Below are 220,344 nucleotides of genomic sequence, written 5' to 3' on the forward strand. Positions count from 1 at the left end.
AACATATTCAAAATTTGTTATTAAATTAAAAGGAGACGGAAAAAGCTATCAGTTTAGAGTAAAAGATAAATCTTCTAATCGCCATTCTTATATTTTTAAATTTAATACCACTACAGATTGGCAAACTGTAGAAATACCATTCTCTAAAATGTATGCCTCTTTTAGAGGTTACGAGTTAGACATACCTAATTATGATGGTAAAACAATGAGTGAAGTTGCTATTCTCATTGGTAATAAAAAAGAGGAAAGTTTTAAACTTTTAATCGATTCTATAACGTTAGAATAATATTCGGTATTTTTAAGTTCTAAATAATAGCAACTTAATGAAATACTTTAAACTTGTTCTTTCCTTTATCTTAACCATTGGTATATTCTTTGTTTTAAACACTAAACTAGGTGCCATTCCTCCCGTTGGTAAATTCTTAAATCCATACAGTGGTGTTTGGCAGAATGAAACCGACGAATCTATTTCTGGCGACGTTTTAATTCCTGGACTAAAGGATAAAGTAACAGTACATTATGACGCGCAATTAATACCACACGTATTCGCACAAAACGATAGTGATCTTTACAAAGCACAAGGCTATTTAACAGCGAAACATCGCTTATGGCAATTAGAATTTCAGACACATGCCGCTTCAGGAAGATTATCTGAACTTATCGGTGAAGGAGCCTTAGATTACGACAGAACCGAACGTCGTCGTGGTATGGGATATGGTGCAGACCAAGCCATGGCTTACATGAAAAAAAACGATACAGAAACCTTAGGACTGATACAAGATTATGCAGATGGTGTTAACGCCTACATCGATCAACTGAACGAAGAAGACTATCCTGTTGAGTATAAATTATTAGACTACCAACCCGAAGTGTGGACACCAAAAAAAACAGCATTACTCTTAATGTATATGACTAAAATGCTCGCTGGTGGTGATGAGGATTTAGAAAACACAAATGCACTAAGACTCTTCGGAAAAGATAATTTTGAGTTATTATTTCCTGAATTTTTCGATATTACAGATCCTGTAATTTCTAAAGACACAGACTGGAGTTTTATAGATGTACCACAAACGCCATTGCCAGCGAGCATGGCTGTACTCGATACGATTAGAGAAACCATTAGTCAACCTAATCCTGATAATGGGAGTAATAATTGGGCGATTTCTGCCTCAAAATCTGCAACAGGCAACCCAATACTTGCTAACGATCCGCATTTAGGACTCAATCTGCCTGCCATTTGGTTTGTAATGCAATTAAGCACACCAGACCATAATGCATTTGGAGCTACCATACCTGGTGCGCTAAGTGTTATATCTGGTTTTAACCAACACATTGCTTGGGGAGAAACTAATGCCACTAGAGATGTTATAGATTGGTACAAAGTAGAGTTTAATAAAGAGCGTACCAAATACAAATATGATGGCGCTTGGAAAGATGTCACTATTAGAGTTGAAGATATTAAAATTAAGGGCAAAGAAAGCTACAAAGACACAGTGCTTTATACACATCATGGACCTGTGGTATATGATAAGAATTTTAAATCTGATTCTGAATTAACAGGCTATGCTATGAAATGGATTGGACATGAAGGCGGCAACAACCAAAAGACTTTTATGGAATTGAATAAAAGCAAAAATTATAACGATTACACAGAAGCTTTACAATACTGGAATGCACCAGCGCAAAATATTGTATTTGCGTCTACTGAAGGCGATATTGCTTTATGGATTCAAGGAAAATTCCCTAATAAATGGGAAGGTCAAGGAAAATTTTTAATGGATGGTAGTAATCCAGAAAATGACTGGCAAAGTTATATTCCGCAAGCCTTTAATGCCCATTCTAAAAATCCGGAACGTGGTTTTGTAAGTTCTGCTAACCAACATCCTGTTGATGAAAGTTATCCGTATTATGTATATAATGATGGTTACGAAACGTATCGTAATCGGGTTATTAACGACTTCTTTAATTCTAGAGACAAGGTAAGTGTGCAAGATTTTAAAGACTTACATAATAACAACTATAATCTTAAAGCTTCTGAACTAGTCCCTTATATGCTACAACATATGGATGCAACTAAACTCACTGAAGAAGAACAAGCAATTTATAAAGAAATAAAAGACTGGAAATTTAATAACGATATTAATGAGGTTGGACCAAGTATTTGGCGCCAATGGTATGGTAAACTCTATAATATGGTTTGGGATGAGTTTGATGTTGAGGATACCGCACTAGATGCACCTTACACCTACCAAACCATACACCTACTTAAGAATAACGGAGATCATAAGTTTATGGATATTTTAGAAACACCAGAAACAGAAACGGCAAAAGATCTATTTTTATTAGCCTTTAAAAAGGCCGCAACACGCTTACTAGAAATTAAGAAAGAACAAGGCGATTATACTTGGGTTAAATACAAAAGTACCTATGCTGGTCATTTATTGCGTGCATTGCCAGCGTTTTCACGTTTTAATATCCCAATTGGTGGTGACCGAAATATTGTAAACGCAACCTCAGAAAATCACGGCCCTTCTTGGAGAATGATTGTAGAAATGACGTCACCACCTACTGCTATTGGTATTTATCCTGGTGGACAATCTGGAAATCCTGGTAGCAAGTACTACGACAACTTTATAGACGATTGGGCTGCAGGTAAGTACCACAATCTTAACTTCTTACAAAACAGTAATGCTACGGACGCTATTATTGGCACACAAACACTAACACCATCTACTAATGACTAAAAACAGCATCAACTTTATAGCCACAATAGTACTATCCCTGATCCTATCGTTATTTTTGCCTTGGTGGTCTGTAATGACAGCAGCTCTAGCAACCGCTCTTTTTATACCACTAAAAAAGGCAGCAGTATTTTTTATTCCATTTTTAGCGGTATTATTGTTTTGGGCCGCATATAGTTTTATATTAAGCAGTGGTAACGACTATACCTTGGCAAAACGTATTTCTGTTTTATTATCCTTAGGAGGAAATCCTTATATATTAATACTAATTACAGGTGTTGTTGGTGGCTTGGCTGCTGGTATTGCAGCTGTATTTGGCAAGCAGTTAACTTTGGTTTTGAGTAAGGATTGATTAAAGCTAAAATTCAACAAAAAGTGTTGATATCCCGTAAAATTAGAGAGGATATCGATTACTTTTGTTATGATATAATCAGTTGTACGTAATGCTGGAAAACCATATGACGAAAGAATTATCCGAATTAGAATTTAAGCACACTTTTGGAGAGAGTATGATTGATATAACCGAAAGTATTGAAAATCCAATTGATATTTGGCCATATGTTGCGGAATTAAATGAACTGAATCTAATTGACGGAATAGTATTGGAAAAGCAGTTAGTGGAATCGGTTTATCGGAACAATTTAAAAACCTTTGACCACGTTCTCTTGCCAACTGAATTGGAAAATGTTTTTCTGACAATAATTGTGAATTTGAAAAATAGAACGGTCGAAGGACATTATAAACTGAACCTTAATACGGAATATGGAATTGAATAAAAGCACGCACGTACAACAACGTGTATAATTAATTGCTTTGGTCGTTGCCTACTTGGAAAATTCCTTCGGAATTTTCTCGCGTTCGTTTTTGTTTACTAAATTAGTGCTAGCCAACGAAACTAACCATACACGAACACGTTGTCAGAAACCGCTAACCAATGATAAAATTCTTTAGAAAAATTAGACAGAACTTACTTTCTCAGGGAAAAACTGGAAAGTATTTTAAGTATGCTCTTGGAGAAATTATACTAGTTGTTATTGGAATTTTAATAGCTCTTCAAATAAATACTATATCTCAAAATCATTCAAATAAAAATAAACTTAATAAGTATTTAACATTACTATTAGAAGACCTAGATAATGATAAAGCAAGATTCATTTTTTGCAAAAATGCTGATTCTCTAAGAGCTGAACATCTAAACCAATATATATTTTCTGGAAAGACAATATTGAGCAATCAAACTTTTAAATCAGCATTTTGGACTCACACTTCGGTCATACATAATTCAACCTATAATTCGATAAAATCCAATAATATTTTAGAATTGATTAAGGACATAAAAGTTCAAAAAGCTATATCTGAATATTACAGTGCTGCTGATAAAGTTCAAAGATTTGAATACTCATACATAAATAACCAAGTGGGAAGTTTTACTGATGAGGTACTTAAAAGGAAACATCTAACTCAGTTTTATCACCAAATGAAACCTTATAACGAAAATATTACTTTGAGTGAAGAAGAGGATTTAATCCTTTATGGGTATTTTATTAATCTTAGAGATAATGCACTTGAAGAGTATAAAAGCTACAATAAATTATTAAAAGAAATTGAAATACTTTCAGATTTATTAAAAGCTGAAATAAAATAACATTGTACAGCACTGTGTATAATTCATTGCTTGGTTCACTGCCTACTTACGAACATTCCTGCGGAATATTTTATATGTGATTTATTTACTAAATTACGTGCTTGATCACGCAATTACCCAAACACAAACACGTTAGCCTTCATTATGAACAACTAATAACCAATATAAATTCTGATTCTTATTTATGTATTTAGAGTTATATTTAAATTCAAAAAAAAATAATGAAATATTACATCTACTTATTTGTATTTATCGGATCAATTTTAATGGTAAATCAGCATGCAATTGCACAAACAACTGTTCCTCAAACAGAGCAATTTCAAAATCGAATAGTGGATTCAATATTTTCTAAAACTTTAAATGAAAGCCGTGACTTTTGGGTAAGATTACCAGATAATTTTCAGCCAGATAATGATAAAAAATATGCCGTGATTTATCTAATTGATGGATTTTCATTAGAAAGTACTTTAGAAGCTGTTTATGGTAATTATTGGGGGCATTACTTGCCACATATGATACTTGTTGGGATATCTAATCGCAACAACCGAATAAGAGATTTAACTACTTCGCAGATAAAAATGAGACGCGGTAGTGCAATGAACGATGAAACTGGAGGTGCAGAAACCTTTACCAAATTTATGGAGGAAGAACTGATCCCATATATTGATAGTAAGTATCCAACCATTAACTATCGTACATTAATTGGACATTCTTATGCCGGATTGTTTACTATAAATATATTGGTTAATCATAAACATCTCTTTCAAAACTATATAGCCATAGATCCAAGTTTGGATTGGGATGACCAAAAATTATTGAAGGAGGCAAAACAAAAACTGAATACGGAAAGTTATGAAGGCAAGTCCCTCTTTGTGTCTTTAGCTGCTGAGCAGCTGCATATGTGGAATGAAGAAATAAACATGGAGAATATTATGGATGACTCTTCAGAATTTACTTTGTTTGCGCGTTCAATCATTGAGTTTTCAAATTATACTAAATCTCAAAAACAGAATGGATTAAATTTTTTATGGAAAGTTTATAATGAAGATTTACATGGTACAGTTCCCTTACCATCAATAAGAGATGGGCTGATTTTTCTTTTTGAATGGTATCAATTTAAATCACCTCAAAAATATAATAATCCAGAAACCCCTATAGAAGAATTGGTTTCGCTATTGAAGGTGCAGGAACAAATCTATACCGAACATTTTGGTGTTCCTACTGCACCAATGATAGACGAAATGTTAAATGGCTATGGCTACATGAATATGCAAATGGGACAACCTAAAAAGGCCTTCATGTTTTTTGAAATGAATATTAAGTATAATCCAACAAGTGCAAATGCTTATGATTCGATGGCTGAGTATTATGAATCTCAAAACGATAAAGAGAATGCCTTAAAATACTTAAACAAGGCCTATGAATTAAGTGGTGACGATTACTATAAAGAAAAAATTGAAGCTCTAAATAAAAAATAACGAAAGGCTAACAACGGGTATAGTTAATTGCTAGGTCACTGGCGACTTACAAAAATTCCACTGGAATTTCCTATCTGTGATTTCTTTGCTAACTTAGTTGCTTAACCACGCAACTAACAATTGAAAAACACGTTAAAAAACAAAATAATTATGACAAAAAAAATCTTGCTTCTAATTTTAGGAATAACTCTTGTTTATTCATGCAAAAAAAGTGAAACATCAAATCTATCTACTGTCTACTACAATGGAGATATTATTACAATGTCTGGTGATTCACCGAATTATGTTGAAGCCATTGTTGAAAAAGATGGAAAAATCATTTTTACTGGTTCTAGCAAGGAAGCAATGACAATTGCTGGAAAAGGTCACACTATGATTAATTTGGAAGAAAAAACACTTGTTCCAGGATTAATTGATGGTCATGCCCATTTTGCCAATTTTGGTGCGCAAGCTATTGGTGCGCAATTACTAGCTTCACCAGACGCCAATGTTGATGACATGAAAACTTTAATTTCAGTTCTAAAAGAATGGAATACACCTGAAAATAGAGAATTGACAGGCTGGATTTTTGGTACTGGGTTTGATGATTCCATCTTGAAGGAAAAAAGATTTCCAACTAAACACGACTTGGATGAAGTAAGTATAGAATTTCCAATTATGATAACACATATTTCAGGTCACTTTGCCGTAGTGAACTCAAAAGGATTAGAGAAATTGGGGATTGATGAAAACAGTAAAAATCCCGAAGGTGGCATCATAAGACGTGAAAACAACTCTACAGAACCCAATGGGGTTTTAGAAGAACTAGCTGCAATTCCTTATATGTTGCAAGCTATTGCACCCAAATCTGAGGAAGCCGTAATGAGATTTTTCGAAGCCGGACAAGAAATGGCTTTGTCCTATGGATACACAACTGCTCAGGAAGGGAGAGCAATGCAAAATCATGAAATGCTAGTTGCAATGGCCGAAAAGGATAAATACAAAATTGATGTAGTAAGCTATATCGACTACGCATTTGTAGATAAATACATGGATAGTAAATGGAATAGCAAAGATTATACTAATAGATATAGGATTGGTGGAATGAAAGTAACCTTAGATGGCTCACCACAGGGTAGAACTGCATGGAGAACTGAACCTTATCTTATTCCACCAGAAGGAATGCCGCACGATTATAGTGGTTATCCGGCAATTCCAAATGATAGTGTACTTACTTCTATATTTGAAAAAGGCTTCAAGAATAATTGGCAAATTTTATCGCATACTAATGGAGATGCTGCAATTGACCAGTTTATTAGAACCATGAAACCGCTGCAAGAAAAATATGGTAAAGAAAATAGAAGAGATGTCATAATCCACGGGCAATATATTCGAGAAGATCAACTAGACGAAGCTAAAGAAATGAAAATGATTGCTTCATTATTTCCATTGCACACTTTTTATTGGGGAGATTGGCATACGCAATTAATAGGTGATTCTTTAGTGCAAGATATAAGTCCGGTAAAGACAGCATTAAACAAAGGTATAGACATAACTATCCATACAGATGCACCAGTTGCATTACCCAATTTAATGCGCGTTTTGTGGACTGCTGTAGAGCGAACTTCGCGTTCAGAGAAAATCATTGGTCCTGATGAGAGGTTAACGCCATATGAGGCCTTACAAGCCATAACAATATGGTCGGCTTACCAACATTTCGAGGAAGACAGAAAAGGAAGTCTTGAAAAAGGAAAACTCGCTGATTTTGTGATTTTAGATAAAAATCCATTAAAAATAAATCCTGAAAACATTAAAGACATACAAGTTTTAAAAACAATTAAAGAAGGGGAAATTGTGTACGAGAAATAACTATTTCTAACAATGTGTATAATTCATTGCTAGCACTTGCCTGCTTACAAAAATCTTATCCGATTTTCTATTAGATTTCTATTTGGTAATTTAGTTGCTCAAACACGTAATAAAATTATACACAAGACCTTTGGCAATAAGTGAAAGAGACTTAAAGATTACTCTTCAGTCAAATAAAAGTTTGAAAATCACATGAACGTAGTTTCAATAAATATTTATAAAAAAGTTTATGATTTAGCAATTGAAGAAGGTTTATCCTCAAATTTATTGTCTCACCATAAAGAGATCTTAGACGAGTATAAATCTAATTATTTTGTACCCTTTAATCTTCTATTGGATGTTTACGAATTAGGTAATAAATATTTAGAATCAGGTTTTGAAATCAGGGTAGGAAAAAATATGTTGCCTGAAGATTATGGAACATTGGGTTTATCTTGGAAAACATCATTAAAAGCTAGAGATGTATTTGAACGTACTATTAGGTTTAATATTTTAATTACTGATGTTTCTGGATTTCAAGTAGAGAATAAAGAAGATTTGACTATTGTAAGTATAAATAGACCTACTATAAGATTGGGACATGTTTTATCTAACGTAGCCACTTTAACGGTTTGCGTAAAAATGATACGTGAAATCACACAAAAAGAAATTAATCCTACAAAAGTAACTTTTGTTCATAATGAATCTGAATACAACTCAAATTATTCTAAATTTTTTAATTGTGAAGTAAACTTTTCAGATAAAACAAATTCTATACATTTCTTAAATAAAGATTTAGATATTCCTACAGCTAAAGCTGATAAAAGTATTAGTGCGTTTTTATTAGAGAGGTTAGAAGAAGAAAAAAAAGGAATTGAAAAACAAGCGAATCATTTAGTATCTGATATTTCTTTACTTATTAAAGATGCTCTTTCTAGTGGTATACCAAGTATTCAAAGTATTAGCCAATTATTAGCTATGAGTAATAGAACTTTAACCAGACGTTTATCTAAATCTGGAATTACTTTTAGAGATATTATAAAAACTACTCAATTAAAATTAGCTAAAAAATTGTTATTAGACCCAACAAAAAGTATAGGCGAAATTGCCTTCTTAACAGGTTTTTCCGAGCAAAGTGCATTCAATCGTGCTTTTAAGAAATGGACTAACCAAACACCTTCCGAATTTAGAAAATCTATCTAAAATTAGCCTTTTGGCGTAAAATGTCAAAACGTTGTCTTTAAGTGTCAAAAATTCCTTTTGAACACTTTGCACTTTTGTATCATCAAATTAATAAATAACATAATGATGATAAAACAACCACATTCACTATTTCAAAGAATATTTAAGCATCCTATTTCAACCATTCTAACAGGCACATTAACAGTAATACTAGCAACATTATTAGTTAAAGAGTTTATTAGCAAACCTATCTTATCTTCACTTTTTTCAGATGAACCTTTAATTAAGTCGATAACAGCTAGTATTGGTGCCAGTGTCATGTTTTTGGCATACTATCTTCATTTAAAATATTTAGAGAAAAAATCGTTTTCAGAATTTTCATTTAAATATATCCACAAAGAACTTCCCACTGGCTTAATGATTGGGTTTGGCGCTATGAGTTTAGTGGTATTTATATTATACCTTTTAGGGTATTACAATTTTGTTGACATTAAAAGTTTATATGAATTCTTACCTACAGTAGCATTTATATTTGGTGCGGCAGTGTTAGAAGAAATAATTTTTAGAGGCCTTATTTTCAGAAAATTAGAGCAATGGAAAGGTCCGATTACAGCTTTAATGGTATCCTCTCTGATATTTCAAATACCGCATTTCATGAATCTTCATTCAGGAATTTCACCTGCAATTTTAGGCGTGTTATTTGGAGTGGTGACAGGATTAATGTATGCCTATACTCGCAGGCTCTGGCTTCCGATAGGATTTCATTTCGCATGGAACTTGGTACAACCTATATTTATAACAACCTTATCAGGAGGAAAATTCATTTCACTTTTCGAAGCTCAATTAGAGGGTCCAGAACTAATAATTGGCAGTGAGTTTGGACTCGAGGTTTCTATATTTTCTTTTGCTTTCCTTTTTATAATTGGGGGCTACTATTATTCTAAGTTAAGAAATAGGAGTTATTTTAAAATCAATTAAATGAATACATATAACGGTTTATAAAAAACGTTCTAAAAAACAAATACTGACCTTCAGCCGTATTTCAGGACCAGACATATAAAGAATTGGCGTAAAATGTTAAAAGGTTGTCTTTAAGTGTCAAAAATCTCATTTGAACACCTCGCATCTTTGTATCATCAAATTAATAACACGACATTATGATGGTAACATTAGCAAAATTGGTAATAGGAATTATTACAGTACTTTCAGTTAATTCAACAAATGGCTATAAGCCAATTCAAGAGTCAAACAAATTAACAGCATTATATACATCTATCGATACAGTAAAAGATACTAAAGCTACAGCATTTCAAATTTTAGAGAACAAATGCAACGTTTGTCACCAAAAAAGAGACAAAAGACGTGTATTCACATTAGAAAATATGAATACATGGGCTAATGATATTAACAAACAAGTCTTTATAAAAAAACGAATGCCTAAAGGCAAAAAAATAAAGCTCACTTCTAAAGAATATCAAGATTTATTAACCTGGATATCATCCACTCAAAACAATCAAAATGGAAATAAAATTTAAATTAATCGTAATGATGCTTGGCATCTTATTTACAGGACTTACAGCTGGACTATGCTTTACTTGGTCTAATGCTGTAACACCAGGAATTGGACGACTTGATAACCTAAGCTTCTTAAAAGCTTTTCAAGCCATGAATAGAGCAATCATTAATGGCAAATTTATGATTGTATTTTTTGGACCGGTTCTACTACTCTTTCTTAATACTTATTTATTTAAGGGAAACAATACTAGCTTTTGGCTATTTCTGATTGCAGCAATACTGTTTTTTATAGGAATAGGCTTGGTAACCATTTTCGGCAATGTGCCTTTAAACGAAGTATTAGACAAATCGAATCTGGAAGCACTCTCTAAAATAGAATTGCAAGAGCTTCGGGACAGATTTGAGAAACCATGGAACCTCTTGCATACTATAAGAACACTCTCATCATTTAGTGCTTTTATGCTCTTAATTATAGGAATGCTCTATTCAAAATAAGACAAATCATCAATCAAAAAACGAACAAAAAATCATGAAACAAATAAGAGCAATCGGTATTGGAATTATTATCTGGATTATTGGAGTAAGTATGTACACAGTTTCCTTCTATATTCTAATTTTAAAAGACCCAGAACTTCAGGCTAATATTTTCTTGTCTTTAGGAATACTACCAGCCGTGTGGTTAGGAACAAAACTTTACTACAGAAAAAAAAGTACAACAAAAGGATATTGGTTAGGGTTGACTTTCTTTTTAGTCGCTGCAGTTCTGGATGCACTAATAACAGTGCCCTTTTTAATGGCACCATATGGAGGAACACATTATAGCTTCTTTACTACTGCTGGCTTTTGGCTCATTGGGATAGAGTTTATAGCAATGAGTACCATTTATTGGTATGTAAAAATTTGTAGTAAAAAAGTGAACTATTTATAAAAGTAAAATCAAAAAGTTTCAAAATAATCATTAACAATTTAAAAACGAATAGAAATGAAAACAGAAAACATTTTAGTTATCGGAGGAACTGGAAAAACAGGTCGCCGAGTTGCAAACAATTTAACACAATTAGGTCACAACGTAAGAGTTGTTGGTCGAAAAACAAATCCAGCATTTGATTGGGAAAACACAGATAGCTTTGACGCAGCTTTAAAAGATATGGATAGAGCATACATTGTTTATTATCCGGATTTAGCAGTACCTGGCTCAAGAGATGCTATTAGTGCACTAACTGAAAAAGCTTTAGAGGCTGGTTTAGAAAAAGTAGTATTACTTTCTGGTAAAGGCGAGACAGAAGCGGAAGCTTGCGAGGAAATCGTAGCAAACTCAGGATTAAATTACACTTTAGTTAGAGCATCATGGTTTAATCAAAACTTTAGTGAAGGTGCCTTTTTAGAATTTGTACTCAATGGTATTGTTGCACTACCGATGCCAAAGGCTGAAATTCCATTTGTCGATGTCAATGATATAGCAGATGTTGTTTCTAAAGTTATTTTAGATGATTCTTATAATGGACAAACAATAACTGTAACAGGACCTCAAAAAAGAACCTTTAAGCAAGTCGTCGAAATTATGGCAGAAGCTATTGACAGACATATTCAATTTGTGCCAATTTCTATAGACGAATTCAAAGAAGGTATGAAACAAGCAGGCCTACCAGATTCTTATGTATGGCTGTTCGGTTATTTATTCCAAGAAGTATTAGGAAACCCGGATAATCAAGAAGTCTCTGATGATGTAGCAAAAGTCTTGGGTAGACCAGCCATAGATTTTGAGACGTTTGTTAAGCAAACTGCTGCCACTGGTATATGGAATCAAAGTGTCACCGAAACGATTTAAAATAAATAAGAAAAACATTCATACAACAGGATCTTTATTTCAATCAATTATGGGTCCTGTTGATAATAACAAAAAACAATACTTATGAACACAATAAAAACAATGAATTTAGAACCCAAGACAATTGAAAATGCAGACGCAATTTCAAGTCAAATTTTACAAACAACACAAAAGAAATTAGGATTGATTCCCAATATGTATTTAGGGATGGCAAACAATACTGCTTTACTTGACGGTTATGTGTCGGCATATAATTCTTTCAGAGCTAATTCTGGTTTTAGCCCACAAGAACAAGAAGTGATATTTCTTTCCATAGCATTCGAAAATGGATGTGAATACTGTATGGCTGCCCATAGTTTTGTAGGTGATAATATGACTAAAGTTCCTGTTGAAGTGACTAACGCTATAAGGGATAATGTAGAAATACCTCATGAAAAGTTTAAAGCTCTCAGCCTATTTTCCAGAGCTGTAACCTTAAAAAGAGGTTTGCCATCTCAAACAGATATTAATGACTTTATAAAAGCAGGATATAACGAAAACCATATTCTAGGTGTAATCGCTGGAGTTGGTATTAAAACAATGAGCAATTATTTTAATCACATTTTTAATACGCCTGTTGACGATGCTTTTAAAAGTAGAGTTTGGAAAAAACACTAACAAAATCTAGAAACTTTTAAAGATGAAAAAAATTATAACCTCAGTATTTGCAATCTTATTGTTTGCAACTACAAACTCACAAAACATTTCAGGTAATTGGACAGGGAAAGTGCAAATTAGCGCTGAAAAAACCTTAGAATTTAACTTTCACATTACAAAGGATAGTGATAATTATATAACAATTATTGATATCCCTACAAACAGAGTAACTGGCTTAAAGCCAAAGGCTACAACTTTTGAGAATAATACGCTTTTAGTGGATGGGACTAACTTAGGTATCAAGTATGAAGGCATTTTTGATGCAGGTACTCAAAAAATCAAAGGCAATTTTTCAGAAAGTGGAAATACAATTCCATTGATTTTAGAGAAATCAAAAAATAAGTCTAAAGCAATTGCTGGAAGACCTCAAGAGCCAACAAAACCATATCCTTATCATGAGGAAGAAGTTCATTTTACAAACAATACGGCTGATGTAACATTAGCAGGAACATTTACAAGTCCAAAAACGAATAAAAAACACCCTGTAGTTATATTAATTACTGGTAGCGGGCCACAAGACAGAGACCAAACTTTTGTAGGACATAAAACTTTTTTAGTCTTAGCTGATTACTTAACCAAACGAGGAATCGCCGTATTAAGATATGATGATAGAGGCACCAGTGAATCAACTGGAACCTTTAGCACAGCGACTACAGAAGATTTTGCAAATGATGTTGTTGCTGCAATTAATTATTTAAAAACACGTAATGATATTGACACTAAGAATATTGGACTAATTGGTCATAGTGAAGGCGGTATTATAGCACCCTTGGCAGCTAATAAAACAAAAGATGATATTGCTTTTATTATATCATTGGCAGGAACAGGAATCATAGGAAGTGATTTAGTGTATAATCAAGTAATCAGCATGAGGGCATTTCCTGTCCCCGACGAAGAAGCCTTTAATAGCACAATGAGAAAGGCAATTGATATTGCAAGTTCTTCTAAAAAATTGCTTGAAGTTCAGTCAGAGTTAAAGCAACTCTACACAAATGAAGTTGCACCAATTTTAAAACCTATGTTAGGTTCAGACGAGAAGACAGAACAAGTTCTAAATAGCTTAGTGTCAGCAAGAACAACACCTTGGATGAGATATTTTTATAATTACAATCCAGCAGATGAATATGCTAAAATTACAATACCTGTATTATCATTAAATGGAACAAAAGACAAACAAGTACCAGCAAAAATCCATCAAGAAGGCATTAGAAAAGCACTAGAAAAGGCGAACAATAAAAACTTTAAAATAATTGAACTAGAAGGACTAAATCATCTTTTTCAAGAAGCAGAAACTGGCGAAATGGATGAATACAGTGCAATTGACCAAACGTTTTCACCACAAGCACTTGAGATTATTTTAAATTGGATTTTGGTTCAGGTCGAATAATTTATTTCTAGAACCAACAAATTTCCCTGATTTAAATTAAATAATCATTTCAAATTAAATTAATAAAAACATAAATTATGAAAAACAAAAATATAACCATAGGTGTCCTTTTTGGTGCAGGAATTGGACTTTGCATTGGAATCTTGACAAATAATATTGCAATTGGTATGTCTTTAGGAGCTGGCGCTGGTTTAGTAATTGGAGCTGCTCTTGGAAATGGAGTAAAAAAAAATAAAAAATAGTAAACCATATCCAATTTACATATCGAATTAAAAAAATAAATTATGATTAGATTTTTAACGACCATTCTCTGTCTGATGATTATTTCAAACGCTTGTTCTCAATCTATAGACATAGCGAATTGGACAGAAGACATCGACTTTTATAAAACCAATCTTGAAAAAAAACATATTGATTTGTACAACACTATCAGTAAGGTCGAATTTGAACAAGAATTGCAAAAGTTGAAATCTAACTTGAATAAAAAAACTGATACAGATGTAATCATTGACCTAATGCGATTAACTCGAAAAATTGGAGATGGACACACAGCATTTTCAACAAGAGGTCTCGAAACACACTTATTCCCAATTGAGATATATAAAGTAAACGGACAGTGGAGAGTTATTAAAACAACTGAGAAGCATAACGATATCTTAGGTAAAGAATTGATAGCAATTGACGGAAAACCAATGGAACAAGTCGAAGATGAAGTTAGTAAGATAGCACAATATGTTGAAAATGAACAATCCAAGATTATTAGAGTAGCTCAATATTCAATGATATCAGAATTACTTTATGGCTTACATTTAACTCAAAAAGAATTTGACGCAATTTTTACATTTCTAGATGAAAACGAAAGGAAAACAGAAGTAACCTTAAAATCTATAAACAGTAAAGACTATTATGAAAATGTTGAATTTAAAAGTCTTGAAACTGTAATTCCTGAAATAGAAAAACCAATCGACCTAAAACACGACTATCTTTGGTTTAGCCCTATAAAAACTACTCAAGCGATTTATATAAAATTCGAAAGTTATCCTTCTTTTGAAGAAATGGAGACGTTTGGAGCATCAGTTTTAAACCATATCAATAACAATAACATCAAACAAATTGTCATTGATTTAAGAAATAATGGTGGTGGAGATTTTTTTGTAGGAACATTTTTAGCCTATTATCTAAACTTAGCAGATAATATTGATTGGAAGTCTGGAGTTTATGTTTTAACGGATAAAGTAACTTTTTCAGCGGCTACTAGTAATGCTTCGCAATTTAGGCAAATCCTAAATGCAAAAATTGTAGGAGAACCAACAGGCTCGAATCCGTCAGGATATCAAGATATGGGACAATTTACACTTCCAAATTCAGGAATGACAGTTACATATTCAAAACGTCTTTTCAGATTTCAAGATAAGGTAACACAAGGGGTACAACCTGATGTATTAATTGAATATGATTGGCAAAGTTATTCTAAAGGAATAGATAATATGATGGAATGGATTATTAACGATATAAAGGAAAAATAGTAGTACCTAACTCGCTGTATGAGTAATAGTTTTTTAATTTACACAACTAAGATATAAACATAAAACAAAGGTCAGTGCTAAACTAAAAGTTAGTGAGTAGAAATCCGCTACTTTTTGTATACATACGCGTAGGCTATAAATAAGAAAGAGCTAACCAAGTATTAAACCTTTTCACATTATTTAAGTCTAAATAGAAAAACTTTAATATGCTATTTAGATGTATTAGGCTTACGATGGTTTTAGCACTATTTTTTCATGCAACTTTTTCTGTAGCACAAGTAACGACCCAATGGGGACCAGATGGATATGTGAAAATTGAAGAAGGCTCTGGAGGATTCATTGCAGACTTAGACTCCGGAGATCGATTTGCACGCGACCATGACCAAGTAGGTGATATTAATGGAGATGGAGTAATTGACCTCATAATTGGTGCTCGTTCTGATGATGATGGTGCAATAGATGCAGGTGCAGCTTATATCGTATTTATGAATAGTGATGGAACAGTACAATCTAATCAAAAAATTTCTATGCTAGAAGGTGGATTTAACGAGACTTTACTCTCCAATAATTTTTTTGGTTATGGTGTTGCTGGCATTGGGGATTACGATAATGACGGGATTCCAGATGTAGCAGTTTCTGCGCCAGCCTCAAGTAATAGAGCATTATATATTATTCATTTAAATAGCAACGGAACGGTAAAAAGCTTTGTTAAAAATTCAAATATTATTGCCCAAGGACTTACAGCAGTTGGCGATTTAAATAATGATGGAAGAATTGATTTGGTGGCTTGTGATCCTGGTTCCGATATAGGAGGCAATAATATCGGTGCTATTAGCATACTTTTCTTAAATAGTAATTCGCAAGTCATTCCAGCACAAACAGTATTAATAAACCCTAGTAGTGGTGGTTTTGGTTCAGGATTAGTAGCTGGTGATCAATTTGGCGGCCGAGAAGTCGCCATGCTGGGAGATATAGATGGTGATGGAACAAAAGAAATGGCAGTTGGCGCCTTTATGTCTGATGGCGGAAAAGGAGCAATTTGGATACTTTCCCTAGATAATTCAACTTATAATGTAGTTTCTAAATTGAAAATCACAGAAGGTCTTAATGGTTTTAATGATAATTTAGATACAGATTTAAACCCTAACGGTACTTTTGGTGGGCAATTTGGTCATGCCATGTGCGCTGCAGGCGATCTTAACGGAGATGGTATAATAGATTTAATAACAGGTGCAAATCAACAAGGTTTAGGTGATGCCTATATCCTTTATCTTAATAGTGATAAAACTGTAAAAACTTACACCAAAATAGATGAAACAGAAGGCGGCTTTAATCTTGTTTTTGATGAAGGTTCTGAAGAACGTTTTTCTAGATCAATATCTTTTGTTGGTGATTTAAGAGGAGATGGCTCGATTGCTATAAATTTTGGTGGTGGTGTTGGTCTTGGCGGAACTGGTTCCCTTTATTTATTATTCCTGAAACCTTGTGAGTTTAATCAACAATCTGGTCTAAACTTTTGGAATGGTGGAACTACACTTTTTTCAAATTGGAATCATATGACTCAAACAGTTTCGGGTCCGTTAACCTTCGAGCAATGCACATTTAAAGCATTTGAAACAGACGCGCCATATATAACATATAAGGAAAGTGATGGTCGATGTATTTGTAAATTTGAAGATGCTACATTATCTAATAGTACTGAAGGAAGTTCAGCATTTATTAATTCTTGCTACAGTGGAGCTCTTCTTTCAACAGATTTATTTGATTTTAACAATCAAACAGTTATTTATCCTAATCCTACTAGCTCCGAACTTATAATAAAGACCTACTATTCGTCGTTTTCAAAGCGAGATAAACTACAGCTTTTTTCGATAATTGGCGAACAAATATACTCTTCAAGTATTAATTCTCAGCAAACTAAGGTTGACTTATCTAAATTTCAAAAAGGCATTTATATTCTAACGACAAGTATAGGTGGAATAGAGAAAACATTTAAAATCCTTAAAGAATAAGAATAAGGTTAAACAACAAGATGTATAATTAATTGTAAGATGGTTTAAAGAGTATCAAGGCAATTCTCTCAAATTTCCTTTACGCAGTTCATTTTTGCTATCTTAGTGCATAACGCAACGGAATAATAAACAAACACGTTGTGCAACATCTTTAAAAAAATCTTAATTAAATGTTTAACCCATTGATACGAATAATCTTAGTCTGTATAAGTCTTATTGCTACTTTTTTCTATTTTATGAAGGAGGAGTATTTAAATATGTCAATGATGTTAGTTGCAGCCGTGCTATTTATTTATGGGCATTATAGATATGGGACTGTTTATATCGCTTTACAAGAATTAAATAAAGGAAATTATGAAAAAGCAGAAAAATTAATTTCTAAAATTAAAAATTCAGATACACTAAACAAAAGGCAAAAAAGCTATTATCATTTTATACGAGGCGCAATTACATCTAATAATAAAGATTGGGAGAAAAGCTATTCTCAGTGGAGTAAAGCATTAGAGATTGGATTAAGAACAGAAAACGATACGTCGATAGCATTACTAAATTTAGCTCATATAGAACTTGAACGAAAGAATTTTAAAGAAGCAAATGAGCTTATTAAAAAGATTAGAGAGCTTAATCTAAAACCTTTAATAGAATCTGAAGTTGATAGAATTCAGAATGAAATAAACGTTGCGCAACAACACGCATAATTTATTGCTTTATGGTGTTCATTGAATATCTAGGAAATTCTCTCAAATTTCATTTACACAGTCCATTTTTGCTATCTTAGTAGTTAATGTAACGAAATCATACACAAGACCGTTAATCGTAAGTAGAACAAAACTCAAAAAATTTAGATAGAATATTATGAAATTGAAAAGTTACATCATTATACTAATTCTATTGGTTAACTGCTTTTATACATTTTCTCAGAACGCAATTCCTACAATAGATAAAATTGTATTTAATAACGGAACCATTAAAGAGGGTACATTAAAACTTAATAATTCTCAAGGAATAGAATTTAATGGTAAAGTAAAATTATGTAATGGAAAAAAGAATAAAGATTGTGTTTCTTATCAAATTTCTGATATTGACAATATAACGCAAGCACCTCCTCAATTAATTGTTACTCAACTTAAAGAGATTAAGGCATCTAAACAATACCAAAATATTCTTGAAAAAAGTGATAATCCGGATGAATATAAAATAGAAACATATATCAGGCACTTTAAAGTCATATATAATACTAACGAAGAACAAGGCAGATTAGCAAAATTAAATTACTCAGGAAAAAATGTTGATTTCTATTATTATGCTAAACCTGGAAAAAATGGTGGAAAAACATATATAACCAAACCAAACTCTAATTCTATACTATTTAGCTATAATAGTACTTCATCTTCTGATAAGTTTAGTCTAAAACAACTCTCAGAATATTTTAAAGATTGCGAAAGTTTTACAAAAAAAAGCACTGAAAAAAATGCTCATAAAAAATATAAACTAAAATTTTTCTATCAGCTTTCAGATAAATGCCCGATTTAGCACTAAATTAGAATTAACAATGACCAAAACTGTATATAATTATTTACCAAATGCTATTTAAAGGCCATCGAGGTATATTTTTTAAGACAATCATTATGAAAAAGATAATTATAATAATATTAGCCGCAGGACTTTTATCGTCGTGCAGCAATGACGATAGTGGTATAGAACTAAATGAACAAAACTTTTTAATTTTTGGACATTTCTATGGAGAATGTGGAGGTGAAGGTTGTATTGAGACATTTAAATTAACTAACGAAAAATTATTTGAAGACACTATAGACGACTATCTAGGGCAAAATTTAGAATTTGTAGAACTAAATACTGAGACGTTTAATCTAGTTAGAGATTTAGAAGATTTCTTTCCAAACCAACTTCTTAGCGTTACTGAAAGTAGTATTGGATGTCCAGATTGTGTAGATGCAGGAGGAATTTTTATTCAATATTCAGAGAATGGAAATATAAAAAGCTGGAGAATTGATCAAATAAAAAATAACGTCCCAAACTATTTACACGATTTCATAGATAAAGTGAACGAAAAAATCGCAATAATAAATGAATAAACTACTTACGGCGACAGCTGTAATAAATCGTTTGGGTATGGCGATGCAAAAGGAAATTATACATAAACACATTAACTAGAAGAAACGAAAACTAACCTTTGATGAAATATCTTTTTTTAATCCTAATTTTAACTTTAATATTAAGCTGCGGCAACGAAAGACCTCAACCAAATTTTTACAAAAATCTTTTTACAGGAGAAATACTAAATAAAACAGAATTCGAAAAATATCAAGCATCTTTCACATTAGACTACATAGACTCAGTTGCAAAACCAAAAATAGTTTGGAAATTTTATAAACTAGATAAATCTTCAGATTCTATAATTCAGAATTTTAAATATGATATGAGGCTAGAAGACAAATATATTGTTAGAGCTGAAGATTATAAAAAAATTGGAATGAAAATTCTGAAACAAAATTTCAAGTCAATTAATGGAAAAGAAGTAATTATTGGAGGTAAACAAAATAAACCAACTTTTATAAATCTATGGTTTATTCAATGTCCTGGCTGTATTGCAGAAATGCCAGCGCTTAATAGACTAAAAGAAAAATATGCTGATAAAGTAAATTTTGTGTCTTTAACTTATGAAAAAAAAGAGGATGTTCAGAAATTCTTAAAAAAACGCAGATTTGAGTTTACTCATATTACAAATGTTGAAACTTTTATAAAGGAAATTGCTTCATACCCATATCCTGAAAATATTTTTATTGATAAGAATGGCAAAATTACAAATATAGAAGGACCACTTCCAAGTCATTTAGATGTGGACGTAGATGTAGCAATTGAATATTATGAAAGATTAATTAATAAATTACTCTAACAATATTTTACAGCAACTATTAAAAATAGTAAAAACACTTACGATAGTTATAAATTATAATTAAACCACCTACACAAGCCTTTAAAAAAACACCCACACTTTCGTATGGGTGTTTAACTAACAAAAAAACTCAAAAAATATCATAAGTATGTAATTATGATACCGATTAACTGTAATCAGCAGCTAATCTTCTTTGCCAGCAATCAATCAACTTAACACCGTTTGCTTCCCCACAAACCGTGTGTTGATATGTTTTAAAACCTGTAGCTTACTGTTCCTTTTATAAAAAATGGTACTCCTGGTGTAAAATGTATTTCTTCTACTGATTGTGCTTCGTTTTGTAAGCGCGATTCTGTCGCAAACTGTGTTTCGTTCCAATCCACATCAAACAGATTTTCTACGCTTAGACCTAATGTTAAATCATTCAGTTGGTAATTGATATTAAAATCGGTGACAAAATACCCTTCAGCTACAATGCTATTATCTTCATTTGCCGCTCTATCATCTAAATATCTAAATTGTAATCCGCCAGAAAATCCGTTATAATTGATAACAGATAAACCACCTGTTAAAGTAAAGTCTGGTGCTAAAGGAATAAAGTTCTGTCCTTCGGTATCATCTATACTTCTCGCATTAGTTAACGTCGCGTCTGTATCTAAAAATAACCAGTCATTTATTTGATAACGTAAGCCCAAATCTAATCCGTAACGTCTTGTTTTTCCACTAGGCTCTACAATACCAGCATCACCAACATATACAAACTCTTGTTCTAAAAACAAATACCATAAGGCCGAATTAACCACTAATTTTGGAAACGGCTTCCATACCGAACCTAAATCTGCTCCGTAACTACGTGGTAATATATCTTTACCGTCATTAGCAACCACTACTCTAGCATCGTTAGAATGAAAACCTAAACCAGATTTTAAAAACAGTTGTAAATTATCTTCAGCGTTGTAAAAGAAATTTAATTTAGGACTTAAAATTGTTTTCGTTTCAGATTGAGTTTCAAATGTCGTTTGCAAGGCGTCGTTGTATAAATATTTGAAATAATCTATACGTAAGGCTGGTGCTATTTTTAGTTTCCCAAATTCAAATTCAGCATTAACATAAGCATCAATATTCGTTTGGTCTATATCTCCTAACTGAACGGTTTCTAAAGTCGTTCTTCTATTTAAAGTTCGTGATAATTCTACATCGTCCACAATATCATGTCTTACACCCAAACCAGTTGTTAAAGTTAACTCGGTATCACCCAAATAGGTATTATAAGTAATTGCTGTGTTTGCACCAAAAATGTTTCGGTCTTCTTTCTGCTTTATTTGATCACCATTAATAGGATCTTCTAAAAAGAAAGTGAAATTAGAATATAGTTCAAATGCATAATGAGAGTAAAAAGCATTGGCACTAAACTTAGTATTATCATTAATATACTTGTCGAATGTAACATTGAAATTTGTCCGCTCTGTAGTGCCACCTTCGGTATCATCAATAGCACCAAAACGTGTAATGTTTCCGTTATCGACTTCGCGCTGTGGCACTTGTCCAGAGGCATCCCAACGGCTTGTAAAATGTGAAGCTGTTAAGGTTAACCTATCATTCTCTGGAGTAAACATTACATATTTACCAAACAGATTTAAACGATTAAAATTTTGTGGTGACTCAAACGGTCCGTCAGTGGCTATATATTCCATAGCAACATAAGCATTCTGCTTTTTTGTGTTTTCTAAAAGATTAAATAAACCAACAGTTCTAAGGGTATTAAACTGACCTACAGAAAACGAAATACTGCTTTCTTTTAAATAATCTTTAGTTTTAAAATTTACATAACCCGCTGTGTTAAAATCTCCTTCTGCAGCATAATAACCTCCTTTACCAAAATCTATTTTATTTATGGTTTCTGGTATTACAAAGTGCAAATCACTATAACCTTGGCCATGTGCGTGAGACACCATATTTACTGGCATACCATCCACAGATAAAGCAATATCGGTACCATGATCTATATCAAATCCACGAAGAAATATTTGTTCTGCTTTACCTCCACCTGCATGCTGTCCTATAAAAAGGCCAGGTACTTTACGAAGGACTTCTTGAGAAGAATTTACGGGAGTTACCTTTAAATCTAATCTCGAAATTGTCCTCGCTGTGTTTAGTTCTTCTTCTATCACTAATTCATCTAATTGAAATGCTTTTTCTTGAAGCATAATTTTTAAATAAGCGTCAGAATCTAATACTAAAGTTTTAGCTTTATAGCCTAATAAACCAACTCTTAAAGAATCTCCTTTTTTAGTATTTAGTATTATAAAAACGCCTGTTTCTGAGGTATGCGCATGAGTTTCTGTTGTTAAATTATATACGTATGCACCTTCTAAGGGCTGAACACCTTTATTTGTAACTAAACCCTTTAGATTTTGAGCTTGACTAAGTATAGATAAACAACCAAAAAGTAGCAGTACTAAAATGTGTTTGCTCATTATTACAGTTGTTTAATTTTTATTTCCATCATAGGACCTAACTCATAAAGACTCGCAATTAATTCGTCTTTTAAAGGTTGTACTTTTTCTATTTTACCGACAGCTTTATATATTTCTGCTATATGATATAAGACCTCTGGCTCTGAGGTTTTACCGTCTACATATGCTTCAATAATTGTATTTGCTTTATCTATGTCACCTAATTTAAAGTAACTCCAAGCTAGTAAGTCGTATGACTGTGGTGTTGGTCTGTTTTCTACTTCGCGATTCGCAATTTCTAAGGCTAATTCTGGTGAAGAGAAATCTTCAGTATATAGCATAACATTATACTTATTGTACATGTCTCCATAAAGTGTGTTTTTTACAGCTTCTTTATAGCGCGCTAAAGATGCTGATTTTAAGAAATTATCGTTTTTATATTCTGCTATTTCTGCTTTTAGTAAGTCATAATCTGGTGCACTATAATAGGTAGATACGTTGTCTAAAATAGCAAGTGCTTCTTCAGGATTATTTTCGTGAGAATATAAAATCCATGCAATACCTTTCTTTGCATACGCGTCATTTGGATCTATTTCTAACGCTTTTAAGAAATGGTTATACGATTTTTCAATATCACCAGCATGACCATAAAAATCAGCCAGATTAGTGTACGACCATTTTTTAATTCCTTTAAGGTTAGAAGATTCTGCAACAACAGTAGCCTTCTCCATATTTTCTATGGCACCTTCTAAATTCCCCTTATGGTCTTCCCACTTTGCAAGTCGGATAAGATAATCGAAATCTGATGTGTTTTTTATTTGGTTTAAATACGCCTCAGCATAGATATAATTGCCTAGTTCTAAGTGTACATCAAAAAGCATTTTTTTAGTTCCGTTTAACTTTTCGCCATTGGTTTCTGCTTCTTCTAACAATACTAATGCTTCTTTAAAGCGGTGTTGAGAAATATAATTTACAGCTAAGCTTTTTAGAAATGAAGGGAATTTTCTACCAGTGATTTTTATTGCTTCAATTAAATCCTTTTCGGCTTTAATTAAATAGGTAATATCTCCTGTAGTATTAAATAATTGTGAATATGAACCTGCACGCTGTGCTAAGTGTGTAAACTGATTGGGAGTTGCTTCTATTTTCCTAGTTAATAACTGAACGCTAGAATTTAAGTCTGTGTCATTTATAACGGTATTTAAATAGGCTGTATAATCTTTATGATTAGTTACTTTTTTAGAATTACAACTAAAAATTAGCACTAAAATAATAAGGGGAAATAGTTTCTTACGTATCATGATTTTTGAGTTTTTTAAGTGTGTTAGGAAAATAATTCTGAAGCAAAACCAGAGGCTTTACCTCAGAATTTAAAAGTTTTATAAATGACTTACCAAGGTGTGGCTAGGTAAGGAAATGATGTTAAAAATGCTTTATCATTCGCGTCTACATTATCATTAGATAATCCGGGAAATTCAGGATTTGTAAGTCCAGCTTCACCACCAAATATTAAGATTAATTCTACAGTAATTACATCATCTGCTAACGCTCTCCCTGTTAATACGTTTGTGCCGTCAAAAAATGTAGTCGTACCATCTAAAGAAACGTTTAAAACGTCTGTTGCCAATAAACCTGTGAACTGTGCAGATGTTAAACCTAAGGCATTAGCATCTGTTGGATCATTATAAGCAGGACTTAAACCTTCTAAATTTGTTTGAAACATAGATTGAAAAGACGCATTCTGCGCTGAAGGTATTGTAGTGTTAAATGCATCCTTCATGCCACTAGATACGAAAACAGTATTTACTGCTGGTCTACCCATTTGGTCTTGTTGTGTATAGGTGCCTGTAAAATCTGGACCCATCATTTGATCACCTCCGTTATCGTCGTCATCGCTACAATTAAAAGCTGTTACAGACACTAATATTGCGATTGCAAAAAGTTTTATATTATTAAATTTCATGTGTTCTATTTTTTTAAGTTTAAGATTATTGTTTTCTCTTAGATTCTACCCAAGTATTAATTGTACCCGATCCGCCAATCATTGACTTTGGCACCTCAACTACTAAGGACATAACATTACTGCCAGCAAAAGTATCTGTGCCTGGATTCGCAAATTCAGTTTCAACACCACCGATTATAGCTCCGTAGCGATTAAAGTCCATAAAGAAAGGATCATCTCTAGGGCCTGCAAATGCCATAATACCTCCAGAAGTTTCCACAATAGCATTTTGACCGTAAGGAGTAATATCTACAACAACTTGATTAGCTGCGTTAGAAGCAATTGAACTGTTTAGTCCTGTTTGGCTTGGTGCAACTGGTCCGAAAACATACATTTTACCATCTCTTGCGACAGCTTGTATAACTAGGTCTTCTACATTATCACCTGTAGTATCAATATTAAATTCTATTAATACATTTTCATCAAATGCTGCATTCTGTGTTGCACTACCTGAGCCTAACAACCCTTGTACATTAGCTACAAATGCAATATTTGATGTGTTTTCACCTTGAAAGGCGTAAAAATCTGTGATATCACTTGTACCACCAGCAACCGCAGGAGCATCAATGTGATCTGCTGCAATAGCAACAAAAGTTGCAATACCTAATATTGCCGTTGCGATTAAAAATTTTGTTTTTTTCATAATTTTTGAGATTTGTTAATTTGTTTGTTCTCTGTTCTACCTACGAGAAAATGATAATGTCGGTTTTGTTAAACTTCTGTTAATGAAAAAAACTAGCTTTATAATAGATTAAAATTTACCTTTACCATATAATTAAAATTGCTATGAATCCATCAGCTACAGGCTGGATAAAAAAACTTCTTAATCAAGTTTCTGAAACTTTATATTCAGAGATGGAGATTACTGAGTTTTATAATCAATTAAAACAAACAGGATTTATCTATGGCAGCAATATTAAAGTGGCACTCGATATTGTAAAAACTGTTGATTTTACTGAAGAAGAACGCTGTAAAATCAATTTACTACTTACGTATTATTTTATATATAAAAAATCTGGATCACAAGAAAACGTTATAGATAATCTCATAAGATATTACAAGGCAATAAGTCATCAAAAGCGGTCCTTTTTTGAAGAATTATTTGGTGATAAATCATCGGATAGTTTGTTAGAAAAAATGATTCATAAACGCATCAATATAGACGACAATATTATCTCAAAGAGTTTTAATTATTTTTTAATTAATGCACTTTTATTTGTCGATGTTTTAGGATACCAACGTTTCTTAGAGGATGAAACAGCAATAAAAACTTATGTTAGTAAATTAGAATCTGCATTAGAAACTATCGTATTTTCTGTTATAGACGCAAAAGCAGAAAAGACTGAGTACGATAGAAATCTTATTAAATTATTTGAAAGTTCTATACGCAACAAAATTTCAGAATTACCAAATTATGAAGATGCCGTTACCGCTATCAATTCTAAATTAGAAAAATTATATGTTATAGATTTAGTCTGTATGGCATCTTGGACAGACATGGTTATAGATGAAGAAGAACGTGCTTTTTTAAATCGACTAAAAACTGATCTATCACTTTGTGATGCTGATATTACAAAATCTGTAGATGACATTAATATTTTCTATGAAGCCCATAAAGAAGATGTTGCTTTTTTAAGTTCTAAAAATTTAGCACAAAGTTTTTATGATAATAGTAGCAAAATCGTATCTAAATTAATTAAGCGAAATAGCAAGCGTCTTATTAAAGAACTCGGAGAAAGTAAAGATGTAATGTGGCTCTTAGCACAATCTACTCAACGAAATCTTACAGATGAAGAACAAAAGAAAATCCAAACACAACTTTTAGATATATTTAAATCAATACCAAGTTTAGCAATCTTTATGTTACCAGGAGGCATGCTGTTGTTACCCTTATTTGTAAAGTTTATACCTAAGTTATTACCATCTGCATTCGACGAAAACAGAATAGAGGAAGACAATTAAGTTGTAACATTTTTATTAAAATGACTACCAATATTTAATTGAATTCTATTACATATGATAACCAACTATTATACCCTTTTAAAGATTGAGCAAACTGCCGATCTTAATACGATTAAACAAGCCTTTAGAAGAGAAATAGCAATATATCATCCTGATACTAATAGTTCACCTGATGCTAAAGCCATATTTGATACACTCGTAGAGGCTTTTGAAGTTCTTTCTAAGACTGAGAAAAGAAATACTTATGATGAACTTTTAAAACTAGAAACCACAAATAAGCCAGTTCTTATTGAACAAAAAGAACAATTTAAAGAATGGACTGAGGAAGCGAAAATAAAATCTAAAACATATAGAACGTCTAGCTTATCAGAACTCTTACTTTTAGACATTTTTGCCGAAGCAGGTATACAAGGATTGTTCTTAGGTACGGAATCTTTAATTGATAACGCAGAACCATTGATTGAGAATATCACCGATATTTTTGGTGATGTTATTGGTGGAATATTTGATGGCTTTTAATTACTCTAGCCAATTCTTAAAATCTTTTACTCGCTCTCTAGCAACAATAATTTGCTGTTCTTTATAATGATTTAGTTTTATTTCTAATCTAGAATTGGTGTAACTCACAATATCCCTTATAGCTTTAATATTTATGTAAAACTTTCTACTTACTCTAAAAAATACATGCGGTTCTAATTCATCTTCGAGCTGATCTAAAGTTTGGTCAAGCAAATAATTGCGACCTTCATTAGTAAACACATAAGTCCCTTTATTTTCGCTATAGATACATTCTATATCTTCAATATTAATAAGCTTTAAATGCTGCCCAACTTTTACAGAAAAACGCTTTTTATAATCGCGTTCAATAGGATTTACTAGTAGTTTCTTAATATCGTTAAAATCTAAAGTAACAGACTGTTTCTGTGGAGTTCTATCTCTAAATTTATCTACAGCTATTTTTAAGTCGTCTTCATCTATTGGTTTTAATAAATAGTCTATACTATTAAGTTTAAAAGCTTGTAATGCGTACTCATCATAAGCTGTAGTAAAAATTACTGCAGAATTAATATCAATAGCCTCAAAAATTTCGAAAGAAAGTCCATCACTCAACTGAATATCTAAAAATATTAAATCTGGGTGTGTATTGGTTTTAAACCAATCTATCGACTCATCAACAGAATGCAACATGGTTTGTGCTTCAACATCTAAAGATTTTAACATACGTTGTAAACGTCTTGCAGATGGTTTCTCGTCTTCTATAATTATTACATTCATTGTATAAACTTAAGTATTCTAATTAATAAATCTACTCCCAAGTTGTTGTCTCAACCTCGTTCTCTTTTTCTAAAAATTCTTCTATTTTTCGGTCTTCCCAACGCTTCTTAAAAATTTGGCGTCCCTTAAAAACAATAAGCCCGTGTAAAGCAATAAAAACTGTCCATACCAATAAAACACTAAGATTTAAAGCTATAATATTATTTTTATATGGTCCTTCTACGATATAAAAGTTATAAAGTAATAAGGCAACAACTATAATATATAATACAAGGTGAAAATAGAAAATTTGAATTTGCCGAACCCTACGCCTTGCTTTTATAAGCAATTTTTGGTCATCTAAAGTCTTCTTCATAGGTTTAAGTTTACTCCCAATTTTTGCGCTCTTTATCCATATACTCTTCTATTTTGCGTTTCTCCCAATTAGAACCGAAAAAGAAATCTGGGCCAAAGGCACCTATAAAATGAAATGCCAAACCAATTCCCCAAAAGAAAGCTGTTGCATACGGTCCAAACCCGGAGAATCCTTGATTAGAATTCATTCCTATAAGAATAATTAAAAAAATGTTTACTACAAGATAAACCGCTAAATGCCAATAAAAACCTATAATAGTATCTACTTTCTTTTTAGCTCTTAAATAGGCTTCTTCTTTTCTAAAATCGGAGACTGAATCTCCTTCGTTATAAGGTTCTATACTATATTTTTCCATACTACTAATCTCTATTATTTTTTGATAATTCTTTTTTCATAAGCGCTTCTATTTTTCGCTCTTCCCAATTTCTTCCTATTGTAACTGATAGAAAATGAATAAATAAAACCACTCCCCAAACGGTCCACGAGCTTAAAACATTTATACTCAATAACTCATTTGTAAATGCTTCCCAACTGTCTAAATTGTCCGAAACTTTAAAACCTGTAATAACTAAATTTACGATTATGAATACTACCAAATGGTTATAAAATTTCTTTATTTTTTCTACTCTATCCTTAGCCTTAATATAATTTAAATCTGATCTTTCTACTTTCATAATACTATTTTTTAATTCCATTGGTTTTTTTGATCCTCTTTCTGCATGTATTCTTCTATTTTTCGTTTTTCCCAATTACCACCTAAAGGGCCATTATCTACATAAACTCTGTAAGCTTGAAAAACTAAACTTAGTCCCCATCCAAATATTGGGAACCAAAACCATTCTATGGTATGTCGCGAAAATTTATACCAAATAAATATTAAAAAAGGGATTACAAAACAGTAAGAAATAAGACTGTAATAAAACGCCTTTAATTCTTCTACGCGTTCGCGCGCTCTAACGTAATCATCGTTAATACTGGCTTCTGATTTTTGTGATATTCTCATGATTGATACTTGTTTTGTGAGCATCGGAATTGCTACAGCAAAATCCTTTTCTCGTTGATTGATGTGTACTTTTCTGTTTGATAGCAATTGATAACGTTGCTTTATATTCTCTAAACCTACTCCACTACTCTTTTTTACAATTTGTTTTGGCTGCAGATTATTCATTACTACAAGGTGATCGCCATCTTCGTAAATTTTAATATGCAGTGGTTTGCTAGAGGTAACCATATTATGTTTTACCGCATTTTCTAAAAGTAACTGTAAAGACAATGGCACTACTTTACTTTCAGGATTTGAAGCCTTATCTGGAATTTCAAAAATGATACTATCTTCAAATCGCATTTTTAATAAAGACATATAAGTCCTTGCAAAATTTAATTCCTCATCTACAGTTACTAATTCTTTACTCTTTTGTTCTAACACATAACGATATACTTTAGAAAGCGAGGTGGTAAATTTTTGGGCATTCTTTGGGTTTTCTTCTATTAAGCTTGTTAATACATTTAAGCTATTAAACAAAAAATGTGGGTCTAACTGATTTTTTAAAGCATCAAACTTTGCGCTTGCTGTACCAGCAATAACTTTCTGCTCTGTGATTTTGTTTTTCTGATAACGACTATAAAAATATGCTACATAAAAGACAGAAAGAATAGTAAGTGTAATCCATAGACCAAAGGAATACCCTCTCCAACTTTCTTGACTAATAAAATTATCGAAAGATGCCCCATAAATGATTACACTTATAAATACTCTTAAAATAAATATGGCTATAATAGTGATTACGGTAGCTCCTAAAATTCCGTAAGAAATTCGTTTTGCTATTTCATAATTTTTAAATTGTAGCTTTTTAATATATTCAAAAAAGAGCGTATTAACGTAGCTTAAAACAAAGGTGTAGAGTTGTGTAAATCCAAAATCAATTAAAAAGCTATTTGTGCTCTCGTACTGAAAATTATCACCAGATGCAAGCTCTGCTAGTACATAAATAATACTACCAATTGCAAAGGTTACGATAATACTTTTAACTGATTTTATCATAATATTTTATTTATTGTTTACAAGATTCTGCAACTTGTTGAGCGCGTTCCTTTCCCCAACTTGGATGCATGTTACTCTCTGCCTTAAAGGTATCAAAAAGTTCTATTGATGCCACAATTTCTTTACAGTAAGGAGCCGTATCTTTTCCAAAATACTTAGCACTGTTCATACTCCAATCTGCCTTACAAAATACTGCTCTGGGATTTAAAGGATCTAACTCTAAGGCCTTAGTATATAATTCATCTACTTTACCAGAATATTTCATGCCATACGTCATACCATCAGAGGCAATCCAGTTGGTGTATATTTGGGCTTGCATTACTAAAAGCTCCGTATTATCCTCACTTAATAACATGGCAGCATTTAGGTGATCTTGTGCCTTATCTAATTGTGCTTTTAGTAAACTTTTATCTGTGGTACTCCAGCTTTTAAGGCTATTGATTTGAGCAATATAATAATGAGGCAACCACTCTTTAGATTCTACTTTAGATATACGTTCAAACATATTCTCGGCCTCGTCTGTTTTATTAGATTGCCAAAGCTCAAAAGCCTTTCCCATTCCTTTTTCAAAATTAGTTTGTGCCTTTGTAATTCCTGAAATTACCAAAAAAGCAATAAGTATTAAATGTTTCATTTTATAAATTTTTTTAAAGTGTTATAGTTACTGTTTTATCAGATTTTAATTCAAATTTAGCATCCTCCCATTTTGGTCGTCCCATAAATCCGGTTGCTCCGTTAGAACACCCATAATCTTCTTTAGGAATGCCTAAAAAGTTGCTATCTAACTTTCCGTTGTTGTTTTCATCATGAAAAATAGAAACGGCATAAACACCAGGTGGTAAATTATTAAAAGTAAATTCGCACGTATTATCAGTTATAGCACCTTTAGTTGATTTAAATGATTTAGACAAAAAATCTTGTTTAGCATCGTACAAGGCTATAAGTACCTTCCCTTCATTACTTTTTACTTCTTCAATATTTACTTTTATTGAGTAGTTGTTTTGCTCTTTAGCAGAAACAATGAAGGAATTTATTATTAGCAGAACCGCTATTTTAACTAGTGTGCTCATATTACTGTGATTTATTTTACACAAATATCTAGGAGATAACTAGATTTTTAAAACTAGAGTTACCGAACTGTAAATTTTTACTGATGAATTGTAATTTTATAAAAGTTCTGCTTAAAAACAGTAACTTAGTTGGGTATTTATATACTTATAGTGCATAATCACAAACTAAAAAATCAACCAAAATGAATTCACTGTTTAGTAAAACTATTAAAACCAATAAAAATAAGGTTAACCATGTTCTAGTCTTGGCCATTATCCTTTTGTCGGCATTAGGTTATTCACAAACTGACAAGCGCCTAAAAGGTATAGAGAAGGAATTTAACTCTGTGTTAGAAAGTACTAAAGCCGCAGGTTTTGCAGTCGCTATTGTAGAAGATAATAAAATCGTATATGCTAAAGGTTTTGGTTATGCAGATTATGAAAATAAAGTACCAGTCAATGCTAATACGTTATTCGCTATTGGATCTTCAACAAAAGCCTTTACATCGGCTTTGTTAGGACTGCATCGTGAAGATGAAAAACTTTCTTTTAACGATAGCCCAAGAAAACATATTGCTAATTTAGAATTCTTTAATGATGAGATGAATAATAATATCATAATTAAAGATTTAATGCGACATAGTACAGGATTGCCAAGACATGATGGTGCTTGGTATTTTTTTCCAAGTCATAGTAAAGACAGTCTTGTTGCACGTATAAAAAACCACGAACCCTTTACAGGAGTGCGCCAGCAATGGTATTATAATAATTTTGGATTTTTATTACAAGGTGTAATTACCGAAAAAATTACTGGTAAAACTTGGGAAGAAAATATTGAAGACGAGTTCTTTAAACCTCTAAGTATGGATCGTTCTAAAACTACAATAGAGGGTATGAAATCTAGCACTAATGCATCGTTTGGTTATGAATTAGATGCAGATAGAAATATTAAAAAAATGGACTACTACGACATAGCTGGTATGTCACCAGCCGGAAGCATTAATAGTAGTGTAAATGATATGAGTAAATGGTTAATGACCTGGATAAACGATGGAAAATATAAAGAAGAACAAATTATACCAGAAGACTATATAAAAGAAGCCATGAGCTCTCAAATGGTTGTAGCAGCGGGTTTTCCTAGTGAAGAATTACCCGAAGCTCAATTTGCAAATTACGGATATGGTTGGTTTTTACATTCTTACAAAGGGCATTATATGGTAGAACATGGTGGCAATATCGATGGATTTTCTGCAAGTGTAGCTTTATATCCTTCAGACAATTTGGGTATTGTTGTATTAGCCAATCAAAATGGTTCTGCGGTACCAAGGCTTATAAGAAATATTGCTGCAGACTATATGCTAAAAGTTACAAAAACAGAATGGGCAAAAAAGCATAAGGAAGATGTAGAAGAGGCTATAGAAATGCAGGAGAAGGCTAAGGAAGATACTGAAGTTTCAAATGTTAAAAACACCAAACCATCGCACGCGCTAATAGAATACACAGGTTTTTACGAAAACGAAGGTTATGGTAAGTTTGAAATAACGCTAGAAAATGACTCTTTAATTACAAACTTAAATAAAGATAGGATTTATCTTAATCACTTCCACTATGATACTTTTGAGCTTATAGACTACAACGATGGCAAAGTGGACTCAACAGAGATTGGCCAATCATTAAAAGTGTCTTTTACTACCAATGAAGCCGGAGATATAGACTATTTAAAAACATCCATAGAACCAACAACAGACCCAATACAATTTAAGCGCACGCCCAACACCATAGACGTGGATGCAGAAACCTTAGAAAAATATGTTGGTCTATATGATTTAGTAGGTACGGAAGTAAAAACATATATTAAAGATGAAAATGTACTTTATGTGTTTTTACCAGGACAGCCCGAGTATGAACTTATACCAACAGCAGAGCATAAATTTAACCTAAAAGTAGCTGATGGTTATAAGGTTGAATTTAAGGAAGAAGATGGCAAAATAGTAGAATTAAAGTTTGTACAACCAAATGGTATTTTTACAGCAAAGCGAAAAGAATAAAAAAACTATAAAGTGTTGATATCCCGAAAAACGGAGAGGATATCAATTACTTTTGTTATGATATAACCAGTTGTAACCAATTTATGAAACCGAATGCGAAAGAAGAAAAATCTGATTATTATTATAATTCTATTAATCGGAATTTTAAGTTTCTATGGTTTTAAAAACTACGCTGAAAAAGTAAAAGACAAACATTGTCTTGCGACTCAAATTTCATCCAGACTATTTGACTTTAATACGTTTGAATTAAAAGTTGACTCAACTCTGAATTTATCTGATTTTAAAGTTGTGAACCAAAATAGCGGAAAGACAATCTTTGCGGACGGAAAAAGCCGAAAAGGAATTAGAAACGAATATGGTCATTGCATTTTTGAATTGTTTTGGAAAGGAAAACAGGTTTATGAATTTGGACACTTCAAAATGAATAATTGGAATACGAATAAATACGAATTAAATATTAGAATGGAAAATAACGAACTCAAACCGAGTTTGGAAATTTATGGACCTGACAGTAGAAAAGCGGATTTATATTTTAGAAAAATAACGGAATAAAAAACTGGTTACAACAACGTGTATAATTAATTGCTTTGGCAAGTGCCTATTTGGAAAATTCCTTCGGAATTTTATCGCGTTCGTTTTTGTTTACTAAATTAGTTGCTGAAACACGCAACTAACCATACACAAACACGTTGGCAGTAATTAAAACTATTATTATGAAAAAAATCTATTTTTTAATTTTCTTTTTAATTCTTATTAGCAATTGCTTTGCTCAAAAAGAAAACACAATACAAGCAGAAATTAATGCTATTGAAAATGGATTGATAAAAAATATTCAAATAAAAGGAGATGCAATCAAGACATTCAATATCCAAGAAAGGATGGATTTTTATAAAGTTCCAGGAGTTAGTATAGCCGTAGTTGAAAACGGGAAGATTAAATGGGCAAAAGGATACGGGTTTGCGAATAGTAAAACTGGAACAAAAGTAGATGAAAATACACTTTTTCAGGCTGGGTCAATAAGTAAACCTATAGCTGCTTTATCTGCTTTAAAATTATTTGAGAATGACAGTCTAGAATTAAATAAAGATGTGAATTATTATTTGAAAAATTGGCAGATTCCAGAAAATAAGTTTACTAAAATTGAAAAAGTAACAATTGAAAAACTATTAACACATACTGGAGGAATGACAGTTCATGGTTTTCCGGGTTATCAGCAAACTGATGAATTTCCAGAAATTATTGATGTTTTAAATGGGAATGGAAATACACCCGAAATAGTTGTCGATACTATACCTGGGAGCATATGGAGATATTCTGGTGGTGGCTATACAGTAATGGAAAAAGTAGTTGAAGATGTTAGCGGATTGGCCCTTGAAGAGTATATATCTAAAAACATTTTACTACCTATCGGAATGAAAAATAGTACATATCAACAACCTATATTAAAAGAGTGGCAAAATAATATTAGCGCCGCATATGATGGAAATGGTAATCTAATTGAAGGTTTATGGAATAATTATCCTGAACAAGCTGCAGCTGGACTATGGACAACAGCTTCAGATTTAGCATTGTATTGTATAGAAATACAAGATATTGTACAAGGTAAAAAAGATGGTGTCTTATCAAAGAATACTATTGATAAAATGCTTACTAAGCACAAAAATAATTGGGGACTTGGGCCTTCGTTAAATGGAGAGGACGATACTTTAATTTTTGGGCATGGCGGAAAAAATGCAGGCTTTACAAATGACATGAAAGCTTTTGTTAATAAGGGCAATGCTATAATAGTTATGACCAATGCTGATAATGGAGGTAAATTAATAGCTGAAATAAAAAATGCAGTATCTAATTATTATAAGTGGTCAATAAGTCAACCCAATATTATTGAAGTAATTGATTTACCAAATACAGAATTACAGGAATTTAAAGGAAAATATGAACTCAAAGAACAAGGTATCGTACTGGAAGTTCAATTGGAAGAAAATATTCTTTTATTAAGAAATACACCAGTTGGTAATTTACGCCTATTGGCAATGACCAAAACTAAGTTTATCGATGTAGAAAGTGGTACCATTATAGAATTCCTAGTTGATAAAAAGGTTAAAGGTTTTATAGCAAATAATACGTTCAAATTTGTAAAACTAAAATAATAACTACTTAAAACAATGACTGTAAGTAGTTGCTTGTCCTCGCCTACTTTGGAAATTCCTCAGGCATTTCCAACTTGGTGTATACTTGCAAAGTTGAGTACTAACCGAAGCTACTACTCATAGCCGAGACCGTTGTACCGCATTAAAACCAAACAATATGAAAAAATTATTTTTAGCTTTTTTAGTAATGCTAATGATCTCTCAATCTTACGGCCAAAAACCGAGAGCAAGAGATTTGGGAATACCCTTTGTTGGTATAACTGGAGAATTTAATGCAATTACTGATGTTAAAGGAGTGGAAGTTGGTTATAGTACTATAATTTCTGGAAAAGGTAAGAATATTATTGGCAAAGGACCTGTAAGAACAGGGGTTACTGCAATATTTCCGAGAGGAAAGGCCAAAAAATTTAGTCCAGTTTACGCGAATTGGTACAGTCTAAATGGTAATGGGGAAATGACCGGTACAACTTGGGTTACCGAATCAGGATTTTTAGAAACACCAATTATGATAACCAATACCAATAGTGTTGGAGTCGTTAGAGACGCAGTATTAAAGTGGTATGTGGATACGGATTGGTATAATGGAGAAGATTGGTGGTATACCTATCCTGTAGTAGCGGAAACATATGATGGCTTTCTTAATGATATTTACGGATTTCACGTAGAAGAAAAACATGTTTTAGAGGCTATAGAAAATTCTTCGAGTGGAAAAATAGATGAAGGAAATGTTGGAGGGGGAACTGGAATGATGTGTTTAGGTTATAAAGGAGGAACAGGAACGTCATCGAGAATTTTTAAAATTAAGGATTCAACCTATACTGTTGGAGCAATCGTACAGTCCAATTTCGGAGCAAAGAGAAATTTATCAATAGCAGGAGTTCCAGTTGGAGTAGAATTAAAAGACACTTTAAACTACGAATTTAATGGGCCACCAAAATCTAGGAGACAAGAAGGAGATGGCTCAATTATAGTAGTTATAGCAACTGATGTTCCTCTTTTACCACACCAGTTAAAAAGAATCGCTCAAAGAATTCCTTTAGGCGTTGGTATTGTAGGTGGACGAGGAAGCAATGGTTCTGGAGATATTTTTTTAGCCTTCTCAACTGCAAATGAAAGCGCTTTTAATCGGGATGAAACAACCATTGTACAATCCATGTCAAATGACCAACTATTGCCTGTTTTTGAAGCAACAGTGCAGACTGTCGAGGAAGCAATTATTAACGCAATGGTAGCCGCTAAAACTATGGAAGGTATTAATGGAAATAAGGCTTATGCTATACCTCATGATTTACTTATTGAAACACTCAAAAAATATAATCGAATCAAAAAATAATGTGGTATAACAATTTTTATAATTAATTACTAGTTATAACCTACTTATAAAAGTCCTCGCAGACTTTCTATCTGTAATTTGTTTCCTAAATTAGTAACTTAACCACGCCGCTATTATTATACCAACAGCAAAAGGCACTAATCTTTATTTAATTTTAAATAAATAAAACAATATAAATTCTATCTTAATCTTAGAAATAAAAAAAGGCCATCGTAATAGATGGCCTTTTATATAGTATAACTTGTGAGATTAAAATTGCTCTCTGCCTGCAAAGTGAAAAGCACCTTCTATAGCTGCATTGTCATCACTATCACTGCCGTGTACTGCGTTTTCGCTAATAGAATCTGCAAACATTTTACGAATTGTACCTTCTGCCGCATCAGCAGGATTTGTAGCACCAATTAATGTTCTAAAATCTTCAACTGCATTATCTTTCTCTAAGATTGCCGCTACGATAGGTCCACGTGTCATATACTCTACTAATTCCCCATAAAATGGACGCTCACTATGTATTGCATAAAACGCTTTAGCATCTTGAGTTGTCATATGAGTTAACTTCATTGCTACGATTCTAAATCCTGAAGCTGTAATTTTTTCTAATATTGAGCCAATGTGTCCTTTTTCAACAGCATCTGGCTTTAACATTGTAAATGTTCTGTTAGTTGCCATGTATTTTTTTTTAATGAGGTGCAAAAGTAATCTATTTCTTTAATTTATCAAGCGTTTTTTATCATTCGTGTATTCGCTATGCTACTCTAAATAGATCAGAATAGATTCTTGTATGTAGAAGAATAATAAAGGTTCTTAATTTCATACTAAAAGCCTGTTTCAAAATTCTTAAAAATTGTATCTTCGTCGACTATGATTAAAGCACAGATTTCTGAGATAAAAACACTTCTAGGTTCTACAAAGAACATCGTTATTGTACCTCATAAAAATCCTGATGGAGATGCTATGGGCTCAACATTAGGTTTATACCATTATTTAAAATTGCAACAACACAATGCTACTGTTATTGCACCAAATGATTATCCCGATTTTTTGCAGTGGTTACCTGGAAATGAAACAGTAATGATCTATGAAAATGATAAGGACTATAGCCAAACCTTAATCGACAAAGCTGACCTCATTTTTACTTTAGATTTTAATGCCTTTCACCGCACAGGCGATATGGCAAATAGCTTGGAAGAATCTGATGCCACTAAAATTATGATAGATCATCATCAACAACCAGATGACTATGCAAAATATACCTACTCAGATGTTGAGATGTCATCGACTTGTGAAATGGTCTACAACTTCATAGAAATGCTAAGTGATAGCGATAAAATTGATGCACGTATTGCAACATGTTTATACACTGGTATAATGACAGACACAGGTTCTTTTAGATATAGATCAACCACAAGCAGAACTCATAAAGTGATTGGTAATTTAATAGATAAAGGAGCTGACAATACCCAAATACATAACAATGTATTAGACACCAATAGTTATAGTCGTTTTCAGTTATTAGGTAGAGCATTACAAAACTTAAAAGTGATTCCAGAATTGAGGACAGCCTATATTACATTATCCCAAGAGGAATTGGATAAATACCAATTTAAAAAAGGAGATACCGAAGGTTTTGTTAATTATGGCTTATCATTAAAAGGAATTATTTTTGCTGTTATTTTTATTGAAAACAGACAAGACAATCTTATAAAGATATCATTTAGAAGTAAAGGCAACTTTTCTGTGAATCAGTTTTCTCGTTCGCATTTTAATGGCGGTGGACACGACAATGCTGCTGGTGGAAGGAGTGAAAGCACTCTAGAATCTACAGTTGATAAATTTATTAGTATATTACCACAATATAAGAACGAATTGTCCCAAACATGAAATCGAATATCCACATAAACAGTAAGAAAATCAGAAATTTAGTGCGTACAAACCTATATTATGTAGTTATAGCATTACTAGGTTTTTCGAGTTGTAAATCTCCAGAAGCTAGAATGCCAGAAACTGTGCAATCTGGATCGTTTTTAAAAGAATCTGCAGAAAGGAATAGAAAACTGAATGAGACTGAGCGTGAACTTATTCAAAAGATAATCGATAACAATTCAGATAAAAACTACATAGCCTCAGAGAGTGGCTTTTGGTATTTCTATAATGATAAAATAGAAAACGACACAATACAACCTGCTTTCGGAGATCTTGTTGATTTTAGTTACAACGTTTCTGATATCAACGGTGAAGAAATTTATGCCAACACATCTAGAACCTATATTATAGATAAACAAGAATTATTTACTGGTCTTAGAGAAGGTTTAAAATTAATGAAACCAGAAGAGCGTATTACATTCATCTTTCCATCGCAAAAAGCATTTGGCTACTATGGTGACGATAATAAAATAGGAACAAATGTTCCTTTAATTTGTGAAGTAACATTAAATACAATAACCCAAGAAAATGATTAAAAAAGCACTTACAGCATTAGTTGTATTACTCGTATTGGTAAATATTTCTTGCCAAGAACGTTATCCTGATTTAGAAGATGGTATTTATGCAGAATTTGTAACCAATAAAGGTACAATGATCGCAAAATTATATTACAAACAAGCTCCTGTAACAGTAGCTAATTTTGTTGCCTTAGCGGAAGGTGAGCACCCTATGGTTAGCGAAGAATATAAAGGAAAACGCTTTTATGATAGTCTTACGTTTCATAGAGTTGTAAATGATTTTATGATTCAAGGTGGTGATCCAACAGCAACAGGATCTGGAAATCCTGGATATAGATTCCCAGATGAATTTATTCCAGAATTAATACACGATAAGCCTGGAGTGTTATCTATGGCTAATGGTGGGCCAGATACTAATGGAAGCCAGTTTTTTATAATGGAAGCACCTTGGCCAAGTTTAAACAATAGACATGCTGTTTTTGGGCAAATTGTTGAAGGTATGGATGTTCATGATTCTATCTCTAACGTAAAAGTTATAAATCCGCAAGTACGTAATCATAAGCCAATTGAAGACGTTGTAATTACCAAACTCAATATCATAAGAAAAGGATCAGCAGCAAAAGCATTTAAAGCTCCTAAAGTATTTGAAGAAGAAATGCCAAAAATAAAGGAAAGACAGGCACAGCAAAAAGCTGAAGCAAAAAAGAAAGCTGTAGAGTTAGCAGAATTAGCCAAAGCAGACTTCTTAAAGAAAAACGAAGAACTAGATGGTAGACGAATAGAATCTCCTACAGGCATGGTTATGATATTTACAAAAGACGCAGATGGCGTTAAACCAACACCTGCGCAACGTGTAAATATTGATTGTGCTGGTTATTTTGAAAATGGTGAGTTATTCTGGACAACATGGAAAGAAGTAGCAGAAAAAAATGGTAAATATGAAGAGCAACAAGACCAAGCAGGTTACTATGCGCCATTTACAATGCCATATAATCAAACAGCGACTTTAGTACCAGGTTTTAGAGAAGCGATGTTAAACATGAAAGTTGGAGATGTTGCCAGAGTATTTATACCATCTTACTTAGGTTATGGTGAATCTGGCAGAAAACCAGTTATACCACCAAATACTAACCTAGTATTTGAAGTACAATTAACAAGTATTGCAGAATAATTGAATTTATAAATATAAAAAAGCAGCTCAATGAGCTGCTTTTTTTATGACTACTTATATTAATTCTAAGCGGTCACTCTAAATTAATTACAAAGTAATAATTCTTATGCTTTAGGAATATGCTTTAATATTTCTAAAACAAACTTCCAATATTTTTGAGCGGAAGATATCTGTGCACGCTCATCTGGCGAATGTGCCCCTTTAATATTAGGTCCAAAACTAATCATATCCATATCTGGATAATTTTTACCTAAAATTCCACATTCTAATCCTGCATGGCATGCTGCTACATGAGGCTTTTCGCCATCGTTCAACCGTTCGTAAATTGGTACCATAACTTTAAGAATATCTGAATCCATATTTGGTGCCCAACCAGGATAATCGCCAGAAAATTCAACTTCACAACCTGTTAATTCAAAAGTAGCTCTTAGCGTATTTGCTAAATCTAACTTAGAACTTTCAACGGAACTACGAGTTAAACAGCCTATTTTAATATGTCCATCTTTAACAATAACTCTTGCTATATTATTAGAGGTTTCTACCAAATCTTTAATATCCGCACTCATACGATAAACACCGTTACAAGCTGCATATAAAGCTCTTGTAAAGCCCTCTTGCACACCTAAATCCATAATTTTATCTGGCATTTCAGTCCTAGAAATCTCTATTCCAAGATCTGGCTCCATTGTTTTAAATTCTTTCTTTATAACATCAACTAGTTGATTGATTTCAGATTCAAAAGTAGATTCGTTTACACTATCAATAGCAACGATAGCATTACTTTCTCTTGGTATTGCATTACGTAAACTACCACCATCTATTTCAGAAATACGTAATCCATAATTTTCAAAACCATCAAATAATAGACGGTTCATAATCTTGTTGGCATTACCCAAACCTTCATGAATTTGCATACCAGAATGACCACCCTGTAAACCTTTTACCGTAATCTTATAGCCTATCTTAAATTCTGGTGTTTCTTCTTCTTTATAAGTTCTTGTAGCTGTAACATCTACTCCACCTGCACAACCTACTCCAATCTCATCATCTTCTTCTGTATCTAAATTTAAAAGTATTTCTCCTTTTAAAATACCTCCTTTTAAACCCATTGCACCTGTCATACCAGTTTCTTCATCTATAGTAAACAAAGCCTCTAATGCAGGATGCTCTATCGTTTCACTTTCTAAAACTGCCATTATAGTTGCAACTCCTAAACCATTGTCAGCACCTAATGTTGTTCCTTTTGCTTTCACCCAGTCATCAACTACATGCATTTCAATACCTTGAGTGTCAAAATCGAAAACTGTATCGTTGTTTTTTTGATGTACCATATCTAAATGCGATTGCATAACAATAGGTTTTCTATCTTCCATGCCTTTTGCAGCAGGCTTTCTTATAATGACATTACCAACTTCATCCTCAAAAGTCTCTAAACCTAAGTTTGCACCGAAGTCTTTCATAAATCTAATGATACGCTCTTCTTTCTTTGAAGGACGTGGAACCGCGTTTAAATCTGCAAATTTATTCCAAAGTGCATTTGGCTCTAAAGCTCTAATTTCAGTACTCATATTTATTATAATTTATGCATACAAAGGTAACCAAACTAAAACTATTTTCTATTTTTGAAATATGCGATTGAACAAAAAACTTGGCCTTGTCATTTTTCTCATAATTCAGATTTTATTTATTTCTATTTTGAAACATTATCCTGAATTTGTAGAGCACTATTACAGCAACGGTTTGTACGTTTATATTTCTAAATTGATGCGTTATGTATTTGGGTGGCTTCCTCTTTCTGTTGGTGATATTTTATACACTTTAGCGATTATTTATCTCATAAGATGGTTAATACTAAATCGCAAGCGTATTATAAAAGATACTATTAATTGGCTATTAGATGTTGGTGCAACGCTCTCTATAGCCTATTTCGCTTTTCATATGCTTTGGGCCTATAATTACTATAGAGAACCCTTATATAAATCTTTAAATATTGAAGCTGAATATACAACCGAGCGATTAGTAGCTTTTACAGAACGCCTAATCAGTAAATCAAATACAATTCATTCAGAACTAACACCTGTTGATTCATTAAAAATTGATTTGCCCTATTCGCAATCTGAAGTTTTTGATATGGTAAGTAACGGTTATGATGTTCTTGAAAAAACATATCCACATCTTAAGTACCAGCCAGAAAGTATAAAAACGTCTTTATTTAGTACACCTCTAACTTATATGGGCTTTTTAGGTTATCTAAATCCGTTTACAAATGAAGCACAGGTTAATAACCTAATTCCAATATATAAATTCCCTACAACAGCCTGCCATGAAGCCGCTCATCAGTTAGGTTATGCTGCAGAAAACGAAGCTAATTTTATTGGTAGCTTAGCTGCAATACATAATAAGGATAAATACTTTAAATATTCTGGGTACACGTTTGCACTGCGTTATTGTCTTAATGAGATTTATAAACGAGATTCAGAATTATATTACGATATACTGTCAACAATTAATAAAGGAATTATAAAAAACTATCAAGAAGTTCAAGAGTTTTCATTAGCCTATAAAAATCCTTTAGAACCTATTTTTGAAAAGACATTTGATAGCTTTCTTAAAGCTAATAATCAATCAGCCGGAATGAAAAGTTACAGCTATATCGTTGCCCTTCTTGTTAACTACTATGACGACAGGATATTGTAAACGTTAAAATCGATAAATTAAATCTACGTTTTAGGTTTAATCATTATATTTAGAATTCAATTTAACTAACCAATTTTATGATTAAAGTTCATTTACGACTGCTCATCTTTATGTGCAGTTTTTCGTTATTTGCTCAAGATTATTTTCCAAGTAATACTGGTGTAATTGCAAATAATTCTAATTACACGGCATTTAAAAATGCAACGATCCATGTATCTCCTACCGAAGTTTTAAACAATGCAACCCTTCTAATAAAAGAAGGTAAAGTTGTTAGTGTAGGAGCATCTGTAAGCATTCCTAAGAATACGACCATTGTAGATCTTTCGGGAAAAACAATTTATCCATCATTCATTGACATGTATACAACATTTGGTGTAAAAAAGCCAAAACGTGGTGGTAATGGCCCAAGATATGGTGCTGGTAGAAGTGGGTTTTACTGGAATGACCATATTATGCCAGAACAAGACGTTATGGCAAGTTTTAAATACGATTCTAAATCTGCTTCCGAAATGCACAAACTTGGTTTTGGTGTGGTAAACACGCATATGCCAGACGGCATTGTACGCGGAACTGGAGCATTAATTGCCCTTAACAATGACGCAGATAATGCATTGCGCGTAGTTGATGGAGAAACAACACAACATCTATCATTTAGCAAAAGTGTTACTTCAAACCAATCCTATCCTTCTTCTATTATGGGAAGTATGGCGCTATTAAGACAAATGTACAATGATGCAAAATGGTATGCTGGCGGAAATATTGACACAAAAGATTTAGCCTTAGAAGCTTTAAACGGCAATAAAAATTTACCACAAATTTTTGAAGCGGGCAGTCGTGCAAACTTAATGCGCGCTGACAAAGTTGGTGATGCCTTTAACATTCAATACTTAATAGTTGGAGGTGGTGATGAATATGAACGTCTAAACGAGGTAAAATCTACAAATGCTACATTAATATTACCTTTAGACTTTCAATTAGCCTATGATGTAGACAATGCACTTTTAGCATCTACCTTGTCATTGAGCGATATGCGTTCTTGGAATCAAGAACCACACAATCCAAGATTACTGGCTGAAAACGGTGTAAAATTCGCATTAACAACGCACGGTTTAAAATCGAAGAAGTCTTTTACTTCTAATTTAATGAAAGCCATCGAAAGTGGACTTTCCAAGCAAAAGGCTTTAGAAGCTTTAACAACAATACCTGCAGGATTACTCGGTAAATCTGATGTCTTAGGAACACTTAAGTCTGGAAGCTACGCTAATTTCTTAATTACTTCTGGAGATATTTTTGAAAAGAAAACCAAGCTTTACGAAAATTGGGTTCAAGGCACACCGCATGTTATTGCCAATATGAACGTAAAAGATATTGATGGTGATTATAACTTTAAACTAACAGGTAACGATTATAGGCTCTCTATAAAAGGTAGTGAGAGTAAACCTAGTGCTTCATTAGAAAGTGCAGGCAATAAGCTAGGCACAAAAATGAGTTATGCTGATGATTGGGTTAATCTTACTTTTAAAACTGCAGATAGTACTAAAAAAGAATTCATAAGAGTTATGGCAAATTCTGCTAGTGGTAATAGTCTTAATGGAAAAGCAATATTACCAAATGGCAGCGAGTTGTCATTTTATGCTAGTAAAGCTAAAGAAAAAGAAAAGATGAAAGATGAGAAAAAAGAGGATAAGAAAGCTTCTGAATCGCCTTTTATGAGTCCTGTTACCTTTCCAAATTTAGCTTATGGATTTACAGAAAAACCAAAATCAGAGACACTATTATTTAAAAATGCTACAGTTTGGACGAATGAAAAAGATGGAGTTTTAAATAATACTGACGTTCTAATTAAAGATGGTAAGATTTCTAAAATAGGAAAAGATATATCTGATAGAAACGCTAAGGTTATTGATGCAACAGGAAAGCACATAACAGCTGGTATTATAGATGAACACTCACATATTGCAGCAGCTTCAATAAATGAAGGTGGTCAAAACTCTTCTGCTGAAGTTACTATAGAAGATGTAATTGATGATGAGGATGTGGATATTTACAGAAATCTTGCTGGTGGTGTTACATCGATTCAAATATTACATGGTTCTGCTAATCCTATTGGTGGTCGTTCTGCGATTATAAAACTTAAATGGGGAGAATCTGCTGAAAATTTAGTGTATGATAATTCACCAAAGTTTATAAAATTTGCTTTAGGTGAGAATGTAAAACAATCACGTTCTAATAGAAATGAGCGTTTTCCGCAATCTCGTATGGGAGTGGAGCAAGTATTCATGGATTATTTTAGCAGAGCAAAAGCTTATAATGACGCTAAGAAAAGTGGGAAACCCTATCGTAAAGATGCTGAAATGGAAGTTCTAGCTGAAATTTTGAATAAAGAACGTTTTATTTCTTGTCACTCTTACGTGCAAAGCGAAATAAACATGCTTATGAAAGTTGCTGATAAATTCGACTTTAATATTAATACGTTTACTCATATTCTAGAAGGTTATAAAGTTGCTGACAAAATGAAAGCACATGGAGTTGGTGGATCGACCTTCAGTGATTGGTGGGCTTATAAGTATGAAGTTAATGATGCTATTCCTTTTAATGCGGCAATTATGCATAATGCAGGAGTTGTTGTTGCCATAAACAGTGATGATGCTGAAATGTCTAGACGTTTAAATCAAGAAGCTGCTAAATCTGTTAAGTATGGTGGTGTTAGTGAAGAAGATGCTTTAAAGTTTGTGACTTTAAATCCGGCTAAACTATTACACGTTGATGAGCGCGTAGGAAGTCTTAAAGTTGGTAAAGATGCTGATGTTGTTTTATGGACAGAGCATCCTTTATCTATTTATGCAAAAGCAGAAAAAACAATTATAGAAGGTGTTACTTATTTTGATTTAGCTCGCGATAAACAGATGCGTGCAGCTATTAAGAAAGAAAAAAGTGAATTAACCAATCTTATGCTTCAAGATAAAAACAAGGGTTTAAAAACGCAACCCGTAAAGAAAAAAGAAAAAGTATTGTTGCATTGCGACTCTATGGATAACGAACATTCAACACACACCCATTAATACGAATTAGACATGAAAAAATTAAAACAAATACCTATTGTACTATTGCTGTTGTGTGTTACTCTGGGTTATGCACAACAAACTCCGGCTCCGAAGCAATCTAAAGATTTTGCTATTGTTGGAGCTACAGCTCATATTGGAAATGGAACTGTTATTGAAAATAGTATCATAGTAGTTAGCAATGGAAAAATTACTGCTATTGGACCAGAATCTTCTACTGCAATGACTAACCAAGCCTTAGATATCATCGATGCTAAAGGTCAGCACGTCTATCCAGGTTTCATTGTTGGTAACGGAACACTTGGATTAGTAGAAGTTGATGCGGTTAAAGCATCCAATGACCTTTCTGAAATGGGTACTTACAACCCTCATATTAGAAGTATCATCGCCTATAATGCAGAATCTAAAATTATAGAATCAATGCGCCCTAATGGTGTTTTACTCGGACAAGTAGTGCCAAGAGGCGGACGTATTACAGGAACTTCTTCCGTAGTGCAGTACGACGCTTGGAACTGGGAAGATGCCGCCATTAAAATGGATAATGGTATACATATTAACTGGCCAAGTAGCTTTAGCAGAGGACGTTGGTGGTTAGGTGAAGATCCTGGATTAAAACCAAATAAAAATTACGCGAAGCAAGTTAAAGAATTAGCGGATTATTTTAACGAAGCAAAAAGCTATGACAACGGCACTAAAACAGAGCGTCATTTACCTTTTGAAGGTTTGGCTGGAGTATTTAATGGTTCTAAACATGTTTATATTAATGTGGATGATGAAAAAGGAATCACTGATGCCGTAAACTTTGCAAAATCTCAAAGTATTACAAAGATTACTATTGTTGGTGGCTATCAAGCTGCTAATGTTGCTAATTTTTTAAAACAAAATGATGTGTCTGTATTTTTACAACGCGTACATACCAGACCAGAACTAGAAGACGATGATTATGACTACAGCTATAAGCAAGCAAAAGCACTTGTAGACGCTGGTGTTTTAGTCGCATTAGAACCTAGCGGACAAATGGAACGCATGAATTCGCGTAATCTTCCATTCTATGCTGGTACAACAGTGGCTCACGGCCTAACAAAAGCACAAGCTTTACAGTTAATCACGCAAAATGCTGCTAAAATTTTAGGAATAGATGACATGTATGGCACATTAGAATCTGGTAAAAGTGCAACACTGTTTATTAGTGAAGGTGATGCATTAGATATGAGAACTAATATTATATCAAAAGCATTTATTGATGGTAGAGATTTAAGTTTAGAAACACATCAAACTAAACTTTGGAAACGCTATTCCAACAAATATAGTCAACAGGATTAAGCTAAAAAAGCGAGCCGTTTGGCTCGCTTTTTTTTATAAAGTACATTAAAATACTTAATCTATCACTTTAGCACCTTCTGGTATAGTAAACATAGAATTATCTGGTGCTTCGTCTGAAACAATAACATCACTGAACATTACTGTGTTTCTTAACGCAGTTGGTGTTTTATCCTTGTACTCGTGCCAGCTGATACTATTTGGCAATACGAGTCCATTAATAGTTTGCCAATCGTTATAACGGATAAACTTAAAATTCTTACTCTTTCCATCCTTTCCAAAAGTTACTGTATAACCTAACCATTGCATTTGACCGGTTTCAGCATCATAATACACAATGTATTGATCGTCTGGAGATGCTCCTACTCCAGCCTCATAAGAAATTAAAATCCCTGGATAAGTTTTACCTTCAAACTCTAAAGACTCTGCTTCTTCGTAAATAATACCGTCATCACCAACTATAAATGGCATGGCATAGAAATACATCATTAACCCTCTATAAAAGCCAGCTCTACTGCCATCATTTTTATTCTCACCTTTATCTTTAATCCAAATGGATTCACCGTCATAACCTTGCATATGCGTTGGCATATCTATTAGCTCTGCTCTAGTTTTTAAATTCACAGTGGTGACTTCTTTGCCATTTGGCTTTTTCATAGTAAAAGCTAAGGTTTGCATTTTATTCCAGTTATCTATACCTCCGTGTGCGTCGAATATTTTAGTAATTGACTCTGGATAAATACTGGTAGTAATATCGTCTATAGACACATCTTCTATAACTGTAGACTCTAATTTAGATTCGTTTTTACATGCTGTAATTAGTAGCGCTAAAAGAAGTACAAATGATAATTTTTTCATGACATGGTTTTTAGTTAATTCGTTTGACGTAATTAAATAAAACTAATTACAAAAAAAGCCCCAGAAATTATCTGAAGCTTTTATAAGAAAATATAGTTCGTTTAATCTATAATTAATTTTTCTATTATAGTATTTGAAGCATCACTAAGTTTTACAAAATATAATCCAGTACTTAACTCAGATACATCTAATACCGTAGATGTTGTTTTAATAGGCTTTGTTACTCCTATTTGTTTCCCTTGAATATCATAGATTATTAAGTTTAAATCTTCGGTTAAACTATTATTTAATATAATAGTAACATTATCTTTTGCTGGATTTGGATACATATTAAATTTTATGTTATCAAAAGAACCAACAGAAAGCGTTTGTACAAAAGTCGTTGTAAATGTATTTGTTATAATTGGTGCATTAAAATCGAAATAAATTGAAGCCGTATTTGGTATCACATCACCTAAACTATAACCAAACTTTGGTTTTATCTTGAAATGCACAAAACCATTGCTTCCTTCTGCATCATCTTGCTCTGCTGGTAAATTAATATTGTTAAAAGTCCATTCGAGACTATTAACCGTTCTCATAACTACATAATCGTGTGAAGAACGCAACATCTGAAAAGTAGTTTCATCTAATTGATTGTCTAACATATCTTCTATTCTAACATTAATGGCTTCAGCCGTTCCTACATTTTGGAATCTTATGGTATAATATAGGTATTCATCTGTCGTAATAAAATCATCATAAACTATTTCTGGTCCATGTGCCTCCATTTTATCATTAGGATCAAAAGCTCCAATCACTTCTTCTGTAATAGAAGCAATATTATTATCTATAACAATATCATTTTCAGCGGTTGCATATGTCGCAATATTTGTAACCAATTCACCGAGGCCAACGGTAGATGGTGTCAATAACGAAATAGAAATAATTATACTTCCGCCAGGCTCTAAATCAAAGAATTCAGTTGTAAAACCACTCGCATTAATTGCAATTGTATAATTTGTACCAGAACTAATAGCATTAATAATTAAATCATCGTCTAACTCGTAGTTAACTGTGCCAGTCACTGTAGTTAGGCCAAAGTTTTCTATTATTAAATAATTGAGATGATCAAACCCTGGTCTAGGAGCTTGCTGATTAACAAGCGATAATCCTATATCCTCGCATGTTCCTTGGTTAACAATAGGAAACTCTACCTCAACATTTTCACCGAACAGAGCATTAACATTCTCGAAGCTTACAAGAGAAACATCAAAACAATCCTCGTAATCTTCATAGAAATAATAATTAATATCGTAAGTATTTAATTCATCATCGCTGGCAATAGTAAAATTACCGGTGGAAGAGTGAATTGTATTAATGACACCGTCATTATTTTTTTCATAGGTAAAAAATCCATTCGTAAAATAGTTTTCACCAGGATCTAATGTCATACTATCATTATCGTCAAAGTAAGCAGAGACATTAATAATTCCTATTGAAGCACAATCTAAAAATGAAACTGTAATATCATCTTGTGCTAAAACATCACAATTTTCATTATACGCTATTAATGTATACACACCTGATTCTGTAACATTCACCACACCTTCATCTTCGCCAGAATTAAACAATATGCCATTAAAATACCACTCGTATGAATCTGCAAAAGCAGATTCCCCATTTAAGGCAACAACATCCTGGACAGCTTCACAAATATTTAAATCAGGTCCTAAATCTACCTCTAGTTGGGCTGTTAAACTACCAGAACCTTCTTCATTTAAGTTTGTTTGCTCAATAGAAATTGTTCCTGGGTTGCCACTAAAATTGGTTACTAACAACAAATAAACCTCACCATATTGCGCATCTTCAATAGTCAAGTTCTCAACAAATGCAGAAGAATAACTACAATCCATAATATTACCAAAAGGATAAAAATTTGGATTTGTTGTATTATTTGGGCATGTCGGACAATCTTCAATTAATATATCAACACATGCATCATCTACAGAATCAAATGGTCCCCACAACACAAAATCTACATCTAATCCATTAGCGTTAGCATCTGTTTGTACGATTTCAATTTCAATTCTTCCAGTACTGCCTATTTCAATAGTATTCCATGTAGGGTTTGGCGTTGTAGCTAAACACGCAATATTCCCAGATCCTGGAATCCCAATTGTATTAGCTGTTGTGAATGCACCATTTAGTGAACAAAACGGGACTGCATTATTACAAATTACATTAGACGGAGCATCTCTTAAACATAAATCAAAATTCGAAGTTTCTGCAATGCTACCACTAGAGTAAATCCTTATGTAGTATGTTGAGCCTATAGTTAATTGAGACGCCGTTGAAGAGATTGAATCCGAACAATATAGTTCTATTAAACTATCGCAAGTACCGGCATAAACATTATGGTCTAGATTAAAAGTACCTCCTGTAACATTCTGAATACTGATGATTTGACTTTCTGAAGTTGCAGTAAATTGAAACCATACATCATCATTTGTATCGCCTGAGCAAAAATCATTTGGTATACCAGAATCCGTTGCTCCTAAAATAGTACCAGATCCAAAAAAGTTACAAAACTCATCCACTGTAGAACTTAATAAAGTTGCATTACAAGGTTCGTCATTAATTGGTGCACAAGCATCTATCTGCATCGAGGAACTTTGAATTGTACAATTATTATCTTGTTCATTAGCTACAGAAACTAAAACACTTTCACCAAATGGAAATGGGCCAATTTGATATATGCCCAATGTCGTAGATTGAAGTGTACTTGCATCAAAATCATTTGAGATTTCTAAAGAGGTAGCATCACCTAAACTGGTAATATTTACATCTATATAAAATTGGTTGTTATCACAATCTTCTATTGCTATAAAGCTTGCATCAGGTGATACGCAATTAAGATCCATAACATTAACGGTAAAATCTAAGGTTACTCCCCAATTTCCACTATAACAAGGATTTGGTGTAGCTTGCCCCGCATCTGCTGTACCAATACGCATTCTATGATTACCTAGGGAAGCATCAAATGGTAATAAAAAAGAGGCCTCTAAAATGTCTGGATTTTGATTCCCAGACTCACCTTGAAAGACCAACTCGGATTCATCAAAAACTAAATTATCGTTAAGATCAATCCATATATTAGTGTCATATGTAAAACCAGTAGCAAAAGTTATGGCTACTGTAGATTGAACATCTCTAAACAAAGACGTCGTTACAGCGGTATGATCCTCATAAGTAACATCACCAAAACTTTCAAAAGACAAATTCCCTATAGTAACATTAGAAACACCTTCACCATCATTACTTGTTGGTATAGATTCGCAATAAGAATTAAAGTAAGTAAACGGTCCAACCCAATCGCTCAAATCATCAACAGCACAATTAGACCTAATATAAAAATCATAACCTACATTTTGTAATAGACCAGCAATCGTATATGGGTTTGAAGCAATATTCTCTATTAATATGCCAGTTCCTAAATTAAAACCTTCAATTCCCCATTCAATATTCCAAGTTGTAGCAATGCCATTTTCATTCCAACTAATTTCTACTGCTTCATCTGATGTCGAATCAAAATTTACATTTGTTGGTTCGAAACAAGTAGGCCCTTCTCTTAAACAAATATCTGCTGAGCCTTCCTGTGTATCTCTCCAAACTACGGCATAATATGTTTCACCTGGTGTAAGGCCTGAATATAATTCTGAACTATCACCTGCATCAAATAAATTATTTAAACATTCACCAATTGTATTTCCGCCACACGCATCTAAAACCTCTAAACCAACATTATCCGCTTCACCACCAAAACTAAACTGAACCGAACCTGATGCAGGACTGGTAAAGCTTAACCAATATCCAAAATTTCCAAATCCATCACAACTCGGATTTTGATCATTAGCATCTATATCTTCACCGACAGAAAAATCGAAGGTATTTGGTATATTAGGATCACAGTTAGACACAACGTCAATAGACAAAGCATCATTACAAAATCCGCCAGCAAAAAATGACTTAGTTAAATTGGTCTCGATAGGTTCGGTAATGTCAGACTCCGTCGCATAGGTTTTTGACGAACTCCAAAATAATAAACTTAAAATTAAAGCGAATACAAAGGTTGATTGTTGACGCATAGTTTTGATTGATTGTAGTTTAGTTAAATGTAAGAAATTTAACTAAAATCCATGTTACTATCAGATTAAGCGAGTGATTTTACGGCTAAAAGTTTAATTTTTATTTTAAAGCGATTATAATACCTCTTAAAAGAGTAATTTTGATCATGTTATAAATCAGCTTTTAGTCTATGAGGCAATATATTTCGAGTCCACAAAATGCATTAATTAAACAGCTTTTTCAACTAAAAGAAAAATCTCGCGAGCGTAAAAAAACAAATCAATTTTTAATTGAAGGTAAACGCGAATTGTCGCTTGCAATAAAAGGCGGTTATAAGATTAAAACTTTACTGTTTTTTGCAGATTTATTTTCACAAAGTGAAGCTGAAGCCATTTCTAAATATGGAATTGATAGTATTGAAATATCTAAAGAAGTGTTTCAAAAATTAGCACATAGAGACTCAACGGAAGGTATTATTGCAGTTGTACATTCAAAAAATCATAATCTTGAAAGTTTAAAACTTAAAACCAAAAACCCGCTAATTCTTGTCGCAGAAGCTCCCGAAAAACCAGGAAATATTGGCGCATTGTTACGCACAGCAGATGCCGCAAATGTAGATGCTGTGATTATAGCTAATCCCAAGTCTGACTTATACAATCCCAATACTATTCGCTCTAGTGTGGGCTGTGTTTTCACTACTCAGATTGCTATTGCGAGTACAGATAATGCAATAGCCTTTTTACAAAAATATAGTTTCAATATTTTTTCCGCCATCTTACAAGAATCAGAGCCCTATCAAAACCAAGATTATACCTTACCAACTGCTATCGTAGTTGGCACAGAAGCAACAGGTTTAACAGAAGCATGGCGGAAAAATGCTACACAAAATATAAATATACCAATGCAAGGAGTTATTGACTCAATGAATGTATCTGTTGCCGCAGGAATCCTTATTTTTGAAGCCAAACGACAACGCGATTTTAAATAATGACAGCAAACATTCTCTTTTATATTATTATCGGAATAATTATTATCAACTTTATAAAAGATAAAATTCTAAATAGCATAAATGCAAAACACTTTAATGATGCAATTCCTGAAGAATTAAATGATGTATACGACAATGCTGAATACAAGAAGTCTCAAGATTATAAAGCCACTAATTATAAGTTTGGTATTTGGTCTTCTCTTTTTTCATTAGTATTGACCTTAGCCTTTCTTTTCTTTGATGGTTTTGAATATGTAGATAAAATAGCAAGAAGCTATTCAGATCAACCCATTGTTATAGCCTTGATATTTTTCGGAATTATTATGATTGCTAGTGATATCATTACAACACCTTTTGCCTACTATAAAACGTTTGTTATAGAAGAACAATTCGGGTTCAATAAAAGCACCATAAAACTATTTCTATTAGATAAAATAAAAGGATTACTAATGATGGCTATTATTGGTGGAGGTATAATTTCTCTTATCGTTTGGTTTTATCAATTAACAGGAAATCAGTTTTGGCTTTATGCATGGGGAATTGTAACTGTATTCACCGTGTTTATGAATATGTTTTATTCTAAACTCATTGTACCTTTATTTAATAAACAAACACCATTAGAAGACGGAGAACTAAGAAATAAAATCTCTGATTACGCAAATTCTGTTGGTTTTAGTTTAAACAAAATTTTTATCATTGATGGCTCTAAACGAAGCACCAAAGCAAATGCGTATTTCTCTGGCTTTGGAAGCGAAAAACGCGTTACGCTCTATGATACTTTAGTTAATGATTTAGACGATGACGAAATAGTTGCTGTTTTAGCACACGAGGTTGGTCATTACAAAAGAAAACACATTATTTTTAATTTGGTAACCTCTATTCTGTTGACTGGATTAACACTTTATATGCTTTCAATTTTTATTTCTAACCCCTTATTATCTAATGCAATTGGAGTTGAAATACCTAGTTTTCATGTTGGGCTTATTGCCTTTGGACTGCTCTACTCTCCTATTTCAGAAATTACAGGATTAGTAATGAATTACATCTCTAGAGTTTTTGAATACCAAGCTGATGATTATGCCAAAAACACCTGTAAAGCTGAACCATTAATTACATCTTTAAAAAAATTATCTAAAAATAGTTTAAGTAATTTAACACCTCATAAAGCTTATGTATTTATGCATTATTCGCATCCTACGCTTTTAGAACGTGTTAAAAACTTAAAGAAGTAACACTTGACTTTCCGAAAATTTTCAACGAACTTCGTTAGCGTTTGATATAATGCATTAAAACGGCGTCATATCATTAAGTTGTGATGCATTCAATCATATTAGAATATTAACTAAACCAACATGCAGGAAAAGACAAACTACCAACAATTTGAAAATCTAAATGAAGAACAATTACCCGTTGCCAAACACAAATTACACGATTGGACTCATTTTGCGGGTCTCTACGCCGCCGAACATGTTGCGGCTACAGAGTTCATAATTGGGGCCACCTTTGTAGCCCTTGGTGCCAAGACGATGGATATTATCCTCGGTCTTCTGATTGGTAATATTCTCGCGGTACTGAGCTGGAGGTTCATTACTTCCCCGATTGCTGTTGACACCCGTCTGAGTCTCTATACTTATTTGAATAAGATCGCTGGTGACTCAATGACCAAGCTGTATAATTGGGCTAATGTCATTATCTTTTCTGTAATTTCGGCCGCCATGATTACTGTTTCTTCGACGGCGGTGCGTTTTGCTTTTGATATTCCTGCACAACTCAATTGGTATCCGACCAATGCCTGGTTTATATTGATTGTTTTGGCGGTAGGCATTGTTGTGGTTTCTATAGCGATTTATGGTTTCAATGCAGTTTCTGAATTTTCAGGTATTTGCGCTCCTTGGCTCTTTGTGATGTTTACGAGTGGTGCTATGGTGTTACTCCCGGCCTTGTCTTTGGATGTATTAGATAAAACGTTACCATCTGGATGGGCCGATTTTATGACGCTCGGTGATCAGAGTATCTGGACAGGTATCAACAGTGATGGTGGCCCAGGAATAGGATTAGTCGAAGTCATTGGCTTTGGTTGGGCTGCCAATACCATTACCCATTTCGGATTGATTGATATGGCCCTCCTTCGTTTTGCAAAAAAGAAAAACTATGGATATGCAACCAGTACAGGTATGATGTTCGGTCACTATGTGGCCTGGATAGCTGCTGGAATAATGGGTGCCGGAGCAGCTGTCATATTAGGGAAATCCATTGTTGAACTCGATCCAGGTGATGTGGCTTATTATGCTCTAGGTTGGTCAGGTTTTGTAATTGTTATTGTTGCTGGTTGGACGACAGCGATTACGAACTTGTACAGAGCAGGTTTGGCAGCACAAGCTATTTTTTTCAACCATTCTCGCAAAAAAACGACTATTGTGGTTGGTGTGGTCACCGTTGTAATCGCCTGTTTCCCCTTTGTATTTTCACAAATACTACCGCTTCTCACCTATGCAGGTTTGCTGGTAGTTCCTGTGGGGGCGATTGTGTTTGCTGAACATCAGATATTCCCTAGAATTGGCTATACCCGCTACTGGTCTTCGTATCGCAAGCTAACCTTTAGTATGCCTGCTGTTGCTTCTTGGGGCTTGGGCTTGGTCTTTGGTTTCGGCTTGAATGCATTGGATGTGATCTCCTTTTATTATTTATTCATCCCGACATGGTTTTTCACTATAGCAGTGTATACGTTTCTTGCGTATCGCAATGGGGCGAAGCAAGAATATCATGAAGAAGTTGAGGAAGAAAAAGTTCGAAATGAAACAATTGAACGCTTTCAAGAACAGCAAGCAAAGGAGGGAGTTGTTATTTCCAAGGATGTTTCTGCGTTCTCTAAGGGCATAAAATTCATCGCAATTTCGGCTTTGGTGGCCACTTTGATTTTGGCTTGTAACGTCATGTTCGGAAGTACTACGGAAGCCAGTTATATCTCAAACCGGGAACTCTTTTACACCTACGCGTTTATCTGTACCATCATTTATTTCGTACTAGCATATTGGGCGTTGAAACGTGGAAAATCAAAAACGGTAACGCAGTAATGAAAACACCGATACAGCTTCAACAACAAAATTTAGCAGAATTAGGAAGCCGTATACCCGTGCCGATATATAATCGCATGGACAATAAAATTGGAATTGTTCATGTCGGTGTTGGCGGATTCCACCGTGCACATCAAGCATATTATTTACATCAACTGCGGCAGTTAGGGGAAGCCTCAAACTGGGGAATCTGTGGAATCGGTTTACGCGAAGCAGACACCAAATTAAGCGACATTTTAAAAAAGCAAGACCATCTTTACACGCTTATGATTAAGCATCCTGATGGTAATATCGAAACAGAAGTCATTGGTTCGATAGTTGACTTTGAAATGGGAACCACCAACCCAGAAAAAGTCATAGCCCGCATTGCAAATGCTGACACGAAAATAGTTTCACTGACTATAACGGAGGGAGGATATAATTTCAACCCAACCACGGGAAAATTCAATTTTGACAACCCTGACATACAACATGAACTGCGTCATCCTCAAGACCCAAAAACCATATACGGTTTTTTAACTGAGGCTCTAAAAACTCGTCGCGACTCAGGGCTACCTGCTTTTACGGTGATGTCCTGCGACAACATCGAACACAACGGAGACATGGCACGTAAAATGCTCCTCACCTTTGCCGAAGCACAAAACCCAGACTTGGCAAAATGGATAGCGCAAGAAGTCTGCTTTCCCAATAGCATGGTTGACCGTATAACCCCAGTAACGGCGAAAACAGATATTGAAATACTGGCACAAAACTATGGAGTTGCCGATGCTTGGCCAGTGACCTGTGAACCTTTTATACAATGGGTAGTAGAAGATAAATTCTCCAACGGACGACCTGCCTTTGAAAAAGTAGGCGTGCAATTTGTGCCTGATGTAGGGCCGTATGAGAAAATGAAACTACGACTACTAAATGCAGGGCATTCAGTTTTGGGAATTTTGGGAGCAATACACGGACACCTAACTATCAATGCTTGTGTTGAAGATGAAGTCTTTGCAAACTATTTACGTGCGTTCTTAGACGAAGAAGCCACACCTGTTTTAGGAGACATTGAAGGCATTAATTTGAAGAACTACAAAAACAGCCTCTTAGAACGTTTTGCGAACCCCAATATCAAAGACAGCGTTGGCCGTATTTGCTCAGAAAGCTCAGCCAAACTACCTAAATTTTTAATCCCAACCATACATGAAAATTTAGCAATAGGAAGAAGTATCAAATTCGCCACCTTAGTCTTAGCAGCTTGGTGCTACTACAGTGATAAAGAAACAGATCAGAACGGACAAGCTCTAAAAATTATAGACGCAATGCACGACGAATTACACCATACGGCCTCGGAAACAAAAAATAACCCTTTAGCTTTTATTAAACATGAAAGCCTTTTTGGTAATCTTGCAAAAAGCAACAATTTTATCAGAATTTACACTTCCATGCTAGAGGAATTATATAAAAATAATAAGATAGATAAAATGATGCAAGACATGATTTAGAGAAGTAAGTCAGATTTCTATTAAAAGATTAATCAATGGTAAAAACGCATCACAACAACGTTTATAGTTAATTGCTGAAAGTGGGTAATGAGTGTCTCGGAAATCCTAGCGGATTTCCTTACTCTTGCCCTTTTTTGTTATCTTAATCGCTAAAGCAACTAACCATACACAAATACGTTAACGAAACTTTCCAAAAATTTAGGTCAAAAAAACCATTGCCCATTAAAAACCATTTCACTATTTTAGTTCTATGACTGCAGAAGCCATAGAAAAAGAAAATAAAGCCATTGCACAAGCTTACAAAGAGTTACTCAAAGTAAGTTATCAGACTTTAACAGCAGACGATAAGAAATTGATTCGTCAAGCCTTTGAGGTTGCGGTTGATGCGCATAAAGAACAACGGCGTAAGTCTGGCGAGGCCTATATTTTTCATCCTATTGCAGTGGCTAAAATTGTAGCTCAAGAAATTGGTTTAGATGCCACTTCTATTGCAGCAGCTTTGCTTCATGATGTTGTTGAAGACAATCCAGATTATACCATCGCAGACATGGAGCGCCTTTTTGGAGAAACCGTTGCTAAAATAGTTGATGGTCTTACAAAAATATCTTCCTTAAAAAAGGATATGGATGTTTCGCTTCAGGCAGAGAACTTCCGAAAAATGTTACTGACACTCAATGAAGATGTGCGCGTTATCATTATAAAAATTGCTGACCGTTTGCACAATATGCAAACAATGGATGCGATGCGACCAGATAAGCAAGTTAAAATAGCTTCAGAAACCTTATATATCTATGCTCCTTTAGCACACAGAATTGGACTTTATAATATTAAAACAGAGCTAGAAGATTTAGGCCTTAAGTACACCGAACCTGAGGTATACAATGACCTTTTAGGAAAAATGCAAGAGAGTAAGGAAGAGCAAGATGCTTATATCAAAGCCTTTTCTGGAGTCATCGAGAATTCACTAAATAAAGAAAAACTGAATTACGAGATTAAAGGTCGTCCGAAATCTATTTTTAGTATTCGTCGTAAAATCGTAAAACAAGGAGTCTCCTTTGATGAAGTCTATGATAAATTTGCGGTACGTATTATTTATAAATCTGACCTTGCAAATGAAAAGTTTTTGGCTTGGAAAATTTACTCTATTGTAACCGATCACTTTACGCCAAATCCAACCCGCTTACGAGATTGGATTTCTTCACCCAAAGGCACTGGTTATGAAGCCCTTCATATCACTGTAGTTGGCCCAAAAAGTCGTTTTGTCGAAGTACAGATTAGAAGTGAGCGCATGAATGAGATTGCTGAAAAAGGCTACGCAGCGCACTACAAATACAAAAATAATGATGACAAAGACGACAATTTAGATCTTTGGATTAATAGATTACAAGAAGCTTTGGAGAATAATGAAGCTGATGCTGTAGATTTTGTAGAGCAATTTAAACTCAACCTCTACTCTAAAGAAATCTTTGTGTTTTCGCCAAAGGGAGATTTAAAGTCGTTACCAAAAGGTGCGACTCCACTAGATTTTGCTTTTAGTATACATACCGAAGTTGGTATGAAAACTCGTGGAGCAAAAGTGAATGGTAAGTTGGTACCATTAAGTAATGAACTGCAAAGCGGAGATCGTGTAGAAATTTTGACCTCAGAAAATGCTAAACCCAACGCAAACTGGTTAGATTATGCAACTACGGCAAGAGCACGTAGTAAAATAAAATCTGCCTTAAATGCGGATACAAAAGAAATAGCTGAAGAAGGAAAAGAGATTTTAAGACGTAAGCTTAAGCAACTAAAGATTAGTTTAAATGAAAAATCAGTTAATGAATTGGTTAGTTATTTTAAATTAAACACATCATTAGATCTATTTTATCGTGTTGGCATAGGTACTATTGACAATACCAAACTAAAAGCATTTGCTGCATCGCGAAGTAACATGTTTGTAAGTTATTTTAAAAACAAAATCTACAAGCCATCTGTACCAAAAGATATAAATAAAGACGAAATTACGTCTAGCTATGATATGCTTGTTTTTGGTAAAGAAGAAGAACGATTAGATTATTCTCTTGCTAATTGCTGTAATCCAATTCCTGGTGACAAAGTTTTTGGTTTCGTTACAATAAATGATGGTATAAAAATTCATAAAAAAAATTGCCCAAATGCAGTGAGCTTACAATCAAATTATGCATACAGAATAATGCAAGCAAAATGGATAGATTCTTCGCAACGCACTTATACGTCTCAGATAAAACTATCTGGTATTGATAATCTTGGTTTAGTTAATGATATAACCAAACTTATATCTGAGAATTTACACGTAAATATGAAAAGCATTAGTTTTTCTAGTGATGATGGTGTATTCAGCGGCAATATTACCGTTGAAGTAAAAAACCAAACGATGCTAAAAAAGCTAATTGACAAGCTTAAAAAAATTAACGGAATCGATAAAGTTACTCGAGTATAATTACCAGATAAAACATTAAAAAAGTTATTAAGAGGTTGTTCATTTCTTTTGCTCTTAATCCCATTTTTTATAATTCATATCCTATTAAATTTACTTAAATTTACCCCTTAATTATGAGTACAACAACAGAAGAAAGTAATCAGGATATTGTAAAGCGTGTTTTTACACAATTCCTTGAAGATAAAGGTCACAGAAAAACACCTGAGCGCTACGCTATACTTCAAGAAATCTATGATAGTGAAGAACATTTTGATATTGAGTCTTTATATATTAAAATGAAAAATAAAAACTATCGTGTAAGTAGAGCAACACTTTATAATACTATTGAATTATTGTTAGATTGTGCTTTAGTGCGTAAGCATCAATTTGGACAAAATCAGGCTCATTACGAAAAATCTTATTTTGACAAGCAGCACGATCATGTTATTCTTACAGATACAGGAGAAGTAATAGAATTTTGTGATCCACGCATTCAATCCATAAAAAAAACCATCGAAGAGGTTTTTGATATTCAGATAACTAATCATTCACTATATTTTTACGGTAATCGTAAAAAAGAAGACTAATTAATTTTTTACAATGGCAGTAGATTTACTACTTGGATTACAATGGGGCGACGAAGGCAAAGGAAAAATTGTTGATGTATTCACCTCTAAATACGATATTATTGCGCGGTTTCAAGGTGGACCAAATGCAGGACATACTTTAGTCTTTAATGGCAGAAAACATGTTTTACATACTATTCCTTCTGGTATATTTCATGACGATACGATTAATTTAGTTGGCAACGGTGTTGTGATAGACCCTGTAATTTTCAAAAAAGAATTAGACAAGCTAGATGAGCAAAATGTTGATTATAAAAAATCACTTTGTATCTCAAGAAAAGCACATATCATATTACCTACGCATCGTTTATTAGATGCGGCAAGTGAAGCTTCTAAAGGAAAAGCAAAAATAGGCTCAACTCTTAAAGGTATTGGTCCAACATATATGGACAAGACTGGCAGAAATGGAATACGAGTTGGTGATATTGAATTAGCAGACTGGAAAGATAAATATAGAGCTTTGGCAGATAAGCATGAAGCTATGATTGATTTCTATAATGTAGATATTCAATATGATTTAAAAGATTTAGAAAAAGATTTCTTCAATGCAATCGAGACGTTAAAAAGCCTAAAGTTTATAGATTCAGAAGAATTTATTCATCAAGCACAAACGTCTGGTAAATCTATTCTCGCTGAAGGTGCTCAAGGCTCATTATTAGATATTGACTTTGGAACTTATCCGTTCGTAACATCCTCTAATACAACTGCTGCTGGCGCTTGTACAGGACTAGGTGTTGCACCTAATCAAATAGGTGATGTATTTGGTATTTTTAAAGCATATACAACACGAGTTGGTTCTGGACCTTTCCCAACAGAATTATTTGATGAAGACGGAGAAACTATGGGTCGTGTTGGTCACGAATTTGGTGCAACAACTGGCAGGCCAAGACGTTGTGGCTGGCTAGATTTAGTAGCTTTACGCTATGCTTGCCAAGTTAATGGTGTTACGCAACTAATTATGATGAAAGGAGACGTACTTTCAGGTTTTAAAACGCTTAAAATATGTACTGCCTATAAATACAAAGGTGAAGAGATACAACATTTACCATATAATATTGAGGCAGAAAATGTAACTCCTATTTATAAAGAAATAGAAGGTTGGTCAGAAGATTTAACAGGTATGACGGAAGCGTCTCAATTACCTAAAGCTTTTAATGGTTATGTTGAATTCTTAGAAAAAGAGTTGAATATTCCTATTACAATTGCATCTGTTGGCCCTGATCGTAAGCAAACTATTATTCGCAAAACGCTTTAAAAAGAAGCTTTTTTGCACTGTTAAAAAAACTGTTAATCCATACTAAAGCTAATCTATAAGTGTTACTTTGTAAAAAACATATGGTTTTGAATAGTTTTAAGAATATCTTTTTTGTCCTTATCTTATGTCTTACCTTATCTGGTTTTTCGCAAGAAAAACAGAGAATACGTATTGAGTATGCTGGCATCGCTTCATCTAATCCTAACATTAATGAAGGTGCATTTGTGTTTCTAAGAGACGAGACGCAACAAATTCATTTTATTCATGAAGGAGTTAACATGTGGTGTGATAAGGCCATTTATTACGAGGATCAGGATTTCATTGAAGCCTTTAGTAACGTTGTAATGAAGCAAGGCGACTCTATTAATATGGTTGCTAAATATGTAGAATATAGTGGTAAAACACAATTAGCATTTGCTCAAGGTGATGTTATTTTAACAGAGCCACAATCTACTTTAACAACCAATAAACTCTATTTTGATAGGACTAGACAACTCGCCTATTATAATACAAAAGGTAAAGTAGTTAGAGATTCTTCTGGAACTATTACTAGCCAAGTTGGCAGGTATTACATGAATGCTAAGAAATATCAATTTACTAAAGATGTAGTTTTAGTAAACCCAGATTACACACTAAAAACGGAACGCCTCGATTTCTTTCCAGACAATGGACACGCATATTTATTTGGTCCATCCACTATAGATGGCGAAGATAGTACAGTGTATTGCGAACGCGGTTTTTATGACACCAACGCAAATACAGGTTATTTTCAGCGTAATGCTAAAATTAATTATGACGACAGAATCGTAGAGGGCGACAGTCTTTATTTTGATCGTGATAGAAGTTTTGCTTCTGCCACCAACAATATAAAAGTTACAGACACTATTAACAACAGCGTTGTTAGAGGACATTACGCCGAAGTTTGGAAAGACAAAGATTCATTATTTATAACCAAACGTGCTTTGGCCATAACAGTACAAGAGAAAGACTCTGTTTACTTACATGCAGACACCTTAATGGTTACAGGTAAAGAAGATAATCGTATAACAAGAGCTTATTATAAAGCAAGATTATATAAGAGCGATTTAGCTGGTAAAGCAGATTCAATTCATGTAGACCATAAAACCGGATTAACTAAAATGATTAATTTAAGTCGCTTTAGTTCAGATGATATTTTTGCAACTACAAGGAAACCTGTACTTTGGAATTTAGATAATCAAATCACTGGTGACACGATACATCTATTATCTAATGTAGAAACTGAAAAATTAGATTCTCTAAAAGTTTTTAATAATGCCTTCTTAGTCAGTAAGGATACAATTAGTGAAGATGCATTTAATCAAATTAAAGGACAACGCCTCATTGGTCTTTTTAGAGATAACGAACTCTACAATGTTGATATTATTAAGAATGCAGAAACGATTCGCTTTATGCGAAATGAAGAAAATGAACTAATTGGAATTCAAAAATCTAAATCTGGAAGTTTAAATATTCAAATTATTGACCAAGCCATCGAAGAAGTTCGATTTATAAATCAAATAGATGGGAACATATATCCTGAAGATGAGTTTCCTAAGAGTGGTAAACGATTAAGAGGGTTTGATTGGAGAGGAGAAGAACGTCTAACTTCTATTAATGATTTATTTAAGGATGAAGCACCAATAGTTTTACCAATAATTAAAGGACTTCACGATTACATACCACCCGAAGAATTTGTTGACGACAGTGTTACAAAGCGAATTGAAGAAGCTGGTAAAACAACACCTAACAAACCTAATAAAGCAGCAAGAAATCTTCCGAAGAAAACTACGACTGTAATCCCGGTAGTGCCTGAAATGAAACCGGTAAAAAGTACAAAAGAAAAAAAAGCTAAAGAAGGTCAATAAATTGGAGCAAGACTTTTTTAAATATCAAGCTCAGACAACACCACATCCATTGGCAATGGAAGTAAGTCATGCAAAAGGCTCTTATATTTTTAATAAAAACGGTAAATCTTATCTCGATTTTGTAGCTGGAGTTTCAGCCTGCAGTTTAGGACACTCTAACCCTAAGGTTATTAATGCTGTTAAGGTCCAATTAGATAAATATTTGCATGTTATGGTCTATGGAGAATACATCCAAGAACCAGCTTTAGAGTTATCTAAATTGTTAGCAGCCCATTTACCAAAACCCTTAGAGACTACATATTTAGTAAATTCTGGAACCGAAGCAATTGAAGGTAGCATTAAACTAGCACGTCGTTATACTGGGAGAAGTGAAATTATAGCAGCCAAAAATGCATATCATGGAAATACCATGGGTTCTTTAAGCTTAATGGACTATGAAGAGCGTAAACAACCTTTTTTACCATTAATACCAGATATAAAACATATTGAATTTAACTGCGAATGGTGCTTACATCAAATTACAAAAAATACAGCAGGTGTGATTTTAGAAACTATTCAAGGTGGAGCTGGTTTTATAGAGCCAATTAATGATTATCTAGCCAAAGTACAAAAACGCTGTAATGATGTTGGTGCACTTTTTATTTTAGATGAAATTCAACCAGGAATAGGTAGAACTGGTAAACTATTTGGTTTTCAGAATTATAACTGTAAACCAGATGTAGTTGTTACTGGTAAAGGATTAGGTGGTGGCTTACCAATTGGAGCCTTCACTGCTTCTAAAAAAATGATGGATACTTTAAAGGATAACCCAAAATTAGGACACATTACAACCTTTGGAGGTAATCCTGTTATTGCAGCGGCCGCATTAGCCACATTGAGTGAGGTTTTAGAATCCAATTTAATGCGTGATGCATTAGAAAAAGAAGATCTTATTCGTAAACATCTTCGGCACCCTCTAATTAAAGAAATAAGAGGCAAAGGCCTAATGCTAGCCATTATAATGGAAAGTTCAGATATTGCAAACACATTAATTTTAAGTGCACAAGATCGAGGGTTAATTCTATTTTGGCTACTTTTTGAACCTCGAGCAGTAAGAATCACTCCCCCTTTAACTATTTCTAAGCAAGAAATTATTACAGGCTGTAATTTAATAACTTCTATTTTAGATTCAATATAACTTTACTCAGACTTATTTAACCTATTGATTTTCAATTAATAAAAGATTTTATTTTAAGTTTCATTTCAATGTTAATTAATTTGTTAAAAACAATAATCTATAAATCTTAGATGTATAAATGATAAGAGTAACTTCGAGTAGTGAATATTTAAACTGCTTATGAATTATAGTCAAGACGACGAAAAATTTCCGCTTACTCGATTTGAATCTATGCTTAAAACAAATGATATTTTGTTTTTTGATTCTAGTGAATTCGAAAATATTATTCACCATTACTTAGAAAATGGTAAAATAGCTTTATCTAAAAGGGCCATTAAGTTAGGATTAGAACAACACCCTTCTTCAATAAATTTAAGATTATTTCAAGTTGAAATTTTAGTGATTGAAAATAAATTTTCTGAAGCTGATGATGTATTAGATATGCTTCATGATTTAGAACCAAATAACGAAGAAATATTCATTCAAAAAGCAAATGTTCTTTCTAAACAAGATAAACACGAAGAAGCAATAAACACCTTACTAATTGCCATTGATATTTCTAGTACACCAAATGAAGATGCAGATCTATACGCTTTAGTTGGTATGGAATATCTTTTTTTAGATCAATTTGAAAATGCTATTATCTATTTCAAAAAATGTTTAGACTCTGACATCTCTGATTATTCTGCACTGCACAACATAGTTTATTGTTATGATTTTTTAAATAAAAATGAAGAAGCCATAACTTACCTTAATAACTTCCTAGATAGAAACCCTTATTGTGAGGTAGCATGGCACCAATTAGGACGTCAATACTTTACAATTAAAGATTATTCTAAAGCTAATGCTGCTTTTGATTTCGCAATAATCTCTGACGACACGTTTGTCAGTGCTTATATTGAAAAAGGGAAGATTTTAGAAAAATTAAAGCAGTACGACGAAGCCATTGAGAATTATAAAATAACTTTAGCCTTAGATGAACCTACTTCTTTTGCTTTATTACGTATTGGTTATTGTTATGATAAATTAGAACAAGATGATCTTGCAATACAATTCTTTAAAAAGACTATTGATGAGGATGCGCTATTAGATAAGGGTTGGATAGCCATTACAAAGTTCTACATGAAACGTTTAAACTATCAAAAAGCGCTTCATTACATTAATAAGGCTGTAAATATTGACGGCGAAAATGTTTTATACTGGAAACTTTTTGCAACTATTAATAAGCGATTAAATTTTCTTGAAGAAGCAGAAATTGGCTATAAACGTACATTAGATTTAGGGAATTATGAATTAGAGACTTGGCTCGATAGAGGAGATATTCTAACTGCTTTAGGTGAATATGAAGCTGCTATTTACAACTTAATTCAAGCTACTGAATTCTATCCGGAAAATGCCGAGATTGAATATCGTCTAGGAGGTTTATATTTTACAACGCTTAAGTCAGAAGAAGGCCGTTTTCATCTAAAAAATGCTGTAAGACTTAATAAAGATTATAGTTTTATAATTTCCGAATTATTTCCAAGCCTTAACGATAGACCGATGATTAGAGCTATTATTTCAGATTCTAAAAACACCTCAAATTAATAAAAAATCATACCTTAGCATTACCATAATATAAAGAAATGCAAAGACGTTTAATAGACTATTTATTAATAACATTTAAAGGCATTGCGATGGGTGCAGCAGATGTTGTACCTGGTGTTTCTGGAGGAACTATTGCTTTTATTTCTGGCATATACGAAGAGCTTCTTGAAAGCATTGATAAAGTTGGACTAGATGTTTTTAAAGTATGGAAAAAAGAGGGTTTTAAAACTGCTTGGAATTCTATAAACGGAAACTTCCTTCTGGCATTATTTTCTGGTATTGCTATTAGTATCCTCTCTCTGGCAAAAATTATAAAATGGTTATTACATAATGAACCTGTACTATTATGGTCCTTCTTTTTTGGTTTGGTACTTGCAAGTATTCTTTATATAGCAAAGCAAATTAAAGGTTGGTCTATAAAAGTTATTATTGCGGTTATAGTCACATCTGTATTATCGTATTTTATAACATTAGCAGAACCTTTTGCTTCACCAGATAGCTCTATTTATTTATTATTTTGCGGATTTATAGCAATTATAGCAATGATACTTCCTGGTGTCTCTGGCGCCTTCATTTTATTAATTTTAGGTGCATACCAAACAGCTATTGACACTATTAATAATCTTATTGAAGGATTATCAACAGGGAATATGGAACTTTTTAAAGATGCATTATTTAAATTTGCTCTTTTAGCGTTAGGAGCCATTGTTGGACTCAAAGTCTTTTCTAAAGCACTCAATTGGATGTTTAAGCATCAAAAGAACTTAACTCTAGCCATTTTAACTGGTTTTATGATTGGCTCTCTAAACAAGATTTGGCCTTGGAAAGAAGTTTTAAAAACCCGTGTCAACTCAGAAGGAGTAGAGGTTACACTTTTAGACAAAAGTATTCTACCAACATCCTACGATGGAGATAACCAAATTGTAATGGCGTTAGTTTTCATTGTTATTGGGTTCGCAGCTATTCTCATTTTAGAAAGTTTAGGGAGACAAAAAAATAAGGCCTAATGCCTGGCTCTAGAACTTTAAAAGACAACATATTTCTCGTCATTAAAGGTTTGGCTATGGGCGCAGCTAATAAAGTACCTGGCGTATCTGGTGGTGTGGTAGCGTTTGTTGCTGGGTTTTATGAAGAATTTATTTATTCTCTTCAACGTGTTAACAAAAAGGCCTTTAAACTCCTATTCAATGGTCGTATAAAAAGTTTTTATAATTACATTAACGGTCACTTTTTAAGCTTACTTTTCTTAGGAATGATTATTAGTTACTTCAGTGTTTCTAAGGTTTTAGATTATTTAATAGTACATTATCAATTGTATGTATGGAGTTTGTTTTTTGGAATGATTCTAGGTTCCATATATTATATTAGTAAAGATTTTGGTGAATGGAAAAGAAAAACAATTTTCGCTCTCTTTTTAGGTGCTGCTGCTGGTCTTAGTATTAGTTTTTTAGATCCTGCTACTGAAAATGATAACCTAATCTTTGTTTTTTTCTGTGGTATAATTAGTGTCTCTGGAATGACTCTTCCTGGGTTTTCTGGATCTTTTATTCTTATTCTACTAGGCAATTATGTATTGCTTTTAGTAGATTCTGTGAATGCCTTATATGATACAATTTTTGATATCTTTAGTGGTGATTTTGAATTTATAAAAAATGAAGCACGTGTAAGAATGCTTAAAGTTTTAGGCATATTTACTTTGGGCTCTGTAACTGGTTTAGTAACCTTTTCTCACATATTAAGCTATATTTTAAAACAATATAAGAGTGTAACACTTGCAACTATAATGGGATTTATTATTGGCTCATTAGGTGTGGTATGGCCTTGGAAAGAAACGATTTACAAAGTTAATTCTGAAGGTGCACTAATTTTAGACTCTACAGGAAAACACATCATTGAAAATTACCAACGGTATTTGCCCGAATTCAATACGCAAACTTACATTGCAATTTCATATATTAGCTTAGGCATCCTTATAGTATTAGGATTAGAATGGTATGGACAACAAACAAGAAAAGTCAAAATTTAAATTCGGTTTAGTAGGTAAAGATATATCCTATTCATTTTCTAGAGATTATTTTGCTAAAAAATTTGAGCGAAAAGGCTTATTACATTCCTATGTTAACTTTGACTTAAAGCGTATTGGAAAATTAGACGATATTATTCTTAATACAAATAATCTAAAAGGTTTAAATGTTACAATTCCATATAAAGAAGAGGTCATTCCTATGCTAGATGATTTAAATAAGCGTGCTCGTAAAATCGGAGCGGTTAACACCATCAGAATCACTCGTTATAAAAAACTCATAGGATATAATACCGATTATTATGGTTTTAAAAACTCATTAAAACCACATTTAAAAAAGCATCATAAACACGCTTTAATTCTTGGTACTGGTGGCGCATCAAAGGCTATTGCATATGCGCTTAAAAAGCTAAAAATTCAATATGATTATGTCTCGCGTTCTCCGAAAGAAGGAGTGAAATTTTTATATTCAGATTTAACTGATGACATAATATCCACATATAATATTATTATTAATTGTACACCGATAGGTACTTTTCCTAACGTAAATTTTTGCCCAGATATACCGTATGAAGGTATTACAGACAAGCACATATTATACGATCTAATTTACAATCCTGAACAAACTAAATTTCTCAGTTGTGGAGACATGAAAGGCGCTACAACTATTAATGGTTTAGAAATGTTAAAACTACAAGCCGAAAAATCTTGGGAAATTTGGAATAAGTCTTAATACTGAGCTAAGCTTCTATTTCCTTTTTATTTCACGGAGTTGTTACTATCTTTAACGTCCTTATAAAAACAACGACATATGTCTGAGAACGATAACCTGCTAAATGCAGATGGAAAAAACGAAGTAGAATCACAAGAGTCTACTCCTACACAAAAAACAAACCCAGAGGCTGGAACTACTAGTAATAACATAGCTGCAGTTAACCCAGAAAAAGAAGAATTAACAGAAGAATCTTCTGAGACTCCTATTGAGCATGTTGACGAAATTGAAGCCTCAAACGCAGAGGATGCTGAAGATGAATCTAATGTCGAACGGCATGATGTGGAAGAAAAGGACTACCACTCCATGTCAATGCAAGAATTGTCAACTGAATTAAATAGGCTTTTAAAGCACCACAAAGTGCAGACAATTTCTAAACAAGTTAATGAAATTAAATCAGAATTTAATGGCAAATACAGTCAGTTACTCGAGGAGAAAAAGGAAGAATTTATAAATGACGGCGGTAACGAGATTGACTTTTATTATACCAACGATACTAAGAAATTATTTAATCAACTTTATAAAGACTATAAACAATCTATAAGTTCTTATTACAAGGAACGTGAGCAAAATTTAAAGCAAAACCTTGAAAATAGATTATCAATAATAGAGGACATCAAAGGCTTACTTTCTGTAGAAGAAAATATGGGTACTACCTATAAAACCTTTAAAGAACTTCAAGAAAAATGGCGTAATGCCGGACCAATTCCTAGAGATAAATACAATAACGCTTGGAACACCTATCACCATCACGTTGAACGTTTCTATGATTTCTTACATCTTAATAATGATTTAAGAGACATGGACTTTAAGCATAACTATGAGCAAAAAATTAAGATTATAGAACGTGCTGAAGAACTTGTTACTGATAACAATACAAATCGCACTTTTCGAGAATTACAAGTACTCCATAAACTTTGGAAAGAAGAACTAGGGCCTGTAGCTAAAGTACATAGAGACGAAATATGGGAACGCTTTAGTAATGCAACAAAAGCAATTCATGATAAACGACAAGCCTATTATGCCGATTTAGATAAAGCCCACCAAAAGAATCTAGAAAGAAAGGAAGAACTTATATCTCAGATACAAGCGATAGCTGATGACGAGACCAATGCTCATGGTGCGTGGCAAAACAAGATTAAGGAAGTTGAAACTTTGCGAGATGCATTCTTCAAAGCAGGGAAAGTGCCTCTAAAGGTAAATGAAGCCACTTGGGCAAAATTTAAAGATGCGGTTAGAAAATTCAATCGTGGAAAAAATAAATTCTATAAAGAATTAAAGAAAGACCAATACACCAACTTACAAAAGAAGAAAGAGCTTATTAAAATTGCTGAAGAACATAAAGAGAGTGATGATTTTGTCAATGTAACTCCTTTGATGAAGAAAATTCAAAACGACTGGAAGAAAATAGGGCACGTACCTAGACGTGATAGCGATAAAATATGGAAACAATTTAAGGGAGCCTGTAATCACTTCTTTGATAGAATGAATGCTGAGCGTAAAGCAAAGGATCAACATTTATATGATGCCTTCGATAAAAAAACCAAACTATTAGACGCCTTAAAAGAATTAAAATTGTCAGATGATCCTAAAACGGATATAAAAACCTTACAGGCTAAAATCTCTGAATGGAAAACAGTTGGTTATGTACCTCAAAATAAAAGATATATTGATGGTAAATTCTATAAAGCCATTGATGATGCTTTCGATAAGCTTAAGATGGATAAGTCTAAGTTAGAAATGATAAAGTTTGAAAGTAAATTAGAGAATCTTGCTGATTCTGATGATACTAGGCTACTAGATAATGAACAAAACTTTATTAGAAAACGTATTGGAGAGGTACAATCTGAAATTACACAGTTAGAAAACAACTTGCAGTTTTTCTCTAATGTAGATTCTGATAATCCATTGGTAAAAGATGTGCATAAAAATATAGACAATCACAAAAAAGATTTAGATACTTGGAAAGCTAAGTTGATTAAGATTCGTGGAATGTATAGTTAGTTATAAATCAAAACCCATCAGTTACCAACTGATGGGTTTTGCCCTAACTAAACTAAATTAACCTTAATTACAACCGCTTAAATAATAATTAAGATCTCCTACTAAGATTATAAAAACGTTTTTTGTTTCTATACCTTAATTACGCAGAGAAATTACTTTTAGATGTTTTTACTTTTGTTTTTTTGATAATTTTAACGTTAGATATCGTAGAAGTTAATTGCAATAAATAGCATCACATTTATTGAATTACCACTATTTATGAATATTAGAAGGTTATAAAGACTTTGCTTCTTCCCAGAATATATCCATTTCAGATAGTGTCATATCTTTAAGAGACTTATTTAAATCTTTAGCTTTACTTTCTAGGTATTGAAAACGTTTGATGAATTTTTTATTGGTTCGTTCTAAAGCGTTTTCCGGGTCAACTTTTAAGAACCGAGCATAATTAATCATAGAAAATAAAACATCGCCAAATTCATTTTCAATGCCATTAGCATCCCCTTTTAGAATTTCTACTTTGAGTTCTGCAAGCTCCTCCTCTACTTTTTCAAAAACTTGTTCTGGTTTTTCCCAATCAAAGCCAACACCTGCAACTTTATCTTGTATACGATTTGCTTTGACCATAGCTGGTAAACTTTTTGGAACACCCTCTAAAACACTTGCTTTACCTTCTTTTAGTTTAAGTTGCTCCCAATTACGTTTTACATCTTCTTCATTTGCTACAATAACATCTCCATATATATGTGGATGTCGGTCTACCAACTTATCACAAATACTATGACATACATCTGCAATATCAAAATCACTTGTTTCACTTCCTATTTTAGAATAAAAAACGATATGTAGCAATACATCTCCGAGTTCCTTTTTTACTTCTTCTAAGTCGTTATCTAAAATAGCATCTCCTAGCTCGTAAACTTCTTCAATAGTTAAGTGACGAAGAGACTCCATTGTTTGCTTCTTATCCCACGGACATTGCTCTCGCAACTCATCCATAATATTGAGCAAACGTTCAAAGGCTTTAAGCTGATTAGTTTTATCAGACATTTCTATTCTTCTTCGTCAGAAGTATCAGTAGAATCTTCTTCTGTTTCTAAGGTACCTAATAAATCGTTTTTCTGCAGTAAATTATACCACTGAACTACTTTCTTAATATCTGACGGATATACGCGATCTTCATCATAATCTGGTAAGACTTCAAAGAAGAATTCTTCTAACGTATCTTTTCCATCTTTATGACTGATAGCAGTTTGTTTTCCATTTTCTTTTTCTTTAACTTTTTTAAGCACATCTCTTAATGGTACTTCTTCTGTTAAAGTATAGATGGCAATTTCGCTTAAAATACTTATGTTACTGTGCGCACCGACTGTAAGTCTCTTTTTATCTACTAAAGATTCTACCACAGCACCTGTTCTTGTCTGTGTTACAATTTGAAATAATCCTGGTTTACCAGAAATGGATAAAATTTTATCTAAACTCATATATAATGTATTAACGCTTTCTGCTCATTGCAGGAAAACGCATTCTATAATCTATTTTAATTTTTCCTTTCGAAATATTTGTCAACTTTCCCTTAATTAGACGTTTTTTAAAAGACGATAACTTATCTGTAAATAGAACTCCCTCGATATGATCGTATTCGTGCTGAATAACTCTAGCAATTAAACCATCATACTCTTCAACATGTGTTTCAAAATTTTCATCTTGATATTGAATTTTTATTCTAGGTTTTCTAAATACATCTTCTCTCACATCAGGAATACTTAAACACCCTTCATTAAAAGCCCACTCATCTCCTTCTTCCTCTAAAATTTGTGGATTTATAAAGGTCTTTTTAAAATTCTTCATTTGTTCTCTATCTTTTTCAGACAAATCTTCATCATCGGCAAATGGTTCCGTATCAACCAAAAATATTCTAATAGGTAAACCAATTTGTGGCGCTGCTAGACCAACACCATATGCTCCATACATGGTTTCATACATGTTCTCTAAGAGTTCTTTTAACTTCGGATAATCCTTATCAATCTCTTTCGCTTCTTTCTTTAAAACAGGATCGCCATAAGCTACAATTGGTAATATCATATTCTAATTATTTTTTCGGGTGCAAAAATACAATTCTTATTTAAGAATTAGAAGCCATATAACTTTGTAGTATTAACGTAGCACTTATTTCATCAATCAACGCTTTATTTTGACGCTGCTTTTTCTTTAGCCCACTATCTATCATAGTTTGAAAAGCCATTTTTGACGTAAAACGTTCATCTACCCGCTTTATTGGAATATTAGGTATCGACTTTGTCAATTGCATCAAAAACTTCTGAATATAAACCTCACTTTCTGAAGCCGTGTTATCCATTTGCTTTGGTTCTCCTACAACAAATTTTTCAACATTTTCGTTAGAAACATATTTTTTTAAGAATGAAATTAGATCTTTAGTATTAACAGTAGTCAATCCTGAGGCAATAATTTGCATTTCGTCAGTTACAGCTAATCCTGTCCGTTTTGTACCATAGTCTATCGCTAAGATTCTTCCCATTGATCGTAAAGATAATATAATAAAAAACGCTTCTTAGCAAGAAGAAGCGTTTTTCAATAATTAGCTATCAATTAAGTCTTGATTTTATTACCCTCTATAAACAAATCAATGTGTTAATCAATTATAAGACACTAAAGTTTTAACTAAGTCACATTTGTTTTAATAATTAAAAAAAGAAAACCCCTCAAACTTAAGGGGAGAGGGGTTTTCGAAATTAGCTATCAATTAAATTCTTAGATATTTATAGAAATAAATAATCCTCGCACTTAACTGATAATAAGACACTACATTTTTTATGAGGTCACAATTATTTTAAAATACTTTCTGAAGCCTTATTATCGACTTATCTTTGGTTAAAATTTTAAGAGATGAAACAACTACAATCCGTAATAGAAAATGCATGGGAAGACCGTTCCCTTTTAACTAACCAAGTAACTATAGATGCTATAAGAAGCGTAATAAACCTAATTGATGAAGGCACTCTTAGAGTCGCTGAACCTGTAAAAGATGGCTGGCAAGTGAATGAATGGGTTAAAAAAGCTGTTGTTCTTTATTTTCCAATTCAGAAAATGGAGTCATTTGAAGTTGGTGTTTTTGAGTACCATGATAAAATACCACTAAAACGTGGTTATGCTGATAAAGGCATAAGAGTGGTTCCTCACGCTGTGGCAAGACATGGAGCATATATCTCTAAAGGTGTTATTATGATGCCAAGTTATGTTAATATAGGAGCCTATGTAGCCGAAGGTACTATGGTAGATACTTGGGCAACTGTTGGTAGTTGTGCTCAGATTGGTAAAAATGTACATTTATCGGGCGGAGTTGGTATAGGTGGTGTATTAGAACCTTTGCAAGCAGCACCGGTTATTATAGAGGATGGTGCTTTTATTGGCAGCCGCTGTATTGTAGTTGAAGGAGTCCGTGTAGAAAAAGAAGCGGTTTTAGGTGCGAATGTTGTATTAACTATGAGTACCAAAATTATTGATGTAACTGGTGACGAACCGGTTGAGATGAAAGGAAGAGTACCTGCACGTTCTGTTGTTATACCAGGAAGTTATACTAAAAACTTTAAGGCGGGAGAATTCCAAGTTCCTTGTGCATTAATTATTGGAAAACGTAAAGAAAGTACCGATAAGAAAACATCTTTAAACGATGCATTACGTGAGTATGGTGTCGCCGTGTAAATGAAAATCTTAATCATACAACAGAAAATGATAGGTGATGTTTTGGCTACAAGCATTTTGTTTGAGGCCATAAAGCAAAAATATCCTAGTGCTAAATTACACTATGTAATAAATTCGCACACCTATCCTGTTGTTAAAGAAAACCCTTTTATAGATACGTTCCATTTTTTTACTCCAAAGCACGAAAAGAGTAAGCTCAAATTATTGAAATTTGCTAATCAATTACGAAAAGAAAATTTTGATGTGCTTATTGATGTCTACTCTAAGATTTCGAGTCAGATTATTTCTATGCGCTCTAAGGCGGATATTAAAATCTCTATAGATAAAGGTCACAACCATTTTATTTTTAATAATCGAGTTAAATACAAATCAACTGCACAAACTAATGCAGGTTTGGCAATAGAAAACAGGCTACAATTATTAAAACCTTTAAATATTGAGGTTTCTAAAATTGTAAGACCAAAAATTTATATCACAGATGCTGAAAAGGTGAATGCCAAACTGTTTTTAGAATCTAATTCGATTGATCTTAATAAGCCACTTTACATGTTAGGAGTTTTAGGAAGCGGAAGTAACAAAACGTATCCTCTAGAGCTTATGGCCAAAGTAATTGATAATATTGCTGACACTAAACCAAATAGTCAAATAATATTTAATTATATACCTAAACAAGAAGATGATGCAAGAGCCTTATTAAAATTATGCTCGGTAAAAACTCAAGAACATATCTATTTTAATGTCTTTGGTGAAAATCTTAGAGATTTCTTGGCAATGACAACACATTGTGATGCCTTAATTGGTAACGAAGGAGGGGCAATTAATATGGCCAAAGCCTTAATGATTCCTACATTTACTATTTTTTCACCTTGGATTAAAAAAGAAGCATGGAACATGTTTGATGAAGGCAACAAGCATGTTTCTATTCATTTAAAGGACTACCAGAGTCAGCATTACGCAAAAACCACACATCCAAAAGAGCTAAAAACGAAAGCTTTCGAACTATATAAAAAATTTAGTCCTTCATTTTTTGAACAAGAATTAAAAGATTTTTTAAAACGTTTAAGTTAATTTTTTTCTATTCCGAAAGTCGTCCAATTTTTATTCTCGTTTTTTGTTGTGGCTCTAATCGCTAGATTTTTATCGATGGACTCTTTTGTTTTATAGCCCCTTGGATGATCTAAATGCAGGCAAACAGCACTGTATCTTATCTGCTTAGACTTTAATCCAAAATTAAATAAACGCTCTCCCAGTTCGCGATCTTGACCTCCATATTGCATACGTTCGTCAAATCCATTTACGGCAACAATATCTTTTTTCCATCCTGATGAGTTGTGACCATTCCAACTTGCATTTGTTGGAGTTACAGTATTTAAGAACTGTCTAGAAAACCCTTTCGCAGTTAGTTTATTATTTTTAAATGAAGACTTTAAACCATGAGACTTTAACCACTTTACATTAAAGCATCGTTGCGATAAGATATCATCCTTTGTTATAAGTTTAGAAATAGTCATAGGTAGCATAAAATAACCACCAGAAAGAAAATAACCTTCTTCTCGCTCCTTAATGTGCACCTCAACATAGTCCGCTCGTGCCATACAATCTCCATCGCTCATGAGAATATAGTCTGAACTACAAGCTAATATAGCTTTATTTAAAATCTGTGATTTCTGAAACCCATTGTCTTTATGCCAAACGTGCACGATAGAGTAACTTACTTCAGATTTCATTTTTTCAATAAGATCAAGAGTTGGTTGTTTTGAGCCATCATCTGCAATAATCATTTCAAAATTCTTATAATTCTGTGCCTCATAACTCCACATGACTTTTTCTAACCAGTCTTCAGAATTATATGTACTAATAATGATCGAAATTTCGGGTTTCTGCATATACCTATTTCTTTATACCAAAGGCTGTCCATTTAGACTTGTTCTGCCTTGTCTTTTGCCTTATTTCTTTATTTAAAAGTGTAGCTTCTATATTTTTATAAGGCCTATTATGATACAAATGTAAACAAATCGCACTATATCTAATTTGTAAAAATTTAATGCCATTATTCATCATTCTTTCACCTACTTCCCTGTCTTCACCTCCATAATGCATGCGTTCGTCAAATCCATTTACTGCTATTATATCGGCCCTATAACAAGATACATTCATACCGTCGAAAGTAGCTTTTGTTGGTGTTATTGTATTTAAAAAATTAGCTGTAAATTTCGATTTTGTCAATTTATTTAATTTAAAACTCCTTGGTTGGCCATTTACTATTAACCAATCCTTTTTAAAACATTTTTGGGCAATAATAAGTTCTCTCGTAATTTCTTTAGAAATGTTTTCTGTAAGCTTAAAATAACCACCAGATAGTGCGCTCTTTTTTCGTTTTAAAAGACTGTGTTGTGCAACAAAATCCTTACGAGGAATACAATCGCCATCAGTAAAAATAAGATACTGCGCATTTGAAGCTTCAATGGCTTTATTCAAAATTTTTGTTTTCTGAAAACCATTATCTACTTGCCAAACATGAACAATTTTTATATTCGTTCGTAATTTAAAATTATCAATAACATCTTTAGTTCTCTCGTCAGATCCATCATCGGCTATGATTATCTCAAAGTCTTTAGTGCTTTGAATATTATAACCATCTAAAACTAACTCTAACCATTGTGGCTGATTATAAGTACTAATTATAACAGAGTTATTTGGATGTGATATCATATTAACAAAAGTACTATTTTTACAGCAGTGAAATTGCAACTATGCCAAAACTATCTGGAGTTATTATTACTTTTAATGAAGAACGAAATATTGAAAAATGTTTACAATCTTTAGCAGGCGTTGTTGACGAAATTGTAGTTGTAGATTCTTTTTCTACTGATAAAACCAAAGCCATATGCGAACAATACAATGTAAAATTTGTTGAGCAAAAATTCTTAGGCTATATAGAACAGAAAAATTTTGCTCTAGGAGAAGCTACATATAACCATGTGGTTTCATTAGATGGTGATGAAGCCTTATCTAAGAAACTTCAAGCATCGATTAAGTTGTTAAAAACAACTTGGACACTCGATGGCTATTATGCCAATCGATATAATAATTTCTGTGGTCAATGGATAAAGCATTCCGATTGGTACCCGAATAAAAAATTGCGAGTTTTTGATAAAAGAAAAGCTCAGTGGCAAGGCATTAATCCGCATGATAACGTACAACTCCATGATACCGCTTCTGAAGCCGGTCATTTAAAAGGTGATATTTTGCATTGGACTTACCAGAGCTATAAAGAAATGGATGAAAAAACAGATTACTTCTCTACAATTGCGGCCAAAGCTTATTTAGACAAAGGCAAAACCGCACCTATTTGGAAATTAATTTGGAACCCATCTTGGGCATTCTTCAAAGCTTACTTTCTAAGATTAGGATTCTTAGATGGGCTAAATGGCTATAGAATTTGTTATCAAACCGGAAAAATTACGTATCTCAAGTATTATAAGTTAAGAGAACTTTATAAAGCTCTTAGAGCTTCTTAACCTTTACGCCAAAATTTTAGTTTTTTCTTTAATCGTCTGCGCCTTTGATAATTATATTGAAAATTCTCAGTGTACTCCCACATTAGGTTATAGACTTCTTCATAAGGTTTATTTATACATTTTGAGTACTCATCACTCATAACCTCCACCATTTGCTTGTGGGTTGTTAAGCGCGCAAAATTTTTAATTCTAGCCTCAAAATCCATCGGACCAAATTGCATTCTATTTAAATCAACCAAATAAAATTTATAGGTAGAACCCACTTTTTTAATTAAAGTATTACCTGGCGAATGATCTAAAAAATTCACACCATTTTCGTGCAATAAAAATGTGAATTTTGTGAATGCTCTTAGTATTTGTTCGTGATTAGGATAATCAAAGTTCGTGGTCAATTCTCTATATGTTAAATCACAATCTTGTTGCTTACTTACGTAATAACTATTTTTGAAGAGTAATACAGACGTAAATTCAAAATAGGCAATAGGAGTTGGTGTACCAATACCAAAATTAATTAATTCATTAGCATATTCATACGAGCGTTGTGCTTTACTTTTTCTAAAAAATTTATACGTTATTTGATTAATTATATTGGGAATCTTAAATGACTTTATGTTTAAGGTTTCATCGTTTAAGCTAAATAACTTTAATGAATTTCTATCTTGATTTCCAAAAGGTACTCCGGAGTTATCAAAATTACTAATCATAGCGCCAATCAACTTTTCGGAGTTAATAAAATCGCTATGTATGTGTTTTTTTTCTATCATTTAAATTAACTTATGGCAGCAGCATCCTTAACTTTAAAATTGTTTGAATTAGCGTTTAAGATAATCCATTCCTAAAAAATTAGTCTCCCCAACATGTTTTAGATTAAAAATAGCACCAGAGCATATTGTATGAGCTTCGTCAAAGTAAATAGAACTATCCATATTTAAAACCTCTATTGGAAGTAACTTTGGTATTATTTTTATGTCTTCATCCTTAAAAACAGATTTGTAATCGATTTCTTCTCTTGGGTGCAATTTTAGATAGATTTCCATTCCTTTAGATTTAGCGTTATCAATAAAGCCTTTATAAATAGCAATCATTTCTTCTGGTGTTACTTTAAAACCAGATTTAATTAGAGGTTGTGTTAGTATAATTACTTTTCTCTTTTTTGAATAAACCTCTAGATCTCCCAATTTAAATGCATTTATAATTTCTTTTTTTTCCGTTTCGTTAATAGTATCTAATAAATAACCTAAATCTAGTTTAGAGGCCTTAGCCCTTAACGTAGCATCTATCATCTTTTCTGGGTTTTGCACTAATATTTCCTCTACTTGTTTATCGTAACCCATAAGTTGCGGAAAGCCTAATAACTGGCGTTTAAAACGTCTTATCCTTCTTGCTTTTTTAGTATATGTTCCGATTCCTTCCTCTATCATTCGAAACTTATTCTTGGGATATTTAATTAAAAAGTAAGCTTTAGACATTATAATGTGAAATAAGTTAATTTCAGCATCAGAAATAAAACTGTGGTATTTCCCTAAATTAGGATTGAACTCCTCAAATAATTTTACTAGAGTCGATGACCTTCTAAAAATACTATCAAACTTAGTTCCCTCTTTTTTTAATGCTATAACAGCTGAGGCACCTTTAACACTTATGACATCTTCAAAAGTTTTGAGTTGTTTTAATGGGTCTACATATACATCTATACCTTCAGTACCTTCTCCATTAATTATCAACAACGTTTTTTTTCCGCTTTTATAATTTTCATAAGACAGAAGAATGCTAACATATATATGATAAACTGAATCTATAACATAAACTTGATGCATCTCACTGTTTTTAACAAAAATAGTATTCTTAATTTAGAATAAATATAGGCTACAGAAATAGTTTTAGGAATTTTAATAGATAGGTTGCTTATCGTATCTTTGCATCTCAAAAAAATGATTGTTCTTTAATGAAATAATCACAGAAAAAGGTGTCGATATATAACATGAATCATAAGATTGCCATAAAAGGAAAAATTTTTCAAATTATCTCAGAATCTGCAAAAGAACTGAACATTAACGCATTCGTTATTGGTGGTTTTGTTAGAGACTATTTCCTAGATCGTGGTAACGCAAAAGATATAGATATAGTAGCAATAGGAAGTGGTATAGAATTGGCTCAGCAAGTTTCTAAGAACTTACCAAATAACCCTAAAGTACAAGTCTTTAAAACTTATGGTACAGCAATGTTACGCTATAACGATATTGAAATTGAATTCGTTGGTGCACGTAAAGAGAGTTACACAAAAGATAGCAGAAACCCAGTTGTAGAAAGTGGGACTTTACAAGATGACCAAAATAGACGAGACTTTACCATTAATGCTCTGGCTTTAAGTTTAAACCATAATAACTTTGGCGAATTATTAGACCCTTTTAATGGTATTACCGATTTAGATAAAGGAATTATACGGACACCGCAAAACCCAGATATAACCTATAGCGATGACCCTTTGCGTATGATGAGAGCTATTCGATTTGCATCGCAATTAAATTTTGAAATTGAAGACAAATCCTTAGAAGCCATCTCAGCTAATAAAGAGCGTATAGAAATTATAAGCAAAGAGCGTATCGTTGTAGAACTCAACAAAATTCTTGGAAGTAAAAAACCTTCTATTGGATTTCTCCATTTAGAAAAAACCGGTTTATTAAGTTATTTTTTACCTGAACTCACCGATTTAAAAGGTATTGATGAGATTGAAGGTCAAAGGCATAAAGATAATTTCTATCACACTCTAGAAGTTGTAGATAATATAGCTAAAACAACCAATAATCTTTGGTTACGTTGGGCAGCTTTATTGCATGATATTGGCAAAGCACCGACTAAAAAGTTTCATAAAAAAATAGGTTGGACATTTCATGCGCACGAATTTGTAGGTTCTAAAATGGTATACAAACTATTTAAACGGTTAAAAATGCCACTTAATGACAAAATGAAATTTGTACAGAAAATGGTGTTTATGAGTTCTAGACCTATCGTTTTAGCAACAGATGTTACGGATGCTGCAGTAAGACGTTTAGTCTTTGATGCAGGTGATTATGTAGATGATTTAATGACACTTTGCGAAGCCGATATAACAACAAAGAATCCTAAAAAATTTATAAAATATCATAATAATTTTAAACTTGTAAGGGATAAAATTGTTGAAGTTGAAGAAAGAGATCGCGTAAGAGATTTTCAACCTCCAGTATCTGGAGAAGAAATTATGAAAACGTTTAACCTTAAACCTTCAAAGGAAATAGGCATTATTAAAGAAGCCATAAAAGAAGCAATTCTCGAAGGTGATATTGCCAATGAGCATGAGGCTGCCTTTCAATTAATGCTTAAAAAAGGTAAGGCTTTAGGATTGACAGTAGAATTATGATAAAAATCATTAGAACAGATGCTCACCATAAGGATTTTAAAGCATTAGTAAAGCAACTTGATGCTTATCTGAAAGTAACTGATGGAGATGAACACGATTTTTATAATCAATTTAATGCAATTGAAAATCTAAACCATGTGATTATTGCAAAACATAATAATGAAGTTGTTGGATGTGGAGCATTTAAAAATTTCGATGATACTAAAGTAGAAGTTAAGAGAATGTTTACCGTGGCTAAAGCACGTAAAAAAGGGGTTGCTTCAAAAATTTTAAAAGGTTTAGAAGATTGGGCCAAAGAATTGGGTTATGCGTTTACGCTATTAGAAACTGGAATTCGCCAAACCGAAGCCGTTGAGTTTTATAAAAAAAACGCTTATCAGCTAACTTCTAACTACGGCCAATACATCGGAATAGAAAACAGTCTTTGTTTTAAAAAGAAATTAAACAAGCAATGAAGAGGACTTATAGAAAAACTGTAAAAATAGCCTTAGTTTTAGTTTACCTAGTAATTATAGCTGGCGCAGTGGTAAGGATGACTGGTTCGGGAATGGGATGTCCAGATTGGCCAAAGTGCTTTGGCTATTATATACCACCAACAGAATTAGCTGAGCTACAATTTAAACCAAATCATAATTACAAAAAAGGTATTGTAATTATAGTAGATGAAGAATTACAAGTTTCGCAATCACAATTTACTTCGGGAGCATCATTAGACCTAAATAACTGGGAACCATATACGGCGCACGATTATGCAACATTTAATCCGTTGCACACATGGGTAGAATATATCAATAGATTATTGGGTGCACTTTCGGGTATTCCTATTCTAATATTTACTATTCTGTCTATATGGTTATGGAAAGACAGAAAACGCTTCTTATTGCTTTCATTATTTACAGTAATAGGCATGGCTTTTCAGGCATGGCTTGGAAAAACTGTTGTAGATTCAAATTTGGCACCTTACAAAATTACTATTCATATGGTTATGGCGTTAGTGATTGTTGCCGTATTATTATATCTCATCTATCTGGCAAAAACACATTTTAAAAAACAAACTTTCGATAAGTTGTTTAGAAATGTTTTAATTGTGGCAACCTTATTAACTTTAATACAAATTGTTTTAGGCACTCAAGTACGGCAGTTTATAGACGAGCAAGTAAAATCAATTGGTTATGTAAAATCCCTTTGGATGGAAAATCCTCAACTAGATTTTTATATTCATCGTAGCTTATCCATAGCTGTTCTGTTTATAAATCTTTGGCTTTTTCAGAGAAACAAAAAACTCAATCTAGGTTACAATAAGTTTAAACTCGTATTAATTTGCATAGGCCTAGAAATTCTAACAGGGATAATAATGTACTATTTTGATTTTCCATTTACATCTCAACCATTACATCTAGTTATAGCGACAATTTTAATTGGTATACAGTTCTATATCATCTTAGAAAGTAGTCGCAGAGGTGCTATAAAATTAGGTACTGATTAAACTTAAATTGTATCTTTGCAATAGATTAATAATTAACAATGATATATAGATTTAGAGTCATACTAGATAACACTACAGAAGATGATGTTTTTCGTGATTTAGAGATTCGCGAAAGTGATACCATGGAAGACTTACATAACATTATAACGCAATCTTTTGGGTTTGATGGTATGGAAATGGCATCATTTTATATTAGTGACGAACAATGGAATCAAGGCGAAGAAATTGCTATGATGGATATGAGCGAAGCTGGTGCCGAAGTAAAAATGATGAGCACAACCATTATTAGCGATGTAGTGCATGAAGCTGCAACAAGATTAATCTACTTGTACGATTTTATGAATATGTGGACATTTTATGTTGAGCTTGGCGAAATAATTGAAGAAGCTCAAGGTACAGATTATCCAAATTTAATGTATGTTCATGGTCAAATCCCTGATGAAGCGCCAGAAAAAACTTTTGAAGCTGAAGAAAATGATGATGACAATGAATTTGAGGAATTTGAAGATGGATTAGATCTTGATGATTATAGCGATTTAGACTTTGATGAAAATTGGAATTAATTAATTTTCATTAAATAGCTGTTCAATAACCTTTTCTTTATCATCCTTTAGCTTGCCATTAGTTCCGTATTTTAAATTGAAATTTTTACCAAGCCCGAATTCTAGTGGCTTGTAAGAGGATAATGTATTATTGAAAGCAACAGACCTACTTCTATTTTGAATTAACATTTTTAAATTGAAAACGATTTTTTCGACTTTTAAGTTAGAAACCTGTATTGCTTTAACAGTTTTACGATCATCAATTAAAGCTTTAGAAGTATGAATGTCATTTGTTAAGTCACTATCGCTTAAATTAAAGTCTCCAGAATCTTGAGCAAAAGTTAAGTTTGCAGAAAACAAAACTATAATTGCAATAAAAATTACGCTTTTCATACTAATGATTTCTTTAAATTTACAATAAAAATAATTAAAGACTAAAATCTTTATGTAACAAAAATAGAAGAGGCTCGTCTTATCTACATAACCAACATATACTAAACTTGTTTTAGTATCTTGTAAACCAATCAATCTTTAAAACCAATCATATTTTGGAGCCAATCCTTACAATCAATAATCTTACAAAGAAATTCGGCTATCTTACGGCTGTTAAAGACCTAAGCTTTACTATTAACAAAGGCAATGTATACGGTATACTCGGACCTAACGGTAGTGGTAAATCTACAACATTAGGTATTGTCCTAAATGTTGTTAATAAAACTCATGGAGATTTCCATTGGTTCGATGGTAATACAACAACACACGATGCCTTGAAGCAAGTTGGAGCTATTATAGAGCGTCCTAACTTTTATCCTTATATGACGGCAGAAGAGAACTTAAAATTAGTCTGCAGAATTAAAGGTGTTAGCCATGCTAAAATAGAAGAAAAGCTAGAAGTTGTTGGATTATTAGATCGAAAAAATCATAAATTTAAAACGTATTCTTTAGGTATGAAGCAACGTTTAGCTATCGCTTCTGCCCTACTCAATGATCCTGAAATTTTAATATTAGATGAGCCAACTAATGGGCTAGACCCTCAAGGAATTCATCAGATCCGAAAAATTATTAAAGAGATTGCTTCTAATGGCACAACAATACTGCTAGCATCGCATCTTTTAGATGAGGTTGAAAAAGTATGCTCGCATGTTGTAGTTTTACGTAAAGGTGAAAAATTATATGCAGGTCGTGTTGATGAAATGATTAATAGCCATGGATTTTTTGAATTAAAAGCTGAAAAACACCAAGACCTCTTAAATCTTTTAAAACAGCATCCTAATTTTGAAAAAGTGACCGTAGAAGATGATCTAATAACTGCCTTCTTAAACGAACCTATGTCTGCACCAGATTTTAATAAATTAATGTTCGATAAAGGTATCTTATTATCTCACCTAGTGAAGCGTAAAGAAAGTTTAGAAGAACAATTCTTACAATTAACCGACAACCAAGAAATCAATTAAAAAACAGCTTAATTCTTGCAAAGAATTAAACACAACCAATCGCTATATGTTACGTCTCGTAAAATTAGAATTACAAAAACTTTGGCTCAATAAAACAAGTCGAATCCTAATATTTATTTCATTTATACTGCCATTCACAGTACTTGTGCTTTCCTCTATAAAAATTAACTTCTTTGGATTTTTTACACTAGAGTTAGGCGAATTAGGTATTTTCAACTTCCCAATAATTTGGCACATTACAACATTCTTTGCCTCCTACTTTAAATTTTTCTTTGCTATTGTTGTTGTGAGTATGATAGGTAATGAATATAGCAATAAAACGCTAAAACAAAATCTTATAGATGGGTTAAGTAAAAAAGAATTCATTCTATCAAAATTTTATACTATTGTCTTCTTTTCGCTCTGTGCTACTGCCCTAATTGGTATTGCATCATTCTTAATTGGCCTATATTATTCTAGTTACACAGAAGCTTCAATTATATTTAGAGAAGTTGAATTTCTACTCGCCTATTTTGTAAAATTAGTTGGGTTCTTTAGTTTGTGTCTGTTTTTTGGAATGCTCTTAAAACGCTCGGCTTTTGCCCTTGCATTCCTAGTTGTACTATATATACTAGAGTGGATCATTTTTTGGGGAGCATACGAAGCCTTTGGCAATGCCGATAGTGCATTTAAGGTAAAAAATATGTTGCCGTTAGAATCCATGTATAAGCTTATAGATCAACCGATTCAGCGTATAGTAATGACTAAATTCCCTGAAAAGACAGATATAGCATACGACTATGGAGTACACTGGTACGAGATTGCCGTAGTTTTGGGTTGGTCTGCCCTTTTTATCTTTTTATCTTATCGATTATTAAAAAAGAGAGATTTATAATATCTTTGATAGCAATTGCTATTATACTTTTCAACATATACTAGGAGAATAACCTTTCTCGTTGTTATACTATTGAAAATAGTGTGTTTTTGCACTCTAAAGATATTATGAAAAAGATAAGTTTTATATTTCTCTTATTTGTTTTTTGCTCCCCAATTTTTGGGCAAAACGAAGCCTCATATTGGTATTTTGGGCAAAATGCAGGTTTACGCTTTAATGCTCAAACTGGTACAATAGATGCGGTAACTAATGGACAATTAAGTACTTTAGAAGGTTGTACCTCTATTGCAGATGAGAATGGTGATTTACTTTTTTATTCTGATGGCAGCACCGTTTGGAATAGAAATCACCTAATAATGCTTAATGGCACAGGTCTTAAAGGAGATGATTCTAGCACATCCTCAGGCGTTATAGTTCCTAAACCACAAGACCCAGACTTTTATTACATATTTACAGTAGACGAACCACATCATTTAAATACATCAGCATTTCCTGGAGAAACTGCAAACGATGGTGTTAATGATGGTCTTATGTACTCTAGAATAAATATTCTCGATGACGGTGGATTAGGAGCTGTTGATGCTACAGAAAAGAACGTACCTTTAATTACATACGATACAGCAAACCCTTTAGCTTCAGAATTGAAATGTTCGGAAAAAATAACAGCTGTTAAAGCTGATGATTGTTTTTCGTTTTGGGTAATCACGCACTTTGGTGATACATTTTATGCTTTTAAAATTGACGAAAATGGTGTAGATGCTAATCCCGTAACTTCCGTAGTAGGTCCAAATATTCCTTTAGAGGGCTATCGACGAAACGCTTTAGGCTATCTTAAAGCTTCACCAGATGGAACTAAATTAATATCAGCAAATTTTGGCGAATCTACTGTGCCTGGAGGTGATGCTGGAGGTGGAATTTATTTGTTTGACTTTGATAATGACACAGGTATTGTTTCTAATAGTTTAGAGCTTTATAGTCCTCAAAATAATAACAGTCCTTACGGTGTTGAGTTTTCTGCAGAAAATAAAAAAGTATATGCAACATTAGGATTTGGTGCTGGTGGCGGTGGACAAAGCCAAATTATCCAATGGAATCTAGAAGCAGCAGACATACCTAATTCTTCACAAGTTTTACATACTTCAAACTCTTTGAGTGCAGGTGCTCTTCAACTGGGAATTGATAAGCGAATTTATAGAGCACAGGTAGATTTTGGTAATTTTAATAACAGCGGCAGGTACTTGGGAGTTATAAATGATCCCGAAGCCGATGGAGTGGCAGCAAACTATGACGAACAAGGAATCTTACTAGATGTTAATGGTGGTTTTCAAAACTTAAGTCGTATTGGGTTACCGCCTTTTATTCAATCGTTATTTAATTCTCAAACAGATATAATAAGGAATGGTATCAGTACCACAGAACTGAAACTTTGTACTGGTGATAGTTATACATTACAGGCAGAAGATATTGTTGGAGCAGATTATGTCTGGACCTTTGATGGTAACCCTCTAGCTGAAACAACAGCACAACTTCTTATAGATAGTCCTGGTTTTTATGAAGTATTTGTGGAGCCTAATAACGGAGACTGCCCAATTGAAGGCACTGCTTTTGTTGGAGTTTTTGAAATTCCTATTGCTAATCCATTAACAGACGTTACAGTTTGTGATAATACAGGTAATGATGGTTTTTTTGAATTTGATTTCACAAATAAAAATGGTGAAGCTTTATTAGCACAAGACCCTTTTCTTAATAATGTACGTTATTTTGAAACGCTCGATAATGCCAATAATTTAGAAAACGAAATCATATTTCCATATACCAATATTAGCAATCCACAAACGGTTTTTGTTCGTGTAGATAATATCGATAATACCAACTGTTTTGATATTAACACATTTGAACTTGAAGTTTTTAACACACCTCAAATTGTGTTGTTAGATAATATAGAATTCTGTGATAATGAAGGTGACGTTACTGATGGGTTTGCAACAATAGAATTAGGCGATTTAATACCAATTATTAATGGTACGCAGATTGAAACTGAAATTACCTTTCATGCCACACAAGACGATGCTGATGATGGTACCTCAGCCCTACCTTTATCTTATACCAATACGATAGCTTTTAACGAAACTATTTTTGTTCGTATAGAAAACACAACCAATACTACGTGCTATAATATTGGTAGTTTTGAGTTGACTATAAATCCCATACCTGAAGCTAATGACATTACGATTGTACAATGTGATGAAGACGGCATACCAGAAGGCTTTACTGTTTTTAATATTACTGCTTTTGCAGAAGAAATTATTGGAAATACAACAGATAGTGAAGTAAGGTTTTATCTATCTCAAACTGACGCAGAAAATCAACAAAATGCAATAAATTCAGATGCGTTTGAGAATTTCTTTAATCCTCAAATAATATATGCGAGAGTTACCAATATAAATTCTAATTGTATAAACTTCAGTCAAATATCTTTAGAAGTTAGCACATCAGCGGCTAATGATGCTAGTATTTCCCTTTGCGATGATGATGGTATTGAAGATGGTTTTACAACCTTTAATCTTATGGATACTAACAATATTGTGCTCGCTGGTGCACCTGCAGGCTTAACCTTGCAGTATTACGAAACCTATAACGACGCACTTATTGAAAGTAATCCGCTTGGAAATACATTTACAAACACCATACCTTATAGTCAAACCATTTATGGGCGTGTAGAAAATGCAAACGCATGCTATGGTATCAGCGAAATAGAACTCAACGTTCTCGAACTACCCAATATAGAAAGGGCTTCTGAAACTATCTACTGCCTTAACGCTACACCTGAAACTATTGTATTAAATTCTGGTATTATCAATGATATTCCTAATAACTACAGTTTCGACTGGTCTACTGGCGAAGATACTGCAACAATAGAGGTAGATGCTCCAGGAACCTATACCGTAAGAGTTACAAATTTTAATGGCTGTTTTAAGGATAGAACTATAAGTGTTTTGCCTTCTAATATTGCAACTATAACTGGCATAGATATTATTGATGCTTCAGAAAATAATTCTATTTCTGTAATAGTAAGTGGTGAAGGTAGTTATGAATATGCATTAGATGACATTAATGGTCCATATCAAGAAAGCAATGTTTTTATAAATGTAGAACCCGGAATGTATACAGTTTATGTACGTGACAAAAATAATTGTGGAACTATTGAAGAACTTGTCTCGGTAATTGGATTCCCCAAATTTTTCACACCTAATAACGATGACACTAATGATTTCTGGCAAGTATTTGGCGTCAATAATCAGTTTCAAGCAAATTCTTTAATTCTTATTTTCGATCGGCAAGGAAAACTTTTAAAGGAACTCGATCCTCTTAGTCGAGGTTGGGATGGTACTTACAATGGTGCAAAAATGCCATCGACAGATTATTGGTTTAAGGTAAATCTGCAAGATGGAAGAACATTTACAAGTCACTTTAGCTTAAAACGATGAATCAGAAATTAAAACATATATATAAATTTGTATTAGCGACTTTGTCTATTTTATGCGCCTCAGCAACAAGTTTTGCCCAAGAACCTAATGATTGCCAAAATGCAGTCACTGTTTGCGGAAACTCACAATTTAGTTTGGATGTTAGCGGTATTGGCACACAAGAATTGTCTGGTCTAAACGACTGTCAAAGTCAAGAAAATAACAGCATTTGGTTAGAAGTTAATATAGCAACCGATGGCACCTTAGCATTTACTTTAACGCCAGGAAGTACAGATATAAATGAAGATTACGACTTTTTTATTTTTGGTCCTAATGTAACATGCGGTAATATTGGACAAGCAATTCGTTGCTCTACAACAAATCCTGCAGCTGCTATGCAGGGTAATAACTTAACAGGTCTTAACGCCACTTCTACCGAGGTTAATGAAGGTCCAGGACAAAATGGTGATAGTTTTGTAAGTGCAATTGATGCACTCGCTGGTGAAAGCTACTTTATTGTTATAGATAGGCCTATTGGTAATAGCCCTTTTTCTTTAGAATGGACTGGCACAGCAACTTTTCCAGATAATCCATCTAATCCTTTGTTAGCAAATTCTAGTGTTACACAACTCCCAAATTTTGAAGTTTGTGATGGACTACTGCCTTTAGATGACTTTATTACAGATATAGATCTAACGACCTTAACACAAGATATTATTAATGGTGAAGGTGATGTTGTAGTATCATACCACGAATCTGAAAGTGATGCCAATATAAATACTAATCCATTAGGAGAAAATTTTAATACCACAGGAAACAATCAAACAGTTTTTATTAGAATTGAAAATACAACATCTGGCTGTTTTATTATAAACAGCTTTAATATAGTTGTTACAGCATTATCTAATTTTAATAACCCAACGCTTTTTGAGATTTGTGACGATGATACCGATGGTGATGATCAAAACGGTTTTACTACTTTTAATTTTGATGAAAAAACTATAGAAATCACAAATGGTATTGCTGGTGCTAATTATAGTATTAGCTATTACCTAAATCAAGCAGATGCCGAAACAGGTACCAACCCTCTACCAACTGATTATACCAATACTGTTGCAACACCAACGGAAATTTTTACCCGTATAGAAGATTTAGATTCTGGTTGTGTTGCTTTTAGATCTTTTGATATCGTTGTTGCTGCTAAACCAATAGCCAATGATGTATCTCTTGTGCAATGCGACGAAGATGGTATACCAGAAGGATTTACAATATTTAATATCACTGAGGCTTTCGATGCGATTACTGGCGGTAATGTAAATACGTCAATCACTTATTATTTAGCACAGATAGATGCTGAGAATGAACAAAATGAAATCGATCCAAATGCGTTTGAGAATTTCTTTAATCCTCAAATTATATATACAAGAGTAACTAATACGAGTACAGGTTGTATAAATTTTAGTGAAATTTCTTTAGAAGTAAGTACAACGGCCTCTAATGATGCCAGTATTTTACTTTGTGACGATGATGGCACAGAAGATGGCTTTACCACGTTTAACCTTAATGATACAAATAATATTGTCTTAGCTGGCGCACCTGCAGGATTGACACTTCAGTATTATGAAACTTATAATGACGCGCTTATTGAAAATAACCCACTTGGCAATACGTTTACAAACACAATAGCTTATAACCAAACTATTTACGGTCGTGTAGAAAATGCCAACGCGTGTTATGGGATTAGTGAAATAACACTTACTGTTTTTGAATTACCAAATATTGAAACAACTTTTGAAACTGTTTATTGTCTTAATGATCCTTCTAGCACAATTATTTTGGATGCAGGTATTATTAATGATACACCTAGTAATTTTTCGTTTTTATGGTCTACTGGAGAAGACACAGCTACAATTGAGATAAACACTCCTGGCACGTATACTGTTAGAGTTAGTAATACTGATGGTTGTTTTAAAGATAGAACAATTAATGTTTTACCTTCTAATATTGCGACGGTTACCAATATAGAAATTGTTGATGCTTCAGAAAATAATTCTATTACTGTGGTAGTAGATGGTGAAGGAGATTATGAGTATTCTTTAGATAATATCAATGGCCCTTACCAAGACAGTAATACCTTTTCTAATGTAGAACCTGGCCTTTATACAGTTTATGTGCGCGATAAAAATGACTGTGGTATCATTGATGCATTAGTTTCTGTTATTGGTTTCCCAAAGTTCTTCACACCAAATGATGATGATGCTAATGATTTTTGGCAAGTTTCTGGTATAAGTGACCAATTTCAAGGAAATTCTTTAGTTCTTATTTTCGACCGTCAGGGGAAACTATTGAAAGAACTAGATCCTTTGAGTCGCGGTTGGGATGGAACTTATAACGGAGCAAAAATGCCTACAAGCGACTATTGGTTTAAAGTAAATCTTGAGGATGGAAGAACTTTTACAAGTCATTTTACTCTGAAACGGTAAAATTAAAAACCGTAATTTAGTTTTACTAAATCACCGCTTTGAAACGTATATATTTCATAATTTACTTTCTTTTGTTTGGTGCAACAATACCTCTTTGTGCTCAAGACGTCTCTTTGTTTCAACAATATAACGGTCGATATGACTACATAGCTATTGGCAATACCTTAAATATTGAGGAAAACGGCCCACTTTCTACATGTAGTATATTAACAAGTTCCTCTGCAAATTTAAACCTGAATACAAATCAAAATGTAATTGCAGCCTATTTATATTGGGCAGGTTCTGGGGATGGAGATTTTGATATTGCTTTAAATAATATTCCCATTACTGCGGAACGTACTTTTAATGATGCATTAGATAGTACACGGACTTTCTTTGCTGCTTTTGCTGATATAACAGATATTATAGCCTCTCAAGGTAGCGGACTATATACCATTTCTAATTTTGATTTAACGGATGTTATACAACCATTTTGTGCGTCGGGAACAAATTTTGGTGGTTGGGCAATCACCGTAATTTATCAAGACGACAATTTACCTCTAAACCAACTTAATGTATATGACGGGCTGCAGAGTGTTCCAGATTTTTTAAATATCACATTAGACAATCTAAACGTTTTAGACAATGAAGATGCTAAAATAGGGTTTATAGCATGGGAAGGAGATCGGTCCTTGGCTGTAACTGAGCAACTCACTATTAATGGAAATATAATAAGTAATCCTCCATTAAATCCTGCCAACAATGCATTTAATGGTACCAATTCTTTTACTGGTGCAACGGACCTGTACAATATGGATATTGATGTCTATAATATTCAAAACAACATTAATATTGGTGATACATCAGCCACAATTGAACTTACATCTGGTCAAGATTTTGTAATGATAAACAATATTATTACTGTACTTAATAGCCAATTACCTGATGCAACCATTATCGTGGATAGTTATGAAGTAAATTGTGGTGATAATAGTATTACGTTTTTTTACACTATAAATAATTTTAATAGCACAGCTCCTATACCTGCGAATACTCCTATAGCTTTTTATTTAGATGGAGTTTTAATAGGCCAAAGCCAAACTCTAAGTGAAATTGCTATAGGAGAAAGTGAAAGCAATTCGGTTATTGTATTTGTTCCAGACGACTCTAACTCAAACTTAATTATAACAGCGCAGGTAGATGATAATGGTTCTATGATGGGTATAATAACAGAAACAAATGAGGGTAATAATAACACGCAAGTAGATGTTGAATTATTAGTTATTCCAGACATAAGAATTTTACCGAATCTCTTAAATTGTAACGAAGGTTTTGAAATAGCTACTTATAATTTATTTGATGCTTTAGAAAGTTTGAATTTTGATGAGAGTGCGATTTCTTTCTATAAAACAATAGAAGATTTAGAATTAGAAACCAACTCTATTTTAATACCTTCTAATTATAATAACTCATCTAACCCAGAAACTATTTATGTACGCTTAGAAAGTAATCCTTGCTATGAAATATTTCAGTTTCAACTGAATATAGAAAATTGTCCACCTTATATACCTCAGGGTTTCTCTCCTAATAGCGACACCTACAATGACTGGTTTAACATTCAAGGACTTTATGATATATTTACGGACCATACGCTTACTATTTATAACCGTTATGGTGATGTTATTTTTGAAGGAAATAATAATAAACCTTGGACTGGAGAGATTAATAGAGGTATAAATAATCGAGGCGAAATAGTTCCTGTTGGCACCTATTATTATATTTTAAATTTAAATGATCCTAACTATCGACAAATGGTAGGTTGGGTGTACGTAAATTACTAAAAATGTTAAATTTTTAGTTCGTTCATCTTATTCTTTTGTAACTCTAAAGTACATCCATTAATTTTAAAGTAAACTGTGTTTACTTAAGTGCCCTCTAAAACACTTTTCATTTTCCCTCTTAAATCAACATTAATATAACTCATCTGTATATCAGAGCATTACATCATATTACGATATTGAGTTTCAGGTTAAGCAACATTTTTTTATAAAAGATGTAATGTTTCGAAATTTCAATTTGGGAGAAAGGCCTCATTAAGAGGCCTTTTTATGTAATATATGTAGTATTATTCTATGTAAACGTTAACATTTAATGCTCTTTGTCGTATTTTTTTGCATTTAATCTTTAATCGGTGTATTTTGGACATGCTAAATTGCACAACCAAAATTTAGTCCCCAAATCTAATATTAACTGTGCATTTTAAACTTAACCTCAATTTATGGATTGTACTAAACGTTCCCTCCTTCTAATGTTATGCTTCATTTCGAGTATTTCATTTGCACAACAGATCACTGTAAACAACTCAGTATCGGCTCAAGATTTAATAGAAAATACCTTAATTCAGGGATGTGTAGATGTATCGGATATAAATTCCCCATCTAATGGAAACATAGTTGGTTTAGGAAGCTTCGGATACTTTGAGCGTGGAACCTCTGGTTTTCCTTTTGAAAACGGTATTGTTTTAACGACAGGTGACGCTAATTCTGCTGGGAATGGAGAAAATACAGAAGTCTTAAATGATGGTAACGGAAGTTGGCTTACTGATTCAGATTTAGAGTCGGCTCTCGGTATTACAGGCACTCTAAATGCAACATCTATTGAGTTTAACTTCATCTCTATATCAAACCAAATACAATTTAATTACATATTAGCATCAGAAGAATATTTTGGTAATTTTCCTTGTCAATATTCAGACGGTTTTGCTTTTCTCATCCGAGAAGCAAACAGCGGAAACCCTTATACAAATATTGCTTTAGTTCCTGGCACCTCAACACCTGTAAATACAAACACGGTTCATGATGAAATTGTAGGGTTTTGTGACGCATCTAATGGTCAATATTTTGAAGGTTATAATTTAGGTGACACCAACTACAACGGAAGAACCTCAGTATTATCTGCAACTGCTGCTATTCAGCCTAACGTACAATATCAAATAAAACTAGTTATTGCTGACCAAACTGATGAAAACTATGATTCTGCCGTATTCATTGAGGGAAGTAGTTTCAATGCAACAGTAGATTTAGGTGAAGACTTTTCTACGTGCGCTAGTAATGTTTTATTAGATGGTGATATAGAAAATCCGCTAGCAACGTATTCTTGGTACTTAGATAATACCTTAGTACCTGCTGAGACTCAACCAACATTTGATGCTGTAGTATCAGGAAATTATAGAGTTGAAATAGAAATTCCACTCTCTGGGAGTTCTTGTATTATAGAAGATTCTATTAATATTCAATTAAGCTCTACACAATCTTCAGATCCAATTTCAGATTATCAAATATGTGACGATTCAAGTAATGATGGTATCGAAACTTTCGATTTATCTACAAAAACTAGTGAAGTTCTGGCTTCTGTTCCTACTTCAACCTATGATATCTCTTACCATTTCTCTAATTCTGATGCGCAAACAGGTCTAAATCCTATTTTAGCACCTATTCAAAATACATCGAATCCTCAAGTTGTCCATGTAAGAATTGAGGATACAAACAATGGATGCTTAGCATTTTCCACGATAAATTTAGTAGTAAATGCATTACCATCAATAGTAGAGCCCATTCCATTAGAGGTCTGTGATGACCAAACTGCAGATGGTTTTACAACTATCGATTTAACAATTAAAGATGACGAAATTACAAATGGACAAGCCAATTTAGTAGTTACCTATCATAGTACTTCATTAGAAGCAGAATCTGGTACTAATGCTTTGCCTATGCCTTACGTCAATACAAGTACTAATGAAGTCGTATTTGTTCGTGTAGAAAACTCACAAACAGGCTGTATAAGCACTACAACTTTAGATATAACAGTATTAGATAATCCCATTATAAATACAGATCCACATTATTTAGATGCTTGTGATACAGATCATAATGGGTTTGCTGATTTTGATTTAACAACAATAATCCCTGATGTATTAGAAGGACTTACCAATGTTACAGTAACATTCCACGAAACTAATGATGATGCACTTAATGGTACAAATGCTATTGCAGATGAAACTAACTATGCTAATATTGTAAGCAATGTGCAAGTTGTATATATCCGTGTAGAAAATAATACAACAGGCTGTCCTTCAATTACACCAATAGAACTGCATACAAATTTATTACTTACCGCTACAAATATTACAGATATTACCCTTTGTGATGTTGATAATGATGGATCTGAGGAATTTATTTTTGCTGGTATAGCTATGGGAATTATAAATAATATTCCGGATGTATCCGTAGAATTCTATGAATCTGAAACTGATAGGGACAACCAAATAAATGCCATAAATCAATCTATTCCGTTTTTTCCTTCGAGTAACCCACAAACCATTTATATAGGTTTATCTAGTCCAACTTGTATGGAGGCTTCTAGTATTGAAATAATGATAGTTCCAATACAAGAATTTCAAGATATAACGAGTCAGACAGTTTGTGATGAAAATCAAGATGGTATTACAACCACAGATTTATCTCAGTTTGATATATTAGTAACTCAAGGACAATCTGGTTTTGGCGTGAGCTATTTCCTTTCTGAAAGTGATGCTAGAAACAATACCAACGTATTGTCTAATTTTTACACTAACATGACGAACCCCTTTACGGTATTTCCACGAATACAGTCAAATACTACAGGATGTGCCGATGTAAATTCTTTTGAGATTACAGTACTAGATGCACCTACAACCTCTACTCCATCAGATATTCTAATATGCGATGATGACCAAGATGGGTTCTCTACAATTAACCTTTTAGATGTAATCTCGGAAGTAGTTAGTAGCATTAATGAAAGGCAAATAACTTTTCATAATAGCCAAACAGATGCTAATAATGGCTCTAATACCATTACGAATCCAAACACTTATAATGCACAAACTGAGTCTGTTTATATTCGTGTAGAAAATACCACTACAGGTTGTATTTCTACCGAAACACTTGGTATAATTGTCAATACCCTTCCTAATTTTATCGCCATAAGTAATTATACAATTTGTGAAGATAGCAGTGATGGCTTTGGAGATTTTATTTTTAATACTAAAGATGCAGAAATATTAAATGGACAACCAGGAAAACAGGTCCTTTACTATTTAAATCAAAGTGACGCAGACAGTCGTATTAACGCTATAGATAAAGATTCTAACTATCAGAATACAAGCAATCCGCAGTCCATTTTTGTAAGAGTAGAAAACTTAAGTGATCAAAACTGTTATGGTACGTCTAGTTTTACTGTAGAAGTGGGTGCAAATCCAATTTTTAACGACCCATCAGATTGGTTTGTTTGCGATGATATTTCTAATGACGGTTTCGAAACATTTGACTTATCAACAAAAATTACTGAAGTATCTCAAGCCATTGCAGGTAATTTAACCGTTACTTTTTACACCTCACAGTTTAATGCTGAAAATAGCATAGATGCTTTACCTCTAGATTATACAAACACTGTAAATCCTCAAACTATCTTTGTTCAAATAGATAATGGTACTATCTGTAATTCTATAAGCTCTTTTGAATTAAATGTTATACAAGTACCGCAGGTTAACGAATCTTCAACACTAACCATATGCGATACAGATTCGGATGGTTTTACACAATTTGATCTAACTACATCTGAGTTTGATATTTTAGATGTAAGACAAGATGATATTGAAATCTCGTATTTCGAAAGCGTAGCAGATGCAGAAGCACATATAAACATAATTCCTAATCCAGAAGCTTATACAAATATAAGTAACCCTCAAACTGTATTTATAAAAATTACTAATACCATATCTAATTGTTATGCGCTGGTACCTATTGATTTGGTTGTAAACACACCTCCAGCTATTAATGATTTTCAAACCTTTGATATCTGTGCAAATGCCACGAATAGTTTTGATTTACTTGAAATAAATGGGGCTTTGACGGACGAAAGTAATAATGTGTTATTCACCTATTTCTCTAGTGAAACAGACGCAATAGCAAATACAAATCCTTTAAATACAAATTACAATTACGTCACAAATAACGATACACTTTTTGTTAGAGTTGAGTTAAGTACAACCCAATGCTATCTCGTATATGAGTTTATCCTTAATGTTAATCCTTTACCAATAGCAAATCAACCTAATGATTTAGAAGCCTGTGATGATAATTTTGATGGTATTTTAGAATTCGATTTATCGGAACAAAACAGCACAATCTTAAGTGGTCAAAACGCTTCAGATTATACAATAACGTATCACAATTCAGAATTGGAAGCGAATGATAACAGCTCTCCTATATCCAATAATTATACAGCGTTTGATGGCGAAATAGTATTTGTTCGTATTGAAAATAATACTACGGGTTGCTATAATACAACTCAATTTTCCACCTTGGTGCATCCATTACCAATTATAGATATTGAAGACCAAGTAATATGCTTAGATAACTTACCATTGGTTGTTTCTGCAAATACAAATATAGCAACAGACCAATATCTATGGTCTACTGGAGAAACAACTCCAGAAATTGAAATAATGGATATTGGCACCTATTGGGTAACTGTAACCACACAGTTTGGTTGTGAAAACACACGTGCGTTTGGAGTCTCGATTTCAGAAGCTGCCACTATAGAAGCTACAGAAATTATTGACTTTTCTGATCCTAATAATATTACCATTACCATTAGTGGTATTGGTAACTACTTATATCAATTAGATGATGGAGAACCACAAGAATCTAACCTTTTTGAAAATGTAGCTATGGGTTACCATACTATTACAATCATTGATTTAAATGGTTGCTCAGAAGTAACACGTGAGGTCCTAGTGATTGATATACCTAAACATATGTCACCAAATAACGATGGTCATTTTGATACTTGGCATATTGTAGGTGTAGAAACTTTACCAGGCACCATAATCCATGTTTTTGATCGTTACGGTAAACTCTTAACACAATTAAGACATGATACTCCGGGTTGGGATGGTACATTTAATGGACTAAAAATGCCAGCGAGTGACTATTGGTTTGTAGCCGAGGTAAGAAGAGGGACACAATCTTTTGAAGTAAAAGGCCATTTTTCGATTCGGAGATAATTTTTAATTAATCATTTCTTTAACATCTTCTTTAAATTTTAGCATTCAATTGATGCCTATATTTGCACTCCCTAAAATTAGAGATGAATAAAGGTATTATTTTAGTATTCTTTCTATGTTCACTATTAACATATAGTCAAAACATTACGGTAGATAGTCAAACTTTTACACCACAACAACTCATTGAAGATGTCTTAATTGATAGTGATTGTATTACTAATGTTAATGTAACCAACGTTGTCGGAGGTGATTTTGGAGGAACTGACCAAAGTTATGGATTTTTTGATGCAACAGGTACAACGTTTCCTTTTCAAAGCGGCATTGTAATGAGTACTGGAAGACTCGTTAATGTACCAGGGCCAAATAATAACCTCAGTGATGACGATGCGCCTAATTGGCTTGGAGACAGTGATTTAGAACTTGCATTAAATGAAACAGGAACTTTTAATGCCACAATTTTAGAATTCGATTTTACCTCTGTAGCTACGCAAGTGAGTTTTAGATATTTGTTTGCCTCAGAAGAATATCAAGAAAATAATCCTAACAGTTGCAATTTTTCTGACTTATTCGGCTTTCTAATACGTCCTACAGCAGGGCAAAATCAGTATGAAAATATTGCTCTAGTGCCAGACACAAACATTCCTGTAAAAGCTACGACAGTAACACCAGGCGTTCCTGGAAGTTGTCCTCCAGAAAATGAAACTTATTTTGGTACTTATAACGGAACCATTTCGCCCATTAATTTTAATGGACAAACGGCCGTTTTAAACGCTACTGCTAATATTATTCCTAATGTCAGTTATCACGTTAAGTTAGTAATCGCTGATGAGCAGAATTTTAGATTTGACAGCGCAGTTTTTTTAGAAGCAGGTAGCTTTCAGCTCTCTACAGATTTAGGTCCAAACCGTTTAATTGCAACTGGTAATTCACTTTGCGAAGGAGAAACCTTAGAGCTTAATGCCAACCAAGCCGGATCTCCATCTTTTGATTGGTTTAGAGATGGCGTTTTAGTACAATCTACACCAAGTGGTTGTATTAATTGTGGTATTTATGAGGTGACAGAACCAGGAACTTATACGGTAGAAGTGGGTCTTAATAACACCTGTATTTCTTTTGGAGACGTCGTCATTGAATATGCTCCTGTTCCAATAGTTCAAAATTCCGTTTTAATTGAATGTGATCTTAATCAAGATGGATTAACCACCTACAATCTTTTTGATGCTACAGAAGATTTAATTAATAATGATACTACAATCGTTATTACAGACTTTTTCTTAACTGAAGCAGACGCGTTAAATAATACAAATCCTATTGCAGCAGCAACGAGTTTCGAAAATTCTTTTCCGAATCAAATCGTTTATGCAAGAATTATAAATCCTGCAAATTGCGTCGCTATTGCGCAATTAGAATTACAAACATCTAATAACAGTATAACAATTCCGGATTTAGAAGCCTGCGATGGAGCCGTTATTGATGGCTTTGCAAATTTTACTTTAAGTGATATTGAGGCTTCCATCATTAATCAAATTCCGACAGGTGCAAACGTTAGTTATTATGAAATTGAAGCAGATGCTTTAAGCGGAACTAATCAACTTCCAAATGCATATACCAACACGAGTATCGATGTACAAACCCTATTTGTAAAAGTTGAAAATAACAATCAGTGCTTTAGTTTAGCTAGTGTAAATTTGACTGTACTCTTTACTCCGATTTTAGAACCAGACGCATCAATATTCTATTGTCTAAATGCCTTCCCTGAAACCATTACAATTTTTGGTGGTGTACTTAATGATTTACCTAATAACTATTTCTACGAGTGGTCTTTTAATGGGTTATTAACCAATGTCACAACCTCTTTCTATGATGCCAATGAGACTGGAACTTACACAGTTGTAGTTACAGATCCAAATGGGTGTTCTGCCAATAGAACAATCATACTAAACCCATCAGAAATTGCCACAATAGACAGTATAGACGTTGATGGCGTTTCACCTCATAACTCTGTTACTGTAAATGTTTCAGGAAATGGGTTTTACGATTATGCGATAGACGATATTAATGGATTCTATCAAGAGAGTAATGTATTCTTAAATGTTACTGAAGGCTATCATACAATATACGTGAGAGACAGAAATGGCTGTGGTACTATTGAAGAAGAAATTTCTGTTATCGGTTTTCCAAATTTCTTTACACCAAACGGTGACGATGTTAATGACTTTTGGCAAGTACTAGGGTTTGATACGCAGTTTGACACCCTAGAATATATTAGGATTTTTGATCGGTTTGGTAAATTAATTACTGTTTTAAACTCGCAACAAAGAAGTTGGGATGGACGCTTAAATAGTAAAGTCTTACCTAGCAGTGATTATTGGTACATCGCAAAGTTTATAGACGGTAGATCTTATACTGGTCATTTTGCTTTGAAGCGGTAACATATTAATTTTTCTATATATTTTCTCAATGTTACGTTTGTAACAGCTAATGTTACAATAGTTATAACTATAAGTCATTCATTTTCATATTATTGTCTATATTTAAAACCAATTACGTTTTATGAAATATTTTAGTCTCATAGTTTTATTAATAGTAACGTTAACAATAACAAGTCAAAATAAAAAACAAGATTCTATACAATTCATAAATGTTATTTCTAAAGCTGATAAAGAAACTGATAGTATTTTACAGCTCAAGGGATATGAAAAAGCATTATCATTTTCTAAAGAAACAAACTTTAATTATGGTATCTACAAATCATATCTTAAAACGGCACGTTGGAAAAAATCTAAATTTAATTCTGATTCTGCGATATTAGAATACAAAAAAGCCTTCAAAATTCTACCAGAAAATTATTCCTACAGTTATCATATAATTCAACTAATTGGTGATGAATTTTCAAAAAAATCACTCTACGACTCGGCAATATATTATCATAATAAATCAATAAAAATTGCAAAGAAATATTCAAAGAATCATAAAATAGTTTCAGCATATATTTCTATTGGAAATATATGGAATCAGACATATGATTACGATAAAGCATTTAAATTTTACTCTAGAGCGGATTCCATTTGCGAAAATGATTCTAAATTAAGAGTTTCTAAAATAAGAGCCACCATTAACAACTATTTAGGATTTAGCGTTAGAAAAAGTAATGGCTATAAGGACGCTATTAGATATTATATTAAAGCGAAGGAGATCAATAAAAAACTCGGTAACGAAAATGGAGTACAAGAAGCGAACATTGCCATCGCACAAGCATATACATCCTTTAAAGATTATAATAAAGCTTTAAAACTACTTAACGAATCTATTGCATACCATAAAGTACATATGGCTAATGAAAATTCTTATTCTTATGCAATTATTGTAAGAGGATACCTTTTTCTTCAAATGGAAAAATATAAAGCTGCTGAAAAAGATTACCTTCTTTACTATGACTTAGCTGTACAAAATAAAAATGACTTCTATGAGCGTTCTGGACTAGGCTATTTAGGGTACTTTTATGAAACTAGCAATCAATTACTAAAAGCAGAAAAGTATTATAAACTAGCTATTGAAAAAAATAAACTAGTTAATGATAATGGCCGTATTTTGCAAAATACTGACGGATTAATAACAGTTTATAAAAAGAATAAAAATTATAAGAGACTTGCAACATACTATGATTTAAAGATAGAATTACAAAAGAAAATCGATCAACAAAAAATAGCCCAAGAGACGCGTGATTTGGAAGCTAAATACCAAAATGATAAAAAAGAACAAGAAATTGCTTTATTAGAGTCTGAAAATAAATTTATAAATCAAAAACAAAAAAGTCAACGTAATATATTTATTGGGGGAATAACTATTACTTCACTTGCTGGATTATTTTTATTTGTTTTGTTTAGAAACCGTAAAAAAACAAATAACAAACTAAAAGAATTAGATGCTATTAAATCTAACTTCTTCGCTAACATTTCACATGAGTTTCGTACACCTTTAACACTAATTGCAAATCCGATTGAAACTACTTTAAACGACGATACCATTTCCGAAGTAAAACGAGAACAATTTATAACAGCCAAAAGAAACTCAGACCGTTTATTAGCTTTAGTAAATCAAATTTTGGATTTATCAAAAATTGATGCTAACCAACTAAAATTACATATTCAGAATGCGAATATAATAACACTTGTAGCAGCATTAACTGAATCTTTTAATCATGCAGCTAAACAAAAACAAATTAAGTATAAATTACATATAAATCCACACACCGAAAACGTCTGTTTTGATAGAGATGCTCTTGAAAAAATCATTGTAAACCTCATCTCTAATGCTATAAAATATACACCAGAAAATGGATCTGTACATTGTGATGCTTTTATTAAAAACAACAAGCTTCATTTTATAGTTAAAAACTCAGGTATAGTTTTAACAGCAGACGAAATAAAACATATTTTTCAGCGCTTTTACCAAACAAAAGATCAAAACCAAGGCACAGGTATCGGCTTAGCATTAGTTAAAGAATTAGTTGATTTACACAAAGGAACCATTGACGTAGACAGCACACCAAACCAATGGACTACCTTCAGAGTGGTAATACCTGTAGATAAACAAAGTTTTAAAAATGAAACATTTATAGCAAAAACAGAAGACTTAAAAGTAAACACGCAAGCTCTAATAGAACAAAAACAAGCAGTTATAACTGAAGAAGAATTTACAGATACTGACGAACCCATTTTATTATTGGTTGAAGATAATGAGGATGTGAGGCTCTTATTAAAGCAAACTTTTGAAAACAACTATAATATTATAACAGCTCCAAACGGAGAAAAAGGGATAGAACTGGCATTAGAGCATATTCCAGATCTTATTATTTCTGATATAATGATGCCTGTAAAAGATGGCATAGCGCTTACAGAACAATTGAAAACCGATGAGCGTACCAGTCATATTCCTATAATTTTATTGACAGCTAAAGCAGGAGATGAAAATAAATTAACTGGCTTGGAAGTTGGTGCTGATGACTACATCACCAAACCGTTTAATTCTAAATTAATTATTACCAAAGCAGAAAAACTTATAGAAAACAGACGTTTACTTCAACAACGTTATAGCCAAGAATTGGTATTACTTCCTAAAGATATATCTATTACAAATTTAGATGAACAATTTTTAGATAAAGTACAAACTACATTAGATAAAAATCTCATCGAACCTTCATTTAACGTCACAGAATTCTCAGAAGCTGTTGGCATGAGTCGTATGCAACTGCATAGAAAATTAAAAGCATTAACGGGTCTTACAGCCTCAGAATTTATTCGTTCTCAACGTCTAATGCTCGCAGCGCAATTCTTAAAAACTTCAGATATTAATATCTCACAAGTTGGGTATTCTGTAGGTTTTAATGACCACTCCTATTTTACCAAATGCTTTAAAGAATTTTACAAGTGTACACCAACTGAGTATGCAAAACGTAAATAAAAATCCCTTAAAAAGCTCTCAAGAACCCTATTAACACTAGCATGTTACAAAAGTTACAGCTCTTGTTACATGTCTCACAGTCTTCTTATTGCCTTCCACATAGCTTTGTAGTGTATGAAAAAAAAACGTACAACCTACAAAAGCGAGATTGATCAATTTCCATCAAAAACGATTTACATAAATGTTAATCATCTCACTTCTGGTAAATATGTTTTAAATATTACTCACAAAAATAAAGTGATAAAAAAAACCACTTTTAAAAAATAAAATTATGAAATCAACGCTCACATTAATTATTGCCTTATTAATTGTAGTATCAACTTTTGCCCAACAAGGTATTAATTACAAAGCTTTAATTAAAGATGATTTGGGAAATGTAGTAGCTAATGTAACAAATATAGATGTACAGTTTACAATTTATGAAGGCGTAGCATTAACAAATCCTGTATACCTAGAAACACACACTAACGTATCAACTGATGCTAACGGTATTGTTGTTTTAAATATAGGAAGTGGAACAACAACAGACCTATTTACAGACATTGTTTGGGGAAATGACGAGCATTGGCTTAATGTTCAAGTTGATATTGGTGCTGGACTTATGAATGTAAGCACTACACAATTTATGGCTGTGCCTTATGCCTTACATGCATTAAGTTCTAGTGATAATTCTTGGGTTAAAAACGGTGATAATATTTACAATTCTAATTTAGAAAATATTGGAATCAACATATCTAATCCAAAAACTAAATTTCATATGTCACCAGAAGCTTTTCTCATTGGAAATGACACCATAGGGTCTGGAGATAAACTTATGTGGTTACCAAAGCTCCATGCCTTTCGAGTGGGAACTCTTAGTGATATTGGTACTGATGGTCTTCCTAATCCATACTGGAATAATGAAACTTACTATGATTATTTTCATGAGGAAGAAATGAATTATATAGGTGAATATTCCTTTGCATCTGGACGAAACACCAGAGCACAAGGTTTTGGAGCAACGGCAATGGGAAGAGATACAGAGGCAACTAACAGTTATGCTATGGCAACTGGATATTTTACAAATGCTGATGGACAATTTTCAACAGCTATGGGTTTTAATACTGATGCTACTGGAAGAGCAACTACAGCTTTAGGTTATAGTACGGATGCAAATGCTGCTTATTCAACAGCTATTGGTCGTTTAAATATTGGTGGAGGAAGTGTTGATGAATGGATAGAATCTGATTCGCTTTTTGAAATTGGTAATGGTAGTAGCGATTCAAATAGAAACAATGCTTTAACCGTACTAAAAAATGGTAAAACAGGAATTGGTATAGCGACACCTTCAAGTGTACTTGAAATAGCCCATAAAAATGGTTCACCAGAAGCAGAATCATTAAGTGTTTTAAATACAGATACTAACAATTCTTGGCAATTTCATACAACCAATTACCTGAATCTATATAGAAATGGAGTTTTTAAAGGATCCTGGAATGCAACAAGTGGTGCATATGTACAAGCATCAGATAGGCGTGTAAAAAAAGATATCATTCCTTTAAATAATGGTACACTTAATAAAGTAATGCAACTTAACCCTGTAAGCTATCTTATGAAAGACCAAACCGACTCTAAACGAAATCTTGGTTTAATCTCGCAAGAAGTACAAGCACTATTTCCGAGCATTACACATTATGTAAAAGAGTCAGATTTGTTAGCATTGTCTTATACAGAACTCATTCCTATACTTATAAAAGCACTGCAAGAGCAACAAGTTATTATTGATACCCAAAACACAAAAAACACAGACCAAGATAAATCTATTGAAGCCTTATTAGCACGATTAGATCGCTTAGAATCAAAGTCTAGCAATTAAAAATAAATACAATGAAAAATATAGTCACATTAATCATTATCCTTTCTATATCGATATCTAGCTTTGCTCAAACAGGTATTAACTACAAAGCTGTAATTAAAGACGATCTAGGAAACGTCGTTGCTAATCAAAATATAGACATAAGATTTACTATAGAGTTTAATGATATTGAATTCGGAATCATAACAGGTTATAGAGAAATACAAAATACTACTACAGATGCTAACGGCATTATAGTTTTAAATATTGGTGAAGGCACATTATTATTTGGTTCATTTCCTGAAAATAGTTGGTACGATGAATCCTATCTAATAACTGAAATAGACATCGAAACAGATGGTACATTTATAACCTTACCAACTACCATTATTAATGATGTACCCATGGCCAAACAAGCAAGGTTTGCAGATACAGCAAGCCAGGCTTCATTTGCATCAACAGCAAATTTTGCAAATACCGCTGCTATAGCTAACAATGTTAGTGGTTTAGAGCAAATTACTGAAGGTGGTAATACAGGATGGCGATTAGTAGGCACAGATCCAAATAATTTTGGACCTATAGGTTCAGCTGCTATTGATTTAAGCTATTCTCCTAGTTTGTCAGAAACAAGAGGTGCCACTGGTGAAAATTCTATTGCTTTAGGAATAGGCACACATGCTTCAGATTTAGCTTCTATGGCAATGGGATACAACACAACTGCCTCAGAATCAGTTTCCACAGCAATGGGATTTGCTACAACTGCTTCAGGCGCACTTTCCACAGCAATGGGAGATAATACAACAGCTTCTGGAGCAGTTTCCACTGCCATAGGATCTCAGACAACTGCTTCAGGAGTTGGCTCCACTGCCATGGGATTTCAGACAAAAGCAGAATCCTACAGATCAACCGCAATTGGTAGATTTAATATAGGAGGTGCTACAACTAATGGTGATACTAATTGGTTTAGTGCGGACCCTCTTTTTGAAGTTGGCAATGGTGATCACCTTAATAGTAGAAACAACGCATTAACCATCTACAAAAATGGTAACGCAGAATTTGATGGAGAAATTCAACACACAAGTACTGGCAATGCTAATATGATACCTCTTGCCTACGGCACTGTAGATTCTAATGGAGACATTGAAACTGGTACTGGAAATTTTACAGCTTTTTTAAGTGGTAATGTATTTATTATAGATGTAAATGGCACAGAAGCTTTAAGTTATGGTAATACGGTGTGTTTAATTACGCCAATTTCTACAGCAGCCAGAACAGCGAGCACAATTATTACAGATGGTAATGGAGATGGCGATGCTGATCTTAATGTACGCATATTTAATGCTAGTGGTACGCAAGTGTTAACCACGTTTCAATTTGTTATTTATAAATTATAATACTAACCAATCATGAAAAATATAATAACCTTAATTATTGCTTTATTAATTTCTACAGCAAGCTTAGCACAAATAGGTTTTAATTACAAGGCTCTAATTAAGGACGCTAACGGTAATATCATTAACAATCAAGATATACATATAAGGTTTACACTTTTTACATTAGGTGAGTTTGGACCAGATGTTACTTATCAAGAAAGACACAATGTTACATTAGATAATAATGGTATAGCAATCGCAACTATTGGAGAAGGTGATGACATTTTATCTGGAGAATTTCCTACAGATTATTGGGAAGAAAGTGATTTCCTCGCTACAGAAATAGATATAGAGCAAGATGGTACTTTCGTTCTAATTGGACCTACATATTTTAAAAAAGTACCAATGGCAATGACAGCAGATTTTGCTCATATAGCACATAGAGCTCAATATGCAGAAAACGTTACTGGATTAAGGAAACTTAATACAGGTTGGAGACTAGTAGATTTTAATCCAGATAATTATGGAGCTATAGGAAACTATGCTATGGATTTAAGTTTATCAGATCTCGAATCTACAATATTTGGTGCAACTGGTGAGTATTCTGTTGCACTTGGTCTTAGAAATGAAGCTTCAGGTGGCTCTTCAACAGCAATGGGTTTTCGTACGGAGTCTTCTGGTTATATTTCAACCTCGTTAGGTGAAAGAACTACTGCGTCAGGAAACATTTCTACGGCAATAGGGAGCAATACAAATGCAAATTCTTATGCATCTTTTGCCATTGGCAGGCATAACATGGGAGGTTTTACCAATACACCAAATCCAGTTGATGGTGATATAGTTTGGTTACCTGAAGACCCTCTTTTTGAAGTTGGTAACGGTAATAGCAATACCAGTAGAAACAACGCATTAACTATATATAAAAACGGTAACGCAAAATTTGATGCAGAAATTCAGCATACTACAACAGGTGATGCCAATTTAATCCCAATCGCTTATGGCACTGTAGAATCTGACGGAAATGTACGAAGTGGTACTGGTAATTTCACAGCTAGCCTAAGTGCTGGCGTTCTTAGCATAAGTGTTAATGGAGAAAACTTGACTGTCGATAATTCATCTTGCCTAATTACAACTTACTCTACAGCTTTTAGAACCTCATCTCTTATAATGAGTGGTGGAGATATTGATGTTAGAATATTTGATAGTTCAGGAAATATAAACCCAACAACATTTCAATTTACAATTTATAAACTTTAATAAAATCATGAAAAAACTAATAACGCTTGCAGTTATACTAATATTAGTAGCCTGCAAATCGGAAACAAACAAAGATGAGACTATTCAACAAACAGCAGAGAAAACAACACAGGTAGAAGCTTCAAAAAAAGCCACAGAACAATCTACCAATAAAGACACCTACCTCTGTAAAATAAATGGTAAAAATTGGGCTTATACCAGAGCCTCTGGTATTATAAGTCGTCATAAAAAAACAAATAAACGCGAAGCTATTTTCACCTTTACCAAGCAAATAGGCAAAGCCAAAGAAACGGTTCAGCTCTTTTATGATGGTGACACTAATCAATTAGAGCAAGTGAATATTCATTTAAAGGTGCCAAAAACCGATGGTAAAAAAATGACAGCGATGTACATATACCATCCTAATACAGGCAAATTTCATCCAGATGCTAAAATTTCGGGTACTATAGATTTATCTAATCCTAGTAATGCCTCTGGTAATGCCGAAGTTTCAGATTTAGACGTTCGTTTTGACAAAGCACAAGTTAAAAACGATGCAGATACTCGCATAACTGTAGAAGATTTAAATTTTAGTGGCATTGGCTACTCAGAAGCTGGTAAACTCTTTGGTTCTAAAGGGACTAGTAGCACTAATTAAAACACTAAAATCTAAAATATATAAACCATAAAAATTACAACCAATATGAAAAATTCAATCTTATCATTATTAATGTTAATAGCTGTTATCACTTTTAGTTGTGATACAGATATACCAGAAACCGATACAACACCTCCAGAGTTTAGTTTAAGAATTTGGAGCGCCAGATTCGACCGCACATTTACACAAGATGATGATCTAGAGAATATGACACTTAGATTAAAGTATGACGCGGGTTACCGATTTTCCTTTGTAGGAACAGATTTAGATGGTCTTAGATATGCAAGATGGCGCGTACCATATAGCGACGTTATATCCTTTGATACAGAAATACCTAGTCCATGGAGCATTACAAATATTCCTACTTTATACAGAAATATAGAATGGATTGGAGACCGAAATAATCCGCTTAATGGTGCTGTACTGACAGGGAAATTTAGAGCAATAGGTGATAATAGAACAGATGATTTTAGAATTCGTGTATCAGATTTTGGAGGAGATTCAGCTAATTACAATAACACTTCAATGAATTTAGAAATAGCAATAGGAAATTGGGAAGCAGAAGTTATTGAGTAAAGCAGAAATAAAATAACACATCAAACATAGTTTAGTGAACTAATATTAAACAATTTGAACAGCTTGTTACATATATTATATCATTTGTTACATAAGTAAAACTCTTATAAACGCTTAAAAACAACCTTTGTAAACAACACTAAAGACGCCATTATGAAAATGATTAAATTAAGTATAATGCTCAGCCTCATCATACCCTTTGGTTATGGGCAATCTATAGAAAAATTCAGTATCGATTCTGGTGGAGCATCTGCTTCTGCCGGAGGTATCCAAATTCTATATACCATAGGTGAGGTCGCTGTGCAAGAAGTCAGTACTTCAACACTTTCGGTTTCCGAAGGTTTTATCAACTCTAGTTTTAAAGTTAAAATAGATCCTATAGTCTATCTACAAGGGCCTATTCTCAATGCAGATACTGGTGGACTTATGAATGATGATCTTCGTGTTGCTGGTCTTATACCAACTTCAAGTCCCTACGTAGATAATGCCACTTGTAATGCTTCTGTATTCTCAGTAACCGGAACTGACGCTATCGTTGATTGGGTTTGGATAGAAGTACGCGCAAGTAACGATAATACAAAACTGCTTAACGGTAAGTCTGCTTTATTGCAGCGTGATGGAGATATCGTTGATGTAGATGGTATATCTACTTTAACAATGAATGCTCCACCAAAAGACCACTACGTTGTTGTAAAACACCGCAATCATCTCGGTGTAATGAGCGAAAATCCAATTGCACTAGCAGAAGATATTACAACAATTGTAGATTTTACGGATAGTGGCTTTGATACTTTTGGAACTAATGCACAATCTATTTTAGATTCTGGAGATACAGCGCTTTGGGCAGGTGATGTAAATAATAATGGCCAAGTGCGCTATTTAGGTCCAAATAATGATACCAATAGTATTAAAGATGCAGTTCTATTTGATTCTGGAAACACCTCAAGTAGTAATTTCTATCCTTATACAGCTTATGACAATGCAGATATTAATATGAATGGACAAGTAAGATATCTAGGTCCAGGAAATGACACTAATATTTTAAAGGACATCATTCTCCTGCACCCAAATAACGGAACGCTTTCTAACTTTTTTCCATTTTTCACAACAGTACCTAATCTTTTATAAAACAAAAAATCATGAAAAAACTTTACACATCAATTGTATTAGCCATTTTCGCTATTACTTTACAAGCACAAACTTTTGATTTCAGCCTTTCTTTTATTGGTGTAAATCCATCAACAAACAATTACCAAATGGCACTTATGGCTACACCAAATGCGTCTGTTACCGATGGTAATACAGCAGATATGGGAGCTGGCTTTTACATACCAACAGGCTTAACCATAGGTAATTTTGAAACAGGAAATTCTAATTTACCAGCATCAGAATGGACATCACAATCCTTAGGTGCTACTAACGCAAATGGTGACCCCTATTTTGTGTCTAGAATAGAAGCCGGATCTACAAGTGTACTCTTAAACGGAGCTGGCCCTTTTGAGTTAGTTATATTCGATATAATTGCTGATCCTAACCCAACATCTGGTGACATTACCTTTGTTGAAAATGGCGATCCTGTTTTTAACGAAATTTTATTTATAGAAAATTATATGAATATTAATTTAGGCTCAGGTACAACCAATGCTTATGCTCAAAATGATCCGAGCGCTAATTCAATTCAATTTTCAACACTAAGTATTGATGATAGTTTTGCTTTTGACAATAGTATTTCCATTTATCCAAATCCTTCAAAAAATATAGTAACCATAAATACAAAATTAGATATAAATGCTGTTGAACTTTATGATATTACAGGAAAACTAATTGGTAAACATCAAAACAATACTCTAGATATTAGTCATCTAGATTCTGGTATTTATTTAATAAAAATTAATGTGGACAATACGACCATCACAAAAAGACTAATTAAGGAATAGCCCTCTAACATTTTACGCTTAATACTTATTAAACTTAACGCCATATTTTTATATGGCGTTAAGTAATTTTGGCATAGTCAATTAGAATCTTTATAGTGTTCGGTTTGGGCATAACAAAATCGTAACTTTGTATTATGATATTTAAAATTGAATCAGAGTTTAAAAACTACTTGAGACCATGCACTAATAAGAAATGAAGAAATTAAAGACTATTTCAAAACTTTTACTTTTAACCACAACACTACTAGTTATTGCATTATTTATTTATGGAACAATAAACCAACACCAATACAATCGTAAAGTAGAGCAAAGTGATAAATCTAATAAACTCTTCTCACAATTAGATAACCACAAAATTCATTATAACTTAATCGGTAATGGTAAATACACATTTATATTACAATCTGGTTTAGGAACAGACATAAAAACTTGGGATAAAATCAAAGATTCATTAGCTAAAATAGGCCGTGTATTTACATATGAAAGGTCTGGTCTTGGTTTTAGTGAGGAGACGAAACAGTTAAAAACAACTGAGCAAATAACGGCTGAACTGCACAAGGTTATAGAAAATGAAAATATTAAAGGTCCTTATATTTTAATTGGTCATTCCTTTGGCGGTGTGTTCACTAGATATTATGCACATCGCTACCCAGAAGAAATTGCAGGTATATTTTTAATTGATCCTAGTCACGAAAAAATGACTTATTATTTCGAATCATATTCAATGTATTTTAAATTGAATGGCTTTATTAAATCTAACCTTGCATGGAGTGGACTTCCCCAATTTATTTTACCTAATAGGTCTAACTCAAATTACAAAACATCTAAAAACATAAGAAATGATGCCAGGGAGAAATTAGCAATCCAAGCTTCTATGCAGCAAATGAAAGACGCAAATATTCTCTTAACAACACTACCGATGCACATTATTTCTACATCTACAAAAGGTACGATAAATGATAAAAAAGATTCAGCAATTATGGAAGCTATTATTGGGCGCTCTAAACGTACAATTTCTAAACATGTTTCTTATAATAAGCCTCATAACATACATATTACAAACCCAGAAATTGTACTAAAAGAGTTTTATGATTTTTTCGGTAAAATTAATTCAGAACCATCGTCTCATACAATCAACTAATAATTAATTTATTACAGAAACAACCTCTCGAAAATTATATAATTTGTCCTATTTGTTAAGTTGACGTGTGTGTTTATTTCAATATTGATTTCACTAAATCTTTATCGTAACTTTGCATTATGCGATTTAAAATTGAATCAGAATTTAAGCCTACCGGAGACCAACCACAAGCTATAAAACAATTGTCTGCTGGCATTGAAGGCAAAGAGAAATATCAAACCTTATTAGGTGTTACAGGTTCTGGTAAGACCTTTACAGTAGCCAACGTCATTGAAGAAGTACAACGCCCTACTTTAGTTTTAGCCCACAACAAAACATTGGCTGCGCAGCTATACTCTGAATTCAAACAATTTTTCCCCGAAAATGCTGTAGAGTATTTTGTATCGTACTACGATTATTACCAACCCGAAGCTTATATACCTGTTTCTGGTGTTTATATAGAAAAAGATTTATCTATAAATGAAGAAATTGAGAAGATGCGTTTGAGTACAACTTCTTCCCTACTCTCTGGACGTCGGGATGTAATTGTAATTGCTTCAGTTTCTTGTTTGTATGGTATTGGAAACCCGATAGAATTTCAAAAAAATGTTATTTCTATTGAACGCGAACAAGTTATATCACGGACCGCATTATTACACAAGTTGGTACAAAGTTTATACTCGCGTACAGAAGCAGAATTTAAAAACGGAAACTTTAGGATAAAAGGAGATACGGTAGATGTATTTCCTGGGTATTCTGACAATGCGTTCAGAATTCACTTTTTCGGAGATGAGATTGAAGAAATTGAAGCGTTTGATGCAAGAACAAATGAAATTATAGAACGTTATGACCGCTTAAATATTTATCCTGCAAATATGTTTGTTACCTCACCAGATGTATTGAATGGTGCTATAAAAGATATTCAAGATGATTTAGTCTTACAGCACGATTATTTTAAAGATATTGGCAAACATCTTGAAGCAAAACGTCTTAAAGAACGCACGGAATTTGATCTAGAAATGATAAGAGAACTCGGTTACTGTTCTGGTATTGAAAACTATTCTAGATATCTAGATGGTAGAGCGCCAGGAACTCGACCATTTTGTTTACTCGATTATTTCCCCGATGATTATTTAATGGTTGTTGACGAAAGTCATGTTACTATTTCACAAGTTCATGCCATGTATGGTGGTGATAGAAGTCGTAAAGTAAATCTAGTAGACTATGGTTTCCGTTTGCCAGCTGCTATGGACAACAGACCTTTAAAATTTGAAGAATTTGAAGCCCTGCAAAATCAAGTGATATATGTATCTGCGACTCCAGCAGATTACGAAATGCAAAAAACAGATGGTGTTTATTTAGAACAGGTTATTAGGCCTACAGGATTACTAGATCCTATTATTGAAGTAAGACCAAGTCTTAATCAGATTGATGATTTAATTGAGGAAATACAAGATCGTGTAGAAAAAGATGAGCGTACGTTAGTGACAACCTTAACAAAACGAATGGCTGAAGAATTGGTGAAATATTTATCTAGAATTTCTATACGATGCCGTTACATACATAGTGATGTTGATACACTAGAGCGCGTTGAGATTATGCAAGATTTACGAAAAGGTATTTTCGATGTTTTAGTTGGTGTAAATCTACTTCGTGAAGGTTTAGATTTACCTGAAGTATCATTAGTTGCCATTTTAGATGCTGATAAAGAAGGTTTTTTACGTTCTAATCGCTCTTTAACACAAACGGTTGGTAGAGCGGCTAGAAATCTTAATGGTAAAGCCATTATGTATGCAGATAAGATTACGAAAAGCATGCAAAAAACTATTGATGAAACTGAGTATCGTCGCGAAAAACAAATTGCTTATAATACAAAACACAAGCTAGTACCTAAAGCTCTAAATAAAAGTTTAGATAGTGTTTTAGCCAAAAACTCAGTAAGTACGTATAGAACAGAATTGGATGCGAAAATAGCAGCAGAACCAGAAAGTGAATATCTAACAAAAGGTGAGTTAGAAAAGAAAATACGTGAAAAACGAAAACAAATGGAACAGGCAGCTAAAGCTTTAGATTTTATGGAAGCAGCACGTTTTAGAGATGAGATTACATCCTATCAGGGTAAGTTAGAAAAGTTGAAGGCTAAATAACAATTTATTATATGATTGCCACGTTCTGCGTCCTCGCAATAACATTCTTCTTTCTTACTAAAAACTATTACTGATAATGAATACTAGTTGTATTGCACCTTAAAAATATCAATTAAAAAGTCTGGTGGAACTATCTTATTCGGAAAACTGTCCATTAGATCTAATACTCTATTGATAGACTCGTGACTTAAGCCCATTCTTAAACCGAAGTTATGAATTTTAACTAGTTGTTTCGGTGCTACTTTATCATCTAAATTCATTAAAAGTACAAGCCTATGAAACTGAACGATACGTTCACTATGTGTTTTTAAATGCACATAGGTTACCGGATGTTTAAATAAGTATTCAAAATCTTCTTTTGATATCTCTAATTGTCTAGCGATACTAAATAAGAAGTTATACTCTATAGATTTTATATTTTCATCTGTTTGAGCGAAAGCAATCATCTCAGATAATAAGCTCAATTTTTCAGCACGATTAATCATAGTCTTAGGGATTTTACTCTGATGTAAAGTTAATGAGTAAGATAATTTTATTGTCGTTGATATAATGTATCTTGTCGAAAAATTAAGTGTACTTTGTCGGAAATATTTAGCTTTTATCAACTCAATTTTGTTGCTAGATTACTAAGCGAAAATTAGTTTTATTACGTTCATCTATTTTATTTAACAATGAACCTAAAAGTTTTACATTTAATCTGATTTTTTATTTTTCCATGCTTTTTAAATTGAATTAAATTAGGTTAATTTGGGAATCGTCGGAAAATGATATTCTTAATTTATTATGTTACAAATACAATTCATATGACAAACAATGATATTTTCAAAAAACTAAGAGTTGCTCATAAACTAAGGGATGACGATATGGTTAAAATCTTAGCTTTAGTAGACTTTAGAATTTCTAAAAGCGAACTCAATGCCATGTTTAGAAATGAAGATCATCCTAAATATATGCCTTGCGGAGATCAGGTACTTAGAAATTTTTTAAATGGGTTAATTATTCATTTGCGAGGGCCAATGCCTAAAAAAGCTGAGAAAAAAATCCCTAATAAATCTTCACAAAAAAAAGAGTAATACGCAGTATTACTCTTTTTATTTTTTATTTAAAAAACTTAAGATGCAAGTTTTCTCAATTCTTACTTTTTAAAGACTTTATATATTGAGCTAATACTATGATATCTTTCTCATTCTTAGAACTCAAATCATTAGATTTAATATAATTAATAATAGATTTCGCTTGGGTTGGAAAAGTGTTCTTAATCGTTTTTCTATTCGTTGTTAATTGCAGTAACTTATTGTCTTTATCTAACATGTAATACACGAAACTTTTATCAAAATAAATGGTACCATTTGCTTTTCTTTTATACTTCTTAAGCTCATTTTTTTTAAATCTCTCTCGCTTAAAGACACCAAGCTCCTTAGAAAAATTGCTAGTAATAAAATAACTCTTATGTATTTTATCATCATTCCCATAATAAGACTTTACTTGATAGACTTTACCGCTCTCAGTAAATGTTACTCTTAAATTATTGCGTTTTGCAATTTCATAGATTTTATCGGCATCTTTTACTTCAATAGTATCCTGCATAGGATTATAACGCCCGAATACATTTTCTAATTCTCCTTCTATAATTACACTAATATTCTGCCACTTAAATTCATCTGATTTTTCAATAGAATAAGTTAAATCGTTATAATTAGTATTTTGCTTATCACGTTCAGCATTCATATGTCCAAAAAGATAAATGTTCTCGTTAGAAATTTGAGCATTGCTAAAGTTTAAGAAAGTGAAAGCTAAAAATGTATAAATGAGGTTTTTCGTGAATAGAGAGTATACTTTTTTCATAAAATTCAAGTTTAACGGTTAGACTTATAGGTAACAAAAATTACACCAAAATAAAAAAAGCATCTATAATTAGATGCTTTTTATTTATAATGATTTGATTATTAACCTAATACCTCCTGAACTTTATCTGCAGCTTCTTGGAATTCTGTTGCACTCATTACATCCAAACCAGAATTATCTATTAATTCTTTAGCAATATCTGCATTGGTACCTTGTAACCTTACAATAATAGGTACAGAAATATTACCCATATTTTTATAAGCATCTATTACACCTTGTGCTACACGATCACAACGAACAATACCACCAAATATGTTAATTAAAATAGCTTTAACTGCAGGATCTTTTAGTATGATTTTAAAGGCAGCCTCAACTCTTGCAGCATCAGCAGTACCTCCAACATCTAAAAAGTTAGCTGGCTCACCACCTGCTTGCTTAATTAAATCCATTGTGGCCATAGCTAAACCAGCTCCGTTAACCATACAACCTACGTTTCCATCTAAATCTACATAATTTAAGCCTAAAGCACCAGCCTCAACTTCTATTGGATTTTCTTCGCGTAAATCTCGTAATTCTTTTAAATCTTTATGTCTATATAAGGCATTATCATCTAAGGTTACCTTAGCATCTACTGCCATAATTTTATCATCACTAGTCTTTAATACCGGATTAATTTCAAATAAAGAAGCATCTGACTTAACATAAGCAGTATATAAAGCAGAAACAAATTTTGTCATTTCTTTGAAAGCACCACCCGATAAACCTAGGTTAAAGGCAACGCGACGTGCTTGAAAACCAAGTAATCCAAGTGCAGGATCTATTTCTTCTGTAAAAATTAAATGTGGTGTTTCTTCAGCTACGGTTTCGATATCCATACCTCCTTCTGTAGAATACATAATCATATTTTTACCCGTTCCTCTATTTAGTAGAACTGACATATAATACTCTTCTGGTTCATTGTCCCCTGGATAATAAACATCTTCAGCTATTAAAACTTGATGCACTCTTTTACCTTCTGCAGAAGTCTGTGGAGTTACTAAATCCATACCAATTATGTTCCCTGCAATTTCTTCAACTTCTTGAAGATTTTTAGCAAGTTTTACTCCACCGCCTTTTCCGCGTCCACCTGCATGAACCTGAGCTTTTATAACATGCCAACCTGTGCCAGTTTCTGCTGTCATTTGCTTTGCTGCATCAACAGCATCTTTAGCACTTTGGGCTACAATACCGCGTTGAATACGCACTCCAAAACTACTTAATAATTCTTTTCCTTGATATTCGTGTAAATTCATAATAAATATTCAATTTATAGATTCCCAATCATAGGTAATCTCTCAAGTTGATTTCAGCACAAAAATAAGCATAGTAAAACGTTTCTCAAATAAAAATTGTAATGATTAAAATGTAAAAAGAAATAGTATTGTTAAATAATTAACAATATGTTTAAAATATGAAATTTATAATATGTTTTATTTTATAAAAGGAGAGATAAAATATCTTTGGATAAAAATAAGTAAGAATGCATAATCAACTTTTAGAAATAGCAAAAGAATACGGAAGCCCTTTATATGTATATGACTCGGAGACTATTATAGGTCAACACCAAAGATTGACAAAGGCTTTTAGTAAAGTTAAAAACTTAAGATTAAATTATGCGGTTAAAGCGCTTTCTAACATTTCCATTTTAAAACTATTTAATTCTTTGGGTTCTGGTATTGATACAGTTTCCATACAAGAAGTGCAATTAGGATTAAAAGCCGGTTTTAAACCAGAAAATATAATCTACACACCAAATGGGGTTTCTCTTGAAGAAATTGAAAAAGTCTCTAAATTAGGTGTACAAATAAATATAGATAATCTTTCAATTCTAGAACAATTTGGAACTAAACATCCAAACATCCCTGTTTGTATACGCATTAATCCGCATGTTATGGCAGGTGGTAACACTAATATTTCTGTTGGACATATTGATAGTAAATTTGGAATTTCTATACATCAAATTCCATTAATACTGCGTACTGTAGAAAACACCAAAATGACAATTAACGGTATTCATATGCATACTGGTAGTGATATTTTAGATATTGATGTGTTTTTATATGCTAGTGAAATACTATTTGAAACTGCAAAGAATTTTGACAACCTAGATTTTATTGACTTTGGTTCTGGCTTCAAAGTACCTTATAAAGAGGGTGATATTGAAACTAACATTGAAGAGTTAGGTAAAAAATTATCCAAGCGTTTTAATGAATTTTGTAAAGATTATGGTAAAGATTTAACCTTAGCTTTTGAACCAGGAAAGTTTTTAGTTAGCGAAGCAGGTGTATTTTTAGCAAAAGTAAATGTGGTAAAGCAAACTACTTCTACCGTTTTTGCTCAAATTGATTCTGGATTTAATCATCTTATAAGACCAATGCTCTATGGATCACAACACGAAATTATAAATATTTCTAACCCTAAAGGGCGTGAGCGTTTCTATTCGGTAGTTGGTTACATTTGCGAAACTGATACATTTGCTAATAATAGACGAATTTCTGAAATAAATGAAGGAGATGTTTTGTGTTTTAAAAATGCTGGCGCTTATTGTTATTCTATGGCTAGCAACTACAACTCAAGGTATAGACCTGCAGAGGTGTTAGTCCATAAAGGAAAAGCACAACTCATAAGAAAACGAGAAACATTTGATGATATACTGCATAATCAAGTAGAGATTACTTTCTAAATTAAAAAAAGCACTATAATTAGTGCTTTTTTTATATCTTTCTGAACCCTAAGTCTTTATTTACCAATCAATAAGGACAGACTGTGAATAAAAATTACCAATTCCTCATAACCGATATGTTTTTTTTAATATATCCGTACTACCTCCTAATACATAGCGCCTTTACTTATTTCAGTTATTTATTCGACCAAAATAAACACACCAATCCATATGAAATTAAAGCTATCACTAATTTTGGCCCTGGTAATTACATTAGTTGCCACCGTTTTTTGGGAAATTTACTGGAGAAATCAAGGGCGAATACCTAATATCGATGACAATAAAAATCTTTGGGCTAATCAAAGAGATAAACTTGATAAGCCTAATGAAAATGATGTGACCTTTATTGGCTCATCTCGAATATTGTATGCGATACAATTGGATATTTGGGAAGAAGAAACGCAGACAAAACCTATAATGCTAGCAGCCCAAGGTGGGTCTCCAATACCTGTTTTCAGAGATATTGTTGACAACACGGAATTTAACGGTACCTTAATTGTTGGTATTACACCTGCACTTTTTTTTTCAACTTTACACCCTCAAGTAGATTTTATAAAACGCCCTCAGTTTTTAGTTGATTATCATAAAAAAAGAACGTATGCTCAGCGCATAAATCATGCATTGGCAGTACCACTTCAAAAAAACTTTACCTTTATTAGAGACGGCGATGAAGCTTGGGATTCTGACGTAGACTTAAAAACTCTAATTAGTCATATTTATCAAGATGAGAGAGGCGGACCAATTTTTCCACCATTCAATAACTTTGAAGATATAAGTTTAGATAGGCATATGAAAATGCCCAAACTTGTAGAAACTGATACAGCTTATGCTAATTCAATAAAAAAAGTTTGGACAGCGATATTATCAGGTGATTATCCACCGCCAGATGTTGATGGTACAATTTCTGCATTTGTAGAATTATCAAAAACATTTAGAGAACGTGGTGGCAATTTAATACTGGTTAGATGTCCTTCTGATGGCTTATTTAGAGAAAGAGAGACTCAAGATTTTCCGAGAAAAACATTTTGGGATAGGCTATTAATAGAATCTAATTCAAAAGGGTATCATTATTTAGATTATCAACAATTTCATAATCTATTCTTACCCGAATGGTCTCATTTAGCAACAAGTGACGCTCAGTTTTTCACTAGAGAACTTATAAAACTAATGAAAGCAGATAATGTAATTTCTAATTCTAAATCTAACTAGTCATGCTTTTTAATTCACTAAGTTTTGTTCTATTTCTTACTATTGTTTTAGCTTTATATTATTCCAAAATATTTAGTTGGAAAGGTAAAAAACGTATGCTTCTACTCTCTAGCTATGTTTTTTATGGTTTATGGAACCCACCTCTTATTTTATTGCTTTGGATATCTACAATTATTGATTGGACTGCCAGCAAAAGAATAGCAATTGAAGACAATCAAAAGAAAAGAAAACTGTGGTTGCTATTAAGTATGTTTGTAAATCTTGGTTTTCTGGCTTTCTTTAAATATGGGGATTTTTTACTTGAAAACTTTGTCTTAATTCTGAATTCTATAGGTATTGAATTTAATACTTTACCAATGGATATTATACTCCCAATGGGTATTTCCTTTTACACATTTCAAACTATGTCCTATACAATAGATGTATATAACAACAAGATAGAACCAGCGAAAACCTTTTTAGATTTTGCACTTTATGTGACCTTTTTTCCTCAACTTGTTGCAGGGCCAATTGTGCGGGCGAAAGACTTAATTACTCAATTTTATGAAGAAAAGAAAGCTACAACAAATCAATTTATATGGGGCTTTTTTCTACTTACAATTGGTTTATTTCAAAAAGTCGTTTTGGCTGACACGTTACTATCAGAAGCATCAGATACTGTATTTGGTTCGGATGGGTTATTAAATGGTATAGATGCATGGACAGGAACACTCGCCTTTTCTGGTCAAATATTCTTCGATTTTGCAGGGTATTCAACTTGTGCAATAGGTATTGCTCTAATGTTAGGTATTATTTTACCAGACAACTTTAAATATCCTTATGCATCATTAGGATTTTCTGATTTATGGAAACGTTGGCATATTTCTTTATCTAGTTGGTTAAAAGACTATCTGTATATTCCTTTAGGTGGTAATAGAAATGGATTAATAAGAATGTATATTGCTTTAATGCTTACAATGTTACTTGGCGGATTATGGCATGGCGCGGCATGGACCTTCATGGTTTGGGGAGGCCTACATGGCTTCTATTTAATTATTGAAAGACTTCAAAAACAATATTTACCATTTAAAATAACGAAATGGAATGGTATATTTTTAGCTTTTCTTACTTTCACATGTGTTAATCTAACTTGGGTGTTTTTTAGGGCTAGAGAGTTTGAGACCGCCTGGAATATGATTAAATCTATGTTCTACTTGCAGTCGGATGGAGCCAAAATTCTTGATACTTTTTCTATAATAAAAGTATCTACAGTTGTTTTTATTATGTTTCTATGTCATTGGTTTATGAGAAATACCTCCTTAAAGCAAGTCTCTGAAAAGATTTCTCCCTACACTCTTGGGTTAATATGGGCAATTATGTTGTTTTTAATAATAATAGCCCAAGGAAGTGGTGAACAATTTATATATTTTCAATTTTAAATTTACGCAGTATTATGACATCCGCCAAATCAAAAAGAATAGAATCTATAGACATTTTAAGAGGTCTAGTTATGGTAATTATGGCCTTAGACCATGTACGCGACTATACAAACACAGGTTATATGTTTGCGGATCCGACAAATCTTGAAACTACGACACCAATGTTATTTTTTACAAGGTGGATTACGCATTTTTGTGCGCCAATATTCGTATTCTTAGCAGGCACATCAGCTTTTTTATATGGTAGTAAGAAAGCCTCTAAACATAAACTTGCTAAATTTTTGTTTACAAGAGGACTTTGGCTGGTATTTATAGAATTGACGGTAGTTAATTTTTCTTGGACCTTTGATATTTCTTTAAGTGTACACATATTTCAGGTTATATGGGCAATCGGAATATGCATGATGATTTTAGCTGCATTAATTTACTTACCAAAAAAGCTTTTATTTGCAATTGGTATTATCATAGTCTTTGGACACAACCTACTAGACGGAGTAACACAACAAGGCGCTGAACCATTGTCATTATTATGGTATTATGTACACCAATTTAACTTTCAGGTTATAAATGATGGCAACGGTATGCTAGCCATTGCTTACCCATTTTTACCTTGGTTAGGTATTATAATTTTAGGGTATTGTTTTGGGTACTTCTATAAAAAAGGATTCGATATAACTATTAGAAAGAAATGGCTGTTGCGATTAGGCATTGGATCTATATTCTTCTTTTTTAGCTTACGATTTTTAAATATTTATGGAGATTTAACACCTTGGACGTCACAAGATAATGTAACCTCAACTGTATTATCATTTTTAAGTGTAACTAAATATCCACCTTCGCTCATTTATACATTGATGACTTTAGGACCAGCTTTTCTATTCCTTTATGTTATTGAATCGGTTAAAAACAGATTTACAAATATGATGCTAGTATTTGGTCGAGTCCCTTTCTTTTATTACATCTTACACCTCTATATCATCCATCTAATTGGTATAATTGGACTTGTAATTCTCGGTGAGAATTGGCAAGAATTAATATTAACTGTAGACCGTTTTAAAAGTGGCTACTTATTTAATATTGGTTTTGATCTTTGGGTAACTTATGTCACATGGATTCTAGTAATTATAATTCTTTATCCTGTTTGTAAAATGTATATGAAATACAAAGCAAATAATAAAGATAAATGGTGGCTAAGTTATTTGTAACTTTATTCACATATCAAGCTTATTTTTTAAATCAACTTCCTAACATGAAAACACAACACATAATAATTTCAATTTTAGTCCCATTTCTATTTTTAAGTCATTTTTCATTTTCTCAGAATACTAGATTATTAAGACAACCAGATATAAGCACAACACATATAACATATACTTATGGCAGCGATATTTGGATTTCAGAAATAGAATCTAACGAAGCTAAACGTTTAACCTCTACAGCAGCTGTTGAATCTAATCCTTATTTTTCACCAGATGGCAATTGGATTGCATTTAGTTCTAATCGTGATGGATCAAATAACGTTTACATTGTTTCAAAAGATGGGGGTGAACCTAAGCGACTAACGTGGCATCCAAGTGGATCAACTGTAAGAGGTTGGTCTAATGATGGAAGTACTATTTTATTTGCCAGCAATAGGGAAACTGCACCGAGACCATATCAGCGCCTTTATAGTATTTCGGTTAAAGGTGGTGTACCTAAACTATTAACAAAACAATGGAGTTTTGATGGAGCCTATTCACCTAATGGAAAAAAATTAGTAATAGATAAAATGGACCGTTGGGATGTAGAATGGCGTGCCTATAGAGGTGGACAAAACACACCTTTATTAATTTTAGATTTAGAAACTCAAAATGAAGTTTTGTTACCTAATGAAAGTACCACTGATATTAAACCTATTTGGCTTAAAGAAAAAATTTATTTCTTGTCAGATAGAGATTTAGTTGCAAACATATGGTCGTATGATATAAACACAAAGGCTTTAAATCAAATCACAAAATTCAAAGGTTCAGATATTAAATGGATTAGTGGCCATGACAATACTATTGTTTATGAACGTGACGGCTTTTTGCATACCATGAACCTTTCTAATGGAAATTCTAAACAATTAAATATAAATGTTATCGGAGATTTTCCATGGGCAGCAACAAAGTGGGAAGATGTATCTCGCTCCGTGCGTTCTGCATCATTATCTCCAAATGGTAAACGTGCTATTATGCAATCTCGAGGTGATATTTTTACCGTTCCTGTAGAGTTTGGTGATGCTAGGAACATTACCTCCAGCTCTGGTATTGCTGACCGAAGACCTATTTGGTCGCCTAAAGGTGATAAAATAGCTTGGTTTTCTGATGCCAACAGAAAGAATTACGCGCTTATGATAGCTTCGCAAGATGGACTTTCAACACCTGAAATTTATTCTATAGGTGAATCGAAGTTAGGATGGAGTCCAGCATGGTCACCTAATGGCAAATATATTGCCTTTATCGATGATGATGTTCGCCTACGTTATGTCAATTTAGAGACTAAAAAAATAAAAACTTTTGATATTGGAGGTAATAACTTAGAGCGCAGTCAAATAAAATTAAAATGGTCTCCTGATAGTAATTGGATTGCTTATGAAAAATCTGGTTCAAATAATTTTAGACAAATTTATATTTATTCATTAGCTAAAGACATTACAAAACCTATTACGGATACTTTTGCTGATTCTTTTTCACCTACGTGGGATCTTAATAAAAAGCAGCTTTATTTTTTAGCTAGTACTGATGTGGCTCTAGGTTCGGGTTGGGCAAATACAAGTTCTATGACGTCCGATCCTGTATATGCCGCATATGTCGTTAATCTTAATGCTAATGATGACTCACCTTTTAAACCAAAAAGTGATGAGGAAGAGGTTAAAGAAGAGGACGTTGATAATGAGAAAAAAGAAGAAGATTCGGCCAGTGACAAAAAAGAAAATTCAGGAGACGAGATAATTATAAACTTTGAAGACATCGGAAGAAGAACTTTAGCATTACCTATGCCCTCAAGGTATTATGGTTCTATTATTGGCGGACCAAAAGGATCTATGTTTATATCAGAATACATTCCAAACGGAAGAGGTTTAACCCTACATAAATTTAACCTTAAAGACCAAGAAAGTAAAGAGTTTGCATCAGGCGCTAGTTCAGTTTCGGTCACTTCAAATGGTAAGCATATGTTAGCGCGTTTAAACGGAAGTTGGAAAGTGATTAAAACTGGCGGACCAAATGCAAAAGGAGCGAAAGGATTAAAAGTTAATCTTCAAATGAAATTAGATCGCTCTGCTGAGTGGGAACAAATGTTTGAAGAAGCATGGAGGTACGAGCGCGATTACTTCTACGACCCAAGTATACACGGTCGTGATTGGAAATTAGTCTATAAACGCTATGCGCCATTAGTACCATACATAAAACACAGGGCAGACTTAACATATATACTAGACCAAATTAATGGAGAACTATCGGTTGGTCATAGTTTTGTGTTTGGAGGTGATTATCCTGATGTAGAACGTTCTAGAACAGGTTTGTTAGGTTCAGATTTAATAGTAAACAATGGACGTTGGCAAATTAAACGCATTTATACAACAGAAAACTGGAACCCTGGACTGTCTGGTCCATTAGATGCACCTGGATTAAATATTAAGGAAGGCCATTATATCGTAGGTATTAATGGTAAAGAAATTAAAGGGGATGATAACTTCTATAAGCATTTAGATGGGTACTCAGGTAAACAAACAATTCTACACCTAAATGACTCACCTGAGTTTAAGAATCATTGGACAGAAATTGTAGAACCTATTCGAAGCGAAAACTCACTAAGACAACGTGCATGGGTAGAGGATAATCGCAGATTGGTTGAAAAACTATCAAATGGGCGTTTAGGTTATGTTTGGGTACCAAATACTGGTGGACCAGGATTTGTGTCATTTAACCGTTACTACTTTGCCCAACAAGACAAGGAAGGCGCTGTTATAGATGAACGTTTTAATGGAGGTGGTCTATTAGATGATTATATGGTAGACTTAATGACCCGTAAATTAAGAGCTGGCTTAACTAATGAGGTACCTAATGGAAAAGCTATGCGTCTACCTGCTGGTATTTTAGGACCAAAAGTGCTACTAATTAATGAGCTTGCTGGTTCGGGTGGAGATTTCTTCCCTTGGGTATTTAGACAACAAAATGCTGGTAAACTCATTGGTATGAGAACTTGGGGTGGCTTAGTAAAATCATCTACTCATTATGCATTAATTGATGGTGGAGGACTAACAGCACCAGATAATGCCGTCTTTGATCCTATTAATAATAAATGGATTGCTGAAAATATTGGAGTCGCACCAGATATAGAAATTAGACAAGATGCTAAATCATTATATAATGGTAGTGATCCGCAACTAGAAAAGGCTGTTGCAGAACTAATGAAACAATTAGGTGTAAAAAAGATAATTAAAGCACCTAAATTTTCTCAACCTGCTAAAGGAAACTAAAGAATTATGAGTGGATTTGATATTGTAATGGTCATTGCCGTAATACTATTTGCACGTTTAGGTGTGCGTTTAGTAACACGTTATATCAGTATGAAAAAAGAAAATGATTCTGAAAAAAATAATTTAGACAATGATTAATATCTTTAGAAAGATGAGAAAAAATCTATTGTTTTCTAAAAAAACAAGTAGCTATTTAATCTATGCCATTGGCGAAATTATTCTTGTAATGATTGGGATTTTATTAGCACTGTATATAAATAACTGGAATGAAAATCGCAGACAAGACAAAAAATTAAATACAATTTTAGAGACTGTAAGAAATGATTTAGTTACTGACACACTTGTCGCTACGCGAATAATAAAGTTCTATGATTCTATTAACAAGTATAGCACGAAGGTGATTAACTATGAGTACGATAAAGCTAACATTGAAGATTGCATATTATGTAGAAGTTTAATTACATTATACCAACCATTTACAGTACAAGATAAAGGGTATTCTATGTTACTAACATTTGAGGAGCTAGATAACATAAAGCCAGATAGTCTTCAGGTTTCAATTATTCAATTTTATAAATCTATGACTACAATTCTTGACCAAAGTAATGATTTTGTGAAATCTGAAACATTAAAAAACTTACAACATTACAGGACTAAAGATTGGTTTATCGATTGGATGCAAGGTCGTTTTACAAAAGAAATGAAAGTCTATTTTGGGAGTTCTATCGATTATAAAAATAGAGTGGCATCTAACTTAATATTAGCTAGTACAAATCACGGTAGCTTCATTAAAACTCATAAAGCTGGTGCAGTGGAACTCATAACTAGAATTGACAAAAGATTTAATAAAAAAGAGAATTAATCTTCTAAGGTAACCTCTTTAGAAACAAGTTGACTATTATTAACAATACCCTCTACAAATAACTTAATTGGCTGATTGTGGTTAACTACCTTTAATTCGATAAAATTATTTATAACCTTTACGTTCGGTTTCCAATCAATCACTCCATATTCTTTAAAAAAATTAGTCTCATAAGAACCATATTTAGGAGCGTAAAATGTTTTTGGTTTATCGAATACAACAGGTATGCTATAACTGGTATATGACTCTTTTTTTATATAAGCTACGTCTGGTTTAAATGGATGGTTATAAATCCTTATAACACCTCCACCTCCTCTTATACCTTCACCAACACCAGATTTATTTACCTCTACATAATCAACATTTCGCATACTATAATTATTCAAAATATTATAATCGATCAATAGAACGTCATCTAAGAATATGGTAGGTATCTGAGAAGCATTAATACTGGTTGGAAGATTATTAAATATTCTAAAGATTGAATAGCCAGTTTCTTCGTCGCTTGGTGTCTCTTCAACATAGAACCCGTATGATGAGATGAATTGAGCAAATGTTCTGTAGAAACGCCTTTTCTTTTTATCAAATTCAATAAACGTACTTGGACGTGCATTTTTTAATTTTTCAATTTTAGTATACTCTTTTTTCTTAGTTACTGTAACCTCTTCTAATTCTTGTATTTTATCCAGCTTATTCAATGAATAATATGCCATACCACCATTAGAATCCTGATAACTAATTTGACTAGTAAAAGGCTTTCGTTTTGATTGTAAAAATGGAATCTTTGAAGGAAAGAACTGAACAACCAAATTAGAACTCTCTAGCTGTTTGTTTTTACCTAATTTACCAATGCGTAAATCTTCATTAAATAATGGAAAAAAGCCTTTCTTTTTTAGAGAACCCTTCGCTTCTAATGTTAAAATTTCAGTTTTGGTATTAAAATTAGGATAAATAAAATAAGCTGCAGTTTCATCACTGTTAGAATTAAGATTATACGAAACACCTACCTCAAAATCATAAATATACTCTGGAGGGTTATTGAAAATCGTACTCCAATTATAACTACTCCATCCCTCTGTTAACAATAATTCATCTAAATCTTTTACCTTTTTATTATCTATGTTTTTAAAATAATAACTAGCATTCTGAACCGGATTTCTTAAATAAGGTTGCAATAACACTGATGAAATAATAGAATTATGATGATTATACGATTTTGTCTTAGAAGGTAAAACTGATATGCTCAAACTCTGAAACTTACTTGCATCTGCATTACCGAAAGGTATTCTTACTAATATAGAGTCTTTCATTTTACTGGTAATAGGTGTGTCCATTTCACCTAATTCTAAACCTTCATAATTAAAATATAAACGCTCTGCAATTGGCTCTGCATCACTATTAAATAAAGTAATAATATTGATGCCAGAAAACAATTCTTGATTTTTGAAATTAAATAATTGCGTTTTTTTATCTTGAATTAAGAAGTCATACGATTTAATATCAACACTATTATGTAATGTTAACTTATATAATTCGTTTTCTAAATTATTCAATGTCTCGTCATTTGTACTAACTTTTACTGTAACACCACTATTTACCATTTCTACATTTAAAACTACACCTCTTAATTCGATAGTTGGAAAATCGACTTGTTGTTTTTTATTATTGTAGAAAAATTCAATTTTATAATCGGATTGAACATTCGGAACCAGTTCAATAGAACCTATACCAAACGCATTTAACTGCAGCTGTTTTATCGATGTCCCATTTTCTAAAACATTAACTTTAAGATTACCAATACCCAAACCAATACTATCTTTAGCTATAATGCCTAAACTATTTTTTATATTTGCCAAGAGATGTCCACTTTCTGGTAATATTTGAAGATCCACCTTATTTGAAACCGACACCGGTTTTATAACGGCTTCTTTATCAGGGTTTATAATGGTAAATTTAGTTTCGTAATGCGTGTATTCGTTTTCAAAATTCTTAGACCAATTCGTATACATCTTTAAGGTATACTCCCCTTGTACAAAACTACTATCAGTTTCAAAATAACTCTGTCCAATTCCGTTTACAGACATAATCATTTTCTCCCTTACAACTGAATCTTTAGGATCTAACAAAACACAATAAAGATTAGAAGTTTGCCCTGAAAGTTCTCGATTATCTCTAGAAAATACATAGCTCTTAAACCAAATAGCTTCATTACTGATGTAAGTAGATTTATTTAGATGTATATAAATTTGTTCTCTAGAAAGTTCTGCAAAATCTTCAAAACTATCAATGACATCATCAAATTCTGTTTGACCAAAACTGCAAAAACTAAAAAATATAACGACTAGAATAAACACCTTTTTCATAGACTTTTAGTTTCGTTTAGATTTTAATGGCGTATTTAACCAATAAGATTTCGCTAAATCAAGATCATTTAACTCAGCTTTGGATAATGGTTGAAATTTATTAATAAACATCACATTTTGAGGTCTCTCCTTATTTTCAAATACTTCTTGCACAAAAAATTCACGATATTGAAATCCTCTCACTTTTGGTGAATCATATAATTTTCTATTAGAAATGTCATTTATGTTTTTTATCTTATAAGTAAATTGAGACATATCTGTTTCTTCATCTACATCTGGTAAAGACCAATCGGCCATATTAACTTTTACAGTGACAGAATCAGCAAGCTCTAGACTTTTTACCATCATTTTTTTCTTGTTAAATCTAAACTTAAAATCCTTTCTATCTAAAGTAGTTGTATCTATCTCATTGTTAAATGCGATAAAAAAAGCTTGTTCTTTGCGGTTATAATCGACATTTGTAACATCAAACTTATAGGCGTTGTTAACTATAAATTGATTATTAAATGTGATATAATTAAGAAACATAAAATCATTTTTCTTTTTATACTCAATACTTACTTCAAACAATGGATCTGGCACTTTAAGTTCGTAAACACTATACGTTAACTTATGTATGGCATAATCTGATTTAGCAATATATATCTTACCTGAAGCCTTATGACTTGTTTTTGTTAATGATTGTTTAGCCTTAAAATTGATCTCATATAAAACTTCATCGTTGAGATACACTTTCTTAATATTAGTTAGCTCATGATTGTCTAAAAATTTCTTTTTAAACACATATACAAATGAAAAACTAAGTTGCTCAAAGTTTCTAATTGGGTTATGAATATTTAAAATTCCAAGTTCGTTTCCACCTTGAGAAGACATATCTGTATTATTAATAAACTTCAGTTTTCCATCATAAGGTATTTGCAAAATTGAGTCTCTAGGAAACTCATTATTTTCGCGATAACTATACAATGCATTTTGATTAAACTTATCCATAATAACATCTGTTTGAAAACCGGCATCAAACGATTCTATTATAGCTTCATTTAAATTATAATAGGTGTTATTTACAATTTGATAATCTCTATAATAAGCGATTTTAGAAAACTTACTACTTGGATAATTTTGTGGTATTCTTTGTATGGCGTTCTTTACAATGGTATATGCCGATAAATTACTTGTAGAACTTTTTTTGGATGCTTTTATAACAACTTGACTTAACTCTTCTGCTTTAGGTGTAATTTCAAGAACGTTTATGCCTTTACTATTTAAATTTTTAAGATCGACTAACTTAGTCTCAAAGCCAATACTACTTATTAATATTTTACCGTTTTCCTTCCAAAATTTTAATGGTATTCTAAAATCACCATCAATATTTGCAATTGTTCCTTTAGTTGTATTTACTATTTGTATCGTAGCGTAAGACACTGCAATTTTAGATTCTTTATCTATTACTCTGCATAGTAATTCTAATTGCGATTGTGCACTTGTAAAGGCACAAAAAAATAACATTAAAATTAAAGCTCTGTATTTTAGCATATTAGTATTTATCTATAAATAGTTAAGTCTCATTATCAATACTTTATCATATTTAAATATCCGTATAAAAAGTTAATCCATTACCATAAATATCAAAAAAAGCAAATTCTTTTGTTCCCCATGGAGTCTCTTTAAGCGTCGTATTTTTATGAAAAACATTTTTGGTAACGTATTCTTTATACAGATCATTTATTCCTTCGGTATAAATTCTAAGCATTGGTCTATCTAAACCTTTGACCCATTCAATCTCATCGTGCCATTGCAAGTGAATTTCCACACCATCTCTACGAACACCAGCATAACCTTTCGCACTTGATGTATCGGTAAACGCTAGTTTAAACCCTAAATTAACAACATAAAATTCAGCTGCTTTAGTAACATTTTTTACTGGTAATACTGGGTGAATGTGTTTAAGAAATTTATCCATCATTAATTGGTTTTACGCATTCTTCTTTCCATTAAAGGGGTATTTAAAATATAAATATCCATCTCAGAATTTCTATTAATTGGTGCTTCATCCAACGGTTTATACTTTTCTAAAAAAAATAAATCTTTATTTAATAATTTTTCTTTAATGATTTCTTGCACAAAGAATTCTCTAAATTGATAAGCTACATTTGTTTTACCCTCATAAATTTTACGATTCTTAATATCATAAATATTTTTAATTGTAAACACTAAGCCTGGCATATCTTCTAAAGTTATTGCCTTTAATTCTTCATCGAAATCTGCAACCTGCAAACTAACTCTAGTAGGGTTTTCTATTTTTAATTCTTCTATAAATACTTTTCTGCCTTTATACCTTATTTTAAAATCTCTTTTATGCACAGTGCCTTTATCAATCGCAGTATTAAAATTAATGTAAAACCTATTTTGATCAAAATTGTAGATAACATTATCTTCTTTAAATACATCCTCATCCATAACCGAAAAACGATTATTAAATGTAATGTAGTTTAAATACATACTTTTGCCTTGCCTTCTATATGACGTTTCAAGATTAAATAACGGGTTCAACTTATTATAATCATATACAGTATAATTAAACCCATGAATAGAGAAATCCTTTAAAGATATTTTAATTACACCTTTCGCATTATGCTTAAAGCTTATTTTTTTGGCAATACTCTTTATTTCAATTTCGATTACAGGCTCGTCATCAATAAAAAGGATATCTCCTTTACTAAACTTATGGTTATATAAAAACTCATTACTCATTCGATAAACAAATGAAAATGAATTTATATTAAAATTTCTAATGGCATCATGCACATTTAATAAAGTTAACTCGTTACCACCATAAGGTAGAATTTCAGCATTCTGAATAAATTTTGTGCGATTGTTATAAGCTTTAGTAAAGTGTGGATTTCTATTAAAATCCGTGTTTCTTTTAAATGAATACAAAACACTTTGATTTAAGGAATCTAAAACTTTTTGAGATTTTATGCCGTAATCAAACTGTTCAATAATACTTTCATTGAGATTATGATACTTGTTTTCTAAAATCTGATAATCTCTATAATATCCTATTTGTGAATACGGTTTGTTATCTAAATTTATTGGAATCGCATTAACGGCTCTTCTTACAATATCGGTCGCAAGCATTTTTCTACCTTTTTTAAGTAATTCTGAAAGTGCTTCAGCAGAAGTTCTATTATTCTTAGAAACTTTAATCACAACTTCTTCTAAAGCTTCGAGTTGAGAATTCATTTTCAAAATATTGAGTTCAACTCTGTTTAAAACTTTTGGATCTATTTCTATATTTTCATATCCTAGAGCCGTGATTAAAAGAATAGGCAAATCTTCTATCGTGTTATAGGGTAGACGAAACTGGCCGTTATAATCAGCTACAATTCCGCGTTGAGTGCCTTTAAATCTAATAGTTGCAAAAGAAACAGGTTCTAAAGTTTTACCGTCTTGTACTTCAATTTTTAATTGAGATTGACTATTGCATATAGTGGCAAAAGTTAAAAAAAGTAATAAAATAGAGATTGTATTTTTTGACATATTGCTAGGGTAAATAATTTTATACTTACCCTCAAAAATCGTTCCTAACTCACTCGGTATTTTACTCCCTAACTTTACCAGAAAAATGATTAACCTTAGGGTTAATAGGATTACCTGTAGCTCTGCGATATATTACTAATTGGCCAGAATGCCATATCGCATCTGCTATTGGTCCGTTAACTTGGTTCCAAAATGGAATTTCTTGCTCACCAAAGATGATTTTATATTGAGAGACGTCATCGCTTGTTCTTAAAATATCTGCCGCTGTTTTGAGGTTTATTAACGTTTTTGTCCTTTGTTCTTCATACGATAGATCTTCTTGGTCTCTACTATTTGGTTGCTTTAAAGTTGAATTAACAATAATCTTAGATAAATCATAAATATGTTTAATAGTCTCTTTTGCAGATCTTCCATCTTCATTTCCTTTGTATGCCAAATCCTTTTCTGTTAAACTATCACTTGCCCAATAAAAACGAAAACCCAAGGCATCTACCATTCGCGCAGCCATTGTACCTGCAGTAAACTCTTCAGGATAGTCTGGCACTTCATAATAAGGTAGATTTATTTCATCTTGAGCTGTTGATATATTAATCACAACTAACCCTATAATTACCAAAAATTTTCTCATAATTATTAATCCTTAATTTCTTTGGTATTAGTAATGGTTTCTGTACCATATTTATCTACTAGAAAGACTAATGATGTCATTGTAGCTGCTCCTAATTCTAATTCACGCTTATTAACATGCTCAAAAGTATCATTAGCTGCATGGTGATGGTCAAAATACCGTTGAGAATCTGGTCTCAATCCAGCCAAAACAATATCATCGTTTTTTAATGGTCCTATGTCTGCACCACTGCCACCTTTCTCAAAATAATGAATTAAATAAGGCTTAAATAATGGTCTCCATCCTTCAACCTTAGAAAACATAAGGTCACTGCAATCAAAACTAAATCCTCTAGGTGTAAACCCGCCAGAATCACTCTCTAAAGCAAAGACGTGCTTTTCATTTTTTTCTTTAGCCACCTCAGCATACTTTCTTCCTCCTCTTAAACCATTTTCTTCATTCATAAACAGAACAACTCTGATACTTCGTTTTGGCTTAATACCACTTTCTTTTAATAAACGAATAACGTCCATAGACTGTACTACACCTGCTCCATCATCATGTGCACCGTCACCTAAATCCCAAGAATCTAGATGGCCACCAACAATAATAAACTCATTAGGAAATTCACTACCTGTTATTTCACCAATTACATTATAAGACTGTACATCATCAAATTGTTGGCAACTTTGCTCAAAATAAAACTCCAAATTCTTATTAACTTTTAAAGCTTCACTTAGTTTTACAGCATCGTTTGTGCTAATTGCTGCAGATGGAATACGTTGATTAACTGGTAACTCGCCATAACTCATACTACCTGTATGAGGATAGTCATCTTGTCTAGAACTTAGAGATCTCACTATGGTGCCAACTGCTCCATATTTTGCTGCTTCAGCTGCGCCTCTATAACGCTCGGTTGAGCAGCCACCATAAGCTTGAAAAGTATTAATTAATTCTGGCTGTAAAGCTCTATTTATAAAGACAATTTTACCTTTTACTTTCGCTTCACCTAGTTCTTCCAAATCTTTATACGTACTAACCTCTAAAACTTCTGCTTTTACACCACCACTTGGAGTTGCAACAGAACCTCCGAGAGCACAAATATTGACTTTAGTCAATGCTCCCAAGGTTTCAAAATAAGCCATTTCTTTTTCACCTCTCACCCATTTTGGTACCATTACTGGTTGAAGCCAAACTTTGTCTAGCTCTAACTTCTCTAGCTCCTTCTTAGTATACTGCACTGCAAGCTCGGCATTAGTTGAGCCCGACAACCTACCTCCAATAGTATTAGATAAATAATCTAACCATTCATAACTTTTTCCGTTAGTTAGTGAAGTTTTATAAACCGTTGCTAAAACGTCTTCATCAGTTTGTGCGTGTCCAAAACAAATTGTGACACAAAAAAATATAAATAATAGTTTTGCTTTCATAAGATTAATCTTCGGTTAGTACTTTCTCTAAAATAGGATCTGGTAAAATTGCTTTTAACAAAAAAGGATTACTCTTCTCTACAACTAAAAACTTCCACTGTTTTTTATTGTTTATTTTAACAGCAACAGCTTCTTTTAAAGCGGTGATATCAAAAAAAGTAGTTGAGTCGTTATATTTAACATTCTCTTTACCAAATTGCTGCTCCAGTGCTGCAGAAGTCATTATTCGCATCATTCTTTCCTCATCTTCCGAAACCTCTTTTTTTGATTCATTAGATTCTATCTTTATGGACATATCACTAGCGTACTTTAAAATAATATAAGATGTACTGTCTATAACTTGAGGTTCTCCAATTTCTTTAATTACAAAATCCCCAAAATAAAACTCAATGCCTTCTGCATTAAAAGTTCTATCCATTACCTCAACCATTGTTTCTCTCGGCACAATATCAAAAACTTTTTCAACAAGATAGTCTAAGGATGTATCAAAATCTTTATTTTGAATGGCTTCTAAATATTTTGTGAAATCTGCTTCAATTGATTTTGAATAGGCTTGTGCAGAAACAGAAAAACCTGCAAGTATTAAAACTAAGGCTATGAATCTACTAATTTTTTGTTGAGCATTATTCATTATCTAATTGTTGTTTATATAAATGAATATTTGCTTTTTCATCATCTGGAAGTTCTGGTTCTTCTATATCTGAATATGCACTAAGTGTATCATAAAGAATTTTAGCTACTAAGTATCGAGCAACTGGTTTATCATCTGCAGGAATATTATACCAAGGTGCGTGTGGTTTTGAACTTCTATTTAAAACTTCTTCATAGCATTCTTGATACTTATCCCATAACTTTCTCTCCTTTAAATCGCCAGAAGAAAATTTCCAATTTTTTTCCTGCTTCTCTAGACGTCGCAACAATCTATATTTCTGTTGGCCTTTAGAAAGATTTAAAAAGAATTTAAAAATTAGCGTTCCATTGTCTGCTAAGTGCTTTTCAAAATTATTGATTTGTTCAAAACGTTGATCCCAAAATGCATCATCTATTTTAGAAACGTTATCTATTCCTGGAATATTTTCTCCCATAATATAGTATGGGTGTACCCTTGTCACTAATACATTTTCATAATGTGTTCTATTAAAAACTCCAAACTTTCCACGCGCAGGTAAAGCAATATAATGTCGCCATAAATAATCGTGTTTTAACTCTAACTCTGTAGGTACTTTAAAACTATGAACTTGTACACCTCTAACATTGAAGTCTTTGAATACTTCTCTTATTAAACTGTCCTTACCAGACGTATCCATACCTTGCAGGCAAATTAAAACCGAATATTTTCCATGTGCATATATGGTGTCTTGTAACTCACCTAACTTTTTGCGTACAGATTTTAGCTCATCCTTAATAGTATCTTCATCTGCTTTGACCGAAAGTTTTGTTGGTTGGTCCTCGATCCTAATCTTTGAAGTGATTTTAAAATCCTCTAAATTAAATTTATCCATATACTAATTATTTTGAAGCAAAAGCCTTAACGTCACTTTCGCTAACTTCTTTTTCACCTAATATAATGAGACGCTCAATAACATTTCTTAGCTCTCTAATATTACCTGTCCAGTCATAGTTTTGAAGCAGTTTTATAGCTTTGGCAGAGAATGATTTTTTTGCGTTGCCTTGCTCTTTGGAAATTTTGTTAGCAAAATATTCTATTAATAAAGGAATATCCTCTCGTCTATCATTTAAAGCTGGTACTTCAATTAAAATAACAGCTAATCTATGGTACAAATCTTCCCTAAAATTACCGTCTTCAATTTCTTTTTTAAGGTTCTTATTTGTTGCTGCCACAACACGTACGTTAACCTTAATGTCCTTGTCACTACCAACACGCTGTATTCTACTTTCTTGCAATGCTCTTAGTACTTTAGCTTGAGCTGACAAACTCATATCACCTATTTCATCTAAAAATATAGTACCACCATTAGCAGCTTCAAACTTACCTGCTCTATCTTTTGCAGCTGATGTAAAAGCACCTTTAACATGTCCGAACAACTCACTTTCTATAAGTTCTGAAGGGATTGCCGCACAGTTTACTTCTATCATTGGACCTTTAGAGCGTTCACTTTTTTGATGTAACCAGTGAGCAACAAGCTCTTTCCCTGTGCCATTTGGACCAGTAACCAAAACACGTGCATCTGTTGGAGCTACTTTATCTATCATATCTTTAATACGCTCAATACCTTCACTCTCCCCGATCATCTCGTAGTTTTTGCTTACCTTTTTCTTAAGCATTTTATTTTCAACTACTAACTCTTTTCTATCTAAAGCTATACGCACAGTATTAAGTAATCTATTTAAATCTGGTGGTTTTGAGATATAATCAAAAGCACCTAAGCGCATTGTATTTACTGCTGTATCTAAGTCACCATGTCCAGAAATCATTACCATAGGTGTTTCTGGCTTTATTTTTTTGGCAGCTTCTAGTACTTCTACACCATCCATTTTAGGCATCTTAATATCACATAATACTAAGTCAAAATCTTCTTTCTTTATTTTTTCAATACCTGCTAAACCGTCTTCCGCTTCTTCAACCTGATAAGCATCATTTTCTTCAGATAAAATTTTCACTAAAACCCTTCTAATGGCAGCTTCGTCCTCTATTATTAATATTTTCGACATATCTATATCTATATTTTAAATTTTAATCCTGTTCTAAAATAAAATGCATTCAGTTCATTTAAACCAAAAATCTCATTTCTATCTCCATTTCTCAATACATTATTTAACCTAAACGTATAACCAATATAAGAATAAGCTACTAAATGTTTAGTAAAGCAATATTCATACCCAAATCCTGCAACCGCTACTGAAAGTGAAATACTTTCAGCAAGTTGGCCATTGATCTCTATGGGTTTTTGAATATTTGCAAAGTACCCATCTAAAGATGTAAATGCTTGTACCATACTACGCTCACTAAAAAAGTACTTTAGATTAGATTTAGGCACACCTAAACTGTAAGACCAATTATTATTAATTCTTCTGTAATAACTTACAAACGGAAGTGGAAAAGGAAGACCTGCCGTTGTATTATAAGTAAGACCTAGTATTAACCTATATGGTTTATCAATATCAGCATCAGTTCTATCTTTAATTGCAAATATTCCTCCATTTAAAAAGAGATCATTAGTAGTTAGAGATGTAGTTAATGTAGATGCGATTCTTGGGTTAATTTTTACTCCAAATCTCCAGTCCTTTTTAGATTTAAATGTGTAGCCAAGACTTAAATCAATGACGTGCAAACGATTTAATTCTTTTACATTAAATGGATACGTATCTTCCAGATTTAAAATAATTCTATTGTATTCTGCTCCAACTATTATATAATCTTTTTCTTTAATTTTTATAGGGAAATTAATAATTGCCCTTAATCTTGTATACTGATCTTCTGATTTACTACTCGGAATAAATGAATATTCTAATCGTGCTAAATCTGTTAATTGAGCCTCTGCACTATTGCCGCATAATACTATTAGAAAAATAGAAAGAATAAAAGAGCGTTTGCAAAAGCCTATAGTCATTTAAAATTTATTTATTTATTATGTGTATATCGCGCTGAGGAAAAGGAATAGTAATGTTATTCTCTCTAAATAATTTATCGATCTCAAATCGAATATCACTCTTAGGAAATGTTGCTTTAAAACTATCATTAAGTGTAAAAACAAGTTTAAAATTCAGTGAACTTTCCCCAAAATCTGCAAAAACTACAGTTGGCTCTGGTATAGAGACAACACTTGGATGGGCACTTGCTGCTTGTAACAGCAACTTTCTAACCAATTCTACATCACTTCCGTATGCCACACCTACAGAAACATTTTCTCTTGTCAGTGTTCCATTTTGGGTCCAATTGAAAAGACTATTTTCTAAATATAAATGATTTGGAATAATTAGTACCTTATTGTCTATTGTAACAGCTCTTGTAGTTCTTAGCTTAATCTCTTCTACACGACCTACCTTACCATCTATTTCAATAATATCTCCAACATGTACAGATTGATCAATTAAAATAAATATACCCGAAATTATGTCTTGAAAAAGTGTTTGTAGTGCTAAACCCACACCTATAAGAAGGGCAGCAGAAGCGGCAAATATTGCAGTCACATCAACACCAACACTGTTTAATGTAATTAACAATATAATTAAATATATAAGCCATCTAAAATAGCCATAAACAACATTAAATTTGCTCTTATCTTCCTCCGGTAAGTTTCTAGTAATTACTCTTAAAAATATTCTTAAAACAATTGTAGTTATAAATATTGCAGAAATTACAATCAAAATATCAAAAATTGAAATACTAATATCCTTACCAAAATCCATGCTTTGTCCTAAGAATGCTTTGGTTTTTACCCAAACTCCACTTTCGGTTATAGTCTCTTCAATTTTATCTAAATTTTGAATCATAAATTTAGTATTTCAACCATTTAAATAATTCTTTATATGTAGGCTTCTTTCCATACATTAAAATACCTACACGGTAAATTTTTGCTGCAAACCAAACCGCAAAAACAAATGTTCCTATTAAAAGTATGAGCGATAATCCTTGTTGCCATAATGGTACACCAAAAGGAATTCGCATTAACATAACTACTGGTGACGTAAATGGTATAAATGAGAATACAGTCGATACCGTACCATGAGGATCTTCAATTACAGTGAATATACCTACATAAACTGCTAAAATCAAAGGCATAAGAATTGGTAGCATAAATTGTTGCGTATCAGTTTCATTATCTACAGCCGCGCCAATTGCTGCATAAAGCGAACTATACAATAAATAACCGCCAATAAAGAAGAAAATAAATGCGACCACTAAATTTAACATCGGCAAATTTCCAATAGCAGTGAAAATGTTTTCAGCCATTGCTTGTGCACCTTCTGCCTTCATGGCTTGGTCCATTAACTCTTGTTGAGGCGCTGAGGCTTGTGTTAAGTCTATTCCAAATATTGCAGATACAACAACCATTAGCACACCACCAAGAATTACCCAAATCGCAAATTGTGTTACACCTGCTAATGATGTACCAATAATTTTGCCCATCATTAATTGAATTGGTTTTACTGATGAGATTATAACTTCTATAATTCTGCTAGTTTTTTCTTCAATTACGCTTCTCATAATCATATTGCCATAGATAATTATGAACATAAATAACAAATAGCCAGCTATACCTCCAAAAGCCAATTTTATAACGTTATCTATTTTAGAACTCTTTTCTCCTTCAAAACTTTCTTGAGCAATATCAATATTCGTTTTCGAAGCTTCAATTTGTGCTAGTGTTACACCATCTTTTTGAAGCTTCATTTCACGCAATCGCTTTTCTATTTTGCGTTCTAAACTAGATATAATAGTTAAAGACGGTGAGTCTTCAGAATAAAATTTCACATTATTAGACACCTCATCTATTGATTCGGCTTTAGATATATGTAATAAGCCATAATCTTCTTTTTCCTTAACAACACCAATGGCATCTTCTAAACTTAATCCATTTAACGAGGTATATGTTGTATTGTCAGTGTTTTTAAAAATAGCTTCGAGATACCCAGTTTCATCGAGTACAGAAATTGTGCGTTGTTTATCATTATTTAGCTGCGACAGATAAGATACAACAGCAATTAAAGCAATCATTATTAGCGGACTTAAAAATGTCATTATAATAAATGATTTATTCTTTACCTTAGTAAGGTACTCCCTTTTTATGATAAGTGGTAGATGATTCATTCTAATTATTTTTTACAGTTTGAATAAAAATATCATTAGCTGTAGGAATAACCTCAACAAAATGATGCACTTCGGCCTTTGATGTTAGAAATGATAGTAAGTCGTTAGAAGACGCACCTTCTTTTATCTTAATATTCAATTTTATGTCATCATTCAAATTTCTAAAAGTTGATGGTAATATTTCAAACTTATCTCTTACCTCATTTAAAAACACTTCTTTATTTATTGCCTGTAGTCCAACTTCAAAAGTATTGGTTTTGTACTGACGTTTTATATCATTTAATTTACCATCTAAAACTTTATTAGATTTATGTAACAACGTAATATGATCGCACATTTCTTCTACTGACTCCATACGATGAGTAGAAAAAATAACAGTAGCCCCTTCATCCCTCAGTTGTAGAATTTCATCTTTTATCAAATTGGCATTAATGGGATCGAACCCTGAAAATGGCTCATCAAAGATGAGTAACTTAGGCTTGTGCAGTACTGTAACAACAAATTGAATCTTTTGTGCCTGCCCTTTACTTAACTCCTGTATTTTTTTATTCCACCAATCTCCAATTTCTAATTTATCAAACCAATATTTTAGTCTACTCTTGGCATCTGCTTTAGACATTCCTTTTAGTTGGGCTAAATACAATGCTTGCTCTCCGACCTTCATTGATTTGTATAGACCACGTTCTTCTGGTAAATAACCAATATCTCTAATATGATTCGGTTTCAATGGTTGCCCATCTAAAAGCACAGACCCTTCGTCTGGCATTGTAATTTGGTTGATAATGCGAATAAGGGTAGTTTTACCTGCTCCATTAGGTCCTAATAACCCAAATATGCTGCCTTTAGGTACAGCAATTGATACTTGGTTTAGCGCTTTAAAGTTTCCAAAGTTTTTAGATACAGAATTAGCAACTAATAAGTCATTCATAAACAACGTGTTTTTTAAAGAAGGTTAGTTCGTAAATATATTAAATGTTGAAGAGTTTTAAGGCATATAACACTTACTAATTGCCTAATTAGATAGATGCTTAAAACTAGAAATGATGTAAAAAACAAAACCCACCCTTATGGTTAGATAAGGATGGGAAAAAATTGCTATGAAAAAGAAAAATTACCGCTAATTAGCATTAGCGATAATTCAAAGATAGTATTTTTTATGAATTATAGACTTTTTTTATGAAAACATATCTTTAACTTTTTCAAAAAATGATTTATCAGAACTTTCTGGTTTTGGCTCAAAATGCTCGTCATCTTTCATACTCTCAAAAAAGTCTTTTTGTTTTTTACTCAACGTTTTAGGAGTCCACACATTAACATGTACCAACAAATCTCCTTTACCATAACCATTAATACTTGGTATACCTTTTCCTCTTAGTCTCAGTATTTTACCAGACTGTACTCCTGTTTCTATTTTAATTCTAACCTTACCAGTTACTGTATCTATTTCTTTAGAGGTGCCCAAAACAGCATCTGGTAAACTTACGTACATATCATAATGTAAGTTATCGCCTTCTCGTTTTAAGGTTTTATGCTCTTCTTCGGAAATAACAACCAGTAAGTCACCTGCAATTCCATTTCCTGGAGCATCATTACCTTTCCCTGTTACTTTTAACTGCATTCCATCTTCAACACCTGCAGGTATTTTTACAGATACTGTTTCTTCTTCAACCTTTAGACCTTGTGCATCTGCATCACTAGGCTTCTTATCTATAATCTGACCTGCTCCGCCACATGTAGGACAAGTTGTTGCCGTTTGCATACGACCTAAAATTGTATTTGTAACACGTGTCACTTGACCTGCACCATTACATGCTGTACACGTTTTATAAGTTGTACCAGACGCTTGCTTCTTACGTTTTACTTTTATCTTTTTCTCTACACCATTTGCTATATCTTCTAAAGTTAAAGTTACGCGAATGCGTAAGTTACTGCCTTTAACGACACGCTGTCTTCCGCCTCCGCCAAAACCACTAAAACCACCTCCGCCTCCACCGAAGCCTCCAAAAATATCTCCAAATTGGCTGAAAATGTCATCCATATTCATACCACCTCCACCGAAGCCACCTCCACCATCAAAGGCTTGGTGACCAAATTGATCATAACGCGCTTTTTTATCGGCATTACTTAATACCTCGTATGCTTCAGCTGCTTTTTTAAACTTCTCTTCAGCTTCAGAATTATCCGGGTTCTTATCTGGATGATACTTTAAAGCCATCTTTCGGTATGCTTTTTTGATTTCAGCTTCAGATGCTCCTTTACTTATACCTAATATGTCGTAATAATCTTCTTTCATCTTTGGTACCCTTAAAATGGGTGTGTTTTATTTATTTCACTTAATCATAACTTCTACAAGCTCTGCCTTGCAAAAAATGACTTTACTATTGTCCAATTACTACCTTAGGAAAACGAATTACTTTGTCACCTAATTTATAACCACGTTCTACCACGTCTATTATTTTTCCCTTTAAATCATCTGTTGGAGCAGGGATTTGAGTAACAGCCTCATGATTATCTGCATTAAAAACGTCCCCTTGAGTTACTTCAATTTTAGACAATCCTTTTTGTTCTAAAGTATTTACCAATTTGTTATAAATCAATAATACACCTTTCCTAAGCTCTTCAGCTTCTTTATCGTCTTCTATATGCATTAATGCCCTTTCAAAATCATCTAAAACTGGTAACATAGAAACCATTACGTCTTGACTGGCTGTCTTAAATAATTCAATACGTTCTTTTGTAGTTCGCTTCTTGTAATTTTCAAATTCAGCAAACAAACGCATAAATTTATCTTTTTCAACAGCAAGTTGATCTTGTAATTGTTCTTCGGGCGACTTTGTCTCAACTTTCTCAGCAGTTACTTGAGCTGTATCTTGTTGTTGTTGATCTTCCGCTTCTTTGTTTTTATTTTTTTTACTCATATTGAGTTTATTTTAAAGTAATTTTTAAATCTTCGATTTAGAGATGGCAAAAGTACTGCCAATATTATAAAAATGTCAAAATGTCATTAACATTTTTTTATCATTTAACTACCTAACTAATGGCTAACTTCGCAAATTGAAAAAAACAATATAAAACACACTAACATGAAAACATCATTTTTTAAAATTTTTACTGTAGTTGCTTTAATTACATTCTCAAGTTGTAACGATAAAGCGAAAGAAGCAGAAACTACAGAAGCAGAAGCAGCAGCAGTTGCTGAAGCTTCAGCTGTAACATTCAAAGCTAATTCAGATAAATCTACTATTATGTGGAAAGGTTTTAAACCAACAGGTTCTCATGCTGGAACTATTTCTTTATCAAATGGAACTGTAAATGTAAACAACGGCATATTAGAGAGTGGTAACTTTACAATCGACATGGCTAGTATTGCCGTAACCGATATTCCTGCAGAAGAAGAGGGTAACGCAAAATTAAAAGGTCATTTAACTAGTGCTGACTTTTTTAATGTTGAAGCTTTTCCAACAGCTAAATTTGAAGTTACTGGGTTAGCAACTGTAGAAGGTAAAACTATGCTTTCTGGTAACTTAACAATGAAGGATAAAACTAACAACATTAGTTTCCCTGTTACATCTTCTATTGATGGAAACACTATGACTCTTAAAAGTGAAACCTTTACTATTGATCGTTCTAAATGGAATGTCGAATATGGTTCTAAATCTTTCTTTGATAATTTAGGAGATAAATTTATTAATGATGATATTGAATTAACAATAAACTTAGTAGCTGATAAAGCATAACGTAAGACACTATTTTGCAAATAAAAAAGCACTTACATAACGTAAGTGCTTTTTTTTCATAGCAATTTTAGTTATAAAATTGCGGTGCTACCAATAACAATTAACTACAATTTTAATTGATAGCGCAATAGTAATGCGATAACTATTATACACTAAAACCTATTTAGGCATTACTACTGTGTCAATTACATGTATCACCCCATTACTTCCTTTTACATCTGTCGCTGTGATCTCACTGTAATTTCCTGCTTGGTCTTTTAACCAAATCTTTCCATCTTTTTGCATTACAGTTAAAATTTGTCCTGCTAATGTTTTTACTTCAACACTTCCTTTGCCTTTCTTTAAAGCGGCTACCACATCACTTGCCATTAATTTTCCAGGCACAACGTGATAGGTTAAAATTTTTGCTAATGTCTCTTTATTTTCTGGCTTTAATAAACTTCCTAATGTTGCTTTATCAATTTTTGCAAAGGCATCGTTTGTTGGTGCAAATACAGTGAAAGGTCCATCACCTTGTAAAGCACTTACTAAATCTGCTGCTTTTAATGCGGTTACTAAAGTCGAAAAGTTTTCATTACTTACTGCTGCATCAACAATAGTTTTCTGTGCTGTAGCTGTCTGCGAAAATGTTAATGCCACTAAAGTTGTAAATACAAATACTAATTTTTTCATGATTTTTTGAAATTTTGGTTAAACTATTTATGCACTTTTTATGTTTTTGAAGTGCTTTCATTTATATTTACACAAGCATCTTTGCTCTGGATGAGCATCACTTTACTTTTAGGAAATCTTTAACATTAATGCACAACGATAGTACCCTTATACAACAATTAAAGAATAAAGATGAGCAGGCACTTGCATTACTTTATGATAAATATGCTGGTGCGATATTTAGTGTCATTATAAAAATGATTAGGGATGAAGGTAAAGCACAAAACTTATTGCAAGATACCTTTATGACTGTTTGGGAAAAGTCTGAACAATATGATGAAAATAAAGGGCGTTTTTATACATGGGTTTATCGTATTGCCAAAAATAAAACGTTAAATGTACTCCGAAAAACAGATATGCTCATCCAAACCGATGATTTTAGTGTATATAATAATAAAGAAGAAGTTATTAGGATAGATCCTGAGTATTTAGAACTCAACGGAGCATTGACCACTTTAGAGAAACACCATAAAAAGGCAATAGAGTTAGTTTACTTTAAGGGTCTTACCCACAGGGAAGCTCATACAGAAATGAATGTCCCATTAGGCACATTTAAATCATATATAAGACAAGCACTAAAATTGCTTAAAGAAACTTATGCTAAGTCCTTAAGTCTAATCTTACTAATACTAAATGCGCTATGATGATAGATAAGAAGTCGCTGTTAGAAAACGGATTATTGGAGCAATACCTGCTCGGAGAACTCAACGCAAACCAATGCGAACAGATTGAGCAATTACTTTTATCAAATCCTGAGCTAAAAATATATTTTGAAGAACTAGAGGAAAATTTCGAAACTATTGGATTAGAAAATGCAATTACTCCACCTCCTTTTATTAAGACGAACCTATTACAAAATATAAAAACTTCAGAATTTACTCAGCAAAAAGTAGTAACATTAGAAAAAAGAGATAACACTAAATTTTATGCTGGTATCGCTGCGAGTATTGCTGGTTTATTAATGATTGGTACTTTTTGGATGTATGCGCAACTCAATGAGGTAAAAGAACAATTGCAAATTGTTGAAATAAATAATACCGAACTTAACTCAACCATAGAAGTTTTAAATGTTCAGCTTAAAGAAAATAGTGCGTCTTTTAATGCCATAGTAAATCCTGACACTGAACAATATATACTAAATGGTAATTCTTCATTACCAGAAACCAAAGTTGTGAGTTATGTAAATCACCAAACGAAATCTGTTGTTATCAACACAGAACGCTTACCTCAATTAGATGCCAACCACGATTACCAAATGTGGGCAGATGTAGAAGGTGAGATGATTAATATGGGTGTAATTGCCAAAGACAAAACAATTATGACTATGGCGTATATTGACCATGCTGAATCGTTAAATATTACCATAGAACCAGCTGGCGGAAACGACCATCCTACTGTAGAGCGCTTGGTGACCAATGTCTATTTGAGATAGTCTATATTTACATAACTCTTATTAAACTCAATGAACACCATATTAAAATCTTATTTTTATTATATGATTCTATTATTTGCATTAGCATCTTGTAATAACGAGAACCAGAAAACCCCTGAAACTGATTTCTGTGCTCAAATAAAAAGAGACGATAGTATGTCCTTAACTAAAGAACTCGCAGATGTAGCTGAAGATATGAAATCTAAAACGGGAGTTTATGTTTTAGAAGACGGAAGTGGGTCCATGGTCGCTAGAGCTTGGTTAACCGAATATGCAGAAAAAACTATTGATATTCAATATTTTATTTTTTCTACAGATAATGTCGGACTCATTGCCTGCGATTACTTAGTTAGAGCAGCAGACCGTGGTGTTAAAGTACGGATTCTTGTAGATGACATTATGGTAGATGCAGAAGTACAAGATATTCTCACTTTTGCATCGCACGAAAATATTACAGTAAAAATCTATAATCCTGGTTTAAATTTAGGGAAAAACATTTTTAATAAAATACAGAAACTCGCCACAGACTTTAGGTCAGCCAATCAACGTATGCACAACAAAACTTTTATTGTTGATGGTAAAGTGGTTATAACAGGCGGAAGAAATATTGCAGATGAGTATTTTGATTACGATCATGAATACAACTTTAGAGATAGAGATATTCTTTTAATAGGTGAAACATCAAAAACGGTAAGTCAATCATTTAATCAATTCTGGAATCACGACTTAAGCATTGAAGTTAATAAAGTAGTTGACGAAACGGCTGAACATGCAAATGAAGAAAATAAGTTTAAAAAACTGCATGAATACGCTTGTAATCCTAAAAACTTTTGGCCTCAAGTAAGAAAACGAATTTCGGATCTACCAAAAACATTCGAAGATATAAAAGCTTCTGGTAAACTAGTTTGGTTAGATAATGTTGATTTTGTGTCCGACGATCCCGGAAAAAATGATGGTAAAGAAGGTTTAGCAGGTGGAGGTATATCCACAGAGAACCTAGTTGAGTTAGTAAATAATGCCAAATCGACAATCGAAATCCAAACTCCATACTTAATAACAACCGAAACCTCACAAAAATTATTTAAAGCTGCTATAGATCGCGGTGTTAAAATTAGAATCCTCACCAATAGTTTAGCATCAACTGACAATGTGGAAGCGTTTAGCAGCTATCAAAAAGATAGAGAGGATTTATTAAATACAGGAGTTCGTATTTTTGAATTTAGACCAGATGCCGCAGAGCAAACCAAAATTATGACTGGTGAGCTTAAAGAAAAATTAGACTATACACCAACATTTGGGCTGCATGCAAAATCCATGGTTATAGATAATAAAACCACAGTAATTGGTACCTTTAACTTAGATCCTAGAAGTGCTAATCTCAATACAGAATGCATAGTTATTGTAAATTCTGAGCAAGTTTCTAAAGGTGTTTTAGAAGGCATGGAAGAAGAATTTAAACCTGAAAATTCTTGGGAAACCACCTTAGACTTTAATCCAGATTCTGAAGTAGATAATTTCAAACGTTTAAAAACATGGACGCGTAAGATTTTGCCTAAATCTATTTTATAAAAAAAGAGTTGTATGAAATTAAACTTATTATCCTGTGATGCGCAGCGACCAGATAAAAGGGCAATAGCTAAATGTATTACAGAGATTTCGTCTTATGGGAATACATCATTATCTCAAGAACTTACAGACATACTTTTAGAAGGTGATGCTGTAGAAATTGAAGTGAACAATAAAAACTCAGGTTCTGCATTACGAGCATTGCGAAAACTTGATATAGATTACGAAATTTTAGATTGATAAAAAATTGTGATTATTAAGACGTAAACTGTCTTTAAAGTAATAAATCTTCTAACGCAGGTCTTAGATTAACGTACTTAAAATCAAAGCCGGCATTTTCTATTTTTTCTGAGCTCACACGTTGGCTTTCAAATAATAAGATATGCATTTCTCCGAGAACTAATTTCATAGCAAATTTCGGAATATTTGGTAAAATCAATGGCCGTTCTAAAACAGTAGCAGTGACCTTAGTAAGTTCTTTATTACTTGCAGCGTTTGGCGCAACTCCGTTATAAATTCCTTCAAAATTGTTTTGTAATGCATATACAAACAAAGATGCTAAATCTTCCACATGGATCCAACTTTGCCACTGTTTACCATTTCCAAAAGCCGCACCAGCCCCAAATCTTATTGGCTTTACAATTTCTGGTAGTGCTCCTCCATTCTTTGCCAATACTAAACCAATTCTAATTTTAGCAACTATAGAGCCTAGAGGTTTAAAACCATCTACAGCGGCTTCCCACTGCTCTACAACTTCACCTAAAAAAGAGCTAGACGCATCAGAAAATGATTCTTCGTAATAATTAGTTTCACTTGTAGGATATATGCCTATTGCGCTTGCAGAGATGACCTGCTTAATTTTATAATTATGCTCCTTAATTGTGTTTTGTAAAAGTTCAGCAGTTTTAGTACGGCTTTCAAGAATTTCCTTTTTATAATCGTCTGTCCAACGTTTAGATATTGAAGCACCAACCATATTTATAATAGCAGAAACACCTTCGAAACATTGATGGTCAATCTTATTGTCTTTAGGGTTCCAGTAAAAACCTTTATAATTATCCTCTTTATTTAACTTAGATTTTGAAGTTGTGAGATAATGCACGTTAATACCATTATCATGACACTTTTTTACAATCTCCTGCCCTATGAGTCCTGTTGCTCCTGTTATTAAAACGGTCATCTTTCTTCTTTTTGTAAAGATACGAAAGGGTAAAACCCTTAGAGTAGACTTTAATTTGGATTTAACGTTTAATACCTCATTGTAAAAGGGAGATATTGCCACTTCAATTTGAAGAAAAAGTTAAAATTTATCCTTGTAATAACAATACTATTATACTTTTTTTTAAGCCTTAAGCTATCAGCTCGTTTTACCAAATTTATTGTTACTGCACTTTACGTGCTCGTAACATTTCGCGTTTTCCAGGTGGTCCTGATAATCGCTCAACAGTAAAACCAACAGCTTGCATTGCGCGCCTAACGCTTCCTTTAGCGGAGTATGTTACTAACACACCATTATATCTCAAAGCTTTATACATAATTAAAAAGATGTTTTCTGTCCATAAATTTGGCTGAACACGAGCGCCGAAAGCATCGAAGTAAATTATGTCAAATTCATTTTCTAAGTTGATATCTTTAAAAAACTTTTGTTGCTTTTCTAGCAGAAAACTTGGAGTAATTTGGTGTTGAAATTCCCAAGAACAATGATGTAATTTGTTAAATTCTGTTCTGTGCTTTTCAGAAATTTGTTCAACATAATTGAGTTCTTGTATTTCTTCTTTAGATACAGGATAAGCTTCAACACCAACATAATTTATTGGTTGATTCAGGTCTTCTCCGTTAATTAAAGTAAGAAAAGCATTTAAGCCTGTTCCAAAACCAATTTCTAAAATTGAAATCGCTTCATGTTTTACGGTATTAACTGACTCTACAAAAAAAAGCAAACCATGTTTTAAATACACATGATTTGCTTCTTGTATTGCACCATGAATGGAATGATATTGCTCATCCCAATCTTCTATTTGTATGGTTTTAGAACCATCAGCTGTCGTAATTATTTTTCGTTGCAATTATTCTGTTTTAAGTAATACACCGTCAGCTTCAAAACGATATTCTAGCTTAGGTTCTGTAATTGCATCTATTTCTTCTTTTGATTTACCTGCATCTTCGGCATAGTGTCTTAATTCATCGACTGGAGTTTCTGTTATAAAAGCCTTTCCATTAACAACAACATCACCTTCAGCATCTAAAGGCATAAAGAAACCATAATCTTTAAATTTTACCATTACTTGGTTTTCACCATCCATATCTAGCTTCATCCAACATCCTTTACTAGAACATACCTCTGCAATTTTACCTTTCATTTTAGAAGGAACAGTATCACCTACCTTCATATTCTTATAGTGGACCATCATGCGCTCCGATGTTAGCGCATCTGCATCATTTATTTGCATACCTACCGACGTATAAGCAATTTCTTCTTTTACATCCTCTATTTTCGTTTCTGTAGTTTTTGTTTCGTTCTTACATGAAACGATAACTAAACTAATTGCTATAAATAAGATTGTTTTTTTCATTATTGATAGATTTTATATTCATAAATTATTGAATTACAAATTTACAAAATTTAAGACAATATAGCCTTTTATTAACCGCCATGATTGTGTATTTTTGCAAAATAAATCAAACGGGATTATGGCTATTAACTATACAGAGGACATCCTCATTGAAAGATCAGAGACTTCAAATATTGCGAATATCGATTTTAATAATTTAGATTTTGGTCGTGTATTTTCAGATCATATGTTTGTTTGTGATTTTAAAGATGGAAGATGGCAAACTCCAAAAATCCTCCCATATCAGCCTGTAACACTAGAGCCTTCTGCGAAGATTTTTCATTACGGACAGTCTATTTTTGAAGGTATGAAAGCTTATAAAGATACAGCAGATAACGTATTTTTATTTAGACCTACAGATAATGTAAAACGGATGAATATTTCTGCAAAGCGTTTAGCAATGCCTGAAATACCAGAAAATTATTTTATAGATGGCCTTAAGGCTTTATTAAATATTGAGAAAGATTGGATTCCGACATCTAAAGGAAGTGCCCTTTACATAAGACCATTTATGTTTGCAACAGGTAAAGGTTTTCATGCCTCACCTGCAGACTCGTATAGATTTATTATTGCTTGTGCACCGTCTGGACCTTACTTTTCTGGAAAAGTTAACGTACTCATAGAAGAGCAATATTCGCGTTCTGCTAATGGAGGTGTAGGTTTTGCGAAGGCTGGTGGTAATTATGCTGGTCAATTCTACCCAACACAGTTAGCCAAAGAAAAAGGCTATCAGCAAGTTATTTGGACTGATGATAATACACACGAATATATAGAAGAAGCTGGTGCTATGAATATTTTCGTTAGAATTAACGATACGTTACTTACAGTTCCGACTAGTGATCGTATTTTAGATGGAATAACACGTAAAAGTATTCTGTCTATAGCCAAAGCGGAAGGCATCAAAACCGAAGTGCGCAAAATAAAGGTTACAGAACTTATTGAAGCTTCTGAAAATGGAAGCCTTAAAGAACTTTTTGGTGCAGGTACGGCAGCAGTTATTTCACCTATTTCTGGCTTTGGTTTTAAAGATAAAGACTATCAATTACCAGTGATAGAAAATACATATGGTGATTTGTTGAAAAAGCGTATTACTGATATACAGACAAATCAAATAGAAGATGCTTTTGGTTGGCGTGTAAAGGTGCAGTAATGTATTTGATATTTTGTACTTTTCCTATTTATCTAAAATCTCTTTTATATTAGGTTTAAAGTAATTAGGTCCCTTTAAAACTTTACCATCCTCCCTGTAAATTGGCTCTCCATCTTCACCTAGTTTACTCATATTACTGCGTTGAATCTCTTCAAATACTTCTTCTATTTTATGCTGCATGCCATGCTCGATAATTGTACCACATAATATATATAGCATATCTCCCAAAGCATCTGCTACCTCAACCAAGTCATTATCATTTGCAGCTTCGAGGTACTCTTCATTTTCCTCTCGCATAAGTTTATATCGTAGCATATTTTTATCTGTTCCTAAGTCTGCCTTTGGCGTTTCTCTGTGACCTATTTTAAAAGCGGTATGAAATGCTTTTACTGCATTAATTTTGTCTTGCATAACAGTTGTTAGTTTTTTAGTAGCTTAATTCTTATTTTCGCATAAAAATAAGAAGATGTTCACTACTGGTCAATTGATTTTTGGATTATTATTTTTTATAGCTTTCGTTATTGCTATTGCATATCAATACCGTAAAGATCTTAAAATTCACAAAGCATATTATAAAGGCACTATTTGGATCTTAATTGCTTTTATTGGCTTTATTGGTATGATTGCCGCTGTGAAGTTTGTTTTTATGTAGATATAATCTTACTAATTGAAATAGATTAAACTAGGACTTTTCTAACTTAAGTTGTTATATTATAAAAAGCGCTTATGGACTTAGTTTATATTATAGCAGGATTATTGCTAATTAATTTTGTATTACTACTTTTTAGCTCAAACCAGACAGAATAATTTTAAAATTTACTTCTTTATAAGAATTCATATTTCAATATAATTGAATGTCAAATTTAGGATACATTCTACAAATTGAGATATATTAAAATTATGTTATCCCATTAATAAGATGTAATTAAAAATTTGCTCTTGCTTTATTACAGAACAAATAAAAAGCAGTCCTATACTATAGAACTGCTTTTAAATATTTCAAAAATAGGTTTTTCTAATTGACCTTTGGTAAATGACTATAAGTCTTGCTATATTCTAACATCTGCTCTGAGTAGCCAACTGGTTGTGTTACTTTAATCGCTATAATTTCACCAGCATCATTCATTTCTGGTACTAAAACAGGATTTACAAAACCGCTGTAAGGTGCAGATGTAAACTGCTTGTTACGCTCCAAAACTTCAGCATGTAGAGTCTGATCTACTTTTACTCCGTAGCCTTCAACCAAAGCTTCTACAGCCGCAAAATCACCTTCTGACTTAATACGCTGCGTTTCTCTCAATAATTGCCCAAACAACATGTGCAACTTTTCGTAATCATTGATATTAAAATAAGTTTTACCATCTCTAGTTACTTTTTCAATTACATTATCCGCTTTTCCTTTTTCGAAAGCCCAAGCCGAAACCCATTGTCTATTTCTCATATGTGCTTCTTCAACATCATTACCTAACTCAAGTCTAATTAATTGAGACATCAGTCCATTTCTAATGTAACCATCAAAAGCTGCTTTACCAACTTTCTCCCAATCTTCTACTAAACCTAATTCTTGTAATTTAGAATCATATAAATAATATAAGCCAACTAAATCTGCTCTTCCTTCCTCTAAAGTAGACGCATAATTTTTAAGTGTTTCCTTTGTTTCTCCTACACCTGGATTTAATTGTCCGGATGCATGACCTATGACTTCATGTAAAGCCGTATGTAATTTATCTGCAAGTCCACCAAATTCTTCTTCGAGCTGCAACTCTTCCTCATCGTGAACAAATTCTTTTAAACGCCCCGAACTACCAGCATTAGCATAAGCGTTAATAATATTTCCTAAAGAAACGGATTTACTACCTACTTCTTTTCTAATCCAATTTGCATTTGGCAAATTCACACCAATTGGTGTGCTTGGTGATGCGTCTCCAGCCTCTCCAGCAACGGTAACAACTTTATAGGTAACACCAACAACGCTATCTTTTTTATGTTCCTCCATTAATGGCGAATTGTCTTCAAACCACTGAGCGTTTTCCGATAATACGGCCATTTTTTTAGACATATCAAAATCGTTTATTTGAACAATTGTCTCATAAGAACCCCTATAACCTAAAGGATCATTATATACTTCAATAAAACTATTAATATAATCTACATTCCCGTCTGTTGCTGCTGTCCATGCAACATTATAATCATCCCAAGTTTGTAAATCCCCTGTTTTATAATACTTAATTAACAGACCGATTGCATCTCCTTGTGCTTGGTTTTCAGCAACACCCTGTGCCTTTTCTAACCATTGAACAATTTTGTCTATTGCAGAGCCATATAGCCCACCTGATTTATATATACGCTCTTTTAACACACCATCTTCCTTAACTAATTGTGAGTTTAGTCCATAGGAAAGTGGTCTTTCAGAATTTGGTGATGTCTTCTTTTTATAAAAATTGATAACATCGTCACTTGTTACATCTGGTCCATAAAAATTAACTGCTGATAGCAATACATTATCCACATCTTTCGCCTGATTTACTTTTTTTAAATCTTCATCACTAAATATTGCAGTTAGTGCTGCTCCATCTAATTTGGTGCTTGTGGCTAAAAGTAATTCGTTTAAATAATCTTTAGAAAACTCCGGTTTCAACTTGTCGTTAGAATAATGATGGTGAATACCATTACTAAACCAGACCCGCTTTAAATACGTTTCAAAATTTTTCCAATTATTAGAAGATTTATCACCGTCGTATTTTGTGTAGATATCTTCTAGTGCAGCTCTAATTTTAAGATTATGCCTATAGTTTTGATCCCACATAATATCGCGTCCTGCCAAACCAGCCTCAGTAAGATAATACACTAGTTTTTGTTCCTTTAATGTAAGGTTTTCCCAACCAGGAATTTGATAACGTAGAATTTTAATGTCAGCGAATTGCTCTACATTAAAACTGAATTCTACATTAGCTTCTTCTTCTTTTACTTCCTCCTGACATGCGATTACCAGTAAGGCAAACATAAAAATTGTAAATATTGATTTTAACTTCATAGTGTTAGTCATTTTTAGTTGTAGCCAAATGTAATACATATATCACATATCATAAAATTGCTATCTTTGGAAGAGAACTAAGTTAATTCAACAAAATGAAACGAGTATGCTCAAAATATTATAGCCTACCGTTCTAATTAATAGCGAACAGCATATAACGTCTAAAAAACAATTAATATAAACACATGAAAGCTTTAAAATACGTATTATTACTACTCCTTATAGTAATTATAGGTTTTTCAATCTATATAGCGGTTCAACCAAATTCCTTTGAGGTTACAAGAACTAAAACTATAAATGCACCACAATCTGTGGTTTATAATAATGTCATTGATTTTAAAAACTGGGAAGCATGGAATTCTTGGAAAGATGAAAAACCAGAAACCATTATAACTTTACCAGAGAAAACCTTAGGTATTGGAGGTTTTTACACTTGGGAAGATGAAGATGGAGTTGGCACTATGAAAACAATTGATACTAGAGAAAATTCATCAATTTCTCAAGAAATGCAGTTTGGTGATTTTCCGCCATCAGATGTGACTTGGGATTTAAAAGCAAATACCGATGGTTCTACTGAAGTAACTTGGAATATTAAAGGTGAGAATCTGCCATTTATTTTTAAAGCATTTTCTGTGGTAATGGGCGGTATGGAAAAACAAATTGGACCTCATTTTGAGCGAGGACTTACTATGCTAGATAGTGTATTGCAAGAGGAAATGAAACTCTATAGTATTAATGTAGACGGCATTACTCAACATAGTGGAGGGTACTACTTATATAAAACAGCATCTTGTAAACTTAGTGAATTTGAAAAAAACATGAAACAAATGCTACCAGAGGTTGGCGCTTATGCAATATCTCATAATGTAACAATGGCAGGACCACCTTTTATTCTTTACCTTAAATGGGATGAAGAAAACGATGCAGCTATTTTCTCGACCTGCGTACCAACCAATTCTAAGATCATTTCTGACCAATCAGATATCCTAACTGGCAAGCTTGAGTCCTTTAGAGCTGTAAAAACAGTTTTAAAAGGAGATTATATAAATCTTAAAGAAGCCTGGGAAGCAAGTATGAAATATATTGCTGACAATAATCTCGAAATCATTGAAAATGGTTCAATGTTAGAAACATACTTAACAGATCCTGTAAGTCACCCTAATCCTGCTAATTGGGTAACTGAAATTTATGTAGCGATAAAATAAATGAAACAACTAATTTTAGTTTTTGTCGGTGGAGGTTTTGGTAGTGTATTACGCTTTATAATTGGAAAATGGCTTAATAATTCTGACAGCGGAATTCCTTTTGGTACTTTCGCCACAAATATAATAGGCAGTCTACTTATTGGTGTAATATTAGGTTTAGCAGCGAAAAACGAAACCTTATCTCAAAGTCAAACTTTACTTTTAGCAACTGGATTTTGTGGGGGTTTTACAACATTCTCTACTTTTGCATATGAGAACCATGTGTTTTTAAAATCGGGAGACTTCTCAAGTTTTGCCTTGTACACAATAGCAAGTTTCGTTGTTGGTTTTTTAGCTGTCTTTTTTGGAATATATCTCGTTAAAGGTTAGGCTTTTTAAAGACTTTAACACCAGCCTCTATGGCTATATCTAAATGATTAACTCTAGGTACAATAGGACAAGAATACTTTTCATTATAAGCACAATAGGGATTATAAGCTTTATTAAAATCTATTGTGATTGTATCTGCTAAAGGAATCCTTAAATCTATATAGCGTCCTCCTCCATAACTATCATAACCATTTGTATTATCTAAAAAAGGAAGAAAAAGATAATCTTTATAACCTTCCTTATCCATCATATCCTCACCTTGATAAACATTGAGCTGAAATTGTTCACCTTTTAATTTAAAATTTAAAACACCATATACGCGCTCTTTAGAAACTTCAGCAGTTGTAGTTTTCATTAAAAACCATTCGCTATCTGGTGTTCGTTTTAGTTCTGATTTTACCACGAAAGAAGAATCGAAAGCAAAAAAATCCAAGCTTTTGAAGGTTTTTAAATCTCTCTTTTTTAACGGTGATTTTGAAGCATCTTTAAAATTAGAATTTTGTTGCCTTTGCCATTCTGTGCCTTCATTGAGCAGCTCTTTGCCTTGTTCGCAACTCCATGTAGCAGCAATCAAAAAAAATAACAATACTCTTATCATCTTGGTAAATTTTAATGTAAAAATACAACTTATCATATTTTATTGTAGTTTTGACACTCAATAAGTTCGCATTTATGTTACAAGTCATTAGATATACAAAGCAAACCTGTTTAGTTTCTTCGGAAATTGTTCGGACGCATTATCTATTGTAGCTATAAACATATACTATTAAACAATATTTAAAAGTCCGACGTCAACGTCGGACTTTTTATATTTATAACAACAACCAAAATGAAAAAGCTATACTTTAATTACGTTGAATCTTTTAAAGATTTGTCTAAAGAAATTTGGTATCTCTCACTAATAAGTTTAGTGAACAGAGCTGGCACTATGGTGATTCCATTTCTTTCACTTTATTTAAAAAAAGATTTAGGGTTTTCTAATAATGAAATCAGTTGGATTTTTGTTTTTTTCGGAATAGGGTCTGTTATTGGTTCTTGGTTAGGTGGTAAATTAACTGATATCATTGGATTTTATAAAGTTATGATTTTAAGTCTATTCCTTACTGGACTTAATTTTATAGTATTACAATATATGGCTTCATTTTGGGGATTTTGCATTGGTATCTTAGTAACAATGTCTATTGCAGATAGTTTTAGACCTGCAGTTTTTGTTGCCATAAAAGCCTACAGCACATCAGATAATCAAACTAGATCAGTTGGATTATTAAGATTAGCAATTAATGCTGGTATGGGAATTGGACCCACTTTAGCAGGTTTAATTATTGTTCTTAAAGGGTATAATATTATATTCTGGATTGATGGTATAACTTGTATTATAGCAATACTATTATTTAGCTATTTGGTCAAAGACCCAAAAATAAAACCATCTGAAACGAGAGAATTACATCAAAATTTAGATAAAAATGTTGTGTACAAAGACACTTCATTTTGGATTCATTCTATAATATGTTTTTTATTCGGAATGGCATTTTTTCAACTTTTTACAACAATTCCGCTTTATTATAATGAGGTATTTCATCTTAACGAATTTAAAATTGGAGTTATCTTGTTTTTGAATGTTGTAATTATTGTAGTTTTTGAAATGCCACTTATAAATTATTTAGAAAAACAGTTGATTCCTGTGACAAAACATATAATAATGTCTTGTCTATTATTAACCTTAAGTTTTTTAGTCATGTATCAAAATTTTTGGATAGGAATATTAATCATTAGTATAATACTAATGACATTGAGTGAAATGCTTGGTTTTCCATACACAAATAAATTTGCATTATCACGTGCAAAAGAAGGTTTAGAAGGCAGTTATATGGCCATGTATGCTATGTCATTTTCTCTAGCGCATATTTTTAGTCCGAAAATTGGATTTAGTATCATAGATCTTTATGGCTATCAAGTTAATTGGCTAGTTACAGCTGGTTATGGTTTATTGGGTTTTATACTATCTTATTGGTTATTTAATCGTGTAAAAAAAGAAAAATCATGAATTTAAATCAAGTTACAATCTCATCCTTAGATGTTATAAAGTCAACCGACTTTTATAAAACTTTAGGTCTAAAACTAATCGTAGATGCATTACCAAGGTATGTACGATTAGAATGTCCTAATGGAGAATCAACATTTTCCATTAGCAATGTTGATATCTTACCAGAAGGAAATAATATAAAATTATATTTTGAAGTTAATAATCTTTTTGAGACAGTTTCTAAACTCAAAAAAAAAGGTATTACTTTTAATTCTGAAATTACCGAGCAGTCATGGAAATGGACTGATGTGCATTTAAATGATCCCGATGGGCACCAACTGATTATTTATCACGCAGGAAAAAACAGAAAGAATCCGCCATGGAGAATTAACTAAATGAAATGACGAACCATTATAAAGACATTGTAATTATTGGTGCAGGGCCAATAGGAATTGCTTGTGCATTAGAATGTAAAAAAAGGAACTGGGATTATCTAGTTATTGAAAAAGGATCGTTAACAAATTCACTATTCAATTACCCATTAAATATGACCTTTTTCTCAACTTCTGAGAAACTAGAAGTTGATAGTATTCCTTTTATTAGTAACAATCCTAAACCTACTAGAAATGAGGCATTAGAATATTATAGACGAGTAACAACTTCAAACCAGCTTCACATTAATTTGTATGAGGAAGTTAACAGTTTGCAAAAAATTAATGATCGATTTAAGCTCGTTACAGATAAGGCAACCTATTCTAGTAAAAAAGTAATAATTGCAACTGGTTTTTATGATATTCCAAAAGTTTTAAATGTACCTGGAGAGAAATTAAATAAGGTATCGCATTATTATAAAGAAGCACATCCCTACTCTTTGCAAAATACAGCTATTGTTGGAGCAAGTAATTCTGCTGTTGACGCAGCTTTAGATATTAATAGAAAAGGTGGAAATGTTACCATGATTATACGAGGAAAGGCAGTTGGAGAACGTGTTAAATATTGGGTAAGACCAGATATTATAAATCGCATAAAGGAAGGAAGCATAAAAGCTTATTTTAATGCTAAAATAAAAGAAATTAAACCTAAAGAGATTATTATAAAGACGCTTAGGGGAGATATTACAATTACAAATGATTATGTGATTGCCTTAACAGGTTATAAACCAAATTTTGAATTTTTAAAACAAGCCGGAATCACTTTTTCTAATGACGACAAACGCATACCAAATTATAATTCTAGCACAATGGAGTCCTCTGTTGAAGGACTTTATTTAGCCGGTGTAATTTGTGGTGGTATGGAAACCCATAAGTGGTTTATAGAAAATTCGCGAATTCATGCAATACAAATTGCAAATCATCTAGAAACCGAACTAAAAAAATGAGATATTCAATTCTATTAATCGTGCTAATGCTCATCCTGGGTTGTAAAGATTCAAAAAATAATCAACCTCTCCAGGAGCAAGGAGGTGAACGCAACATAAAAGAGATTCCAATATTAGAGCCCAATCGCTATAATGTTGCATTTTTAATCATGGACGGTACGTATAATACAGAACTTACTGCACCATTTGACATCTTTCAGCATACCATTTTTAGAGATAGCATTAAAGCGATGAATGTATTTACAGTTGCAAATACAGATGACCCAATTACAACATTTGAAGGTATGCGTGTATTACCAGATTTTAATTATGTGACAGGTTCACTGCCTAAAATTGATATTCTCGTCGTGCCTAGTGCTGAACATCATTTAGATACCGATTTAGAAGATGAAGTAATGCTAGACTTTGTTAGAAAAACAGACAAAAAAGCACAGTTTATAACATCGCATTGCGATGGGGCTTTTGTCCTTGCTAAAGCTGGACTATTAGATAATGTAGTTTCAACAACTTTTCCGAGTGATATTGATAAAATGCGAGACATGTTTCCAAGTCTTGATATTAGAAAAAATGTACTCTTTGTACATGATAATAAATATATTACCTCTGCAGGTGGTGCTAAATCCTTTGAAGCTGCTCTTTATTTAAGTGAGTATTTGTATGGTAAAGACATTGCTAAATCTTTAGCCGGTGGCTTAGTTATTGATTGGGAATTAGAAAAGGTACCACATTTAATAATAAAACACTAAGCATCATTTTATGAGATTAACCTTTCTTTCCCTACTCACCTTAATATTTTTTACATCATGTGGTGCTAATAAAAATAGTATACCTGAAAATGATTTAAATAACAACATAAATAATAAGTATAATAAACAATATAGAAATTCTGTTGACGGTAGATTCGGTAAAATGGGTAGCGCAACTTTAGGTCAATTTTACGAAGCTCTAGGGCAAAATCTTAATATAAATATTGATACTTCTAAAACTATTCTTATTAACTATCTGCAAAAAGGAGATAATTGCATCGTAAGGTCGGGAGATGAAAAATATGAAAAAAACGTCCTAAAAACGTACAAAAATATGTCTGATAGAATATCTAAAATCTATGATACCAAAAACATTTTAGTACTTACAAAAAATTCCTACTTCTCTAAGTATGCCGAAGATAATACCGATTGGTTGGAAGATAATAATTTTATAAAAAATAATATTTTCACCTCTAATAAAAACTGCTCCGGTTTTTTTATACTAAGAACAGACGGTAAATTTTACAAATACTACGGAGAAGATTATTTTTCAATTGTAAAAAAACTATTGAGTGCAAAAGAATGGGATTATCCTGATAAAGTATTAGAATAAACACCCTATTTTAGAGGCTTTACTTCACTATGTTTAATAACATGAGATAAGACGATCTGAGTCTTAGTTTCACCATAAATTATGAGTTGGTCAATAAAAGATTCGAGATGTTTTTGATTTTTTAAAACTACTTCCATAACTATATTTTCATTTCCAGTAATTCTATAGCAATTTAGAACTTCATCATAAGTTTTTACTTTTTCTAAGAAAGGTTTTAGCATTCCCATAAAAGCGCGGAGTGTGATTAACGCCTTTAATTGATAACCCAACTCAAATGGTGAAACAAAGGTCGTATAACCTTCTATTACTTCAGCATCTTCCATCTTCTTAATACGCTCACTAACAGCAGGAGAGCTAACGCCAACACGTCTTGCAATCTCTGCATTAGACATACGAGCGTTCAGCTGAAGACACTTTAATATCTTCCAATTGAGACCATCCATATATTTTTAAAGTTTTTAGTAAAAATTAACACTTATATTAAAGCAAATATAGCTTTTTACTTTAATATTTAAATTTAAATATCCAACTAACTCCGTAAATTCGTGTGATTGCTATAAAAAATGAATTATAATTTACCATCACATTTATCTGATTTGCCTATCTATAAAAAGGCTATGGAGATTATTATAATCTCGAGGGATATCTCAACTTATTTAAATTATGATTTGTCCTATTTAAACGCTGATGGGTCAGAAGATACATCCATTTACTTTACAGGCGATATAGTGCAACAATCAACAAGTTTAGCTCCTGAGATTTTAAACGCAGAGCGCGAACGTTTTTCGGATAAAAAGCATAAGCATCTCGAAAGTTTAGAATTATTAACCGATCGGTTATATAAAAACTGTAAGCGTTTAGAGCACTCAAACAGTAACGGCAGGGATTATCTCCCTATGCTCCGTTATGAATTAAGAAAGTTTAGAAAACTGCAACGCAGCTGGATGATGACTTTATAATTTTAACACATTTCTATTCCTTTACAAAATGGGCGTTGCTCATAAATGAATTCTCGTAATTTTTTATTTTGGAATTAATGTCTTCCGCAATAATTACAAACTGACATTTACTAATACTTTCTGATAATCTTAGGACATGATTATAAGCATTATTTCTCCCTAAATAATCTGCATCTTCTATAGCAAATAATTGTACTTCACCTAGATGTATACCATTTAAAAAATAGAGCTTACTTAATCGTGCCGGAGTGGCTATAACAATATCTTGTCCGGGATAAATCTCAGTTTTTTGCTTTTCTATATCATATTCATCATATAACGTATAAATTCGCAAATCTGTATTCTTAATAAATTTTTCAAATTCTTCTTTTAATGCTATCGCATCAGTTTTGTCTTTTACAACAATAATTGCCCTTGGAGAATCTTCGAAAGCAGCAGCCTTTAATTTATGTATTGTAGCTATAATAAGTGCAGTTGTTTTTCCACTTCCTCTTGGTGCAATGACATAAGCATTTGCACCCCCTTTTAATGTTGGGAGTAGCTTCTTTTGAAACCCATTTGAGTTTTCGAAACCTAAATGTCCTAAGGATTCTTTTAATAAAGGATGTAACTTTTTAAATGACATAAAAATAATTATACTAATTATTAAGATTTCCCTGTAAAATCTTACTCTTACTTATAACAACAAACGTAAGCCACCATAAATATTTGCTCTTGCAGCAGGCTCAAAATAACGACCACCAAAAGCATTAATTCTAATATTATCATTGTAGGTTTCGTCTAATACATTATTAACTCCCAAAAATGGTACTAAAGTTAAGGTCTTTAATTTTATCGTTTGTTTTAGTCTTAAATTTAAAATTGTATAGGCCTGATCTTTTACCGAATTACTATCATTTACATACAAAGCGCCTACGTAACTGCCCTGTAATTGTACAAATAAACCTTTCTTAGAAGTGTATATTGAGTTTAAAGAGGCACGATGTTTTGGTATCGCAGGTAAAGTATTTCCATCAAATACACCATCGCTAGTCACGTAATCTTTATACCTAAAATCTGAATACGTGTAACTTGTATTCACCTTAATATGCTCATTGAACTTATTAGTTATAGATAACTCTGCACCTTTTCTATTACTTCTGCCTGCATTTCTAAAAAAATTACTTCCGTCTTCTAACTCTAAAGGTACAATATCATTCTTTGTTTTAATGTAGAAAAACACCAACTCGGCCTGAGTTTTTTTATTATTCAATTTATATCCAATTTCATAATTTGTGGCTTTTTGGGCTTCCAAACCTTCATTGAATCCGCCATTTGAAAATGGATTAGACGACAACTCGTTTAGGACTGGTGTTTCAAAACTTGTAGATATATTTCCAAACAAATAATGGTTATCTAGTACATTATAATTTGCACCTAGAGAGATATTAAAAGCACTTAAATTAATACGTCCTGAATCGTCACCATTTTCTATAAAATTATCTTCTGCTTTTAATAGATTAGAGTCATAGCGCAATCCGCTACTCAATAAAAATTTATTAATTTCAAATTGGTCTAAAATATAAAAACCAAAAGTATTAAAAATTTCATTTTGGTCTAAAGTTTTTTCACCTTGTATACTTTCGAGATTCCTAAACCGCTGTCTAAAATCGTTTTGAAATGCAACCTCATAACCCACTTGTATTTTGTTAGTGTAACGTTCTTTTTTTGTACTGAAATCAATGTTGCTACCATGACCAAAATAGTTTCGATCTAAATCTATGACACCACCAAACTCGAAAGGTAATTTTCCGTAAAAATCACGGGTCGCAAAAAATGCATAAGTATTAAATTTTGCCAACGTGCTAAATTTATAATTATAATTTGCGCCGATTTTAAATTGTTTAATACTTTCTTCTGTACCAAAATCGACATTACGTTGTCGTGCCTGTCTCCTGTTTTCGTTAACTGTATCTATAGCTATTCCACCAGGATCTTGTGCAAAAGGGCTATTAGTATAGTTTAGAACTAGATTAAGTTGAGAACGGTTAGAAAACGCATGAAAAATTCTAGCATTAAAGTTTGTATTCTCAAAACCAGAAAAATCTCTATAACCGCTAGTTTTTAGATGATTTGCTTGTAACAACAAATTGGTGTTTTCATTTTGTAATCCTGTTGCAAATTGATACTGTTGCATGCCATAATTTCCGCTTGTAATACCAAAATTGAGATAGTTCTCATTAACTGTATCTAAGGTGTTAATTGAGATCACTCCGCCTGAAGCATTACCATATAACACCGACGATGGACCTCTAATGACTTCAATAGTTTTAATAGCACCAAGATTTAAATTATCTATTTGACCTTGTCCATCTGGTGTTGTTTCTGGTATACCATCTACCATAATTTTGACACCTCTAATTCCAAAAGATGAACGTGCTCCAAAACCACGAATAGAAACACGTAGATCTTGAGAATAATTGCTTGCATTTAGAGCAAATAGACCTGGTACATCAATTAAATAATCATTAAAACTGAGCTGTTGTCTACTATTTTGACTTAAAGTAAAATCCTTAACTGTAATCGATGCTGGTAATTTCTCTTTTATAGTTTCAATCCTAAAAGACTTTACGAGTACAGGATCTAGTTTTTCTATAATAGTATCTTGTTGCGCGTGAGTTGACACAATAAAGCCTGCAAATACAAAAAGGATATGTAGATATTTCATTGAAGACTTTAAAATTAAATCTAGATTGCGAAAATATTAATTTTAAAAGACTATTAACTATAAGTTAGTATAAGTAATCCTCAACATTTTTAAAAGCGCAACTTGCTTCTTTACTTATGCTTTAAAAATCCCAAATCAAAATCGAAATAAGCGATTCAATCGCTATTTATAAGATACTTCATCTAAACTCAGCATAAGGGATTCACTCACTTTTTCTAAAAAAAAGTGGTTCTCTGCTTACATGTTTCGGCGATATTGTCCTCCTACTTCGAATAAAGCTGATGTTATCTGCCCTAAAGAACACACTTTACAAACCTCCATTAGTGCTTCAAAAATATTCTGGTTACTTATAGCTTTTTCCTGTAAATCTCTCAATAATTCAGCAGTATCATGGGCGCTGTGAAGGTTTTCTAAAATCTTTATTTGATATTGTTTTTCTTCTTCAGTTGCTCTAATTACCTCTTTTGGTATAACAGTTGGGGAACCTTTACTGCTTAAAAATGTATTTACGCCAATTATAGGAAACTGTCCATTATGCTTTAAAGTTTCGTAATACAAACTTTCTTCCTGTATTTTAGAGCGTTGATACATGGTTTCCATCGCACCTAAAACGCCACCTCTTTCTGTAATTCTATCAAATTCTAATAATACAGCTTCTTCAACTAAATCAGTTAATTCTTCAATAATAAAAGACCCTTGAATAGGATTTTCATTCTTAGCTAAACCTAATTCTTTATTAATTATTAATTGTATAGCCATGGCACGTCTTACTGACTCTTCTGTAGGCGTTGTTATAGCTTCATCATAAGCATTGGTATGCAATGAATTACAGTTATCGTAAATCGCATATAAGGCTTGGAGAGATGTTCTGATATCGTTAAAATCAATTTCTTGAGCGTGTAAGCTACGGCCAGATGTTTGAATGTGATATTTCAACATCTGCGCTCTCGGATTAGCTCCATATTTATGCTTTAAGGCTTTTGCCCAAATCTTACGAGCAACACGACCAATAACTGCATATTCTGGATCAATTCCGTTTGAAAAGAAGAATGATAAGTTTGGACCAAACTTATTAATATCCATACCTCTACTCAAATAGTATTCTACATAAGTAAACCCATTAGATAAGGTTAATGCTAATTGTGTAATTGGATTGGCTCCTGCTTCTGCAATGTGATAACCAGATATCGAAACCGAATAGAAATTACGAACGTTATTTTCAATAAAATATTCTTGTACATCTCCCATTAAACGTAATGCGAATTCTGTTGAGAAAATACAGGTATTTTGTGCTTGATCTTCTTTTAAAATATCTGCTTGTACTGTTCCTCTAACTTGAGCAATCGTTTTGGTTTTAATATCTAAATAGACATCAGCTGGCAAGACTTGATCTCCGGTAACACCAAGTAGCATTAACCCTAATCCGTTATTACCTTCTGGCAAATTACCATTGTATGTTGGACGTTCTTTTCCTTTGTACAGTTTCTTGATTTTTGCTTCGACCTCTTTCTCAAGATCGTTTTCTTTTATATAGATTTCACATTGTTGATCTATGGCAGCATTCATAAAGAAACCTAGCAACATTGGTGCAGGTCCATTAATGGTCATACTAACCGATGTCATAACATTTGCTAAATCAAAACCAGAATATAATTTCTTAGCATCATCTAAACAACAAATAGAAACACCTGCATTTCCTATTTTACCATAAATATCTGGTCTTAAATCAGGATCATTACCATAAAGTGTTACACTATCAAAAGCTGTTGATAGTCGCTTTGCTGGTAATCCCATACTTACATAATGAAAACGTTTGTTAGTTCGTTCTGGCCCACCTTCACCTGCAAACATACGTGCTGGATCTTCACCTGTTCTCTTAAATGGATATAATCCTGAGGTATATGGAAATTCGCCTGGTACATTTTCTTGTAAACACCATTTTAAAATATCTCCCCAAGCTTGATACTTAGGTAAAGCTACTTTTGGTATTTGCGTATGTGAAAGTGACTCAGTATGTGTTTCTATCTTAATTTCTTTATCTCTTACTTTAAAAGAATAGATAGGATTTTTGTATTTGTTTACTTTTTCGTCCCAACCTGTAATCACTTCCCAATTATAGGGATCTAGGTTTAATTTTACACGATCGAATTCTGCTATGAGTAATTTTAGAAAATCCTCTTTGTCATTCTGAGCAGAGCGAAGAATCTCTTCTTGGTCAATACCAAACTTATTCAAATGAGATTTCTCACTATCGTTCGAAATGACAGCAACCGAACATATCGTTTTATAAATACCATATAATTTCTGAGCAACCTCAACTTGTTCATTTGCCTTTTTATCATAAGCACGATTGCTTTCAGCTATTTCAGACAAATAGCGTGTTCTGCTAGGTGGAATCACAAAAATCTTCTCACTCATTTCTTTAGAAATTTCGAAAGTCGATTTTAAATCAGAATCTGCCTTTTCAACCAATTTATCCATAATCGCTTTGTAAAGCGTATTCATTCCTGGATCATTGAATTGTGATGCAATTGTACCATATACTGGTAATTCGTCCTGAGGAATATCCCAAAGATTATTATTACGCATATACTGTTTCTTTACATCGCGTAATGCATCTAATGAGCCACGTTTATCAAATTTATTTATAGCTACTAGATCAGCAAAATCGAGCATATCGATTTTTTCTAACTGGGTTGCAGCCCCAAACTCTGGTGTCATTACATATAGAGCCACATCACTGTGCTCCATAATTTCTGTATCGGACTGACCAATTCCGGAAGTTTCAAGTATAATTAAATCGTATTCGGCTGCTTTTAAAACTTCAATTGCTTCATTTACATACTTAGAAAGTGCTAAATTCGACTGACGTGTTGCCAAACTACGCATATATACTCTTGGCGAGTTAATAGCATTCATTCTAATTCGGTCACCTAACAACGCACCTCCAGTTTTTCGTTTTGAAGGATCTACAGAAACTAATCCTATGGTCTTTTCAGGGAAATCTATTAAAAATCGTCTTACCAATTCGTCTACTAAAGATGATTTGCCAGCACCTCCTGTACCTGTAATTCCTAGGACCGGAGTATTTGATATTTTATTTTTATTATGGATTAGCTCTAAGGCGTCTTTAGCAACCTCAGGAAAATTTTCGGCAGCAGAGATGACTCTTGCAATTGCTTTAGGATTCTTTTTGTGTAATATGTTTACTTCTCCATTAAGTGTATCACCAATAGCAAAATCTGATCGTTGTACTAAATCATTAATCATGCCTTGTAAACCCATTTCTCTTCCATCATCTGGCGAATAGATTCTGGTAATTCCATAATCCATAAGGTCTTTGATTTCTTCAGGAAGAATAACTCCACCTCCACCTCCAAAGATTTTAATATGCGCTGCGCCTTTTTCTTTCAACAGATCGTACATATACTTAAAATACTCATTATGTCCGCCTTGATAAGACGTCATTGCAATTGCATTTGCATCTTCTTGTATTGCGGTATTCACTACTTCCTCCACACTTCTATCATGACCTAAATGAATAACCTCAACTCCTGTTGATTGAATAATCCTGCGCATAATATTGATAGCAGCATCATGACCATCAAAAAGTGATGCAGCAGTTACTATTCTAACTTTATATTTCGGCTTGTAAGGTACAGCTTGTTCCATTCGTAAAAAAATTGCTTAATTGAGTAACAAATTTACGGAATATTCAAAAAATTACCACTATAATTAACAATTATCTAAAAGTTATATAAAGTTAGGCTACAACTTAATTTTAGTAGATTTTAGCTATGGTAATTCAAACGTATTATGAAAAAGATCACACTGCTTATTAATTGTAAAGACCAACCTAACATTATTGCTTTAGTCACCAACTTTATGGCCTCGAATGGAGGTAATATTGTTTATGTAGATCAGCATGTTGATAGAGAGCAGAATATATTTTTTATGCGTCTTGAAAGTGAATTTAAATCCCCTTCTTTTAATATTGTAGATTTTAAGGCACTTTTTAAGTCGACTTTAGTAGAAACGTTTCAACTTAAATGGCATTTATATGACTCAGAAGAGAAGCTTAAGATGGCTTTATTTGTTTCAAAGTACGATCATTGCTTATATGATATATTGAGTAGATATAGTTCTGGCGAATTATTTTTAGAAATTCCATTTATAATAAGCAACCACAATAACTTAAAACCTATTGCAGATCGCTTTAAAATTCCCTTCTATCATATACCCGTAACTAAAGGTAATAAGAGAAAAGCTGAGGAACAACAATTAGAATTATTAGAGTCTCATCATGTAGATTTTATTGTACTAGCACGTTATATGCAAATTGTCTCTAATCTATTAATAGATAAATATGTGGATAAAATAATAAATATTCACCATTCGTTTCTACCCGCATTTGTGGGTGCCAAACCTTACCACTCAGCGTACGAGAGAGGTGTAAAAATTATTGGTGCTACCAGTCATTACATAACAGAAAAACTTGATGCAGGACCAATTATAGAACAAGATGTAGCACATGTATCACACACGTATACCATCAAAGATTTAATATCTAAGGGACGTGATTTAGAGAAAATTGTACTTTCGAATGCCATTAAACTTCATGCTAAAAGAAAAGTGATGGTTTATAATAATAAAACAGTAATATTCTCATAAAAATTTAGTTTAAACTTTTATTGAAAAAAAATGAATTGAAAATAATCATTAAAAGTGTTAATTTTTTACTAATTTTTTATATTTTTAACAAAAATAATGTCATTCAATTAGTTTGATGGTATTTTTTGATCGAAACACTATTAGCTCATCATCCTAACTTCATGCTAATAGTGACTCTTGCTAAACATTTGTGTCTAATAGAATACGTGGGGAATTTTCTCATGTTAAAAACAAACTATAACCATTAACTAATTTATTAATTCTTATGAAACAAAAACTATTATTATTAGTCTGCTTTATCGCTGGGATTGGATTTTCTCAAGCACAAGGCTTACCAACAAATCCTGAACCAGGAAAATGTTATGTAAAGTGTATTACTAAAGATACATTTAAGGATGTTGAAGAAACAATTCAAACGTATCCTGCTTACACAAATTTAAAAGTAGTTCCTGCAACATATAAAACTGTTGAAGAGCGCGTATTAGTGAAAGAAGCAACAAAGAAATTTGTGTATGTACCTGCTACTTATGAAACTCAAGAATTATCTTATGTAAAGCAAGCAAGTCGCACTGACTTAAAAGTTGTCCCTGCTTCTTTTGGAAATGACTCTAGAACTTTTGAAGTTTACCCTAAAACTACAGGGTGGGAATATAAAGTATTAGAAGATTGTCCTTCTGTAAACAAAGATGACTGTGTTGCTGCATGTTTCGTTGAATACCCAGCACAATCAAGAAGTGTAGGTTTTACAACTTTATCTTCAGATGCTAGCACAAATTCTATACCTGTACCTGAGCAAACAGCTACATATAAGAAACGTGTTATTAAAACTCCTGCAAGAATGGACGAAATTGAAATTCCTGCTGAATATACTACGATTAAGAGAAGAGTTGTTGATACACCAGCTTCGACTACAACAAATACAACTCCTGCACAGTACCAAACAGTTACACGTACTGTATTAGATAAAAAAGGTGGTATTACTACTTGGGAAGAAGTTGATTGTAATATTATAAATGCTACACCAATCCCAGTTTATTACGAAACAGGAAGTGCGAGATTAACTACTGCATCTAAAAGAGTTATTGACGAAAGATTATTAACTATCTTAAATGACAAGCCAGTAGATATTGAAATTATGTCTCACACAGACTCTAGAGGTAATGATGATTTTAACCAATCTTTATCTCAGCAACGTGCTAATTCTGTTGTTAACTATTTAGTATCTAAAGGAATTTCTAGAAATAGATTGTCTGCTAAAGGATATGGCGAAACACGTTTAGCTAACAGATGTGCTAATGGAGTTGAATGTTCTGAAACACAACACCAACAAAATAGACGTACAGAATTTAGAGTTCTTAGTAACTAAGACTAAAATTATTTAAGTCTTTGACTTAGTAAAAAAAGCTCCTTTTTTAAGGGGCTTTTTTTTGTATATGATAAACAGGATATGATATTGTTTTCTTTTCCGCCTTTATACCATAGTTATCCTCTAAATCATTTTGCATAAGTTGAAAAAATTTATAATGAAAATCCCAATCGTGCGGTGTTAAAGACAGGTTAGTATCATCTGGTACAATTACAGGTATATCTAAAACATGTGCTAGTTGGTATGCAATATCTTTTAAAGATACATTGTCCGCTTTTATCTCAGAATCGCCTATTAAATATCTCACATTATTTTCTCCCCAATCAATTTGATTTGTATCCCAAAATCTAGGATTTTCAACTGTAAAATTTATGCCCTCACCCTCATTAATTTTTCTATCTACGCCCAACCTCATCTCAGTAATGAGTTTAAATGCCATATTTTCGTTTGCACTAAATGGCTTTTTAAAATAAATTTCATAATTGGTATTTAAATCATCTGGCAATACAATTTGGTTTTTATAAATCTTTGCTAAATAACCAATAATAGGTTTTAAAGTACCTGTTAATTTTAAATAGTGTTTATTATCAACAACTATTAAGTCTTCACTTTTTGTAGACAAAGCCTTTATTTCTAGGTCTTGCGTCGGCTTATATTCGTTAACAGCAATTTCGTCTATAGCTACAACATTAAAAAATGATTCTACAGTAGACGTTTTAGTTTGCATTCTTAAAAATTTAGAAACCATATTAGCTTTTAAATTTGGTGCTCCTCCTCGCCACAAAACTTTACCATCTGCATTAAAAAGAACTCCATCCGGTAATACCTTTACTCCATAATTTCTAAATGTTTCCTTTTTATAATCTATGGCAACCGCTAATTTATTAGGTTTACCTTTTAAAAACCGTTCAACTTTTAAGGGATTCTCAGAAGAAAGTGATACCACATAAAAATCATTTGGGAACTGTTTTTGTAAAACGCCTAAATGTTCTTTTGCAGCTATACATGGTACGCACCATGTTGCCCAAAAATCAACAAAATACAGTTTATTATTATCTAGCGTAGCTATTTGAGATTCTTGGAGAAACTCCGAAACTTTAATTTGACCAAAAGAATAAGATGCTGTTAGGAGGCAAATTATAACTAATGTAAAATGTTTATTTTTAAAACAATTCATATAAAAATATAATTTACTTAAGTGTATTCAAATACCATGCTAAAATAGTCAATTTAATGAATCACTCCATGTCTAACGCAACCTATAACTGAAAATTGTCACCTTCTTTAGCAAATCTAAACCCTAAATTTTGAATACTATCCTTTAAATAATGATTATCTCTAATTGTTGGATTAGTATGATTAAAATGTATAAAATGAATTTTATGTTTAGTTGCTAAGGATTCATTTTCAAATAAAGTCGTTGTTTGTGTTGTAAATGGGTGTGGAATTTTACTCATATCGCGATCTAATTCCCCATCTCTAAAAAAAGAAGCATCTAAAAATGCATAATCAACTTTTTTTACTTCATCTACAATATTTAATTTCCAAGTTTCCCACTTATCTATATCTGGTATAAACAATGCTGACTTATGCTTTCCGAAAATTTTATAACCAACAGTTTCAGAGTATTCATCGCGATGTGGCACTTGAATAGGAAGAATACGCAATGAAGAATTTAAAGTTATTAATGAATCTTTAGCTAAGCACTTTAATTCAATATTATTTTTAGTTACTAATTGACTCCAAGGCCCATTATTTTCTAAGTAGTTTTTGAGTCTTGGCATAGCATAAACCGGTATATTATTACTTCCTAGTGCCTCAAACCCTAAATACATTAAACCTGTATAATGTCCTATATGAGCATGTGTTAAAAAAACACCATCAATTACTCTTCCATTATCTAAATGATTTTCTTTTAATATTTGCGTTTGTTCGCTCATGTCTGGTGTAGCATCGAACAACCATTTTTTCTTTTCTTTTAAATCAATTAAACCAAGACAAGAAACTAATTTCTTTGATTCTTTTTTATTATAATAAAGTTTGCAACACGCTTTATCACAATTGATTTGAGGATAACCACCATCTTGAGCTATTCCCAAAATTGTTATATACTGATCAATACCTTGTTCTTTTGATAAGTCTAAACCACCATCAGTTTTTTCTCTTTTTGTAGTACAACTTAGCACTAAAAACAGACAGAATAGAAATACTATTTTACTTTCTTTCATCTATATAATTTATCTTTGCTAAATATATAAAACCTTAAATCATGATTAAGAGAATTTTTGCCCTACTTATTATTTTAAATTTAACTGCTTGTGCAGAATTGCAGCAAGTTGTAGATTCCTTACCACAATCTGGTGGAGTACTCAGCGATACAGATATTGCGTCTGGATTAAGACAAGCTTTAGACCTAGGAATTGATAAACAAGTTACAAAACTTACACAGAAAGATGGTTTCTTTAAAAATGAGTTAGTTAAAATTTTACTTCCTGAAGAGTTAAGAAAAGTAGATGATGCACTTCGTAAGATTGGATTAAGTAGTTTAGCAGATGATGGACTAAAAGTGCTAAATAGAGCAGCAGAGGATGCAGTTAAAGAGGCCACGCCAATTTTTATTAACGCAGTAAAAGATATTACTTTTAACGACGCAAAAAATATTTTACTAGGCGACGACAATGCCGCAACATTTTATCTCACTAGTAAAACAAAAACAGAATTGTACAATAAATTTAAACCTGTTATTGACAATTCTTTCAGTAAAGTTGGAGCGGATCAAATTTGGACCAATCTTATTACTAAATACAACAGTATTCCTTTGACCAACAATGTTAACCCAGACTTAACAGACTATGTTACTAATGAAGCTTTAAAAGGAGTTTATACGATGATAGCTTTAGAAGAAAAAGAAATTAGAACTAAAGTTTCTTCTAGGACTACAGATTTATTAAAGAAAGTATTTGCTCTACAAGATTGATAATTAATAGTAGTATTAAACTTCAATTAATTATATGCTAACCTTAGCATAACATTTAACACAAATAAAGTTTGCATTTTTGTAATGCAGAAGATAAGTTATATTAAATCTTTACAAAAAATTAGAAAAGTTAGTTAGATTAAAGTCGGTATTTAGTTAGTGCCGACTTTTTCTATAATAATTTATAATCAAATAAATTAAAATAACCGAAATCCCAATATTAAAGAAGAATTTTTAAAAGGCCCTTGATAAGAGGCATATTTAGACAAAACATCTCTTGTTGTAGATATACGATATTCTAAACTAAAACGCTCGTTAAAGCTATAACCGAAACCTAAAACTAGGTTTAAATCCGATTTAATCTCTAGATCATTTTCGAACTCAAATTGCTCTTCATAATCTATTTCATTATTTAAATCCGCTACAAGAACTACAGCAAAATTTAAAAACAGCTTAGACCTTCCATAATACATATGATGCCTAATACCAACTGGCACTTCAATATAACTATAATCTATTTTGACAGATGTGAGATTAGAGTTATCAATTGCAGATGGTAATTTTTGAACGGAATTATATGAGTCATAAGTTGGCTCAACAAAAGCACTCCACTTATTTGAAGACGCAAAAATAAATTCCATTTCAATTCCAAATCTTATTGAATTCTCCTTATCAAAATTAACAGACTGATTATCTTCTATGAATATCCCTTCTTCAAATTTGACTTTTGACTTCGACCAAGACTGTCCTGTTTTAACTTTTAAGTTAAATGCACTATTAATACGTTTTATATATGACTTTTGAGCAGAATTTAAATCATTTTGAGCATAACTAGAAACTAAAAAAAAGACACAGAATAAAAATAGTACAAATCTTATATTATCATTCATTTATATTTTTCATTTATAACCTATGATTTTACTAAAATACGTATAAGACTTTAGTAATCTACTTCCATACCATGAAAACAATTCACCATCCACAATTTTAATAACTTTCCGAGGAAACTTAGATTTCAATTCTAACACATGTTTTTCACTAAAAGGAAAAGGCTCACTAGACAGAAGAATTATATCTGTATCTTTTAGTCTTTCGTCAGTTAAATTAATTTCAGGATATCTGTTTTCACTTTCAAAGCTATTTTCAAAACTTACCTCCCTGAGCATACTGTCTATAAAAGTGCCTGAAGCAACTACCATCCAAGGATCTTTCCAAATAAAATAAGCAACTTTCTGTTTTTTTATTGTCTCAACCTTTTTTTGAAAATTTATGCGTTTTTCTTCAATACTAGCAACAATACTAGAGGCTGCTTTTTCTATTTTAAAAAGCTCGCCATACATTCTAATAAGTTCAAAACAATCGTGAATATTAGATACATCACTAATATGAATTGGAGCAATCTCTTTTAAAGCCTCTATAATATCTTTAGTATTTTCTTCCTTATTACAGAGGATAATATCTGGTTGAAGTTCCTTTATTTTTTCGACATTAATTTTCTTTGTTCCACCAATCACTTTTTTAGATATTCTTAGATGCTTTGGATGAACGCAAAATTTAGTTACACCAACCAAACTAGATTCTAAACCTAAATCAACCAGTAACTCTGTTTGCGAAGGTACTAATGAAACAATACGCTCTGGAGTTTTTTGAATTACAATTGTTCTATGTAACTGGTCAATAAATTTCATTTCGAGATCTTAAAACAAGTTTAGAAGCGCAGATTATTCTGAAAGAATAGCTTTCATCTGTAGCTGTAATTCTCTAGCTTTTTCTGCTGCTGCATTTGCAAAATCTTCGGATTGAGAAGCATAAATAATACCTCTTGATGAATTGATTAACAAGCCAACAGAATCATTCATCCCATATTTACAAACATCTTGAAGGTTTCCACCTTGTGCACCAACTCCTGGCACTAATAAAAAGCTGTTGGGAATAATTTTTCTAATATCTAATAAATACTCAGCCTTTGTAGCTCCGACAACATACATTAAATTCTCAGAATTCTTCCAAGATTTAGAAGTCTCTAATACTTCCTTATATAATTCTACTCCATCAACAGATTTTGTCTGAAAATCAAATGCTCCTTCGTTGGAGGTTAAAGCCAAAAGAATAGTATGTTTATCTTTAAAAGCCAGGAAAGGTTCAACAGAATCTTTTCCCATATATGGGGCAACGGTAACACTATCAAAAGCTAAATCTTCAAAAAAAGCTTTCGCATACATCGTACTTGTATTTCCTATATCACCCCTTTTAGCATCTGCAATAGTGAAAATTTCAGGATGGTTTTTATTAATATAGTTAATAGTCTTTTCTAATGCTTGCCACCCTTTAATTCCGTAAGCTTCATAAAATGCTGTATTTGGTTTGTAGCCTACACATAAATGATGTGTTGCATCTATTATTGCTTTATTAAAGGCAAAAATAGGATCTTCTTCTTCTAGTAAATGCTTAGGGATTTTATTTAAATCTACATCTAAACCTATACAGAGAAAGGATTTCTTTTTTTTAATTTGTGTGATTAATTGTTGTGTAGTCATATTAGAAAAAAAGCCTCATAACAGAGGCTTAGATTTAAATTACATCATCATTAGCCTTTAACAACTCTGTGTTCTCAGCCAACATTAATTCGTCAATTATTTTTTGAATATCACCATTGATGATATTCGACAAATCGTATAGTGTTAAACCAATTCTATGATCGGTTACACGTCCTTGCGGATAATTGTAAGTTCTAATCTTCGCCGACCTATCACCAGAGCTTACCATACTTTTACGTTTTTCAGAATCTGCTGCTTGTTGCTTTGCTAATTCTAAATCGTATAAACGGGAACGTAACACCTTTAAAGCTTTCTCTAAGTTTTTGTGTGATGACTTTTGGTCTTGGCAACTAACAATCATACCAGTAGGCTCATGGTGTAGCTTAATTGCCGAATATGTTGTATTTACAGATTGTCCTCCTGGCCCTGTTGATGTTGTACGCTCAATACGTACTTCTGTCATATCCAACTCATAATCAAACTCTTCTGCTTCTGGTAAAACCATAACTGTGGCAGCACTTGTATGCACGCGCCCTTGGGTTTCTGTTTGTGGTACGCGCTGTACACGATGCACACCAGCTTCAAACTTTAATGTACCATATACATCATCACCAGAAACTTCGAAAATAACCTCTTTAAAACCACCAGATGTACCATCACTTTGACTTACCACATCAACCCTCCAATTTTTATCACTGCAATACTTAGAGTACATTCTAAATAAATCACCAGCAAAAATACTAGCTTCATCTCCACCTGTACCTGCCCTTACCTCAACCACTACATTTTTAGCATCGTCTGGATCTTTAGGAATGAGCATAAATCGGATCTCCTCTTCGAGTGTATTTATAGTTTCTTTTGCCTCGTCTAATTGCATCTTAGCCATTTCTAACATTTCTGCATCAGACCCATCGGCTATAATTTCTTCAGCCTCACTAACATTATCTAAAGCTTCTTTGTAAACTTCACCTTTATCAACAATCAATTTAAGATCCTTATATTCTTTCATCAACTTAGCGTAGCGCTTTTGGTCTGATATAATATCTGGCTGAATAATAAGATCGTTTATTTCATCAAAACGCTGCTTAATTATCTGGATTTTCTCTAACATCTTTTTACAAAAAATTGAATTTCAAAAGTACAATAATTTATGAATTTTGAAGAGCAACTTGTAAGGACATATGAACATTTGAAAATAAAATACCCAAAACATACGTTACATTATTAATATGCAGAGACTCCTAGCTATACTTGCATTTTATAAACCGTTTGTAGTCTGGTCTTTTATTGTAACCGCTATTATTGGATTTTTTAATCCACAATTAGCACCTGCAATAGTGACCAAATTATTTCTTACGGTTTTTGCATGGTATTATGTTAATGAGACTAGCAACAGACGTAAATTAACCTTTTATAAAAATTTAGGATTATCGCCTTTAAAGCTATTTTCCTCTATGTTCGTTGTAGACTGTATTTTAACAATTGGATTCCTTATTGTTTTTAAGGAATTCACATAAAAACGAATTTTAAAATTGAAATTTGAATTAGACAATGTAGAACTTTACTTTAAAAATAGACGAATTTTAAATGGTATTTACCTAAAAGCAGAAACTGGAAAGGTTACAGCAATTTTAGGTAGAAACGGTTGTGGCAAAAGTAGTTTACTTAACATTGCATTTGGTAGCTTAAAGCCAAAGTATATGCTAATACGATTAGATAATATACCGCTATTAAAACCACTGTATAAAACTAAATTTGTAAAGTATCTATCTCAATATGATTTTATTCCTAATGGAATGAAACTATCTTTTGTTTTCAAACTTTACGACTTAAATTGGACCAATTTTATCGAAAATTTTGAAGGTTTCTCAAAATATAAAACTGCAAGATTTAGAGCATTATCTGGCGGAGAAAGACGCTTAATTGAAACTTACATCATTATAAAATCCGATAGTAAAATTGTAATATTAGATGAACCCTTTTCTCATTTATCACCACTGCATATTGAAATAGTGAAACAAATGATTAAAGAAGAAAAAGAGCATAAAATTATTATTATTTCCGATCATATGTACAAACACATAATTGATAGTTCTGATGATCTTTATTTGCTAAAAAACGGAACAACAAAGAAAATCGAAAATCTAAAAGACTTAGAAGATTATAATTACTTAATCTCTAATAGCCTTTAATTAAGGCTCAGGATTAGTTTTAATGATATTGTCTAAGTCTAGCACTACGCCTACTCCAAGAAGTTGTTTCCACTGTAGTTTAGGACCTTGCAAAACAATTTCCTCATTTGTCATTTCATTGCTCTCTACTTCTATCTTAATATCGTTATCATACCTGAGATGAGAACCGAGTGTAGCCTGAACATATTTATTGACTTTCATATCTAGATTAAATTCCCAATCTAAATCTACATTACCGAAGCTATTTAAATAGTCTGTATATAATCTTAAACGTGTATTTAAATTCATATTGTCAAATACTTCTTCTTCAAACTGACCAGTTAATAATATACCTAGTTCTTGCCTTGACTTTTTACCTTCTTTAATTATGTTACCCTCTAAATCATATATAGCAGGATCTACGCCAAAAGCTCCTTGATTTGCCAAATTATCGTCCAAAACAAAAGTAGTTTTCAATGTAAAAGGCGAACCGTATAGCGATAATCGATTTATATGGCGTCCATATTCCATACCAATACCCATAAAAACATAACCTGGTGCTAAAAATCTCGAAATCGGTTCATCAGCATCAGGATTACTAAATCCATTAGCAAATTGCGTGTTAAAACTAAATCTAGCAGAATAAAACCAATTACTCTGAGAATTTTTTTCTAAACCAAAATTTGAAACCACCTCCATGACATCCTCTGTTTTAAAAACTGGCTGATTATCTTGTTTATTAAGTCCGTATCGTAAAGTCAATGCAGAATTCCAAAAGAGATTTTCTTTTTTTAAATTAGCAGTTGCTCTGCCGCTTAAAATAGCAGATATGGAATTGGTACCACCAGCATTCCAATTTGTGAAGGACACCTGATTAAGATAAAAGCCAACTTCTTTTTTAGTTGACCATCCTAATTTAGCTTTTTCCTTTTTCTTTTTGCGTAAGAATAATGAATCTGGTTGAGCAAAAAGACCAAGCGAAAAAAATAAAGAAAATATAAAAATAATATTACGATAGTTGTTTTGCATACCTAAATGAACTATTAATAATTAAACGTACCGTACTCACTTTTAATTGTAAGTTTCTTTTTTTCTGAAGCCTCAACTCTACCGATTATCTGGGCGTTTATATTAAAAGACTTAGAAATAGAAATTATATCTTCTGCAATATCCGGATTTACGTATAACTCCATGCGATGACCACAATTAAACACTTGATACATTTCTTTCCAATCGGTTTGAGATTGTTCTTGAATCAGTTTAAATAATGGTGGCACATTAAACATATTATCTTTTATAATATGAAGGTTATCTATAAAATGAAGAATTTTGGTTTGAGCTCCACCACTGCAATGTACCATACCATGTATAGTGTCACTATTATACGTATTTAAAATAGCCTTAATTATGGGAGCATATGTTCGTGTGGGAGAAAGGACTAACTTACCAGCATTAATTGGAGAACCGCCAACACTATCAGTTAGTTTAGTTTGGCCGGAATACACTAAATTTTCTGGCACTGCTGCATCAAAACTTTCTGGATACTTTTTAGCTAAATATTTTGAAAACACATCATGTCGAGCAGATGTTAAGCCATTACTTCCCATACCTCCATTGTATTCCTTTTCATAAGAGGCTTGCCCAAAAGATTCTAACCCAACAATGAGATCGCCTGCTTTAATATTAGCATTGTCAATAACATCTGATCGTTTTATTCGAGCTGTTACTGTAGAATCAACAATTATCGTTCTTACCAAGTCGCCAACATCGGCTGTCTCACCTCCAGTAGAATGAATAGTAACACCGAATAATTTTAAATCATCAATTAATTCTTCCGTACCATTAATTATAGCCGAAATCACCTCTCCCGGAATTAGGTTTTTATTTCTACCTATTGTTGAAGACAACATAATATTATCTGTTGCACCAACACAAAGTAAATCATCAATATTCATTATTAATGCATCTTGAGCAATCCCTTTCCAAACAGAAACATCTCCTGTTTCTTTCCAATACATGTAAGCTAAGGACGATTTTGTACCTGCCCCATCTGCATGCATTATTAGGCAATAATCATTATCGTTAGTTAAATAATCAGGTACTATTTTACAAAATGCTTTAGGAAATAACCCTTTGTCAATATTTTTTATAGCGTTATGGACATCTTCCTTAGAAGCGGAAACACCTCTTTGTGCATACCTTTTGCTTACCGAATTACTCATGGACAGTTCTTAATTGTTGTACTGCAAAAGTATGAATTGTGATTAATTATTCTTCAGGTAGTATGGAATTTGTTTTTATTTTGGTCGGAATCTTTTCTAAACGTTTTAATCTTTGATTCTCACCACCGAAATACAAATTAATACCAAACCCTAATCTTAGAAAAGAATCATCTTCTTGGTCATTAATTAAAAATTCTACTTCATCATCCAAACTATAATTGTATTCAGCAAATAATTTTAAACCAAATTTACTAGCAACTATATATTCAAAACCAAATCCAGCTTGAATCTTAACAGCACTAATTTCAAAATCATTTAATGCGTTATAACCAAAACCACCAAATAAAAATGGAGAAAAGTCATCATAAGGCAATACCAAAAACTCTATATTAAAATCAATAGAAATTAATTCTTGTTCTATACTGTCGTAAGATAGGTTATAACTATTGTATGACAAACCAAGCAATAAGTGATCTGTTATTGAACGCTTGTAGCCTAGTTTATAAAATAATCCGTATGATGTATTTTCGGCGTCACCAATTAGAGTTCCCGCTCCTATAGCACCTTCAAAAACATTTGTACCTCTATAGTCATAGAATAGTAACTTATTAAATTCAGATTTATAGTATTCCGAACTGTCTCTAAGTGTTTGAGTCTCTAATTTGTCATAATCACGTGTATCTTCTTGTGAATAAATTAAATTAAAAGAACAAATTATAAATAATGTGTTAAAAAATAACCATTTAGATTTAAGAATCATAATTATCGATTTAATAATGCTAGGCTTTGATTCTTAGGGTTGAGAAGGGCACGCAATATAGTAAATTAAAAAACTAAAAAAGATAGAATAAATCTATTGACTTACTCTATCTTATTTATAAATTTCAGTTGGCCAAAAGGCTCTTATATCTTAACTTTTAAGATTCTGTCTGTAGCTCAGATTGTACATTTACAATCTCATCATTAGCAACATCATTGATGCTTTCTGAGTTGTCTTGAGAAAGCACTAATGTGGCCCCTACAAGAATTGCTACACTAAGTAGTAATTTCTTCATTTTAAACAAATATTGATTAATAGCACTACAAACATACTAAATAAACTCTTTGTAATAATAGTAGGAATCAGTTTTTTAACATACAAACGCAGGGTTTTCGATAACTAGACATTTGTGACCGATGAATGACACAAAACTGTAGATAAATAAAAATTTAAGTACGTAAAATTACGTATTTGTTAACGTTAAATTTACATAACTCATACCAAATTTACCATCCAAAAAAGGCAAAAACTGTACTTTGTTGATCATCTATTTTGTAAATAGAAGCTCTCTATATTTTGTTAGTGGCCATAACTCATCATCTATCATAAGTTCTAACTTATCGCAGTGATATCTAATATCTTCAAATAATGGTCTAATCTTATTACAATAACCATTAGCTTTTGCTGCTAAATCAATTTGTTTGTTAAACGATTTTCGTTCATCTGTCATCCTAGTGACCAACGAATTTATATTCTCAATATGTTGAGAAATTTGTTCAATTAGGGATAATTGCTCTTTTGCATAATTCTTAAACTTATCACCATATATTGTTTTTAACCCAGTAACATTCTCAATTAAGATATTTTGATACCTAACTGCTGTGGGTACAATATGATTACGAGCAATATCACCAATTACTCTACTTTCTATTTGTATATGGAGAATGTATTCTTCCATTTCAATTTCATAACGAGCCTCAGCCTCAACTCTATTCATTACCCCCAGACTCCCAAAGAGTGCCAGTGTGTCTTTAGAAATCTTAACTTTAAGAGCCTCTGGCGTTGTTTTATTATTACTTAAACCTCGTTTCTTTGCCTCTTTCTCCCAATCTTCGCTATATCCGTTACCCTCAAAAAGAATAGCTTTACATGTTTTAATATATTCTCTCAGGACATTAAAAATCGCATCATCTTTTTTCATTGATTTCTCATCAATTAAAAGATCTACTTCGGTCTTAAAATCTATAAGTTGTTTTGCAACTATGGAGTTTAAAACTGTCATTGGATTAGCGCAATTAGCTTTAGAACCTACTGCTCTGAATTCGAATTTATTTCCTGTAAAAGCAAAAGGCGATGTTCTATTTCTATCAGTATTATCTAATAGTATTTCAGGTATTTTCCCAACAACATTGAGCTTCAAGTCTGTTTTTTCCTTTGGCGATAATTTCCCTTTAGTAACAGTTTCTAACTCTTCTAATACTTTAGTTAATTGCTGACCGATAAATACAGAAATAATTGCAGGCGGAGCCTCATTTGCACCTAGACGATGATCATTGCTTGCTGAAGCAATTGCTGCTCTAAGAAGTTCTTCATAGGTCTGCACTGCTTTAATGGTGTTTATAAAAAAGGTGAGAAATTGTAAATTACTCATAGGTGTTTTACCAGGTGACAATAGGTTAACACCTTTATCTGTACTCAAACTCCAATTGTTATGTTTCCCAGATCCATTAACACCAGTAAACGGTTTTTCATGCATTAATACTTTAAAGTCATGGCGCTTGGCTACTTTTTGCATCACATCCATTAATAATGAGTTATGATCAACAGCTAAATTAGCTTCTTCATATATAGGAGCTAATTCAAACTGATTAGGAGCTACTTCATTGTGTCTGGTTTTTACAGGAATACCTAATAACATACATTCATTTTCTAAATCACGCATGTATGCCATGGCTCTTGCAGGAATAGTGCCAAAATAATGGTCATCTAATTGCTGTCCTTTTGCAGGAGAATGTCCTAAAAGTGTGCGACCAGTTAAAACTATATCTGGTCTAGATGTTGCCAATGCATTATCGATTAAAAAGTACTCTTGTTCCCAGCCTAAAGAGGCACTAACCTTTCTTACATTTTTATCAAAATATTTACATACAGACACGGCCGCCTTATCGACAGAATGCAATGCTCTTAATAAAGGTGTTTTATAATCTAAAGCCTCACCTGTATACGACACAAAAACTGTTGGTATACATAAAGTTGTTCCATAAATAAAAGCAGGCGAAGATGGATCCCAAGCTGTATATCCTCTCGCCTCAAATGTGTTTCTAATGCCTCCATGTGGAAAGCTAGAAGCATCTGGTTCTTGTTGAACTAATTGATTTCCCGCAAACTTTTCAATTGCCAAGCCATCTCCAATAGTTTCAAAAAAAGCATCATGCTTTTCTGCAGTAGCACCAGTTAAAGGTTGAAACCAATGTGTATAATGCGTAGCACCTTTTGAGATAGCCCACTCTTTCATTCCTGTAGATATATGATCTGCAGTTAATCTATTTATCTTAGAACCTTTATCAATAGCTTCATTGATACTTTCTAATGCATCTTTTGTTAAATATTGACGCATTGCTGCATGATTAAAGACATTAGAACCAAATAGTTCTGAACGTCTACTATTCTCCTCTATATAAATTGGCTTTCTACTTAATGATTCTTTTACAGCATGAAATCTTAGTGTTGACATATCAATAATATTTAAGCCCAAAAATAAGAATTATTTAATTTTAACCTACCTCCCCTAAAAAAAATAGGGTTATCAACAATTATTAATAACATTTCACCTAAAACACCCTCATTTTTTTGACCAAAACACAAAAAAATATAATATTTGCAATGCAAAATATTAAATAACAATACAATGAGTAAATCTAAATTAGAGTACATATGGTTGGATGGATATTTTCCTACCCAAAATATGAGAAGTAAAACGAAAGTAGAAAATGACTTTAGTGGAAAACTAGAAGATTGTCCAATTTGGTCTTTTGACGGTTCTTCGACGAAACAAGCTTCTGGAGGATCTTCAGATTGTTTATTAAAGCCTGTTGCTATTTATCCAGATCCTGCAAGACGCGATGGTTATTTAGTAATGACAGAGGTTTTAAATGCAGATGGCACTCCTCATATCTCTAATGGAAGAGCCACTATTGACGATGATGATAATGATTTCTGGTTTGGTTTTGAACAAGAGTACTTTATTATGGATACACAGACGCAATTACCATTAGGGTTTCCTATTGGTGGTTATCCTGCACCTCAAGGTATGTATTATTGTTCTGTAGGTGGAAAAAATACTCATGGTAGAGATTTAGTTGAACAACATGCAGACCTTTGTATTGATGCTGGGTTAAATTTTGAAGGTATTAATCAAGAAGTTGCTTCTGGTCAATGGGAATTTCAATTATTCGCAAAAGGAGCTAAGAAAGCTGGAGACGAAATTTGGATAGCGCGTTATTTATTAGACCGTTTAACTGAAGACTACGGTTACTATATAGACTACCACCCAAAACCATTAGGTAAGGATATGGATTGGAATGGTTCTGGTATGCATGCAAATTTCTCTAATGAAGTTTTAAGAACATGTGGTTCTGAAGAAACTTACGGTAAAATTTGTGAAGCATTTAGACCAGTAGTAAAAGAACATATTGCAGTTTACGGTGAATTTAACGATCAACGTTTAACTGGAGAGCACGAGACGGCTGCTATTACAGATTTCTCTTGGGGCGTTTCGGATAGAGGAGCTTCAATCCGTATACCAATTATTGCAGTAGAGAAAGGCTGGAAAGGTTGGTTAGAAGACAGAAGACCAGCTTCTAATGGTGATCCATATAAAATTGCAGGTCGTATTATTAAGACTGTAAAGGGTGCTAATATTTCGTAATTAGTACATTTAGATTGATAAAAAAAGCTTGCAAGAAATTGCAAGCTTTTTTTATCTACTATTTTAACGTTAAATAAATAAATACAATATAGGCACCAAATAAGAGCATGCCTTTATAACGCGCAATTTGGAAGCGTTTCGGAATAATCATTAATGGAATTAGCACTGCAGCAAAACCAATCATCCAAAAGATATTGGTTGATAAAATTTGTGGGGTTTCTGGATTAACTACAATAGGTTTTACAATTGCCGTTAAACCTAAAACAGAAGCAATATTAAATATATTAGACCCAATTAAATTCCCTAAAGAAATAGCCTTTTCTTGCTTCAAGGCAGCTATTACAGATGCCGCTAACTCAGGCACGCTCGTACCAATGGCTATAACTGTTACAGATATTGCATAATCACTTATACCAACTGCCTCTGCCAACTGTTTTGCTCCCTCTACTAGCCATTCAGACCCAAAGTAGAGACCGGCCGCACCAATTAAAAGCCACATTACAATTTTAAAATTAGAGACCTCAGCTAAAGCATCATCAACTTCTTCTAAATTTGCTTTCGTAGACTTTCGAGAGTTTCTTATCAATATAAACAAAAATACTACTAAAGCTGTAAACATTAGAAGACCTTCTAATGAAGTTAATATGCCATCATTTTTTAGACAGAAATATAATGCGAATGAAGCCAACATCATCATTGGCCAATTAAATTTATAAAAATCCTTATCGACAGCCAAGGGTGAAATTATAGCCGTTATCCCTAATACTAAGCCAATATTCGCAATATTAGAACCTATTACATTACCTAGCGCAATATCTGAGACTCCATCTAAAGCCGCTTGTAAACTTACTAATAATTCTGGTGCAGATGTGGCAAAAGACACGACCGTCATACCGATAACAAGCTTAGAAATTTTTAGCTTAAAGGAAAGCCCTACAGATGCTCTTACCAAAAAATCTCCACCAACTACTAATAACGCTAATCCAACTATAACAAGGAATACACTCATTTATTATTTAAATATTTTGTCACTTAATTCCATTAAGATGCGAAGATAACATTTCATTTTTATAGAACATTATAACTAAATATTTCGTTAAATAACTATTTTTATAGTTATACAACTACATAAATAGTTATATTTGTATTTCAATAAAAACAAATAAATGTTACTGCATGCAGAAATTAACAAATAAAGAAGAGGAAATAATGCACATTCTTTGGAAGCTGGAAAAAGCTTTTGTAAAGGATGTATTAGCCGAAATAACAGTAGATAAACCCCATTACAACACCCTTTCTACAATTATCAGAAACCTAGAAGAAAAAGGATACGTTAATTATAATGCCTATGGTAAAACGCATCAGTACTTCCCTATTATTTCTAAAGAAGATTATAAAACCAAATTTATGAGTACCGCTATTGATAATTACTTTAATAGCTCTTACAAAAATGTAGTTTCATTTTTTGCCAAAGAAGAAAAAATAAGTGTTGAAGAACTTAAAGAAATTATCGCATTAATAGAAAATAAAAACTAACTATGGAATACCTAATAAAAGCTAGTGCAGTAATAGCACTTTTCTACTTGTGTTTCTACTTTTTTTTAAAGAAAGAGACATTCTTTAATCACAATCGTTGGTTTTTATTAGCCGGAGTTGCAATCGCTTTAGTTTTGCCATATGCAGTGATACCAATTTATATAACAATAGAACCTATAACAAACACAGAAACTGCATTTTCAATTGCAAAAAGTGTTCCTAGCAATTTTCAAAATATAAGTCCCAATAAAGCATTTGAATGGCAAACACTTTTACCTATTTTATACATAATAGGACTTGCTATATTTTTAATTCAATTTTTATTACACTTTGGATCATTAATTTTATTGCTATTAAAAAATCCTAAGAATAAAGACGGCATTTACACCTATGTTATTGTTGATAATACCATCTCACCTTTTTCATTTTTTAAATGGATTGTTTACAACCCTGAATCTTTCAATAACGAAGAATTAAAGTTAATGCTGACACATGAAAAAGTACATGCCAATCAACTTCATTCTATAGATATAATTTTGATACAATTAGCCTGTAGTTTTTTTTGGTTCAACCCACTAATATGGCTTTATCGAAAAGAAGTAAGACAAAATTTAGAATATATAGCAGATAATAAAACCCAAGAAAATTCAAACAGTGAAATAGAATACCAACGTTTACTATTAAAAACTAGCGTTGCAAATCATAACGTTTCGCTTTCAAATAATTTTTATAATTCATCAATCAAAGAACGTATAGTTATGTTAAAAAAAACGAGATCAAAAACAAAAAATCAACTGAGATATTTACTCATTCTACCACTACTAGCTGGTTTATTAATGAGTATGAACATGGAAACCGTTTATGTAGAGACAGAACCAAATATAAAATCATCAAATGAAATTGTAGAGTTTGTAGTACATAAGAGTACAAGTGATAGTGAATTAAAACAAATGTCTAATACTATAGAACAAAAAGGCAGTAGTTTATTTTTTAGTGATATTACAAGAAACAATAAAAATGAGATTACTAACATTACAGTAAAACTATCTGGCTCTACTTACAAAAGTAGCAGTGATACTGCTATTGATTCGTTTATAGTTTATAAAGAATTTTTTGAGAAAAACGGAAGTTTTGTTGGCCGTTATGGCAATGGTACTATTCACTTAGACACAGTTATTGGTGAACCTAGAAATAACCCGAGAATAAAACTATTTACTGATAGAGTAAATACTACATTGATTAGATATAATTTAACTGATAAAGTTGAAACAGATACAAATTATATTGAAATTACTTTCAATAATAATATGACAGACCAACAATTAGACGACATTAAAAATGAACTAAAGTCTAATGGCATTATAATGACTATTAAAAAGATAAGACGTAATTCTAAGGGCTTAATAAGCATTATTAATATAGATTTTAAAGCCAAAAATGGTTCTACTAATTATAAAGTAAAAGATGCGAATGGCATAAATTCTTTTTACTTTAAGATGGATGACGAAAGTTTTGGTGTTGGAGCTGTTAAAAATGCAGAAAATGTAATTATCCAAACAATTGAAATAAATGATTTAAATAAAACTTCTAAATCAAAATCATCAGCTAAGACTTTCATATTAAATACTGACAAGAATAATATAGAAATAATTGACTCATCTAAAGCAAAACTATATAATGATCAACGCGATGTGGTAATTGGAAGGTTGAGAACAAAGCTAGCAAATAATGATACCATTTATTATACATCTATAGACTCTGCTGAAATAAAGAAATTGACAAAGTTAAAGTCTCAAATTTTCTATGAAAGTGATACACCTGTTAAAATTATTACTTCTGGTGAACATGTTTTGACACAGCCATCTAAAGTAAAGTATTCTGGTTATTCATTTTATGATACTCAAAACTCAAAACCACTAATTATAATTGATGGTAAAGCCGTGAGTGAGGGATCTATGAAAAATATAAATCCAAATCAAATTGAAAGCGTTAATGTCCTCAAAGGAAATTCTGCAACAGAAATTTATGGTGAAAAAGGAGAAAACGGTGTTATCGTAATTAAAAGTAAAGGTGATAACACTTGGGTCGAAAAATCTAAAAATGATAAAGATGAACCTTTAAAAATTGGGAGAGTAGAAGTTACTAGCACCTTTCATGCTGATGAGGAAGATTTAAAACCCATTATTATAGTTAATGGAAAAGTTATTAGTGAAAAAGAAATGAAAGCTTTAAACTCAAGTGATTTTGAAAAAATGGATGTTCTTAAAGGAAATGCTGCAACTAAACTTTACGGTGATAAAGGTAAAAATGGAGTTATTGTAATTAAAAGTAAAGACAAAAACATTTGGGTTACGGATACTAAGAAAAAAGATGATAGTCCTTACCGTGTAGAGGTTACAAGCACGTCTTACAGAGACGATGACAATCCAATCAAAAATGGAACTTTAGCATATATTACTAAATATACACCAGATAAAGTCTTAGAAGACCATAAAAGAAACCTCAAAAACTTTGGGATAACTGTAAAATACTCGAAATTAAAACGTAATAAAGCTGGTGAAATCACAAGTATAAAAATTAGTCTTAAAAATGAAAAAGGTGCAACTGGCAGTGCAACTTGGAAAGTTGATGACGGTATACCTGGCATTGAATTTGGTGAAACAGAAGGCTCATTAATTGCCAGAACTAGTGATATGAACAAAGAATAAAATTCAATATTATAATGTCTTAAAAAGCCAAACTTTAAAAAGTTTGGCTTTTTAGATATTCTATATAACGTACGCTATTCAATAATAATTTTTCTAATAATCGAACGATTATCACTTTTCAATTTTAAAAGATATAAGCCTGAAGCTAAATCTAAGTCTATGTAATCTTCTATTGCATTATAATGCCTTAGTAATTTACCTTCAATAGAAAAGACTTCAATATCTATTTTGGATTGCAGACCAGAAAAATATACTCTTCCGTTAGTTGGATTAGGATACATATTAATTTCAGAAAACTCGTCTTCACTTATATTTAGTGATTGCGCCCATAAATCACCAACATTATTTCCCCATATATATTCTACTAAAAGGGGTTGATCTATAAATGGGTTTCTATTAAATTGCCATGTGTAAACAACATTATTCCTATTCATTTCAAAATCATCTGGCGGATCGTTTCTATGCCAATCTAATAACGTTGCCAAATCACCTAACTGACCAACTGTGCTTGGGAAACCATTAACAATTTCTAATCCATTGTATCTTATTTCCATATATAAGACACTGCGCGCTACATCACCTCTAAAACTGCCAAAGGTTCCTGTTGGGCCAATGTATTGCCCATAATGCTGATTACCTCTAGAGCTATTCTCAGAAGCATCTGCCGCTCTTAGAGCATGTGCATCTGAGTTACCGTGTCTCAAAGAATCTGCTTTAGTTGTCCAGAAAACGTCAATCCCATCAGCAACTTCATCTTCTTCTATATCATTAAAACCACCTCGAGATCGCGGATAGGTATGCTCTCTATTCCATTTTCCAGCATTACTACTACTTGTTTGTAAATCTAATTTAGCTCTACCTTCTTCAGAATACACCAACCATACTTGATTACTATTTTCAGGATTTTGATCTGCCTCCTTAATTATATCTATAACATCAGCATAAGTTTGAGCTCTAACAATAGTAGGGTCAGCAATTATATCTTGTAAAGCTTGTCTTAATGACATATCTGCCAATCCGTCTAAACTATCATAATAACCATTTGGTTGTGTGCTTTGAACTATACCAGTTGTTGGATTAAACGGCGTTCCCCAAGGTGCTATCGAAAAGTCATTATCCACTACCCTGACCTCAACAAAACTATTTGAAGCAACTACAGGTTCTACCAAATCTAAAAATCTAATTAATAGTACTTCGTCACCTTCATCACTAGTATCATCAAACAAATTTATAGTTGTGCTTATAGTATTACTTCCGCTAGGAATTGTGAGATTTACACTTCCTGTATAATCTGAAGTATTAAAGCCAAAATTATTTAAGCTAATTGTAAAGTCTATATCTGCAGAGGCTACACTTTCTGAAGTAAAGGTAATATCAAAGGTTTCACCTTCATTATATTGGTCTTGATCTACAGATATCTCAATTGGGTTTATAGGAATCCCAGAACCATCATTCTCGCGTCTTGGTGTTGGTGTAACAGCAGAAAATGATTCTACACCCATGCCGTCTACAAAACGCTGTATAGATTTAGGATTTGCGTTAGTACCATTATCATTATACTGAATAGTTTCACCCATTAAGGCTAACAAGTTTACATCATCAGAATCGTTTGTATCGTAAACCAAGGCATCAATTAAATTAGTTTGTGTAGCTAAAGTTCCTTCCGGAAAATCATTAACTGAAGCTTGATATATACCTACAGCATCCGCTCCATTCTGAATAATATTTTCAGAAACTAATAGTTGAGGAAATGGAGATACACCAGAACTTCCAATTAATAACAAGCCATTATTATCTGTTTCAAATCCATCTAAATCGATAACTAAGTAGCTAGAATCTGCTCCACTTGAAGATCCATTAAAAAATACTAAAATATAGCCATCAGTAGAAAAATTAGGTGTTTGCGATTTTAATTCTACAAACTCCGCTGTATCTGTACTTGGTGTATCAGGATCAATCTCATTAATAATTAATACTTGAGACCATGCCATTCCGGATAAAAGCAATGCTGTTAAAAGTAAAATTCTTTTCATATTAAATATTTTTCCAAAGATAAACTTAATATGTTGCCTTAATGTTAAATGAGAAAATAGTCATTTTTTGATACAAAAAATATCTCAAAATTAATATGATAATTATCAGCAATACAAGTTCCTCTATAAGATGAAATGACCAAATACTGGTATTTTAATAACAAAATGTGCCTACGTTTTTAAAAAAGAGATAAAACACCCCCTTCAAACCTATAAAATTAAAATCATATCACTTATTTTAGTTATAAAATGAAACTTCAATAAAGATAAGTCACATTTTTTTATAACCATTTCTATTTTTTTACTTATAAATATAAATTCAATTTCATCGATTTATTCAAAAACATTTGGTAGATGCTTTGTTCTCTATATATATTGAAAACTCAATCAAGAAAACGTATTAAATTATTAACCTCTAAACCAAAAAATTATGATGACATTAGCAAAATTGATTATTGATATTATTTTTTCAATATTCTAAATTAAATTAAACAACCAATCCCAATAGTAAAACTATCTTCTAGAATTAGTTTTACTATTTTTGTTTATAATCAATTCTAGGTTCAACATAATGAATAAGGCGATATTTAAAGTTTTAGCTAAACTTAATAAAGCGATATTACCATCATACACAAAAAGACAATTAGACCTAAGTAAGGCTTCTAAGTTTCAACTTGCAGTAATCGGTTGGCGTGTTTATATAACTAAAAATGCTCTGGAGTAAATAAGACTACCACCAGGTAGTCTTATTTTAGTTATTATCAATTCTAGTGACCTCGACAGGATTCAAACCTGTAACCTCTTGAGCCGTAATCAAGTGCGCTATTCAGTTGCGCCACGAGGCCTTTTTTTAAGTGGGTGCAAATATAAGACATTTATTAAAAAACAACCAAACTATTTATTTCAAAATTGTAATTGTTATTTTTGAATTATGATTTCTAAAGAATTACTTCAACCTTTTAATTATGTATTCGATTCCGAAATTATTGATTCTATTTGTAAAACCGCGTTTCTCAAAACTTTTAAAAGGCACGATATCATTATAGATATTGCACAAGACCTAAATTTTATACCACTTTTAATTAATGGAAATATTAAAGTTTTACGAGAAGATGATAGTGGCAGCGACCTTCTCTTATATGTTTTAGAATCTGGTGATACTTGTGCCATGTCATTAACATGTTGTATGGCAAAGTCAGTTAGTAAAATAAGAGCTATTGCAGAAGTCGATGTACAAGTAATAATGATACCTATTGCAAATATGAAACTCTGGTTTCATAGCAATGAAAGTTGGAGAAATTTTATTTTACAAAGTTATCAAATTCGTTTTGATGAAATGCTAGAGACCATAGATACGCTAGCTTTTATGAAAATGGATCAGCGTTTATTTAAATATTTAACTGATCATGTTAAATTAACCGCTTCTACAACTTTAGAAATAACTCACCAAGCAATAGCTGAAGATTTACATACCTCTAGAGTAGTCATCTCAAGGCTTTTAAAACAATTAGAAAACGAAAAGAAAATTAAACTCGGCAGGAATAAGATTATTGTTTTAGTGTTTTAGTAACTTTTGTCACACAAAATGTTTTGTATAATTCTATTTTTGTACCAAATTAAATCTATGGAATACTTATTACAACCTTGGCCATGGTATGTTTCCGGACCATGTATCGCTTTAATTATGTTTCTCCTACTCTATTCAGGAAAAACATTTGGCATGTCTTCTAATCTTAGAACTTTATGTGCAATCGGAGGAGCTGGTAAAAAAGTTGAATTTTTTAAGTTTGATTGGAAAAGTCAACGTTGGAACCTCATCGTTGTCTTTGGTGCTATCATTGGAGGATTTATAGCACATAACTATCTTTCAAATTCTATTAAAATAGATTTAAGCGAAGCAACAATACAAGATTTAACAACTTATGGCTTTACTGATATAGGCAATAGCTTATTACCGCACGAACTATTTAGTTGGGAGGCAGCTTTTAGCTTTAAAGGAATTGCTATTTTACTTATTGGCGGTTTTTTAGTTGGTTTTGGTACACGTTATGCAGGCGGTTGCACGTCTGGGCACGCCATTACTGGTTTAAGTAGTTTACAAATTCCTTCTCTAATTGCTGTTATAGGGTTTTTTATCGGAGGTTTAATAATGATTCACTTAATATATCCAATACTTTTTTAATATGGCAAAATATATAAAGTTCTTATTGATTGGTATATTCTTCGGAATAGTACTAGTAAAGTCTGAAGCAGTATCGTGGTATCGTATTTTCGAAATGTTTAAATTTCAGTCGTTTCATATGTACGGAATCATTGGCACCGCTGTTATGACAGGAATTATTCTATTACTAATTTCAAAACAATTAAAAGTTAAAACACTTCAAGGAAATAATATAAAAGTACCTTTAAAAGAAAAAGGCTTTAAAAGATATCTTATTGGTGGATCAATATTTGGTTTAGGATGGGCACTTTGTGGTGCTTGCCCAGGTCCAATGTATATCTTAATCGGTACTGGCGCATTTACAATCATAATAGTTATTGCCGCTGCATTATTAGGCACATATACTTATGGTATTTTAAAAGACAAACTACCTCATTAGATGGAAGCAGTTGAGATTATAGGCTATTTTGGTGCACTAGTTGTTGGACTAGTTCTTGGTTTAATAGGAGGTGGAGGCTCTATACTAACTGTTCCTATTTTAGTGTACTTTCTAGGGTTTAACCCTATAGTGGCCACAGCCTACTCTTTATTTGTGGTAGGTAGCACAGCTTTAGTTGGAACGCTTAAAAATATTAGACAAAAGAAAATAGATTTTAAAACCGCGTTAGTCTTTGCCATACCCTCTATCATAACAGTATTTATGGTTCGAAGCTTGGTTATCCCAAATCTTCCGGAAGTAATCTTTACATTGGGTAGTTTTCAGTTGACAAACTCGCTTTTTATAATGCTTTTATTCGCATTAATTATGTTCTTAGCTGGTTGGTCCATGATTAAATCTAGAGAAATACCTGAAGATGATAGTATTAAAAAATTTGATGTCAATTACTATTTTGCAATTGGTTCTCAGGCAATTGGAATTGGTGTTTTAGCTGGTCTTGTTGGTGCTGGAGGTGGGTTTCTAATTGTACCTGCTTTAGTTTTATTAGTTAAGTTACCAATTAAAAAGGCAATTAGCACATCACTATTTATTATAGCCATTCAGTCATTAGTAGGATTCTTAGGCGATTTAAAAACCCTGACAATAGATTGGAAATTTCTAATAACATTTACATTAATTTCTATAATCGGCATTTTTATAGGACTAGCTCTGTCAAAAAAAATAAGCCCTAAACGTTTAAAAAAAGGGTTTGGCTATTTTACTATTGTAATGGCTACATATATATTATATAAAGAACTGTTTTAAACTTTGTGATAATTGTCACAATTCAAAAAAATGAAGTTTCGTAAATTTGCACTATAAATAAGTTAAAAATGAAGATAGAACAATTATATACAGGATGCTTAGCTCAGGGAGCTTATTATATTGAGTCAGAAGGAGAGGTTGCTATAATTGATCCACTGCGTGAAATTCAACAATATATAGATAAGGCTAAAGCAAATAATTCAAAGATTAAATATATTCTAGAAACACATTTTCATGCTGATTTTGTATCTGGTCATGTTGATTTAGCTTTAAAAACAGGTGCGAAAATAGTTTTTGGCCCTGGCGCTTCAACTGAATATGATATCCATTCTGCCAAAGATGGTGAAGAGCTGAAGATAGGAAAACTAACTATTAAAGTTTTGCACACACCAGGTCATACTTTAGAATCTACGACCTACTTACTTAAGGACGAAACCGGTAAAGACCACGCAATATTCTCTGGAGACACTTTATTTTTAGGTGATGTTGGGCGACCAGACTTAGCTATAAAATCTGATTTAACTAAAGAAGATTTGGCAGAAATGCTTTTTGATTCTTTAAGAAATCAAATTATGCCTTTAGCAGATGATGTAATTGTTTATCCTGCACATGGCGCAGGTTCGGCTTGTGGTAAAAATCTAAGTAAAGAAACCGTAGGAGTTTTAGGCGAGCAAAAAAAGACTAACTATGCCCTACGCTCAGATATGACAAAATCTGAATTTGTAAAGGAGGTTCTAGATGGTATAGCACCTCCACCTCAATATTTTGCAAAAAACGCTATGATGAATAAAATAGGTTATGCAACTTTTGATACTGTTTTAGAAACAGGAAATATTCCATTAAATCCAGAAGAATTTGAAGCTTTAGCAAATCATGAATCTGCTTTAGTTTTAGATGTCAGGCCTCAATCGGAATATATAAAAGGGCATATTCCAAATTCCATTTTTATTGGTTTAAATGGTGGATTTGCTCCTTGGGTTGGTGCTCTAATTACAGATATAAAACAACCGATTGTTTTAGTAGTTCCTGAAGGAAAATCTGAAGAAGCTGTTACACGATTATCTCGTGTAGGATACGATAATACTTTAGGCTATTTAGATGGAGGGATAAATGCTTGGAAAAACGCAGATAAGGAGATAGATACATTAGAATCAATTTCTGCCGAAGAATTTGCTCTGCGCGCCAAAAACTCAAACATTAATATTCTAGATGTTCGTAAAGATGGTGAATTTCAATCATCTCATTTAGAAAATGCACAGCATCTATCTCTAGACTTTATTAATGATAAAATGAACGATGTATCTGCAGATAAAACATATTATTTACATTGTGCTGGAGGATATCGCTCGGTTATAGCGGCTTCGATTTTAAAGGCTCGCGGATTTCAGAATCTAATAGATATAGCAGGTGGCTTCGGAGCCATAAAGAAAACGGACCTCAAAATCACAGATTTTGTTTGTCCTTCAACTTTATAACAATGGAAATGGAAATTAAACTTAAAATTCAGAACTTAAAATGTCATGGTTGTGCAAACACAATTGTAACACAATTATCTAAGTTAAATGATATAGCTGAAGTTATGGTAGATAATAATTCAGACGAAGTAAGCTTTATTTATAGCTCTGAATTAAGTTTTAATTTGGCTAAAAAGAAACTATCCGATTTAGGTTACCCAATAGTTGGAGAATCAAATTCTTTACCGAAAAAAGCGAAGTCTTTTGTGAGTTGCGTAGTGGGTAGAATAACCAAATAAAATATTGTAACACTAAGTATAAAACACTTTATACAATTTCGGCACTAAGTCCTGCTTGTAATAACTTAGAACAACGCGGTTCTAAATCATCATAAGAACCTGTTTTTACTGTACACTTTCCTTTATAGTGCACTAATATTGCACATTGCTCTGCTTGCTCTGGTGCATGATCACATGCGTAAATTAACGTATCAATCACATGATCGAATGTATTAACATCGTCATTAAACAAAACAATTTCATTTTGTTTTAAAATAGCCTCCTCGACAAGTAATTCTTCTTGACCCTTTTCTTGAAAATTCATGATTGCAATATGATTTAAGCTAAATTAAAAAAATATTTTTTATTAAAACGAAAAAGCTCTTGGTTTAGATATTATAGATATGTTAAAGTTTATTGTATCACTTCAATGCATCACTCACAGTTATTCTTTGTACAAAGAAATGGGTTGATTAAAAAAATATAATCAACCCATTATCAATCTAATTTAATACAAACCTTTTTTTAAAACTTTAGTTACATGGGCCAATAAAGGTCCAACCACCTGATACGCGCTCGTATAAATTACCAAAATAAGTAACACGCGAACCAATACTATAGCTTCTTCCACTTTGCCATTCAGAAACTCCATCACAAGGACCTGTACTTGCAGGATACATAGCTTCTAAAGCAGTAACATCATTATTATTGAAGTTTCCACTTACACTAGTAGAGAAACATGCTTGCATAACTGAAGTTACATCTCTACCTGTTGGTGTACCTTCTACATGCACGGCACCATCAGAACCTGATCCTTCATTTCCTTGAGATGATGCAGGGCAACTTAAACGGTCAAACCAGTCTGAGTGACGAAAACCAATTGAATGTCCTATCTCATGAGTAATTACATGCTCATTAACATTAGTAGAAAATTGTTCTATACCATATATCTGAACAAATTTATTAGGTTGACCACTAGAATTTGGAAATCCTGCAACACCACCTGTTCCATTAGGATTGTTCACAGAATTATCATAGACAACCATATCTGCAGCTTGGTAATTAGTACCAAACGTTAAATTGAAATCTAACGTCATATTATTAATATTATTATAATTTGCAACGGCTCTAGTTAAAGCTGTACGTGCTTTATTAGATAAGGCTTGGCTACCACCAGTATAGCCCAGTACATTTATCGTTTGATTATTTTCTGAAACTAAATTGAAGGTTCTATATTGCTTCTGACCTACTAAGTGCGCATCAACAAGCTTTTTTAATTCTTTCTTAGTATAAACAATATCACTACCTATATAAATACGTTGTTCTACTGTTCCATTTGGTAAGAAAAAATCACCTTCAGAAACAATTCCAACATCAATATCTAATGATTTAATTGCATCCAATATTTCAGAATCAGTAACCACAGTTCGGCTACCCAACTTATTCATATTAATAATAATGTCGTCATTTTGGTTTAGTGAATCTTCATCGACAGTATCTTTTTGACAAGCTGTAAATACAAGTGCAAATGCAGCTAAAGAAACCGCCCAAATTTTTATTATTTTTTTCATTTTACGTGTGTTAAATTATTGATTTGTTTGAATAGTTTACGTAAACTGGAGTGTAGAATATTATGGCAAACTATTTAAAATAGCTCACCCTTAAAATCTACAATTAAATAATATTATTTGTATAAATATACGGTGAAAAAGGAAGTTTGGATTACGGGAAAACCACACATTTTAAAATAATTATGTTAAATTATCATAATAAATTAAACATAATTCAATAATAACTTTAAAATTTTAAATATTTTTAATTCATAAATTCTGCTGCTATCCACTTGTTTTTTAAGATTTTACTTTTAAAATTCAATCCGTTATTAGTACAAATTTCAGTGATTAAGTCCAAGTCCTCTGCGTAAAATCCACTCAAAAAAAGTTGCCCATGTTTTTTTAAGTGTTTAGCATAAACTGGAATATCCTGCAGAAGAATATTTCTATTAATATTTGCTATTATACGATCATAATTTTGAGTTTTTAGAAGGGCTATATCACCTTCATAGACAGAAATATTTTGACAACCATTGCGTTCTATATTTTCTAAACTATTAAGATAACACCAATTGTCAATATCTATAGCGTCTAGATTTGAAGCTCCAACTTTTTCAGCAAGGATTGCTAATACTCCAGTACCACATCCCATATCTAAAACAGTCTTATTTCTAAAATCATTTTTTAATATATGCTGTATCATCATATGCGTAGTTTCATGATGACCTGTACCAAAACTCATTTTTGGTTCTATAATTAAGTCGTATTGAGTATTTGCTTTACTATGAAAAGGTGCACGAACAGTTACTAAATCATCTACTACGATAGGTTTAAAATTCTTTTCCCATTCCTCATTCCAATTCGTTTGTTCAATTTCATTAAATTTGAAGGAAATCTTAAATTCATTCGATTTTAAGATTTGAATATCATCTAATATAAAGGCATTCCATTCGTTTTTTTGAATGTAAGCAGTAAGACCTTCATTAGTCTCCACAAAACTTTCAAAACCTGCATAACCAAGCTCTGCAATTAATATTTCAGTTCCTGGTTGTAAAGGTTCTACTGTAAAATCGTAACCTATATAAATACTATTAGACATTATTAAAATGCGCTAACAATTGCTGAAAAATCATCTACTTTTAATGAAGCACCACCAATTAAACCACCATCTACATCTGGCTTAGAAAATATTTCTTTAGCATTAGCTGGTTTTACGCTACCACCATAAAGAATAGATACTGAATCGGCAACTTCGCTTCCATATTTAGAAGCTAAGGTATTTCTAATAAAAGCATGCATATCTTGAGCTTGCTCAGGGCTTGCAGTTTCACCCGTACCAATAGCCCAAACTGGTTCGTAAGCCAAAACAATATGTTTAAAGGCATTTGAATCTAATTGAAATAACGCATTTTTTATTTGACTCTCAACAACCGCTTCTTGATTACCTTCTTTTCTATCTGTCAACTCTTCACCAAAACAAAATATAATTTCGAGATTATTCGCTAAAGCTGTATTAACTTTCTCGGCTAAAAGTGCATCTGTCTCGCCAAAATAAGCACGTCTTTCTGAATGACCTAAAATAACTGTTTTTACACCAATACTTTTTAACATCTCACCAGAAACTTCACCAGTATATGCTCCATTAGTCGCTTGGTGCATATTCTGTGCTGCAACCTCTAACTTAGACTTTTTTGAACGCTTTACCGCTGTTGCAAGATTAACAAACGTAGGCGCAATAACAACTCTAGTATTATTTAAATCCTTATCTTCTATAGACTTTTTGATTTGCTTCACCAACTTTCTAGTGGCTTTTAAATCATTATTCATTTTCCAATTACCTGCAACTATATTTTTTCTCATAATGTTCTATTTGTATTTCTAAAGAGGACGTTAATTTATTGATATGATATGAGTAACAAAAATAAGCAAAAAGCCAACCTTAGCTGTTAATTGAACTAAATTGTTGCGAAATCGTTATAGACGAGACATTCAAAAATTATATAAATAAACACAAATAAATTAAGACAATTTTACTCTTGGATCTAGCCAAGCATATATAACATCTACAAATATGTTAATGGTGATAAAAACTATTGCAATAACTAAAACAGCACCCATTATCACAGGTAAATCTAAAGTATTTAATGCATTTACAATTTCTTTACCAAGACCATTCCAACCAAAAATATATTCTACAAAAACAGCACCTGCTAGCATTGATGCAAACCAACCAGATATTGCGGTTACTACAGGATTTAATGCATTCTTTACTGCATGATTTTTTATAACCTGAAACTCACTTAACCCCTTGGCCCGTGCAGTTCTAATGTAATCCTGATTCATGACCTCTAATAACGAATTACGCATCAACTGAATAACGACAGCTAATGGCCTAATACCTAAAACAACTGCAGGTAGTATTAGATTTTTCCATTTAATTGTCATTTTTTCACCAAGATCATCCAATTCATACAAACTACCTGTCATTTCTAAATTGGTGTATTTATGTAACACAAATCCAAAAAGCCAAGCAAATAATATCGCACTAAAGAAAGAAGGTAAACTCATCCCTAAAGTACTTAAAATCTGTATTGTCTTATCTATCCAAGTATCTTTATAAAGCGCTGATAAGACGCCAAACACAAGACCAAAAACTATAGCAATTAAAATCGCTGAGACTGCTAAAACAAAGGTATTAGGAATGGTTTCTCCAATAACTTTAGTGACCTTTTTTCCTTGCTTCGTGAAAGACTCTCTTAAATACGGATATTTTATAACAACTGCTATTTTGCCTGTTGAAAATAGTTTTGAATAGGTATACTTATCAGCATCTAAAGATGTATAATGCCCAACAGTTTTAGTTGAGTGCAGAGAAATTGGAGACAAATCATTAAGGTAATATAAATACTGAGTTCCGAGAGGTTTATCGAACCCATATTTCTTTTTAACAGCCTCTACCTGTTCAGCTGTTTGATTTTGACCGAGCATCATTTTTGCTGGATCACCAGGCAAAATTGTAAATAGAAAGAAAATAACAGTTATTACACCTAGTAAGGTGACGAAGGCATAGAGTAGTTTATTTACAAAGTAGCGTAACAGATTAGTCCTTTTTAAGATTTATGATAACTAAAGAAGAATAATAAGAACTACTAACTTTATTAATAGAATCTAACATATCGCCTTCATACCTTTCCGTTAAAACTGACATTTCTTCAATATCATCCTTATTTAAAGAATCTACTTGCACCTTATTGTATAATTTACCATCGACTAAAAATAACGTGCCATGATCAGGCTTATTTTTCAAAACACTATTTGAAGCAACTTTTATCAGTTCTATATCATCAATATCATTCCAATGCGCTTTATTAATGACTGTTCCTTTTTCTAAAAGCACAATACCAGGACTAGATCTAACAATCGTTTTAATCACTTTCTCGTCGCATAAGTAAAATTCAAAATCTAAACCATTATCAACTTTTACTCTTTCTTTGTCAGCAAATCCAGAAGATGTTAATCCAATTACTGTATATCCTTTTTTTATAGCTTCATCTGTAAATGTTTTTAGTTTTGCTACCCCTTCAGCTTCTGCTGTAGAAATATTATACATTGCAACTATTACAAGATTTTCTTTTTCTAAAAAATAGGTCGTCAAATCTTCATCATCCGATTCTATAGAAAAATCTTGAATTGGAGGTATATAACCTTCATCAATAGTTTTTGTTTCTACACCGACATATTCTCCTTCTACTGTTGGGTAGCTTCCATTAGTAACAAACTCTTGGTCTTCACCATTAACTGTAAATGTCCAAGTATATTCTAATATTGGTTTTGCAGCATCCTCTGGAATTGCCATTTGCTCTTGGATATTTTTCCCTATTGCATATGCTCTAAAATCAATAGATGGTAAATGCATTAATACATGATAACCAAACCAAAGTGAAATAATAAAACTCAGCAATGCAACAATAGTTGTTGGAAGTTTTGATAAAATTGGTTTAATATGCTTTAGCCCTGCAACTAAAATTAGAATTAGTACTAATAAAATAACATCCTTTATAAAGCTCTCCCAAGGGGTCAGTTTTAAAGCATCACCAAAACATCCACAATCCTTCACTTTATCAAAATATGCCGAATAAAATGTTAAAAAGGTAAAGAATACAATCATTGCCAATAAGCTATAAACAGTAAATTTTGGTTTATAACCAATTAATAAAAACACACCTAACACAACCTCAAAAACTACCACAAAAACAGAAATTAATAAGGCATATGGTATTAAAAATTCCATATTTAAAACATCTGCACCGAAATATTCTTGCAATTTATACGAAAACCCTAACGGATCATTGAGCTTTATAAATCCTGAAATGATAAAAAGAATCCCAGTGAATATTCTACTTATTTGTACTAAATACTTCATAAATAATTGTAATTATTAAGAATTTGATTCACCCAAATGAATCAGAGCAAAGACCGCGTAATTTATCATATCTTGATAGTTAGCATCAATTCCTTCACTTACTATAGTTTTACCTGAATTATCTTCAATTTGTTTAACACGCAAAAGTTTTTGCAAAATTAAATCCGTTAATGAGCTTACACGCATGTCCCGCCATGCCTCGCCATAATCATGATTTTTATCTAGCATCAATTGTTTAGTTAATGCAATTTTTTTATCATAAAGTTCAGTAGCCCCTTCGGTATTTAAATCTGGTTGCTCAACCACACCTTTTTCTAATTGAATTAATGCCATTAAACAATAGTTAATAATACCTATAAACTCGCTAACCTCACCTTCGTCAACCTTTCTTACGTCATTTTGTTGCAAACCTCTAATACGTTGTGCCTTTATAAAAATTTGATCTGTAAGTGATGGTAATCTTAATATTCTCCATGCACTCCCATAATCGCTCATTTTATTTACAAAAAGGGTTCTGCATTGAGCTATAACAGCATCGTATTGTTTTGATGTATCTTGCATTTATTACGTTATAATTTCCGTAAATTTCGCATAAATAAGTTAGAAGTTCAAAGTTTGAGGTTTAAAGTTATAACCAACACCTTTTAATAAATTATATGACCATAAATTGTAAAGGCAAACTCTTAGATTTATCTACCCCAAAGGTGATGGGTATTCTTAATGTAACACCAGATTCATTTTATGATGGTGGACTATATAAAGATGAATCTTCAATTATAAATCAGGTAGAAACAATGCGTAACGATGGAGCCACCTTTATTGATGTTGGCGGTTATAGTTCGCGACCTGGAGCGAATTTTGTAAGTGAATCAGAAGAGTTAAACCGCGTAATTCCCGTTATTGAATTAATAATGAGGAATTTTCCTGAAACTCTAGTCTCTGTTGACACCTTTAGAAGTCATGTTGCTAAGGAAAGTATTAAAAATGGTGCTGCTCTTATCAATGATATTTCAGCAGGGAAGCTTGACGGAAATATGATTTCTACAATAGGCCAATTAGGTGTTCCATACATAATGATGCACATGAAAGGAGATCCTAAAACCATGCAAAAACATACGGACTATAATGATTTAGTAAAAGAGATTAACTTTTATTTTGCAGAGCAAATAGCAAAGGCCCATAAGGAGCAAATAAATGATATTATTATTGATCCAGGTTTTGGTTTTGCCAAAACACTTGAGCAAAATTATGAGTTACTAAATAATTTAGAATTACTTCAGCTTACGGACAAACCAATACTTGCTGGAGTATCTCGAAAATCTATGATCTACAAAACATTAAATACAACTTCCAAAAATGCATTAAACGGAACAACTGCCTTACATATGGTGGCTTTGCAAAAAGGCGCTAAGATTCTTCGAGTGCACGATGTAAAAGAAGCTATGGAATGTATCGCTCTTTACAATAAGTTGAATGCCAGTTAATCTATGAGATATATTTATCTTTTTATATTACTTTGCTTACTAAGTTGCAATAACGAGAGAGTGCTGCAACTCCCCACAATTAAAAATACAATAACCTCCGAAGTTTTAGATGTATCATCAGGATATATTTTCTACGACCAAACGCAACCAGACTCAACTCTTCTAAATAGAAAAAACCTTATTAGTACAACTAATTGGTTAGTAAACGTCGATAAAAGATTAACGTTAAGACAAGCCATTCCTCATATAAAGTACTTACAAGACAAAAAAAGAAATGCTAAAATGCATAAAAATGAAAATGCGAAAAATTTCTTTACTTGTAATGATACGAGTATTGGTAATTTAGGATTTTTGGAGTTTACGGATGTTAATTATGAGATTATTGATATCGTAAAAGACTCCATAGCCATTCATGCATCGCAGAGAATAGGTTATAACGATATTGTCATTTCTCAAAATCCTTCACCGACAACATATTTTGTGATTACTAATACAAATAAAGAAGATTTCGAAAACCAAGCACATCAAATATTGGAGTTATTAGAAAAAAATATTCCTTTATCTGAAGGTTTAAAAATTAATGGGTTGTCTATAGATTTGTATTTTGAAGAAAATCTTAGCTTTCAAGACTATATTAGAATTAAGTCCAAACTGTCCGAACTTATTTCAAAAACAGTTAGAATTAGCACTAACGAGTTCATTTATTAACTTTAATTCTTAAATTAGCAAAAAGACTCATCTTTTGGAAAACTTACAACTTTGGGATTTTAGATTTATCGACTTCGTTGATGTTTTCTTAGTTGCTATTCTTCTTTATTATATCTATAAACTTGTAAAAGGGACAGTTGCCATTAATATTTTTATTGGTATTCTCATCGTTTATTTTGCATGGCGCTTAACAGATTACCTAGAAATGCATATGCTTTATAGCATATTTGACGGGTTTATGAAAGTTGGAATTATCGCACTTATCGTTGTTTTTCAACCAGAAATAAGAAAATTTTTATTATTAGTAGGATCGACTAATTTAGGTGGCAAAAAAGGGATTTTTAAGAATTTTAAATTCTTAAAAAATGATGATCAAACTACAACAGATATTGATGCTATAATAAATGCTTGTAATAAAATGGGTACAACAAATACAGGTGCACTAATTGTTATAGAACGAAACAACAATCTAGATTTTCTCACCAACACAGGAGATGAAATGAACATTTTAGTTTCGCAACCCATTATTGAAAGTATATTTTTTAAGAATAGCCCTCTGCACGATGGAGCTATTATTATAGATAAGAATGTAGTGAAAGCAACTCGTGTAATTTTGCCTGTAAATAATGAAAAAAATATTCCAGAACGTTTTGGCCTTAGACACAGAGCAGCGGTAGGTATTACCGAAAAGACCGATGCTCTTGCATTATGCGTAAGTGAAGAATCAGGACAAATCTCTTATATTAAAAGTGGTGAATTTATTATGTTTAAAGATACTGATGATCTTATAGAAAAGATTAAACAAGACTTGCTATAAATGAATTGTAAAAATTGTCATAAAAATCTAATTGATACTCAACGGTATTGTGATAATTGCGGATCACCTTTTATTAGAAATAGGCTTACCCCAAAAATTCTATTTCAACAAATCAACCAGCAGTTTTTGTCTATTGATAATAAATTTCTAAAAACATTTGTAGCTCTTTTAATAAAACCAGAAGTAGTTATTGATGGTTATATAAATGGTTTAAGGAAAAAATATATTGGTGTTATAACATATTACGCTATTGCATTGACTGTATTAGGTTTTCAAATGTTTTTATTAAAAAACCTGTTTCCCGAATTTATGGAAGCACAATCAAATACTCTTTCAGATAATTTTACCGTAAATAATAATACAGAAAATCCATTTGCTAATTATCCTGATTTTTTTAATGATTATCAAGGTGTCTTTTTTTCAATATTAATGCCATTTATAGCAATAGGAACTTGGCTTATTTACTTAGATAAAAGAAAGCATAATTATACAGAGCATTTAGTTATTAACTTATACCTAACGGCTCAAACTATATATTTCAACTTTATAATATATCTTCTTCTTGCCATATTTGATATAGAGAATTTTTTAGTAGCTTCAATTATAGCTACTCCTCCATTAATTTTATATGGAGCGTTTGTTTTTAATCGCTTATATAAATCTACATATTTAAAGACTATGGTAAGATACATAGCCGCATACACCATATATATTATTGTATTCTCGATAATGATGATTATATTATTAGTCATTATGATACTTTATCTTCTAATTACAGGAAAATTAAACTTATAAATGAACTGCAAAAATTGCCATACCGAACTACAAAAACAAGATGATTACTGTAAAAATTGTGGCGGAAAAGTGATAAGAAATCGCTTAACACTAAAAAATCTTTTTGAACATCTTAGCGAAACTTTTTTTAATTATGATAATAAATTACTTAGAACTATTAAATTACTATTTATTAAACCCGAAGAGGTTATTGGTACTTATATTAGTGGAGTAAGAAAACGCTATGTAAACCCTGTAAGTTTCTTTGGTTTATCGCTTTCAATCTCTGGTATTTCTTTGTTTATAATAAAGAGATTCTATTTACAGTATTTTGATTTAGTAGCTTGGTTTTCGAGCTTAAAACTATTTTCTAATGAATATTCTCAAGAAGCACTAGCAGCATATTCTACTAGTGATTCAATGGAATATAGTTCGCTAATTTTTTCAGCTATAGTTCCGATATTTGGTTTATTATCTTGGATTATTTTCTATGACAAAAAATATAATCTTACCGAACATGTTGTAATATATCTCTACAGCATGTCTTTAATATCCATTGTCACTGTAATTGTTGGACAACTAATTTTATTGCTTATTCCCACTTATTACATACCTTTTATACTTATTACCTATCCTATTATGCTCTTATACCATTGCTTTTTGCTTAAACGTCTGTTTAAACTCAGCTTTTCTGAACTAGCACTAAAAACATTTTTGTTTTTAACCTTATTTTCTATTTGTTATCTAGGGCTTGGAATTTTATCGTTTATAATAGCCCTCATTACTGGCACATATGATCTAGAGGCTTTTAAGCCTCAATAAATCATTTAAGCAACCTCTTCCTTTAAAAATTGAACTTCATAAAGATTTCTGTAATAGCCATTCTCTTTTTTAAGTAATGTTTGATGTGTACCAATTTCAACAATTTTTCCAGCATCCATAACTATAATTTTATCTGCTTTTTGAATTGTAGCTAAGCGATGAGCAATAACAATTGAAGTCCTGTCTTTAGTAATTTTATCCGTAGCATCTTGAATTAATTGCTCTGAGTAAGAATCTACGGAGGATGTCGCTTCATCTAAGATTAAAATACTTGGGTTAGTGACATAGGCCCTTAAAAATGAAATTAACTGACGTTGACCCGAAGATAACATAACTCCGCGTTCCTTAACATTATAATGATATCCGCCAGGAAGCGTAGATATAAAATCATGAATTCCTATAGCTTTCGCAGCTGCTATGACACCCTCTTCTGTTATACTATCGTTATTTAATGTTATATTATTTAGAATAGTATCTGCAAATAAGAAGACATCTTGAAGCACCACAGCTATTTGGTTCCTTAAAGAACTTAAGGTCATTTCCTTAATATTAATATCATCTATTTTAATTAAACCAGAATCTATATCATAAAATCGATTCAGTAAATTTATAATTGTAGATTTACCTGCACCAGTAGCACCTACTATTGCTACAGTTTCACCAGAATTAACATTAAACGAAATACCTTTTAAAACTTCTTCGTTTTCTAAGTATGAAAATCTAACATGCTCAAAGGTAATATCACCTTCAAAATTAGTAATCTCATTTCCTCCAAAATCATTAATATGCGACTCCGTATCTAAAACTTTAAACACACGATCAGCCGCAACCATTCCCATTTGTAATGTATTAAATTTATTTGCTATTTGATAGAGCGGTCTAAAAAGCATAGGTATAAACATTGTAAAGGCAATTAAATCACCCAGAGACGTAAAATGAACTTCACTAACCACACTATAACCACCGACAAATATCACCGTAGCCAAAGTCCAAGATGACACAAATTCAGCTATTGGAAAGAAAATTGAATTATACCAGACAGTTTTTAACCAACCTTTTTTGTGCCTTTCATTTATAACTTTAAATTTTTTGTATTCTATGTTTTCACGAGTAAATAACTGAAGAATTTTCATACCTGTTACCCGTTCTTGCACAAATGAATTTAAATTTGAAACTTCGTTTCTCACATCCTCAAAAGCCAGTTTCATATACTTTTGAAATATTTTTGTTGCTACAATTATTATTGGTAGTGCAATAAAAACAATAATGCTTAATTGCCAATTCATATAAATCATAAATCCTGCAACAACAAGCATCTTGAGAATATCACTGAAAATCATAAATAATCCCTGGCCGAATATATCAGCTATTCGCTCCATATCAGTTACAGCCCTTGTAATCAAAACACCGACAGAAGATTTATCAAAGTAGGTCATTTTAAATTTTAGCATATGCTTAAAAAGTTTAACTCTAACATCTTTAACCACACTCTGACCAAGCCAACTTGCATAATAAATAAAAAGAAGTTGAGAAAACACTTCTAATATAAGTAAAACAAGCATTATAATCATATAGAAAACAAAGCCCGAATATTCTTTTGTCGCTATTTTAACATCAATTGCCTCTTTTAAAACGTATGGTCTAAATGCACCAAAGAGTGCTAATCCAATAACACAAAACAAAGAGATTATAAAAATTGTACGATAAGGCCTTATATATTGTAATAAGCGCTTAAAGAGCGAAAGGTCAAATATTTTTTTATTGCTTTTTCCCATTATTCAATTAGCCTAATTTCATTAGGGTATTCTATTTCAACTAAATATAAACCATGAGCTGGTACAGAAAATCCAGCTTCCCCTCTATCTTTAGATTGTATTATAGCATGTAAGTCGTTCGGCTGAAGTTTTCCTAACCCAATATTAATAAAAGTTCCCACTATTGCTCTTACCATATTTCTTAAAAACCGATTTGCTTTAATTACAAACAAAATGTTGTTTTCATGTTTTACCCAGTTAGCTTCTAATATAGTACAATTATAAGTTTTTACATCTGTTTTACTTTTAGAAAAACATTGAAAATCTCTATACTGAAATAGAATTTCACAAGCCTGGTTCATTGCTACTAAATCTAAAGGTAAATGAACTTCATACTCTAAGTCGTAGTTAAAAACATTTTTTAAGGTCGATATTTTGTAGTGGTACATTCTGCTGATTGCGTCAAAGCGAGCATGAGCATCTGCTCTAACCTCAAAAATGTCTTTGACTGATATATCTTTGGGTAAATATGAATTTAACTTATAGATTAAAGTTTTAACTATAATTTTACCATCAAAATTAAAATGAGCAAGCATCTGTGTGGCATGGACACCTGTGTCTGTTCGGCCTGCGCCAACAATAGATATTTTATGACCTAGAATAACACTAAGCGCCTTTTCTAGTACTTCTTGCACAGAAATGGCATTAGGCTGAATTTGCCAACCATGATAACTCTTACCATTATAAGAAACTTCTATAAAATATCGCAATAGAAATGCTACTTTTGTGAAACACAAAGGTAATAAGTTTTCATTACAGCAGAACAACTAAAATAATAATACAATTTGTCATTTTTTTAAAAGCAGACATGAAGAAAATACTATTACTTTCAGATACACATAGCTATATAGACGACCATATACTAAAATATGTAAAGCAAGCAGATGAAATATGGCATGCTGGTGATATTGGTGACTTAAAAGTTACAGATGCTATAAAGACGCTAAAACCGCTAAGAGCTGTGTATGGTAATATTGATGACGCCAAAGCAAGAACAGAATTTCCTCTTCACAACAGATTTAAATGTGAAGCTGTTGATGTTTGGATAACACATATTGGTGGTTATCCTCCCAAATACAATAACAAAGTTAGAGACGATCTGTGGTCTAATCCACCAAACATTTTTATTACTGGCCACTCTCATATATTAAAAGTAATGCCAGATAAAAAATTAAATTTACTACACATGAATCCTGGTGCCGCTGGAAAACATGGTTTTCACAAGGTGCGAACTATGCTTAGATTTAAAATTGATGGAAAGCAAGTAAAAGACCTAGAAGTTATAGAATTTCAAAAAAGATAAAAAAAGCCCAAACGGCAGTGTTTGGGCTTTTCAACTACTAAGATTTTAGGTTCATCGTAATCGATCAACAGATTTTACAAGATCTTCATCCTTTTTTATAGCCTTGTTAGCCAAGACTAAACACACAATAGAAAAAATAGGAAGAAGAATCCCAATACCTTTCTCAGAAACATTAGTTTCTCCAGATACATTTAGAGATTGATAAACAAAGATTCCTAGTAAAATAAAGTTTAATATTATATTAAGACGTCCCAATACAAACTGAGACTTTCTATTTTTAAAACTAAATATTGAAATTAAAGCCAATACAGCCGACACTATAAAAAGTCCTAAAAACGTATAATTATCTGAAGCAAAAATTTTTACCCCTTCATTATTGGTCCATAAATGAAACAAAAATATAAGCCCTGCAGAAATACCACAGGTTAAAAATAAGTATAGCGTTTGAATGCGTTGTATCATTTCTTTAATTAAAAATACATTGCAAAATTAGTCGTTTATTTTTTAAAAAGATAGAAAATTATCTAAAATAAAGTTGTATAATTGCAACAGAAAGAAGTAACAAACTATGTTACATCACTTTAATCTTCCAATTTAATTTCACTTTTTTTCTTTTTATTTCATTTAGAAAATCTTGAATAATTAATATCAAATTATAATACATTATATAACATACGAATGTTTGAAATTTCACAATTAAAAGCTAAGAAGCTTCCTGAATTACAGGACATAGCTAAACAACTTAGTGTTCCAAAATTCCGTAGTTTAAAAAAACTAGATCTGGTATATCAAATCTTAGATTACCAAGCAGCAAATCCTGAAGCAGTTAAAGCTAAGGCCACTACTGAAGTAAAACCAGAAACTACAAAAAGTAAGCCGCAACCAAAACGCGCAAGGGTCGACAAAAAACCTCAGGATAATAAAAATCACAAACCATCGGATTCTCCAGAGAAAAAAGAAGAAACAAAACCTCAAGAGAGAAAATCAAAAGATTCTAAACCTCAGGAGCGTAAGACTAACGATACAAGACAAAAGCGTCCAGATAATAAGTCTAATGATCGGAAAGAAGAAAGTCGAAATTCTAATAACAACCATAATAACGACAATAGACAAAATCGATCAAAAGGTAATAACAACAGAAACAATAACAATAATCAAAAAAATAATGGTAATAAGGATAACAGGAATCGTTACCGTGAACCAGATTTTGAATTTGATGCTATTATTGAAAGTGAAGGTGTCTTAGATATTATGCAAGATGGTTATGGCTTTTTAAGATCTTCGGATTATAATTACCTTACATCTCCAGACGATATTTATGTTTCTCAATCTCAGATTAGATTATTTGGTCTAAAGGTTGGTGATACAGTTTTAGGACAAGTTAGACCACCTAAAGAAGGGGAGAAATACTTTCCTTTAATAAAAGTGAGTCGAATTAATGGTCAAAGTCCAAACGTGGTAAGAGACCGAGTCGCTTTTGAACATTTAACACCCTTATTTCCACAAGAGAAATTTAACTTAGCTGAGAAGCAAGCAACAATTTCTACCCGTATTATGGACTTATTTGCTCCTATAGGAAAAGGACAGCGTGGTATGATTGTATCACAACCAAAAACTGGTAAAACGATGTTACTTAAGGATGTTGCAAATGCCATTGCAGCCAATCATCCTGAAGTGTATCAAATGATTTTATTAATTGATGAGCGCCCTGAAGAAGTAACAGATATGCAACGTAATGTACGTGGCGAAGTTATAGCATCTACTTTTGATAAAGAAGCACACGAACACGTGAAGATTGCAAATATCGTTTTAGAAAAAGCTAAGCGTTTGGTGGAGTGTGGACATGATGTTGTTATTCTATTAGATTCTATAACTCGACTAGCAAGAGCTTATAACTCGGTACAACCAGCATCCGGAAAGATTCTTTCTGGAGGTGTAGATGCAAATGCATTGCATAAACCAAAACGTTTTTTTGGTGCCGCTCGTAATATTGAGAATGGTGGATCATTAACAATCATTGCAACGGCACTTACAGAAACAGGTTCTAAAATGGATGAGGTTATTTTTGAAGAATTTAAAGGAACTGGTAATATGGAACTGCAATTAGATCGTAAGATTTCTAACCGTCGTATATTCCCTGCCATTGACTTAACGTCCTCAAGTACTAGACGTGATGATATTTTACTGGATGCTAATACAATCCAACGAATGTGGGTAATGCGAAAGTATCTTGCAGATATGAACCCTGTAGAAGCCATGGAATTTATCAACGACCGCTTTAAGCAAACAAGAAATAATGAAGAGTTTCTTATTTCTATGAACGGATAAAAACAACTAAATTTATTATACCAAAAAAACCTTGAACTTTAGTTCAAGGTTTTTTTGTTTCTTATTTATTACAATACATTAAAAAAAGCCTTTCATAATGGAAAGACTTTTAAAAAATTATAATAATTTAATTCTTACTTTATAAAGCAGCAACGTGTTTTGTCAATTGAGATTTTAAATTACCAGCTTTATTAGAATGAATAACATTTTTCTTCGCTAATTTATCAATCATACTAATAACAGAAGGTAACATCTTTTGCGCCTCTTTACCATCAGTAACTTCACGTAATTTTTTGATAGCATTACGAGTTGTCTTATGCTGATATTTATTGAGTACACGTCTTTTTTCGTTACTTCTAATTCTTTTTAATGCTGACTTATGATTTGCCATTTTACTTTTTTTATTAAAAATTGTAGCCCGTAGGGGAATCGAACCCCTCTTACCAGGATGAAAACCTGGCGTCCTAGCCGATAGACGAACGGGCCATTTGGTTATTTACTTATTTAAATGAACCTACAATGTTTCCATTGCGGATGCAAAAATACAACTATTTTTAAATGTTGCAACTACTAATATAAGTTTTTTGATTTTTTTTTAATACGCTTTGGCAAAAAGTACACGTTGAGTCGATGGGTTACCGCTAAAAACACATTTACCCTCTTCTAATATGTTATCTATCGGAATACACCTAATCGTTGCCTTAGTCAACTCTTTTATTTTTTGCTCAGATTCACTAGTACCATCCCAATGTGCAGAGACAAACCCTGTTTTGGTTTCTAAAATAGTTTTAAAATCATCAAAATTATCAACCTTAGTAATATGTGTATCTCTATAGACTGAGGCTTTAGTAAATAATTCACTTTGTATAGTTTCTAAAAGACTTTTAATTGTTATTACAACATCATCAATTGCAACTATACTTTTACTTAAGGTATCTCTTCTTGCTAGTTCTACTGTATTATTCTCTAAATCTTTCGGACCTATTGCAATTCTTAGGGGTACACCTTGTAGTTCATGTTGTGCAAATTTTGCTCCAGGACGATGTGTTGACCTTTTATCAAACTTACAACTAATTCCTAACTGCCTCAATGCCAATATAATCAATTCTGATTTTTCAGAAATAGCATTAAATTGTTCATCATTTTTATAAATCGGGACTATAACCACTTGAAATGGAGCTAAATTAGGTGGTAGTACTAATCCCTTATCATCACTATGGGTCATTATTAGAGCACCCATTAACCGTGTTGAGACGCCCCAAGATGTGGCCCAAACATAATCTTGTTTACCTTCATTATTAGTAAATTTAACATCAAATGCTTTCGCAAAGTTTTGTCCTAAAAAGTGAGATGTACCAGCTTGTAGAGCTTTACCGTCTTGCATTAAAGCTTCTATACAATACGTTTCAACAGCCCCAGCGAATCGTTCACTTTCAGTTTTCACACCTTTTATTACAGGAATGGCCATGAATTTTTCGGCAAATTCCGCATAAACATCATTCATTTGAGAGGCTTCTTCGATAGCCTCAGACTTAGTTGCGTGGGCTGTATGCCCTTCTTGCCACAAAAACTCAGCTGTTCTTAAAAATAATCGCGTCCGCATTTCCCATCGGACTACATTTGCCCATTGATTAATTAAAATAGGTAAATCCCTATAACTTTGTATCCAGCCTTTATAAGTATTCCAGATGATAGCCTCACTTGTGGGTCTAACCACTAATTCCTCCTCAAGTTTTGCTTCAGGATCAACCCTGAGCTTACCTTCATTATTTGGGTCATTTTGCAACCTATAATGAGTAACTACAGCGCATTCCTTCGCAAAACCTTCCGCATTCTTCTCTTCTGCTTCAAATAAACTTTTAGGAACAAATAAAGGGAAATAAGCGTTTTGATGTCCCGTCTCTTTAAACATTCTATCCAATTCTGCTTGCATTTTCTCCCAAATGGCATATCCATAAGGTTTTATAACCATACAACCTCTCACTGCAGAATTCTCAGCTAGGTCTGCTTTAACGACCAGTTCGTTATACCATTTCGAATAATCTTCAGCTCTACTCGTAAGATTTTTGCTCATTTTTGATGTTTTGGCACAGATATTGTGACTATGTTAAATAAAAAAATAGTACAGCAAAACTAACTATTTTTGCAATGTTCAACAATAAAATATAAGAGATATGCGATTTAAAACCATTACAATACAAAAATTGCCATTTTTTGTTGCACTCGGTCTAATGGCCGCGTTAACATCTTGTGGATCTTTTCAGTACGCCGGATATGATAACGACGGCATCTACAGTACTGATCAATACGAGACAATTGCTGAACAGCCAGTAGCTACAACTTCGACAAGTGGCTCCAATTATTATAAAAACTATTTTGCAGAAAATTCTGCAGAAATCGATGCTATACAAGGTGAAAGTGAAGTATTCACAGATATAGATTCTTACGAGGGAAACTATGTTGAGAGAGTACAAGATACGTTAGAACAACAGCCTGCTTATGGTGGATGGGGACAGAATAGCAATGTTACTATTAACTTTATAGATAACGGTTGGATGGGCTGGAACGACCCGTGGTTATGGAATGGTGGGTTTGGCTTTAATAACTGGGGTTGGGGAAGACCTTGGAGAGGAAATAGATGGGGCTGGAATACCGGATGGGGTTTTGGCTGGAATAACTGGGGCTGGGGTTTACATGGCTGGCGTGTAGGAGTAGGTTACGGATTCAACAATCCTTGGTACTGGGGTGCTGGATGGGGTAATGGCTGGAATAACTGGGGCTGGAATAATTCATTTATAAACTCAAATAGATTTGCATCAAATTATAGCAGAAGAGGCTCTTTGTTTAACAATAGTATAAATGGAATATCAGGTAGAAATAATTCTGTAACAAGAAGAAATAGTGCTGCCGTATCTAGGAGAAATTATTCTACAAGTAGATTATCTAATGCAGCTAGCTCAAGTGTAAGAAGAAATACTGGTGTCAGATCAAACACGAGAGGTTCAAGCACTGTTAGAAATACAAGAACAACAAGAACAGTAAGAGGTTCTTCAACATCGAGGAGAGCTAATTCACGAGTTACGAGACCATCAACCTCGAGATCTTCCGGATCCGTTAGGTCTTCAAGAAGTTCATCTTCAAGGTCTTCAGGAAGCGTAAGGAGTTCTAGAAGTTCATCTTCAAGATCCTCAGGTAGTGTTAGATCATCAGGCAGTTCGTCTTCAAGATCTTCCGGTAGTTCTTCTAGTTCTAGATCTTCTGGTGGAGGTCGTGGTAGAGGATAAACTAAATTTAAATTTCAAAAAAATAAAATTTTATTTATGAAAAAGTTACTTATGTTTTGCATAGGCCTAGCTATTGCACCTTATATTTCTGCACAAGACATTACAGATGCTGTTAGGTATTCTATGGATGAAATTCAAGGAACAGCGCGCTTTAGAGCAATGGGAGGGGCCTTTGGCGCCTTAGGAGGTGATATATCTAGTATTAGCATTAATCCAGCGGGTTCAGCAATATTTAACAATAGTAGTGCTTCACTTTCATTAGGGTTGTTTGATAAAAATCAAGATATTAGTTATTTTAATAACACTAATGTATCCGCAAATTCTAATGTAGACTTAAATCAATTAGGTGCATCTTTTGTTTTTACAAATACAAACCCAAACTCTAAATGGAGAAAATTCACACTTGGAGCAGTCTATGAGCGTGTTTCAGATTTTGATGACGATTGGGTTGCAAGTGGCGTGAATCCAAACACAAGTATTGTAGAATATTTTTATGAAAATGCTATAGGTACTAGATTAGACGAAATTTCAGCATTACCAGGTGAAACCATATCTAGAGCTTATTCAGAAATCGGCTCTATATACGGTTTTAGTAATCAGCAAGCTTTTTTAGGTTATGAAGCATTTATTATCGATCCGGTAAACGATACTGATGAAAATACAGATTATATAAGAAATATAAATGGGACAAATTTTAATCAAAATTATGCTTATTCAAGTAGAGGTTATAACGGAAAGTTAGGATTTAATTTTGCAACTAGTTACGACGACAAGTTTTACTTTGGTCTTAATTTAAATACACACTTTATTAATTTTGAACGAACAACTATTTTAAATGAATCTAACTCAAATGCAGGATCTACCGTAACAAATGTAGATTTTGAAAACAATCTTCTTACTACTGGCGGAGGTTTCTCATTTCAGCTTGGCGGTATAGCTAAACTTACTGAAGAATTTAGAGTTGGTATATCGTACAATTCACCCACATGGTATAGAATATCGGAGGAGACTTCTCAATTCTTAGCAGTATCAAGAATTGATAATGGATCTAATGTTAATCAAAGTATTAATCCAAATGTTATTAATGTTTTTCCTGAATTCAGACTTCAAACACCAGGAAAGTTAACAGGAAGTTTAGCGTATGTTTTTGGCAAACGAGGTTTATTAAGTTTCGATTATTCAGTAAAAGATTTTAGTAAGACTACGTTTAGACCAACTTCTGATGCTTTCTTTACTAGTTTAAATAATACAATAAATGATGGATTGGACTCTGCAATATCTTACCGATTGGGTGGTGAATACCGCTATAAGCAATTAAGTTTTAGAGGTGGTTATAGATTTGAAGAAAGCCCATATAAAGACAATACACTTTTTGGTGATTTAACAGGTTATTCTGCTGGATTAGGTTACAGTTTTGGAGATTTTAATCTAGATGTAGCGTTTAGCCAGTCTGAACGTGATGTTAGTTATCAACTATATAATATTGGACTTACTGATTCGGCTTTAGTACAATCAAAGTTTACAGATATTATTCTTACTCTTGGTTTTAGAATCTAAGATGTAAACATTAATTAGAATAAAAAAAGCCTGAACTTTTGTTCAGGCTTTTTTTATTCATTCATATCATTCCATTTTACTGTTTCAAGGTAAAATGGGCTCTAAATTCTTTTTGTTGACCTGTTAGTATTTCTTC

The 220,344-nt window shown here is 32.6% G+C and carries 197 protein-coding genes and 2 tRNA genes (1 of these 199 running past the window's edge); 119 read left to right on the forward strand and 80 right to left on the reverse strand.

Annotated elements, in window-relative coordinates; genetic code table 11:
• The 22 genes from ACFWU4_RS11725 to ACFWU4_RS11830 form a co-directional block, all read left to right on the forward strand.
• Window positions 1–286, forward strand: partial view of a CIA30 family protein gene (locus tag ACFWU4_RS11725; RefSeq protein ID WP_411128070.1) — the 3' portion only. Its footprint begins 242 nt before the window's first position; 286 of the gene's 528 nt are visible here — the last part of the coding sequence; its start codon lies beyond the left edge, outside the window; the stop codon is at window positions 284–286.
• Between the two features lie 37 nt (window positions 287–323).
• Complete coding sequence (locus tag ACFWU4_RS11730; protein ID WP_411128072.1) at window positions 324–2,744, forward strand: penicillin acylase family protein; 2,421 nt, start codon at window positions 324–326, stop codon at window positions 2,742–2,744.
• Window positions 2,737–3,093: a hypothetical protein gene (locus ACFWU4_RS11735; protein WP_411128074.1), complete on the forward strand. Its 357-nt coding sequence runs from the start codon at window positions 2,737–2,739 to the stop codon at window positions 3,091–3,093. Before ACFWU4_RS11730 ends, ACFWU4_RS11735 begins: the two co-directional genes overlap by 8 nt.
• A 106-nt stretch (window positions 3,094–3,199) precedes the next feature.
• Window positions 3,200–3,517: a hypothetical protein gene (locus ACFWU4_RS11740; protein ID WP_411128076.1), complete on the forward strand. Its 318-nt coding sequence runs from the start codon at window positions 3,200–3,202 to the stop codon at window positions 3,515–3,517.
• Between the two features lie 158 nt (window positions 3,518–3,675).
• The gene (locus tag ACFWU4_RS11745) at window positions 3,676–4,386 is read left to right on the forward strand and encodes a hypothetical protein (RefSeq protein ID WP_411128078.1); all 711 of its coding nucleotides are present in this window, start codon (window positions 3,676–3,678) and stop codon (window positions 4,384–4,386) included.
• A gap of 221 nt (window positions 4,387–4,607) precedes the next feature.
• Window positions 4,608–5,864, forward strand: a complete 1,257-nt coding sequence (locus ACFWU4_RS11750; RefSeq protein ID WP_411128080.1) for an alpha/beta hydrolase-fold protein — start codon at window positions 4,608–4,610, stop codon at window positions 5,862–5,864.
• Between the two features lie 150 nt (window positions 5,865–6,014).
• Window positions 6,015–7,712, forward strand: a complete 1,698-nt coding sequence (locus ACFWU4_RS11755) for an amidohydrolase (RefSeq protein WP_411128082.1) — start codon at window positions 6,015–6,017, stop codon at window positions 7,710–7,712.
• Between the two features lie 192 nt (window positions 7,713–7,904).
• Window positions 7,905–8,894 (forward strand): helix-turn-helix domain-containing protein, encoded by a 990-nt coding sequence (locus ACFWU4_RS11760; RefSeq protein ID WP_411128084.1) that lies wholly within the window; start codon window positions 7,905–7,907, stop codon window positions 8,892–8,894.
• 102 nt (window positions 8,895–8,996) lie between these two features.
• Window positions 8,997–9,851: a CPBP family intramembrane glutamic endopeptidase gene (locus ACFWU4_RS11765; protein WP_411128086.1), complete on the forward strand. Its 855-nt coding sequence runs from the start codon at window positions 8,997–8,999 to the stop codon at window positions 9,849–9,851.
• Window positions 9,852–10,030: 179 nt separating this feature from the next.
• A complete protein-coding gene (locus ACFWU4_RS11770) occupies window positions 10,031–10,408 on the forward strand; it encodes a hypothetical protein (RefSeq protein WP_411128088.1) in 378 nt (125 codons plus the stop codon).
• Window positions 10,392–10,883, forward strand: coding sequence for a DUF1772 domain-containing protein (locus ACFWU4_RS11775; protein WP_411128090.1), 492 nt, complete (start codon window positions 10,392–10,394; stop codon window positions 10,881–10,883). The genes ACFWU4_RS11770 and ACFWU4_RS11775 overlap by 17 nt, the downstream gene beginning before the upstream one ends.
• A gap of 34 nt (window positions 10,884–10,917) precedes the next feature.
• Window positions 10,918–11,316 carry a DUF5367 family protein gene (locus ACFWU4_RS11780; RefSeq protein WP_411128092.1) on the forward strand — a complete coding sequence of 133 codons (399 nt, stop codon included), beginning with the start codon at window positions 10,918–10,920 and terminating at the stop codon, window positions 11,314–11,316.
• Window positions 11,317–11,370: 54 nt separating this feature from the next.
• Entirely contained in the window at window positions 11,371–12,216 is an 846-nt protein-coding gene (locus ACFWU4_RS11785; protein ID WP_411128095.1) for an NmrA family NAD(P)-binding protein, read from the forward strand.
• Between the two features lie 84 nt (window positions 12,217–12,300).
• A complete protein-coding gene (locus ACFWU4_RS11790; RefSeq protein WP_411128097.1) occupies window positions 12,301–12,873 on the forward strand; it encodes a carboxymuconolactone decarboxylase family protein in 573 nt (190 codons plus the stop codon).
• 22 nt (window positions 12,874–12,895) lie between these two features.
• Window positions 12,896–14,299, forward strand: coding sequence for an alpha/beta hydrolase family protein (locus ACFWU4_RS11795; protein WP_411128099.1), 1,404 nt, complete (start codon window positions 12,896–12,898; stop codon window positions 14,297–14,299).
• A 77-nt stretch (window positions 14,300–14,376) separates the two neighbouring features.
• Window positions 14,377–14,541 carry a hypothetical protein gene (locus ACFWU4_RS11800; protein WP_411128101.1) on the forward strand — a complete coding sequence of 55 codons (165 nt, stop codon included), beginning with the start codon at window positions 14,377–14,379 and terminating at the stop codon, window positions 14,539–14,541.
• A gap of 42 nt (window positions 14,542–14,583) precedes the next feature.
• On the forward strand, window positions 14,584–15,825 hold the full coding sequence (locus ACFWU4_RS11805; protein ID WP_411128103.1) for a S41 family peptidase: 1,242 nt from the start codon (window positions 14,584–14,586) through the stop codon (window positions 15,823–15,825).
• A 206-nt stretch (window positions 15,826–16,031) separates the two neighbouring features.
• Window positions 16,032–17,837 carry an FG-GAP-like repeat-containing protein gene (locus tag ACFWU4_RS11810; RefSeq protein WP_411128105.1) on the forward strand — a complete coding sequence of 602 codons (1,806 nt, stop codon included), beginning with the start codon at window positions 16,032–16,034 and terminating at the stop codon, window positions 17,835–17,837.
• A gap of 182 nt (window positions 17,838–18,019) precedes the next feature.
• Window positions 18,020–18,535 carry a hypothetical protein gene (locus ACFWU4_RS11815; protein ID WP_411128107.1) on the forward strand — a complete coding sequence of 172 codons (516 nt, stop codon included), beginning with the start codon at window positions 18,020–18,022 and terminating at the stop codon, window positions 18,533–18,535.
• Between the two features lie 157 nt (window positions 18,536–18,692).
• Window positions 18,693–19,370, forward strand: coding sequence for a hypothetical protein (locus tag ACFWU4_RS11820; RefSeq protein WP_411128109.1), 678 nt, complete (start codon window positions 18,693–18,695; stop codon window positions 19,368–19,370).
• A gap of 95 nt (window positions 19,371–19,465) precedes the next feature.
• Entirely contained in the window at window positions 19,466–19,933 is a 468-nt protein-coding gene (locus ACFWU4_RS11825; protein WP_411128111.1) for a hypothetical protein, read from the forward strand.
• Between the two features lie 101 nt (window positions 19,934–20,034).
• The gene (locus ACFWU4_RS11830) at window positions 20,035–20,754 is read left to right on the forward strand and encodes a TlpA family protein disulfide reductase (protein ID WP_411128113.1); all 720 of its coding nucleotides are present in this window, start codon (window positions 20,035–20,037) and stop codon (window positions 20,752–20,754) included.
• Between the two features lie 254 nt (window positions 20,755–21,008).
• Here the strand turns inward: ACFWU4_RS11830 and ACFWU4_RS11835 are convergent, their stop codons facing one another.
• From ACFWU4_RS11835 to ACFWU4_RS11850, 4 genes are all read right to left on the reverse strand, one after another.
• Window positions 21,009–23,231, reverse strand: a complete 2,223-nt coding sequence (locus ACFWU4_RS11835) for a TonB-dependent receptor domain-containing protein (protein WP_411128115.1) — start codon at window positions 23,229–23,231, stop codon at window positions 21,009–21,011.
• Window positions 23,232–23,233: 2 nt separating this feature from the next.
• The gene (locus tag ACFWU4_RS11840; protein WP_411128117.1) at window positions 23,234–24,511 is read right to left on the reverse strand and encodes a tetratricopeptide repeat protein; all 1,278 of its coding nucleotides are present in this window, start codon (window positions 24,509–24,511) and stop codon (window positions 23,234–23,236) included.
• Window positions 24,512–24,600: 89 nt separating this feature from the next.
• Window positions 24,601–25,173 (reverse strand): DUF4331 family protein, encoded by a 573-nt coding sequence (locus tag ACFWU4_RS11845; RefSeq protein ID WP_411128119.1) that lies wholly within the window; start codon window positions 25,171–25,173, stop codon window positions 24,601–24,603.
• Between the two features lie 25 nt (window positions 25,174–25,198).
• Window positions 25,199–25,855: a DUF4331 family protein gene (locus ACFWU4_RS11850; protein WP_411128121.1), complete on the reverse strand. Its 657-nt coding sequence runs from the start codon at window positions 25,853–25,855 to the stop codon at window positions 25,199–25,201.
• A 143-nt stretch (window positions 25,856–25,998) separates the two neighbouring features.
• Here ACFWU4_RS11850 and ACFWU4_RS11855 point away from each other — a divergent pair, with 143 nt between their 5' ends.
• Both ACFWU4_RS11855 and ACFWU4_RS11860 read left to right on the forward strand, forming a co-directional pair.
• Window positions 25,999–27,174 (forward strand): LETM1-related biofilm-associated protein, encoded by a 1,176-nt coding sequence (locus ACFWU4_RS11855; RefSeq protein WP_411128123.1) that lies wholly within the window; start codon window positions 25,999–26,001, stop codon window positions 27,172–27,174.
• A 54-nt stretch (window positions 27,175–27,228) separates the two neighbouring features.
• Window positions 27,229–27,693 (forward strand): J domain-containing protein, encoded by a 465-nt coding sequence (locus ACFWU4_RS11860; RefSeq protein ID WP_411128125.1) that lies wholly within the window; start codon window positions 27,229–27,231, stop codon window positions 27,691–27,693.
• Here the strand turns inward: ACFWU4_RS11860 and ACFWU4_RS11865 are convergent, their stop codons facing one another.
• From ACFWU4_RS11865 to ACFWU4_RS11895, 7 genes are read right to left on the reverse strand one after another with little or no spacing between them, the layout of a single operon-like run.
• Entirely contained in the window at window positions 27,694–28,449 is a 756-nt protein-coding gene (locus ACFWU4_RS11865) for a LytR/AlgR family response regulator transcription factor (protein WP_411128127.1), read from the reverse strand.
• A 31-nt stretch (window positions 28,450–28,480) separates the two neighbouring features.
• Entirely contained in the window at window positions 28,481–28,804 is a 324-nt protein-coding gene (locus ACFWU4_RS11870) for a 2TM domain-containing protein (protein ID WP_411128129.1), read from the reverse strand.
• 10 nt (window positions 28,805–28,814) lie between these two features.
• Entirely contained in the window at window positions 28,815–29,159 is a 345-nt protein-coding gene (locus ACFWU4_RS11875) for a 2TM domain-containing protein (protein WP_411128131.1), read from the reverse strand.
• A 4-nt stretch (window positions 29,160–29,163) separates the two neighbouring features.
• Window positions 29,164–29,478: a 2TM domain-containing protein gene (locus ACFWU4_RS11880; RefSeq protein WP_411128133.1), complete on the reverse strand. Its 315-nt coding sequence runs from the start codon at window positions 29,476–29,478 to the stop codon at window positions 29,164–29,166.
• Window positions 29,479–29,489: 11 nt separating this feature from the next.
• Entirely contained in the window at window positions 29,490–30,845 is a 1,356-nt protein-coding gene (locus ACFWU4_RS11885; protein WP_411128135.1) for a histidine kinase, read from the reverse strand.
• Between the two features lie 10 nt (window positions 30,846–30,855).
• Window positions 30,856–31,479, reverse strand: a complete 624-nt coding sequence (locus tag ACFWU4_RS11890; protein WP_411128137.1) for a tetratricopeptide repeat protein — start codon at window positions 31,477–31,479, stop codon at window positions 30,856–30,858.
• Between the two features lie 13 nt (window positions 31,480–31,492).
• Entirely contained in the window at window positions 31,493–31,915 is a 423-nt protein-coding gene (locus ACFWU4_RS11895; protein ID WP_411128139.1) for a DUF2141 domain-containing protein, read from the reverse strand.
• A gap of 182 nt (window positions 31,916–32,097) precedes the next feature.
• Here ACFWU4_RS11895 and ACFWU4_RS11900 point away from each other — a divergent pair, with 182 nt between their 5' ends.
• The 4 genes from ACFWU4_RS11900 to ACFWU4_RS11915 all read left to right on the forward strand — a co-directional run bounded on the left by ACFWU4_RS11900 (window position 32,098) and on the right by ACFWU4_RS11915 (window position 37,425).
• Entirely contained in the window at window positions 32,098–33,942 is a 1,845-nt protein-coding gene (locus ACFWU4_RS11900; RefSeq protein ID WP_411128141.1) for a serine hydrolase, read from the forward strand.
• Between the two features lie 93 nt (window positions 33,943–34,035).
• Window positions 34,036–34,494: a hypothetical protein gene (locus tag ACFWU4_RS11905; protein ID WP_411128143.1), complete on the forward strand. Its 459-nt coding sequence runs from the start codon at window positions 34,036–34,038 to the stop codon at window positions 34,492–34,494.
• A gap of 161 nt (window positions 34,495–34,655) precedes the next feature.
• Window positions 34,656–36,092, forward strand: coding sequence for a serine hydrolase domain-containing protein (locus ACFWU4_RS11910; RefSeq protein WP_411128145.1), 1,437 nt, complete (start codon window positions 34,656–34,658; stop codon window positions 36,090–36,092).
• A gap of 157 nt (window positions 36,093–36,249) precedes the next feature.
• Entirely contained in the window at window positions 36,250–37,425 is a 1,176-nt protein-coding gene (locus ACFWU4_RS11915; protein WP_411128147.1) for a P1 family peptidase, read from the forward strand.
• A 249-nt stretch (window positions 37,426–37,674) separates the two neighbouring features.
• Here ACFWU4_RS11915 and ACFWU4_RS11920 read toward each other — a convergent pair whose 3' ends face one another.
• Window positions 37,675–38,094 (reverse strand): nucleoside-diphosphate kinase, encoded by a 420-nt coding sequence (locus ACFWU4_RS11920; RefSeq protein WP_411128149.1) that lies wholly within the window; start codon window positions 38,092–38,094, stop codon window positions 37,675–37,677.
• Window positions 38,095–38,286: 192 nt separating this feature from the next.
• Between ACFWU4_RS11920 and ACFWU4_RS11925 the strand changes: the two genes are divergently transcribed.
• The 3 genes from ACFWU4_RS11925 to ACFWU4_RS11935 are packed head-to-tail and all read left to right on the forward strand — an operon-like array spanning window position 38,287 to window position 41,037.
• The gene (locus ACFWU4_RS11925) at window positions 38,287–39,306 is read left to right on the forward strand and encodes a DHH family phosphoesterase (RefSeq protein WP_411128151.1); all 1,020 of its coding nucleotides are present in this window, start codon (window positions 38,287–38,289) and stop codon (window positions 39,304–39,306) included.
• Complete coding sequence (gldI, locus tag ACFWU4_RS11930; protein ID WP_411128153.1) at window positions 39,303–39,884, forward strand: gliding motility-associated peptidyl-prolyl isomerase GldI; 582 nt, start codon at window positions 39,303–39,305, stop codon at window positions 39,882–39,884. Before ACFWU4_RS11925 ends, gldI begins: the two co-directional genes overlap by 4 nt.
• Window positions 39,877–41,037, forward strand: coding sequence for a peptidylprolyl isomerase (locus ACFWU4_RS11935; protein WP_411128155.1), 1,161 nt, complete (start codon window positions 39,877–39,879; stop codon window positions 41,035–41,037). Before gldI ends, ACFWU4_RS11935 begins: the two co-directional genes overlap by 8 nt.
• 104 nt (window positions 41,038–41,141) lie before the next feature.
• Here ACFWU4_RS11935 and ACFWU4_RS11940 read toward each other — a convergent pair whose 3' ends face one another.
• The gene (locus ACFWU4_RS11940; RefSeq protein WP_411128157.1) at window positions 41,142–42,605 is read right to left on the reverse strand and encodes an aminoacyl-histidine dipeptidase; all 1,464 of its coding nucleotides are present in this window, start codon (window positions 42,603–42,605) and stop codon (window positions 41,142–41,144) included.
• 127 nt (window positions 42,606–42,732) lie between these two features.
• Between ACFWU4_RS11940 and ACFWU4_RS11945 the strand changes: the two genes are divergently transcribed.
• The 3 genes from ACFWU4_RS11945 (at window position 42,733) to ACFWU4_RS11955 (ending at window position 48,119) form a co-directional block, all read left to right on the forward strand.
• Entirely contained in the window at window positions 42,733–43,734 is a 1,002-nt protein-coding gene (locus ACFWU4_RS11945) for a DUF3810 domain-containing protein (protein WP_411128159.1), read from the forward strand.
• Between the two features lie 77 nt (window positions 43,735–43,811).
• On the forward strand, window positions 43,812–46,796 hold the full coding sequence (locus tag ACFWU4_RS11950; protein WP_411128161.1) for an amidohydrolase family protein: 2,985 nt from the start codon (window positions 43,812–43,814) through the stop codon (window positions 46,794–46,796).
• A 12-nt stretch (window positions 46,797–46,808) separates the two neighbouring features.
• Entirely contained in the window at window positions 46,809–48,119 is a 1,311-nt protein-coding gene (locus ACFWU4_RS11955; RefSeq protein WP_411128163.1) for an amidohydrolase family protein, read from the forward strand.
• Window positions 48,120–48,173: 54 nt separating this feature from the next.
• On the opposite strand, the gene ACFWU4_RS11960 is transcribed toward ACFWU4_RS11955, so the two are convergent.
• Both ACFWU4_RS11960 and ACFWU4_RS11965 read right to left on the reverse strand, forming a co-directional pair.
• A complete protein-coding gene (locus tag ACFWU4_RS11960) occupies window positions 48,174–48,974 on the reverse strand; it encodes a DUF6503 family protein (protein ID WP_411128165.1) in 801 nt (266 codons plus the stop codon).
• Window positions 48,975–49,075: 101 nt separating this feature from the next.
• A complete protein-coding gene (locus ACFWU4_RS11965; protein ID WP_411128167.1) occupies window positions 49,076–53,101 on the reverse strand; it encodes a T9SS type A sorting domain-containing protein in 4,026 nt (1,341 codons plus the stop codon).
• Window positions 53,102–53,271: 170 nt separating this feature from the next.
• Here ACFWU4_RS11965 and ACFWU4_RS11970 point away from each other — a divergent pair, with 170 nt between their 5' ends.
• The 14 genes from ACFWU4_RS11970 to ACFWU4_RS12035 all read left to right on the forward strand — a co-directional run bounded on the left by ACFWU4_RS11970 (window position 53,272) and on the right by ACFWU4_RS12035 (window position 72,373).
• Window positions 53,272–54,069 carry a TrmH family RNA methyltransferase gene (locus ACFWU4_RS11970; RefSeq protein ID WP_411128168.1) on the forward strand — a complete coding sequence of 266 codons (798 nt, stop codon included), beginning with the start codon at window positions 53,272–53,274 and terminating at the stop codon, window positions 54,067–54,069.
• Window positions 54,069–55,301 carry a M48 family metallopeptidase gene (locus tag ACFWU4_RS11975; RefSeq protein WP_411128170.1) on the forward strand — a complete coding sequence of 411 codons (1,233 nt, stop codon included), beginning with the start codon at window positions 54,069–54,071 and terminating at the stop codon, window positions 55,299–55,301. The genes ACFWU4_RS11970 and ACFWU4_RS11975 overlap by 1 nt, the downstream gene beginning before the upstream one ends.
• 120 nt (window positions 55,302–55,421) lie before the next feature.
• Window positions 55,422–57,143: a purine-cytosine permease family protein gene (locus tag ACFWU4_RS11980; RefSeq protein ID WP_411128172.1), complete on the forward strand. Its 1,722-nt coding sequence runs from the start codon at window positions 55,422–55,424 to the stop codon at window positions 57,141–57,143.
• The gene (locus ACFWU4_RS11985) at window positions 57,143–58,627 is read left to right on the forward strand and encodes a mannitol dehydrogenase family protein (RefSeq protein ID WP_411128174.1); all 1,485 of its coding nucleotides are present in this window, start codon (window positions 57,143–57,145) and stop codon (window positions 58,625–58,627) included. Before ACFWU4_RS11980 ends, ACFWU4_RS11985 begins: the two co-directional genes overlap by 1 nt.
• Window positions 58,628–58,877: 250 nt before the next feature.
• Complete coding sequence (locus ACFWU4_RS11990; protein WP_411128176.1) at window positions 58,878–61,085, forward strand: RelA/SpoT family protein; 2,208 nt, start codon at window positions 58,878–58,880, stop codon at window positions 61,083–61,085.
• 113 nt (window positions 61,086–61,198) lie between these two features.
• Window positions 61,199–61,651: a Fur family transcriptional regulator gene (locus ACFWU4_RS11995; protein WP_411128178.1), complete on the forward strand. Its 453-nt coding sequence runs from the start codon at window positions 61,199–61,201 to the stop codon at window positions 61,649–61,651.
• Between the two features lie 13 nt (window positions 61,652–61,664).
• Window positions 61,665–62,945, forward strand: a complete 1,281-nt coding sequence (locus ACFWU4_RS12000) for an adenylosuccinate synthase (protein WP_411128180.1) — start codon at window positions 61,665–61,667, stop codon at window positions 62,943–62,945.
• Window positions 62,946–63,025: 80 nt separating this feature from the next.
• A complete protein-coding gene (locus tag ACFWU4_RS12005) occupies window positions 63,026–64,831 on the forward strand; it encodes an OstA-like protein (protein ID WP_411128182.1) in 1,806 nt (601 codons plus the stop codon).
• 1 nt (window position 64,832) lies between these two features.
• Complete coding sequence (locus tag ACFWU4_RS12010) at window positions 64,833–66,008, forward strand: aspartate aminotransferase family protein (RefSeq protein WP_411128184.1); 1,176 nt, start codon at window positions 64,833–64,835, stop codon at window positions 66,006–66,008.
• Window positions 66,009–66,167: 159 nt separating this feature from the next.
• A complete protein-coding gene (locus tag ACFWU4_RS12015; RefSeq protein ID WP_411128186.1) occupies window positions 66,168–67,574 on the forward strand; it encodes a tetratricopeptide repeat protein in 1,407 nt (468 codons plus the stop codon).
• 38 nt (window positions 67,575–67,612) lie between these two features.
• On the forward strand, window positions 67,613–68,581 hold the full coding sequence (locus ACFWU4_RS12020; RefSeq protein ID WP_411128188.1) for a DUF368 domain-containing protein: 969 nt from the start codon (window positions 67,613–67,615) through the stop codon (window positions 68,579–68,581).
• Window positions 68,581–69,600: a DUF368 domain-containing protein gene (locus ACFWU4_RS12025; RefSeq protein ID WP_411128189.1), complete on the forward strand. Its 1,020-nt coding sequence runs from the start codon at window positions 68,581–68,583 to the stop codon at window positions 69,598–69,600. Before ACFWU4_RS12020 ends, ACFWU4_RS12025 begins: the two co-directional genes overlap by 1 nt.
• Complete coding sequence (locus tag ACFWU4_RS12030; protein ID WP_411128191.1) at window positions 69,569–70,330, forward strand: shikimate dehydrogenase family protein; 762 nt, start codon at window positions 69,569–69,571, stop codon at window positions 70,328–70,330. The genes ACFWU4_RS12025 and ACFWU4_RS12030 overlap by 32 nt, the downstream gene beginning before the upstream one ends.
• A gap of 78 nt (window positions 70,331–70,408) precedes the next feature.
• Window positions 70,409–72,373 (forward strand): DUF349 domain-containing protein, encoded by a 1,965-nt coding sequence (locus ACFWU4_RS12035; RefSeq protein ID WP_411128193.1) that lies wholly within the window; start codon window positions 70,409–70,411, stop codon window positions 72,371–72,373.
• 273 nt (window positions 72,374–72,646) lie between these two features.
• Here the strand turns inward: ACFWU4_RS12035 and mazG are convergent, their stop codons facing one another.
• The 4 genes from mazG to ruvX are packed head-to-tail and all read right to left on the reverse strand — an operon-like array spanning window position 72,647 to window position 74,909.
• Window positions 72,647–73,420: a nucleoside triphosphate pyrophosphohydrolase gene (gene mazG, locus ACFWU4_RS12040; RefSeq protein WP_411128195.1), complete on the reverse strand. Its 774-nt coding sequence runs from the start codon at window positions 73,418–73,420 to the stop codon at window positions 72,647–72,649.
• A gap of 2 nt (window positions 73,421–73,422) precedes the next feature.
• Window positions 73,423–73,854 carry a DUF5606 domain-containing protein gene (locus ACFWU4_RS12045; RefSeq protein ID WP_411128197.1) on the reverse strand — a complete coding sequence of 144 codons (432 nt, stop codon included), beginning with the start codon at window positions 73,852–73,854 and terminating at the stop codon, window positions 73,423–73,425.
• A gap of 10 nt (window positions 73,855–73,864) precedes the next feature.
• Window positions 73,865–74,455, reverse strand: a complete 591-nt coding sequence (gene def, locus ACFWU4_RS12050; protein WP_411128199.1) for a peptide deformylase — start codon at window positions 74,453–74,455, stop codon at window positions 73,865–73,867.
• A gap of 40 nt (window positions 74,456–74,495) precedes the next feature.
• Window positions 74,496–74,909, reverse strand: a complete 414-nt coding sequence (ruvX, locus tag ACFWU4_RS12055; RefSeq protein ID WP_411128201.1) for a Holliday junction resolvase RuvX — start codon at window positions 74,907–74,909, stop codon at window positions 74,496–74,498.
• A gap of 368 nt (window positions 74,910–75,277) precedes the next feature.
• Here ruvX and ACFWU4_RS12060 point away from each other — a divergent pair, with 368 nt between their 5' ends.
• Window positions 75,278–76,093 (forward strand): 2,3,4,5-tetrahydropyridine-2,6-dicarboxylate N-succinyltransferase, encoded by an 816-nt coding sequence (locus ACFWU4_RS12060; RefSeq protein ID WP_411128203.1) that lies wholly within the window; start codon window positions 75,278–75,280, stop codon window positions 76,091–76,093.
• A complete protein-coding gene (locus ACFWU4_RS12065; RefSeq protein ID WP_411128204.1) occupies window positions 76,094–77,161 on the forward strand; it encodes a glycosyltransferase family 9 protein in 1,068 nt (355 codons plus the stop codon).
• On the opposite strand, the gene ACFWU4_RS12070 is transcribed toward ACFWU4_RS12065, so the two are convergent.
• A complete protein-coding gene (locus ACFWU4_RS12070) occupies window positions 77,158–77,979 on the reverse strand; it encodes a glycosyltransferase family 2 protein (protein WP_411128206.1) in 822 nt (273 codons plus the stop codon). The genes ACFWU4_RS12065 and ACFWU4_RS12070 overlap by 4 nt on opposite strands.
• Before the next feature lie 4 nt (window positions 77,980–77,983).
• The gene (locus tag ACFWU4_RS12075) at window positions 77,984–78,805 is read right to left on the reverse strand and encodes a glycosyltransferase family 2 protein (RefSeq protein WP_411128208.1); all 822 of its coding nucleotides are present in this window, start codon (window positions 78,803–78,805) and stop codon (window positions 77,984–77,986) included.
• A gap of 41 nt (window positions 78,806–78,846) precedes the next feature.
• On the opposite strand from ACFWU4_RS12075, the gene ACFWU4_RS12080 reads away from it, so the two are divergent.
• On the forward strand, window positions 78,847–79,614 hold the full coding sequence (locus ACFWU4_RS12080; protein WP_411128210.1) for a glycosyltransferase family 2 protein: 768 nt from the start codon (window positions 78,847–78,849) through the stop codon (window positions 79,612–79,614).
• Here ACFWU4_RS12080 and ACFWU4_RS12085 read toward each other — a convergent pair.
• Window positions 79,611–80,378: a Kdo domain containing protein gene (locus ACFWU4_RS12085; RefSeq protein ID WP_411128212.1), complete on the reverse strand. Its 768-nt coding sequence runs from the start codon at window positions 80,376–80,378 to the stop codon at window positions 79,611–79,613. The genes ACFWU4_RS12080 and ACFWU4_RS12085 overlap by 4 nt on opposite strands.
• 48 nt (window positions 80,379–80,426) lie before the next feature.
• Complete coding sequence (locus ACFWU4_RS12090) at window positions 80,427–81,431, reverse strand: glycosyltransferase family 52 (RefSeq protein ID WP_411128214.1); 1,005 nt, start codon at window positions 81,429–81,431, stop codon at window positions 80,427–80,429.
• Between the two features lie 164 nt (window positions 81,432–81,595).
• Here ACFWU4_RS12090 and ACFWU4_RS12095 point away from each other — a divergent pair, with 164 nt between their 5' ends.
• From ACFWU4_RS12095 to ACFWU4_RS12110, 4 genes are read left to right on the forward strand one after another with little or no spacing between them, the layout of a single operon-like run.
• Window positions 81,596–83,011, forward strand: coding sequence for a CCA tRNA nucleotidyltransferase (locus tag ACFWU4_RS12095; protein ID WP_411128216.1), 1,416 nt, complete (start codon window positions 81,596–81,598; stop codon window positions 83,009–83,011).
• Complete coding sequence (locus tag ACFWU4_RS12100) at window positions 83,008–83,466, forward strand: GNAT family N-acetyltransferase (protein ID WP_411128218.1); 459 nt, start codon at window positions 83,008–83,010, stop codon at window positions 83,464–83,466. Before ACFWU4_RS12095 ends, ACFWU4_RS12100 begins: the two co-directional genes overlap by 4 nt.
• A complete protein-coding gene (locus ACFWU4_RS12105; protein WP_411128220.1) occupies window positions 83,463–84,497 on the forward strand; it encodes a COX15/CtaA family protein in 1,035 nt (344 codons plus the stop codon). Before ACFWU4_RS12100 ends, ACFWU4_RS12105 begins: the two co-directional genes overlap by 4 nt.
• A gap of 38 nt (window positions 84,498–84,535) precedes the next feature.
• Window positions 84,536–85,060 carry an IS1096 element passenger TnpR family protein gene (locus ACFWU4_RS12110; protein ID WP_411128222.1) on the forward strand — a complete coding sequence of 175 codons (525 nt, stop codon included), beginning with the start codon at window positions 84,536–84,538 and terminating at the stop codon, window positions 85,058–85,060.
• Here the strand turns inward: ACFWU4_RS12110 and ACFWU4_RS12115 are convergent, their stop codons facing one another.
• Window positions 85,061–85,432 (reverse strand): hypothetical protein, encoded by a 372-nt coding sequence (locus tag ACFWU4_RS12115; protein WP_411128224.1) that lies wholly within the window; start codon window positions 85,430–85,432, stop codon window positions 85,061–85,063.
• Window positions 85,433–85,587: 155 nt separating this feature from the next.
• Here ACFWU4_RS12115 and ACFWU4_RS12120 point away from each other — a divergent pair, with 155 nt between their 5' ends.
• From ACFWU4_RS12120 to uvrB, 17 genes are all read left to right on the forward strand, one after another.
• Entirely contained in the window at window positions 85,588–86,493 is a 906-nt protein-coding gene (locus ACFWU4_RS12120) for an ABC transporter ATP-binding protein (RefSeq protein WP_411128226.1), read from the forward strand.
• Window positions 86,494–86,539: 46 nt separating this feature from the next.
• Complete coding sequence (locus ACFWU4_RS12125) at window positions 86,540–87,367, forward strand: ABC transporter permease (RefSeq protein WP_411128228.1); 828 nt, start codon at window positions 86,540–86,542, stop codon at window positions 87,365–87,367.
• Window positions 87,368–87,474: 107 nt separating this feature from the next.
• Complete coding sequence (locus ACFWU4_RS12130; protein ID WP_411128229.1) at window positions 87,475–90,855, forward strand: T9SS type B sorting domain-containing protein; 3,381 nt, start codon at window positions 87,475–87,477, stop codon at window positions 90,853–90,855.
• Window positions 90,852–93,317, forward strand: a complete 2,466-nt coding sequence (locus ACFWU4_RS12135; protein ID WP_411128231.1) for a T9SS type B sorting domain-containing protein — start codon at window positions 90,852–90,854, stop codon at window positions 93,315–93,317. Before ACFWU4_RS12130 ends, ACFWU4_RS12135 begins: the two co-directional genes overlap by 4 nt.
• Window positions 93,318–93,355: 38 nt before the next feature.
• Window positions 93,356–95,137 carry a gliding motility-associated C-terminal domain-containing protein gene (locus ACFWU4_RS12140; protein ID WP_411128233.1) on the forward strand — a complete coding sequence of 594 codons (1,782 nt, stop codon included), beginning with the start codon at window positions 93,356–93,358 and terminating at the stop codon, window positions 95,135–95,137.
• A 437-nt stretch (window positions 95,138–95,574) separates the two neighbouring features.
• On the forward strand, window positions 95,575–100,401 hold the full coding sequence (locus ACFWU4_RS12145; RefSeq protein ID WP_411128235.1) for a choice-of-anchor L domain-containing protein: 4,827 nt from the start codon (window positions 95,575–95,577) through the stop codon (window positions 100,399–100,401).
• 83 nt (window positions 100,402–100,484) lie between these two features.
• A complete protein-coding gene (locus ACFWU4_RS12150) occupies window positions 100,485–102,833 on the forward strand; it encodes a choice-of-anchor L domain-containing protein (protein WP_411128237.1) in 2,349 nt (782 codons plus the stop codon).
• Between the two features lie 121 nt (window positions 102,834–102,954).
• Window positions 102,955–105,864, forward strand: coding sequence for a response regulator (locus ACFWU4_RS12155; protein ID WP_411128239.1), 2,910 nt, complete (start codon window positions 102,955–102,957; stop codon window positions 105,862–105,864).
• Window positions 105,865–106,135: 271 nt separating this feature from the next.
• Complete coding sequence (locus ACFWU4_RS12160; RefSeq protein ID WP_411128241.1) at window positions 106,136–107,719, forward strand: tail fiber domain-containing protein; 1,584 nt, start codon at window positions 106,136–106,138, stop codon at window positions 107,717–107,719.
• 11 nt (window positions 107,720–107,730) lie between these two features.
• The gene (locus ACFWU4_RS12165; RefSeq protein WP_411128243.1) at window positions 107,731–109,092 is read left to right on the forward strand and encodes a hypothetical protein; all 1,362 of its coding nucleotides are present in this window, start codon (window positions 107,731–107,733) and stop codon (window positions 109,090–109,092) included.
• 12 nt (window positions 109,093–109,104) lie between these two features.
• Window positions 109,105–110,328, forward strand: coding sequence for a hypothetical protein (locus ACFWU4_RS12170; RefSeq protein ID WP_411128245.1), 1,224 nt, complete (start codon window positions 109,105–109,107; stop codon window positions 110,326–110,328).
• A 7-nt stretch (window positions 110,329–110,335) separates the two neighbouring features.
• The gene (locus ACFWU4_RS12175) at window positions 110,336–110,965 is read left to right on the forward strand and encodes a hypothetical protein (RefSeq protein ID WP_411128247.1); all 630 of its coding nucleotides are present in this window, start codon (window positions 110,336–110,338) and stop codon (window positions 110,963–110,965) included.
• 45 nt (window positions 110,966–111,010) lie between these two features.
• The gene (locus ACFWU4_RS12180) at window positions 111,011–111,541 is read left to right on the forward strand and encodes a hypothetical protein (protein ID WP_411128249.1); all 531 of its coding nucleotides are present in this window, start codon (window positions 111,011–111,013) and stop codon (window positions 111,539–111,541) included.
• Window positions 111,542–111,694: 153 nt separating this feature from the next.
• A complete protein-coding gene (locus ACFWU4_RS12185; RefSeq protein WP_411128251.1) occupies window positions 111,695–112,669 on the forward strand; it encodes a hemagglutinin protein in 975 nt (324 codons plus the stop codon).
• A gap of 11 nt (window positions 112,670–112,680) precedes the next feature.
• Window positions 112,681–113,478, forward strand: a complete 798-nt coding sequence (locus ACFWU4_RS12190) for a T9SS type A sorting domain-containing protein (protein WP_411128253.1) — start codon at window positions 112,681–112,683, stop codon at window positions 113,476–113,478.
• Between the two features lie 193 nt (window positions 113,479–113,671).
• On the forward strand, window positions 113,672–114,619 hold the full coding sequence (locus tag ACFWU4_RS12195) for an alpha/beta fold hydrolase (RefSeq protein WP_411128255.1): 948 nt from the start codon (window positions 113,672–113,674) through the stop codon (window positions 114,617–114,619).
• Between the two features lie 119 nt (window positions 114,620–114,738).
• Window positions 114,739–116,745, forward strand: coding sequence for an excinuclease ABC subunit UvrB (gene uvrB, locus ACFWU4_RS12200; protein ID WP_411128257.1), 2,007 nt, complete (start codon window positions 114,739–114,741; stop codon window positions 116,743–116,745).
• 83 nt (window positions 116,746–116,828) lie between these two features.
• Here the strand turns inward: uvrB and ACFWU4_RS12205 are convergent, their stop codons facing one another.
• Window positions 116,829–117,230: a TerB family tellurite resistance protein gene (locus tag ACFWU4_RS12205; protein WP_411128259.1), complete on the reverse strand. Its 402-nt coding sequence runs from the start codon at window positions 117,228–117,230 to the stop codon at window positions 116,829–116,831.
• Between the two features lie 312 nt (window positions 117,231–117,542).
• Between ACFWU4_RS12205 and ACFWU4_RS12210 the strand changes: the two genes are divergently transcribed.
• Entirely contained in the window at window positions 117,543–117,818 is a 276-nt protein-coding gene (locus ACFWU4_RS12210; RefSeq protein ID WP_411128455.1) for a DUF1456 family protein, read from the forward strand.
• 55 nt (window positions 117,819–117,873) lie between these two features.
• On the opposite strand, the gene ACFWU4_RS12215 is transcribed toward ACFWU4_RS12210, so the two are convergent.
• The gene (locus ACFWU4_RS12215; RefSeq protein WP_411128261.1) at window positions 117,874–118,590 is read right to left on the reverse strand and encodes a hypothetical protein; all 717 of its coding nucleotides are present in this window, start codon (window positions 118,588–118,590) and stop codon (window positions 117,874–117,876) included.
• Between the two features lie 101 nt (window positions 118,591–118,691).
• The gene (gene sucC / locus ACFWU4_RS12220) at window positions 118,692–119,882 is read right to left on the reverse strand and encodes an ADP-forming succinate--CoA ligase subunit beta (RefSeq protein ID WP_411128263.1); all 1,191 of its coding nucleotides are present in this window, start codon (window positions 119,880–119,882) and stop codon (window positions 118,692–118,694) included.
• A gap of 227 nt (window positions 119,883–120,109) precedes the next feature.
• On the opposite strand from sucC, the gene lysA reads away from it, so the two are divergent.
• The 7 genes from lysA to ACFWU4_RS12255 all read left to right on the forward strand — a co-directional run bounded on the left by lysA (window position 120,110) and on the right by ACFWU4_RS12255 (window position 129,341).
• Complete coding sequence (lysA, locus tag ACFWU4_RS12225; protein WP_411128265.1) at window positions 120,110–121,312, forward strand: diaminopimelate decarboxylase; 1,203 nt, start codon at window positions 120,110–120,112, stop codon at window positions 121,310–121,312.
• Window positions 121,313–121,522: 210 nt separating this feature from the next.
• Window positions 121,523–122,560, forward strand: coding sequence for a hypothetical protein (locus tag ACFWU4_RS12230; RefSeq protein ID WP_411128266.1), 1,038 nt, complete (start codon window positions 121,523–121,525; stop codon window positions 122,558–122,560).
• Window positions 122,561–122,562: 2 nt separating this feature from the next.
• Entirely contained in the window at window positions 122,563–123,978 is a 1,416-nt protein-coding gene (locus ACFWU4_RS12235; protein WP_411128268.1) for an MBOAT family O-acyltransferase, read from the forward strand.
• 14 nt (window positions 123,979–123,992) lie between these two features.
• Complete coding sequence (locus ACFWU4_RS12240; RefSeq protein WP_411128270.1) at window positions 123,993–125,183, forward strand: DUF1624 domain-containing protein; 1,191 nt, start codon at window positions 123,993–123,995, stop codon at window positions 125,181–125,183.
• Between the two features lie 44 nt (window positions 125,184–125,227).
• Window positions 125,228–128,479 (forward strand): PDZ domain-containing protein, encoded by a 3,252-nt coding sequence (locus ACFWU4_RS12245; protein WP_411128272.1) that lies wholly within the window; start codon window positions 125,228–125,230, stop codon window positions 128,477–128,479.
• Window positions 128,480–128,485: 6 nt separating this feature from the next.
• Complete coding sequence (locus ACFWU4_RS12250) at window positions 128,486–128,617, forward strand: hypothetical protein (RefSeq protein ID WP_411128274.1); 132 nt, start codon at window positions 128,486–128,488, stop codon at window positions 128,615–128,617.
• A gap of 13 nt (window positions 128,618–128,630) precedes the next feature.
• Window positions 128,631–129,341 (forward strand): DUF6090 family protein, encoded by a 711-nt coding sequence (locus ACFWU4_RS12255; RefSeq protein ID WP_411128276.1) that lies wholly within the window; start codon window positions 128,631–128,633, stop codon window positions 129,339–129,341.
• Here the strand turns inward: ACFWU4_RS12255 and ACFWU4_RS12260 are convergent.
• From ACFWU4_RS12260 to ACFWU4_RS12330, 15 genes are all read right to left on the reverse strand, one after another.
• Window positions 129,338–131,704, reverse strand: a complete 2,367-nt coding sequence (locus ACFWU4_RS12260; RefSeq protein ID WP_411128278.1) for a hypothetical protein — start codon at window positions 131,702–131,704, stop codon at window positions 129,338–129,340. The two genes, ACFWU4_RS12255 and ACFWU4_RS12260, sit on opposite strands and share 4 nt — an antisense overlap.
• Before the next feature lie 6 nt (window positions 131,705–131,710).
• Window positions 131,711–133,237: a carboxypeptidase-like regulatory domain-containing protein gene (locus ACFWU4_RS12265; protein ID WP_411128280.1), complete on the reverse strand. Its 1,527-nt coding sequence runs from the start codon at window positions 133,235–133,237 to the stop codon at window positions 131,711–131,713.
• 52 nt (window positions 133,238–133,289) lie between these two features.
• Window positions 133,290–133,667, reverse strand: coding sequence for a glyoxalase superfamily protein (locus tag ACFWU4_RS12270; RefSeq protein WP_411128282.1), 378 nt, complete (start codon window positions 133,665–133,667; stop codon window positions 133,290–133,292).
• A complete protein-coding gene (locus ACFWU4_RS12275; RefSeq protein ID WP_411128284.1) occupies window positions 133,667–135,244 on the reverse strand; it encodes a carboxypeptidase-like regulatory domain-containing protein in 1,578 nt (525 codons plus the stop codon). The genes ACFWU4_RS12270 and ACFWU4_RS12275 overlap by 1 nt, the downstream gene beginning before the upstream one ends.
• Before the next feature lie 61 nt (window positions 135,245–135,305).
• Complete coding sequence (locus ACFWU4_RS12280) at window positions 135,306–135,872, reverse strand: hypothetical protein (protein ID WP_411128286.1); 567 nt, start codon at window positions 135,870–135,872, stop codon at window positions 135,306–135,308.
• Window positions 135,873–135,877: 5 nt separating this feature from the next.
• Window positions 135,878–137,281, reverse strand: a complete 1,404-nt coding sequence (locus tag ACFWU4_RS12285; protein WP_411128288.1) for a M20/M25/M40 family metallo-hydrolase — start codon at window positions 137,279–137,281, stop codon at window positions 135,878–135,880.
• A 4-nt stretch (window positions 137,282–137,285) separates the two neighbouring features.
• On the reverse strand, window positions 137,286–137,912 hold the full coding sequence (locus tag ACFWU4_RS12290; protein WP_411128290.1) for a hypothetical protein: 627 nt from the start codon (window positions 137,910–137,912) through the stop codon (window positions 137,286–137,288).
• On the reverse strand, window positions 137,905–138,783 hold the full coding sequence (locus ACFWU4_RS12295; RefSeq protein WP_411128292.1) for a PPK2 family polyphosphate kinase: 879 nt from the start codon (window positions 138,781–138,783) through the stop codon (window positions 137,905–137,907). Before ACFWU4_RS12295 ends, ACFWU4_RS12290 begins: the two co-directional genes overlap by 8 nt.
• Before the next feature lie 7 nt (window positions 138,784–138,790).
• The gene (locus ACFWU4_RS12300) at window positions 138,791–139,954 is read right to left on the reverse strand and encodes a sigma-54-dependent transcriptional regulator (RefSeq protein ID WP_411128294.1); all 1,164 of its coding nucleotides are present in this window, start codon (window positions 139,952–139,954) and stop codon (window positions 138,791–138,793) included.
• Between the two features lie 8 nt (window positions 139,955–139,962).
• On the reverse strand, window positions 139,963–140,853 hold the full coding sequence (locus tag ACFWU4_RS12305; protein WP_411128296.1) for a DUF6268 family outer membrane beta-barrel protein: 891 nt from the start codon (window positions 140,851–140,853) through the stop codon (window positions 139,963–139,965).
• A gap of 7 nt (window positions 140,854–140,860) precedes the next feature.
• A complete protein-coding gene (locus ACFWU4_RS12310) occupies window positions 140,861–141,736 on the reverse strand; it encodes a mechanosensitive ion channel family protein (protein WP_411128298.1) in 876 nt (291 codons plus the stop codon).
• Between the two features lie 4 nt (window positions 141,737–141,740).
• A complete protein-coding gene (locus tag ACFWU4_RS12315) occupies window positions 141,741–143,054 on the reverse strand; it encodes an ABC transporter permease (RefSeq protein WP_411128300.1) in 1,314 nt (437 codons plus the stop codon).
• A gap of 1 nt (window position 143,055) precedes the next feature.
• On the reverse strand, window positions 143,056–143,982 hold the full coding sequence (locus ACFWU4_RS12320) for an ABC transporter ATP-binding protein (RefSeq protein WP_411128302.1): 927 nt from the start codon (window positions 143,980–143,982) through the stop codon (window positions 143,056–143,058).
• 246 nt (window positions 143,983–144,228) lie between these two features.
• Window positions 144,229–145,347 carry a molecular chaperone DnaJ gene (gene dnaJ, locus ACFWU4_RS12325; RefSeq protein ID WP_411128304.1) on the reverse strand — a complete coding sequence of 373 codons (1,119 nt, stop codon included), beginning with the start codon at window positions 145,345–145,347 and terminating at the stop codon, window positions 144,229–144,231.
• 85 nt (window positions 145,348–145,432) lie between these two features.
• The gene (locus tag ACFWU4_RS12330) at window positions 145,433–145,972 is read right to left on the reverse strand and encodes a nucleotide exchange factor GrpE (RefSeq protein ID WP_411128306.1); all 540 of its coding nucleotides are present in this window, start codon (window positions 145,970–145,972) and stop codon (window positions 145,433–145,435) included.
• Between the two features lie 165 nt (window positions 145,973–146,137).
• Between ACFWU4_RS12330 and ACFWU4_RS12335 the strand changes: the two genes are divergently transcribed.
• A complete protein-coding gene (locus ACFWU4_RS12335; RefSeq protein ID WP_411128308.1) occupies window positions 146,138–146,791 on the forward strand; it encodes a YceI family protein in 654 nt (217 codons plus the stop codon).
• A 159-nt stretch (window positions 146,792–146,950) separates the two neighbouring features.
• On the opposite strand, the gene ACFWU4_RS12340 is transcribed toward ACFWU4_RS12335, so the two are convergent.
• Window positions 146,951–147,463: a fasciclin domain-containing protein gene (locus tag ACFWU4_RS12340; protein WP_411128310.1), complete on the reverse strand. Its 513-nt coding sequence runs from the start codon at window positions 147,461–147,463 to the stop codon at window positions 146,951–146,953.
• 128 nt (window positions 147,464–147,591) lie between these two features.
• Between ACFWU4_RS12340 and ACFWU4_RS12345 the strand changes: the two genes are divergently transcribed.
• Genes ACFWU4_RS12345 through ACFWU4_RS12360 form a run of 4 tightly spaced genes read left to right on the forward strand, consistent with a single transcriptional unit; the run spans window position 147,592 to window position 150,740 of the window.
• Window positions 147,592–148,146: an RNA polymerase sigma factor gene (locus ACFWU4_RS12345; protein WP_411128311.1), complete on the forward strand. Its 555-nt coding sequence runs from the start codon at window positions 147,592–147,594 to the stop codon at window positions 148,144–148,146.
• Entirely contained in the window at window positions 148,143–148,934 is a 792-nt protein-coding gene (locus ACFWU4_RS12350; protein WP_411128313.1) for an anti-sigma factor domain-containing protein, read from the forward strand. The genes ACFWU4_RS12345 and ACFWU4_RS12350 overlap by 4 nt, the downstream gene beginning before the upstream one ends.
• A 30-nt stretch (window positions 148,935–148,964) precedes the next feature.
• The gene (locus ACFWU4_RS12355; protein ID WP_411128315.1) at window positions 148,965–150,503 is read left to right on the forward strand and encodes a phospholipase D family protein; all 1,539 of its coding nucleotides are present in this window, start codon (window positions 148,965–148,967) and stop codon (window positions 150,501–150,503) included.
• 12 nt (window positions 150,504–150,515) lie between these two features.
• A complete protein-coding gene (locus ACFWU4_RS12360; RefSeq protein WP_411128317.1) occupies window positions 150,516–150,740 on the forward strand; it encodes a hypothetical protein in 225 nt (74 codons plus the stop codon).
• A 34-nt stretch (window positions 150,741–150,774) separates the two neighbouring features.
• On the opposite strand, the gene ACFWU4_RS12365 is transcribed toward ACFWU4_RS12360, so the two are convergent.
• The 3 genes from ACFWU4_RS12365 to ACFWU4_RS12375 all read right to left on the reverse strand — a co-directional run bounded on the left by ACFWU4_RS12365 (window position 150,775) and on the right by ACFWU4_RS12375 (window position 153,073).
• Window positions 150,775–151,680: a TIGR01777 family oxidoreductase gene (locus ACFWU4_RS12365; RefSeq protein WP_411128319.1), complete on the reverse strand. Its 906-nt coding sequence runs from the start codon at window positions 151,678–151,680 to the stop codon at window positions 150,775–150,777.
• A gap of 202 nt (window positions 151,681–151,882) precedes the next feature.
• On the reverse strand, window positions 151,883–152,566 hold the full coding sequence (gene mnmD, locus ACFWU4_RS12370) for a tRNA (5-methylaminomethyl-2-thiouridine)(34)-methyltransferase MnmD (protein WP_411128321.1): 684 nt from the start codon (window positions 152,564–152,566) through the stop codon (window positions 151,883–151,885).
• Window positions 152,567–153,073, reverse strand: coding sequence for a DUF4920 domain-containing protein (locus ACFWU4_RS12375; protein WP_411128323.1), 507 nt, complete (start codon window positions 153,071–153,073; stop codon window positions 152,567–152,569).
• 118 nt (window positions 153,074–153,191) lie between these two features.
• Here ACFWU4_RS12375 and ACFWU4_RS12380 point away from each other — a divergent pair, with 118 nt between their 5' ends.
• The gene (locus ACFWU4_RS12380) at window positions 153,192–154,262 is read left to right on the forward strand and encodes a branched-chain amino acid aminotransferase (RefSeq protein ID WP_411128325.1); all 1,071 of its coding nucleotides are present in this window, start codon (window positions 153,192–153,194) and stop codon (window positions 154,260–154,262) included.
• A 24-nt stretch (window positions 154,263–154,286) separates the two neighbouring features.
• Here ACFWU4_RS12380 and ACFWU4_RS12385 read toward each other — a convergent pair whose 3' ends face one another.
• Window positions 154,287–154,673: a hypothetical protein gene (locus ACFWU4_RS12385; RefSeq protein ID WP_411128327.1), complete on the reverse strand. Its 387-nt coding sequence runs from the start codon at window positions 154,671–154,673 to the stop codon at window positions 154,287–154,289.
• 55 nt (window positions 154,674–154,728) lie between these two features.
• Here ACFWU4_RS12385 and ACFWU4_RS12390 point away from each other — a divergent pair, with 55 nt between their 5' ends.
• Complete coding sequence (locus tag ACFWU4_RS12390; RefSeq protein ID WP_411128329.1) at window positions 154,729–154,914, forward strand: hypothetical protein; 186 nt, start codon at window positions 154,729–154,731, stop codon at window positions 154,912–154,914.
• A gap of 363 nt (window positions 154,915–155,277) precedes the next feature.
• Here ACFWU4_RS12390 and ACFWU4_RS12395 read toward each other — a convergent pair whose 3' ends face one another.
• On the reverse strand, window positions 155,278–157,296 hold the full coding sequence (locus ACFWU4_RS12395) for a dipeptidyl-peptidase 3 family protein (protein WP_411128330.1): 2,019 nt from the start codon (window positions 157,294–157,296) through the stop codon (window positions 155,278–155,280).
• A 185-nt stretch (window positions 157,297–157,481) separates the two neighbouring features.
• Here ACFWU4_RS12395 and ACFWU4_RS12400 point away from each other — a divergent pair, with 185 nt between their 5' ends.
• Together ACFWU4_RS12400 and crcB are read left to right on the forward strand one after the other, a co-directional pair.
• Window positions 157,482–158,501 (forward strand): SRPBCC family protein, encoded by a 1,020-nt coding sequence (locus ACFWU4_RS12400; RefSeq protein ID WP_411128332.1) that lies wholly within the window; start codon window positions 157,482–157,484, stop codon window positions 158,499–158,501.
• Entirely contained in the window at window positions 158,502–158,870 is a 369-nt protein-coding gene (gene crcB, locus ACFWU4_RS12405; protein WP_411128334.1) for a fluoride efflux transporter CrcB, read from the forward strand. It begins immediately after the preceding gene.
• Here crcB and ACFWU4_RS12410 read toward each other — a convergent pair.
• Window positions 158,860–159,468, reverse strand: coding sequence for a DUF1684 domain-containing protein (locus tag ACFWU4_RS12410; RefSeq protein ID WP_411128336.1), 609 nt, complete (start codon window positions 159,466–159,468; stop codon window positions 158,860–158,862). The two genes, crcB and ACFWU4_RS12410, sit on opposite strands and share 11 nt — an antisense overlap.
• A 231-nt stretch (window positions 159,469–159,699) precedes the next feature.
• Between ACFWU4_RS12410 and ACFWU4_RS12415 the strand changes: the two genes are divergently transcribed.
• From ACFWU4_RS12415 to ACFWU4_RS12435, 5 genes are read left to right on the forward strand one after another with little or no spacing between them, the layout of a single operon-like run.
• The gene (locus ACFWU4_RS12415) at window positions 159,700–160,914 is read left to right on the forward strand and encodes an MFS transporter (RefSeq protein ID WP_411128338.1); all 1,215 of its coding nucleotides are present in this window, start codon (window positions 159,700–159,702) and stop codon (window positions 160,912–160,914) included.
• Window positions 160,911–161,288, forward strand: coding sequence for a VOC family protein (locus ACFWU4_RS12420; RefSeq protein WP_411128340.1), 378 nt, complete (start codon window positions 160,911–160,913; stop codon window positions 161,286–161,288). Before ACFWU4_RS12415 ends, ACFWU4_RS12420 begins: the two co-directional genes overlap by 4 nt.
• Window positions 161,289–161,293: 5 nt before the next feature.
• Window positions 161,294–162,271 carry a YpdA family putative bacillithiol disulfide reductase gene (locus ACFWU4_RS12425; RefSeq protein WP_411128342.1) on the forward strand — a complete coding sequence of 326 codons (978 nt, stop codon included), beginning with the start codon at window positions 161,294–161,296 and terminating at the stop codon, window positions 162,269–162,271.
• Window positions 162,268–163,017, forward strand: a complete 750-nt coding sequence (locus tag ACFWU4_RS12430; protein WP_411128344.1) for a DJ-1/PfpI family protein — start codon at window positions 162,268–162,270, stop codon at window positions 163,015–163,017. Before ACFWU4_RS12425 ends, ACFWU4_RS12430 begins: the two co-directional genes overlap by 4 nt.
• A 10-nt stretch (window positions 163,018–163,027) precedes the next feature.
• Complete coding sequence (locus ACFWU4_RS12435; protein ID WP_411128346.1) at window positions 163,028–163,630, forward strand: hypothetical protein; 603 nt, start codon at window positions 163,028–163,030, stop codon at window positions 163,628–163,630.
• 5 nt (window positions 163,631–163,635) lie between these two features.
• On the opposite strand, the gene ACFWU4_RS12440 is transcribed toward ACFWU4_RS12435, so the two are convergent.
• Window positions 163,636–164,073, reverse strand: a complete 438-nt coding sequence (locus tag ACFWU4_RS12440; protein WP_411128348.1) for an Lrp/AsnC family transcriptional regulator — start codon at window positions 164,071–164,073, stop codon at window positions 163,636–163,638.
• A 120-nt stretch (window positions 164,074–164,193) separates the two neighbouring features.
• Here ACFWU4_RS12440 and ACFWU4_RS12445 point away from each other — a divergent pair, with 120 nt between their 5' ends.
• Window positions 164,194–164,589: a hypothetical protein gene (locus ACFWU4_RS12445; RefSeq protein WP_411128350.1), complete on the forward strand. Its 396-nt coding sequence runs from the start codon at window positions 164,194–164,196 to the stop codon at window positions 164,587–164,589.
• A gap of 13 nt (window positions 164,590–164,602) precedes the next feature.
• On the opposite strand, the gene ACFWU4_RS12450 is transcribed toward ACFWU4_RS12445, so the two are convergent.
• The 3 genes from ACFWU4_RS12450 to ACFWU4_RS12460 form a co-directional block, all read right to left on the reverse strand.
• The gene (locus ACFWU4_RS12450; protein WP_411128352.1) at window positions 164,603–165,214 is read right to left on the reverse strand and encodes a DEAD/DEAH box helicase; all 612 of its coding nucleotides are present in this window, start codon (window positions 165,212–165,214) and stop codon (window positions 164,603–164,605) included.
• 51 nt (window positions 165,215–165,265) lie between these two features.
• Complete coding sequence (locus tag ACFWU4_RS12455) at window positions 165,266–167,296, reverse strand: TonB-dependent receptor family protein (RefSeq protein ID WP_411128354.1); 2,031 nt, start codon at window positions 167,294–167,296, stop codon at window positions 165,266–165,268.
• A gap of 237 nt (window positions 167,297–167,533) precedes the next feature.
• Entirely contained in the window at window positions 167,534–170,968 is a 3,435-nt protein-coding gene (locus ACFWU4_RS12460) for a methylmalonyl-CoA mutase family protein (RefSeq protein WP_411128356.1), read from the reverse strand.
• A 144-nt stretch (window positions 170,969–171,112) separates the two neighbouring features.
• Here ACFWU4_RS12460 and purU point away from each other — a divergent pair, with 144 nt between their 5' ends.
• Together purU and ACFWU4_RS12470 are read left to right on the forward strand one after the other, a co-directional pair.
• Window positions 171,113–171,967, forward strand: a complete 855-nt coding sequence (gene purU / locus ACFWU4_RS12465; RefSeq protein WP_411128358.1) for a formyltetrahydrofolate deformylase — start codon at window positions 171,113–171,115, stop codon at window positions 171,965–171,967.
• A gap of 265 nt (window positions 171,968–172,232) precedes the next feature.
• Window positions 172,233–173,333: an OmpA family protein gene (locus tag ACFWU4_RS12470; RefSeq protein ID WP_411128360.1), complete on the forward strand. Its 1,101-nt coding sequence runs from the start codon at window positions 172,233–172,235 to the stop codon at window positions 173,331–173,333.
• A gap of 46 nt (window positions 173,334–173,379) precedes the next feature.
• Here the strand turns inward: ACFWU4_RS12470 and ACFWU4_RS12475 are convergent, their stop codons facing one another.
• Entirely contained in the window at window positions 173,380–174,510 is a 1,131-nt protein-coding gene (locus tag ACFWU4_RS12475) for a TlpA family protein disulfide reductase (RefSeq protein WP_411128362.1), read from the reverse strand.
• Window positions 174,511–174,592: 82 nt separating this feature from the next.
• Window positions 174,593–175,561 carry an MBL fold metallo-hydrolase gene (locus tag ACFWU4_RS12480; RefSeq protein ID WP_411128364.1) on the reverse strand — a complete coding sequence of 323 codons (969 nt, stop codon included), beginning with the start codon at window positions 175,559–175,561 and terminating at the stop codon, window positions 174,593–174,595.
• Window positions 175,562–175,602: 41 nt separating this feature from the next.
• Between ACFWU4_RS12480 and ACFWU4_RS12485 the strand changes: the two genes are divergently transcribed.
• A complete protein-coding gene (locus ACFWU4_RS12485; protein WP_411128366.1) occupies window positions 175,603–176,310 on the forward strand; it encodes a DUF4197 domain-containing protein in 708 nt (235 codons plus the stop codon).
• Window positions 176,311–176,507: 197 nt separating this feature from the next.
• Here ACFWU4_RS12485 and ACFWU4_RS12490 read toward each other — a convergent pair whose 3' ends face one another.
• Genes ACFWU4_RS12490 through prfA form a run of 4 tightly spaced genes read right to left on the reverse strand, consistent with a single transcriptional unit; the run spans window position 176,508 to window position 179,958 of the window.
• On the reverse strand, window positions 176,508–177,200 hold the full coding sequence (locus ACFWU4_RS12490; RefSeq protein WP_411128368.1) for an outer membrane beta-barrel protein: 693 nt from the start codon (window positions 177,198–177,200) through the stop codon (window positions 176,508–176,510).
• A 9-nt stretch (window positions 177,201–177,209) separates the two neighbouring features.
• A complete protein-coding gene (locus tag ACFWU4_RS12495) occupies window positions 177,210–177,998 on the reverse strand; it encodes an ABC transporter substrate-binding protein (protein ID WP_411128370.1) in 789 nt (262 codons plus the stop codon).
• Window positions 177,999–178,031: 33 nt separating this feature from the next.
• Window positions 178,032–178,847, reverse strand: coding sequence for an orotidine-5'-phosphate decarboxylase (gene pyrF / locus ACFWU4_RS12500; RefSeq protein WP_411128372.1), 816 nt, complete (start codon window positions 178,845–178,847; stop codon window positions 178,032–178,034).
• A gap of 34 nt (window positions 178,848–178,881) precedes the next feature.
• Window positions 178,882–179,958, reverse strand: a complete 1,077-nt coding sequence (prfA, locus tag ACFWU4_RS12505) for a peptide chain release factor 1 (protein WP_411128374.1) — start codon at window positions 179,956–179,958, stop codon at window positions 178,882–178,884.
• Window positions 179,959–180,076: 118 nt separating this feature from the next.
• Here prfA and ACFWU4_RS12510 point away from each other — a divergent pair, with 118 nt between their 5' ends.
• Window positions 180,077–180,364: a hypothetical protein gene (locus tag ACFWU4_RS12510; RefSeq protein ID WP_411128376.1), complete on the forward strand. Its 288-nt coding sequence runs from the start codon at window positions 180,077–180,079 to the stop codon at window positions 180,362–180,364.
• Between the two features lie 15 nt (window positions 180,365–180,379).
• The gene (locus ACFWU4_RS12515; RefSeq protein ID WP_411128378.1) at window positions 180,380–181,039 is read left to right on the forward strand and encodes an ATP-binding cassette domain-containing protein; all 660 of its coding nucleotides are present in this window, start codon (window positions 180,380–180,382) and stop codon (window positions 181,037–181,039) included.
• Here the strand turns inward: ACFWU4_RS12515 and ACFWU4_RS12520 are convergent, their stop codons facing one another.
• The 5 genes from ACFWU4_RS12520 to ACFWU4_RS12540 form a co-directional block, all read right to left on the reverse strand.
• Complete coding sequence (locus tag ACFWU4_RS12520) at window positions 181,040–182,047, reverse strand: DUF3078 domain-containing protein (RefSeq protein WP_411128379.1); 1,008 nt, start codon at window positions 182,045–182,047, stop codon at window positions 181,040–181,042.
• A gap of 14 nt (window positions 182,048–182,061) precedes the next feature.
• Window positions 182,062–183,240 (reverse strand): AIR synthase related protein, encoded by a 1,179-nt coding sequence (locus tag ACFWU4_RS12525; protein WP_411128381.1) that lies wholly within the window; start codon window positions 183,238–183,240, stop codon window positions 182,062–182,064.
• 46 nt (window positions 183,241–183,286) lie between these two features.
• On the reverse strand, window positions 183,287–184,000 hold the full coding sequence (locus ACFWU4_RS12530; protein WP_411128383.1) for a Curli production assembly/transport component CsgG: 714 nt from the start codon (window positions 183,998–184,000) through the stop codon (window positions 183,287–183,289).
• A gap of 157 nt (window positions 184,001–184,157) precedes the next feature.
• Entirely contained in the window at window positions 184,158–184,295 is a 138-nt protein-coding gene (locus ACFWU4_RS12535; protein WP_411128385.1) for a hypothetical protein, read from the reverse strand.
• A gap of 252 nt (window positions 184,296–184,547) precedes the next feature.
• Window positions 184,548–186,734, reverse strand: coding sequence for a glutamine synthetase III (locus ACFWU4_RS12540; RefSeq protein WP_411128387.1), 2,187 nt, complete (start codon window positions 186,732–186,734; stop codon window positions 184,548–184,550).
• A 174-nt stretch (window positions 186,735–186,908) separates the two neighbouring features.
• Here ACFWU4_RS12540 and ACFWU4_RS12545 point away from each other — a divergent pair, with 174 nt between their 5' ends.
• Window positions 186,909–187,928: a glutamine synthetase beta-grasp domain-containing protein gene (locus tag ACFWU4_RS12545; RefSeq protein WP_411128389.1), complete on the forward strand. Its 1,020-nt coding sequence runs from the start codon at window positions 186,909–186,911 to the stop codon at window positions 187,926–187,928.
• Between the two features lie 58 nt (window positions 187,929–187,986).
• On the opposite strand, the gene ACFWU4_RS12550 is transcribed toward ACFWU4_RS12545, so the two are convergent.
• Window positions 187,987–188,937 carry a calcium/sodium antiporter gene (locus tag ACFWU4_RS12550; protein WP_411128391.1) on the reverse strand — a complete coding sequence of 317 codons (951 nt, stop codon included), beginning with the start codon at window positions 188,935–188,937 and terminating at the stop codon, window positions 187,987–187,989.
• Window positions 188,938–189,104: 167 nt separating this feature from the next.
• Between ACFWU4_RS12550 and ACFWU4_RS12555 the strand changes: the two genes are divergently transcribed.
• Both ACFWU4_RS12555 and ACFWU4_RS12560 read left to right on the forward strand, forming a co-directional pair.
• On the forward strand, window positions 189,105–189,464 hold the full coding sequence (locus ACFWU4_RS12555; protein WP_411128393.1) for a BlaI/MecI/CopY family transcriptional regulator: 360 nt from the start codon (window positions 189,105–189,107) through the stop codon (window positions 189,462–189,464).
• 2 nt (window positions 189,465–189,466) lie between these two features.
• On the forward strand, window positions 189,467–192,172 hold the full coding sequence (locus ACFWU4_RS12560; RefSeq protein ID WP_411128395.1) for a M56 family metallopeptidase: 2,706 nt from the start codon (window positions 189,467–189,469) through the stop codon (window positions 192,170–192,172).
• A gap of 74 nt (window positions 192,173–192,246) precedes the next feature.
• Here the strand turns inward: ACFWU4_RS12560 and ACFWU4_RS12565 are convergent, their stop codons facing one another.
• The gene (locus ACFWU4_RS12565) at window positions 192,247–194,205 is read right to left on the reverse strand and encodes an endonuclease (protein WP_411128397.1); all 1,959 of its coding nucleotides are present in this window, start codon (window positions 194,203–194,205) and stop codon (window positions 192,247–192,249) included.
• Between the two features lie 571 nt (window positions 194,206–194,776).
• Between ACFWU4_RS12565 and ACFWU4_RS12570 the strand changes: the two genes are divergently transcribed.
• A complete protein-coding gene (locus tag ACFWU4_RS12570; RefSeq protein WP_411128399.1) occupies window positions 194,777–194,929 on the forward strand; it encodes an SsrA-binding protein in 153 nt (50 codons plus the stop codon).
• 47 nt (window positions 194,930–194,976) lie between these two features.
• On the opposite strand, the gene ACFWU4_RS12575 is transcribed toward ACFWU4_RS12570, so the two are convergent.
• Window positions 194,977–195,050, reverse strand: a tRNA-Arg gene (locus ACFWU4_RS12575).
• An 86-nt stretch (window positions 195,051–195,136) separates the two neighbouring features.
• Here ACFWU4_RS12575 and ACFWU4_RS12580 point away from each other — a divergent pair.
• The 6 genes from ACFWU4_RS12580 to ACFWU4_RS12605 all read left to right on the forward strand — a co-directional run bounded on the left by ACFWU4_RS12580 (window position 195,137) and on the right by ACFWU4_RS12605 (window position 199,362).
• Entirely contained in the window at window positions 195,137–195,772 is a 636-nt protein-coding gene (locus tag ACFWU4_RS12580; RefSeq protein ID WP_411128400.1) for a Crp/Fnr family transcriptional regulator, read from the forward strand.
• Between the two features lie 57 nt (window positions 195,773–195,829).
• On the forward strand, window positions 195,830–196,387 hold the full coding sequence (locus ACFWU4_RS12585) for a YeeE/YedE family protein (RefSeq protein WP_411128402.1): 558 nt from the start codon (window positions 195,830–195,832) through the stop codon (window positions 196,385–196,387).
• 1 nt (window position 196,388) lies between these two features.
• On the forward strand, window positions 196,389–196,805 hold the full coding sequence (locus tag ACFWU4_RS12590; RefSeq protein WP_411128404.1) for a DUF6691 family protein: 417 nt from the start codon (window positions 196,389–196,391) through the stop codon (window positions 196,803–196,805).
• The gene (locus ACFWU4_RS12595; RefSeq protein WP_411128406.1) at window positions 196,806–197,609 is read left to right on the forward strand and encodes a sulfite exporter TauE/SafE family protein; all 804 of its coding nucleotides are present in this window, start codon (window positions 196,806–196,808) and stop codon (window positions 197,607–197,609) included.
• A gap of 68 nt (window positions 197,610–197,677) precedes the next feature.
• Entirely contained in the window at window positions 197,678–199,084 is a 1,407-nt protein-coding gene (locus ACFWU4_RS12600) for an MBL fold metallo-hydrolase (RefSeq protein ID WP_411128408.1), read from the forward strand.
• 8 nt (window positions 199,085–199,092) lie between these two features.
• The gene (locus ACFWU4_RS12605) at window positions 199,093–199,362 is read left to right on the forward strand and encodes a heavy-metal-associated domain-containing protein (RefSeq protein ID WP_411128410.1); all 270 of its coding nucleotides are present in this window, start codon (window positions 199,093–199,095) and stop codon (window positions 199,360–199,362) included.
• Window positions 199,363–199,390: 28 nt separating this feature from the next.
• Here the strand turns inward: ACFWU4_RS12605 and ACFWU4_RS12610 are convergent, their stop codons facing one another.
• From ACFWU4_RS12610 to ACFWU4_RS12640, 7 genes are all read right to left on the reverse strand, one after another.
• Window positions 199,391–199,666 carry an ATP-dependent Clp protease adaptor ClpS gene (locus ACFWU4_RS12610; protein WP_411128412.1) on the reverse strand — a complete coding sequence of 92 codons (276 nt, stop codon included), beginning with the start codon at window positions 199,664–199,666 and terminating at the stop codon, window positions 199,391–199,393.
• A gap of 208 nt (window positions 199,667–199,874) precedes the next feature.
• Complete coding sequence (locus ACFWU4_RS12615; RefSeq protein WP_411128414.1) at window positions 199,875–200,912, reverse strand: M57 family metalloprotease; 1,038 nt, start codon at window positions 200,910–200,912, stop codon at window positions 199,875–199,877.
• 244 nt (window positions 200,913–201,156) lie between these two features.
• Complete coding sequence (gene prmA / locus ACFWU4_RS12620; protein WP_411128416.1) at window positions 201,157–201,993, reverse strand: 50S ribosomal protein L11 methyltransferase; 837 nt, start codon at window positions 201,991–201,993, stop codon at window positions 201,157–201,159.
• Window positions 201,994–201,995: 2 nt separating this feature from the next.
• Window positions 201,996–202,754, reverse strand: coding sequence for a triose-phosphate isomerase (gene tpiA, locus ACFWU4_RS12625; protein WP_411128418.1), 759 nt, complete (start codon window positions 202,752–202,754; stop codon window positions 201,996–201,998).
• A 159-nt stretch (window positions 202,755–202,913) separates the two neighbouring features.
• Window positions 202,914–203,993: an ABC transporter permease gene (locus ACFWU4_RS12630; protein ID WP_411128457.1), complete on the reverse strand. Its 1,080-nt coding sequence runs from the start codon at window positions 203,991–203,993 to the stop codon at window positions 202,914–202,916.
• 1 nt (window position 203,994) lies between these two features.
• On the reverse strand, window positions 203,995–205,317 hold the full coding sequence (locus ACFWU4_RS12635; protein WP_411128420.1) for a BT_3928 family protein: 1,323 nt from the start codon (window positions 205,315–205,317) through the stop codon (window positions 203,995–203,997).
• A 15-nt stretch (window positions 205,318–205,332) separates the two neighbouring features.
• Window positions 205,333–205,878 (reverse strand): DUF1599 domain-containing protein, encoded by a 546-nt coding sequence (locus tag ACFWU4_RS12640; protein ID WP_411128421.1) that lies wholly within the window; start codon window positions 205,876–205,878, stop codon window positions 205,333–205,335.
• A 95-nt stretch (window positions 205,879–205,973) separates the two neighbouring features.
• On the opposite strand from ACFWU4_RS12640, the gene folP reads away from it, so the two are divergent.
• Genes folP through ACFWU4_RS12665 form a run of 5 tightly spaced genes read left to right on the forward strand, consistent with a single transcriptional unit; the run spans window position 205,974 to window position 209,922 of the window.
• Complete coding sequence (gene folP / locus ACFWU4_RS12645) at window positions 205,974–206,801, forward strand: dihydropteroate synthase (protein WP_411128423.1); 828 nt, start codon at window positions 205,974–205,976, stop codon at window positions 206,799–206,801.
• 60 nt (window positions 206,802–206,861) lie between these two features.
• The gene (locus tag ACFWU4_RS12650) at window positions 206,862–207,509 is read left to right on the forward strand and encodes a hypothetical protein (RefSeq protein ID WP_411128425.1); all 648 of its coding nucleotides are present in this window, start codon (window positions 206,862–206,864) and stop codon (window positions 207,507–207,509) included.
• A 34-nt stretch (window positions 207,510–207,543) separates the two neighbouring features.
• Complete coding sequence (gene cdaA, locus ACFWU4_RS12655) at window positions 207,544–208,326, forward strand: diadenylate cyclase CdaA (RefSeq protein ID WP_411128427.1); 783 nt, start codon at window positions 207,544–207,546, stop codon at window positions 208,324–208,326.
• Window positions 208,327–209,121, forward strand: a complete 795-nt coding sequence (locus tag ACFWU4_RS12660) for a DUF3667 domain-containing protein (protein ID WP_411128428.1) — start codon at window positions 208,327–208,329, stop codon at window positions 209,119–209,121.
• Entirely contained in the window at window positions 209,122–209,922 is an 801-nt protein-coding gene (locus ACFWU4_RS12665; RefSeq protein ID WP_411128430.1) for a DUF3667 domain-containing protein, read from the forward strand.
• Window positions 209,923–209,927: 5 nt separating this feature from the next.
• Here the strand turns inward: ACFWU4_RS12665 and ACFWU4_RS12670 are convergent, their stop codons facing one another.
• Together ACFWU4_RS12670 and truA are read right to left on the reverse strand one after the other, a co-directional pair.
• Window positions 209,928–211,697, reverse strand: coding sequence for an ABC transporter ATP-binding protein (locus ACFWU4_RS12670; protein WP_411128432.1), 1,770 nt, complete (start codon window positions 211,695–211,697; stop codon window positions 209,928–209,930).
• Entirely contained in the window at window positions 211,697–212,446 is a 750-nt protein-coding gene (truA, locus tag ACFWU4_RS12675) for a tRNA pseudouridine(38-40) synthase TruA (RefSeq protein WP_411128433.1), read from the reverse strand. Before truA ends, ACFWU4_RS12670 begins: the two co-directional genes overlap by 1 nt.
• A 98-nt stretch (window positions 212,447–212,544) precedes the next feature.
• On the opposite strand from truA, the gene ACFWU4_RS12680 reads away from it, so the two are divergent.
• Window positions 212,545–213,039: a metallophosphoesterase family protein gene (locus ACFWU4_RS12680; protein WP_411128435.1), complete on the forward strand. Its 495-nt coding sequence runs from the start codon at window positions 212,545–212,547 to the stop codon at window positions 213,037–213,039.
• Window positions 213,040–213,090: 51 nt separating this feature from the next.
• On the opposite strand, the gene ACFWU4_RS12685 is transcribed toward ACFWU4_RS12680, so the two are convergent.
• Window positions 213,091–213,501 (reverse strand): DUF4293 domain-containing protein, encoded by a 411-nt coding sequence (locus tag ACFWU4_RS12685; protein ID WP_411128437.1) that lies wholly within the window; start codon window positions 213,499–213,501, stop codon window positions 213,091–213,093.
• A gap of 216 nt (window positions 213,502–213,717) precedes the next feature.
• Between ACFWU4_RS12685 and rho the strand changes: the two genes are divergently transcribed.
• Window positions 213,718–215,367 (forward strand): transcription termination factor Rho, encoded by a 1,650-nt coding sequence (rho, locus tag ACFWU4_RS12690; RefSeq protein WP_411128439.1) that lies wholly within the window; start codon window positions 213,718–213,720, stop codon window positions 215,365–215,367.
• Between the two features lie 139 nt (window positions 215,368–215,506).
• Here rho and rpsT read toward each other — a convergent pair whose 3' ends face one another.
• The 3 genes from rpsT to proS all read right to left on the reverse strand — a co-directional run bounded on the left by rpsT (window position 215,507) and on the right by proS (window position 217,441).
• Entirely contained in the window at window positions 215,507–215,758 is a 252-nt protein-coding gene (gene rpsT / locus ACFWU4_RS12695; RefSeq protein ID WP_411128441.1) for a 30S ribosomal protein S20, read from the reverse strand.
• A 23-nt stretch (window positions 215,759–215,781) separates the two neighbouring features.
• Window positions 215,782–215,853 (reverse strand) — tRNA-Glu (locus ACFWU4_RS12700).
• Window positions 215,854–215,962: 109 nt separating this feature from the next.
• Entirely contained in the window at window positions 215,963–217,441 is a 1,479-nt protein-coding gene (proS, locus tag ACFWU4_RS12705; protein ID WP_411128443.1) for a proline--tRNA ligase, read from the reverse strand.
• Between the two features lie 100 nt (window positions 217,442–217,541).
• Between proS and ACFWU4_RS12710 the strand changes: the two genes are divergently transcribed.
• Window positions 217,542–218,651 (forward strand): hypothetical protein, encoded by a 1,110-nt coding sequence (locus ACFWU4_RS12710; protein ID WP_411128445.1) that lies wholly within the window; start codon window positions 217,542–217,544, stop codon window positions 218,649–218,651.
• 36 nt (window positions 218,652–218,687) lie between these two features.
• A complete protein-coding gene (locus ACFWU4_RS12715) occupies window positions 218,688–220,208 on the forward strand; it encodes an OmpP1/FadL family transporter (protein WP_411128447.1) in 1,521 nt (506 codons plus the stop codon).
• Window positions 220,209–220,344: the final 136 nt, after the last annotated feature.

The sequence above is a fragment of the Winogradskyella sp. PE311 genome, assembly GCF_046545555.1.
Classification (GTDB): domain Bacteria; phylum Bacteroidota; class Bacteroidia; order Flavobacteriales; family Flavobacteriaceae; genus Winogradskyella.

Bases quoted from the DNA above. Each gene is read 5' to 3' on its own strand.
- ACFWU4_RS11730 (WP_411128072.1), top strand. From the start codon at position 324: ATGAAATACTTTAAACTTGTTCTTTCCTTTATCTTAACCATTGGTATA.
- ACFWU4_RS11735 (WP_411128074.1), top strand. From the start codon at position 2,737: ATGACTAAAAACAGCATCAACTTTATAGCCACAATAGTACTATCCCTG.
- ACFWU4_RS11740 (WP_411128076.1), top strand. From the start codon at position 3,200: ATGACGAAAGAATTATCCGAATTAGAATTTAAGCACACTTTTGGAGAG.
- ACFWU4_RS11745 (WP_411128078.1), top strand. From the start codon at position 3,676: ATGATAAAATTCTTTAGAAAAATTAGACAGAACTTACTTTCTCAGGGA.
- ACFWU4_RS11750 (WP_411128080.1), top strand. From the start codon at position 4,608: ATGAAATATTACATCTACTTATTTGTATTTATCGGATCAATTTTAATG.
- ACFWU4_RS11755 (WP_411128082.1), top strand. From the start codon at position 6,015: ATGACAAAAAAAATCTTGCTTCTAATTTTAGGAATAACTCTTGTTTAT.
- ACFWU4_RS11760 (WP_411128084.1), top strand. From the start codon at position 7,905: ATGAACGTAGTTTCAATAAATATTTATAAAAAAGTTTATGATTTAGCA.
- ACFWU4_RS11765 (WP_411128086.1), top strand. From the start codon at position 8,997: ATGATGATAAAACAACCACATTCACTATTTCAAAGAATATTTAAGCAT.
- ACFWU4_RS11770 (WP_411128088.1), top strand. From the start codon at position 10,031: ATGATGGTAACATTAGCAAAATTGGTAATAGGAATTATTACAGTACTT.
- ACFWU4_RS11775 (WP_411128090.1), top strand. From the start codon at position 10,392: ATGGAAATAAAATTTAAATTAATCGTAATGATGCTTGGCATCTTATTT.
- ACFWU4_RS11780 (WP_411128092.1), top strand. From the start codon at position 10,918: ATGAAACAAATAAGAGCAATCGGTATTGGAATTATTATCTGGATTATT.
- ACFWU4_RS11785 (WP_411128095.1), top strand. From the start codon at position 11,371: ATGAAAACAGAAAACATTTTAGTTATCGGAGGAACTGGAAAAACAGGT.
- ACFWU4_RS11790 (WP_411128097.1), top strand. From the start codon at position 12,301: ATGAACACAATAAAAACAATGAATTTAGAACCCAAGACAATTGAAAAT.
- ACFWU4_RS11795 (WP_411128099.1), top strand. From the start codon at position 12,896: ATGAAAAAAATTATAACCTCAGTATTTGCAATCTTATTGTTTGCAACT.
- ACFWU4_RS11800 (WP_411128101.1), top strand. From the start codon at position 14,377: ATGAAAAACAAAAATATAACCATAGGTGTCCTTTTTGGTGCAGGAATT.
- ACFWU4_RS11805 (WP_411128103.1), top strand. From the start codon at position 14,584: ATGATTAGATTTTTAACGACCATTCTCTGTCTGATGATTATTTCAAAC.
- ACFWU4_RS11810 (WP_411128105.1), top strand. From the start codon at position 16,032: ATGCTATTTAGATGTATTAGGCTTACGATGGTTTTAGCACTATTTTTT.
- ACFWU4_RS11820 (WP_411128109.1), top strand. From the start codon at position 18,693: ATGAAATTGAAAAGTTACATCATTATACTAATTCTATTGGTTAACTGC.
- ACFWU4_RS11825 (WP_411128111.1), top strand. From the start codon at position 19,466: ATGAAAAAGATAATTATAATAATATTAGCCGCAGGACTTTTATCGTCG.
- ACFWU4_RS11830 (WP_411128113.1), top strand. From the start codon at position 20,035: ATGAAATATCTTTTTTTAATCCTAATTTTAACTTTAATATTAAGCTGC.
- ACFWU4_RS11835 (WP_411128115.1), bottom strand. From the start codon at position 23,231: ATGAGCAAACACATTTTAGTACTGCTACTTTTTGGTTGTTTATCTATA.
- ACFWU4_RS11840 (WP_411128117.1), bottom strand. From the start codon at position 24,511: ATGATACGTAAGAAACTATTTCCCCTTATTATTTTAGTGCTAATTTTT.
- ACFWU4_RS11845 (WP_411128119.1), bottom strand. From the start codon at position 25,173: ATGAAATTTAATAATATAAAACTTTTTGCAATCGCAATATTAGTGTCT.
- ACFWU4_RS11850 (WP_411128121.1), bottom strand. From the start codon at position 25,855: ATGAAAAAAACAAAATTTTTAATCGCAACGGCAATATTAGGTATTGCA.
- ACFWU4_RS11855 (WP_411128123.1), top strand. From the start codon at position 25,999: ATGAATCCATCAGCTACAGGCTGGATAAAAAAACTTCTTAATCAAGTT.
- ACFWU4_RS11860 (WP_411128125.1), top strand. From the start codon at position 27,229: ATGATAACCAACTATTATACCCTTTTAAAGATTGAGCAAACTGCCGAT.
- ACFWU4_RS11865 (WP_411128127.1), bottom strand. From the start codon at position 28,449: ATGAATGTAATAATTATAGAAGACGAGAAACCATCTGCAAGACGTTTA.
- ACFWU4_RS11870 (WP_411128129.1), bottom strand. From the start codon at position 28,804: ATGAAGAAGACTTTAGATGACCAAAAATTGCTTATAAAAGCAAGGCGT.
- ACFWU4_RS11875 (WP_411128131.1), bottom strand. From the start codon at position 29,159: ATGGAAAAATATAGTATAGAACCTTATAACGAAGGAGATTCAGTCTCC.
- ACFWU4_RS11880 (WP_411128133.1), bottom strand. From the start codon at position 29,478: ATGAAAGTAGAAAGATCAGATTTAAATTATATTAAGGCTAAGGATAGA.
- ACFWU4_RS11885 (WP_411128135.1), bottom strand. From the start codon at position 30,845: ATGATAAAATCAGTTAAAAGTATTATCGTAACCTTTGCAATTGGTAGT.
- ACFWU4_RS11890 (WP_411128137.1), bottom strand. From the start codon at position 31,479: ATGAAACATTTAATACTTATTGCTTTTTTGGTAATTTCAGGAATTACA.
- ACFWU4_RS11895 (WP_411128139.1), bottom strand. From the start codon at position 31,915: ATGAGCACACTAGTTAAAATAGCGGTTCTGCTAATAATAAATTCCTTC.
- ACFWU4_RS11900 (WP_411128141.1), top strand. From the start codon at position 32,098: ATGAATTCACTGTTTAGTAAAACTATTAAAACCAATAAAAATAAGGTT.
- ACFWU4_RS11905 (WP_411128143.1), top strand. From the start codon at position 34,036: ATGCGAAAGAAGAAAAATCTGATTATTATTATAATTCTATTAATCGGA.
- ACFWU4_RS11910 (WP_411128145.1), top strand. From the start codon at position 34,656: ATGAAAAAAATCTATTTTTTAATTTTCTTTTTAATTCTTATTAGCAAT.
- ACFWU4_RS11915 (WP_411128147.1), top strand. From the start codon at position 36,250: ATGAAAAAATTATTTTTAGCTTTTTTAGTAATGCTAATGATCTCTCAA.
- ACFWU4_RS11920 (WP_411128149.1), bottom strand. From the start codon at position 38,094: ATGGCAACTAACAGAACATTTACAATGTTAAAGCCAGATGCTGTTGAA.
- ACFWU4_RS11925 (WP_411128151.1), top strand. From the start codon at position 38,287: ATGATTAAAGCACAGATTTCTGAGATAAAAACACTTCTAGGTTCTACA.
- gldI (WP_411128153.1), top strand. From the start codon at position 39,303: ATGAAATCGAATATCCACATAAACAGTAAGAAAATCAGAAATTTAGTG.
- ACFWU4_RS11935 (WP_411128155.1), top strand. From the start codon at position 39,877: ATGATTAAAAAAGCACTTACAGCATTAGTTGTATTACTCGTATTGGTA.
- ACFWU4_RS11940 (WP_411128157.1), bottom strand. From the start codon at position 42,605: ATGAGTACTGAAATTAGAGCTTTAGAGCCAAATGCACTTTGGAATAAA.
- ACFWU4_RS11950 (WP_411128161.1), top strand. From the start codon at position 43,812: ATGATTAAAGTTCATTTACGACTGCTCATCTTTATGTGCAGTTTTTCG.
- ACFWU4_RS11955 (WP_411128163.1), top strand. From the start codon at position 46,809: ATGAAAAAATTAAAACAAATACCTATTGTACTATTGCTGTTGTGTGTT.
- ACFWU4_RS11960 (WP_411128165.1), bottom strand. From the start codon at position 48,974: ATGAAAAAATTATCATTTGTACTTCTTTTAGCGCTACTAATTACAGCA.
- ACFWU4_RS11965 (WP_411128167.1), bottom strand. From the start codon at position 53,101: ATGCGTCAACAATCAACCTTTGTATTCGCTTTAATTTTAAGTTTATTA.
- ACFWU4_RS11970 (WP_411128168.1), top strand. From the start codon at position 53,272: ATGAGGCAATATATTTCGAGTCCACAAAATGCATTAATTAAACAGCTT.
- ACFWU4_RS11975 (WP_411128170.1), top strand. From the start codon at position 54,069: ATGACAGCAAACATTCTCTTTTATATTATTATCGGAATAATTATTATC.
- ACFWU4_RS11980 (WP_411128172.1), top strand. From the start codon at position 55,422: ATGCAGGAAAAGACAAACTACCAACAATTTGAAAATCTAAATGAAGAA.
- ACFWU4_RS11985 (WP_411128174.1), top strand. From the start codon at position 57,143: ATGAAAACACCGATACAGCTTCAACAACAAAATTTAGCAGAATTAGGA.
- ACFWU4_RS11990 (WP_411128176.1), top strand. From the start codon at position 58,878: ATGACTGCAGAAGCCATAGAAAAAGAAAATAAAGCCATTGCACAAGCT.
- ACFWU4_RS11995 (WP_411128178.1), top strand. From the start codon at position 61,199: ATGAGTACAACAACAGAAGAAAGTAATCAGGATATTGTAAAGCGTGTT.
- ACFWU4_RS12000 (WP_411128180.1), top strand. From the start codon at position 61,665: ATGGCAGTAGATTTACTACTTGGATTACAATGGGGCGACGAAGGCAAA.
- ACFWU4_RS12005 (WP_411128182.1), top strand. From the start codon at position 63,026: ATGGTTTTGAATAGTTTTAAGAATATCTTTTTTGTCCTTATCTTATGT.
- ACFWU4_RS12015 (WP_411128186.1), top strand. From the start codon at position 66,168: ATGAATTATAGTCAAGACGACGAAAAATTTCCGCTTACTCGATTTGAA.
- ACFWU4_RS12020 (WP_411128188.1), top strand. From the start codon at position 67,613: ATGCAAAGACGTTTAATAGACTATTTATTAATAACATTTAAAGGCATT.
- ACFWU4_RS12025 (WP_411128189.1), top strand. From the start codon at position 68,581: ATGCCTGGCTCTAGAACTTTAAAAGACAACATATTTCTCGTCATTAAA.
- ACFWU4_RS12030 (WP_411128191.1), top strand. From the start codon at position 69,569: ATGGACAACAAACAAGAAAAGTCAAAATTTAAATTCGGTTTAGTAGGT.
- ACFWU4_RS12035 (WP_411128193.1), top strand. From the start codon at position 70,409: ATGTCTGAGAACGATAACCTGCTAAATGCAGATGGAAAAAACGAAGTA.
- mazG (WP_411128195.1), bottom strand. From the start codon at position 73,420: ATGTCTGATAAAACTAATCAGCTTAAAGCCTTTGAACGTTTGCTCAAT.
- ACFWU4_RS12045 (WP_411128197.1), bottom strand. From the start codon at position 73,854: ATGAGTTTAGATAAAATTTTATCCATTTCTGGTAAACCAGGATTATTT.
- def (WP_411128199.1), bottom strand. From the start codon at position 74,455: ATGATATTACCAATTGTAGCTTATGGCGATCCTGTTTTAAAGAAAGAA.
- ruvX (WP_411128201.1), bottom strand. From the start codon at position 74,909: ATGGGAAGAATCTTAGCGATAGACTATGGTACAAAACGGACAGGATTA.
- ACFWU4_RS12060 (WP_411128203.1), top strand. From the start codon at position 75,278: ATGAAACAACTACAATCCGTAATAGAAAATGCATGGGAAGACCGTTCC.
- ACFWU4_RS12065 (WP_411128204.1), top strand. From the start codon at position 76,094: ATGAAAATCTTAATCATACAACAGAAAATGATAGGTGATGTTTTGGCT.
- ACFWU4_RS12070 (WP_411128206.1), bottom strand. From the start codon at position 77,979: ATGCAGAAACCCGAAATTTCGATCATTATTAGTACATATAATTCTGAA.
- ACFWU4_RS12075 (WP_411128208.1), bottom strand. From the start codon at position 78,805: ATGATATCACATCCAAATAACTCTGTTATAATTAGTACTTATAATCAG.
- ACFWU4_RS12080 (WP_411128210.1), top strand. From the start codon at position 78,847: ATGCCAAAACTATCTGGAGTTATTATTACTTTTAATGAAGAACGAAAT.
- ACFWU4_RS12085 (WP_411128212.1), bottom strand. From the start codon at position 80,378: ATGATAGAAAAAAAACACATACATAGCGATTTTATTAACTCCGAAAAG.
- ACFWU4_RS12090 (WP_411128214.1), bottom strand. From the start codon at position 81,431: ATGCATCAAGTTTATGTTATAGATTCAGTTTATCATATATATGTTAGC.
- ACFWU4_RS12095 (WP_411128216.1), top strand. From the start codon at position 81,596: ATGAATCATAAGATTGCCATAAAAGGAAAAATTTTTCAAATTATCTCA.
- ACFWU4_RS12100 (WP_411128218.1), top strand. From the start codon at position 83,008: ATGATAAAAATCATTAGAACAGATGCTCACCATAAGGATTTTAAAGCA.
- ACFWU4_RS12105 (WP_411128220.1), top strand. From the start codon at position 83,463: ATGAAGAGGACTTATAGAAAAACTGTAAAAATAGCCTTAGTTTTAGTT.
- ACFWU4_RS12110 (WP_411128222.1), top strand. From the start codon at position 84,536: ATGATATATAGATTTAGAGTCATACTAGATAACACTACAGAAGATGAT.
- ACFWU4_RS12115 (WP_411128224.1), bottom strand. From the start codon at position 85,432: ATGAAAAGCGTAATTTTTATTGCAATTATAGTTTTGTTTTCTGCAAAC.
- ACFWU4_RS12125 (WP_411128228.1), top strand. From the start codon at position 86,540: ATGTTACGTCTCGTAAAATTAGAATTACAAAAACTTTGGCTCAATAAA.
- ACFWU4_RS12130 (WP_411128229.1), top strand. From the start codon at position 87,475: ATGAAAAAGATAAGTTTTATATTTCTCTTATTTGTTTTTTGCTCCCCA.
- ACFWU4_RS12135 (WP_411128231.1), top strand. From the start codon at position 90,852: ATGAATCAGAAATTAAAACATATATATAAATTTGTATTAGCGACTTTG.
- ACFWU4_RS12145 (WP_411128235.1), top strand. From the start codon at position 95,575: ATGGATTGTACTAAACGTTCCCTCCTTCTAATGTTATGCTTCATTTCG.
- ACFWU4_RS12150 (WP_411128237.1), top strand. From the start codon at position 100,485: ATGAATAAAGGTATTATTTTAGTATTCTTTCTATGTTCACTATTAACA.
- ACFWU4_RS12155 (WP_411128239.1), top strand. From the start codon at position 102,955: ATGAAATATTTTAGTCTCATAGTTTTATTAATAGTAACGTTAACAATA.
- ACFWU4_RS12160 (WP_411128241.1), top strand. From the start codon at position 106,136: ATGAAATCAACGCTCACATTAATTATTGCCTTATTAATTGTAGTATCA.
- ACFWU4_RS12165 (WP_411128243.1), top strand. From the start codon at position 107,731: ATGAAAAATATAGTCACATTAATCATTATCCTTTCTATATCGATATCT.
- ACFWU4_RS12170 (WP_411128245.1), top strand. From the start codon at position 109,105: ATGAAAAATATAATAACCTTAATTATTGCTTTATTAATTTCTACAGCA.
- ACFWU4_RS12175 (WP_411128247.1), top strand. From the start codon at position 110,336: ATGAAAAAACTAATAACGCTTGCAGTTATACTAATATTAGTAGCCTGC.
- ACFWU4_RS12180 (WP_411128249.1), top strand. From the start codon at position 111,011: ATGAAAAATTCAATCTTATCATTATTAATGTTAATAGCTGTTATCACT.
- ACFWU4_RS12185 (WP_411128251.1), top strand. From the start codon at position 111,695: ATGAAAATGATTAAATTAAGTATAATGCTCAGCCTCATCATACCCTTT.
- ACFWU4_RS12190 (WP_411128253.1), top strand. From the start codon at position 112,681: ATGAAAAAACTTTACACATCAATTGTATTAGCCATTTTCGCTATTACT.
- ACFWU4_RS12195 (WP_411128255.1), top strand. From the start codon at position 113,672: ATGAAGAAATTAAAGACTATTTCAAAACTTTTACTTTTAACCACAACA.
- uvrB (WP_411128257.1), top strand. From the start codon at position 114,739: ATGCGATTTAAAATTGAATCAGAATTTAAGCCTACCGGAGACCAACCA.
- ACFWU4_RS12205 (WP_411128259.1), bottom strand. From the start codon at position 117,230: ATGATTAATCGTGCTGAAAAATTGAGCTTATTATCTGAGATGATTGCT.
- ACFWU4_RS12215 (WP_411128261.1), bottom strand. From the start codon at position 118,590: ATGAAAAAAGTATACTCTCTATTCACGAAAAACCTCATTTATACATTT.
- sucC (WP_411128263.1), bottom strand. From the start codon at position 119,882: ATGAATTTACACGAATATCAAGGAAAAGAATTATTAAGTAGTTTTGGA.
- lysA (WP_411128265.1), top strand. From the start codon at position 120,110: ATGCATAATCAACTTTTAGAAATAGCAAAAGAATACGGAAGCCCTTTA.
- ACFWU4_RS12230 (WP_411128266.1), top strand. From the start codon at position 121,523: ATGAAATTAAAGCTATCACTAATTTTGGCCCTGGTAATTACATTAGTT.
- ACFWU4_RS12235 (WP_411128268.1), top strand. From the start codon at position 122,563: ATGCTTTTTAATTCACTAAGTTTTGTTCTATTTCTTACTATTGTTTTA.
- ACFWU4_RS12240 (WP_411128270.1), top strand. From the start codon at position 123,993: ATGACATCCGCCAAATCAAAAAGAATAGAATCTATAGACATTTTAAGA.
- ACFWU4_RS12245 (WP_411128272.1), top strand. From the start codon at position 125,228: ATGAAAACACAACACATAATAATTTCAATTTTAGTCCCATTTCTATTT.
- ACFWU4_RS12250 (WP_411128274.1), top strand. From the start codon at position 128,486: ATGAGTGGATTTGATATTGTAATGGTCATTGCCGTAATACTATTTGCA.
- ACFWU4_RS12255 (WP_411128276.1), top strand. From the start codon at position 128,631: ATGAGAAAAAATCTATTGTTTTCTAAAAAAACAAGTAGCTATTTAATC.
- ACFWU4_RS12260 (WP_411128278.1), bottom strand. From the start codon at position 131,704: ATGAAAAAGGTGTTTATTCTAGTCGTTATATTTTTTAGTTTTTGCAGT.
- ACFWU4_RS12265 (WP_411128280.1), bottom strand. From the start codon at position 133,237: ATGCTAAAATACAGAGCTTTAATTTTAATGTTATTTTTTTGTGCCTTT.
- ACFWU4_RS12270 (WP_411128282.1), bottom strand. From the start codon at position 133,667: ATGATGGATAAATTTCTTAAACACATTCACCCAGTATTACCAGTAAAA.
- ACFWU4_RS12275 (WP_411128284.1), bottom strand. From the start codon at position 135,244: ATGTCAAAAAATACAATCTCTATTTTATTACTTTTTTTAACTTTTGCC.
- ACFWU4_RS12280 (WP_411128286.1), bottom strand. From the start codon at position 135,872: ATGAGAAAATTTTTGGTAATTATAGGGTTAGTTGTGATTAATATATCA.
- ACFWU4_RS12285 (WP_411128288.1), bottom strand. From the start codon at position 137,281: ATGAAAGCAAAACTATTATTTATATTTTTTTGTGTCACAATTTGTTTT.
- ACFWU4_RS12290 (WP_411128290.1), bottom strand. From the start codon at position 137,912: ATGAATAATGCTCAACAAAAAATTAGTAGATTCATAGCCTTAGTTTTA.
- ACFWU4_RS12295 (WP_411128292.1), bottom strand. From the start codon at position 138,783: ATGGATAAATTTAATTTAGAGGATTTTAAAATCACTTCAAAGATTAGG.
- ACFWU4_RS12300 (WP_411128294.1), bottom strand. From the start codon at position 139,954: ATGTCGAAAATATTAATAATAGAGGACGAAGCTGCCATTAGAAGGGTT.
- ACFWU4_RS12305 (WP_411128296.1), bottom strand. From the start codon at position 140,853: ATGACTATAGGCTTTTGCAAACGCTCTTTTATTCTTTCTATTTTTCTA.
- ACFWU4_RS12310 (WP_411128298.1), bottom strand. From the start codon at position 141,736: ATGATTCAAAATTTAGATAAAATTGAAGAGACTATAACCGAAAGTGGA.
- ACFWU4_RS12315 (WP_411128300.1), bottom strand. From the start codon at position 143,054: ATGAATCATCTACCACTTATCATAAAAAGGGAGTACCTTACTAAGGTA.
- ACFWU4_RS12320 (WP_411128302.1), bottom strand. From the start codon at position 143,982: ATGAATGACTTATTAGTTGCTAATTCTGTATCTAAAAACTTTGGAAAC.
- dnaJ (WP_411128304.1), bottom strand. From the start codon at position 145,347: ATGAAAGAAGATTATTACGACATATTAGGTATAAGTAAAGGAGCATCT.
- ACFWU4_RS12330 (WP_411128306.1), bottom strand. From the start codon at position 145,972: ATGAGTAAAAAAAATAAAAACAAAGAAGCGGAAGATCAACAACAACAA.
- ACFWU4_RS12335 (WP_411128308.1), top strand. From the start codon at position 146,138: ATGAAAACATCATTTTTTAAAATTTTTACTGTAGTTGCTTTAATTACA.
- ACFWU4_RS12340 (WP_411128310.1), bottom strand. From the start codon at position 147,463: ATGAAAAAATTAGTATTTGTATTTACAACTTTAGTGGCATTAACATTT.
- ACFWU4_RS12345 (WP_411128311.1), top strand. From the start codon at position 147,592: ATGCACAACGATAGTACCCTTATACAACAATTAAAGAATAAAGATGAG.
- ACFWU4_RS12350 (WP_411128313.1), top strand. From the start codon at position 148,143: ATGATGATAGATAAGAAGTCGCTGTTAGAAAACGGATTATTGGAGCAA.
- ACFWU4_RS12355 (WP_411128315.1), top strand. From the start codon at position 148,965: ATGAACACCATATTAAAATCTTATTTTTATTATATGATTCTATTATTT.
- ACFWU4_RS12360 (WP_411128317.1), top strand. From the start codon at position 150,516: ATGAAATTAAACTTATTATCCTGTGATGCGCAGCGACCAGATAAAAGG.
- ACFWU4_RS12365 (WP_411128319.1), bottom strand. From the start codon at position 151,680: ATGACCGTTTTAATAACAGGAGCAACAGGACTCATAGGGCAGGAGATT.
- ACFWU4_RS12375 (WP_411128323.1), bottom strand. From the start codon at position 153,073: ATGAAAAAAACAATCTTATTTATAGCAATTAGTTTAGTTATCGTTTCA.
- ACFWU4_RS12380 (WP_411128325.1), top strand. From the start codon at position 153,192: ATGGCTATTAACTATACAGAGGACATCCTCATTGAAAGATCAGAGACT.
- ACFWU4_RS12385 (WP_411128327.1), bottom strand. From the start codon at position 154,673: ATGCAAGACAAAATTAATGCAGTAAAAGCATTTCATACCGCTTTTAAA.
- ACFWU4_RS12390 (WP_411128329.1), top strand. From the start codon at position 154,729: ATGTTCACTACTGGTCAATTGATTTTTGGATTATTATTTTTTATAGCT.
- ACFWU4_RS12395 (WP_411128330.1), bottom strand. From the start codon at position 157,296: ATGAAGTTAAAATCAATATTTACAATTTTTATGTTTGCCTTACTGGTA.
- ACFWU4_RS12400 (WP_411128332.1), top strand. From the start codon at position 157,482: ATGAAAGCTTTAAAATACGTATTATTACTACTCCTTATAGTAATTATA.
- crcB (WP_411128334.1), top strand. From the start codon at position 158,502: ATGAAACAACTAATTTTAGTTTTTGTCGGTGGAGGTTTTGGTAGTGTA.
- ACFWU4_RS12410 (WP_411128336.1), bottom strand. From the start codon at position 159,468: ATGATAAGAGTATTGTTATTTTTTTTGATTGCTGCTACATGGAGTTGC.
- ACFWU4_RS12415 (WP_411128338.1), top strand. From the start codon at position 159,700: ATGAAAAAGCTATACTTTAATTACGTTGAATCTTTTAAAGATTTGTCT.
- ACFWU4_RS12420 (WP_411128340.1), top strand. From the start codon at position 160,911: ATGAATTTAAATCAAGTTACAATCTCATCCTTAGATGTTATAAAGTCA.
- ACFWU4_RS12425 (WP_411128342.1), top strand. From the start codon at position 161,294: ATGACGAACCATTATAAAGACATTGTAATTATTGGTGCAGGGCCAATA.
- ACFWU4_RS12430 (WP_411128344.1), top strand. From the start codon at position 162,268: ATGAGATATTCAATTCTATTAATCGTGCTAATGCTCATCCTGGGTTGT.
- ACFWU4_RS12435 (WP_411128346.1), top strand. From the start codon at position 163,028: ATGAGATTAACCTTTCTTTCCCTACTCACCTTAATATTTTTTACATCA.
- ACFWU4_RS12440 (WP_411128348.1), bottom strand. From the start codon at position 164,073: ATGGATGGTCTCAATTGGAAGATATTAAAGTGTCTTCAGCTGAACGCT.
- ACFWU4_RS12445 (WP_411128350.1), top strand. From the start codon at position 164,194: ATGAATTATAATTTACCATCACATTTATCTGATTTGCCTATCTATAAA.
- ACFWU4_RS12450 (WP_411128352.1), bottom strand. From the start codon at position 165,214: ATGTCATTTAAAAAGTTACATCCTTTATTAAAAGAATCCTTAGGACAT.
- ACFWU4_RS12455 (WP_411128354.1), bottom strand. From the start codon at position 167,296: ATGAAATATCTACATATCCTTTTTGTATTTGCAGGCTTTATTGTGTCA.
- ACFWU4_RS12460 (WP_411128356.1), bottom strand. From the start codon at position 170,968: ATGGAACAAGCTGTACCTTACAAGCCGAAATATAAAGTTAGAATAGTA.
- purU (WP_411128358.1), top strand. From the start codon at position 171,113: ATGAAAAAGATCACACTGCTTATTAATTGTAAAGACCAACCTAACATT.
- ACFWU4_RS12470 (WP_411128360.1), top strand. From the start codon at position 172,233: ATGAAACAAAAACTATTATTATTAGTCTGCTTTATCGCTGGGATTGGA.
- ACFWU4_RS12475 (WP_411128362.1), bottom strand. From the start codon at position 174,510: ATGAATTGTTTTAAAAATAAACATTTTACATTAGTTATAATTTGCCTC.
- ACFWU4_RS12480 (WP_411128364.1), bottom strand. From the start codon at position 175,561: ATGAAAGAAAGTAAAATAGTATTTCTATTCTGTCTGTTTTTAGTGCTA.
- ACFWU4_RS12485 (WP_411128366.1), top strand. From the start codon at position 175,603: ATGATTAAGAGAATTTTTGCCCTACTTATTATTTTAAATTTAACTGCT.
- ACFWU4_RS12490 (WP_411128368.1), bottom strand. From the start codon at position 177,200: ATGAATGATAATATAAGATTTGTACTATTTTTATTCTGTGTCTTTTTT.
- ACFWU4_RS12495 (WP_411128370.1), bottom strand. From the start codon at position 177,998: ATGAAATTTATTGACCAGTTACATAGAACAATTGTAATTCAAAAAACT.
- pyrF (WP_411128372.1), bottom strand. From the start codon at position 178,847: ATGACTACACAACAATTAATCACACAAATTAAAAAAAAGAAATCCTTT.
- prfA (WP_411128374.1), bottom strand. From the start codon at position 179,958: ATGTTAGAGAAAATCCAGATAATTAAGCAGCGTTTTGATGAAATAAAC.
- ACFWU4_RS12510 (WP_411128376.1), top strand. From the start codon at position 180,077: ATGCAGAGACTCCTAGCTATACTTGCATTTTATAAACCGTTTGTAGTC.
- ACFWU4_RS12520 (WP_411128379.1), bottom strand. From the start codon at position 182,047: ATGCAAAACAACTATCGTAATATTATTTTTATATTTTCTTTATTTTTT.
- ACFWU4_RS12525 (WP_411128381.1), bottom strand. From the start codon at position 183,240: ATGAGTAATTCGGTAAGCAAAAGGTATGCACAAAGAGGTGTTTCCGCT.
- ACFWU4_RS12530 (WP_411128383.1), bottom strand. From the start codon at position 184,000: ATGATTCTTAAATCTAAATGGTTATTTTTTAACACATTATTTATAATT.
- ACFWU4_RS12535 (WP_411128385.1), bottom strand. From the start codon at position 184,295: ATGAAGAAATTACTACTTAGTGTAGCAATTCTTGTAGGGGCCACATTA.
- ACFWU4_RS12540 (WP_411128387.1), bottom strand. From the start codon at position 186,734: ATGTCAACACTAAGATTTCATGCTGTAAAAGAATCATTAAGTAGAAAG.
- ACFWU4_RS12545 (WP_411128389.1), top strand. From the start codon at position 186,909: ATGAGTAAATCTAAATTAGAGTACATATGGTTGGATGGATATTTTCCT.
- ACFWU4_RS12550 (WP_411128391.1), bottom strand. From the start codon at position 188,937: ATGAGTGTATTCCTTGTTATAGTTGGATTAGCGTTATTAGTAGTTGGT.
- ACFWU4_RS12555 (WP_411128393.1), top strand. From the start codon at position 189,105: ATGCAGAAATTAACAAATAAAGAAGAGGAAATAATGCACATTCTTTGG.
- ACFWU4_RS12560 (WP_411128395.1), top strand. From the start codon at position 189,467: ATGGAATACCTAATAAAAGCTAGTGCAGTAATAGCACTTTTCTACTTG.
- ACFWU4_RS12565 (WP_411128397.1), bottom strand. From the start codon at position 194,205: ATGAAAAGAATTTTACTTTTAACAGCATTGCTTTTATCCGGAATGGCA.
- ACFWU4_RS12570 (WP_411128399.1), top strand. From the start codon at position 194,777: ATGAATAAGGCGATATTTAAAGTTTTAGCTAAACTTAATAAAGCGATA.
- ACFWU4_RS12580 (WP_411128400.1), top strand. From the start codon at position 195,137: ATGATTTCTAAAGAATTACTTCAACCTTTTAATTATGTATTCGATTCC.
- ACFWU4_RS12585 (WP_411128402.1), top strand. From the start codon at position 195,830: ATGGAATACTTATTACAACCTTGGCCATGGTATGTTTCCGGACCATGT.
- ACFWU4_RS12590 (WP_411128404.1), top strand. From the start codon at position 196,389: ATGGCAAAATATATAAAGTTCTTATTGATTGGTATATTCTTCGGAATA.
- ACFWU4_RS12595 (WP_411128406.1), top strand. From the start codon at position 196,806: ATGGAAGCAGTTGAGATTATAGGCTATTTTGGTGCACTAGTTGTTGGA.
- ACFWU4_RS12600 (WP_411128408.1), top strand. From the start codon at position 197,678: ATGAAGATAGAACAATTATATACAGGATGCTTAGCTCAGGGAGCTTAT.
- ACFWU4_RS12605 (WP_411128410.1), top strand. From the start codon at position 199,093: ATGGAAATTAAACTTAAAATTCAGAACTTAAAATGTCATGGTTGTGCA.
- ACFWU4_RS12610 (WP_411128412.1), bottom strand. From the start codon at position 199,666: ATGAATTTTCAAGAAAAGGGTCAAGAAGAATTACTTGTCGAGGAGGCT.
- ACFWU4_RS12615 (WP_411128414.1), bottom strand. From the start codon at position 200,912: ATGAAAAAAATAATAAAAATTTGGGCGGTTTCTTTAGCTGCATTTGCA.
- prmA (WP_411128416.1), bottom strand. From the start codon at position 201,993: ATGTCTAATAGTATTTATATAGGTTACGATTTTACAGTAGAACCTTTA.
- tpiA (WP_411128418.1), bottom strand. From the start codon at position 202,754: ATGAGAAAAAATATAGTTGCAGGTAATTGGAAAATGAATAATGATTTA.
- ACFWU4_RS12635 (WP_411128420.1), bottom strand. From the start codon at position 205,317: ATGAAGTATTTAGTACAAATAAGTAGAATATTCACTGGGATTCTTTTT.
- ACFWU4_RS12640 (WP_411128421.1), bottom strand. From the start codon at position 205,878: ATGCAAGATACATCAAAACAATACGATGCTGTTATAGCTCAATGCAGA.
- folP (WP_411128423.1), top strand. From the start codon at position 205,974: ATGACCATAAATTGTAAAGGCAAACTCTTAGATTTATCTACCCCAAAG.
- ACFWU4_RS12660 (WP_411128428.1), top strand. From the start codon at position 208,327: ATGAATTGTAAAAATTGTCATAAAAATCTAATTGATACTCAACGGTAT.
- ACFWU4_RS12665 (WP_411128430.1), top strand. From the start codon at position 209,122: ATGAACTGCAAAAATTGCCATACCGAACTACAAAAACAAGATGATTAC.
- ACFWU4_RS12670 (WP_411128432.1), bottom strand. From the start codon at position 211,697: ATGGGAAAAAGCAATAAAAAAATATTTGACCTTTCGCTCTTTAAGCGC.
- ACFWU4_RS12680 (WP_411128435.1), top strand. From the start codon at position 212,545: ATGAAGAAAATACTATTACTTTCAGATACACATAGCTATATAGACGAC.
- ACFWU4_RS12685 (WP_411128437.1), bottom strand. From the start codon at position 213,501: ATGATACAACGCATTCAAACGCTATACTTATTTTTAACCTGTGGTATT.
- rho (WP_411128439.1), top strand. From the start codon at position 213,718: ATGTTTGAAATTTCACAATTAAAAGCTAAGAAGCTTCCTGAATTACAG.
- rpsT (WP_411128441.1), bottom strand. From the start codon at position 215,758: ATGGCAAATCATAAGTCAGCATTAAAAAGAATTAGAAGTAACGAAAAA.
- proS (WP_411128443.1), bottom strand. From the start codon at position 217,441: ATGAGCAAAAATCTTACGAGTAGAGCTGAAGATTATTCGAAATGGTAT.
- ACFWU4_RS12710 (WP_411128445.1), top strand. From the start codon at position 217,542: ATGCGATTTAAAACCATTACAATACAAAAATTGCCATTTTTTGTTGCA.
- ACFWU4_RS12715 (WP_411128447.1), top strand. From the start codon at position 218,688: ATGAAAAAGTTACTTATGTTTTGCATAGGCCTAGCTATTGCACCTTAT.